Below are 184,048 nucleotides of genomic sequence, written 5' to 3'. Positions count from 1 at the left end.
ATGGAGCTGAATTATATATTATTGTTTTCTGAACATTGTAGTGTAATGCGATCCACTGTGCCAAATTCCCACCTAAACTATGCCCTGTTAATATTATATCATCCCCATATTCAGCTCTTATTTCCTCATAGAATTTACGTGCTGGATCAACGTGACCATCTCCTAGTCCTAGAGCTATTCTCCCAAAATCAGTTTTAACCGCATCATTCCATTTATCATTATCAGGATTTGTCCCTGTGTACGCAAGAATTACTATACTTGTATATGTAGATAACAAAAGGAGCTATAAATATTATGAAAAATAAAAAACTTGTTATGTCTATTTCTTCAGTATTAGCTACAGTTGTTCTTGCAACTGGATGCGCACAAAAAACTGAAGAAAAAAAAGAAGAAAATAAGAGTGGAGATAATAAAATAACTCTTACTTATGACCAACTTAGATCAAGAGAAAATACAATGGGATCATTGTGGTACCAAAATGCTGCTGAAGTAGATGCATTATACCAACAAGGTTATAACGTTGCTACTAATAAATTAAAAGAATTATTAAAACAGCCTACTGATAAACCTTATTCTATCGTATTAGATATTGATGAAACAGTATTAAGCAACATTCCATTCCAAGTAAAAATGATTAAAGATGGAACTGCATTTAATCCTAAATTATGGGATGAATGGGTTCAAAAAGCAGAAGCAACACCTGTAGCTGGAGCTAAAGAATTCTTACAATTTGCAGATAAAAACAAAGTTCAAATCTACTACATCTCAGATAGAACAGATGCTCAAGTAGATGCAACTATTAAAAACCTTGAAGCACAAGGACTACCTGTTCAAGGTCGCGATCACCTAATGTTCAAAAAAGAAGGTGATAAATCTAAAGAAGGACGTCGTCAAGAAGTTTTAAAACACACTAACCTTGTTATGTTATTTGGAGATAACTTAGTCGACTTCGCTGAATTCTCAACTAAATCAGAAGAGGACAGAGATAAAATGTTCGAACAATTAAAAGCTGAATTTGGTGATAAATTCATCATCTTCCCTAACCCTATGTACGGATCATGGGAATCTGCAGTATACAAAGGTGAGAAAAAAGACGGTAAAGGACAATCTGAAGCTCGTATGAACGCCTTAAAAGGATACTAATTTAAGAACAATAACAAATTAATTTAAATAAAAAATATAAGTGACTTAAACTGAAATTATAAAAAAATATTATTAAGTCACTTATATTTTTTTATTTTAGAAAATTATTTACTTGATTGATGATTAGTATCGGAGTATAATCGTAAATAGAAAGCTTTTTCAAGCTTCAACCATTTATTTAAATATTAATTTAAAATAGGAGTTAACAATGAAAAAAAATAATATTAAATACGTTCTTATACCAGCATTTGCAGCTGCAACATTATTCCCTGTTTTAGCTAACGATAATCAAGCTAAAGCTAATGAGGATAAAGCTACAACAACTTCAACTGTTAGTAACACTGAAAACACTAATGAAAAAACAACTAATGTTCCCGCTACTAACAATGTTGCAAAAACTACACCTACTACTCCTGCTAATATAGCTAACAGCGTAAAACAAACACCAACAACTAATACTGAGTCAACTAACAGTGCCAGTATTGTTGATAACGAAATTGTTAAACCAAAAGTTCCATTCACTGTAACTGAATATAAGCAAAAAAGTGCTTTAGAACTTGCTCAATTAATTCGTGAAAAAAAAGTTACTAGTACAGAACTTGTTGACTTAGCTTATAAAGTTATCGCAGAAGAAAATCCTAAATTAAATGCTGTACTAACAACAGAAAATGGTAAAATTCCTCACGCTATTGTTGAGGAAGCATACAGAACCGCAAAAGAAATAGATGATAGAGTAAAAGCAGGTAATCTTGCAGCTAAGCCTATAGACTGGAAAGAACAACCATTCTTAGGTGTCCCAACTTTAATCAAAGGTCTTGATGAATTAAAAAATGGTGATTATACTAAAGGAGTATATCTAAATAAAGGAAAAATAGCAGACAAGAATGGTCCTGTAGCTGCAGAATTTGCTAAATTAGGTTTTGTTATCCTTGGACAAACTAACACTCCTGAACTTGGTACTAGAAATATTACAGATTCAAAATTATTTGGTCCTGCAAGTAATCCATGGGATCCTAGTCGTAACACTGGAGGATCTTCAGGAGGAAGTGCTGGAGCTGTAGCTAGCGGTATGGTTCCTATAGCTAGTGGTAGTGATGCAGGAGGATCAATTCGTATCCCTTCTTCATGGACTGGACTTATTGGTTTAAAACCTACTGGACATGTGGTTAAATTCCCGCTAGTTAAAACTATAGAGGATGCTAAAGCATTCTTTGAAAAAACTGAATTAAGTAAGCCAAAAACATTAATAGAACCCCCAAAAGATTTGAAAAAATTAAAAATAGCCTACACTCTTAAAACTCCACTTAAAGATCTTGAGCTTAGTGATGTTGCTAAAAAAGCAATTTTACAAACTGTAGATTTCTTAAGAAAAGAAGGTTTTACAGTAGAAGAGGTTAAAGAGTTTCCTATTGATGGATACGAAGGTATAAACACATACACTGTAGGTGCTATTGGTGAAGAAGGTTATGTTGCCGCTGTCAAAGGTGTAACAGAAGAAAATAAACGTCAATTAGATCCTGCGACTTATGCATTAGGAACATCTTCTTATATGGGACCAAATGCTAACACTGATATTTCTTCAGTAAAACCATTATCTACATTCATTAATCAAATGAATGAATTTTACAAAAAGTATGATTTATTCTTAGTTCCAACTAATGCAGTTACTGCTCCATCAAATGACAAAAAGGTTGATCCTTATGTAGATCCAGAAGTTGAAGAACAACTATATAATATTAACAAAATTACAGATCCAAAAGAAAGATTCAAACTGCTTACAAAACAATGGTTACCGATGACAAGACGTTCACCATACACTTGGGTATTTAATTTATCTGGAAATCCAGCAATCTCTTTACCTACATATCTAAGTGATAAAAACTTACCTTTTGGTGTAATGTTTGCAGCAAAAGATAATTCTGAAAAAGTTCTTTTAGAAATTGGACAATACTTCCAAGACAGACATCAATTCAAAATGAATCCAGCTATTAGAAGTACAAATGTTTCAGAAAATGGTAATAAAATAGGAGTTAACGAATATGGAACTAAATATGAATATGCAGTTCCAACTTACGCACCTTCTGTTGCAGAATTACCAACATTAAATATCAACAATGAAACTGCTACTACTCCAAGTGAATCCGAAAATTCACAAACTACTTCTGTTAAAGAAGAGAAAAAGGTAGTAAATACAAATAGATTAAATTCAATCTCTAAAACTCTTCCAAATACAGGAGAAAACACAAACAACTTCCTATCAGCAATTGGACTTTCATTCCTTGCTTTAATAGGACTATTAAAACGCAAAAAAAATAATTAGTGTCTAAGTAAATATATAAATACGGTTAATTTTTATAGTTAACCGTATTTATTTTATTTTCAAAAAATATTTTTCTCTCACTTAATTGCTATAATATCTATATAGAAAACCATACTAATATTTTTTCATTTCATCTAACTATTCTCTTGATTGGTAATCAATATCGGAGTATAATTGTATATAGAAAGCTTTTTCAAGGTTTTAACAATTATTTAAAATAGGAGCTAAAAATGAAAAAAAACAAAATTAAATATGTACTTATACCTGCCTTTGCAGCTGCTACATTATTTCCAGTAATAGCTAACGATAATCAAGCTAAAGCAAGTGATGATAAAATTACAACATCTTCTAACGTTACTACTACTAATGAAAAACCAACTAGTATTGATACTACTGCCAATAATGTAGTACCAACTCCTACTAATACTACTACAGCAAACGATGTAACAGCAAGTACTACTAATAGTGAACCTGAAATCAATAAAAATAATGAGACTACTAACAGGACTAATGTTGAAAACAAAGAATCTACTAAACCAACTATACCTTTTACTGTAGCTGAATATAAACAAAAAAGTGCTCTTGAACTTGCAAAACTAATTCGTGAGAAAAAAGTTACTAGTACAGAGCTTGTTGACTTAGCTTACAAAGTTATTGCAGAAGAAAATCCTAAGTTAAATGCAGTACTTACTACAGAAAATGGAAAAATACCTAATGCTTTAGTTAATGAAGCATATAAAACTGCAAAAGAAATAGACGATAGAATTAAAGCAGGGAACCTTGCTGCAAATCCTATAAACTGGGAAGAACAACCATTCTTAGGTGTTCCAACACTTATTAAAGGATTAGATTTAGTAAAAGATGGTGATTCTTCAAATGGTGTCTATTTTAATAAGGGTAAAGTATCAAAATTTAGTGGAGCTGTTGCTAAAGAATTCGCAAAACTAGGTTTTGTTATACTTGGCCAAACTAACTATCCAGAACTAGGTACTAGAAATATTACAGATTCTAAATTATTTGGGCCCGCAGGCAACCCTTGGGATCCTAGTCGTAATACTGGAGGATCTTCAGGAGGAAGTGCTGGTGCTGTAGCCAGTGGTATGGTTTCAATAGCAAGCGGAAGTGATGCTGGGGGATCAATTCGTATTCCTGCTTCATGGACTGGATTGATTGGTCTAAAACCAACTGGACACGTAGTTAAATTCCCTCTAGTAAAAACAATTGAAGACGCCAAAACTTATTTTGATAAAACACAAATTAGTAAACCTAAAACACTGGAAGAAGTTCCAACTGATTTAAAAAAATTAAAAATTGCTTATTCACTTAAAACACCATTAAAAGATGTTGAATTAAGTGAAGATGGTAAGAAAGCTGTTCTAAAAGCTGTAGATTTTCTAAGAAAACAAGGCTTCACAGTTGAAGAAGTAACTGAGTTTCCTATTGATGGTTATGAAGGTATTAGAACCTATACTATAGGTGCAATTGGTGGTGGATATACTGCCCCTGCAAAAGCTGCAACAGAAGATAATAAACGTGATTTAGATCCTGCTACCTATGCATTAGGAACATCATCTTATAGGGGGAAAACTGCTAATACTGACGTAACTTCAGCTAAACCTGCCGCAGAATATATAAATCAAATGAACGAATTCTATAAAAAATATGATTTATTCTTAATGGCAACAAATGCTGTTACAGCACCATCTAATGATAAAAAAACAGATCCATATGTTGACCCTACAGTTGAAGAAAAACTTTATAATATTAATAAAATCAAAGATCCAAAAGAAAGATTCGATTTACTTGTAAAACAATGGGAACCTATGATGAGACGAACTCCATTTACATGGTTATTCAATTTAACAGGAAATCCTTCCATCTCATTACCAGTTTACAAGAGTAAAAATAACCTACCTCTTGGGGTTATGTTTGCGGGAAGAAACAATTCAGAGAAGATTCTTCTTGAAATGGGACAATTATTCCAAAACAACAATCAATTCATATTGCACCCTGACGTGAGAAATACAGTAACACCAGAAAATGGTTACAAAGTTAGAGAAAATGAATATGGCACAAAATATGAATATTCAATTCCTAGTGATGCTCTTGTTGCTGAAGCTCTTAAGCCTTTCACTGGTAAAGTAGATGGTCTTTCTGAAAATGGTAATAAAGTTGTTGTTGATAAAGACGGGAATGTTTCTGAGTATTCTTTACCTAGTGATGCTCTTGTTGCTGAAGCTCTTAAGCCTTTCACTGGTAAAGTAGATGGTCTTTCTGAAAATGGTAATAAAGTTGTTGTTGATAAAGACGGGAATGTTTCTGAGTATTCTTTACCTACTGATTCTCTTGTCGCTAAAGCTCTTAAGCCTTTCACTGGTAAAGTAGATGGTCTTTCTGAAAATGGTAATAAAGTTGTTGTTGATGAAGACGAGAATGTTTCTGAATTCAATACTCCTACTGTTGCTCCTATCTCTGAAGCTCTTAAACCTTTCACTGGTAAAATCGATGGCCTTTCTGAAAATGGTAATAAAGTTGTTGTTGATAAAGACGGGAATGTTTCTGAATTCAATACTCCTACTGATTCTACTATCTCTGAAGCTCTTAAACCTTTCACTGATAAAGTAGATGGCCTTTCTGAGAATGGTAATAAAGTTATTGTCGATAAAGATGGTAATGTTTCTGAATTCAATACTCCTACTGTTGCTCCTACCTCTGAAACACCTAAGGCTTTCACTGGTAAAGTAGATGGTCTTTCTGAAAATGGTAATAAAGTAGTTGTTGATAAAGATGGTAATATTTCTGAAGCAAATGCTCCTTCTGGTGCTCCTATCGTTTCAGAACTATCGGAACTAAACATTAATAACAATAAAATTACAGTAACTATTAAATCAAAAAATAAAGATATTAGTGTAGATATAAATACAGCAGATGCTAAAGACATAACATTAGAAGCGAAAGACATCACAAAAGATGTAAACTTAGAAGACTTAAAAGATAAAATTATTGCTGATGCTAACAACAATTTTAAAGACAAGAAAGACATTACTTCAATTAGAGTTGTCGACTTAGAGTTACAGAATGATAATAAAACTGTAAAACTTGATATTCCAAGAACAGTAAAAGTTGCTCTACTCCAAAATGAACAAAACAAAGATATACTAGTTTATCATATTAAAGAGGACAATTCTATTGAACTTATCCCTTCATCTGTAACCAACAATAGTTTACAATTTACAGTTGATCACTTTAGTAAATTTGCAATTATTGCAAAAATCAAAACAGCATTTGCTGGAAGTGAAAAAGATATAAATTCATTTGCTGTTCAAGAAGAGAAAAAATTCACAATAATAGACACTAGAGGAGCAAATTCAACTCCTACTAATGCACCAAAAACTCTTCCAAAAACCGGTGAAACTACAAACAAATCTCTTGTAGTAATCGGCCTTTCATTACTTGCATTAATTGGATTGTTAAAACGTAGAAAAAATAATTAATTGAGATAAATAACCTCGGAAAAAAGTTTTTGATAAGAACTCTAAATTCCGAGGTTTTATTTTTATTTCTTTACAAATTTTAAATCATAACATAATTCAATCTAACTATATAAGAAAAAATGTAGTCCATAATAAATATGAACTACATTTTTTCTTATAATTGTTCAGCTACCTTCAGACGGGCACAAGCTTTAGCTATTGCTAATTCAGCTCGTCTTACATCAAGACCATCTTCTTTTTTAGCAAGACGTTCTTCTGCACGTTGTAATGCTCTTTTAGCACGTTCAACATCAATATCTTTACCTAATTCTGCTGTTTGAACTATAATAGTTACTTCGCCTTTATGTGTTTCCACAAATCCTTCACTTACAGCTAGATATTCTTCACGTCCATCGGGAAAAATCACTTTAAGAGGTCCAACCTTTAATGATGCAACCATAGGAACATGGTTAGCCATTACACCAAGTTGTCCACTTGTAGTTCCCAATACAACCATAGAAGCTTCTTTAGCGCTATAAGCTTCTCCATTAGGAGTAACAATGCTTACACTTAAAGTATTCATTTATTTACCTCCTATTTGTATTATACTTCTACTCCTAGTTTACGAGCTTTTTCTAATACGTCTTCAATTCCACCAACTAGACGGAATGCATCTTCAGGAATGTGGTCATATTTACCATCTAAGATTCCTTTGAATGCTTGTACTGATTCAGATACTGGTACGTATGAACCAGGTTGACCTGTGAATTGTTCAGCTACGTGGAAGTTTTGAGATAAGAAGAATTGAACACGACGTGCTCTATCAACTGTTTTCTTATCTTCATCACTTAACTCATCCATACCTAAGATGGCGATAATATCTTGTAATTCACGATATTTTTGAAGAGTTCTTTGAATTGTTGTCGCAACTTGATAGTGTTCTTCTCCTACGATTTCAGGAGCTAATGCTCTTGATGTAGAAGCAAGTGGGTCAACGGCTGGGTAGATACCCATCTCTGTTAACGCACGCTCAAGGTTTGTTGTTGCATCTAAGTGAGCGAATGTAGTCGCTGGAGCCGGGTCAGTATAGTCATCGGCTGGTACGTAAATCGCTTGGATAGATGTAACAGAACCTTTTTTAGTTGATGTTATACGTTCTTGTAAACGTCCCATCTCTGTAGCAAGTGTTGGTTGGTAACCAACGGCTGATGGCATACGTCCTAATAACGCAGAAACCTCAGAACCTGCTTGTGTGAAACGGAAAATGTTATCGATGAATAGAAGCACGTCTTGTCCTTCTTCATCACGGAAGTATTCCGCCATTGTTAATCCTGTTAATGCTACACGCATACGAGCACCTGGTGGTTCGTTCATTTGTCCGAATACCATGGCTGTTTTGTTAATAACACCAGAATCTTTCATTTCATAGTATAAGTCATTTCCTTCACGAGTACGCTCACCTACACCTGTGAATACTGATAATCCACCGTGTTGTTGCGCAACGTTGTTGATAAGTTCTTGGATAAGAACCGTTTTACCAACTCCCGCACCACCGAAAAGACCGATTTTACCACCTTTAATATATGGTGCAAGTAAGTCGATAACTTTAATACCTGTTTCAAGAACCTCAACGTGAGTTGATAATTCATCGAATGTTGGAGCTTCTTTGTGAATTGAATCTTTACGAACTTCTGCTCCTGCTTCTTCACCGTGGTCAACTGCTTCACCTAATACGTTGAACACACGACCTAATGTGTAGTTACCTACAGGAACTGTAATTGGTGCTCCTGTATCTACTACTTCTGCTCCCCTATTTAATCCATCAGTAGATGACATAGCGATTGTTCTTACTACGTTATCACCAATTTCAAGAGAAACTTCAAGAACTAATTTTTCTTTTTTCCCATCGCCTTTTTCTATGTAAACTTCTAAAGCGTTTAATAGATTTGGCATATGCCCTGATTCGAATTTAACATCTACTACAGGTCCCATAACTTGGAGAATATAACCTTTATTCATATGTTGTATGCTAACTTAATAGCTTCTCCTTTCTCATTACTATTTTGTTGCTGCTGCTCCACTTACAATCTCTGTAATTTCTTGTGTAATTGCAGCTTGTCTTGCACGATTGTATTTAATCGTAAGTGTATCAATAATATTTCCTGCATTATCAGTTGAATTTTTCATTGCTGTTTTTCTTGCAGAATGCTCACTAGCTTTACTATCTAATATACTTCCATAAATCATACTTTCAGCATATTGAGGTAGTATTACATCTAGCACAGCTGTCTCACCAGGCTCAAATTCATAAGCTCCTGTAGGTTGTTGCTCTTCAGAATTTGCGAACTTATCTGTATTGTCAATAGGAAGTACTTTACTTTCAGTTACAACCTGTTGGATCATACTAACAAAGTGATTATAATGTAAATAAATTTCATCATATTCTTTATCAATAAAGTATCCTACTACTTTATTAGTAATTTGTTTAACCTGAGTGAAACTTGGCTCATCTGGTATATCTCTATAACTATCAACTACATTATAGCCATTTTTTCTAAAGAATTCTGCTCCATAGTTACCTATAGCAACAATACCATACTCGCTATTAGCATGTCTTTCATTAATAGTATTAACAAAGTTTCTAATAACGTTTGCGTTGAATCCTCCACATAAACCACTATCACTAGTAATTACCACATAAAGAGTTTTCTTAGCTTCTCTTTTTTCTAACATAGGGTGTTTAATACTAGAACTTTTACCAAAAATTGTTCCCATCACTTCTTGCATTTTTTGCATGTATGGATTAAATTTTTGTGTGTTTGATTGTGCTTTTAAAAGCTTAGACGTTGAAACCATCTCCATCGCTTTTGTAATATGACTAGTTTTCTTCGTAGAATTGATTTTATTTTTTATATCTCTTAGTGACGCCAATTAATTCACCACCTTTACTCTACTACTTATCATCTTAAGCAAAAGTTTTCTTGAATGCAGCGATTACTTCATCCATAACTTCTGTTGCTGGTAAGTCTTTTGTTTCAATAATGTGTTTAATTGCTTCATTCTCATGAGCATCCAAGTATGAATATAATTCTTGTTCGAATCTGTGAATATCTTTAACTTCTACATCATCTAAGAATCCATGAGTTAAAGCATAAAGAATCATAACTTGTTTTTCTACTGGAATTGGTTTGTGTAAGTCTTGTTTTAATACTTCAACTGTACGTTTACCACGTTCTAGTTTTTCACGAGTCGCTGGATCTAGGTCAGAACCGAATTGAGCAAAGCTTTCTAACTCACGGTAAGATGCTAAGTCAAGACGTAAAGTCCCTGATACTTTTTTCATCGCTTTAATTTGCGCAGATCCCCCTACCCTAGATACTGAAAGTCCGGCGTTGATCGCTGGTCTAATACCTGAGAAGAATAAATCTGATTGTAAGAAGATTTGTCCATCTGTAATCGAAATTACGTTTGTTGGAATATATGCAGAGATATCACCTGCTTGCGTTTCTACGAATGGTAGTGCTGTGATACTTCCTCCACCGAAATCTTCATTTACACGAGCAGCACGTTCTAGAAGACGTGAGTGTAGATAGAATACGTCCCCTGGGTATGCTTCACGACCTGGTGGTCGTTTTAATAGTAATGATAACTCACGGTAAGCCGCTGCTTGTTTTGATAAGTCATCATATACGATTACTACATCTTTACCATTAAACATAAATTCTTCTGCCATTGCAACCCCTGCATAAGGCGCGATGTAAAGAAGTGGTGCTGGTTGAGATGCTGATGCTGTTACTACGATAGTATAGTCTAAAGCACCGTGTTCTTTAAGAGTTTCTACAACACTACGTACTGTAGATTCTTTTTGTCCTATTGCTACATAGATACAAATTACATCTTGTCCCTTTTGAGCTAAGATTGAGTCGATAGCAACTGCAGTTTTACCTGTTTGTCTATCTCCGATAATAAGCTCACGTTGCCCACGTCCGATTGGTACTAATGCGTCAATCGCTTTAATACCAGTTTGGAATGGAACAGATACTGATTTACGTCCCATAACCCCTACTGCTGGAGATTCAATTGGACGACGTTTTGTAGTGTTAACTGGCCCACGACCATCGACTGGTTGTCCTAATGGATCAACTACACGTCCAATTAGTTCTTCACCTACAGGTACGTCCATTACACGTCCAGTACGACGAACTTCGTCTCCTTCTTTAATATCAGTAGTTGGACCTAAAATTACGATACCAACATTTGTGTCTTCAAGGTTTTGAGCAAGCCCCATAACCCCTGTTTTAGTGAACTCTACAAGCTCACCACTCATTATTTCATTAAGACCGTATACACGAGCAATACCGTCCCCTACTTCTATAACTGTACCGACATCTGTTGACTTAACTTCAAACTGATAATTTTCTATTTGTGATTTTAGTAATGAACTAATTTCTTCAGCTTTAATAGCCATTTATGTCCCTCCTTGTTTCAACTTCTTCTAGATTGAAGAAATTTTTGATTTTATAGCATTTAATTTCGCCTTTATAGTAGCATCAACTACTTTATTATTGTAAGTAAGTTTTATACCACCTAGAAGACTTGCATCTACAAAATTATTAATTTCAACATTTTCTAGTTGTAACTCATTTTTAATTTTTTCTTTTAGATTTTCTAACTGTTCTTCAGTTAAAGGTGAAGCTGATTCAGCTTTAACAACAACATTTCTTGAATGTTTATTAAACAATTCAGTATACTGTTCTAAAACGAAATTAATTAATGAGATTTGCAGATTACCTGCTAAGATTTTAACAACATTCACAACATATTTATTTACTCCTGCAAATGATGCATCAATCAGGTTAATTTTTTTTATTTTTTCTAAATTAGGGTTGTTCATCAATGTAACAAAATCAGGGTTTCCATTAACTACTTTTGCAACTTCCTTTAACTCATAAGAAACTTCTTCTAATGTGTTATTTTCTTTTGCAACTTCAAATAATGAATATCCAATTTTATTAGCTAATACTGACTTACTCATTATTTCACCCCTACCTCTTTAATGACTTTATCAACATATTCACTTTGTGTTGAGCCATCTAATTCTTTTTCTAAAATTTTCGAAGCTACAAGCACTGATAAATCAGCAATTTGTTTGTTGATCTCTTCAAGTGCTCTTTTCTTCTCGTCCTCAATGTCTCTTTGAGCATTTACTTTTAATTGTTCTGCTTGTTTACGCGCTTCTTCAAGAATAGCTTGTTTTTCAACCTTAGATTGTTCACGAGCATCTTCCATCATAACTTTAATTTCTTGTTGCGCATTTTTTAATTTTTCTTGATTTTCTTCAAGTAAAATTAGTGCTTCTTTTTGATTTTTAGCAGCATCATCAAGTTGACCTTCAACTAATTTTTGACGCTCATCTAACATATCAATAAGTTTGTCCCAAGCGAATTTTTTCAGTAATACTAATAAGATTAATACAGCTACAATGTTAATAGCCATATTTCCTAGATTAAAACCTTGATGAGAAGAGTGTTCAGTAGCTAAAAATACTAAATTTTCCATTTACTAAATGCTCCTATTCTTCATAGTTCTTTTGTTTACAGTATTATACTAAATTATTTAGCTAAGATAACGAATGAAATAACGATAGCTAAGATAGGTACTGCTTCTACAAGTGCGAATAATACGAAAGCATTAGATTTTAATCTTGATTCTAATTCTGGTTGGCGAGATACACCTTCGATAAATTTACCGAATAAAAATCCGTTACCGATACCAGCACCAACTGCTGCTAAACCTGCTGCTAAACCTGCTCCAATTAATTCTACCATAATTATATTTTCCTCCTTGGATAATAAATGAATTTTATTAATTATTAGATTTTTGCACATATAGTGCATTTAAAAAGATTAATGTTCATCACTAATTTTATGTGATAAATAAATGAATGTTAAGACAGTAAAGATATATGCTTGGATAAATCCTATAAATAGAGAGAACCCTTTCCATACTACTAATCCTGCCATACCAGCTATTGCACCAAAGAATCCTACTGTTGTAAGTGTAGCTAATAGTGCTAATAATATTTCACCTGCATAGATATTACCGAATAAACGCATTGAAAAAGTCATTAAGTTTGTGAACTCTTCAATAACCTTGAACGGTGTAATACCTATACCTGAAGAAGTATATGTACCAAAATAGTGTTTAATTCCTTTATACTTAATTCCTGCAAAATGAGTAAAGACAATCACTAATAATGCAAGAGAGAAAGTAAATGTTGGATCCGCAGTTACAGAATTAACATAGACTACTTCATTGTAACTAACTTCTATTAATACACCTATAGTATTTGCTACTGCAACAAGTGAAATAATTGTTAGAGCTGTTGCCCATAATCCTTTACCATATTTTTTCCAGTTAACATTACCTTTGATGACATTATCACTAACGAAATACGCAAGTAATTCAACCGCATTTTGACGTTTACTATCTGGTCTTAATTTTATTCTACTAGTTAGAAACATCACAATAACAAAGGTAAGCAATACTGTTATTAAAGTTGTGATTACACTAGGAATATTAACCGTTATATCATAGCCAAATAATTTGGTAATAAGATATGTGTGTTTTTCCATATATTCCCCTCACCTCTTTTCTTAAGTTACTTTTAGATTTCTAAATCTGTTGTAATATAAAAAATTAGAAATACATAATCATATTATAATATGATTTTATAATATTTGCTAGCGATTTCTTAAATTTTATATGATTTGATTAAAAATAATCTACTATTATTTAGTTCCGAAGATTCTGTCTCCAGCATCCCCTAATCCTGGTACAATGTATCCGTGGTCATTTAGTTTTTCATCTAATCCAGCGATAAATATATCTACATCTGGGTGTGCATCATGTAATGCCTTTACACCTTCGGGTGCTGCTATTAGACACATAAATTTAATATCCGTAACTCCACGTTGTTTTAATGAGTCAATTGCTGCAATTGCAGAACCACCAGTTGCTAACATTGGGTCAACAACGATAAAGTGACGTTCTTCTGGATTGCTAGGAATTTTAACAAAATACTCGTGTGGTTGTAACGTTTCTGGATCACGATATAGCCCAACATGACCTACTCTCGCAGATGGGATTAAATTCATTAATCCATCTACCATTCCTAATCCTGCACGTAGAATTGGAACGAATACAATCTTTTTACCTGCAAGACGTTTACAAGTAGTAGTTTGGATTGGCGTTTCTACTTCAACATCCTCCAGTGGAAGGTCACGAGTAATTTCATAAGCCATTAAAGAACCTACTTCATTAGTAAGTTGTCTAAAGTCTTTAGAACCCGTTCTTTTATCTCTAATGAAAGATAATTTATGTTGGATCAATGGATGATCAAAAACATGAACTTTTGACATAATTATAGTTCTCCTTTGTATTATTATTATATTTATTTTACTCTAATTATTTCATTTTAACAAGGGATATCCGAAAATATTTTACTCCATTCAATAAATATTTTTTTATTAGTTTTGTTATATTACTAGACTTATACTACATAAAATATTACAATAATAAAAACAATATTTATGGAGATTTTAACATGCAAAGAAAAACGTTATTAGGGACATTTTTACTTACTAGTATTTTATACTATATTGTTCCCCTACTTTTTTTGAAATTTTATAATGGAACTAGTGATAAAGCTGGTTTTATTTTGATATTAGCTTATGGATTTTCATCATTTGCAATTACACTATTGGTAACATATTTTATACAAAGAACAATTTATACTCCGCTTCTAAGTATTACTCTAGCACTTCCATTGTTTTTCATTTTTAATTCAAGTGCTTTAGTTTTAATACTTCTTATTATAGTATTTTCTTTTGTTGCCTATGGTTTAACTGCATTAATAAAATAAATAAGGAGATTATATGACTGTTTTCAAACGTAATTTACTAATAGCAACTGGTATTTATGTACTTTTTTATCTATCACCAATATTAGCTAATCCATTTATGGCTTTAAATTTATTAGAAGCCGCTGTTGTTGGTGCCTTTATTTTCGGTGGATTCTACTTAAGTTATATTTTCATGTATACTAATAAAAGCAAACTTGATGAACGCACTAAAAATACTATAATTACAATATTGGTATTAGTAATTGCATTATTGATATTTTTTAATCCTTTCAAATTTCCAACTGCATTCAATGTTATTGTAAATAGATATTTAGCAATACTAATTCTTCTGCTAATATTAATTTTTATAATATTATTAGCAAGGAAAATGGATAATTCTATAATACCAGTTTTACTTTTTGCACCATCGATTATCCAGGGGTTACTAATGCGTCTATCTTATAAGGCTATGATATTTTATATTGCCAACCCTAACTTTAATTTATATTTAATAGCCGCTATTTTCATTGGATATTATATTTATAATAATAACAAAAAATAAGTAAACATTTAAAAGGGAAAACATCATTTAATTTATATGAAAAACTCCCTTCTAAAAAAAGAAAACTGATAATCTAGATATTATTTCTAGACTATCAGTTTATTTTTCTAGTTATCTATTTCTACTTTTAAAACTTTTCCTGACACAGCATCAACTTTTAGATCATATTCTAATCCATTTGCACGAGCTTCTATTTCATAAACGTATAAAGGTACTCCATTATTTTGAACTGCGTAATCATCCTCATACTCAGGTTTAATTTTTACAAAATTAATATTTTGTTCTGGTGTTGAAATTGCTTGTGCTACTATAGAGCGAATTTCTTGTTGTGATTTTGCATTTTGTACATTTTGTTGAGTATTGATGTTATTACTATTATTTTGAACATTTGAAGATTGGTTATCATTTTGAGAATTACTGTTTGAACCATTATCACCATTGTTACTATTATTGTTATTGTTTCCGTTATTGTTATTTTGATTTGATTGCTGTCCAACATTCATCTTAACATTTGAATAAGCTTCTTGAACTTTAACTCTTTGTGCCTCTTCATATCTATCGTATGCATATGCGCCTACTGAGCCTGTTACTACTACTGCTAATGCCCCAATTATAAGTGGTTTTAAGAAGTTTCTCTTTGCTTTTTTTGGTTGTTCATTATATTGATTATTGCTATTCATTGTTTCTTCGTAAACTCCTTCTAGTGTTTCAATCTCATTGTTGTTAATTTTTTTAGTCATTTTATATACCTCTTTTTTTTATATTTTTATTATATCTTTGTTTTATGAATCTTAAATGAAGATTTCACTTTTGTTCATCTCTTTTGATATTTTTATTATATCTTTGTTTTATGAATCTTAAATGAAGATTTTTATTAATTTATAATTTTTTACAAAATAAAAAGGAGTGACTCAAAAATCGTTATTTCGGAGAAACAAGATTTTGTCGAGTCACTCTTGCAAAGTTTATTAGATATCTAAAATACTTTTATAAAGCAATTTTAGATATCAATAAACCACTGCGTCTATGAATTATAATATACACTTTTTTTTATATTTAGAATTTTTGAGGTAGTCCCCTTTATTATTCTTAAAGATTCACTACAAATCTTGTTCCTTTTGGCTTATTATCAAAAACAGCTATTTTACCATCATGCAATTTCACTATTTTTTGGGTAATAGACAAACCTAATCCTGAAGAATTATCTTCAGTCGTTGTTCTTGATTTATCTACTTTATAAAACCTATCCCAAATAAGTTTTTTCTCATTATCACTTATTCCAATACCATCATCAGCAACTTCAAGAATTATACTCTTTCTTCTAGCTAAACAAACTGTTACTTCCGTTTCAGCATATTTCAAAGCATTAGATAATAAGTTATCTATCATTCTCATAATTAAAGCTTCATTTGCATGAACTATGATATTTTCTTCTATGTTTATCGATAACTTTATATTCTTATTATCGAACAGAATTTTATAGTCTTCTAATGTATGTTTTATTTTATCCGATAAAGGGAGTTCTTCCTTTGGAATCTCTAAACGACTATCTAGCCTGGCTAATTCTAAAATTTGATTAATCATAGAGGCCATTCTCTTACTTTGTCTCTCAATTACTTCAAACGATTCTTTTGCATCTTCTATAGAATCGGTATATTTTGCTCCATATTCACTTTCTGCCATTACTACAGAAATTGGTGTTCTAAGCTCATGCGATACATCCGAACTAAATCGGCGTTCTCTTTTTGATGAATTTTCTAGCGTTTCTAACATTTCATTAAAAACTTTACCTAATTTGTGAACTTCATCAGTTCCTTCCTCTATGTAAATCCTTTTACTTAAATCATTACTATGAGCAATAGCCTCAGCTGTTTCTGTCATATCTCTTACAGGTTTCAATGAACTTCTTATTATCAAGTATCCACCATACATTATTACCATAATAACAAATGGACTGCCAATGCTAATAATTATCGGTAATATCCAACCATTAATGTTATTAGTAACTTGAACAATACCCCTTACATATTTTCCATTACCTAATCTAGCAGAACTGGTTTCTGAATCATAGTATAAATATTTATTATGATTTACATCTTTATATTCAGAAATAGCTCCAAGACTAAAATCGTTGACTTTAAAATTTCTAGGCACAGATCCTGCAACAAGATTACCATCTTTATCATATACAGACAATGTAACACCATCTTCAAATGGAGTAAATGTATCGGCACCACTTGAAATTTCCGTTACCTCTTCTATTAACCTTTTTTTAGCCCCACTCTCTACAACACTATCACTAACAAAAAATGTCCCAATAATTAACGATCCTATTAGTAAAACTATAAATGTCGTATACCATAATGTTATTTTAAAAGTTAAAGATACCTTTTTAAATGGAAAGAATGATAGTTTCTTATTTTTCTTTAACAAAGTATCCTAGCCCCCTTTTAGTATAAATAATAGTTTTATCCGTTCCATTGTCTAGTTTTTTCCTAATATTTTTTATAATTACATCTACTATATTTGAAGCACCATCATAATCATAATCCCAAACATGATTAAGAATCTGATCGCGACTCAATATACTCTCCTTATTTTTCATAAGATATTCTAATACCTCATATTCTTTACCAGTCAATCCAATGTTTTCACCATTTCTAGTAACTTGTTTTTTAGAAATATCAAGTACAATATCATCGATTTGAATAACATTAGTCGCTAAACCATAATTTCTTCTCATTAGAACCCTTATTCTCGCAAATAGTTCGTCAAATTCAAACGGCTTAACTATATAATCATCAGCACCACTATCAAGACCGACAATTTTATCCTCTAAAGTATCTTTTGCTGTTAACATTATAACTGGTGTATTATTTTTACTCTCGCGAAGCCTTTTGATAAACTCATAGCCATCAACATTTGGCATCATAATATCAGTAATAATCAAATCATAGTCACTATAACCAACAAAATCTAATGCTTCCTCACCATCGAAACAGCTATCTACACTATAATTATTTCTTTTTAAGTGTTTAGTAATTATTCTATTCAAATCGCGTTCATCTTCTACAACAAGAATCTTCATAACAATCTCCTCATACTAAATTTCTACTATATTTTACTTAATTCACTTATAAATGTAAAACAATAGTTCTTATATATTATAACTTCACTATTTAGAAATATTCTAAAACAAAAAAATGAATCTAAAATGAAAAAAAGACACCTATTTACAAATAGATGTCTTAGACGTAATAGCCCGGATTCGAACCGGAATCTCCTCCATCAAGGCGCAATCCCTATATACTACTCCTTACGTTTATCCTTATTATATCATATTATCATGTGAAAAATAAATAGGAGTGACTTAAACTAGATTTTATCAAGTCACCCCATGTAGTTCTACTCACTTTCTTCTAAATTATAAAGTAATTCATATAATGCTTTTGCATCAAGTTTTTCTTTTTCTTCTTTACTGATATCACGAACTAGCTCTCCACGGTGCAGAACTATTATTCTATTTCCGTATTTCACTGCATCTTGAATATTGTGAGTTATCATTAACGCTGTTAATTTTTTCTCTTCAATCTTTTGTCGAGTAAGCTCCATTATTTTCTTCTGAGTTTTTGGGTCTAATGCAGCAGTATGTTCATCAAGAAGTAAAAGTTTTGGCGTGGTCATAGTTGCCATTAAAAGTGCAATAGCTTGACGTTGACCTCCAGACAATAGCCCCATCTCACTATCTAATCTATCTTCAAGCCCTAAGTCTAAAGTCGCTAGCAATTCTTTAAAAAGTTTCCTATCTTCTTTAGTAGTACCCGGTTTAAAACCTCTGACTTTACCACGTCGAAGTGCCAAAGACATATTCTGTGCTACAGTCATACGAGGAGCTGTTCCATCAAGTGGATTTTGGAAAACTCTACTAATGAATCCTGCTCTCTTGTGTTCTACTATATTACTTACATCTTTTCCTTCGATTAAGATTTCTCCATCATCTAACGAGAATGAACCCGCTAAGGCATTAAGAAAAGTTGATTTTCCTGCTCCATTTCCTCCAAGAATCGTGATGAAATCACCATCTTTTATTTCAAGACTAACATTTTTTAAAGCATGTTGCTCTCTAATCGTACCTGGAAAGAATGTTTTATCTATTTTATTAATTTTTATAAATGACATGTTCTACGCATCCTTTCTCTTAGTTTTTAATTTTAATTGAGGTAAAGTTAAGAAAATAGCAATTACTAAAGCTGAAACTAATTTAAAGTCATTAGCTCCAATAATATTTAATTTTAATACTCCTACTAGCAGTAATCTGTAAATTATAGCACCACAGATTACACAAATTAATCTTGTTGTGAAAGATACATCTTTGAAGATTACTTCTCCTATAATAATTGCTGCTAACGCTACTACTATTACCCCGATACCACTGTTTACATCTGAATAACCATTGTTTTGTGCTAAAATCGCACCAGCTAAAGAAATAATTCCATTAGCAAGCATTAATCCTAAAATCGTCATTGTTTTTGTAGAAATACCTAATGCTGTCGCCATTTTCTCATTATCTCCTGTTGCAATTAAACTCTGACCTAATTCCGTTGAAAAGAATAAAGACATAGCTATAATAATTAATCCAGAAAGAATAATTCCAACAAATACAGTATCATAATGAGTCGGTAAGTTTAATCCTTGAATTTTGCTAAAAATTGTATCTTTATTGATTAAACTTAAATTTGGTCTACCCATAATTCTAAGGTTCACCGATAATAATGCAGTCATTGTTAAGATTCCTGCAAGTAAACTTGGAATTCTACAAACGGTAATTAAGAATCCTGTAACAAGACCTGCTAACATACCCGCCACTATTGAAATCAATGTAGCTATAACAGGGTTGATCCCATTATGTATACAAATAACACAGACAGCTGCTCCTAAAGGATACGCTCCTTCAGTAGTCATATCCGCAATATTTAAAACTCTAAAACTTATAAACAATCCAAGCGATAATATACCCCACAGCATTCCCTGTGAAATCGCTGAAATAAATAGATCCATCCTGCACCTCTTTTATTTAATATTTCTTCTAATTTGATTTTATATAATTTAGAGCGACTCATAAACAATAATTTTTTCTATTGATTTGATGAGTCGCTCCTTTTAATTATTTATAATTCAAATAGCTTCTTAATAATATAATATCAATAATATTATTTTTTATCTACTACTTTTGCTTTATCTTTAATTTCTTTTGGAATTTCGATTCCTAATTGTTTTGCTTTTGCTTCATTTAGATAGATAACACCTTCATTAGCAAGTACGATTGGCATATCTTTAGTATCTGCACCTTTTAATACTTTAGCTACAACTTTAGCTGTTTCAACCCCGATTTGATATTGGTCAACACCTAGTCCTAAAAGTCCTCCGTCAGCTACCATTGTGTCTGCAGATGGGAATACTGGAATTTTCTTAGCGTCTGTTACTTTTACTACTGTTGCCATTGCACTAGCGATTGTGTTATCGATTGGTACAAAGATTGCATCTGTTTGTGAAGCAAGACTTTCTGTTACTTGTTGAATATCATTTGTATTAGCTACTGTTGAAACTTTAACTTCTAATCCTAATTCTTTAGCTAATTTTTCTGCTTCTTGAGCTTGTTTTACAGAGTTATCTTCACTAGCTGTGTATAAAATACCAACTTTTTTCATGTTAGGTAATACTTTTTTCATGATTTCTAGTTGTTGTTTAATTGGAGTTCTATCACTTACACCAGTAATGTTGTTTCCTGGTTTGTCTTCAGCTTTAATTAATCCTGCTTCAACTGGATAAGTAATACCACCCATGATGATTGGTTTATCTTTAGTTGCATTTGATAGTGATAAAGTAGCTGGTGTTGTAATACCTACTAAAATATCGTTGTTATCTGTAACTAATTTTTGACCCATACTTGCTAAGTTACTTTGATCACCTTGAGCATTTTGAAGATCAATTTTTAAGTTCTTACCAACTTCATATCCTTCTTTTTTAAGTCCATCTTCTAAACCTTTATAAATTTGGTCAAGAGCTGGGTGACTAAGTAATTGAAGAACTCCTACTTTTACCTCTTTATTATCAACCTTTTTAGTTTCCTCACCTTTTTTACTTGAGAAGAACCCATAACCTAATACACAAACTAATAATACCGCAAATGCTACAAAAATTTTATTTACTTTCATTTTAATAATCTCCTTTAAATTTAATAATATTTTTTGTAATAAAAATTTTAGAAGCGTATCTATACAAAAAGACCACTAGCATATACCCAGTGGTCTTTTAACTATACTTTTTACAATATAAAAAGCCACCTAGATATTTCTATGTGGTCTCGATTTTTCCATCACAAATAATCCACATAGATACTTACTTCTCATCTGAGAGCCGTATCTATGTCAAAAAGAAACAAGATCGACTCAGTATCTAGTGGCTTTGCCAACGAATATTTAATTGTAGCGTGTCAACTTGATACAGTTTCATAAATCTTTTTTCTCCTTTACGTTTAATTCTTGTTTACATTATAGCAACTCTTTTTTTTATTGTCAATATGTTTTTTTAGAAAATATCTAAAGAATTCTGATAATTCAAAAAACACTCTATTTAATTATAAAAATCACTATATCACTTATAAATTTTTCTTAAAACTATTTTCAAAAAATATTATAAATATATTAATCCTACTTTATTTAAAAATGCTGTACTAATAATATTTCTTAAATTATAAGCCTATTTTTGAAAATCATGAAAATAAGTCGTTTTCACAACTATAAGATTAACTTTTTAAAATTAACACACCTTCAAAAACATTGATATTACTGTTATATATAGATAATATATTATTATTAACAAATTGTATTCTTCATGGAAATAAAATTGAAAATATATCATTTTTATGAAAATTTTTACTTGAAAATCTATTTTCATAGGCGTATGATAGACATATATCATTAAAAATAAGTAAGGAGAATTTTTATGGATAGCCATTCAGCTATAGAAAGAGAAAAATTATTTAACAAAGGATTTATCACAATAACTGCGATTAACTTTATTGTATTTTTAATTTACTATTGTTTTGTAGTTATCACAGCAAAATATGCCACTTCTGAGTTAGGTGCTACTGCCGCACAGGCAGGTTTTGCCGCAGGTATCTATATTATTGGTACGCTTGTCGCACGTCTTTATATCGGTAAAAAATTAGAAATCATTGGTCGTAAAGAAATTTTACGATTTGGTGCTCTAATTTACTTAATCACAACAGCTGCATATTTAATTTCATCAAATATCATTATTTTAGATATAGTTCGTTTCTTAAACGGATTTGCTTATGGAACTATTTCTACTGCAGCTAACGCAATAGTTACTGCATATATTCCTAGAACTCGTAATGGTGAAGGAATTAATTACTATGGTTTAAGTACAAGTTTAGCAGCTGCTATCGGACCATTTATTGGTATGTTATTATTACCTATTACTGGATTCAATGCAGTAATCATTTTAGCTATTGTATTGTCAATTGCAGTTACAATTGCTTGTTTCCTATTCCCAGTAAAAAATATACAATTAGACGAAAAACAAAAAAAATTACTAAACAGTTGGTCATTAAATACATTTATTGAATATAGAGTATTATTCATCTCTACTGTAGCATTCTTAATTGGTTTAGCATATTCAAGTGTCCTAGGATTTTTATCAATTTATGCTGATAGCTTAAACTTATCTACTGCAGGAGCTTTCTTCTTTGTAGTATATGCACTAATTATTACAGCCACTCGTCCATTTGCAGGTCGTATTTTCGATGCTCGTGGTGAGAATGCAGTTATGTATCCAAGTTTTGTATTCTTAACTTTAGGATTATTAATGTTAAGTTTTACAAATGGTAGCTTTATGTTATTATTCTCTGGTGCACTAATTGGATTAGGCTACGGAACATTCATGTCAAACGGTCAAGCTGTTTGTTTAAAACTTGTTGATTCTACTAAAGTAGGAATTGCACTTTCTACATACTTTATCGGATTAGATCTTGGTCTTGGATTTGGACCATACGCCTTAGGTACTGTTCACGGAATTTTATCATATCAAGGAATTTACATTCTATGCGCCGTTATCACAATAGGAGTAACAGTTCTTTACGCAATGTTCTATAAAGGTAAAGAAGTACGTATCTTAAAAACTAAAACTAGTAGATAGTAATATTAAAATCATTAAAAAGTAGTCCTAGTAAAGGGCTACTTTTTTATATAGATAATTATTATAGAAACAAAAGGGGGCTGACCCAAAAGTACTAGATTTTAAAATAGTTTACATGAAAACTCATAGACGCAGTGGTTTATTGATATCTAAATTCGCTTTATAAAAGCTCTTTAGATATCTAATAAACTGTGCGGAGGTGACTCGACAAAATCGATTTCTCCGAAATCACGATTTTTGAGTCACTCTCTCTTTTCTTTTATTTTTCTGGATATCGTCTTGCAACATCAACTAGTTTTTCTTTAATTATCTTCTTAGGATCTTCATTTAGGTGATAACACATTGCAAGAGCATAAATTAGGACATCTGCCAATTCATCTTTTATCTCTTGAATATTATCTGCTTCTTCATTCCATTGAAAATGTTCAAGTAGCTCTGCCGCTTCTATTGAAATACTTTTAGAGAACCTTTCTAAAGTATCATACTTTTCCCATCCTCTTTTTTCCCTAAATTCGGTTATTATAGTTTTTAATTCTTCCATGTTTTACCTTTTAGATTAAACTATTATTTGTTAAATTATTATATAGATTATAAAATTCTACTAAACTTAAAGTTTCACTTCTTCTTCCTGGCTCAATATCACTATCTACACAAGCATTTTGTAAGTCTTGTTTTTTATCCTTACCATAACTTGAAATTAAGTTATTTAATAAAGTCTTTCTACGTTGAACAAAACACGAACGTACGAATTTAAAGAATTTAGCATCAGTTTCAAATTCTCGAGTTTCTTTTGTCATAATTTTTACAACTGCACTTTCAACATTTGGTGCAGGTACAAATACTTTTTTCGGTACAGTAAATAGATACTCAACATTTGTATAGTAATTTAATAAAATCGTTAATGAGTTGTAATCTTTCGTTCCTACCTTGGCATTCAGTCTATTAGCAACTTCTTTTTGCATCATAACGACATAACCATCAATTTTTTCAGTATTCTCGATTAAATGAGTTAAAATTGGAGTTGTAATATAGTAAGGTAAGTTTGCTACTACCATAATTTTTTCACAATCTGACATCTTCTCAGCAATTATCTTATCAACATCAACTTTTAAGATGTCATTATTAATAATCTCAACATTAGGATAATCAGCAAGTGTCTCCGATAAAATCGGTAGAAGTCTACCATCAATTTCAAATGATATTACTTTTTTAGCTTTTTTAGCTAACGCTTCTGTAAGAGAACCAATCCCAGGTCCAATTTCTATTACTCCTACATTTCCATTTACCCCAGCCCCATCAACAATTCTATTTAAGATATTAGCATCTATTAAAAAGTTCTGTCCTAGGCTCTTCTTAAATGTAAAACCGTGTTTTTTTAGTATTTCAAAAGTTTTCTTGGGTGTTCCTATCATTATTTTATTCCTTTACTTATTTTTTTCATTTCTTCTAATAATCGTTCTTTAGAAATATTATACATGTTTAGTTTATTTAGTAGTTGTTTAGCATTAGTGTAACCTATATTTAATCTTTCGCAAAGTTCTTCTCTTAAAACTTTTGAGGTAGCTCCTCCAACTAAACCTAACTCTATCAATATTTCATTACTTATATCATTTTTTACCTCATCCATAGGTGTATAATGATTTTTTATAGCCGCTATAATATCTTCTTTACTCGCAGCTTCTATTCCTATTTTCCCTTTACTATCTACGGCTTTTTTATTTGAAATATATGCATGTTTTGCCGTCGGGATATTTTTTTCTATAATACTTCTAATTCTTTTTCCCGCATAATCAGGATCCGTTAAAACTATTAATCCTCTTGTTTTTTCTAGGAAGATTAAACGTTCTATTTTTTTCTTAGTTAGGGCCGAGCCATTAGTTTCAAATGTATCACAATCTATTGCTTCTTTGACCCTATTGGTATCATCTCTTCCTTCTACTACTATTATTTCTTTGATTTTCATTTTATTATCCTTTAAAAAAATTTATCAGTCTATTATAACATATTTAGACAATTTTTGCTCATGCTAACATGAATATTTCAAATAGTTGTACAAATCATGTGTAATTTCACGATGAACTTTATACTTATAACCATCACAAAGAAAATTCTTTTTTAATTCAAATTTATCTTTAAGCTTAATTTTTTCTAGTGCTTTGCCTTTTTTACACACTAATACTTCCCAATGTTTTTCAAACTTAACCAAGTAGCAATCATAAATCTTATCTTCCCTATATGCTCCCACCAAAAATAAAAGGCCAACAAGTTCTAATATTATATGCCAAAATTTTACCGTTTTTCTTCTTTCTAACAAATAAACCTTCTCACTCTTATTAAGATAATTATATAATTCTTCCATAATTCCCACCTCTTTATAGTCATTATAACACAAAAAATCCTCTGCAGAAAAAACTGCAAAGGAAATTTATTAGTGTATATCTTTTTTCTTAAAGTTAGCTCCACTTACCTCACTAACTGTTCCAATCGATAGAAAGGCATTCTTATCATTTCTAAAGACTATTTTTTTAAGTTTTGATTCTTCTATACGAGTGATTACACAAAAGATTATTTTTGTTTCATGCCCTGAATAACCACCTTCACCATGTAATAAAGTCACACCACGACCTAATCTGTCTTGAATTTCTTGACTTATCACTTGATAGTTACTTGTAATAACCATAACCGATTTGGAATCATTAAGCCCCTCAATAACAATATCCATTACTTTAGATGCAACGAAATAACTTATCATTGAATAAAGTGCAGCTTCCCATGTGAATACAAATCCAGAAGCAATAAATATAACAACATTTATCCCAAGGACCATTTCACCTACAGAAATCGGTAATTTTTTAGTAGCATAGATAGAAAACATCTCACTTCCATCTAACGTACCACCATTTCTAATAACTAATCCTACTCCTATTCCAAGTATTATCCCACCGAATATACATGCTAAGAATGGATCCGTAACAAGTGGTGAAAAATTATGAAAATATGAAGTTGCAAAAGATAAGATAACAATTCCAAAAATAGAAGCTATGGCGAATCCTTTACCTATCTGCTTATATCCCAAATATAGAAATGGAATATTAAAGACTAGTATGAAAATCCCAAGTGGTAATCCCAAATAGTGACGTGCAATAATAGATACACCAATTACTCCACCATCCAATATATTATTAGGAATTAAGAAAAATTCTAATCCCGCCGCAAAAATTAATGATCCAATAATTATACTTATATATTTCTTTAAAAATTCTATTCTGCTTTCCATTGATTCTCCTTTTTATTTATTTTTTTTGACAAATAGGACAAAAGTGACTCGAGCGTCCTTTTATTGTTACATTTTCCACCTCATGACCTAGAGGACAAACTTTTTTCCCATATATTTGATGAAAATTTTGCATATTCCCTTCTCCACCATCAGCGTGAACATAATCAGAAATAGTAGAACCACCTTCTTTAATTGCAAAATCCAAAATATCAATCAATTCTTTAAATAAACTTTCCTTCTTCTTTTTAGAAAGTTCACTTGCTTTTGTCAAAGGATGAATCTTTTGACGGTATAATACCTCACAATCATAGATATTACCACAACCACAAAATACATTTCCTTCTAAGAGTAGTGCTTTTATAGATTGCTCCCTGTATTTATTTTCTTCCAATTTACTTAAGAAATATTTTTTTGCCTTTTTATCAAATGGTTCTGGAGCAAGATTTATGAATGGTTTAAATTTCGTTATATCATCAATATACCTAAGTTCCCCAAATCTTCTAATATCACTATAGACTAATTTTTCTCCAGTAGATAATTCAAAGATTACATGTTGATGTTTATAATAATTTTTGTTGGTAATCTCAGCTATATCCTTAACCAAAAAGAATGCCCCTGTCATTCCAAAGTGAGTAATAATATATCCTTCATTTAATGTGAAATATAAATACTTTCCTCTACGTGATAACTTTTCAATCTCTTTACCTTTCACACTATCTGAAAAAGCGCTAAGTTTTTGTTTAACAATAGCCATTTTTCCTACTTTATGACTATCTTCAACAACCTTAGAATATGTTATATTAATAATTTTCTTATTTATTACTACTTCTTCAAGTCCAAATTTTATATTCTCAACCTCTGGTAATTCTGGCATAATGCACTCCTATTTTTTGTACTTATTATTTTATTTTAATATAAACATTTGAAAATTTCAAAGAATACCAACTTTCTTTTCAGTTACAATATACAAAATTATCAAGTTTTTTTCAGTAATTTTCCGCATTATTATAGCGTTTAAACTAAATATGTAGTATAATAAAAAAGTTAAATAAAAAAAGGGGTCTAATATTAAATGGAAGAAAAAATGTCTAGACGAAAAAGAATTAGTACACCCTCTTACAAAAACGGAGGCGAACCTCCTAAAAAAAGAGGGATTAGAAAAATATTAATGACAATCTTTGCATTATTAATACTTGGAATCGGTGGTTTTGCCGCATATACGTTTTTCAACTTTTCTAGTTCAGCACAAAAAGGTTATAAGAATGTAGATTATTTAAAAGAAGTTGATCCTAACTTCAAAAAATTCTCAGTATTAATCCTGGGTATTGATATGAATGATGATCGAAAAGCACAAGGGCAAACACGTGAAGATAGTAGAACAGATTCAATGATCTTAGCTACTGTAAACAAGGATAAAAAACGTATGGATATGGTAAGTATCCCTCGTGATTCACTTAGCCTTATGAGAGAAAAAGACGATGAACATAATGATAGTGCTTATTTCTATGATAAAATCACTCATGCTCATGCTTATAATGATGTTAAAGGAACTACTAATGCAGTAGAAAACTTATTACATACACCAATTAACTTCTATGTATTAATAAACTTTAAAGCGTTTGAACAAACAGTTGATGCTTTTGGAGGAATTGACTTATATGTTCCATTTGATATGGATGAACAAAATGCTAATGGTGAAGAAAATACTGTTAAATTAACTAAAGGTTGGCATACACTGAACGGTGAACAAGCACTTGCGTTTTCACGTAGTAGATACTATGATAGTGATATAGAGCGTGGTCAACGCCAACTGCAAGCTATCCACGCTCTAATTGATAAAGCAAAAAGTCTAAATGCTTTAACTAAAATTAATGATGTAATTAATATCGTTGGAGACAATGTTGAACACAACTTGTCTACAACTCAAATTTCTTCAGCTATTATGATGTTTATCAATGATAATATCGAGATTGTATCGCATAGAATTGATGGTTACGATGTGACTTATAACGGAGTATATTACTACTATCCACGTCCATTGTCACTTCTATATGCTTCATCTGCTTTAAGAAACAATCTTGATTTACCACTTCCAAAAGCAACTGATCTATTAAATATATATTATCAAGGACATATTGCAATTGGACTTAAAGAATATAAAATAGATAATCTTCGCTTACCAGATACATATCAAGCTACTGATCTTACAATAATGTCTCAAGAAGACTTACTAGCAAATCTTCCAGGAAGACTTACTAAAGAGGATTTGAAAAATGATATTACCGTAAGCAATGAAAATAGACCTGATGAAAATAGTAATACTAAAAACAATGCTAACAACAGCAATTAACAGCAAAATACTACAACTGGTGTCGGTACAACAAATACTCATCAAAATACCGGTGTAAATAATAACCAAGAATAAATAATATCCCATCAAAAATAATTTTTGATGGGATATTATTTATTTATTTGAAAATTTTACATTTACAGTTCCAGTATTTGAAGATGTGAATAATTGTTTCTTTTTATTTGAGCTATTTGTAAAATTTGATTCTTCATCACTTAATTCAGCTATAATATTACCTTCTGTTGTCTTAAGAATAATAGAATTATTTGCAGTAAGATTACTTAAAATAATATTACCAGTAGTTGTTTTTAAGTTAATATTATCTGAACTTTCACTAGGAAGATTACTTACCTTAATATTTCCTAGTTCATTAGTTATATTAATATCTTTTATTGTTGATGATGACAAATCTGTATCTCCTGTTTTATTATCAATACTAATATCTTTTAAATCATTAACATTATTTAATTTAACATTTCCTGTAGCAACATTAATTTTCAGAGAATTATTTTTACCATTTAAGTTATCTATATTTAAATTTCCAGTTGCTAATTTAATGTCAGCATCTGAAGCTGAAATATTAGTTATATATACATCACCTAGTTCACTATTAATTATAAGAGATTTAATATCTAGATTCTTGATAAAATAATCTCCTATTTTATTAACTAAATTGATATCAATATTAGAAGATTTAGGTATTTTTATAATAAGTTTTCTTTTTTCAGTAAAGAAATTAAAATTAATACTCACAATATTTTTATTTTCTTTTATAGATAACTTATTTCCTATGTGCTCTATATTAACTTTACGTTCTAGAGCAGTATAGTATTCTATTTCCATATTTTTAGAAGCAGTATTCTCTTCTATGGTTACATCAGAATCAATAATATCTAAATCTAAATTTTTAACATCATTAATCGAGACAGTATAATTCTTTTTTTCTAAATTAGAAGAAAATCTAGGTACATGACCATTATTTAAGTAAGTTGCTAATCCTATCAATACTAGTCCAAAAATTATAAAACTAATAGAAATTTTTATAAATTTATTCATTTATATACACCTCTTTTTTGAAAATCTTCACAAAAATTGTTCTGATGTTTATACCATTTTGACGTGATTTTTTATATATTTTTATCAACCAGTCAATACCAATTAAACCAGTCCCTGAAATAACAAATCCAAATCCTAAAGTATCTAAGAAATACGAAATATTTCTTTCGTAAATAAGATATAATGGGGATTTTAATATTAATAAGATTCCACCAATGAAAATAGCTATAATAGAAAGTGCAATACTAAATATTATAGATAGAATAACTATAAAAAGACTAGCGACTAGAGAAAATATAGTTATCCAAGCAGGAAATAATAATACGGTAATAATAAAGCCGAGCTCTGTAGGGATTTTTCGTGGGATAAACCTCCATACTAGTTTTGTTTGTTTTTTCCCAATATTATGTTCATCTAAAATTTGATCAACGATGATATTAATATCCCCTAATTGTGATACAGCTTCTTCTTCACTTAAGCCCTCATCAATACGATCATCAATCATTTCTTCGAAAAAATTGAGTGTTTTATACATCTCTTTTGGCGATAAATATGGTTTTAATTTATTTCCCAAAAGAGCGCAAAACTGTGTCTTATTCATGTTTTTCATCTCCTAATATATATTTATGTGCATTACTTATTACTTTCCAGTCGATAAGAAATTCCTGAATTTTATTGAGACCAACATCTGTAATTTTATAATATTTTCTTAGTCTACTATTATGTTCTACCGAATATGAGGTAACACAATCGTTTGCTTCCAAGCGTTTTAAGATTGGATATAACGTTGATTCCGATATAGGAATTACATTTGAAACATCTTTTATAATTTTATACCCATATGATTCAGAATTACGTAAAGTAGCAAGAACACATATTTCCAATAAACCTCTTTTTAATTGAGCTTCCATACAAATATCTCCTTTCACATAATACTATACATTGCATAGTATATTTTGTCAAGTAGTATAATGAGAAATATATTCTAATTATTGACATTTTATTTATAATACATCATAATTAATATAGTAAATTTAGCAAATTATAAATCACAAAGGAGGTACTATGGCGAAGAAATTTATTACAATTAAAGAAGATTCATACGATGAATTTGTAGAGAAAAAATCTACATTTATTACTCATCTTATAAGAATTAATAGCGAAGAAGAAGCTAGAGAATTTATTCAAAAAATGAAAAAGAAACATTACGATGCTACTCATGTCTGTTCTTGTTATGTATTTGGTGACAATAACGAAATTACTCGTGCTAACGATGATGGTGAACCAAGTGGGACTGCTGGAGCTCCGATGTTAGACATACTAGTAAAGAACGAAATTAAAAATGTCTGTGCCACAGTTATCAGGTACTACGGTGGAACTAAGCTAGGAACTGGTGGTTTAGTTAGAGCCTACGGTGGTGGTGTAATCAATGCGCTAAAAAATGCAACATTAGTAGAAAGAAAAGATGCATTTGAAGTTAGACTAGAGTTAGACTACAGCCTTAACGGTAAAATAGAGTATGAAATTGGAAAAACTAATTTTATCGTGAATAATTTAGAGTATACCGACAAAATCGTTTATACAATCTATGTAATGCAGGAAGATTATGATAACTTTGAAAATTGGATTGCTAACCTAACAAATGGGCAATTCAAAATTCTTTCATCTAAAGAAAAACAACTAGAATTTGATATTAAATAAAGTTAAGAAGGTAAAAAGAAACCATATTAAACGGTCTCCCCTACCTTCTTTATTTATTTCTATGAGAAAATTCTTCTATCCACTCTTTTAAATCAAAAATAGCTCTTTTAACTAACTGTTCTTTATTATTAAATGCTAAATCTAAGCCTTCTACTCTTAGAACCTTTACTTTATCTATTCCTATTACGCTAAATATTCCTCTGATATATTGGACTGCAAAGTCCAGATTAGTATATTGAATATGCTTATCAAATTCTCCACCACTTGTTATGACAAAGGTTATTTGTTTATTATAATTATCTAAACCTATTAAAGATTCTTCTTCACATTTAAATGTTTCATTCACTATAACTATATTATCTACATAGTCTTTAAATTTTGATACTACATTAAAATTATGAAGCGGCATATAAATAAATACAGCATCAGCACTTTTCCATTGATTTAAAATCTCTTTTTGCCTAATTTCATCGTGTTGTTCTTTATCTGTTAATTTTTCTCCTTCATAATTGAACATAAACTTATCCATGACTGGAATATGAACACTCGGATCATATAAATTAATCTTTTCAATACTACTGAAACCTTTTTCGATTAATTTATCTTCGCCGATTTTCGCCAAGATATTAGAAACTCTATGCTCTCCATTATAATCTGGATGACACATAATCTGTAAAATTTTCATAAAATCACCTCAAATAATATTATAATAAATAGCTTCTTGACTAAAACTAGACAAGAAGCTATATTTTTACTTAAATTCTGAGTAAATAGTATTTATAGTTTTTTCGTAATCATCGTTATGAACACCTACAATAATATTAATTTCATCATTAGTTTGTGAAATCAATGCAATATTTACCCCAGCTTCCCCTAAAGCTTTGAATAATCTGCCAGATAATCCTTTTGTATTCTTCATTTTTTCTCCAACTGTAGCAATAAGTGAAATCTCATGAGTAACATTCACTTCATCTGCTTCAAGAACTGCTTTAATTTTTGCAACTAATTCATGAATAAATGATCTAACATTACCTGTTTCTACAACTACAGAGAATGAATCAATCCCACTAGGAATATGTTCAATACTAACATTAAAATCTTCAAAAATCTTAAGTGCTTTCCCAATTAAGCCAACTTCATTTGCCATGTGACGTTTTTTAATTGTAATAATAGAGAAATCTTTTTTCCCTGCAATACCTGTAACAATTTGTTTCTCATCAAGATGTTTATTATCAGAAATAATAGTTCCCTCTGCTGTTGGATCATTAGTATTTCGAATTTGAATTGGAATATCTTTATCACGTACTGGGAAGATAGCTTCTTCATGAAGTACACTTGCTCCCATATATGAAAGTTCACGAAGTTCTGTATAACTAATTACTTTAATTTCGTGTGGATTTTCAATAATTCGAGGATCTGCCATTAGAATTCCAGATACATCTGTCCAATTTTCATAAACACTAGCATTTGCAATATTCGCGACTATAGCTCCACTTACATCTCCCCCACCACGAGTCATAATCTTAATTTCCCCATTAGGTCTACTTCCATAGAATCCTGGAATAAGAAGACGATCATATTCTTTTACAATGTCATCAAAAGCTTCTTGAGTTTTCTCAAAATCAATCTCACCTTGATAATTATAGAAAATTAAATCTTTAGCATCTACAAAGTGATATCCTAAATATTCAGCCATTAATAGAGCTGTTAAATATTCTCCACGACTCACTAAGTATTCTTCATCGATTCCTCTACTAATCTCTGCTTTTAACTTAGCAAGTTCTCCTTCTATATCAAAACTTAAGTTTAATTCATTTTTAATAGCTGTAAATTTATCTTCAATCATTTTGAAAATATTATCAAAATTTATATTATACTTAGTATGTGCATAACATAAATATAATAAATCTGTTACCTTATTATCTTCTTTATTTGCTTTCCCTACAGCACTCACTACAACAAAACGACGTGCATCATCAAGTTCCACAATATTTTTTACTTTTTTAAATTGCTCAGCACTTGCTACTGAACTTCCGCCAAATTTTGATACTCTAACCATTTTAACTCCTTTTTCTATTTATGTTATTTGTATTTTCTATTCTTAATATATATTATATTACTATTTACGAAAAAATCAATAAATTTTCTGAAAAATCTAAATTTTATTTAAAATAATCATTTTATTATTTGTGGAATTTAGCGACAACAAAACTACTATCTTTTTCTTTCACTTCATCAACTAAACCAGTAAGCTGTTTTAATGAAATTTCTTTTGTTTTTACATAGAAGTTGCCTTTATATTGCTCAATACTCTCTATCAGTTCACCCGATAATTCTACAGATGAACGAACTAAATAATTTCTTCTAGTCAGTTCTTCTGAATAAGATAAATTATTCTTAATTACAACATCAATTCTTGTTGAACCTTCATTAATATCTACTATATCTTGAACAATCGCATTCCCTGTTGGAAATTTCCCAGCACCTTGTCCATAAAACTTAAGTTCTCCAATAAATGATCCATCTAAAGAAATAATATTATTATTTAGAGGAACAGCGGCCTCTTGAGATTCTTTCCCAAAAATAGAAAGCATTACAGAAGTCTCATACTTTCCACCTTCTACATTTGTTTCTCCAATATATTTAACAGCTAAATCATATTGCTTTAAGTAGTCAATATCATTTTTAGTAATATTTCTCATAGAATATGTAGGGAAATCAGGTTGAACATGAATATCAAAAGCAAGTGCATTACTTAAGATAATCTTATTCACAACATCTCCACCATCTACATCAGCACTTGGGTCAGCTTCAGCATAGCCTAAATCTTGTGCTGCTTTTAATGTAGAATCGAATTCTTGATCGTTTCTATACATATTATCAAGAATAAAGTTACTTGTTCCATTGAAGATACCATATACACGTTTTACATCATCGACACGTCTAGTTCTTTCTAAGTTTACAAGCCAAGGAATCCCTCCACCTACACTAGCTTCAAAAATAAACTTCACATTATTTTTCTCAGCTAATTCAACAAATTCGTCTAAATATTTTGCAGCAACAGCCTTATTAGCTGTAACAACATGTTTTCCATTCTCTATTGATCTTTTAATAAAATCATATGCAGGATTAAGTCCCCCAAGACATTCAACAACTACTGAGATTTCTTCATCATTAATAATTTCATTAATATCATCAGTAGCTAAGTGCATTTTATCACGGCTTCTAGCAAAGACACTCTTTACTTCAATTTTTTCAAGTTCTAAAGATTTACCGTTAGTAATAATTTCGTATACTCCACTACCTACAGTTCCATATCCTAAAATCGCTATCTTCATAATTATTTTCTCCTATATTCAATACTTATTTTCAATTATATTTAAAAGTTTAACAAGTAATTTTTTAATGTCAATTATTTAATATCAAGAATTTTCAAAAAATTTCAATTTTCCGATTATTTTGACTGTTTTTATAACCTATTTTGGTGTAAAATTATAGTTATAAAAAAATTAAAGTTCTTTTTATAAAAAACACTTGTATTTTTACAAAGAACATTGTATCATATATACAACGATAAAGCAAGGAGATTTTAAATGATTTACGAAAGTACAAGAGATATTAATAGAAAATTAAATCCAAGCGAAGCAATCCTTCAAGGTTTAAGTGAAGAAGGTGGACTTTTCGTTTTAAGAGATTTAGGAAAAAATAAATTAAACTTGGAAAAACTAATCGGAAAAAGTTATTACGAAGTGGCTGAAGCTGTTCTAAGACTTTTTGTAGATTTTAGCGATGAAGAAATTAAAAAATGTGTAGAAGAAGCATATAGAGGTAAATTCTCTCATGAAAACATTACTCCTCTAGTAGGATTAAAAGATAGCTATGTTCTTGAATTATTCAACGGACCAACTAGTGCATTTAAAGACGTAGGCCTTTCACTTCTTCCACAACTTACAAAAACGGCACTTACAAAAGTAGAAGACAAAAATGATATTCTTATCTTAACAGCGACTAGTGGAGATACAGGTAAAGCTGCTCTAGAAGGTTTTAAAGATGTAGATAGAACAAAAATTATGGTTTTCTATCCTAACGATGGTGTAAGTACAGTACAAAAAACACAAATGCAAACTCAAGAAGGTAAGAATACAAAAGTTTGTGCGATTCATGGAAACTTTGACGATGCTCAAAGTGGGATTAAAGAACTATTCGTTGATGAAGAATTCAAAAAAGAATTACTTTCTAAAAACATTAAATTATCAAGTGCAAACTCAATCAATATCGGGCGTCTTATCCCTCAAGTAGTTTACTATGTTGTTTCTTACTTAGACTTAGTAAATACAAACAAAATTAAATTAAACGATAAAGTAAACTTTGTAGTACCTACTGGTAACTTCGGTAATATTTTAGCTGGTTACTACGCTGAACAAATCGGTTTACCTGTTAACAAATTAATCTGTGCAAGCAACAACAATAATGTACTTTATGATTTCTTAACAACTGGTGTATATGATAAGAACAGAGACTTCTTAAAAACAGTATCACCAAGTATGGACATCTTAATTTCTAGTAACTTAGAACGTCTACTTTACTACATCAGTGGTTGCGATAACGCATATATTGCTAAACTTATGAAAGACCTAAAAGAAACTGGTCGCTTTGAAGTTACTGGTGAAGTATTAGACAAGATAAAAGACAAGTTCCAAGCTGGATTTGCTGATGATGAACAAACTAAAGAAACTATTAAAGCTATCTATGAAAAAGATAACTACCTATTAGATACTCATACTGCCGTAGCTTACAAAGTTCTTCTTGATAATTTAGATAATGAGCATGCTAGTATTGTATTATCAACAGCATCTCCATATAAATTCACAGAAAGTGTTTACTCTTCTCTATTCGAAACACAAGGTGAAGATGAGTTTACTCTTATGAACAAACTTCATGAACAAACAAAAGTTGTTATCCCTGAGAATTTAAGAGATCTTGATAAAAAAGAAATTAGACATAAAGATGTAATTAATAAAGAAGATATGAAGAAATACATCTTAGAGAAACTAGGTGATTTATAATGGTAAGTGTTCGTGTACCTGCCACTTCAGCTAATGTTGGATGTGGATTTGATAGCCTTGGTGTTGCTTTGACACTTTACACTACTTTTAAATTCGAGAAATTAGACAGCGGTCTAGAATTCGTCGGATTTGAAGAACGTTTTTCAAATAAAAATAACCTAGTTTATCAAACATTACTAACTACACTAAAAAAATTAAACAAAGAAATTTCTGGTGTTAGAATATCTATCGAAAATGATGTACCAATTAGCCGTGGTTTAGGTAGTAGCTCTACATGTGTAGTTGCTGGAATTTATGGTGCATACTTATTAACTGATACACCCATTGATAAACAAGAAATCTTTACAATAGCTAACGAAATCGAAGGACACCCTGATAATGTTTCACCAGCTATTTTTGGAAGTCTAAGCTCATCTTGTACTACTGATAGTAAAGAAGCGGTAACTGTAAGATACGAAGTCGATGAAAGATTTAATTTCCTGGCATTAATTCCAAACTTCGAAACTTCTACTGAAGAAGCTAGAAAAGTAATGCCAAAAGAAATTAAACTTCAAGATGCAATCTACTCGTTATCACGTATCGGATCGGTTATTAAGGCATTTGAAACTTATGATTTAGAACTTCTTAATAAGGTTATGGGAGATAAAATCCATGAACCTTACAGAAAAGAAATAATACATGAATATCACGAAGTTAGAGAAATTTGTGAAAAAATTGATAGTTCAGCATTTTTCATTTCTGGAAGTGGTTCTACATTAATGAATATCGTTAGCGATACTAACAATATTGAAAAAATAAAAACTGAACTTGCTAAATTAAAATACAACTGGCAAGCAATTTTATTAAAAGTTGATAAAGAAGGAACAGTAGTTCTAAATTAATACGTTAAAATTTTTGAACTTCTTCTTTCATTACAAAGAAGGAGTTCATTTTGAAATAATTTTATATAAATAAAGGAGAAATTTATTATGCAAAAATCAAGAGTAGCCGTATTAGGGGCAACAGGAATGGTAGGTCAACGCCTATTAGTATTATTAGAAAATCACCCATACTTTGACGTAGTTAAATTAGCAGCATCACCTCGTTCTGCTGGTAAAAAATATGGTGAACTTATGGAAAGCCGTTGGAAATTAGACCACGCTGTACCTGAATACACTAAAGAATTAGTTGTTGAAGACTTATACAAAATTGACGAAGTTTCTGAAGGAATTGATATGGTATTCTGTGCCATCAACCTTGATAAAGAAGCTTTAATTAAACTTGAAGAAGATTATGCTAAACGCGAAGTAGTAGTTGTTTCTAACAACTCTGCGAACAGAAATAAAGATGATGTTCCGATGATTATTCCAGAGATTAACTCAGCTCACCTAGATGTTCTTCCTGCGCAAAGAGAACGCCTTGGAACTAAAAAAGGATTCATCGTTACAAAACCTAACTGTTCAATTCAAAGCTATGTACCTATCTTTGAAGCAATTAAAGAGTACGGTGTTAAAGAAGCATCTATCTGTACATATCAAGCTATCTCAGGAAGCGGAAAAACATTCAACGAATGGCCTGAAATGGTAGAGAACATCATTCCTTATATCGGTGGTGAAGAAGAGAAAAGTGAAAAAGAACCACTTAAAATCTTTGGTAAAGTAGTTGATGGAAAAATCGTTCCAGATGATTCTATGAAACTTTCAGCTCAATGTATTCGTGTTCCAGTTCTTGACGGACACCTTGCTTGTGTATCATTCAATTTAGAAAATGACCCAGGACTAAAAACTTTAGTTGAAAAAATTAAAAATCATGTTCCTGAAATTGCTAAATACGACTTACCATTAGCGCCAACACCATTCATTAAATATTATGAAGAAAACGATCGTCCACAACCAGTACTTGATCGTGATAACGAAAAAGGTATGCAAATAACTGTAGGTCGTCTTCGTGAAGATAACCTATTTGACTACAAATTCGTAGGACTTTCTCACAATACATTACGTGGAGCAGCTGGTGGAGCTGTTTTAACTGCAGAACTAATTAAAAAATTAGGATACTTAGATTAATATTATAAAAACAATACTCCAAGAGAATTTCTCTTGGAGTATTGTTTTTATTAGTCTCTTATTTTCTATTTCACTATTTCTCTCAACTCTACTTTTCTATTTTCTTTTAAAGACAATATACATGCATCAGCAGTCGCAATTGACTCTAAAGCTGCAACACCATTTAATAGTTTTTCATATTCTTTTGATACTTTTTCTCCATTCAAAATGTTATGCAAATACAACATTTCTTTATCTATACAGCTTTGTAACCAAAGTGGACAACGTACATTAGGATTTCCATAAGCTATTCCTCCGTCCATTCCTCTACCTGTATAAATAGCCGTTCTATCATCATCTTCTTCTTTTGATTCATGGATTAAGAAATAACTCTCTCCTTCTCCCACTACTCTTAAAGTACCTTTAGTATTATATAAATCTAATTTTATAGCTCCTTTTGTACCTTCTATAAGGACATAATGTTCACCCCATCTAAATGCATTCCCATATTCAAGTACTGCATATCGTTTATTAGAAAATTCCAGATTAACTATTAAGAAATCATCTTCATCACCAAAATTTTCACCGACATGACATACATTTCCGCCTATCATAGTTGCTTGCTCCGGTAGACCATCCATAATAAATTGAATACAATCAAGTTCATGAATGTGATGGTATAAGTGTCCTCCAGACTGTGATCGAATTTTTTTCCAAGAAACAGTTTCTTGTTTTTCTTCCCATCCTGTTCTTGCAGCATGACAAAATATTACATCCCCAATTTTCCCTTGCTTAATCAATTCTTTTGCGTGACGTACTCCATTAAAAAAGTTCATAATATGACCTGCCATAAAAATCACATTATTTTCTCGACAAGTTTCAACCATAACCTTACAATCTTCATAAGATAAAGCGATTGGTTTTTCACAGAATACATGTTTACCATTCTTAGCGGCTAATAATACTGGCTCACGATGTAAATTACTCGGTGTTGCGACGATAACACAATCTACCTCATCTAGACCAACCAACTCTTCCAACGACAAACAATTTTTTGCATTAAGCTCCTTAGAAACTTTCTCTCCATTTTCCGGATCAAAAACTGCAGTTACCTTCGCATCTTTTATTTTCTCTAATGAACGAGCTAAGTCTGCACCAAAATAACCTGTTCCAACAATTCCATAATTTGTCATAATAAAATCCTCTTTTCATATTTCTAAACAATTAAGAAATAATATTCTATACCCTTATATTTATTATACAACTTACTAATACGAATTTAAAGATTTATTTTCTGTTCATTTTTAATATAAATTTAAATCTTTAAATGCAAATCTCATATATTTCATTTACTTAACTTAATTTTAAACATAAAAAAACCCTAAGGACACCTCCTTAGGGTTTGGTAATATTTAAATTATTTAACGTCTAGAACTTGTCTACCTTTGTACATACCAGTTTTTCTATCAACACGGTGACCCATTACGTAGTTACCAGTTGTTGCATCGATAGTAATTGATGGTGCAGATAGTTTTTTGTGAGTTCTTCTTTTTCTTTTAGCTGTTTTTGATGTTCTTCTAAAAGGAACTGCCATAGTTAATTTCCTCCAATTATTTTAAATAATTCTTATTGTTCTTTAAATAATCCATTAAGAGCCGCAAATGGTGATTCTTTCTTTTCTTTAACATCAGTTAAAGACTCTTCAGAAACCACTTCCCAGTCATTACCAGAAACCATTTCTAACTCTTCTTCATCAGAAGTAGTTATTGGAATATTTAAAATTATAAGCTCATTCACTAAAGGTGTTAAGTCAATATACATATCCATTAAATTAATGTCGAATACCTCTTCGCCTGCAAATACAGACTTATCAACGTATTCTTCTCTCTCTTCAATTTCAAATGGAACAACCACTTCTTTAAGTGTTTTTCCTGAAATCATTTCGAAGCTTCCTTTAATTAATAGATCGGCATAGATTTTATCTTGTCCACCTCGAGTTAATTTTCCACTAACAACAACATCTCTAATATCTTTTAGAGAGTTATCATAGTGTTCTACTTTAACATTTATATTTTCTTCAAAAACAAAAGTATCACTATTATTTTTGAATAACGAAGATCTTAACCATTTCATTAAATATCACCTCATAAACACATTACTTATTATATATCTTTTAGTTTAAGATGTCAACAAAAAAAGTTGACTCTTTTTATATTTTTTTAGTTCATTAAATATTTCAGTATATTCGCTAACGACATTATGAATCCTACAAAAATCGTTAACTTAGCTGTTAACACCATAAATGGCGCCATTGTTGTTTTGTGATTATTTGCACTAAAACCTTTAATTATTTTTATTGCTAACGGAATAGTAACAAACACTAGTAGATTCCACCATGAAGCATATTTAGTAACTATAAATAAAACATTTAATAAATATACTACGATAAAGCTAATTTCCATTGTTTTAATCGCATTATTTCTTCCTACTAATATCGCATATGTTCTTCTTCCTGATTCTTTATCATTATCTAAATCACGAATATTATTCGCTAATAAAATAGCTCCAATCATGATAAATAACGGCAGTGAAACGACAATAATATCAGCATTTACATATCCAGTTTGGAAGTAAAACGATAAAGAAATAATTATTGTCCCCATAAAAAATCCAGAAACAACTTCCCCAAAAGGAGAATAAGCTATAGGATACTTTCCACCTGTATAAAAATAGCCAGCAAGCATACACACTAACCCCACTAATAGTATATAAAGACTAGTCATAAAAGTTAGAATTAATCCTAGTATAAAAGCTAACGCGTATAATACCAACGCACCTACCATAACTTCTCTAGGACTTAGATTCCCCTTCACTATCGAACCAGAAATTCCCTCAGAATCAATTTTGTCCAAACCATGCTTATAATCATAGTATTCATTAAACAGGTTGGTTGCTGCTTGAATCAACAGACATGCCAGTAAAAACAAAATAAATTTTAAAATCGAAAACTTAATCTCATATCCTAAAGCATAAGTAGCTCCAAATAAAACTGGTGCTATTGATGCTGGATAACTATGTGGTCTTGTACACATGAAAAATTCTTTTAATTTACTTTTATTCACAATATCCTCCTAGTTATCTTCTTACCTTGAATATTATACCATATTTTGAAGTGCTATGATATTAAATTTCTTTCCTTCTATTTATAATCGTTTATCATAGCGTTTTCATCGATTTGTGATATAATTAAAGGACATAAAACTATTTATTGGAGGCATTTCCTATGAAAATTGCATGGATTGGAACTGGAGTTATGGGAGAAAGCATGGCTGGTCACCTTATGGATGCTGGTCACGAACTTTTCGTCTACAACAGAACAAAGAGTAAAACTGATAACTTAGTAAGTCGTGGAGCTACACTTCTTAACGAAGTAAAAGACGCACCTAAATTTGCTGATGTAGTATTTACAATAGTAGGTTACCCTAAAGATGTTGAAGAAGTTTATTTGAGTGAAAATGGACTTATTACAACAGCTAAAAAAGGTCAAGTATTTGTAGATATGACCACTTCTTCTCCTACTCTAGCTGAAAAAATTAGTAATGAATTTCTAAAAGTTGGTGCATATGCACTCGATCTTCCTGTAACAGGTGGAGATGTCGGAGCAAAAAATGCTACTCTATCAATTATGGCTGGTGGCGATAAGAAAGTATTCGAAGAAGTTGTTCTTCCACTAGTTGAAAAATTAGGTAAAAATATTACATATTTTGGTGAAGCTGGTAAAGGGCAATATACAAAACTTGCCAATCAGATTGCAATAGCTACAACCATGATCTCTGTCGCTGAGAGCTTTAAATTCGCCAAAGAAGTTGGTTTAGACTTAGACTCATTCTTCAAGACAGTATCAACAGGTTCAGGTGGAAGCTTCTCAATGACTTCATACGGACCACGTATCTTAAATAAAGATTTTAAACCTGGATTCTTTACTCATCACTTTATTAAGGATATGAAACTAGCTTTAGAAGAATGTGAAAAAATGAACATTAAACTACCTGGTCTTGAGACAGCATATAAAATTTACAACGAATTAGAAGAAGAAGTTCGTAACACAAATGGAACTCAAGCAATTTCAAAATGGTATGATATTTAATTAAAAATGAGTTGGTTTTATACCAACTCATTTTTAATATTCATCATTCCACCGATTTCCAATACTTTAGAATCTTTTGCATGTCCTACTTCGCTTGTTTTAACTACAGGCAAATGTTCAGGAATATATTCTTTTACAAGTTCAAATAGTTCCTCTACAGATATTTCTTTTTCAATTTTTGTAAAAGTTCCTATTAATAATCCCGAAATTTTATCAAAAACTCCAATCTGCTTTAACTGTGCAAGATGTGTGGCTAATCCCTCTATAGAAGTTCCTAATCCTTCTATAAACAACACTTTATTATACACTTCCGGAAAATATCGTGTACCAGCTAGTTTTAAGAAACATCTAATATTTCCTCCGATTACTTCACCTTCCACACTACTTCCTTGTAGAAATTTCCATTTTATATCTAATAGAGTCTGTTCATTTTTCATAAAAGTATTTTCAAAGCTAGTTCTAATTTCCTTATCCTCAATAATATTTAGTATTTGATACAAATAATTTACTTCATTCGTTTGGCTTACCAAAGTATTTAAGACTGTTGTTAAATCACTATAACCAAAGAAGGGTTTATAATTTCTTTTTATTACACCATAGTCTAAATAATCTAATACCTCATTTGCAATATCCCCACCAGAAATATCAAAAATTGCTTTTATTTCTTTATTTTTATAAAAGGACATTAACTCCTCAGCTCGAACTTGTGCTTTTGCTCCGCGTCCAAACTTATCTTTGTATATATATTTGGTAAAGATAGGTACTAAACCCATCTCTACTAAAATACTTTCTAATTTTTCTAATCTGTCTTTATCTTCAATATTTTTTCCATTTGAACATACTACTAACGCTATCTTGTCATTTCTATTTAATATCATACCTTACTAATTTTCCTCATTATAAAGATTATTTTAATATATATATGAAAAGACAGGAATAAATCCCATCTTTCCATTTATTTTTTTAATATTAATTATTTGTTCGACTTTCGATGTAGTATTTAGAACGGCTTTGTCCACCTTCATATACTTTATTATTTAATCGAAGAACCATTTTCCCTTTAATTCTTCCACCTTCAAAATTATTTATTAATGGGATTATTATTCTATCTCCTTCTTCAGTCCATTTGTCTGGTGTTGTTAAGGTCATTCCCATAGCTCCACCAATTCCTCCAAAGGCTGCTAAGTACATTTTGTCTTTCTTGAAGTAAAGAACCTCCCCATTACCAATACTCTTATTATACTTAGATTCATTACCTTTATAGCTGTCATCGACTTCTCTATACTTAGCTTGTTTTAGTTCTGAAACTTTTTTATAAACCTGATCTGCATTATATGTATCTGGAGTTGCAGCATTATACATATCAGTGATTTCTGCCAATGACATCGGTACAATAGTAAGTCCTAACTGAGCGTCAGTGATATGTTTACTAGAATCAGAAGAATATGCAAAAATACCTAACATGCTATCTACTCCTCCTCCAAGACCAACAGCGAAGAATTTATCTGCTACAGCTTTTGCAGCATCTTTATCGTGAACTTTATTATTTAAGTTAAGTTGTTTCCATGTTAAATCTCCACCATTGATTTTAGAACCTACTTTACCTAAATCATCACCTGTTGATGTTAGTTTCCCATCATCTATTTTATAAGAACCAATAATTTCATTAATTCCATTTACTTTTCGGTCCACAATGTATCCACCTAAGCGGAAATAAATTTTATCAAATCCCTCACTATTATCAACTGTATAATATACAGTCGGAGCATATTTTTTCAAAATATCAACAACTGATTGTGATAGGTGCAACTCTGAATTAAGTGCATCAATATCATTTAAAGAAGATATCTTCTCAAAAATTATCGTTGTTTCTTTATCTAATTTTTTACCATCAGCACTTCCTAAATTTTCACTATTATTAGAAGTAGAATTTTCTTGCATTTCTTCGTATTTAATAATTCCAAATACACATATTACTGCTGCAACAAATATAGCTGCAAAACCTAATATATACTTTATTCCTTTATTCATATATTTTTCTCTTTTCCTTAATTGTTTTCTCTATCGAACGTTGGAACATAGAAGTGTCTTCCTTCTAGACCGAATAATTTATCACTAAATGTTCCTGGTTCTACATTCGCTAAGTTTTTTTCAAACATCATCATTCTAGCATCGATGTTATCTATAAAATTAATAATCTCCGCTTCTTTTATCATTGGTAATTTCGGAGAACCAAATTCATATTTTCCATGGTGAGCTAGAATCATATGTCTTAACAGCGTAATCTCTTCAGCTTCAATTCCTAATTTATCAGCCATTCGAGCTACTTCATCACTCATAATAACAATATGCCCCAGAAGTTCTCCCTCTAATGTATAAGATGTTCCTACAGGTCCGCTTAGCTCGACAGTTTTTCCTAAATCGTGTAAAATAATTCCACTGTATAATAAATCTTTATTTAGTGATGGATAAATAGCTACTAAAGCTTTCGCAATTTTTAACATCGTTGTCGTATGATAAATCAAACCTGAATAAAAATCATGGTGCATTGATTTAGCTGCAGGATAACTAATAAATTGGCTTTTATATTTATTTAACAATTCAATAGTCACTGTTCTTAAATTATCATTCCCAATTTCTTTTAAGAAGTAATTTAATTCATTTATCATTACATCTTTTGGAACCGGTGCTGTTTGAATATAATCTTGAATATCTATATTATCACTATCAGTTGCCATTCTATAATTTTTTATTTTTAACTGAAGCTTACCTCGATAATCTAGTAAAGTCCCTTCTACGTGGATCATCTTACCAGCTTTTAAATTTTCACTATCTTCATCTTTAACTTCCCAAATCTTACCATCAATACTACCTGTTTTATCTTTTAGATAAAGTGTTAAATATGGCTTCCCACTTGACGCTACTCCACGAATAACATTATCCAATAATAAAAACATACTAATTTCTTGATCAGCTTTAAATTCGTTTATGAACATTTCCTCACTCCTTCTTTCTAGTATATTTTATATCCATCTTATATTTTACTTTGTATTACAAAAAAATTCAAATAAATATGGTAGATTACTTAACAAAACAAAAAAGAGTGACTCAAAAATCGTAATTTCTAAGAAATCGATTTATTTAAAGTCACTCCAAAAAAATTTATTAGATATCTATGATACTTTTATAAAACAAGATTTTATATTAATAAACCACTGTATCTATGAATTTTCATATACACTTTTTTATAATTTAGGTCTTCTTTATCTTTATTAGTCAAAAAGATCTTTTGCTTTTCTACTAACTTTATCTAAAAAGCTTTCATCTTCTTCAACTTTCTCATTATTTAATTTTGCAAGTTCCAGGTATAACTCTCGTTCTTTTGTCGATAAGTTCTTAGGAATTTCAACAGATACCACGATAAAGTGATCTCCTTGTCCATGCCCCATTACACTCTTAACACCTTTACCTGCTAAACGGAATTTACGTCCGTGTTGTGTTCCTGCTGGAACGTTCAATTCAATCTCACCTGTTAAAGTACGTACATCTAGTTTTGTACCAAGAGCAGCCTGTGCTGGAGAAAGTTTCAATTCTGTATAGATATCATCACCTTCTCTATGGAAATATGAATCTTCAGCAACGATTACCTCTATGAATAAGTCACCTGCTGGACCACCATTTTCTCCTGCTCCACCTTTACCACGAAGACGAACACGTTGTCCTGAACTGATTCCTTCTGGAATCTCCACTTCATATTCTACTTCGCGGTTATTGTATCCTTTACCGAAACAGTGCGCACATTTATCTTTTATAATTTTACCGCGTCCTTGACATTCTGAACATGTACGTTGACTTTGCATACGGCCGAATGGAGTATCTTGAATTACTGCTTCTTGTCCACTACCGTTACATCTGTGACAAGTATTTACAGATGAAGAATCTTTTGCACCACTTCCGTGACAGTGATCACATTCTACATCTTTACGAATTTTTATAGTTTTTTTCGTACCGAATACAGCATCTTCAAAACTTATGCGAATACGGTGTAATAAGTCTTCTCCTTGACGTGGTGCGTTCGGATTACGACGCGTTCCCCCTCCTCCGAAGAAACTTGAAAAAATATCCCCAAGGTCATCAAAACCACCTGAGAATCCAGAGAAACCTCCACCGAAGCCACCAAATCCACCTTGACCTGCTCCACCTTCAAACGCTGCGTGACCAAATTGATCATATTGAGCTTTTTTAGTATCGTCACTCAGTACTTCATATGCTTCAGAAATCTCTTTGAATTTATCTTCTGCACCTGGCTCTTTGTTGATATCTGGGTGATATTGTTTTGATAATTTACGATATGCTTTTTTAATTTCAGCTGCACTTGCGCTTTTACTTACGCCAAGCACCTCATAATAATCTCTTTTAGCCATCTTAATCTCTCCTATAATTAATTATTTAACAAAGGGCTAGCGCATAACGCTACCAGCCCTTGGACTTTTTATTTAATTATTTTTTCTCAGTGAAGTCTGCATCGATTGTATCATCATCGTTGTTTGATGAAGTTGCTCCTGCGTCCGCACCTTGAGCTCCTGCTGCAGCATTAGCTTGTTCGTAAAGTTTCATAGTCATTTCTTGAACAGCTTTGTTTAATTCATCTTTAGCAGATTTAATTTCTTCTAAATTATTGTTTTTAATAGCTTCTTTTAATATATCGTTTTTAGCTTTAATATTATCTAATAAGCTTTGGTCTACTTTATCTTTAGCTTCTTCTAATGCTTTATCTGCTTGGAATGAAAGTTGGTCAGCTTCATTACGTACATCAGCTTCTTCTTTACGTTTAGCATCTGCTTCTGCATTAGCTTCTGCTTCTTTAACCATTCTATCGATATCAGCATCTGTTAATGAACTACTTGATTCAATAGTTATTTTTTGTTGTTTTTGAGTTCCAAGATCTTTAGCAGTAACATTTACAATACCATTTTTGTCGATATCAAATGTAACTTCGATTTGAGGTACTCCACGTGGTGCTGGTGGTATATCTGAAAGTTGGAATCTTCCAAGAGTTTTGTTATCAGATGCCATTGGGCGTTCACCTTGTAATACGTGGATATCTACTGCTGGTTGGTTATCTGCAGCTGTAGAGAATACTTGTGATTTAGAAGTTGGGATTGTTGTATTTCTTGGAATTAATACTGTCATAACTGATCCCATTGTTTCAATACCTAATGATAATGGAGTTACGTCTAGTAATACAACATCTTTAACGTCACCTGTAATTACTCCACCTTGGATAGCAGCACCCATAGCTACTACTTCGTCAGGGTTTACTCCTTTATGAGGCTCTTTACCCATTTCTTTTTTAACAGCTTCTTGTACGGCTGGGATACGTGTAGATCCACCAACTAAGATTACTTGATCGATTTCACTTGGGTTTAATCCAGCATCTTTAAGAGCTTGACGAGTTGGGATTAATGTTCTTTCTACTAAGCTGTGAGTAAGTTCATCAAATTTAGCACGAGTTAATGTGTTTTCTAAGTGAACTGGTCCGTTAGCTCCAGCTGAGATGAATGGTAATGAAATTTGAGTTGAAGTTACACCAGATAAGTCTTTTTTAGCTTTTTCTGCTGCATCTTTAAGACGTTGCATTGCCATTTTATCTTGTGATAAATCGATAGCTTGTTCTTTTTTGAATTCTTCTACAAGGTAATCGATAATAGCTTGGTCGAAGTCATCTCCACCTAATAAGTTATCTCCTGATGTAGCTAATACTTCGAATACTCCATCTCCTAATTCTAAGATAGATACGTCGAAAGTACCACCACCTAAGTCGAATACTAATACTTTTTGATCTACATCTGTTTTTTCTAATCCGTATGCTAATGCAGCTGCAGTAGGTTCGTTAATAATACGTTCTACTTCTAATCCAGCAATTTTACCAGCGTCTTTAGTTGCTTGACGTTGAGCGTCGTTGAAGTAAGCTGGTACTGTAATAACAGCTTTAGTTACTTTTTCACCTAGGTAAGCTTCAGCAGTTGCTTTTAAGTTTTGTAAAATCATTGCTGAAATTTCTTGTGGTGAGTATTTTTTACCATTTACGTCTTCTTTGTAATCTGTACCCATGTGACGTTTGATAGAAATTACTGTATTAGGGTTAGTGATTGCTTGACGTTTTGCTACTTCCCCTACTTGAATTTCATCACCTTTGAATGCTACTACAGAAGGTGTAGTTCTGTTACCTTCTGGGTTAGGGATTACTTTAGCTTCCCCACCTTCTAATACTGATACACATGAGTTAGTTGTTCCTAAGTCGATACCTATAATTTTTGACATATTCTTGTCCTCCTTAAATTCATAATAACTATATTTTCAAATTTATTTGTTAAAATGATTATTTCACTCTAACAAAGTCTTATATTACTTTTTTATCTGCGCAGTGGCTACATACCAATCATTTCGTTGCTACGCTCCTCATTCTTGGTGTAGCTGTGCGATTCTTACTCCTAACTTTTTTCTTCACCTTCTAGGTTCGAAAAAACTAAGGATTAATAATTACGAGTTTACTTTCACCATTGCTGGTCTGATTACTCTATCTTTTAGTTTGTAACCTTTTTGGAATGTATCTAAGATTACTCCGCTTTCTTTATCACTTTCTTCCCCTTGCATTACTGCGTGGTGGAAGTTTGGATCGAACTGTGCATTTTCAGTTTCCACTAGTTCAACACCTTCTGATTTAAGCGCTGCTTGTAATCCTTCGTATACCATTTGTACACCTTTTAGAACTGTTTGCACTTCTTCATTAGTTGACTCAACTTGTAAAGCACGTTCCAGGTTATCCAAACTTGGTAAGATTTCTGTAATAACTTTTTGACTCTTATAAGCATTTATAGTGTCAATTTCTTGATTTTTACGTCGTTTAAAGTTTTCAAACTCTGCGTAAAGTCGTAAGTATTTGTCTTCTGACGCTTTTACTTCTTCTTGCAGTTTTTCAATTTGCTCTTGTAATAACTCTTCAGCAGTTTTTTCAACTACTTCTTCTTTTAAATCTGTCGTTTCTTCAGTCTCAACAGTTTCTTCTGTTGTTACTTCTTCTTGTAGAGTTTCTTTTTGTTCTTCAGTAGCCATCTCTACCTCCTAATTATTTTAAATTATTATTTAAATTATCACGAACACAAGCTATAAGTGTCATGATTTTTGAATAGTCCATTCTCTTTGGTCCGAATACGGCTATTACACCTTGACCTTTAGATGTGTTATAACTACTAGACACTAATGAAAGATCATCTATATTCCCAAGCTTAAGCTCAGTTCCTATTTTAATAGATGGTTTGTCTGTTACTTCATTATTATCTAGAAGCTCGACTATCTTATCATCTTCTAAGAGCGATACTACTTCTTTTAATTTTTCTACATTGTCTATATCGGGTTGTTTAAGTAAATTGTACTTACCCCCTAATGCTACAGTCTTTTTAATTTTATTTTGTAACAATCTATTTAAAGCCACCACTATCATATCGTAGTTGTTAACTTTATTCTTTAGATATTTTTCTAACTCACCATGAATCATTACGTGAGCTGTTGCCATATCTACATCATAGAAGTAACTTTGTAGAAGTTTATTAATCTCCGCTATATCCTCTGCAGTGAAATCCGCATCAAGTTTATAGTTTTGTTGGAATACTTCTCCTATGTTTGTTACTAATATAACGAGAATACTACGACTACTTAGAAGGATAACCTCTATCTTATTAATGCGCCTATCCGTTTTTGTCGGGGCTAATATGACCGCCGTACAATCAGTTAAGTCCGATAGGACTATTGCATTTTTTTCTAGATAGTTATTTTCCGATACTATATCACCACCAGAGAGTTGTTTAAGTTTTTCATTCTCACTATTCGATAGTTCATAATCTTTTTTTATGTAATCTACATAATAGCGATAACCTTTTTCCGAAGGTACTCTACCTGATGAAATATGAGTCTTCTTAATCAATCCTTCTTTTTCTAATTTACTCATATCATTTCTTATCGTTGCCGAACTGAAATCAATATTTTGAGCAATTTGCTTAGAACCTACAGGCTGATTAGTCGTAATAAAATTTTCGACTATAGATTGAAGAATGAGTACTTGTCTATCTATTAACATCGTCATCACCTATTCTCCAATTTTGTGTTTTAGCACTCTAACTACCCGACTGCTAATCACATATATAATAATATCATTAAGGTCAAAATAAGTCAATACCTTTTTTAAAATTTTTTTGACTTTTTTTGACCTTTCTGTTTTCCATATAAGAAAAACCTTGTAATACCAAGTTTTAAATGAGTCTTAAAAAGTATATATTGAAACAAATAATAATAAAACCCTTCAAAAATTTTCATCACTTATGATATAATATAGGTTATCAATAGAAAAGGAGTTTTTTTATAATGAAGAAAATATTTAGACTTTGCACTATACTTTTATCTTCCCTACTTATACTAACTGCATGTAGTAGTGAAAAGACAAAAGTATTTACTACAAAATATGGAAGTAATCAAGAAAATGAAACTACATTAACTTATAAAGGCGAGGTTGTTAATAGACTAAAAACTATTTCTAATATCACTGACCTAGGAACTGATGAAGAAGCAGCCTACAATAGTATAAAGACATCTATCGACCAAGAGAATAAAGATATCGATGGACTTTCTTACACTATTGAAAAGAAAGATGGAAAAGTAATTATTACTTGGGATCTAGATTTTACTAAAATAAACTTTGAAAAAGATAAGGATCGCTTGCATTTCAAAAAATCTTCTTTAGATGAAGAAAGAAAGTTAAGCTACATAGAAGAAAACCTTAAGAAAAATGGTGCTGTAGAGAAAAAATAAAATTTTATAAATAGAGTGTTTATCAGCTAGAACTTTTAATCTTGCTGATAAACACTTTTTTCTTATGAATACACTGGATTTTATCCTCACCTTCCTTGTATCTTCATGAAAATTCTTGTATAATAAGTAAACGAAAGAAGTTAATAGAGGTAAAAATTTTGGAACTTATTGAACTTAGAAAAGAACTCGAAGAAATTAACAAAAGAATAACGGAATTTAAAACTTCATTAAAAATAGAAGATAAAACTGAACGAGTTGCTGAAATTGAAAATATGATGCTAGAGGCTGATTTTTGGAATGATAGCGAAGCAGCCAGTCTATTAGTTACAGAATCAAAAAGTATAAAAAAAGAACTTGATGAATTTAGTGAAATGATAGACTATTTAGAGCACTCTGAAGAGATGGTTGAATTTCTAAAAGATGAAGATGATGAAGAAATATATCAAGATTTACTAGAAACAGTAGTCAATCTTAAAAATAGTGTTGAAGATTTTAGCTTTAGATTACTATTCTCTGAAGAATATGATAACAACACTGCTATACTAGAAATACATGCCGGAGCTGGTGGAACTGATGCTACAGACTGGTCAGAATTAATGTTACGTATGTATGAAAGATTCTTCACAAAACAAGGATTAAAATATAGTTACTTAAACTATCAATCTGGTGATATCACTGGAGTTAAATCAGCAACTATAAAAATTGAAGGTGACTTTGCATATGGATTATTAAAAGGAGAAAAAGGTGTTCACCGAGTTGTTCGTATCTCACCTTTTGATCCATCTGGAAAAAGACATACGTCGTTCGCTTCAATCGATGTAATTCCAGAATTTAATGATGATGAAATTAATATCGAAATTAATAATGAAGATTTAAAAATAGACACTTACAGAGCTCAAGGTGCTGGTGGGCAGCATATTAACACTACTGATTCAGCAGTTCGTATTACCCACCTTCCTACTGGTATCGTCGTTCAATCACAAGCAGAACGAAGCCAAATTAAAAATAAAGATGCTGCAATGAAAAATTTAAAATCAAAACTATATCAACTTGAAATAGAAGAAAAAGAAAAAGAATTAGCAGCAATTCGTGGTGAACAAAAGGATATCGGTTGGGGATCACAAATTCGTTCCTATGTATTTACTCCATATACAATGGTAAAAGATCACAGAACAAACTATGAAGTATCTACAGTAGACAAAGTAATGGATGGTGAAATAATCGATTTTATCGATGCTTATCTACATTACAATATTAAAGAAAAAGAGATATTATAGAAAATAGACCTTTCGAGAAAATACTCGATAGGTCTATTATTTTTTATTTTTTCTCATCAAATCTTTCTTCTATAAGTTTTTCTTCTGTTTTTTTCAGACTTACTTTTTTATCTCCAGAACTTGGCCATGGAAGACCTTTTAATTCATTAATATCAGCTACAGAATAATCAACTGTTACAGTTTCTATAGCAACTTTATCTTGATAATCAACTTTATCTTCTAACCCTTTTATACCTTTGAGCTTTTCTCCGAATTTCTCCGCTTGTTTTTTAAAGGTTTCTTTAGTTAGTCCTAGTTCAGAATAAGTAATAATATTTTTGGCTGTTTGTTTCGTTACAACATCACCTTTATAATAAAGTGTAATTTCCATCTGTACACCAGGTTGTTTCTTAACATAAACCTTACTACCTTCTTTTTCGGAACATCCGACTAAAAATACTAATAAAAAGACTGATATAATTTGTAATATCTTTTTCATTTTATAAACTCTCCTATCCTTTAGATAATAATATTATATCATAGATTAAAATTAATGCAAACATTATTAAAAGAGCGATACAAAATTGTATCGCCCTTTTTATTATAGTTTTTCGTATTCAGCTGGCACATCAAATGGATTTTCTTTATTAATATGATCGTAGAACATAACTCCATTTAAGTGATCAATTTCGTGTTGGAAACAAATTGCTGGTAAGTCTGTTAAAGTTAAAGTAACTTTCTCATCATTCTCATTATAACCAACTACTTTAATTTTTGAATAACGAGGAACATATCCCTTAATATCTTTATCTACAGATAAACACCCTTCTCCACCAGCTAAGTAACATTTTGTTGCTGAATTTGAGATGATTTTTGGATTGTATAGTGCATAAGAAACAGTATCTTCTGGGAATTCCTCATCTGGAATGTGCACGGCTATCATTCTTTTTGAAACGTTGATTTGCGGTGCAGCTAAACCTATTCCAGGTTTTAGTCCTAATTTTTCTGCTTTTTCATCATCTTGTGAAGCAATAACATACTCTAATAATCCACGTAAAATAGCTTTATCTTCGTCTGAGATAGGACTTTTTACTTCTTCGGCACGTGCTCTAAGCGTTGCATGTGGATCAATAATTATATCTTTAGTAGTAATCAAATCTTTTCTCCTTTATTTCTAATTATTTATTACGGTATCTTCGTACATACATAATTATTTCATAAATATAACAGAATGTCAAAGGTCAAAGTTTCCTAACTGACATTTTTTTAAAAGTTTTATTTTACATAAAATATTCCTTTAATTTTCTATCTTTATTTTTGAATTTTCTGAAAGTTATTTTTGTATTTTTATTTATTTCGTGTTATCATAGTATTATTGATAATTTATAAATAAAAATTTTTAGGAGGGTGTATTATGACTTTTGAAAATTACCAATATACAAGACCAAATACAGATCAATTAAAAGAACAATTAGCAGCATTAGTAGAAAGACTAAACTCTGCAACTAACGCTAAAGAGACACTAGATATTTTCAATGAATATAATGAACTTCGTAATAACGTAAGTACAATGTCACAATTATCAGAAATTCGTGTAACAATTGACACAACTGATAAATTCTATGAAGCTGAACAAGAATTTTGGGATGAGTTTGGCCCTGAGTTAGACTCTCTATACAGCAAATTTGACGAAGCAATATTCAATTCAAAATTCAAAGAAGAACTAAAAAAAGAAATTGGAGAACATTACTTCAATCTAATCGAAACTTCTCTAAAAGTATTTAGCGATGAAATCATTGAAGATTTAAAAGAAGAAAACAAACTTTCTTCAGAATACACTAAACTAACTTCAAGTGCTAAAATTCCATTTGATGGTGGTGAACACAACTTAAGTGGTATGGCTAAATACACACAAGATGCTAACCGTGAAACTCGTCTATTAGCAAACCAAGCTGTAGCTAAATTCTTTAAAGAAAACTTAGAACAATACGATAGCATTTATGATCGTATGATTAAAGTTCGTACTCGTATTGCGAAAAAACTTGGATTTGATAACTTTGTAGAGGTTGCTTACCTACGCTTACACAGAACAGACTACAATGCAAAAGATGTAGCAAACTACAGAAAACAAATTTTTGAGGAAATCGTTCCTGTAGTTGAGGAACTTAAAAAAGCTCAAGCTAACCGTCTAGGGCTTGAAAAACTTTCATTCCACGATGAAGGTGTAACATTCAAATCAGGTAACCCTACTCCAAAAGGAGATCGTCCAACACTTGTTGACCATGCTAAAACTATGTATAAAGAATTATCACCTGAAACTGATGAATTCTTCACATTTATGACTGAAAATAACTTATTAGATTTAGATACAAAACCAGGAAAAGCTGGTGGTGGTTACTGTACATTTATTCCAAACTACAAGGCACCGTTTATCTTCGCTAACTTTAACCAAACACCTCATGATGTTACAGTTCTAACTCACGAAGCTGGACATGCTTTCCAAGTTTTCCAAAGTAGACATCATATGCCAGATTATGTTTGGCCAACATACGAAGCTTGCGAAATTCACTCAATGAGTATGGAATTTTTAACTTGGCCTTGGATGAACTTATTCTTCCAAGATGAAACAGAGAAATTCAAATACTATCACATGGCAACATCAATCAAATTCTTACCATATGGTGTTACAGTTGATGAATTCCAACATGAAGTGTATGAAAATCCGGAATTAACTCCAAAAGAGCGTCGTATGAAATGGTTAGAAATCGAAAGAAAATACTTACCATCTCGTTACTACGAAGATATTCCAGAACTTGATGAAGGTCTATTCTTCTATAGACAAGGTCACTTATTCAGTGTCCCATTCTACTACATCGACTACACACTAGCTCAAGTTTGTGCATTCCAATTCTGGAAAAAAGCTAACGAAAATAGAGAAAAAGCATGGAAAGAATACCTACACCTATGTAAACTAGGTGGAACTAAACCATTCTTAGAGTTAGTTAAAGAAGCTAACCTAGAAAATCCATTCGAAGACGGAACTATCTCTAATATTGTTCCAGAACTTAGAAAATACATTGACTCTGTCGATGCAACAAAATTCTAGTATAGTTAAAGGCGAGTAAATCTCGTCTTTAACTTTATAGAAATAATTTTTTTTAATATTAGGAGGATAAAATATGAAAGAAAAAAAGATAGCAGCATTTTTTGATATTGACGGAACTCTTTATAGAGATTCTCTAATGACAGAACATTTTAAAAAATTAATAAAATACGAAGTTGTAGATGAAAAATATTGGCTAAATGGTGTAAAGGATAGTTACATTAACTGGGATAAGAGATTCGAAGACTATGATAACTACCTATTTGGCGTTTCCGAAGCTTATGTACAAGCAATAACAGGCCTTCACAAAAAATATATTGACTTCGCGACTGAACAAGTAATGAAACTTAAAGCTGATCGTGTCTATAAATTCACACGTGATATTATAGAAAAACACAAAAGAAATGGACACCTAATCATTTTCATTTCAGGAAGTCCTGACTACCTTGTCGAAGCGATGGGTAAAAAACATCATGCATTTTTAGCTATAGGTAGTAAATATATTATAGAAGATGAGAAATTTACAGGTGAAGTAGTTCCAATGTGGGATGCAGATAGCAAAAACAAAACTATTGATAGATTAGTTGAAGAACACAACATTGATCTGGATCAATCTTTCGCTTATGGAGATACTAATGGTGATTACAACATGTTAAGACGTGTTGGAAATCCTGTAGCCATGAACCCAAGTCGTGAATTACTAAGTAAAATTAAAGAAAATAAAGAACTAGCTGAAAAAGCTACTATTCTTATTGAACGTAAAGATGTTATTTATAAAACAAAAGCTAATATAGATATTGTAGAAATATAAAAGAAAACTCAAGGTAATCAACATTATGTCATACCTTGAGTTTTTATAATCATTAAATATTAAGTATTATATAAAAATTCAGAACCCTCTTCACTATTAAGATTAACTCCAGAAACCAATCTATTTCCTACTTTTCTATAAAGCTGAGGTTGAGTGGTAAAAGTTATCTTACTTCCATCTTCCTTAATAAGTTTAAAGCTCTTACCATTTACAGACCATTCAATTGATTCCCCATTATATTTTTTTAGAAGATATCCTTTATATCGATTAACAAGATCAGATCTCATTTTTCTCGCTCCTTCTTCACTTGTTGCTCCACCTATTCCTTGAGCATCTGCAGGTAATGAATTACTGTCATTTAATAATGCAGGATTTGGCCCACCTAATTCGACATCAGATCTTTTCTTCTTACGTTCAAACTCTCTTGCTTTTTCTGCAAGTTCCTTAGCCTTTTGTGCAGCTTCTTGAGCTTTTTCATAAAGTTTATTCCCTACATCACTTAGTAATTGTTTTAGACTATTATTATTGAATTTATATTTTTCTAATATTTGAGAAAGATCCTTGTTAAAGTTCACATCTAGTTTAGTATTTTTTATTTCTTCTTCTGCTCTCTTATAATTTTCAATATCAGCATTTAACCAGTTAATAGCAGCTGAAAAATTTGAACTAGTATCAAGTTTTTTAGCTCTATCTAAACTATCTTTTGCTTCATCAACCTTTTTGTCATTTAAACTAATAGAAGTATTTCTAACCTCTTTTGCAACTTTAATATCAGTTTTGATAGTAGGAATAGCCTTCTGAGCAACGTCAGTAGTTAGAGTTTCTAAGCCTTTTGCTCCAGCTTCGAAATCGTGACTGATATTAATCATATCAACATATTTTTGATATTCTTCTTTTACCTTCTTATCTTTTCCACTACCAAACATAAAATAATAAGCTGTAGCACAAATAATAAGCACAATAAAAATACTCGAAAATATAGCAATACTTTTTTTCATATATATTCTCCTCTAATATAAAATATCCAATTCCGTGGTTTATAAAATTATTATCTCATAGAAAATAATATTTTACTAAAATTAAATTATCAGTACATATTTAGCTTTAAATCTGATTCCAATTAGTCTTTTATCGAGCACTTTAATTTGTAATTCGTACGTAAAAAAGCCGTTGACTCCTGCATCATTGCACAGTTGTCAACAGCTTTAAATCTATAATTGTAATCTATTTTATTTTTCAGAATCTTTCCATACAAATAATGCTCCAACACTATTAATGATGTAAAAGATATATTTACCAACGTTAGCAAAGTTTCCTTGAACTACTGCTTTTGTAAGTTGAACAATATTATATAGTAACCAGAATGGCCATTGTGTAGTTAGCTTAAATGTATTTAATCCATTACCCATTAATGAGAATGCAAATGCAATTGTAGTTATATATGCAAGAGTACTCATCTTACCATGATATCCAATGTAGTTTGTTGCATATGAAAATACAAATGAAAGGATTGCAATTGCTGTTAAAACTGTATATAATTTTGCTTTTGACATTGTATTTGGTTTATCTGTAGATTTATTCCACACATAGATCGCACCCAAATAGATTAAAAATGTTACAGGGTATGTGATAATCGCAGCTTTGTTACCTAGGATATAATCAATAACTCCTGATAATACGGCATTAATAATACCTAAGTAGTTACCAAGTTTACTTAATTTTCCTGTAAATCTTGTAGATAGCATCGAAATACCAACATTAATTACAGAAATAAGTCCAAATGGTACAAGTGCAGTCCATGGACCCCAATCAACGAATTTATCTAATCTCGTTGCTAAATAACCTGATGCAATAGCAATACTAATTACTAAAACAACCCCTAGTAAATCAAACCATTTTGATGTTGCAAATATTTTTAATTTTTGTTTCATAAAGCCTTTTATTCCTTTTTAAATGTATCACATTAAGTTAATGTAACCTTAATTTTTTAGGTTCTTAGTAGCTTTTTTATATCGCTTACTAAAAATCTACTTTCATTATACATCAAACATTCTTAACTTTCAATCAATTAATTTCATATTTCTACTATATTGTTATATAATATAAATATATTTTTAAAAATATAATATTATAGTAGCTTTTATTTTAAACTTTTATCTGATACATAAAAAAGAAAGATTTATTTTTTAGTTTCCTAAAAACAATTTTATTCACCATATAAAACTTTTCTTTTTATATCAATTTGTTTCTTATCACTTTACTTTCTAACTGATAATGATTATAATTTATAATAGACAAAACATGAAAGTGAGTATATTTATTAATGAAGAAAAATAAATTATTTATGGCCCTAATGGCTGGTACTATCGTTATTAGCGGATGTGCTGCTAAAACAGATAAAAAAGAAGAAAACAAAGCTGCTCAAGTTGATACATCTAAAGATACAAAAGAACAACTTAAGCAAGCTACCGATCTTTATAAAAAATTCGTAGAAAACCAAGTAGATACTCTACTTAAAGATACTGAAAAATTCGCTGAAACTATTAAATCTGGAAATCTTGATGAAGCTAAGAAACAATATCCTGTTATTCGTATGGCTTACGAACGTTCAGAACCTATCGCAGAAAGTTTTGGTGAACTTGATGTGAATATCGACTTCCGTCTTGCTGACTACCTTGAAGAAAATAAAACAGAAGAAGGATGGAGAGGATTCCACAGAATCGAAAAAATTATGTGGGAACAAAATACTACTAAAGGTACTGAAGAATATGCAGACCAACTAGTAAAAGACATTAAAGAATTAAAAGCTAAAGTCGCTACTGTTGAAGTTACTCCTGATTTAATGGTAACTGGAGCTGTTGACTTACTTAACGAAGTTGCAACGCAAAAAATCACAGGAGAAGAAGAAATTTACTCTCACACTGACCTATACGACTTTAAAGCTAACATCGAAGGTGCTGAAGAAATCTTTAAGATTTTTAAACCTTTAATCGAGAAAAAAGACGGTAAATTAGCTAAGGATTTAACTGAAAAATTCGCTACAATAAATAGCTTATTAGACAAATATAAAACTGATGAAAAACACTATAAACTATATACTGATTTAACAAAAGAAAATACTAAAGAACTTTCTGAAGCTGTAACAAAATTAGGAGAACCACTTTCTCAAATGGGTGTAATTTTAGACGAAGAGGCTAAGTAATATGGAAGAATCTGGTAAAAAATGGATTGACAAAAAAATAACAAGACGTGATTTTCTGAAAAAAGCAGGAATGACTGGAGCCGGTGCAGTTGTTGGAGCTTCTGCTCTTGGTGGATTTTTCGCAAATAAAGCTGAGAACAACAGAGCTATAGCTGATGGAGAAGAAAAAATCACATTCTATGGTAAACACCAAGCTGGAATTACTACTCTTATGCAAAAATGTGCTTATTTTGTCGTACTAGATTTACACTCGACTAAGCGTGATGATGTAATCGACATGTTTAAGGAATGGACTAAATATAGTGAAAAATTAATGAACGGTGAACTAGTTGAACCTGCTCTTAAAAACCATTATTTACCACCAAAAGATACTGGAGAAACGGTAGGGTTAAATCCCTATCGTTTAACTCTGACTTTTGGGGTTAGTCCAAGTTTCTTAAAAAAAATGAACTTAGAGAATAAAAGTCTTGAAGAATTTAAAGACTTACCACCTTTCGCTAGAGAACAATTAAAAGAAAAATATACAGGTGGAGATATTTGTATTCAAGCCTGTGCAGATGATGAACAGGTAGCCTTCCATGCAGTACGTAACCTAGTTAGAAAAGCTCGCTCTACTGTAACTATGAAGTGGAGCCAATCTGGTTTTGCCGCTATTGGTAATCGTCTTGAAACACCACGTAACCTTTTCGGATTTAAAGACGGTACTGCTAATGCAACTAAAGAAGACCAATTTGATAAGATTGTATGGTGCGATAAGGACAACTGGATGAAAGATGGTAGCTACATGGCTGTAAGACGTATACAAATGCACCTTGAGACATGGGATAGAACAAGTTTAAATGAACAGGAAAATACCTTCGGAAGATATAAGGATAGTGGTGCTCCTTTCGGAGAAACTGACGAGTTCGCCCCAATTGATCTTAATAAAAAGGGTCCAGATGGGAAACCTTTAATTCCTGTAACTTCTCACGTCCACTTAGCACATAAACCTGGTGTAGAATTATTAAGGCGTTCTTATTCTTATTCAGACGGTATAAATGAAACTACAGGACAATTCGACTCTGGACTGCTATTTATCTCATTTCAAAAAGATCCAAAACAATTTATAACTATCCAGAATAGTCTAGGAAACGAAGATAAGATGAATGAATATATAACTCATATCGGTAGCGGTCTATTTGCATGTTTTGGAGGAATTAAGGAGGGAGAATATATTGGCAAAAAACTATTTGACTAAAATAATTTTAGCTTTTATCGTTCTTTTCAGTTTTAGTTCTCCATTTTTAAAAACTATTGTAGCAAAAGAATCATACAGTAATCTTTTTATAAAAATTACCGACGCTAATACTGCAATAAAAAATAACGAACAAGACAAAGCTAAAAAATTAATTGAAGAATTTAAAACAGAATTTGAAGCAACGAAAAATTCAGATTCTGAAGATGGAAGAAAAGTTAAACAAACATTAAAATCAAATGATATTAATGAGGAACAACTTAGGGAATTATCAACAGCGCTACTCGCTTTTGAAAATGAACAAAATCCTTTAGACGTTGAAGCCGAGAAAAAAGCTTTTAAAACGAAACTTTATCCTGCTTTCGATAAATTAGAAAAAGCAATCGACACTAGAGATGTTGAAACTATGAAAGCAGAATATGTTAAATACAATGCTTCTTGGGTGCGCAATGAAGGTATCGTAAGAACACTTGAACCTGCTTACTATGGAAAAGTAGAAACAACAATGTCATTTCTACGTAGTTCTATGGAAGTTGAACCTTATGACTATCAAACTACAAAATTATATTTAACTGATCTAAAAACTTATCTAGATGATTTCCTTGCTGGGAAAAAGCTAGAACAAAATTCAGAAGTTAAAACACTTGAACAAGGAATAAAACTTCTTGAAGATAGCCTTGCAGCCTTCAAAGATGGAAATAATAGTCAAGGTTCACAGAAAATGAAGAAATTCATAGAAGTTTGGCCTGTTATAGAAGGAGAAGTTCGAACACGAAACGCTTCACTATATACAAAAGTAGAAAGCGAAACTCCTATAATTATGGTTAAAGGTAGTGAACAAAAGTATCAAGAACAACTTAAAAACTTAATTACAGAGCTAAAAAAAATCGATACGAAATCTAACTATTCTGCATTAGATTCTATGCTAATCTTACTTCGTGAAGGTGTTGAAGCATTAATTATCGTCTTATCTCTTGCAAGTGCATTAAAAGCTGCTAAACAGAAAAAAGGGTTGATCTGGATTTATTCGGGTGCCTTAGTAGGTATTTTTTCTAGTATACTTGCAGCTGTTATTTTAAAATACTCATTCCCTGCTCTATCATCTGGTACTAACCGTGAAATCATCGAAGGTGTTGTTGGTATCTTTGCAGTAATTATGATGATAGGTATTGGAATTTGGCTACATAGTAAAAGTTCTGTTAAAGCATGGAAGAAATATATGGATACAAAGTTAAATCTAGTACTTTCTACTGGAAGCTTTATATCTATGTTCACACTTAGCTTCCTAGCAGTATTCCGTGAAGGTGCAGAAACTATTTTATTCTATGCTGGTATTATGCCATTAATTTCTACAAGTAACTTATTAATAGGGATAGCTCTTGCTATTGTCGCTTTAATAATCATCGGTATAATTATGGTTAAAGCTTCTGGAAAATTACCTATTAGCAAAGTATTCCTAGTTCTGTCTTGGTTAATATACATTCTAGGATTTAAAATGCTTGGAGTAAGCATACATGCTTTACAAATAACTGATATACTATCAAATAACATTATAGATTACTTACCTACTATCGAAATATTAGGAATCTATCCTAGTTTTGAAGTAATAATAGCTCAACTTATTTATATCATAGTTGTAGCAATTAGTATATTCTATGAAAAATCTAAAAATAAATAGGTAACTAACGATGAAATATGGGGATAAAGTTTCTACCGTGGATCATCTAACCGAACTTAGAAAGAGACTAATACTAAGCCTTGTGTTTTTTATTGTCTCTTTCATAGTAAGTTTATTATGGTCAGCGGATATTTATAAATTTTTAACTAGTAATTTTAATAATAAATTGATTGTTCTTGGACCTAATGATATACTATGGATATATCTAACTCTTGCAGGACTTTGTGCCTTCACATTTTCGATACCATTTATTTGTTATCAAATCTGGGCATTTATAAAACCTGCATTAGAAGAAAAAGAAGCTCGTGCATTATTAGCTTATATACCTGCGGTATTCATTTGTTTTTCAGTAGGATTAGCTTTCGGGTTCTTTCTAGTAACTCCTGCTATCTTAAACGTGCTTCTTTCTATCGGGGATGATTTATTCAACACTCAATTAACAGCTCAAAATTACCTATCATTTGTCATTAATACGACAATACCGATAGCGATACTTTTTGAATTCCCTGTTATAGTTGCATTCCTAACATCATTAGGTATACTAACACCTAACTTCTTAACTAAAAATAGAAGATATGCATATTTTATACTAATTGTAATAGCAGTAGTCATTACACCTGCTGACTTTATTAGTGATATCGTTATGTCAATACCATTAATTTTAATTTATGAAATTAGCATTATTATTAGCAAGTATATTTACAACAAAAGAGGTGAAAAGTAATGGGATTTTTACGTGATATAGGGGCTCCTGGAGTCATAGTACTTATCATAGCTGCTCTAATAATCTTTGGTCCTAAACGTCTACCTGAACTTGGAGAATCAATCGGAAAAATGTTCACATCATTTAAAAAATCAATTTCGGGATTGACAGAAGAGGAAAACTCAGATAAAAAAAACGAAAAAAAAGATAATTAAAAATAGACTTTACAATATGTTTTAAGCATATCTGTAAAGTCTATTTCTTTTATATTATTTTCCTAACTCTGTTAAATCATATGGTGTTTGTTGATAAACTTGGTTTAACCAGTTGTGATAGAATAAGTAAGCTACACCCCTCCATCTATTTTTAGGTGCCTTCGTATCATCATTTCCTGGGTAATAGTTCACAGGAACTTCGATTGGAAGATTACTATTCTTATCACGTACATATTCGTTATGAAGTGTATCTGCATCATACTCAATATGCCCTGTTACAAAAATCTTTCTAAGATCTTTAGTCGCAGCGATTAATGTCCCAACCTCTTCTGATCTCGCTAATATATCAAGTTCAGAAATGCTAGGTAGTTTCTCTTCTTCTATTTTAGTGTGTCTAGAATGAGGTGCTAAGAAAGTATCTGTAAATCCTCGTGTTAGTGTATGATTTTCTATAAGAACATCATGTTCAAAAACTCCAAATATCTTATCATCTACTTGTTCTTTTTTGACACCAAAATGATAGTATAAACTAGCCTGGGCTGCCCAACAAATATTTAATGTTGAAAAGACATGAGTCTTACTCCATTCAAAAATGCTATTTAGTTCTCCCCAGTAATTTACATCTTCAAATTCTAATTGTTCAATAGGGGCACCTGTAATAATAAGTCCATCATAGTATTTATCTTTTACTTCATCAAATGTTTTATAGAATTTTTCTAAGTAAGACTGCGCTGTATTTTTGGCAATATGACTTGTCATATGAAGAAATTCTACCGTAATTTGAAGCGGAGAGTTTCCTAAAAGTCTTAATAATTGACGCTCAGTTTCTTCTTTTTTAGGCATTAGATTTAAAATTAAAATTTTTAATGGTCGTATATCTTGATTTTTAGCTCTATTTTCTTCTATTACGACTACTCCTTCTTCTAATAATTTATTCTTTACCGGTAATTCATTTTGAATACATATTGGCATTATTTTATCTCCTTAACTGTTCATTATCTTAAATAAAAAAACTCGCCACTATTGCAAGTTAATGCAATAGGGACGAGTTTATCGTGTTACCACCCATGTTTATGGATATAAATATCCACCTTAATCGGTACGTGTTCATACCGCTGTACTATATCGTGCACTGACGTAATTACCTATTAGATAATTATTACTCCGAGACCATTTTCAATTACATTTCTTCTTACTTTCTCACACCCACCGAAAGCTCTCTGTTTTGAATCAATTATAATCTACTTATCTCTTCAATGTTTTACATATTAATTTACTTAATAGTATAAAGAATTTAACACTATTTGTCAATAGAAAGCGTCTCAAAAATAAAATCTCTTAAGTATTATTTTGGAGTAAAAACACTAAACTTATTTATTAAACTCTATAAGTTCAAACCTCTCTCCATCATAGTCAAGAACACTAACTGAAGTATTCACTATAACTCCACGTCCTACTTCTTTAATTCCTTTTTGAGTTAAGAAAGAACGAATTAAACCGCCATGACAGACAGCTAGCATTGTTTTTTCTGGATGTTCTTCATATTTTTCCTTAAAGAATACCTCCACTCTATCAGCAGCTTCAGAATCTAGTTCCATTCCTCTCGTTTCACCTGCCTTCATTCCTGCTCCGTACTCGGCAAAAGAAACCCCTTCGTATCCGCCATATGACTTTTCAATTAATCTTTTATCTTTAATTACAGCTAATTTTTTATTATCTTCGTTGTTTGAATTATCTAGCATATATCTTGCTGTATCGTATGCTCTACCTAAAACACTACTATAAGCTATATCGATATCATAACCTTCAATTTTTTTACCTGCTGCAATTCCTTGATGAATTCCTTCTTCATTTAGAGGAATATCTGTATGCCCTTGAACCATTTTATTTTTATTGTAATCTGTTTCTCCATGCCGTGCTAAAATTATACGCATATATTTTTCTCCTTTATTAAAAATAAGGGAGAAACTTATAAAAATTGCTCTTTACTAAATCACAATCTCTAAGTCTCCCCTTGTTTTGCCTATATATTAAATTTCTCTAATATGAACTCTTGTCCATCATAATGCACCACATTTAATGCAGTATTATTAATTAGCATATTAGACTCAGGATATAATCCTAATGTTCTTAAAAATACACGAATTAATGCACCATGACAAACCACTAAAATTGTATCATCTTTATGATTTAAGTATTTTTCATTAAAAAATGAACTAGCTCTCTCATAAACATCTTCATCTTTTTCTACCGACTCTAATCCTTGTTCAGATTCAAGTGCAGAAAAATACTCATCAAATGTACTACCTTCAAAATCTCCAAAGAATTTTTCGATTAAACGCTCATCCGTAGTTATTTCTTTAGAAATATTTTGACTATTATTAGAGTTATCAAGCATAAGTCTCGCTGTTTCTACCGCCCTTTTCAAAGGACTACTAAATGCATAATCGATATTATGACCACTTAACTTATCTCCCGCAGAAGTCGCTTGATTTCTTCCAGTTTCATTTAATTCAATGTCGCTATGACCCTGGATTAATCTATTTTTATTATAGTTTGTTTCACCATGTCTTACTAATAAAATTTTCATATCACTTACCTATTCAAAAATGAAATCCTCATCTTCAATTGACTCAACATTCATACTAACTACATATCCATCACCTTTAACACTAAAGAAGTCATGGTTCTTAGTATTTGTATTCATCGCATTTTCAATAATTGGGTTGATTTCTTTATCTTCGAAGTATCCAGGATATCCCAAGTTAGCTAATGCACGGTTAGCATTATATTCAACATAGTCTTTTACTTCTTCATATAAACCAATTTCACTATATATGTCTTTAGTGTATACTAATTCATTTTCATATAAATCTAATAATAGTTTATACATTTCTTTTTCAGCACGTTCTTGCTCTTCTGCAGTCAATGTTTTGAATACTTCTTGAGCATCAAATCCTGTAAAACTTCCATGAATAGTTTCATCTAATAAAATTTTACGAATAACCTCTCCAGAAGTCGTTACCTTTCCTTGTCCTGCTAAATATAGAGGATAGAAGAATCCACTGTAGAAAATATAACTTTCTAAGAACACTGACGCAACACGAGCCATATATAAGTCGTACGTAGGCACTTCTGGCTTGAACAGTTTCATATAGTAGTCTTCAATTAATTTCGCTTTATATTGAAGTTCTGGATTACTTGGAACCCACTCATCTAGTAAATAGTCTGTTTCTTGTGAAGGAATTAAAGATGTGAATATTGTTGAATAACTTTTCGCGTGAATTTGCTCCATCATTCCCATAAAGCTATAAACAGCTTGTTTTCTCATATCTTCTGTATGTAGAGATACAAGAGGCATACCTTTATCACCTTGTTGAGTATCAAGACCAGTTAAACCAGCTAATACTTTTTTATATGCTTCACGTTCTTTATCATTTAAATCTTCATTCCAACTTTTAATATCTTTTGACACTTTAAACTCAGTATCAACCCAAAATTGTGCAATATTTTGACGCCAATACATGAAAGTTAAGTCATCTTGTTTATTCCAGTTTACAGCTTTCATAATTAGTAATTTTTCCTCTCTTTTCTATATAGAACAAGAAGTACATTCTTCTACAGAAAGTAGTTTGTTTCTTGTGTAATATAGTGATTTCAACCCCTTGTGATGCGCGTAAATATAATATCTTGCAAGTTCTCTTGTTGTAATATCAGAATTTACGAATAATATCACAGAAATACCTTGGTCTACGTGTTCTTGAATAACTGACATTAAGTCAATAAGTTTCATTTGGTCCATAGTAAATGCAGACTTATAGAACCATTGAGTTTTTGGACTTAAGTACGGCATAGGATAGAATGTTTCAGCATTCCCATAACTTCTACGTTCTATTTTATCAACAATTGGTAATACACTTGATGTTGAATTTTGAACATATGAAATACTTTGAGTTGGTGCAATAGCCATTCTATATGCATGGTATAGACCATTTTCTTTTACTCTATTTTTTAGACTTCTCCAGTCTTCTTTTGTTGGAATATAAATCCCTTCAAATAACGCTTTTACTTTTTCAGTTACAGGTAAATAGTCATTTTCAATGTATTTTGTAAAGTAACTTCCATTATAGTAATCTGATTTTTCAAAGTCTTTAAATGTTTCATTACGATCTTTAGCAATTTGCATTGAACGTTCCAATGTATAGTAGTTCATCATCATGAAGAAGACATTAGCAAAATCTTTTGCTTCTTCACTCTCATAAGCAATCAAGTTCTTAGCTAAATATCCATTAAGGTTCATAGCTCCTAATCCAACAGAGTGGAATTCATCGTTAGCTTTCACTACACCTGGCGCATTTTTAATCTTAGTAGAATTACTTACAAACGTTAGTGCATCCATACCTGAGTATATAGATTCTTTAATTTTTTTACTTTCCATTACATTAACAATGTTTAATGATGCTAAATTACAAGAAATATCACGTTTAATGATATCATCTTCACCGTAATCTTTAATTACTGAAGTTTCTTGTAATTGGAAAATCTCAGTACATAGATTACTCATCTTAACTTGTCCAATTTCACGAAGTGCGTGGTTTTTGTTCGCATTATCTTTAAACATTAAGTATGGGTATCCTGATTGTAATTGAGTTTGTGCTATTAAGTTAAGCATATCACGAGCATCAAATTTACGCTTCATAATATTTTCGTTAGCCACAAATCGATCATAGTATTTAGCAATATCAATATCATCTAATACTAAACCATATTCTTCATAGATTGAATGTGGTCCAAACATATAGAAGTCTTTATTCTCACGAGCTAAATCAAAGAATAATGATGGTACGATAATACCTGTAGAAATCGTTGGAAGACGCAGTTCTTCATCGGCATTAACCTTCTTAGTATCTAAGAATTCTAATACATCATAGTGGAAAATATTTAAATATACAGCTCCTGCTCCTGGACGTTGTCCAAGTTGATCAGCATACGCAAAACCTTGTTCTAAAGATTTAGCAACAGGAATAACACCCTTAGCTACCCCTTTAATACCTTTAATACTCTCACCACGTGCACGTAGTTTTGATAAGTTAATCGCAACTCCTCCACCAATTTTTGAAAGTTGCTTAGCTGTTGAATCAATGTAGTTAATAGAGTTAAGCGAATCACCTACTTCTAATAAGAAACAAGATACTAACTCACCACGACGGCTTCTTCCTGAATTTAGGAATGTTGGTGTAGCAGGTTGTAATCTTTGCTCAAGCATCGCAATCATAAGCTCTTTCGCTAAAGCAACATCACCATCAGCTAAGTACATAGCTACGATAAATACGTGTTGGTTAAAGTTTTCTAAATATTGTTTTTTATCATTTGTTTTTAATGCATAGTCCTTATAGAACTTACTTGCTGCCATATAACTCTTAAATTCAAACTTAAAGTTTGCAGCTAATTCTAAACATTCTAAAATTTCATCTTCAATATACTTATCAAAGATATTGTAGTAGAAATTCTCTTCTACTAAATACCTAAGTCTTTTCATTTCTGAATTGAACTTTACTGTACGAAAGTCTACTTCACGAAGAAATTCTTCTATAGCTTCAACATCTTTTTCTAATTTAAAAAAGCCATTATCGCCTCTTTTTGTTACTTCATTATTTAGTTCAATATGATTAAATTTCTCCATTCTTTACACTCTCCAAATATATTTTTTTAAATTCACTTATATCTTTTTTGCTTCCATGTAATTCAATTTTCATCAGTAATGGAACATCATACTCCCTACTAATAATTTCAGAAGCGTTGGCGAATCGTTCACCCCAGTTTTTATTTCCACTACCAACAACACCTTTTAAGTGGTTGTGGTTCTCTTTTAAAAAACTAGAGACTGCAACCGGTACTTCTCCAAAACCAAATGTTGGTGTTATAAGGATATAATCGAAATCTATATCATAATCAATATCCTGTAAATAAATTACATCTCCCTCGGGAATCTCACACATGTCTACAAATCTTTTACAATTTCCAGTCAATGAATAAACAATAATCTTCATTATTTCCTCACACCCCCCTAAAAATATTTCCGAAATTATTTCCCGGAAATTTCAAACATATACTTATTATACACTCAATTTTTTATTTTTTCAACGATTATTTTTGCTTTAAAATTCCATGAAAGTATTTTTCAAAATTTCTATACTTATTTAATATTCTTGAAGCACATTTATTAACTTTTGAGAAATAATATAGTGAAAAATATTATAGTAAAAAAAAATACTTAAGAATTTTTCACTTGAAATTTTGCAAAAAAGAACTTTGAACAAAAATTTTTGTTCAAAGTTCTCTTGCATTAATAATTTAATTAATTCTATTAGATTTTCTTCTAGCAAATTCTGAAAAATGGAATTTATCAACTCTATGACGACTTTCTGTATAATGAAGAAAATCAGTTCCTTCCGTATATACATCACTTCTTAATACTGCGATATGTTTATGACCATTTAAGTCAATATACGTAGAATCCTCTTCACTAATAGGCTCAATTTTAAAATCTTTATTTCCATATGAAATTTTTATACCTAAATCATTTTCCAAATATTCATACAGTGATTCCTCTACTCGAGCTGTAGGTAATTCTCCAATTGCACTCTTCCTAATATAATCTTTATCTAATATTACTGCTTCGCCATCAACAATTCTCTGACGAACCAAATAAATTAGTTTTTCTCCACGTTTCACAAGACCAAGGCGTACTAAAAAATCCGGAGCATCAACTTCTTCATTAACTATTACCTTAGTAGTTGCTTCAACGTCATGAAATTGTCGACGTTCTTTAAAACTTAAAAGACCTGTTACTGGTAATCTATATCTATGAACATCAAGAACAATAGATCCCTTGCCTTGAATTTTATGGATATAGCCATTTTCTAATAATAATAACAAAGCTTTTCTTATAGTTTCCCTAGAAACATCATATTCTCTTGCAAGTTCATTTTCACTTGGCAAAAGCGAATTAGACTTATACTGCCTATTCTCTATTTTTTCTCTTAACTCTAAATAGATCTTAAAAAACTTATTCATGATTTCCCCCAATATAAATAACTATATACATATATTTTAACATAATTCACATAAATATTAAATATTTTTTACTCAAAAACTTTTGTAAATCCACCTATTTTTGCTAATTCCTGTAAATATGTAAACCAAATTTTTAACAAACCTCTTATATTCTTCAATATTAATGTGCTATAATATTTAATGGAGGTATTAATATGAACAAATATATACGACAAACATTAATTGTTTTTCAAAATTTCTCACTTTTTATTAGTTCCATACTTGGTATAATATTTTACAATTGTTTTAATCTGAATTTTTATAAAAATTTCTATTCAAAAGGAAATTTAACCGCTAATATAGGTACAACAAGTGATGAATTAATAAATAATACATCGAATCTTTTAGATTATCTAAATAATAAAGCTGAATTAAATACATCTTGGTTTACAGAAAAAGATATTCTTCATATGAAAGATGTCAAAACTCTTTATAATGTAAGTTTTTATACTATGATATTTTTTATAGCTGTATTTATTATTTCTACTATTTTAATAATGGTTTTATACAAAAATCATACAATGTTCTATATTACAAGAACCTTTAATAAAACATTATTAGCATTCATTGTTTCAATTATAGTTTTATCTGGTATAATTTCATACAATTTCAATTCATTTTGGATAAAATTCCATCAATTACTATTTTCTAATGATCTATGGTTATTGAGTCCTGATGAATCTAACCTTATAAAAATGGTTCCCGAAGAATTTTTTATCAGTTTAATTACAACGATAATTCTACACATATTACTACTATTTATAGCACTTTTTGTTTTAAACAATATATTTAAAAAAAAATTTAGAAATATTTAATCTCCTAGTACATTTTTAAAATGTTATTTATAAGAAATATATGATATAATAAATTCTAGTTTCAAATAAATAAAATATGAAAGGATAAATTATGGCTCAAAATGATAAAAATGTTGTTACTGAAGATAAAGTAACATTTAGATTATGTGATGACTGTCTTGGTGTTAATCTTAAAACTTTAATCCCGAAATTAAAAAAGAAAGCACCTAATGCTGAATTCATCATAGGTTGTCAATCTTATTGTGGACCTGGAAGAACACAAACTTTCACACTTGTTAATAGTAGAATCTGCATTGCTGATACCGAAGTTGAACTAATGCCTTTAGTTGACGAAAAACTTAGAGATCGTATGAGTGCAGAAGATGAAGAAAAATACAGAAAACGTCTGGAACGTCGTCTTGAGCGTACTTTTTACTTTATTATCCCTGAGAATGCTACTATTAAAGTAGGAGAAGATATTGATCTAGGTAAAGATGGAATAATTGCTCGTAAAGCTGGTCACTCTTACCTTGACGATCTTATTATCGAAGGAGAAGTAGACAATACTAAACCTGGAACATACGAATTAGTATATAAAGTTACAATAGATAATAAAGAGCACAAGAGAAAACGACTTATCACTGTAGTTGATGAAAACGTATAATCAATATTCATAAAAACAAAAAAATTAAACCTATAGGAAAATACAAAGTTGTATAGTCTTATAGGTTTTTCTTTACTTTATTTTTAAAAGTTAATACTGTTTTTATGAAAATAGCGTTTACTTTTTTTGTAAATATGGTATAATATAAGTATAGAAATAGAAGTCGGAGGTTCTGATTATGGAAAACAAATATACAAAAATTTTAGTCGCAGTTGATGGTTCTAAACAAGCTGAGTGGGCTTTTAAAAATGCTGTAGCTATCGCCCTGAGAAATGAAGATGCAGAGTTATATATCGCTTCTGTAATTGATGCGACAATCGCAACTTCTGGTTTATCAGATCCATATATTTTCAACTCATTCTACAAACGTACTAAAGAATTAGTTGATAGTTATGCGGACGCTGCTAAAGAAGCTGGGCTAACAAAAGTATTCGGTATTGTTGAACAAGGTATTCCAAAAATTGTTCTAAGTGAAGACATCGTTGATGAAAAAGGTATCGACCTTGTAGTTTGTGGTTCTTCAGGTTTAACTGGATTCAAACGTATGCTTATGGGATCAGTTTCTGAAGGTATTGTTAGATATGCTAAATCTGACGTAATCGTAATCAAACAAAGTTCTATTCCTCAAGATTTTGAAGCTAAAATTGCTAAAAAATTCCAAGAAGAACAAGAAAAATAAGTATCTCTAATATATTTAGATTAATGTTTGTTAATTTAAATTCATTTAAAATTTTTCCTTTTTTTAAAGAAGTGACTCGTGTTTATCATGAATCACTTCTTTCTTTTAATTATTCCTAAAATTTACAAATATAAAAAAGGGAGTAACTCTACAAAACTAATTTATGAGTCACCCCCTTTTTTTAATATATCTTTTTCACTTTTAAACTATCATAATTCAATGCAGCAAGTTGAACAGAGTTCGGTCCGAAATACTTAGTATAATCATGAAGTTGTTGTTTATCATCATAAACATAAACTCTATCACCTATTTGTTCTTCTTCACCTATTTCAACAACTAAGTGACTCATCATAGTTGAATAAATATTTCTATTTTTTCCATTAATAATACAAGTTTTTCCTTTTAATCTATCTCTCAGTATCCCATCACCATAGCCAATATTAACAATTCCTACTTTTTTGTCAACATCAGCTATATAAGAATTAGAATACCCTATGCACTCACCTTTATTTAATTTTACTATATTAATTATTTCACCATAAACAGTAATTGGATTCTTAATAACTAGATTTTCTAAAGCAACTAGGTTTACATTCACATCATAAGGCATAGCTCCATAAAGAATAATTCCTAATCTCTGATGTGTTGTTTTTTCAAAGACACCGTCACGTAAAAATGAGGCGCTATTTTGCAAGTGAACTACTTCGAAATCGTAATTTTTTAGTGCTTCGTCAAGAACATTTAACACCAATTCTTTTTCTTTTTCATAGAAACCATCAAACTCATCCGCAAATGAAAAATGAGACCAAAATCCTTTCAATTTCAAATCATTTTCTTTACAGAAAGCTATAATTTCAAGTACTTCTTCCAGATTTTTTGCTCCAGCACGTCTCATACTACCAGCGAATTCCAACTGCAATGTTAAATCTTTCAGTTTTTCAATATTTTCTTTTAAATATTCAAGACTCGCTATATTTATCTCGATATTGTATTCTCTTGCTAATGCAAAGTCATAAGTGGGGTTTAAAAGAAAGATATTAGCTTCTTTTCCTAATGTTTCCCTTATTACCTTGCACTCTTCTTCTTTTGTCGTAGCAAAATAATTAATTCCTACTTCAGAGTATAATTTTACACACTCTCTTAAATCTAAATTATACGCATTATTTTTAACTACAGCTATTATATCCTGTGCCTGTTCTTTTAAATTAATAGCATTTTGTCTTATATTATTATAATTTAACTCAATTGTTGCCATAAAGATCCTTTCTTAATTAAACGAAGATGCCCCAAAAGTCCTAAAATTTAACAAAATTCATATGAGAACTCATAGACGCAGTGGTTTATTGATATCTAAATTCGCTTTATAAAAGCTTTTTAGATATCTAATAAACTATGCGGGGATGACTCGACAAAATCGCTTTCTCTGAAATCACGATTTTTGAGTCACTCCCGTTTATCTTACTAAAAAATCAAAAAATTACTCGTTATAATATTTCAATATTCCAAGGTAATATTGAACCCCTACTTTTAATATTTTTTCATCGAAGTTGAAAGTTGGTGTATGTAACCCTGAAACATAGTTTTTCTCTTCGTTTCTTAAACCTAAAAAGCTATAGTTTATAGGAGAAAGTCTACTGAAGAATGAGAAATCTTCCCCATACAGATAAGCTTCCTCTAACTCAATATAGTCGATATTTTCTTTTTCTATGACTTCTCTAATTACTTGATAAGGAACTTCATCATTAATTACCGCAGGATACCCTTCAGCAAAATCAACGCGAATACTTGCACCAGTAAGATGCTCAAGTCCTACACGCGTATTTTCAATCGCAGCTTTAATTGTCTCTAAATCTTCCATACTGTATGTTCTAATCGTTCCTTCCAGATATGCATTCTCAGCAACGACATTCATCGCATCTCCACCGTACATTTTACCGATATGAATAATGTTAGTATTACGTGCTTTAGTATGCAATGCATTAAGCTTTAACATCTCTTGGAAGAACATTGTAGCTACATTAAGAGCATCAATTCCAGTATTTTTCAAACCAACATGCGCCGCACGTCCTTTAATATAAATTCTATATTCATTAGCACTGGCCATAATTTCTTTTGGTTTAGAGACAATATGACCTTCAGGATAATCTGGATTCATATGCAGGGCATAACTTGCTAAAATATTATAATGTGAAAAATCAAAATCATTGATTAATAAATTTCCACCACCGAAAGTTTCTTCAGCAGGTTGGAATACAAAAATACTATTTACCTTCGTATCATTATTTTTATAATAATCAGCCGCTTCTATAACACTTCCTAAAAGCATAGTCGTGTGTCCATCATGACCACATGCATGCATTACACCATCATTTTTCGATTTAAAATCAACATCATTTTCCTCTGTAATTGGCAATGCATCAATATCAGCTCTAAATAATATCGTATCTTTAGTCTCCACACTTGCTTTAAAAATCACTACTAATCCTGTCTCAAGAGTTTCTTGATATTCTATACCATATTCTTTTAAGATACTAGCGATAAATTCTTTAGTTTTATGCTCTTCCAATGATAACTCTGGATTTTGGTGCAGATGTCTACGCCATGATGTTAAATTCTCTTCAGTAATTACTTTCATCTTCTCTTCCTACTTTATTATAAGTTTCTTAATTCTGCAATAATGTCTACTTTTTCTTCTGCAACTTCACTACGTGTTTTAATTACTCTTGCAGGTACTCCCGCTACAACATCACCACTAGCTACATCTTTTGTTACTACACTTCCAGCTGCAACAACGGCATTATCTCCAATTTGTACACCTTCTAATACTACCGCATTAGCACCGATAAGAACATTGTTCCCTACACGTACTGGCGTTGCATTAGCTGGTTCAATAACACCTGATAATACAGATCCAGCACCAACATGAGAATTTTCCCCAACTTCAGCACGTCCACCTAAAATAGCATTCATATCAATCATAGTGTTTTTCCCAATTTTTGCCCCGATGTTAATAACAGCACCCATCATGATAACCGCATTATCTCCGATACTAACATGTTCACGAATTGAACAACCTGGTTCGATACGAGCGTTGAACTGAGTTAAATCGATCATCGGTACACCACTATTACGTCGATCGTTTTCCACACGATGATTTACTACCGCAGATTTGTTAGCTTCGTAAAATTCCACCCAATCAGCGAAATCCGCAAAAATTACTCTTGAATTCCCTTCACCATAAACTTCTAATGTTTCTGGAAATTCTACTTCAGCGTTAAAATTAACGTAAACTTTTACCGGTGTTTTCTTTTTAGATGTTGCTATAAATTTAATAATCTCTTCTGTTGATTTCATTTCTTTCTCCTATTATCTATATGATTTTTTTCTATTTTATATTTAATTTTTACATATGTCAATTTAACTTTATTATAGTATTTTTAATTTAAGTAGTATACCAACCACTCTACTTATGAATATTTTTATAAACTTCATAAGGAAGACTCAATAAAACATCTAATAGTATAACCTTGAGTCGCTTCTAACTTTATTATTTTATACCTAGTACATCTTTCATAGAATATAATCTAGGTTCTCCTACAGTATTAAGCCACTGTGCTGCTGTAACAGATCCTTTTGCGAACATTTTTTTACTTAATGCTGTATGTTTAATTTCAATTACCTCATCCTCACCAGCAAAAATCACTTCATGCTCACCTACTATAGTTCCACCACGAACTGCATGAATTCCAATCTCTTTTTCTTGGCGTTTCATATCTCCATGACGACCATAGACTCTATTATAATCTTCTACGTCTTTAACCGCATCCACTAACATTTTAGCAGTTCCACTAGGTGCGTCTACTTTTTTATTATGGTGTTTTTCTATAACTTCGATATCATATCCTAGTAAAAGTTCACTAGCTTTTTTTACTAATTCTACTAAGACATTTACTCCTAAGCTATAATTTCCAGCGTAAACTACCCCTACTTGAGTTGCTAATTCATCGATTAATTCTAATTCTTCTGTAGTATGACCAGTTGTCGCAATTACGACTTTTGTTACTGTACGTTTAGCATACTCCACTAAAGAGGCAGTCCCAGCATGATGAGAAAAATCAATAATCACATCAGCAATCTTTTCTAATCCTTCATATGAAGTATAAGTTGGGAATTTCTCTTCTAACAACTCACGACCTACACCTGCAACAATTTCTAAGGCAGTGTTATCTTGAATATAGTTTTTTAGAACTTGTCCCATAGTTCCATTGTAACCACTTAATAAAACTCTCATTTTTACTCTCCTTGTAATGAATTAAGTCTTGCAATCTCTTGCTCTAATCTTGTCGCTAATGTTGGTGCAACGTGTGTCATAGGTAGACGATAGTGACAAGCTGATTTTCCAATTAATTCTACACATTTTTTAACTGGCATTGGGTTTGGCTCAGCGAATAACATGTGGATGAAGTCTAAATATTTAAGTTGAAGAGCGAAAGCTTTATCCACTTGTCTTTCTAAAGCATATTTACACATTAAGTGCGTAGCTTTTGGATAAACGTTAGCTAAAACAGAAATTGTTCCTTTACCACCCGCTAAAATAATCGGTACATTAATATCATCATTTCCTGAGTAAATATCAATTTTATCACCTACTAAGTTTCTAACTGCTAAAGTATGAGCAATGTCCCCTACAGCATCTTTATATGCCACGATATTTTTGTGTTGAGATAAGTGTAAAATAGTCTCAGGCGCCATAACTTGACCAGTTCTTCCCGGTACATTATAAAGTACGATTGGTAAATCAACACTATTAGCAATCGCTTCGAAGTGTTCAATTAAACCTTGTTGGCTAGTTTTGATGTAGTATGGAGTTACTACTAATAATGCATCTGGTCCTAATTTTTCAATCTCTTGGCTTAATCTAATTGAGTGGGCCGTATCGTTAACCCCACTACCCGCGATAACCGGTACACGACCTGCTACTCTATCAATAGCGAATTTAATAACCGCTACTTGCTCATCGTCAGGCATAGTTGAACTCTCACCAGTAGTTCCCGCTACGATAATCGCATCAGTTCCCTCAGCAATTTGGAATTCGATTAACTCTCCAAATGTCTCATAATCTACACTTCCATCCTCGAAAAATGGTGTTACTATTGCTACTCCGCTTCCTGTATAAATTGTCATAATCTTATTCTCCTTGTATCTATGTTATTTTTATATATTTTTAATAATATTTTTTTGTTATTTTTTGAATTAAATATCTTGTCTAATTAAATCTTCTAAAGTCTCACCTTTTACTACTAGGCGACTAGTTCCATCTTTTACAAATACTACTGGTAACTTCGGTAATCTATTGTAGTTACTACTCATACTATAGTTATATGCTCCAGTCGATGATACTAATAGTAAGTCACCTTGCTCAGCTCTAGGTAATTTTGCATCCATTACTAACATGTCTCCAGACTCACAGCATTTACCAGCAACTGTATAAGTTGCATCTGCTTCTTCATTCATCTTGTTAGCTAACATCGCCTCGTATTTTGCTTTATATAATGCATAACGAGGATTATCTGCCATACCTCCATCAACGAACACGTATTCACGACCAGCAAAAGTTTTCTTAACTCCACCAACACTGTATAATGTGCTACCTGCGTTACATGTTAAACTTCTACCAGGTTCAATAACTACCTTAGTTAGATCTAAGCCAAAATTATCACTTTCACGTTCAACCACTTCGATATACTCTCTTAGAAACTCAGCAAGTTCAAAAGGTCTATCTTCTTCAGTATAATAAACTCCGAAACCTCCACCTAGGTTAAGAACACTTATAGTTAAACCTAATCTTTCTTGAACTCTTCTCGTAAATTCCATTACCACTTTTACAGCTTCGAAAAATGAAGTTTTTTCAAAAATTTGTGATCCGATGTGTGAGTGGAATCCTACGAAGTTAAGATTGCTTTGATTATTAATATCTGCGATTAAATCATAAATTGTTTCATCGTATACTGAGTAACCAAATTTTGAATCATCTTTTGCTGTTTTGATATATTCATGAGTATGAGCATCAATACCAGTATTAATTCTTAACAGTACATCTACAGTATTTCCACTCTCTCTTACGATTTTATTAATCATTTCATATTCATAGTTGTTATCTATAACAATAGTTCCTACTCCAACTTCTAATGCATATTGTAGTTCCTCACGAGTTTTATTATTTCCATGGAAATAAGCTCGTCTCATATCATAACCAGCTTTATATGCTGTATGAATCTCACCGAGTGAAACCACATCTACACCTAAGCCTTCTCTATTCGCAATTCTTAATACCTCTAAACAGCTAAAAGCTTTCGATGCAAAAAGAACTTCTGTACTAAACCTTGAACTTTTGAAGTTATTAATAAAAGTTCTACATTGATTCACTAACATATTCTCATCATAAACATAAAGTGGTGTTCCATATTGAGCTTTTAACTCACTTACTCCAACTCCCGAAATATTCAGTTCACCATTTTCCACCGTCATACCATCAAATAATCTCATTATCTTCTCCTTCATAAAATGTTATAAAAAATAGACTACAAGAACAAAAGGTCCTTGTAGTCTAGCTTATAATTCTATCCTATTCCTCTTGCCCTTATTATAAAAAGCTCACCATGAAGAAAATGGGCATTTTCTAATGACAGTGTTATGCCTATTCGACATAACCCCAGTGAATTTAATCACTTCGGCGATGCTACCTTTTAAATTAGTCATCGCGGCCTCTTTTTATAATACTTAATCTATTTATGTTATAAAAATAATATCATCTTTTAAAATTATTGTCAATAGTTTTCAGAAAATTTTTATAATATTCTATTTTTGAACCATGTATATACACAATTAATAATAGTTGTAATTAACTTTTAAAACAACTATAATATACACATATTAAAAGAAGGTAAGATATTACATACACTTCTTATATAGAAAATAAAGGATTATTAAATATGATTGATTTTACAAAAAACGACGACTTAAATAAAATTATCAGTGACAATGACATAGCGATTATTCAATACGGAACTGCCACATGCATGCCGTGCCACTCAATAAAAAACAGAATTACTGCGTGGCAAGAAGATCACAAAGATATTCCAGCATACTACGTTTCATTAGAAGAAAATATGGAAATTGCTGCTCAACGAGGCATTCTTTCAGCACCAACTGTAGAAGTATATATCGAAGGAAGACTATCTATTCAAAAAAGCGGATACTTCAGTCTAGATGAAATTCTAGAAAAAGTAAGTACTGTAAGTGAACAAATGAAATAAAAAATATGGGAGTGACTCAAAAATCGTGATTTCGTAGAAATCGATTTTGTCGAGTCACCCCCGCACAGGTTATTAGATATCTAAAACCTTTCATAAAGCGAATTTAGATATCAATAAACCACTGCGTCTATGAATTCTCATATACACTTTTTTAAAAGTTATTATTTTTGAATCGCTCTTCTTATTAATTATAGATTTATTTTTCTAATATATCTACAGGTTCTTCACCTAGTAACAGTTTTACATCATTAATGTCAACAATTCTAAAATCTTTAATTTTTGATTCCAATTGTCTTACTGACTTAGTCACCCTCGAAGTATCAACGAGTAAAACTCTCTCAACCTCAGGTAAAGCTTTTTCTGCTCTCTTAAGGAAGATTTCAACATGTTTAGGATGAAGATATGTATTTCCTCTGTAAGATTTTATCTCAATAACATATTTTTTACCATTCTTTTCAAGACATAAATCAAAATCCCTACTTCTATTTTTGGGCTCTTTAACATCATAACCAACTTTTCTAAATGCATATGCAAGTAATAATTCTTTACCCATTGGTGAAGCTAATTTCTCTAAAGCTGAAAGTAATGGTTTTGGTTTAATCTTAATAATAGCTTTCCTCAACCCCTCAGGATCTTTTGAAGAGAGTTTTAGATTAAATCCAATTATATAATCTTCTACTATAGCAAAATGTCCATGTGCTATAGCGTTTCTAATAGTAGTTAATAAGGTATTTATTTTAGACAAAGTACTATACTTTGCTACTATGATTTTTTGACAATTAGTACAAATTTCCCCCTCAAAAAATTCCCAGTCTTCTTTACTTATTACTTCCTTTTGTCCTATCCATCTCACATCACGACTTTCCTTCATACCCATTTGCTCCATTATATAGGTAAATGAAAATTCATCATAGATTCTATCAGAAATAAACTCATTTTTAGTCGCTTGGTATGAATCAATATTCGGAATATACCAAAGTAAATTTTTTATTATCTTATCCATCTCTTCTGAAAGCTTAATCGGTCTCGGACTATGTTCTATCTTATAAGCTACTTCTCTTCTTTTTTTACAACATCTTTTAGCCATATCCTTCTCCTAATATGAAATCAATTAATATCAACTTTATTATAGCATAGATCATGTACATAAAAAAAGACACGTATCGGTTATATACGTGTTTTTAAGAAAGAATACTAAATTTTAAATAACTATTGATTTTCTTTGTGTCCTCTTCAAATTTCTGATATAATCAGTGATGGAGAGAGGAGTTAAGGAGTTTAATACTTCTGATAAAGATGGTGGCTACTTTTATACGGAAGGAGATGATGCTTATGCTCATAAGTAACAAAATCTGGACGAAAGGAGTAGCAAGTTGTCTGCGTATGAAATTATACAAACTATTATAGGTGTAAATCTTTTGATTGCAACCGTAGTTGGTGTATGTATAAATGCGTTTAAAAATGACAATAAAAAATAACCATCTTTACTTTAGCCGAGTAGATGGTTATTTAATATAATCTTAAACACGAGCTACCGTCTTTAAAACGGCTCTCTCTTTTATGATTTAATTCTAACACAAATCTATATTTAAATCAAAAATTTTATCTGATTTAAATATAGATTTTAATACATTTATTTAAAATAAAATTAGCTAATTTATATTATATCCCCACAAATACCTTAACGATATCTTTCAGTTTAGAAAGAACTGATTGCTTCTTAGCTTCTCTTTCTCCACCAACACGTCTTACTGGTGGTAATACATCATCTAATTCAGTTCCACCTTGGGCAACATATCCTCTACTAATTGATTTCTCTATAAATTTCTTAGATTTTTCTTTTAGATTTTCTTCAGTGATAAGTTCATTTATCTTTTGTTCTTTCTCAATCTTAGCATATTCATAAAAAGCTTCTAGTATATCTTCATTTTTATCAAACTTAGTTAAGTCTGTACGATTGATAAATTCAATAATTAATTCTTCTTTTGCTCTTGTTCCAAGTGAAGAACGAATCAATCTTCTTATTTCTTCTTTTAATATTTCATTATTCGTACCTTGCTCTTTAGCTTTTTCAAGAATTAAGGCTAGGATATAATCAAGATTTACCTCTTCAGTTTTTAGAAGATCAATATGGAATTCAACATCAGAGTAATCTATAATAGGCCCATCAGGATCTATTATCGGTGGTTTTGGTGATATTGACTCATCTTTTATCCAAATATATACACTCTTCATATCTTGTTTCAATCTCTCAGAAATTATCTTCTCAAAACTACTGAATTCATCATAGTTTCTCAAGATATTTTCTCTCTTCAAGATTTCACCAAATAACTTAACAAACTCTTTCTTATCTTTTTCTAGTTTGATTTCTGTTGGGTCTGGGAATTTTTCTATGATTTCTTCACATAGTTCCTTATACCCTTTGAATATAACTCCTGTATCTTCATCCGTGAAGCCGTTGATGTAATCATCATAACTACGCTCGATAATTACATTAATACTATTTTCATCACCAAATAGTTTAATCGCATCTTTAGTAGCTTTTTCTAAGTTTCTAAAGCAAACAATATTACCGAAAGCTTTCATCTTATTTAGAATCCTATTTGTTCTAGAAAATGCCTGAATAAGTCCATGATATCTCAAGTTTTTATCAACGAATAATGTATTCATAGTTGGAGCATCGAATCCAGTTAAGAACATACCAACAACAATTAGTAAATCTACTTCTTTGTTTCTTACTCTACTAGATAAATCTTTATAATAATTCTCAAATCCATTACCATCTATAGTGAAGTTGGTTTGGAAAAATGAATTATAGTCATCAACTACATTAGTTAAGAATTGTTTTGCAGTAGTTGACATTGCTGATGACGTCATACTCTCTTCTTCAATTTCTCCTGAGGCTCTTTCTTCGTTTGGAGCATAACTAAATATTGTCGCAACTTTTAATTTTTTATCTTCAGATAAGTTTGCCTGTTGTTTTTTAAACTCTTCATAATACATCTTCGCCGCATCTACACTTTGTACCGCAAACATCGCATTAAATCCATTAATACGTTTATCCTTTACAGTATATTGTGTATTGCGATAAGTTTTAGAATCAAACTTATCAAGAATGTAATTAGTAATTTCTGAAATACGCTCTGGATGTAAGAACATCTTATTCTCAAGAGCTTTTAGTTTTTCATCATCTGTTTCTTCTTCAGAACTCTTGAACTTTGGATTAATACTGTTGTAGTCGATTTTGAATTTAAGAACTTTACCATCTCTAATCGCATCGGTAATTACATAACTATGTAATTGTGCACCAAATACACTAGCTGTTGTAGTTTCTCCATCTATTGAATTCTCTACAAGAATTGGTGTCCCAGTAAATCCAAATTGATAATAGTGTTTAAATGAACTTTGAATATTCTTTTGAGCTAAACCAAATTGAGATCTATGACATTCATCATAAATGAATACACAATGCTTATTATAAATTTCATGCCCTTTATTACTTTTAACAAACTCATTTAATTTTTGAATTGTTGTAACAACTATTTTATTATCTTGTTTTTCAATACTAATTTTTAATTCTTTAGTATCCTTACTTCCATTTACACTATCTTTTTGGAATTTTTGGTATTCACGCATAGTTTGATAGTCTAAATCTTTTCTATCAACTACGAAGAATACTTTATCAATATAATCTAACTCAGTAGCTAATCTTGCTGACTTGAATGATGTTAAAGTCTTACCAGATCCAGTAGTATGCCAGATAAATCCACCTGCTTCTACACTTCCAGCTTTTTTATTTTCAAAACTAGAATTAATTCTCCATAATAGTCTCTCAGTCGCAGCAATTTGATAAGGACGCATGATTAAAAGGACATTTCTTGAATTAAAAACACAATATTTTGTTAAAATCTCAAGTATAGTTCTCTTCTCAAAGAAAGTCGCTGTAAAGTCTTCTAAATCTGCGATAACCCTATTCTTAGCATCTGCCCATTCACAAGTGAACTCGTAATTACTCTTATCACGTTCTGTCGTATTAGCGAAATACCTAGTATATGTTCCATTAGAAATAACGAAAATTTGCACAAACTTATAAAGCGAATTGTCTAAGTTAAAACTTTCATCTTCATACCTTTGAATCTGATTAAAAGCTTCTCTAATATTAACCCCACGTTTTTTCAATTCAATATGAACAAGAGGCAATCCATTTACTAAAATACTCACATCATATCTATTTTTAGCGACAGTTACTTGATTAACTACTTGTAGGTGGTTGTTATGGATATTTTTCTTATCTATTATTTTAATATTTCTTAATCTGCCATCATCAAAGACAAAATCATAAATATGATTTTCTTGAATCTTACGAGTCTTTTCGATAATCCCATCATTAGGAGCATCTAAATACTCTAGTAAAAATCTTTTCCATTCACTATCACTAAATTTCACGTCATTTAACTTTTCAATTTGTACTCGAAGATTACTGTATAAATCATCCATACTTCTAACATCAAGTCTTTCATATCCTTGAGAAACTAAATTATTAATCATATTTTCTTCGAGTTGTGATTCAGTTTGATATTCTTCTACTCTGCGCTCAGGCTTTTCAAACCTCGCTAAAACTATTCCACCTTGCATCTCCGCGATAGGTGAAGTCTTATATTTAAACGTTTCTTCTGACATACTCTCACTCCTTTTCCTTTTTTTATTTATATTCCAAATTTTCCACAATAATTCATTACCTTGGAAAGTTTAACAAACACTCTCTCCAATATTCATATTGCTTCTGGCGTTGTTCTATTTCTTTTGGTAATCCCTCTTTAATATCATTTACTAAAGTATAAAACTTGTCAAGAATTGATACAACATGTTGTTGAACGTACAGAGGAGGAATAGGAAAATGATACTCCATTATTTTCTTTTTATCTCCTCGTGGCATCTTAGCTCCTTTTGAATATTTTATATTATATTCAAAAAATCTTTCATCAGCTAAAGCATGATATAAATACCTTGAATCAACTAATTTTTTATCTTTTACACTAATAGCTAAAACATCTCCATTAGTACCACCTGTTCTATCTGAATACCAAATCTTCCTCAAATATGGTCGAATATTTCCTATTAATATATCATCCTTTTCATATTTTATTGAAGTTCCTGTTTCTGGAACATAAGTAGAATCTTCCCTTCCATATTTGTCTTTCAATAAATTATCAACTCCTACATAATTAAAAGTATCTAATTCTTCTGCTGATATTCTACTTGAAGAATATTCAGCAATATCTCTTAATCGATATTCAATAACCTTATCCTCTAAAATTATTCCTACATATTTAGCAGCTTCTTGTAAAATATTATAGTAAGTATTAGATATTATGAACGTTCGTTCGTTCGTTCTACTATATTCTACGTCAAATGTCAAGAGTTTTTCTCGATAATATTCATATTGTTTCTGACGTTGTTCTATTTCTACAGGTATCAATCCTTTTGTATCTGCAAGCAGTACTTGGAACTTATCCAAGATCCTCACTATTTTATTTTGAAGTGAAAGGGGTGGAAGAGGTACCTTCAATTTATTTAAAGTTGACTGTGTTAAACTTGGTCTTGTCGAATTATCACTTAATTTATTTAAATCATAGTGCTCTATAAAATAATAAAAATACTTAGGTATCAATTTACTTTCATCAATTTCAGTATGAAAAATCGTATCAACATTCCAAAATGGCTTATCTAAATAAAATACATTATCTATTGATCCTTTTCTCGGAATTAAAACAGTCGGTTTATCATAAGAGTACTTATCGACAAATACCCCCATTTCTCCTCCACTACCGTAAACAGGGATATCCCCTTGATCTAACTTTTTCCAATCTTTACCATTTTTTATAGTAACAACTTCTTCTAATTGAACTATATTTAATCTTCTATCTTCTTCCATTTCCTTAGTCGCTTTTATCAAATATTCTTCACTTAATAACTTATCTCTGTAATAAGTATATTGTTTAGTACGTGACTGAAGTTCTGACTGAAGTTCCGTAACATAACTTGTGAATTTATCAAGTATTTCTACCATTTTTTCTTGAGTTTCTAATGATGGAATAGGGATTAATAACTCTTTTAAGTCTGTTTTATTAAATTTCCCTTGACCTACTTTACTTGTAATTTTTTCTAATGATTTTTGAAAGAAATATTCATGAAATAGATAATATAAATATTTATTACTTTGTGTTTTACTTCTAAGATAAATTGCATTAGGTCCCAAAACATTATTATCGCTAGGAAGCTTTTCAGGATAAATGTAATATACCTCGCCACAATTACCGATATTAGGTAATATTATACACTCTTTATCTAAATTTACTCTATATAGGAATCGAAATGCATTTTCATCTACATAAACAAAATCATCAACTTTTTTAAAATCTGATTTTATATCCTTTGTACGTATTAACTGAGCATAACCTTCTTTTTGTAAATATTTTACATTTTCAGCTATTGTTTTAAATGATCCTGCAGCAACATAATCTGTGACAATTTCTACTACTTCCCCTAACTTCTTCCACTCCACTTTTTCATTCTTAAGTAATTCTAATATGTTCGTCATCTATTTTCCTCCTTTCTTTGCTATTTTTTCTATATTTTTAATTTCTTCTAAATAATCTTGTTCTACTTGAGTTAAAGTGTGTTCTGAATACTTTTTATATTCTTCTTCCACTTTTTCTTCCATTTGTATTCGTGATATTTTCCCAGCATTTTCTAATATATCTTCACCTGTTGCTCGTAGAATATTATCGACATGTTTTATCCAATCTACCATTGTCATAGCTACAGCACGTTCTGCTTGTCTTTCTGCAAAGTCTAAATACCCAGATACAAGTTGATTTAAACTACGTAATTCTTTTTCATTTAAATAGTTTTTAGCTGTTTTAGCTTCTGTTAATGTTGGTAATTCTCCTTTAAAGGTAGTTAGTCCCATAAATTCTTTATCACCATCTACTCTATCAAATACCAATTCACTTGCCGTATGATGATGTATTGCGTAATGCATTTTATTTTGAACAGTTGCAAAGAATTTCTTCGCTTCATCACTATTCTTATCATAGTCTATTGATGTTGAGAATAATTCTAACACTTGACGATAGAATACTTTCTCACTAGAACGAATATCACGAATGCGATCTAAAAGTTCTTTAAAGTAGTTTCCACCACCAAAGTTTTTAAGACGATCATCATCCATAGCGAAACCTTTAATTAGATATTCTTTTAAAACTGTAGTTGCATATTTTCTAAATTGTACTCCACGTGGAGAACGCACACGATAACCAACAGCGAGAATCATATCAAGGTTATAAAAAGCAATATTTCTTTCTATTTCCCTTTTCCCTTCTTTTTGAACTGTCAACTGATAGTTGACAGTTGAAACTTCACTAAGTTCATCATCTTCAAATATAGCTTTTATATGCTTGCTAATGTTCTGTTTGGTTGTTTGAAAAAGTTCTGCTATTTGTAGTTGATTAAGCCAAATTGTTCCATCTTCTAACTTAAGATTTATTTTTGACTTTCCGTCTTCCGTATTATAAATAATAATGTTATTATTCATCGCTCTCTAGCTCCCTAACTATCTCATCTATAGATGCACGTAATTCATCTATTTTCTCCACAGTTTCAGCAATTTCTTTATTTAATACTTTGATGTCGATTTTTTCTCTAGTGTCTTCTTTTTCTACATATGTTGATACTGATAAATTATAATCATTTTCCTCTATTTCACTACTATCTACATAACGTGAAAAGTGTTCCACATCTGCTCTATTTCTAAACTCTTCAATGATATTATCTATATTTTTTTCTTCTAATATATTATTGTTTGTTTCTTTTTTGAATTCTTTAGATGCATCTATAAATAAAGTTTTGTTCTCAGTTTTATTTTTCGCTAATACTAATACACAAGTAGCAATCGACGTTCCAAAGAATAGATTATCAGGAAGTTGAATAACACAATCTACAAAGTTATTATCTACTAAATATTTTCTAATAGTTTTCTCTGCACCTTTCCTATAAAAAATACCTGGGAAGCAAACTATAGCTGCTCGTCCTTTACTTGATAAATAACTAAGTGAATGCATAATAAACGCATAGTCCGCATATGATTTAGGCGCAAGTTTACCAGCAGGTGCGAAACGTTCATCGTTAATTAATGTTGGATCCGCATCACCTATCCATTTTATAGAATACGGTGGGTTTGATACTATAGCATCGAACGGTCTTTCTTCCCCATGATAAGGATTTAATAGTGTATCTCCTCGTTTAATAGAAAAATCATTGTAGTTCACATTGTGCAAGAACATGTTCATTCGCGCTAAGTTATAGTTAGTCATATTTATTTCTTGACCATAATAACCTTCTTCTATCTCCACACATTCGAACTTTCTCATCTGTAATAATAATGAACCACTTCCACATGTCGGGTCGTATACTTTATTAATCTTATCTTTTCCATCTACTACTATTTTAGCTAACAATCTTGACACTGTTTGAGGAGTGAAAAACTCTCCACCAGATTTACCTGCATTAGATGCATAATTAGAAATTAAATATTCATAGGCATCTCCAAATGCATCAATATGATTGTCTTCAAAATTACCAAAATTAAGTTCACTAATACCTACTAAAATACTAGTTAATTTCATATTTTTTTCGGGTACAGATTCTCCTAAACGATCACTTGTTAAATCAACATCTCTAAATAATCCTTTGAAATCCTCTTCTGAAGCACTTCCAATAGCACTTGCTTCAATTTCTTTGAATATCGTATCTAATTTAGCATTTAAGTTATCTTCTTTAGTTGCAGTTTTTACAATATTTTCAAAAAGTTGGCTCGGCAAAATGAAAAATCCTTTTTCTTTAACAGTTCCAGGTTTAAAATATTTTAACGCCTCGTCATCACTCAACTCAGCATAATTAAAATCCACAGCTCCTGCTTCACGTTCGGCTCTATTAAAATAATCTCTCATGTTTTCTGAGATGAATCTATAGAATAGTATACCTAATATATACTGTTTAAAATCCCAGCCATCTACTGCACCTCGTACATCATCAGCAATCTCCCAAATTTTTCTATGTAATTCTGCACGTTGTATTATTTCGTAATTTTCTTTTACACTATTTCCCATTTTCATCTCCTAATTTTTTATATTATCCTTACCATTATAACACATAAAGTGTACATAAAAAAAGACACATAGGGTTGTATGTGCGTAAAATAAAAAAGAGATGTCGACCCCCCTCCAAAAAAATAAACACGGGGGAGGAGGATAGACATCTCTCATTAGTTCCATTATACTACAAAAAATTATAATACACAATAAACCTTATTTCAAAAATACTTACTCCACAACAAATCTACTCGCTAATTTATATACTTGTTTGATTTCCCTGGTTTCTAAATTCCAAGTTTTTAATTCTTCACTTATGAGTTCTGGAAATTTTCTACTTATATCCCTTAATGCATTTCCTACTGATTTTCTTACATATTCACTAGTGTCTTCTTTTAATGGGGCTATTCTTTTTATTGCTTCTCGTGGATTTTCTTTGAAATATGGTCTACTGGTCCATATCCTTAATCCTTCTGTAACAGCTCTTCTCGTATTCAGATTATCAGACCTTAGCCACTCATCAATTACAGAGATTGAATTTTCATAACCTTTATTTTTACAATATTCATCAAATGCTTTCGCAAGTACCTCTTGCACTCTCCAATTATCATCTTTAGATACTTCATCTCTCATAAAAGTTAGGATATCACTATCATCTGATAAATAACCGAAAAGAAACACACCGTACATTCTAACTTGATATACTTTTGATTCATATGACAAGAAAGCTAGTTTTTTAACATACTCTTTATCATTAGATTTATAATCATCTAACGCTCTTTTCTCTTCTTCCTTAAATCCACTCTTTATTAAAGAAAATTCTTGTTCTAGACTTTTAATATACTCATTCAACTAATGTCACCACCTTATTATCATAAAAAAAGCATATAGAATGTTAGACACTCTATATGCTTAAGGATGATTTGCTAAAATTAGTTGTTAGCTTTTAAGAAATCTACAGTTTTTTGGATTACTAACTCACCACGTAAGTCTTCAACACTAATACGTTGTTTGATTCCTTCTTCAGTCATGTTGTACATAGTAGCAAGTTCTTTAACTTCTGCATCGATGTCAGCTTCTGTTACTTCAACTTTTTCTACTTCAGCGATTTCACCTAGTACAAATGAAGTTTTGATTTTGTTTTCAGCGTCTGATTTCATTTCTGCTTTAAGATCAGCTTCACCTTTTCCAGTGAATTGCTCATATAAGTCGAATGATAATCCTTGACGAGATAAGTTTCCAGTGAATTGCTCGAACATAGAGTTAACTTCTTGTTCTACTAATTTTTCTGGTACAGAAACTTTTGCGTTTTCTACAGCTGTAGAAATTACTTTATCAGAGTAAGATTTTTCTGCTAAGTTTTCTTTTTCTAATTTGATTTCTTCTTTTAATTTTTCTTTGTATTCAGCTACAGTTGAAGCTGCTTCTTTAGTAAATTCTTTAACGAATTCGTCAGTTAATTCTGGTAAAACTTTTTCTTTTACGTCGTGAACTGTAACTTCGAATTTAGCTGCTTTACCTGCAAGGTCAGCTACTTGGTAGTTTTCTGGGAATGTTACGTTAACTTCTGTGTCAACTGGTGCAACTTTTCCTTCTAATTGTTCTTCGAATCCAGGGATGAATGAACCTGAACCTAATTCTAATTCGTAACCTTTAGCTTCTCCACCTTCAAAAGCTTCGTCTCCGATGAATCCTTTAAAGTCGATAACTACGATATCACCTTTTTTAGATTCTCCTTCTTTGATTTGCCATTCAGCTTGACGGCTTAATAAGCTATCTAATCTTTCTTCTACATCAGCATCTGTAACTTCTACTGATTCTTTTTCTAATCCAAGGTTTTTGTATTCACCTAATTCAACGTTTGGTTTAACAGTAACAACTGCTTCGAATTTAACACCTTCTTCTTTGCTGATTTCTTTAACATCGATATCAGGCATAGCTAATGGTGAAACTTCTAATTCATCGATAGCTTTTGTATAAGCTGCTGGTAATACGAAATCTACTGCATCTTGGAATAACGCTTCTTCACCGTACATTTTGTTGAACACAGCTCTTGGTAATTTACCTTTTCTGAATCCAGGTGCGTTAACACGTTTAACTGCACGTTTGAATGCTTGATCTAATCCTTTCGCAAATTCTTCTTTTGTTGCTGAAAAAGCAATAACTACTTTTCCATCTTCTTTATTTAAAATTTGTGACATTTATTTTTCCTCCAAAAATACTTTTAAGTATCATCAAAAATGTTAGTATAAAAATACTAAAAACTCTTGATTAATTATATAGTAAATAGCGTAAAAAGTCAATCGTTACATACTCAAATTATTGTTTTTAAGAGTAAGTTAAATAGTTTCAAAAAATTATTTAGCCCACTCTCATTTAATAATAAATTTCAAAAAAATTGTAATACTTCTATACTTTTTATCAACCGATTAATTGTTTACTAAATTCTTTTATTAATTTATCATTTTCTCTGTAATTAGGATAGTATTTTCCTAACAATGTATAAAATCTCGGTGTGTGATTTGTTTCTAACAAATGAGTAAGTTCGTGAACAATAGTATGTTCCAAACACTCAACTGGATATTTTACAAGTTCATAGTTTATCCAGATTCTTTTCGCTTCGATATTACATGTTCCCCAACGTGTTTTCATCTTTTTAATTCTAAGTTGTTCAGCATGAATATTCATAATCTTTTCATACTTACTAAGAAACTCCAAGCATTTATTATAAACAATCTTTCTGAGTTCCCTAGTTACTATTCGTTCTCTATCTTGGTATTTATCTTTAACGCTTAGAATTAACTTATCATTAGAAATAGTTATCTTATTTTTATCTCCAAGTCTAACTTCTAAAGTCAATTCCTTCCCGAAAACATAATGTTTTTCACCTGTTACATAGTTTTTAACAGTATGAACACTCTTCAAGATATTATTTCTTCTAAGTTTTATCTCATCTATATTTTCTTGAACAAGTTTTTTTATGATATAATTAGGTGTTCTTGGAGGGGCGCTCACTACTACATCAGCATTTTTTTCAACTTTTAAATAGATGTTTTTCATTTTTCTTCTGTATTTAATAGTGACGATTAAATCATCTACAGTTATTACTCTTTGCATACTACCCCTCCTCTATATTTTATTATTTTAACTCACAACCTACCAATGCAGTACCAACTCTTATATGAGTCGCACCTTCTTCAATTGCAATTTTATAGTCGTTACTCATTCCCATCGATAAGAATTCACATGGTGCATATGGTAAATCCAACCCTTTTACTTCATCACGTAACTGTCTTAATTTTCTAAAGCAATTACGTAGTATTTCTTCATCTTCAACAAAAGGTGCCATAGTCATAAGTCCGACAACTTTTATTTTTGAATATTGTTCCAATGATCTAATAAAATCAATGGCTTCTTCTGAAGTTAAACCATGTTTACTCTCCTCTCCAGAAACATTCACCTGCACGAAACATTTAATCTCTTTTTCTGCACGTTTTTCAATTTCTTTAGCTAAGCTGTCTCTATCTAATGCGTGGAAGTAATCAACCTCATTAATCACATCACGTACTTTTCTAGTTTGTAAACTTCCGATTAGATGCCAAGTCTTATCAGAATATTTACCCTTTCTTTCAACATAATTTTGCGGACGATTTTCAGCAAAATCAGTAATTCCCGCTTCAAGCGCCTCTTCAACTCTAGCATCAGTAACATATTTAGTTACAGCTATTAACTTCACTTCATCAGCATTTCTTCCTGCTTGTTTACAAGTTTCCGCTATTTCTCTTGTTATTGTCTCAAAATTTTCTCTAACGTTCATTTTTTCTCCTACTTATTTTCTTTAAACTCTTTCTAATTTTATTATAACATGATGCTTATTATTTTGTTATTAATTAAATAAAAAAAACACCTATAAAAATAGATGTCATAACAAGTAGTCGGACGGAGTCGCACCGCCATTTCTCTTCTCAGAGCGTATTCCTTATTCAAACCACAGCCCTACTTATTACCCTCATTATATCAGATTTTTTTCATTTTTCAAATTATTTTTATAGTGTTCTATATTTTTTCAATTAAAATATGGAAAGTAACAAGAAACCCTATTACTTTCCATTATTTTTCTTATTTTCCAGGTACTAGTTCCAATACTTTATCCTTAGGAATATTTCCTATAGATTCACTCGTATATTCTCCTTTTACCCATTTTTCTATTTGATCATCATAATTATCACTTAAGAAGTGGCCACTTTGTCCAGGTCCAACAATATGATGTCCTGTTTTAGTCTCAAAGTCATAAACAAATCTCCATGATGCACCATGATTAACTAATCCCTCATCGTTTTGTCTAGCTGCTTGAACTGTAACTTTAGAACCTGAAATAGGATATTCTTTCGGGTTTAAGAAATATGCTAACAATGCAGATGATTTAGATAATGGATGCCTGAATCCTAATGTATGAGCTGTACCCCACTTCCATTTAGATACGTCATTTCCATATTTACCTTCTAATTCAGTTATAGTTTCATTTAAACTGTTTGTTAATACTTCTTGTAGTCCATTTTTCTCCTCAATAAGATTTACTTTTTTACCGTTTAAACTATCTCTAAGTACCTTATCTACATAACTCTCTTTATGAGGCATAAATTTGTATACATCTGCATCCATCTTGTCTTTTAGTATATAAGATTGGATTTTTTTCATCCACAGATCAAAAATTAAAGGAGCTGCTTCATCTTTCTCGTCTACATTATTCCATGATTTTAGTTTATCAACTATTTCTTTTTTAGAAATTTTATCAACATTTATATTTTTTAAGAAGTTTGGTAAAAATTCTTGTGCATATAGATTTTTTGTATCCATTTGAAGTTTCTTCATATCATCAACTGTTAAATTATTTTTCTTTGATAATACTTCATCTATACGAGCTTTTCTATACGGCTGTGCCCAAACGTTTGATGTGTGATAATCAGTTTTCACAGTTTCAGTATTCGCTGTCGCAATAAAACCTTCTTCTGGATTAACAAGTTTCGGTAATTTATCATATGAAACATAACCACTCCATCCATAATCACTACTATAACCTGGTACAGGAAGATTCCCATCTCCCTTTTTCCTAATAGGTACATTACCATTTGATTTATAAGCTATATTTCCTTCATTATCCGCAAAAACAAAGTTTTGAGCTGGTGCTTTGAATTTTTCCAATGATTTCTCAAATTCTTGCCAATTTTTCGCTTTATCTATATTTAAAATGGCTTCTAGTTCTTGCGTCGATTCAAGTGCTGTCCACTGCATTGAAAAACTCGTATCTTTATTTCCTAATGGTTTTAGCAGTTGATCAATTATTGGTCCATGCTTCGTATTAACAACCTCAAAATCGACAGCATCTTTTCCTTTTACTTTTATTGAATACTTATCAACTTTAGCATCATAATATTCATTATCGTATTTAAATTTATATGGATTATTCTCTTGTCGTTTTTCAATATAAAGGTCTTGAACATCTGGTCCAAAATTCGTAACTCCCCATGCTATGTGTTCATTATGACCAAGAATTATACCAGGTACTCCTGGAAAAATGACACCTGAAACTTTATTATTTGGTGTTGAAAGCGACATCTGATACCAAACTGATGGAGTACCTAGCCCTAAATGAGGATCATCTGCCAATAACGGCTTACCAGATTTAGTTTTCTTACCAGAAACAACCCAGTCATTGCTACCATTTTCCATCGGTGGTCGCTCAGTCTTAGCTGTATTCTTATCTATACTAACATCTATACCTTGATTCGCTTTTATAATTTCTTCATTATCTTTATTTTTTGAAAAACTATCAGGAAGTAACTGTTTTAGATTTTCTTCACCTAAATTGTTTAAAATCCAATTATTAAATCCTAAGTGATCCCAGTGCCCACCTAAATCATAAGCCATGTATTTCCCGACTGTTAAAGAATCAATAGGAGTCCAATTTTCAGGAGAATATCCTAATAAAGAAAACTCATAAGGTAATTTATTATCTCTTTTTGCTTCTTCAATAAATGAATTTACTCCTTGAGCATAATCTTCTAATATTTTTTTAGCTTCTTCTGAATAATCCTTGTAAGATTCTTCTGCTGCTTTCCTTAAAGAAAAAACTAGAAATTTCTTATCATTTTCTAACGCTGCTTCACCAACTACTTCAGAAAGTCTACCACTCGCTTGTCTTCTCGCTAAATCCATCTGAAATAATCTATCTTGAGCATGAATATAACCCTGAGCTTTATATAAATCACTATCATTTTCGGCTTCAATCGTTGGAATTCCATTTTTATCACGCGATATTTTTACGCTATTGTCTAAAATCTTTAATTCTGTCTTCCCTTCTACTGTTGGTAAAGATTTATGAACAAAATAATATCCATAACCTCCTACCAACAATAGCAAGGTTACTAACACTATTACTAATCGTTTTAAAATCTTAATAACTTTATTTTTCATAAGTCCTCCTAAAAAATAAATTATACTAAGAATTATATTAGTTTTATCCATTTTTTGCAAACTGATATTTCCTAAAAAAACTCTAAATAAGTATAGTATTTTTTTCACTTTTATTTAATATTTATTATTTGATAGATACTATATATCTCTAAAGAATGCTAACAGTATAGATTGAATGTATTTTACTTTAATATTCTCCTAATAATTATTTTTCTTATAAAATTTCTTGATATTTTTTAATATTTTACTATCATATTACTTCAACATACTTATATTTTTATAAAAATTTCACAAAAAAATTTCCGAAGGAACTGAATCTCCCGGAAATTATGCTTCACGCTTATATTTTTCTGAATTTCTTATTAATATTATTCTTATTCCTAAGAAAAAGTATATTATACAACTAATAAATAATATACCTAAACTAAAGATTAATAGTAATATACTATACACTAAAAATAGAAATGCCACTATATTATGATTTACTCCCTTTTTTAAAATCACAAAAAGTAAAAGTAAAAATAACACTACTAAAAGTGCAAAGTATAACCATGCAAGTTGTCCCATAATTTGAAAGATAAAATGCATATCTTTTGTAGAGACATTCGCACTATCTTGAGTAAGGCGCGTTTGTTCACGAATCTGATCAACAATTTTAGTTCTTAAATACTCATTTCCTACATACTCTCGAAACAGATTGATCATACCCCCAACAAACCCAATGTATATTACATAAACTACACTAGAGATAAGTAATAATATTCTCTCTAATTTGTCAAAATGCATTAATTTCCACCTTTATCCTTACACTTAGCGCAAGTACCATAAAATGATAGAGAGTTATCCTGAACTTCAAATGAGTATTCTTTTCTCATATATTCAATAAGTTTGTTAAATATAGGATTTGATACTTTCTCTATATTATTACAGTTAGTACAAATTAAATGATGGTGTAGTTCATCATCAACAGATTGTCTTAAATGATATTTAGAAACACCATTGCTGAAAGATATTTTTTCTAAGATTTTTAATTCATAGAAGATATCTAAAGTTCTATAAACTGTAGCAATACCGATATCTGGTGTTTTCTCTTTTAAAATAAAGTATAATTCTTCAGCACTAAGATGCTGTTCATCATTTTCTACTAAAATCTCAACAATTTTTTCCCTTTGAGGTGTTAGTTTATATGGTGATTGTTGAATTATTTTAATTATCTCATCATAAATAGTCATATATTATTTTGCGCCTTTCCTATTTTTTAAGTAAGATAATGCAAGCATAGTCTTACTATCAGTTATAACATTATCATCTAAAAGTTTGAATGCTTCTTCAATTTTATATTTTCGTAAATTAATGAATTCATCATCATCTGGATTCTGTTCTCCAGCATACTCTAAATTATCAACATAATATATAGTGATCAATTCTGAACTATAACCAAGAGCTACATGCACATCACATAGCATTTCTAGTTTCTCTTCTTCAACCACATATCCTGTTTCTTCTTGTAGTTCACGAATAGCGGCTAATTTCTTATTATCTTCTCCAGGCTCTAATTTACCTGCAGGAATTTCTAAAGTTACTGCTTCGATAGCTTTTCTATATTGCTCAACAAGAATTACCTCATCCTCTTTAGTAAGTGCTAATATCGCCACTGCTCCTCTATGATTTATCAGTTCGCGCGTTGAAGTTTCTCCGTTTGGTAAAGTTACTGTATGTACTTCTAAATCAAGAACTTTACCTTCGAATATTTTCTCTACTTCAATAGTTTTTTCTTCTAAATCTATTTTCATAATTTCCTCCATCTCTTTACAAAGTATATTCTTCTAGATCATGTGCAATCTTCACACTACATTTATCGCATAGTGACTCTACAACATCTTTTTCAATATTTCTATCATATCTTGCACTAATATGTGTTAAAAATAAATTTTCAACCTTACTATTTTCTATCATCTTCTCAACATCTAAAATGCTCAAATGATAATTTTTTCTCGCATGGTGCGCATCTTCTTTTAATAAGTAAGTGCACTCTGTAATAATGATATTACTATTTTTAACAAATTCATTCAATCCTTCAAAGTATCTTGTATCTGGTATAATTGAGATTTCTTTTCCAGGTTTATCTTCAGATAAAAATTCACTTGAATTATACACCTTTCCATTAAATTCGAAAGTATCTGATTCCTTTATTTCTCTATAAAACGGCCCTGGCATAATTCCTAATTCTCTTAACTTATCTGCATCTAAGCTCCCTTTTTGTTTTTTAAATATAATTTTATATCCAAAACATTCAACATTATGGGCTAATGGATAGCTAAAAACAGTAACAGTTTTATTATCTATTATACACTGTTCACTAGAAATTTCAATATATTCCACGCTATAAGAAAGTGAACAATGTGTGAACATCATGTTCTTTTCTATAAAATCTTTAATCCCTACTGGACCATAAATAGTAACCTTTGAAGCATTCGTATCTAAAAGAAAACTTCTAGAAGATAAAAAACCAATTAACCCCAATACATGATCAGCATGAAGATGGCTAATAAAAATTTTAGTTATTTTGGTTGGCTTAATGTTTGTTTTCAAAATCTGATGTTGAGTCGCCTCTCCACAGTCAAACATCCAACACTCTTTTAGTTCTTGCATAAAGTTAAATACAAAACTCTGTGTATTTCTAAATTTTGCTGGAAGCCCAGCTCCTGTTCCTAAAAATTGTACTTCCATCGTATTCCTCTACTTTAAAATTAATAATGGTGGCCTAAAAAGATATTCCATTTAAGCCACCTTATGTAAGTTATAGTTTTACTACAAAAATCTGTGCATCTTGTAAGCAAGTTATTACATGCTCTACCCCTGCTGGAATTTCTAATAGTTCAAATTCATTTACAGTCTCAACATCTTCTTCAAAAGAAACTGTAATCTTTCCACTAATATTCAATAATAAAATATTTTTGTCATTGCTATATGAGTCTGTTTGATTCCCTACTTTTAGATTCATATGTACCACTTGATATTTATCATTTTCTAATACAATACCACCTAATAGTGCATTTTTATCTAATTTTACTTTTTTCATAATCTTATCTTCCTTTACGTTTATATAACCCGTCTTCTTCAATCATAATTAATTTATTCTTGAATAATCTTCCAACAGCACGTTTGAAACTTCCCTTACTCATTCCAAACACTGCTTTAATTTCTTCTGGATCTGATTTATCTGTAAACTCACAATATCCGTTGTTTTCAATGTAATCCATGATAGCTTGACCATCAGCATCCATTCTTTCATGAGCACGAGGTAAGAATGAACCATTAATTTCTCCGTTATCTTTAACCCCAATAACACGCAAAGTAACTTTTTCTCCTAAACGTGGTTCTTTTTCACGTTCACTTTCATGAACAAAAACTTTGTAACCGTCTTTTGTTAATAGGAATGTCCCAACGCGCATTAAACGGTATGGATAAGCCTCAATATCTTTATTCTTCATATTCTTAGTTGCTTTAGAATATAATGATGCTACTATTGTCTCTGTCGCCAAACGCGCAAATAATTGTCCACTAAAATCACGACGTAAAGTAATAAATAGTTCGTCACCTTCTTTAGGCCAAACACTTCGTAACTTTGGTAAATCTTCTCCTAAAAGTGAAATTTCACGAGAGAACCCAATATCAAGACCTACTCGATCTTCCTCTACTTTTACTACTTTACTAAACGAATAATCTCCAACCGTAACTTCTGGAATATTCGGTGTTGCGAATAATTTCCCACTACGTGAAGGGTATATGAACATTGAATACTCTTCCCCAATTTCGTAATCATCTAAACTTTCTACGTCAGATTCGTTACAGCTAATTTCTTCTTCATTCGGTCCTTTAAAAACTAATGATGAACTTTTCTTTTCTACTAACTCTAAAAAATGGATTTCTCCAGTAATAAATTTTATATCTTCTCTTTCCATCAAGTACCTCTTTCTTTTATTTATTGTATAACTTTTTACAGAATTGTCACTAAATTTCATCCCATAAAAAAAGGTTGATACCTAATATCAACCTTTAAATTAATCGGAAAAAGTAGTATCAGGGCGTACTTACTTAACCATATTTTTTATTTGTTTTAATTGATTTACTCTTATTTCCTTTGGAAGGAATCTTCTTATTTCATCTTCATTATACCCAACTTGTAATCTCTTATCATCAACAATGATAGGTCTTCTAAGCATTCCTGGATTATCTTGAATAACTTTATATAATTCTTGAATTGACATACTTTCAATATCCAAATTCAATTTTTGGAAAGTTTTCGATCTGAATGAGATTATATCTTCTGTTCCGTGCTCCGTGATAGACAAAATGTCTTTAATCTCATTTGTTGTCAGAGCTTCTGAAAAAATATTTCTTTCCACAAAGTCTATTCCATTTTCAATAAGCCAAGCTTTCGCTTTTCTACAAGAAGTACAACTTGGCGATGTAAACAACGTAACTACCACCAGCACTCACACTCCTTTATAAAAATAACATTAATATTTTTATAATTCTATATACTCCTATAATTATACTACATATATTATAGTTTTACAATATACTATTGAAAAAATATTTTAATTTGTCAACTAAAAACACTTGTTTTACATTGTTTTACAGTTGACTATCCTTGTAGACATAGGCTTTATGTTCTACCCTTACATTTTTAACTTTGTAAGATAAATTAAATTATATAATAATACACTCTAACGCTACTTTACATAGCCTTACTATCTTATTATAAACTTTGTAATTAAAATTTAAATTAAATATTATCGATAATTTCTAAAGTTTTTATAAACATAGCTAAATTGACAATGCCTTTTATGTATGATATCATATACATATGCCAGCATGGCGGAATTGGCAGACGCACTGGACTCAAAATCCAGCGATGGCAACATCGTGCCGGTTCGACCCCGGCTGCTGGTATAATGATTAAGACAAGGTTTTTTAACCTTGTCTTTTTTATATATAAATACCTAATTATTAATAACTACCACCCTCTAAGAATTTAAAAAATCAATAGCTTTTTGATATTTTTCTTTTCTCTTTATATCTTTTTCAGTAACTTTTATTAATCTTGTTAAGTCTGAATTATGACGTAAGTCTGCTAATTTCACTGCTCTAGCAAGTTTATTTTTCTTTACTGAACTTAAGTAACTTTGATAGTCTTCTCCCCTCTTTTTAGTTATAATATCAACTGCTTCTAAAACTTCTTTAGAAAAATCATACTTATTCAAATCCTCCAATGTTAATTCTGTATCTTCAATAACATCATGAAGATATGCTACTGCTTTTTCTTCATCTGTTTTTACAAAACTAGCCACCTTTTCAGGATGTTTTATATAATCTTCTCCAGCTTTATCAACTTGTCCTAAGTGGGCTTTTTTAGCTATTTCATAGGCTTTTTCACTTTGAGATTGTTTCATATTTTTATTATATACTTACCTATTTTGTTAGTCAAACCATAATAACATGAATTATCAAACAATTCTTTGTTATAAAACCTCTATTCAACTATATACTCAGCAGTCATTTAATTTAACTATTTTGCTTTACAAGATAGCCTGTTTATGATAGTATTATGTATAACAAGATAGCGCAAATCAATAACTTTTTTATTAATAAATAGAGACTTAAGAAAGGAGTTACAGAATGGAGATAAACACTTCCCAAATACTAAAAGGCACATTAGAAGCATGTATTTTACAGCTAATAAAAAATAAAGAAATGTACGGCTACGAAATAACTGAGCAACTTTCCAATTACGGGCTCGATATGGTTGCCCAAGGAACTATCTACCCTCTACTTTTAAAATTAGAAAAGGAACATATGGTGACTAGTTACTTAAAGGAGAGTACCTCTGGACCTCCTAGAAAATATTATTCAATTACCAAAAATGGTGAAGAGTATATAAACTCATTTAAAAATGTATGGGGAAATATAAGTACTACAATAACAAATATTTTAGAAACTAAATAATATCGATAGGGAGGAATTATTATGAACATCGCTGACTTAATAAAACAAAACAATCAACTTAGACCTCAACTTAATGAAGATAATAAGAAATATTATGAAGAACTTTTAGTTGCTTGTCGGATGAAAAATACTACAAAAAAAGAATCAGAACTAGAAATTCAATTACTGGAAATATTACAAGATTTGATCCTATATCAAAAACAAGGAAAAAACTTTACCGATGTTTTTGGAAATGATATAAACAAATTATCTTCATCAATAATTGCAGAACTACCAAAGGAAAACAAAATGAAAATATTAAGATTTTATCTAGTTTATCTTTTAATATTTATTATTATTTCTCTAGTACCTTCTGTATTCACTAGAACTATCGAGCCAATTACAATAATGTTCTTTATATCATTATCTTTAGGATCAGCAGTTTGCTCATATCTATTAATTTATAAAAAAACAGAGAAAAATAAATGGTTTAAACATATTTCTTCGTTAATTATATTGTGGATTTCTTTTTCTTTGATACCTATTCTAATTGAATTAAAGATGATTCCAGAACACTTTTCTCATAAAGTATCAGTATCTACTAACTTCTTATACTTCTTTGGAATTTTTAGTGCACTTTCGTGCATATACATTTTTTTAACTTTTAAAAAATACTATTCTAAAAAGATATAGTAAACTAGCTCGACTATTCTATTTGTCGAGCTAGTTTTTATATAAGTTCACCTCAGTGAAATAATTTTAATTTAAAAATAACATTTTTTCTCTTGAATAATTTTTTTAAACCTGTTATAATGGTAAAACATTATTTTAGGAGGAAGCCATGAATAATTCGATTTTCGATAAATTAAAACATGCTGAACAAGGCGCTAAACTTAGTATTTTATCATATTTGCTACTTACAGTATTAAAACTTGGCGCTGGTATATTCTTTAAATCATCAGCACTTGTTGCCGATGGTATTAACAATGCTACCGATGTAATTTCATCAGTTTGTATTCTTATCGGTTTGAATATTTCCAGAAAACCAGCAGATGAAGATCATCTATACGGTCACTTCAGAGCTGAATTAATTTCAACATTAATAGCCTCATTTATTATGCTATACGCTGGAATTGAAGTAGTAATGTACGCAGTAAAAAAAATCATCTCAGGAACAATTGAACAACCTAGTATACTGTCAGCAGTTGTAGCATTTATAGCAAGTGTAATTATGCTTGGTGTATATTTCTATAATATTCGCCTTGCTAAAAAAATTGGTAGCAAGTCACTTAAAGCTGCGGCTCTTGATAATCTTAGTGATGCCCTTGTTTCTATCGGTACACTAATAGGGATTATTGCTACATATATAGGTATTCCAATAGCTGATTCAGCAGTCGCAATTATCGTAGGATTACTTATTATTTACACATCAGTTAGTATCTTCAAAGAATCTACACATGTTCTTACTGATGGTGTAGATACTGAAGTGATAGACAAGATTAATGATATTGTAACTGACATCAACGGTGTAACTTCTATAGTCGATACGAAGGGTAGAACTCATGGCTTATTATACTTTATCGATATTACGGTTACCGTTGATCCTTCTTTAAATGTTAAACAAAGTCACGATATTACTGTTAATATTGAAAAAGAACTCTCTAAAGAATTCTATTATTGTGAAACTTTAGTACACTTAGAACCACATGGTATTCCATGTCATACATATTAAATTAATTTTGATGAAATTATACTCACTATAACACCTGTTATTTCAAGTATAATTTCATCTTTTTTATTGTTCGTACGTTTGACAAAAACTAATACTAAAAGTATAATTATTGTACATATAAAAGTATTTTTAGTCTTAGTTATTTTTTAATTAAATAGCTTAAAATAATACTTAAATAAAATTGGAGTTTTTAATTTATGACACACGCAAAAGCAATATTCTTCGGTGAACATGCCGTCGTTTATGGATATAAAGGAATAACTATTCCCCTTCCGCAGATGAACGTCGAAGTTACATTAGAAGATACAGAGACAATTCAACAACGTGATGAAATTTTAAGTTTTATCGCTGATACATGTGGAATTGATAAAAAAACAAAAATTAATATAACTAGCACTATTCCAGTTGGACGTGGGCTAGGATCTTCTGCTGCGCTGAGTATCGCTATTGCACGTGCTAAAAAACTCCCAAATGTACGAGAAATTGCAAATAAATGCGAAAAATTTATTCACGGCAATCCAAGTGGTATAGATGTTAATCAAGTACTTAGTGATACTCCCCTTTTATTTTCTAAAAAAGAAGGAGCTAGTGAATTAGATTTTGACTTGAATAGTTATTTACTAATTATCGATACAGGAGTTGTTGGAATTACTAAAGAAACTCTAAAACATATAGCAGATAATTATGATAAATATGAAAAATATATTGCTGAATTAGGTGAAATCACTGATTTAGTAATCGAACCATTAAAAAATAAAAACATCGATCTTGTCGGACATTATATGTACAAAGCTCACGACTTATTACAAAAGCTTGGGGTAAGTCACGCTAGTAACGATGAGGTTGTGGAAATTTGTAAAAATAATAATGCAATCGGTGCCAAACTAACTGGTGGTGGCGCTGGTGGATGTTGCATTAGTCTTAGCAAAACAAAAGAAAATGCATTAGAAATTCAAAATGCATTAAAAGAGAAAGGATATTCATCATGGATAGTTACAGTTTAGGTTATGCTAATATTGCCCTAGTAAAGTACTGGGGGAAAAAATCTAAAGATCCTGTCTTACCTTATAATCCTAATATTTCTTTAAGATTAGACAATCTTTTATCAAAAACAAAAATCGAGAAAAATAATAATAATATTGATGAATTTTATATCAATGACGAAAAACAGAGTCAAGAAGAAGTAGATAAAATGATTAAATTCATCTCAAAATTCACACCAACAAATCGTGAAGCTATAACTATTAGAAGTTATAATACTGTACCAACTGCCGCAGGGCTTTCTTCAAGTTCTAGCGGTACTATGGCTTTAGTTCTTGCTTGTAATGAATATTTTAAATTAAATAAAACTACTAAAGAATTAGTTGAAATAGCTAAAGAAGGATCTGGTTCTTCTTGTCGAAGTTTCTATAAACTTGCTGCATGGCTTGAAGATGGAAGTGTTGAAGAATTACAATGTTCTTTAGATTTTGGAATGATGGTTCTTGTAGTTAACGAGGATAGAAAGAAAATTTCTAGTCGTGTTGCTATGGAACGCTGTGTTCAAACATCAACAACTTTTGATGCTTGGGTTGAAAAAGCTAAAGGTGATTTCGTATTAATGAAAGAAGCTTTAAAAGATGCTAATTTCGAAAAAATCGGAGAAATTACAGAAAGTAATGCTTTAGCTATGCATGGTACTACTTCTACATCTACTCCTAGCTTCTCATTCTTAACAGAAGAGAGTCATATGGCAATGGATATTGTAAAAGAACTACGTTCTAAAGGTTATAAATGTTACTTCACAATGGATGCTGGTCCGAATGTGAAAGTACTTTACTTAAGGGAAGACCAAGACAAATTATATGAGGAAATTTCAAAATTATGGAAGAAAAAAATCATTTTGTGCATGGAGTAGCCTATGGTAAACTCTATCTCGCTGGAGAATATGCGATTTTAGAGGATTACGCTTCTGCACTAATAACAAGTGTTCCTAAAAAAATTACAGTATTTGTAGAAAACAGTAATGAAACTACTATCTTCGATACTATAAATAAAACTTCTGTTGGCCTTCATGAAGAGAATAGTAACTTCACTCTTGTTCAACAATTTATTCTATTTTTAACAGAATATACAAATTGTAATAAAACATTTTCTCTTACTATTTACAATGAACTTCACAATGACGATAAAAAATACGGTTTAGGTTCTTCTGGAGCCGTACTTGTAGCTATAGCCCGTGCTATATTATCATTTAAAAATGTAGCTTATAACGATTTAACTATTTTCAAGCTAGTTGCCCTATTCAATATCAAACACAATCTAAGTGGATCTATGGGGGACGTTGCTGCAAGCATTAATGATGGTATTACATATTATGAGAAATTCAATGCTGAATTCGTTAATAATATGATACGTCAAGAAAAGTCTGTTAAAGAAATAATAAACACAGATTGGGATGGTCTTCGTATTGAGAAAGTTTATCCAAAAGCTAATTTAAGCATACTAGCACGTTGGACGGGTGAGGCTGTGGATACGAAAGAACACGTAAAACTATGGAAAAAACATAAAGACAACTACAAAGAAGAATTTAGAGTTTTTGTTGAAACTTCTAATAAACTAGTTAAAACTTTAAAAGAGAATTTAGAAGAAACAGATGCTACATCTGCTTTAAGTACTATACGAAAACTTAGAGAAAATCTACTTTATTTAGAAAGTTTCTCAAAAATACCTATGGAAACAAAAGCAATGAAAAACTATATTGAAAGTCATTCGGCTGGTAAACAAAGTGGTTCAGGTAGTGGTGACATTGTATTAGGATTCGAGAAAAATAACGACAAGTATCAGCTACAACTGAACTTAGAAAAATTATAATATATTAAGAAAGGATTAATTATGAGAAAAAAAGATCATATTAGACTAGCTCTTGCTGATAAAACAAAAGTAACTAGCTTAGACTCATACGCAATTGATTACAACAGTATCCCCCTTTTCGGATTAGACGATGTCGATACTTCTACATCAGTTTGTGGTGACCATTGGGAATTTCCATTCTTCATAAATGCCATTACTGCTGGCGGAGAAGATTGTAATAAGATTAATCAAGACTTTATGGAAGTTAGTGAAAAATGTGGAATTAAATTTTTCCCAGGATCATACTCTCCTGCTCTTAAGAATAAAGAAGACGAAGAAGCTTATCCAAAAGGATATTCAGTAAACTTAGGCTTAGATAAAGATCCAAAACTTGTTTTAGAAGCAATTGAAAAATCACAAGCAAAATACATTCAACTTCATACTAATCCTCTTCAAGAAATAGTTATGCCAGAAGGAGATCATAATTTCGAAAGTTGGTACGCTAACCTAAAAGAAGTCAGCTCTAAATCTCCTATTCCTGTAATCTTAAAGGAAACAGGTTTTGGTATGAACGAAGCTACTATTAAACTAGCCATCGACTTAAATATCCCTGCTGTAGACATTAGTGGAATGGGTGGAACAAACTTCGCAAGAATCGAAAATGGACGAAGAACTGATAAATCAACTTACCTAGAAGGAATTGGTTATACTACAGCAGAAAGCCTAGAGATAGCCTACTCTTATAAAGATAAAATTGATATTATCGCAAGTGGAGGTATTCGTAATCCACTTGATGTTGTAAAATGCCTAGCTTTAGGTGCTAAAGCAGTTGGTGTTTCTAAAATATTTTTAGAAATTCTTGTAAGCAAAGGAAAAGATGCTTTAATTCAAGAAATTGAAAAATGGAAAAAAGAAGTTAAATTTTTAATGATCTTAATGAATGCTAAAACAATCGCTGAATTAGATAAAAAAATAAGAAAAATAGAATTTTAAAAATAAGATTCCGTCCTTATTGGATGGAATCTTATTTTAATTTATACTTGAAGCAACTCAAAAATCTCGATTTCGGATCAACCACTACTATTTTTGAGTTTCATCTTCTAATGCTGATAGTCTTTTAATTGCTTTATTTAAATCATCTTCTAAACTATTAATTTTAGATTTATTCTTTTGATTTTCCGCAATTAAATACCAACATGAGATTAATAACATAACATTTAAACAAACTATTGCAAACATACTATTCTCCTAATGTTTATAATTAAAATTAGAATAACACAATTTCTCTCTTTTAACAAGAGATGCTCTATTCATTAATAATAGATATAAAAAAACCTCATCTTACGATGAGGTCATTATTTCTAAATAAATCTAAAAGAGGGAAAATTTTTAGATTTTATTAATAAATTGCGTGTTAATTACCAATTATTAATATTTACGTTTTCTAGCCGCTTCAGATTTTTTCTTACGACGAACGCTTGGTTTTTCATAAAACTCACGTTTACGAACTTCTTGGATAGTTCCGTTTTTAGAAACAGCACGTTTGAAACGACGTAGTGCATCTTCTAGTGATTCATTTTTACGAACTACAGTTTTTGACATTGGATTTCCCTCCCTCCGATACTACAAAATCTTAATTTAATACTTAATTAAATGTTTAAGATATAAAATAAATACAAACATTCAATCAATAAGACTGCTTTTGAGCAATCTACTTACATATTGTATTATATTCTTACGTTCTTGTCAACCTTTAATAGCAATTTATTAACATATTTCTACGAAAATAACCTTTTCATTTATACATTAATGATACTATTTTTCTGATAACCAATTTTTAAATTCTTCAATAAAATTAGCATAACCTTCTTTATTTTTGTGGCTAGGTACTTGTGCTAAGAATACTTGATTTGGCAATTTAGTTTGTTCTTTTTTAGTTATTAAAATAATAGCTTTTTGTTGAGATGCATTTTTAAACATCTCATCTGGTAATGTAATTACCGCATTTAAATTAATATCTTCTTCTAAGAATTTTTTGAAATTATCTTCAAGCTCAAGAACCTTCTTAGGTACTACTAGTACCCCTACACCATTATCATTTAAGTAATTAGCCGCTTGCTCGATGAATAATAAAGCATTTAAGCTATATCCTTCAGCACTACAAAGTTTATAGTTTAGGCTATTATCCTCATCTGCATAATATCCAAAAGGTACATCACTGATGATAACATCTTGCTTCTTAATATTTAAAGGTTTAAGAGCATCTTGATTAATGATTTCAACATTAGTTTCTAATAAATTGAAAATATTTTGTTGTAATCTAGCATAATTATTATCAACATCAACAGAAGTTAACTCGTATTCACCTTTTGATAAAGCTGATAAGTTAATTAAGAAGTTTCCACTTCCACTAGCAAAATCAGCTACAGAAATCTTCTCATTATTGTATAAATACTCTAAAATATGAGATACATACATAGTTATAACTTCCGGTGTAATGTCATAACTAGGATTATTTAACTCTTTAAGAGCTTTTAATAGTAAAAACTGATAAGCTTTTTTAATATCCTCTTTAGAGAAATTGTCTATAATATCAAAATAATCTTCATCATTCTCTAAAGTTAAATAATTCACTAAAGAGTCAAAATACAACCCTTCACCTTTATTTTCTTCTACTTGTTTATCTATCTTAAAAAATAATTTTTCTAAATCTGACATGGTTCCTCCTATATATTATTTTTTAAACAAATCAAATAAATATCCTTGTTTTAACATTTCTAAATTAAAAATATTGTCTATATGCCCAAAAGCTTCAGATAAAGGATAACGTGCCGTATGCCATCCTTGTCCATCAGTTACCCATGAAAAACTCACGTCATCTTTAGCTGTTTGAATTAATTTACTTAGTTCCGTAAATTCTCCAGAGACAGATTTCAATTTACTTCCACCGCCACCATAGTAGTTAGTTTCAATAAGCCATACTTTATTTTTTTCTTTTGAAAACACTGCAATATCAAAACGACGTTCCGATTTATCAACTGGTACTTCAATTCCCCAAGAACTTCTTATATAATTTGCTGTTGCTTGAGCCTTGTAAACTAAATTTTGATCAGTACAAATTTTTTCTACATTTCGCTCTAAAATATTCTCCATAGTTGTTCCACTACGATTTTTTCTCGCATTACTGTCTAAACCGGCTTCCACACCATAAACATAATCAACCAATGAACGGTTCGCATCTTTCTGTAAAAATTCTAAAAGACCTGCATCTTTCATGAAATCTACATACTTTCCTAATTGACTACTATCAATATTCTTGAAATCTAGTTGGTAAAAATTCATAATATCATCTACATCAAAGAATAATATATCTAAAATTTTTTCTCTACTGGCTATTAAGCTAGGAATAGCTTTCAATAGCTGTGGTTGCTTCTGAAACAATTCTAAAGCCTCATTATAAATATCTTCTTTTCCTATTAAATAATTTAAAGTATGCAACTCTAACTCAAATACTTTTGTTTCTCTTCTTACTTTATCCCAATTCACATAATACTCTGGTGTTCTATTAGTAACTGATAATGTAGAAAAGAAATATTCTAATTTGTCATCAACTTGACTTGACAAATACTCATTAAACCTCATTTCAATCCTCCACAATTAATATAATCCAAAAAAGTTCATATCATATTTTTCTATCATAATTTTTACTCCATCTCCTCTTAGCATCTCGAAATAGTCTCTAAACGAATCTTCTTTAAAGAATTTATTTCCTACAAATACAAAACTTACAGAAAATGGTTTATCTAATTTATCTAATAATCTTTGATATAGTCGCCTTTTATTTCCAAAACCTAATAACTTCTCATCGACACTCCCACCATTTTCTTGCCACTTTTTTTCTATTATATAAACTGTATTGTTTTCAAAATTAATAAATACTTCATCAGGTTTCCATTTTTTAGAATTTGTATTTTCAATATTTAAATCTCTTAAAAAATCATAAAATCTATTCTGGGGCATAATTTTCCCCATTGGTTCTTTTTCTCCAATTCTATAGACTTCAAATCCTTTAGTACTCTTTTTATCCTTAAAATCAATCTCTTTTAATTCATAATTTGGAAGTATATCTACTAATTCTGAAAATTCAGTATCTCTCTCAAATTTAAGACCATTTTCAGTAGTATTAGCTCCACCACCACTTTTATTTGGTTTTCTTTTCATTATTTACAGCCTCCAATCTTCTCTTAGCAATATCTAGATATTCTTCTTTAAAATCTATTCCTGCAAATTTACGCCCTAATCTTTTGGCTACGACTCCTGTTGTCCCACTTCCGACAAAAGGATCTAAAACATAATCTCCCTCTTCTGTACTTGCTAAAATAATTCTTTCCAATAAATATTCTGGTTTTTGAGTAGGATGTTTCCCCGCCCATTTTTCACTGATTTTTGTCAAAGGACCTGTCCAAACATCTTTCATTTGCTTTCCATTATTAATTTCCTTCATCAAATCATAATTATAGTAATGCCTAGCGTATTTATCAGCTTTTCTTGCCCATAATATAGTCTCCGTAGAATGCGTAAAGTATCTACAAGATAAGTTTGGTGCTGGATTAGTTTTTTGCCATGTTATATTATTTAATATTTTAAATCCTTCTTGCTCTAAAGCCATGCCAACTGAGTAAATATTGTGTAACGTTCCTGAAATCCAAATTGTTCCATTTGGTTTTAAAACTCTTTTAGCTTTTCTTATCCATTCTCGATTAAAGTTATGCTTTTCTTCAAAAGATGAGATTTTATCCCAATCACCTTTATTAACAGAAACTACTTTCCCTCCAGAATTTGAAAAACCATCATTACTTAAAAAATATGGCGGATCAGCAAAAATCATATCAATACTTTCACTTTTAATTTTTTCAATAACTTCAAATGTATCACCTAAAGCGAGTGTACAGTTATCTTTTTTATAATATATATCCATAATTATCCCCCTTTAATAATTTGTAATTATAACTTCTTTTACTACTCCTCTACTACTTGATTTTCCGCCATTAGTCCTAGTTACATCAACATAATGTATATTAAACTCTCTATACAATTCTATCGTTAGTTCACTAGAAGAATTTGACACCATGGCCTTTACACCCTTTTCTTTTAATCTTCTAACGGTATCTCGTAAACGTACTTGATCCTCATAAGAAAATCCTTCATGTGTATACGATGTAAATGAACTAGTTTCATTTAACGGAATATACGGTGGATCAAAATATACAAAATCTCCTTCTTTTACTGTATTTAAACTATCTTCAAAATCTCCACTTATAATTTTAATTTCATTTGAATTTAAATAATCACTAATACTGTTGATTAATTCTTCATCTACAATCTTAGGATTAGAATAATTCCCATATGGAACATTGAATTGATTTTTTGAATTAACCCTGTATAATCCATTAAAATTAACTCTCAACATATACATTATTCGAGCTGCTCGCTCTATACCTGATAGATTATTAAAAGTATCTAATCTATCTAGTCCTCTTACCTCTAAATAATACTCTTTACTATTTCTTTCTTTATGCTTCCTTAGAGCCTCAATTAATTCCTTAGGATTATTTTTTATTTGAATATAACAATTAATTAACTCTTCATTAAAGTCGTTAATAGTCGCATTTTTAGGGGCTAATTCAAAAAATAAAGCTCCCCCTCCTATAAAAGGTTCATAATAATTATTATAATCTACTGGTAATAACTCTTTTAGTTTAGGAAGTAACTTTCGTTTCCCTCCTGTCCATTTTGTAAATGGTTGTAATTTTTCTAGTTTATCATTCATAATTTAATTATATCACATCTTCCTATCTTATATAAATTAACAATTTAAATTCTAATATTTTACTATTATAACCTAATATTACAAAAGAGTGAATATTTTATAAGTAAAACATAGATTATTTTTATAAAGCTTCATCTCTAATAAAATTCTCGTGCGATTTTTTACAATCTCGTGTGATTCTCGTGTGCCAACTAGTAAAAGTCTCAACAAAAAAGAATATGCTTTACTCTACATATTCTTCTCTTAGTATTGATTCACTTTGTTTAGTATACATACTTCTATCCACTTCAACCAATTTCCAATCTCTTGTATCTACTATTTGTCGACTGTCTTCGATAAGTGTTGTACTGAAGTCAGGTACGAAAGTTCGAACATTTCTATCACTTACCCTCAGCACATATTAAACCTAATATGCATATATTGAATTAAACAGAAGAAAAACAACTATACATTTTTCATATCTAAATTGTTTTTAAAATAGAAAATATAAAAAAGAGTTACAGAGGAGCTTACCTTTCTGTAACCCTATTATATCCAGTATTTATTTTTACTTTTTTCACCTCACAAAGATGATAAATTGACAATTTAAAATCAATATATACATCAATGTTTATTTTCTACAAAATCTATATTACTCCTTAGGAGGTATTATTATAATTAAAAGTTTTAATATATTTCTCTATTATACACCTCTTGTATAACTTGAGCTATATTAGTATACGGTACTTCATTAACTATTTTTTGAGAAAATTCAGGCATATCCTTTGTATTTGAAATAGCCATCGATACAAAATCTTCTAATTTATGTAGTACCCCTATATCACTTTTATGATTTTTTTCATATTGTTTACACCCCAAATAATCTCCAAGTCTAATAAACAATTTCTTACCAACATGAGAACCGTTTGGTTTTTCAAAATGGGCTAACATCCAAATTTCAAAACACTTATTAGAAAATCCTATTTTAATATCATTTTCTTTAGCTAATTTTAAAGCTTCTTGAAAATCATTATTATTAATATCATCCTTATCAAAAATGACATATATTCCGCCAAGATTATTTTTTTCATTTCTGGTCATTTTTTCTTTTCTACCAATAGCATGTTGAATAAGACTTTTCCCTTGTTTTCCAACACTTTTAGTTTCAACCTTAACATTAGTAGAAGATTTATATTTTCTGTTAAGAATACGAAAATAATTACTTTCTGTTTCTCCTTCAGTAAAAATATAAATTGTTTTTTTGAATAACTTACCTTTGGCTTTTCTTCCTTTAGTTCTTCTTACCATTTTACCTCCCCATATAGTTCCTGAATTTTTTCGAAGTCTATATTAGGTAAGGCTCCAAATAATCCATTCAAATATCTTTTAATAAATTTAATATCACTTCTTGCCACACCATTTATTCCATTAAAATCAAAAAGTGAATATAATTCTGTTATTCCTAAAAAGTCTTTTTCAGTTAAATATATTTGATCAACCCTTAAATCAAGATCTAAGATATTTAAATTATGTGTAGTAAAAATAAATTGATTAAAATTATTAGGAGAGTTAATGATTTGTAATAATGCCTTTGTAAGTGAAAAATGAAGCGAATTATCAAATTCATCCATAACAATCACTTTGTCATTATTATGATTTTGTAACATCATAAGTAGAATAGCCATAAATCTCTTAGTTCCAGAGGACTCCATCTCATATGGTATTTTTGATTTTCCAACTACTTCCCCTTTACTATTATACTGTTTGTAGATAGAATATATCTCCAATGTAGTAGCAAATTTTTTCGAAAATTGAATTACATCTTCCTCAGCCATCATTGACACAATACTTTTAAACTCATCTGAAAGAGTTTTGTTTTTTTCTATTATTTCAATATCTATAATATTAAAATCAGAAAGATTTAAAAGATTCAAAAATAAGTTTTTCTTATTTAAATCGTTAAGTAAAATTCTAAATTGTTCTTTCCTTCTAAAAGATTCAAAAATCAAATTATTATGAAACCACTTATATACATTTACACATTCACTATCATTCTGGTCATGTCCATCAAAAAGTAATAATTTATTTTTTCGAACAGATTCACGGATTTTTTTTAGCTTTTGTGGTAAAATCTCTCTTTTGTTTTCTTTTGTTCTTCTAAAATATAATTTTTCTTTATCTATTGTTTTGCCAATATAAAGCTCCTCCAATATAATATCAGTAAAATTATACTCTATATGATATACATATATTTTTTCTTGTTTAATAAATCTTATCGTAAATTTTGTAGGCTCATTTATACTATCCTCATCTAATCTAAATGGCATATACGGTAATGGCTGTTCAATATTTTTCGTAGGTTCTAGTATCATTTTAGACAATACATTTAGAGCAGTCATAAGATTACTTTTACCTGCACCGTTTCCTCCAAATATATTGATATTTTTCAAGAGAGACACTTTAGATTTAGAAAATGTACTCTCTTTCGAATATTTCGTTAAGCGTCCTCCTGTTTCCATAGATAGTATAGTTGAATCTTTGAAAGATAAAAAATTTTTCAGTTCAAAATCAATTAACATTAAATCAACTCCTTTTATACTATATATTTTATCAAAAGAAAACATTCTTTACAACAAAAATACGTTCTGAAACTTGAAAAATTATTTTAATTATTAATATTCACATTAGAACTCACTATATTTTATAGCTTAATTAAATATATTTCACTAATAATATTTCTTTTATATTAATAAAATTCAATCTTACACCACAATAATTTTAAATTAAAGCACATCTCTTATTTATTCAAATTCCAACAAAATAAATAAATAGTATTGCTTTTGTCATGAATATTTTAATTGTTTTTATTCTCTTCCTTCATACATACTTCTATCCACTTCAACCAATATCCAATCTCTTGCGTCTGCTACCTGTCGTCCATTTTCGATTAGTGTTGTATTGAAGTTAGGTGCAAAAGTTTGAACGTTTCTTGAGCTTACTCTCAGAACATATCCTACCCAGTATCCATAAGTTGAGTTTGGTGTTATAAAATATTTATCTGTTGCGTATAATTGTAAGAAATTATCTTGAATATCTTGCGCTTCGATTACTATATCATTTGTAAAATTAAATAATGTTTTTAGTTTCGGAGCTAATTCTTCTTTACACCAAGTTGTGTCATCTGAAGTTATTCTTATTGTTAAATCAGAAATATCGCCTTCTTTTTCTTTGATTATTTCTAAGCAGTTAATCACATACTTAACCGCATCATACCCATATTTCTCTGCTCTATCTCCATCTAAGAAGTCTGTTCTTCTTATCGCGATAGTTATATTTTTATTATCAAACTGGCTAGATAGTTCTTCCGTTCTTTCTAGAAGATATTCTCTGCAGAATGAGTCCAATACCTCTGCATCATAGTCTTGTCCTGATATTTGGTAATATCCGAATGGTTCAAGTTCACAACCTTGTGCTTTTCCAAATAGTCGTTCTGTTTTCGGAAAGAAATTTTGTGCGAATTTAAAATAACCTGTTCTTAATACGTAGCTTTCTTCTATACCAACTAATCTATCTTTATGTGCTTGCATTAATAGAAATAGTAGATTACCAAGTTGGAATCCTCTATCATTATAATAAACTTTCATTCTAAATTTCCTTTCCTATATTTTTTGTTTCATGAAATATTTACCCAAAAATGTATTCTCGTTTGGATTTTCATAGAGATCTTTAATCTGTTTTCCTGAAAATACTTCAGTCTCAGATATACTATTTTTTAACCCTTGTGATACTTCTATATTTTCTACAACGGTTCTAGCTAATGTAGAAATCGGAGTAGTCTGAAAAATTTTATCATCTGGATAAATGTCTACTATATTTGGTAATTTTTCTAATATATCCTTTGGTAAATCAATGTATCCTTCCCAAAGATTAGTATTTTCAATCTTTCTATAATAATTCGTTAATTCCGGTAACTTTTGAATAAGTTCATCAGACAAGAAACTCCATCGTTTAGTAATAATATCACTAATAAAACCTTTGTTCAAACTAGGTCCATATAGCGTATCTACCATATAAACCGTATAATTTTTATGATGTGAAAGAACACTATCCATTACCCTTTTCTGAACTTTTCCATATGGTTTATCTTCTTCATTAATAGCTGATTGCGATGAAATAAGTATAAATCTTTCTGTTTTTACTTCTTTGATTACTTTACATAGTTTTTCTATGTCTTTGTCTCTATTATCAAGCCCTAAATTCGTTTTTAGCTTCCCAGAAGAGGGTGCTGCGCAAATAACAACATCATATTCACTATTCAATAAACCCTCGATATTTTTTCTATTAAAAGTATCAACATGTACTTTATCTTTTTGAGATAACTGATTATATATTTCCTGACCTATTGAGCCAGTTGATCCTATTAAAGCAATATTTTTCATTACTTCACATCACTTTCTAAAATCTCTATTACTTCGTCATAAGATAAGCTGTTCATATCTTTTTCTGAAATTATCGGTGTTGTAGTCATATCCCAAGGTAAGTTAAGTTTTAAATCTATTGGTGTAATCCCTAAGTATTTTTCATTTGGATTATAATAACCAGTTACAATATAATTTAATATTCCATTCTCTACTAACGATTGTGCACCGTTCGCAACACCTTCAGGAACAAATACCACCATACCAGGTTTTACATCAAGACACGTTACCTTTTTATATGTAGTAGATTCACGACGTAAATCTACAAAACACATTCTAAACGTCCCCCATGCAACAGTCATTAACTTCGCCCATCCTTGACAGTGCATTCCCCTTAGAGTCCCTTTATTCGACACTGAAACATTATTTTGCAGATCATTATCGAAGAAATCTTCTGGTACCCCAAATTTTATTAAATCATTTTTCTTCCAATTTTCTAGAAAATATCCTCTATCATCGTGGTGAAGTGGACTTGTCAAAACTAACAATCCATCGATTTCATTATATTCTTTACTAAACTCCATTCCTTCTACCTCTTCTTTATATAAGTCTACTTTATATTATCATACTTTTTTTGTACAAACAAGTTGAAGAAAACTAAGCAAAAAGAAAGATCTATACAATCAAACTTAATCAGTATCTCCAAGGATTTCCTAGGAAATAATAACTACCTTTAATTATATAAATCTTTTTCAAACTCTCTAAAAGTGAGCTAAAACATTAAAACTTCTGTTTCAACATCCTTACTCAAATACCTTTATAAATCTTTTTTGAACTTTATCACAGATATAACCGATATGTTCATAGAAATTATGCGCATCTTCACGTTTCATGGCAGAATTTAACCTAATAAAGCTAATATTGTTGTCTACGGCATAGTTTTCTAACTTACTCATAAGTTTCTTACCTATTCCCTTACCTTGAAAATCAGGATTAACAGCAAGTCCTAGAATATTTAATCCTAGATCACTATAAAAACTTTCATACATTTGAGCATGAATAAATCCTATAATCTTCTTTGTATTTTCATCTTCATAACCGATAATAATATGCTGTTTCTTGTCATTAGTTAGTTTCTCTATTTGCCTTTTCACGTTTTCAACATCTACATCGTAACCTAATGCTGCTTTACAGATTTCTGCAACTTCTTGTGCATCTTCTATATTTATTTCTCTGAACATATACTCACCTTCTGATTTTATCAAATATTATTTAATGTGCAACTTACTGCAACTTAAATCATTCTATTTTATCATCTAAGAACACTGATATATCAAGCTTTTTACTTTTTCACAGTCGAATTTTTACTTTAACGTGCAACTTACTGCAACTTAAATCATTCTACTTTATCATCTAAAAACGCCGATATATCAAACTTTTTACTTTTTCACAGCTGGATTTTTACTTTAGCGTGCAACTTACTGCAACTTAAATTATTCTATTTTATCATCTAAGAACACTGATATATCGAGCTTTTTACTTTTTCACAGCTGAATTTTTACTTTAACGTGCAACTTACTGCAACTTAAATTCTATCTTTACTTCACAACTTCTATTAATGCTTGTTTTACTAAATCAAATTCTCTAGTACGAAGAGTTCTCATATCAAAGATAAGCTCGTTATCTTTGATACGTGTAATGATTGGAATTTCTACTTCTAATAATCGACGTTCAATATCTGTCGCACTTAGTCTTGAGTGCTCTAATTTAACTACAACACTATCTAAATAACTTGCTGGATAACTTCCACCACCTACTTCTGCTTTATCCTCAGCTATTGTAATCTTGAAGTCTAAGTCGCTAAGTCTTGTTTTAAATACGTCTGCTTTAGCTAATAGACGTTCTTTTGATAATGAAATCATGTGTAATGTTGGAATGTGTTCTAACGCTTCTTTTTCATCTAGATATAATTTCAATGTAGCTTCTAGAGCTGCTAGAGTCATCTTATCTACACGTAATGCTCGAGTAAGTTGGTTCTTCTTCATTTGTTCGATATATTCTTTTTTACCAACGATAATACCTGCCTGTGGACCTCCAAGAAGTTTATCACCGCTAAATGTTACAATATCGATACCACTATCAAGCACTTCTTTTACAGTTGGTTCATAAGGTAAGCCAAATCTAGAGAAATCGACAAACTGACCGCTTCCTAAGTCGTTTATAGATACTAATTCATTTTCACGAGCAAGATAAGAAATTTCTTCATTAGATACTTCTTTAGTGAATCCTACAATCTTATAGTTACTAGTATGAACTTTCAGTAATGCTCCTGTGTTGTCAGTAATTGCGTTCTCGTAGTCTTTTAAGTGCGTTTTATTAGTAGTCCCTACTTCGACAGGAGTACCACCACTTAATTTAATAATCTCAGGAATTCTAAATGCTCCACCGATTTCTACTAGTTCTCCACGAGAAACTACTATTTCTTTATCTTTAACTAGAGTGTTTAATGTTAATAATACCGCCGCTGCGTTGTTGTTAACTACAAGTACATCTTCTGCACCTGTTAATTTTTTGATAATATCAATAAGATGAACATAACGACTACCGCGTTTTTTATTATCAATATCAAACTCAAGGTTAGAATAGTTAAATGCTACACTTTCAATGTTTTCTTTAATCTTCTGACTTAATAAACTACGCCCTAAGTTTGTGTGTAAAATTGTTCCAGTTGCATTAATAACTCGTCGTAAAGAATTCTTGTCTTCACTTTTCACTATTTGTGTAACTACTTCTACGATTTTCTCTAAACTTGGAACTTCATGTAATTCTTCGTTTAATATTTCTTGTTTGATTTCATCAATATAGTTTTTTATCGCTGATTTCACACCAACTTCACTATACTCTTGAATTAATGATTTCACTTCATCTAATAATAAAATCTTATTTATTGCAGGAATTTGTGATAATAATTGTTTTGACATAATATTTCTCCTAAATCTCTTTTGCTAATGTTTTTATAGCGTTAATAGCGTAGTCTACTTCCTCATCTGTATTCATGCTTGAAAACGAAAATCTTACTATCCCTTGTTCTTTTGTTCCCAATACTTCATGCATTAAAGGTGCACAATGTGCTCCAGGTCTAACTGCAATATCATATTCTTCAGCAAGAACATCTGCAACATCTGAAGCTGATATTCCTTTGAAGTTTAATGCTACTACCGCAGTACGATCTTTTGAGAAATCTCCATAAAACTCTAAACACTCTAAGTCTTTTAATTCATTATAGAATCTATCAGCAAAGTCGATTTGTTTTTTATAAAGATTTTCAATTCCATGCTTATTTATATATTTTATTCCCTCATGTAAACCTAGGATTCCAGAAGTATTCAAAGTACCCGCTTCTAAACGTAGTGGATATTCCCCAGGGTGCTTCTCATCGAATGTTCTAACCCCACTTCCACCGACTTTAAATCTCTTGATCTCTGGTTCTTTAAGTCTTACGCATAGACCACCGATTCCTTGTGGTCCATATAAACTTTTGTGACCAGTAAAACATAATACATCTATTCCTAACTCATCCATATTAATAGGTACTACTCCTGCTGTCTGCGAAGCATCTACAACTGAAATAATATTATGTCTTTTACAAATATCCGCAACTTTCTCTAAATCCACTATACTTCCTGTTACGTTGGAACTATGTGTAATAGCAATCATCTTAGTATTAGGTTTAATAGCTTTTTCTAGTTCATCATAATCGATTAATCCTGTTTTACCAGCTTTAACAATAGTATATTCACAGCCTATTGTTTCATGTGCTAAATATATCGGTCTTAAAACTGAATTATGCTCCATAGAAGTCGTAATAACATGATCTTCTTTTACTAATAATCCTAAAATCGCAATATTTAAGCTTTCTGTAGAATTACTAGTAAAGATAACCCTATCTTCTTCCTTCATACCGAAAAATTTTGCAACGTCACTTCTCGCTTCAAAAACTTCACGGAATGCATTATTCGCTTCATAATAACTACCTCTTGAAGCATTAGCATACTTTGCCGATGACAATACCTCATAGACTTTATCAGCTACTTCTTTTGGTTTTTTTAGTGATGTCGCACCGTAATCAAAATAATAACTCATATTACTTACCCCGTCTAAGTTATAAACAACCTAGCCCCTTCAATATTTATTTCTTAACTAAAACTCTATAATTGTCTAAACGTCTAGTTATACCAATTTTATCCATATACTCTAAAATAGCCATAGAATACTTTCTACTAGAACCTGTCATATCTCTAAATTCTGCCAGTCCAATTTGATTATTAGTTTTAAAATGATCTTCTACTTTTTGGACAGCATCTTTAAATACTTTTTCATGTAAAACTAGATCTGCATCCAATCTAACTATCGTATTATCTATTAGGGATTCTAGCAACTCAACTTTTGGTTTTTCACCATTCGTTAGTTCTTTAACACTTGGAGGTGTGAATCCTCCATCTAATAATGCTTTTTCTATTCTTTCTTTTTCTGCCAGTTGTTTCTTATCATAGTTAACCTCGAAATCTTTTTCCGCAACTAAATTACCTTCTAGGCGAATTTCGTTATTTAGTATGAATAAATCTAATAACTCCAACATTTCTTTTTGAGAAATTTTAAACTTAGAAAGTACTTCAATCTTAGGAATACCTACTTTTAATTTATATCTATTATGATAGTCACTTAATAGTTTCTTCAGTTTTTCTAACACTTCATCATATTTTTTCTTATGAATATAACCTAACTTTGTTTCATAAATTGTAGTGCCTTCTAGTAATTGTATTATTGACTCCTCAACCTCTTCTTTAGGAAGTTGAAGTTCTTTTAAAATATTCTCTTTAGAATTTAAGTAATCAGTATGCGATAATAAATAGTTAGCAATTAAATCAGTTGTATTACCTTCAAGTTGAACTTTCAGTTTTTCTAAGATTTCTTCGTTAAATCGACTATGTTTTTTAGGATTAGCATCTAATATTACCCCTCCACCTATTGTAATCATAGGTGAGTATGTACGAATAATAAATTTATCATAGTTTTTAACAGCAATTTCTTCTTCAAGTCGAAGTTGCGCAAAACTACTTTCTCCAGCTTTTAGTAAGTCTGTTCCAAGCGGTACAACACGTGCCATTACTTCCTCTGTACCGATATAAATACGTACTCTATCCCATAATTCAAGATTTGCTCTCTCATCATTTATTAGTTTGATTTCAGTATCAATCATGTATGTTTTTGTTAACGAACCTGCAGTGGCTAATGTATCTCCTCGTTTTACATCATCAAACTTAATATTCGCTAAGTTTATAGCCGTTCTTTGCCCTGCATAGGCAGTTTCTACATCTTTTGAGTGAACTTGAATATTCCTAACTTTTGCTTTTACTTCTTTTGGATAAATTACTAATTCATCCCCTACATTTATAACACCTTCTGTAAGAGTCCCCGTTACAACTGTTCCAAATCCTTTTACTTGGAATGAACGGTCGATGTTAATTCTAGCATTTTTCTCAACATTTTTTGCTGCGATATCTTCTGTTTTCTTATCAATTGTAGCTAATAATGTATCAAGTCCTTTTTTACTAATTGAGTCAACTTCAATTATCGGAGAATTTTCAAGAACTGTACCTGAGATAAATTCTTGGATATCTTCTTTTACTAATTCTCTATATTCTTCTTCAACTAAATCTATTTTCGTCATTACGATAATATAATTTTCTATCCCTAATAACGTTAAAATATCAATATGTTCTTTAGTTTGTGGCATGATTCCTTCCCTAGAATCAACTAGTAGTAAAACTAAGTTTATACCACTAACTCCTGCAAGCATATTTTTAATAAACCTCTCATGGCCGGGAACATCAACAACTCCACATCTTTTTCCACTCGGTAGATCAAAATATGCGAACCCAAGGTTAATAGACATCCCTCTGTCTTTTTCTTCTTGAGTAGTATCTGTCTCAATTCCGCTCAGAGCCTTAATCAATGTAGTCTTACCATGATCGATGTGCCCTGCCGTACCAATAATTACATTGTTATTCATATATTTCACCTTTACACTATATTAAGAATAGAGATTATTTAAGAAAATTAAATCAAACATTTTATACTTTCTCTATGTTAATCTCTATTCAAAATTTTATTTAATTTTATAATCTTCTAATTCTTTTATTGCTCTCTTGATTCCAGTTTTTTTAGAATAATATAGTCCTCGATATTCAATATTTTCTTCCTGTAACATTCTTACAATGTTATCAAAATTATCCCATGCTGTTTTTAGCATAAAACCACATCCTACACTTATTGATGGATGCGTAGGGATTAATGATGCTGCAAGTTTTCTTTCTAAACAAATGTTATCAGCCTTTATCGAATCATGCGTACTATTAAAAACGATTAAACCTTCTTCCACGCTATTTCCTCCTATGGTTGAATTACTTTGTTCGCTTTTCTCATATCTTCTACGATGAAGTACATGTTTGTTGGATTACCAAGTGCTAAGTCAATCTTATGATAGTCAATACATGCCCCACAACAAACTATTTCTACACCAGCGTCTTCTAGTATTTTTAATTCTTCAATTACATGACTACGAGTTTTATCTACTAAAACTCCTCCATTATTGTAGAAAATAATTTTTTTAGGTAGTACTTCTTGTTCCCCTAAAGCATATAGATAAGCTTTTATTAATCTTTTACCTAGCTCTTCACTACCATGCCCCATTTGATCTTTGTTAATTACAACAATGTAGCTATCATCCTTAACAACTGGTACAGCTTCTAATTGAGGTCCTTCTTCCTTAGTAATTTCTACTTTAAAGCCACCTTCAATATCAGAAACTTTAAATTCATAACTATTTTTATCAGCAAATTTTCTAAGACTTTCAACGCTGTCTTCAGTTTTTACTAATAACGTGACTTTTGTTTCTTCTTCTAATACACGTATAGCTTGAGTTACAGGTACAACACATGTATCACATAATGTATCAACAACTACACCTTCAGTAACCTCTCCTTTAGAGATTGTAACGATATATTTATCTTTTGCTTCTTCTTTTACTGCAAAGTTATATCCTAATTGAGTTGCCATTTTTTCTAAATTTTGTGTAGCAATAAAATTATCTACAATTGTTTCGACCACGTCATTGTTCACTAATAATTTTTTTGTTTGAATAACTGGCATTGGACAAGCTAAACCTTGTGCGTCTAGAATTTCTTTTTTCATACTTATATTCTCCTTTTATAACAGTTCTATTTAACGATAACTGCTTTTTCTTGTTTTTCTATAACTTTTCCTACGATAGCACTCTTAATTTCAAGAGTATTAAGTTTTTCTAATAATTCATGTGCTTCATCCCCTGGTAAGCTTATTAATAACCCACCTGAAGTTTGTGGATCATACATGATTTCTTCTAATGCAAAGTCTTTAACCTGATATTCTACATTTGGCTCAACAAACGTTCTGTTTAATTGTCCTCCTGCAGTAATAACAAATTCATTAGCACATTTATATGCTTCTCCAATATACGGAATGTCTTTTGTATATACTTCTGCCGAATGTTTACCATCTAACATCTCTACAAGATGTCCTAGGAAACCAAATCCTGTGATATCTGTACAACTATTTACGTTGAAATCTTTCATCATTTGAGCAGAATATTTATTAAGTGTTGTCATTTGTTTAACGCTTTGAGAAAATGCTTCTTCAGAACACTCTTTAACCATATGAGCTGTATTAATAATACTTACTCCTAAAGGTTTTGTTACTATTAATAAGTCCCCTACTTTACAATTGTTATTTTGTAATATTTTATCAGGATGAACAATTCCTGTTACTGATAAACCATATTTTGGTGTAGCATCATGAATAGAGTGCCCTCCAGCAAGCACTCCCCCTGCTTCATGAACTTTCTCAGCTCCACCTTTTAATATTTGATGTAATATTTCTAAGTCCATATTTTCTGGAAAGGCAACGATGTTTAATGCTGAGATAACTTCTCCACCCATTGCATACACATCACTAAGCGCATTAGTTGCTGCAATTTGACCATATAAATATGGATCGTTAATCATTGTTGTAAAGAAATCTAAAGTTTGAATAATCGCCTTATCTTCAGATATTTTATAAACGGCTGCATCATCTGAAGATTCGTATCCTACTATTAAATTTTTATCTTCTTTTTTAGGAAGATCTCTTAGGATATCTGACAAGGCCCCCGGCCCTATTTTCGAGTTTCACCCTCCACAAACTATCATGTTCATTTTTTTCTCTGACATATTTACCTCCAAATTACACTATTACTTACCTATAATTATACTACTTCAGAACATTTTTTAAAAGTATTATTTAGTTTTTTAATGTAAATTAGCCTTAATCTATTAGACATCTAGCAAACTGCTCTCCGTCAACTCTCCGACTTTTAAACACTCATGAATTTATAGAATTTTTCTGTAGTTTCTTTACTTTTTTCATCTGTAATATGAGTGTATGTATTCAATGTAGTTGTTATATCTTTGTGACCTAATCTATTTTGAATTTCTTTCGCACTCAAGTCACTTTCAAATAATAAAGTTGCATGAGTATGGCGGAAACCGTGCGGGGTTATCTGTTTTAATTTTGGAAAATCTCTGTATATTCTCATTAACATACCATTGAAATAATGTCTTGAGTTTTTTGTAAATATTCCATTATTAATACTTATAAAGTTATCTAGTTCTCTATAGTTCTTCAATTCTTTAATAGTTTCATCATCAAGGAATATAATTCTTTCGCTTGATTTTGTTTTAGTCGTTGATACTTTCGACTTACTTCCGATATTCATCATATTTTTACTAATAGTTAATGTTTTTTTCTTAAAATTAATATCTTTCCATGTCAAAGCCCTCAACTCTCCTAAACGAATACCAGTAAAAGCTAGTATGCGAAAAGCTATATAAGTTTCACTTGAATAATTTTCTTTAACTATTTTTAAAAACTGTAATAATTCTTTTTTTGTGTAATAGTTCTTTTTCTTTTCTTCAATCTTTTTAGGTACTTTAGTTAATTTCATATAGTTAGTAGGTATTATCTCCATCTTAACAGCATAATCTAAAATTTGAACTATCGTACTTTTTATTAATGTTACATAGCCTTTTTTATAAGTTTTTGATACCTCGTTTATATAATTTTGGTAATACGGCAACTTAATATTAATGATTTTTAGTTCTCTAAAAACTGGTAATATTCTTTTATCTAGAATAGTTTTTATAGTATGATAGCTACTTTCTTTTACTTGTGTTTTGTGTTGTTCATCCCAAAGTTTATATACATGGCCAAAGGTAATATTTTCACTTTGTAGAAAAACACTACCATTTAAAAACTCATTCTTAGCCTTAACTATATAATTTTGTGCTTCTCTCTTTGTTCTAAAACCTTTTTTAGAAATTCTTTTTTCTTTCCCTGTATAAACATTTTTACCAAGGTATTCATTTTTTACCTCGTAGTATTTTTTATTGTCTTTACTGTTAATATATTCTTTAATCATTCTCTGTTTATCCTTTCACTAGTGCCAGTAGTTTTATAAACAAATGAAAATGTTAGCTACATTATGTAAGATATGATATAATGAAGTTATCTTTATTAGATATATTCAAAATATCATTTTCTACTAAAATCACTGGTTTAATTCAGTGATTTTTTTATTTTGTCAAATAAAGTTAGCTTTCTCATAAAAAAACACCTTGTATTTCAAATGATACAGCCTTTAAAAAGATTTTTAGGGTTATTACTCCAAAAGATAAAGAAACCTTTCAGAAGTAGTTTAAATAGCTAATATAAGAATGTGGTTTACATAACTATATAAATTTGTGTTTATATGCTATTTTTTCTTAAATCAAGTAGAAAAATACAAGAATACCGCTTCTTTCTCCAGTTAAACAACACATTTATTTAAAAAATTTAAGTGATTGTAGAATATTAGTTGATAACCATTAGAGATATTGATAATGGAAAAAACCTCTAGATTTTCCATTTTAAATTACTATACTGTTTCCATAATGGAAAAAATAGTTTATTTTTCCATTATGAACTGTAATCTATTGATTGACTGTTCAAACTCAATTTTAACAATCTATCATACTAATGTATTTTTCAAGTTCTTCAATTTCATAATTCGCTATTAAGTCAGTTAAGTAATCAGCATTGTTATTAATATGATATTCATCAAAGCTATTGTAGTACTTTTCCCTATCTGTAAATTTAATATTTACTGGTAGCAGTCCATGTTTTATTAATTCAAAATTAAGAAGCAGTCTTCCTGTTCTTCCGTTTCCATCTATAAAAGGATGAATACTTTCAAATTCTAAGTGTAATAGAGCTATTGCCTTTAATATATGATGTTGTTGTTTCCACTCCTCATATTTAACTAGCAATTCATCAATATTACTTTCTATTTCTTGTGGTTCGCTAGTCTTATGACTTGAACCTAATATTTGAACGTTAACACGTCTAAATACTCCTTTATTCTCTCTATCATGCATTAAAACCAAGCTATGTATATCTTTTATAACTTGTTTTGTCAATGGCTCGTTAACAATATCTAGAATATAATAAAAAGCGTCCTTGTATCCTATTACCTCTAAATGTTCACGTACCTTTTTACCTTGAATGGTAATACCTTGTTGTAGTATTAAAGCCGTTTCCCTTAAAGTAAGAGTATTTCCCTCGATAGCGTTAGAGTTATAAGTATTCTCTATAATAAAATTCTCTCTTAGCTTTTCAAGTTCAGTCTTGTTTAAAGGTCGAAGCTTTGCTATTTTCTCTTGTAACTTATCAATCTTATCAAACATTGTTTCACTTCCTTTAAAAAATCTGTAGTTAGTTTCGCTTCATATTACTATAATCAGATACTAATATCGTTGTATCTACTCCATTTTACCTAATATAGGGGCTAGATACTTACAATCAGGCTTTTCAGTTATCTTAGAAATGAAATAAGAATTATCATGGTTTAAGATAAAATATTGTGCTTCTGTATTTAATGGTACTTTTTCGATACTTCTATAATGAGCCAAATAATACAAAGTATCTTCACTTTCTATATATAACCCTGTGATATTCTTAAAATCATCTATCTTATATTTATTTGCCTTTAATTCTACTACAGTCATATCTGTACCTTGTGCAAAATTCACATAAGGATGTAAACTTTCACCAAAATCTGTATTTACAGTGAGTAACCTACTTAATGAAAAAGTATTCAATGTAGTTTTAATACTTAAAAAATATCCATCAAACTCTTTTTCTATTAATATCTCTATCTGCTTGATATGGTATAAAAATTTAATTTTATTTTCAAGATTATCACTAATTATAAATTCAATAAAATCATCAAGCGTATAAACATACTCCATAAAAGTAAGCTTCTTATCGTATATTTCCCTATTAAATACATCTGATTTATCATGAAAATAGTATCTAAGTACTTTTTGGGTTATTTCCTTATTGTTATTTACAATATCTGTAACACGTTCATAATAATCTATTATAGTCTTAATAATTCCTTCTAAAACTTCATTAAATGATTTTTCTATCTTATCTATTTCATTAATTGTAATTTTCTCTTTATTCACGGTATTTAGATTATCAATATAAATCAATACCGCTTCTTTTAAATTGTAGTTTTCTAAAATTTCTTTAAAAGGATATTTACTATTAGTTAAAAGAACTTCGATATTATTTTCTAAAAACTCATCAATAGAACCGTGTAGTAGTTCGTTAACCGTAATACCTGCCATTTTACTGATATTAGCTAATCTTTCCTTATTAGGTAGTGCCTTTCCATATTCCCACGCTTGAATATTTCCACGACTAGCCCCAAAAAAATCACCGAATTTATCGTAAGTATAGCCACCGTTTATTCTAATCTGTCTAATCCTTTGACCTACAGCTATTTTATTTATTATGATTTTCATTTTTTCAGCTCCTTTATATTGATTATATTACATTCACCCAAAAAAATAAAGAATTTTTACCCAAAAAATACTAAATATTGCTTGACATTAAAAAAAGATGGTACTATAATAAAATTAAAGTTACCAAATAACGACTAAAAAAATAAATAAAAAATATTATTTAATAAAATTTTTAGTTAGTTATTACCAAAAAAATACAAAAGGTGGTGAGAAGATGAAACTTACTGTAAATGTTGAGAAACTACAAGAGTTATTAGCTTTAAAAGGATATAATAAATATTCTTTTTCTCGTGCTAGTGGAATTAGTGATGAAACACTAAGGAAGATATTAAGAGATGAAGTATCTAGCCCGAAAATGGCAAAACGTATTTCAGAAGCTCTTGAAATTGACTTAACAGAAGTATTTTCGTTAGCATGAAAACAGAATACTACAAATAAAAAAACTTTGCATTAAATTAAAATGCGAGCCAGTTTAAATAAAAAAATTCTTATCTAAAACTATTTGTTAAATAAAACAAATGGAATGCTCAAAATGAGCAAATGGAAATGTTCAAAATGAACCATTCTGAAATGCTCAAAATGAGCCAACCAATACATAAGAATAAAAAAAGAATAAATAAAGAGATTTATTATATCATCATTCATCATTATATATATTATATATAGGGTGGGAAGAATTGGGAACATCGAAGTAGACAAAATGACCATATCTGAAATGGTCAAAATGGCCACTTCTCAAGTAGACAAAATGACCACACCTATACCAAATAATAAAAAATAATAACAATGATTTATATTATATCATCATTCATCATTATATATATTATATAGGGGGTGATTTGACTGAATGAACGATAAAAAAAAGAACCTTTATACCGTTATCAGTTCGCCAAAACAATCTAACGTTATAAGGTTTGAAAAACGCTATTTACTAAAAAATAACTTACTTTTATTATATCGTAAGAACCCTTATTAGTAAATAGCAAAGCTCAAAATAAATATATCTATCTTAATTTGTTGAATAGATTTTCTAATGTGTTTAAACCTACTCTATAGATTTAAAGAACACTTTAGAACCTATGTAAACATTTATTTAGTGAACGGTATTTATTTTTGAAAGAATAGAATTACTATACTCTATTCATCTATTTAATTTAATAAGGGCTTTTTGTCACGCCCTAGAAACGAGGTAAAAGACAATGACAAACACAAATATAATAAAAGTTGATGGCAATACAGTAGAGGTAATAAGTGAAACATTACATATTACTGATATTAATAATAAAACACAGTGGACTAGCGTTGAACTTGTAGACGTTATAAACCATTTTAGAACTCTAGACGGAAAGAAAACAATGTTACAACATAAAACTTTACTTGAAATAATACGTGATGAATTTAACGAGGAAATCAACGAGCAAAATTTTCTGCCCGTTAACTTTTATACAGATAAAAAAGGCGAACAGCGTCCAATGTATAAATTATCAAACTCACAAGCCAAACAAATATTAGTAAGAGAAAGTAAAGCTGTAAGGCGTGCGGTTATCAAACTACTAGAGTACTTAGAGCAACATAACAAGCATAATCTTAATGTTTTAAATGAGCGTGAAGCTTATCTATATGAGCAAGGCTTAATTATTGATACTGTTGATAAAATGGCGGACTTGATAAAGAAAACTAAAGAGCTTAGCAATAAAAAAGATATTTGCCAAAGAATTATCAATCTTATCAATGCTAGTCAAAGTAGTGTACCGTTGCCAACTAGAACAGCTTACACTACTACTTACAATTAAGAGGCGGTAAAGTATTATGAAACAAAATAGATTAAATAACGAGTACAAGGAAATGTACATTAATACTTTATGTTTAGCATTAGTAGGGTTTCCGTTAGTGTATGCTTTCACCTACATTATAGCCCGATTTATGGACGTATTTTATTAAAGAAAGGTAATAATAGATTATGGAAGTTGTTTTAACTGAAAATCAAAGTTTGAAGATTAAAGAGCAAATTGCTAATTTAATCAATGAAGTTATACAGGAAAAAATGAACACTATAAACCCCGAAAAAAGATACTTTACACGAACCGAACTACAAAAGTACCTTAGTATAGGGGCTAGTAGTATGGAGCAACTACAAGCGTTAGGGCTTCATTATGTAAAGGTTGGTAATAGACATTTATTTGATATTCAAGAAGTATATGATATTTTTGAAAATCACAAAGTAAGATAGTTATGAGGTAATAAAAATGGAACTAAACGAGATTATAGAAGATAAAAAAGAATTAACCGAAGTTATAAAGGATATTGAGGATATAATACAAAGGTTAGCAAGCTTACACGTTTCAATTCAAATATTAGCTACACATTGCATAACAATCCAAACACTCTCAACAGATGAGTATAAAAATTTAAAGATAACAGAAGAAGAATTGTGGAAATATTGGGATAAGGTGCGAAACGGTAAAAATTTGCACTTATTAACAGAAGACTTTGCTATTCATTCATCAAAAGAGTTAAGTTATTTAGTATATGACGCTCTAGAAAATGTAAAAGAAGCACTACAAAATATTAATAGAGTATCAAACGATATTCTGTAATTGGTATAGACCATTTACGAGATAGAACAATTTTTAAAAATAATTAAAAATCTAGTGCCAGTAGTTTTATAAGTAAATGAGAATGTAGCTATTTTAAGCACGTATGAGCCTTTTAAAGTATTCATTAGATGAAATCATATCAAAGGAAATTAAACGGCTTGTACGTGCCTTTATTTTAATCTACAAAAGCGTTAATTTACTAAAAATACTATTGTTAAGCATAGTACTAGTTATTTTTATAAAATCTAAAAAACTAATTTTAAATTGGAGGTGAAACCATGGAATTAAAAGACTTCAAAGAATATGCTATTAAAACATTATTAGAATATGAACAGCTAAATAATGAGTTACGTACTCTTAGAGAAACGTATATTGAAGCTGTAAACAATTTTTACAAAGATAATAGGGTATTTTTTTGTACAGATAAAGAGGAACTTGTAAAAGAATTTTTTAATAGTGATATTTTTAATCAAGCCCACTATTTAACAATTCATAAATCTCTAATTAATGAAGTTGAAACAAAGGTGAAAATGAAACATTCTGAACTTGTAGAAGCGTTCAATATGCTAGATAAGTTATGGGAAAGAAAAGAAAAATAGCTTATATTAGCTAATATTTTGCTTGCTAGAGTTCGAGAATAGATAAAAAGGTAAATTATACCAAAAAAGAAAATAAACAGCTTATACGCCGTTTAAATAGTTCTGAATTTTAAGTACATGAAATTTATTTCTTGTGTACAGTCTAGATTAGATAACTTAAACGATATTATAAGCTAGAAAGGAACAAATAAAATGAATTATGTAGAGCCGTTAAAAAACAAGGAAGAAATAAAAACTCTTGATAGTTATTTTAAACAGCAAAATTCTAGAAATCACTTGCTATTCAACTTAGGTATTAATACACCTATGCGAGTAAATCAATTAGTAAAATTAAAAGTAAGTGATGTGTTAGATAAGGAAGAAATAACAGTAATAGTTGGTAGAAAGGTTATATTATTTCCATTAGGTAAAAAACTACAGAAATTAATAAAAGATTATTGTTTAGATAAGAAATCTGATGACTTCCTTTTTAAGTCTTTGAGGATAAAAAGAAGTTATAAACCAATAACAGAAAATCAAGTAAACAAGATTATAAAAACCGCAAGTCAAGAATGTAATCTAAATAATATTGGTGGCAGTTCACTTAGAAAGACATTCTCATATTTCTATTATGAGCGAACTAAAGATATAAGAAGTTTGATGAAACTACTAAACCATCATGACCAATATTTCACTTTGCAATACATAGGGAAAAACGAGCGTTTCTATAATGATAATTTCATGGAATGGGAAGAACTTTAACTATGAAAATAAAAAATATTTTTGTTCATTCCTCTTGTAGGTGATATATGGAATAAGAATAATTAAGAGTTGTTAAATATCTTAAGAAGAACAAAAAACTCTATATATAGCTATGTAACACTTTATAAGATATGATACATAGTCAATGACTAAAATATATATTTTTAATATTTGTCAGTCAGTCAATCAACAGTCAGTCAATCAATAATAATGTTAGCTAAACTTTGTTACATTGAATGCTTTAACTAGACTTACATTTCTATATAGAGCAAATAAAATAAACTTAGAAAGGAGTTGTTAGTTTGATTTATAAACAAATTGGAACAACTACAAATAAACTTACTAAAGTACACCATAAACTATCACCTTTTGAAACCATAGCAATAACGCCGATAGAAATCATAGAAGATACGGAAAACAAAGAGAATTATAAACGTTATAAAGCTATTCAATTCGTAAGTGGTGAATTTAGCGAGGAAGAGAAAAAGCCAATCATTAGGAATAACGAGAATTTATATTATAGAGATTTAATTATAATTGATATTGATGAAATAGAACTCAACAGTAATCAAGCAATTAATTTAATTAAATGTGAACTACAGGAATTTAAATATTTATTGTATGCTACTCTTAACCATACGGAAGATAAACCACGTTTTAGGCTTGTTTTAGAGCCAACAAAGAAAATGAATGAGAATGAGTATAAAGCTACTATAATTCATGTTATGGCTCTGTTAAATATGAATTTTGATGAACATAGCTTCACATGGTCACAACCTCAAGGAGCACCAATAACCACTAAATGTAATAGTAATAACTATGTTTTCATCAAAAAATTACAAGGAAATAAATTTCCAGTACAACAGCCAAAACAAGAATATTTTCAATACTTTAATAGTTGTGAAAACTATTCAATTTCTCATGATGAAGCTATACAAAGAGTAAAAGAATACACTGAAAAAGAAAGTAAAAATCTAGAGAAAAGAAGTAATTTTATTCCTTGTATTATGGTACTTTGTAAAGCAGTTACAACAGGTGAAATAGAATATGTTACGGGGCTTGAATGTAGTAGACTATTAGCAAATATTCCTAACAGTTCTCCTAAATGGGAACAAGAAAACCAAAAAATGTTTAATGAAGAGCTAAAACGCTCTAAAGGTAACGTAAATTATTTTAAAACAAAATATAGTTTTGATAATAAGTTTCCAGGTAAAAACGAAAATAAAAATAATAAAACAGCAAATAAGAAAGGAGATTTTACATTGTTTGATTTAATGAATACAATAGAAAATTTAAGAGAAATTAAATTTAATGAGGTGAAAGACTTAATAGAAATAAAGAGAGATGGAAAATTTGAAACACTAAACAACAAAGATATAAACTTATTAAGGCTAGATTTATCAAAGCTAAAAAAAGTTACCTTTGCTACAGAAGATATAAAAACAGCAATATATGGAGTAAGCGAAAAAAACAGATACCACCCTATAAAGCAACTTATAGAAGCTGTACAATGGGACGGAATAGAACGAGCGGAAAAAATCTTTATAGACTGTTTGGGGGTCGAAGATAATTCAGTTAATAGAGAAGTTTCTCGAAAATATCTATTAGCTTGTATTACTAGACTTTACGAAAAAGGTCGTAAATTTGATGAAATGTTAATATTATTCGGTGGTCAAGGTATTGGAAAAAGCACTACTCTTGAACGCTTAGCACTAGATAAATTCTATACAAAAGTTACAGGTAAATTAAACAATGATACTATTTTACAAACTTCACAAAGTTGGCTAGTTGAATTAGACGAGTTAAGCACCTTATTAAGAACACCTACACAAGAATTTAAATCGTGGTTATCTTCAAGAAAAGATACTACACGCATACCATACGAAGCTCAACCAATAGATTTTCACAGGGGGTTTGTAGTCTTAGGTACTACTAATGATAACAAAATATTAAAAGACCATACAGGGAACAGAAGATTTTGGGTATTAGAATGCAATAAAGATAGAATTAAAAAATCAATTTTCAACGTAGAAGAAAAAGAAATACTTCAAATATGGGCGGAAGTCAGAACGTGGTATAATAAAAATGAAAATCTTTTGTTAAGTGAAGAAACTAGCAAATTGATGGAAGAAAAAACAGAAAACTATGTTATACCTATTCCATATACTGATGAAATAAAGAATATTACTAATATGAAATTTCCTCATAACTGGAAAGAACTTGTACATGGTAAATACAAGTTTAGGTTACATAGATACGTTTCAGATATGTTAAACGCTGGAACAAGTACAGAAGATATTTCTCAAGATGTATTACTAGATGATATTACTACACAAGAACTTTTCTTCTTACTAACTGGAAACTACAAAACAACTTTAAATGGTGTACAAGCTACTAAAGATTTTAGTAATGTTTTTAGTAAACTGGAAAATTGGAGATATTCGAAAAATATTTCAAGAGGAGAAAAAAGTAATTTAAGAGGTTATAAGAGAACATCTTAACAATGGCAATTAAAGACATTAAAAAATGAGTTAACGCCATTGATAAAATGTTGTTATATCAACGATAAATGACATTCGGGCGTTAAAAGCATTATTCCTATATATATAATATAAATAATAAATATATATATTATATATATAGTATATATTCCCCCTAAGTAGAAACAAGGTAACGCCAATTAATGCTACAACGTCCTAAGCCTGTTATATCAACGATTAATAGAAAGCATTGTAATAAAACTCAAACGATATTTTGAACGCCCACTACAAATATCTTAAGAATTAATCTGTAATAATTAGTAAATATTACATACCAATTCTATTGGATAAAGAAAGATATTACACAATTAATAAAAATAGCTCTTCAAGAGTATTTTTCAAAAATTGACAATAATATATTTAGATAGAAAACTAATCAAGTTAAGATAACAAGATTAGTTTTCTTTATTTTGCTATTATTTCAAATACTAATAGCTTTCAAGAGATAGAAAGATATTTTTACACCAAAATAAAATTGGAATGCTTATACACCGTTTAAATGGCTCTTAATTTTAAGAAAAGAACTTGAAACAACTTAATACCTATATTTTCAAGATATAAACCACAAACACCATGAAGAACACAAAAAATATATTTTATTCTAAACTGGTCGAATTCGACTACTTTAGATATTTTCTAACCGTATCGAATTATACACGGTTAAAACCTACTTTAAGTAGATACTACTTAGATACTTAAATCATTTACTACATTTAACTAAAAACTCCTTGTAATTACACAAAATATTATTTACAATAAAGGTATGAGATAACATTTTTAAAAGGGAGTAGATTTATATGTTAGAATTAAAAATATTTTATAGAACTGGTGTAGAAACGTTTTATTGTACAAATTATAATGCTATGTTAGATACAATATCAGATGAAATCAGTTACGATATTATAGATGATTTACTAATATACATTAAGGATATTGTTTTACTTGAGAATAATGGAGTTATGAATAAACAACTATATAATAAATATTTACGTAGACTAAAAGAACATCAATGTAAAGAAATAGTGTTACTTCATCTTGAGAAATTAGGGTTAGATTATGAGATTAATAAATTAAAACGTTCTGAAAGTAAATAACAGAAATTAGTAATAGCTATTTGAAATAATTTTAAATTGTTAGAAATGAAATCATGTGAAGATTAAAAAAATTCTAGTAATTAAGATTAAGTTAAATAGCCCTTTTTTTATCATCTTTAAATATGTAATTTAATTTATAAGTACTCTAGAGCCTTGGTACACTTGACTTTTTAAAAATACTCTCCGAAAACTCTCCGAAGTTAGATGAAAAAACCTATTTTTTGGTAAAAATCATTTCAGAAATTGAAAAGTAAAATAAGAATATTTTAAGATGAAATGATATATTTTTTTAGAAAGTATGTATATATATTAAAAGAAATGATACAATGTTTATTGATAGGAGGTTTATTTCATGAAATATAGATATTATTCAGTATTTACACAAGAAAAAGATTATATAGATATAACATTTCCAGATTTAAAAGGTTGTATTACTTTTAGTGATAACCTAGAACAAGCGTTACACATGAGCAAAGAAGCTCTAGAGGGTTATTTATTAGTATTAGAAGATGAAAAAATGAGTATACCTAAACCCAGTACATATCAAGAGTTACAAGCTAAATTAAATGACAATCAACAATTACAATTAATTAGTGTTGATACTGATTTTATTAGACGTAGAGAAGAAAACAAAGCAATAGAGTAAACTACTATTTTTATTTAGGTGAATTAATTTAAGTTGGTGCATTTTGCACTAACTTTATTTTTTTAGTTTGTATATTTTTCATAAAGAAATTAAATATTAAACCCTCTGTATATCTTTTGTATGCTCTCTACTCTAGATACAAACCTAGTAATTATACAAGGTACATTGATTATATTAGAGCATATAAGAGCTTGTTTATTCTATGTAGTTCTATATAAAAGGTATTTATCTTAAAAGAATATCTAACAAAGAATTACAAGAGTATTGATATTCAAGAGAAGTAATATTATATGGTGACAATTGCATTCGCTACATTAATGCAAGAGGTAGCTAAGTATATATACTAATCATATACAAGTAATTAAGATTATGTATAGATATCTAAATTGAGTTGATTAATGGTATCAGATACTAGAGGATAAGCAACACTAATATATATTCATTCGGTTATATCATATCATCATATATTCATAGATGGCTAACTAATGTAGATTGATATGTACTACATCTGTTGGACTTATTCCAGTTACCTAATCACCTTATACCATATAGCTATATACTTGATACAAGTATCATGATTGAATAAGTTTGTTGTTAGTGATAGATAGATACATCAAGTAATTAGTAACAATGAACTAAGATGTAAAGATAGTATGAAAGTAGATTAGATTAATATGTTATCAATGAATGTAATATGATTATGAAAAGAATAAATAAAAGATTAAATGATTTAAACAAAAGAATAAATATTAATTAGTTTAATTGTATTTAACATTAAAGATGAAAGATTGAAAGATACAAAGGTATGAGCCAAGCCAAGGGCTAAGGATAGCATAAGGATATATTACTATAAAAGGTATGAGGTATACTTCCCTTAATTGAGAAGACCGCCCCCCCTATTAAAAATCTCAAAAAATAAAAAAACTTAAAGACCAACCTGCCCTCATTCATTCACAATGGCACAACCTCGCTAACCATTATTGGAAAAATAAAGACAAAAAAAAGAACCTCTCATTTAATTTTGAGAAGTCTTCTAATATTTGCTAAACTCTTTTACTACAGTAATTATAAACTATTAAAAATAAAAAATCAATAGTTATTATCTCTTAAAATTCATCATGAAAAAATATAGAAAAAAGTGTAGTTAAAAATACTTACTATAAATTTAATAAAAAAAGAAAAACGCTAAGGGCGGCAACCCAAAGCGTAAAAAATAAATCTATACTTTCGTAAAGATAAATGACCTGTACCTTTTATCTTCCTTAAAATTATTATATCATATACTTCTAAAGAATGAAAGTTATAATGTAGTTAGAAAAAAGAAAAACGCCAAGAGCGACAACTCAAAGCGTAAATAATTGTTTAAATCACTTAAAGGGCGGACGAAGTCCCAACGGTTCGCCTTTTCCTTTAAAGTTATTATATCATATACTTCTAAAGAATAAAAGTTATAATGTAGTTACAAAAAATAAAAAAGTCTAGTGATAGCACCACTAGACAAAAATAAATCTCATTATTTAAATGAACGTGTTCCCGTAAAAAATATTATACCATAGCCATACAAAGAAAGTAAAACGATATACTAGAAATAATCAAAATTCTTGTTAAACTACTTTAATTTAACAAGAAAAAACAGATAGTAAAATACTACCTGTTATCTCATTTATTTATAGAACTACTGGCACTTATTTTATGTGTTTTTGTTTCCGAAAACTCTCCGAACTCTCTCCGAAAAGTCTTAAAATTTGATATTGTATAGAAATCTATTTCTTTAATATATCGTTATTATATCAACGGTTAGAAGTAGTTTGCATTAAAGTGAAATAGTATCACTATCAAAAGTATTATTTAGTTTTTTAATGTAAAAATAGACAACTAACTTAGAATCAATTCCATCTGTTAGTTGTCTATAATTTTTTATATTTTATTTAACAAAACTCACATGTACGTGATCATAGTGATTAGCAGTTACACCACCACGATCTGGCATTAAATTCCATGTATTCACTGACCCATAAATATTATATTGTGGCATATAGAATCTTTGTTTCCAAATAATATACTATACACCTAATTCATTCATATTTTTAGTCAGATATTCTGCAAGTTGATCTCCTTATGCAGAACTTACTGGAACCATAAAGTCGACTGACATACCTGAGTTGTGTCCATGCCCAGTTCCATCATCATCTGCACGATATATTGAGAAGCTAGTTATTCCAAATTTTCAGCTAATGCAACTTTCATTTAATATAAAATAATAAACTTATAACATAAAAAACAGCTAACTAAGATTTACTTAATTAGCTGTTAATAACTATTCAAATTAATTATTAAATATAAGTCTTGTTGTCTAAGAATTTTCCAGGAGTTGGAGTTGAACCGTTATACCCTCCTGTGTTATCTTGATGTTGTACTAAGAATACTTGACCATTAACTATTTTAACTCCTACACCTACTAATGATGACGTATCTGAAAGAAGTGTATTTCTGTGTCCGTATTTATGAGCTGGTGTTACGTTGTGCTCTTCAGTGAACAATTCTTTTAATAAATTATAAGCAATTTCATCAATCGATCCAGAATCTCCTACTTGAACTACATTGTACAAGATATTATTCGCACCTGGGAACCCTGCATTTCTAGCAGCCTCTTGTTCTAAGTTAATACCTATTCCATGAACTCCCGCATGCACTCCACCATTATTTGCCACGTAGTTAGCACGAGCTGCCGTTGCTGTATTTAATGCTGCATTTTCTGCTAACAGTTTTTTATTGTTATTACTACGTAATTGATTTAATTGTCTAATAAATGATTGTTTAATTTGTTCTTCTTTACTTGCAGCAACTGGTGTTGTAGCTACTGCTTGAGTAGTTTGCTTAGTTGCATCGTTTTTCACTTCAGTGTTCGTTGCCGTTTTTACTTCAGTTTTCACTTCTGTTTTTGGATTATTTAACATAACACTTCTAAGACCTGATTCACCTGGTGTATTTGATGGAACTGCATTTACCGGTGTGTTCGGTTTAGCTACTGCTTCACTAGTTTTTGGTGTCTCAGCTGTTTTTGTAGTTTCTCCAGTTTTTGGTTGTTCTTCAGGTTTAGCTGTTGCAGCTGGTTTTGGTTGTTCAACTGGTTTTGGTTGCTCAGCTGGTTTTTTAGTTTCTACAGCTGGTGCTGAAGGTTTTGATTGTTCTCCTTTAGCATTCTGATCTTTTTTTAGGTCATTGTTAGCTTTTTGTTGAGCTTTCACTTCGTCTGTAGCTACTTCGTAACTTACAGCAATTTTGAATGTGTGCCCTGATAACTTAGTTACAGTATTGAATGATTCTTTTTTTACACCAGTGTGAGGTAATTTTCTAGTTGGAACTTGTGCTTTCATGTCTAATTCTACAACAACTTCTTCTCCAGCTTTGATAATGTCTCTTTTTAATAAAAATTGAGCTTTATTTTCAGTTGTAATACGCGCTACAACATTCGCTACTTCTTTATCAGCTACTAATTTAGCATAAAAGTGCCCTTCTTTTTCATATACACTTGCTTTTACGTTTTTTACATTTACATCTACAGCGGCAGGTTGTACATCAATAGCTTTAGTAGGTACTGCAGTTATTCCTGAAAATAACACTAGTCCTGCTAAAACCTTACCAGTCAATTTTAATCCCTGTTTTCTCATTAGGCATTTTCTCCTTATCAATAATTTCTTTAATAATGACTACTCCTATATTATAATTCATTTTATAAATCATAATCAATAGATTTTCAATTTTGTAATACAAAATACATTTTGTAACAATTTAGAAATATTTGGAAACATTTATGTAATTTTAAATTTCTTAGTTTTATTATTACTTAAAATAAGAATTTTAATTTTATAATAAAACTAACCCTTTAAAAAATTATTAAATCAGTATTAGTTTAAAATTCGTCATTTTAAACTTAAAACTAAATTTAAAGTATATTTAAGGTTGAGAGATTATAATTAATCCATAACTAGTAAATAGTTATAAACTTCATAAACTTTCCTTTTCTATAAGAGACCGAGACAAATGTGCTCGGTTTTTTTTTGTTTAAAAAGAGCAGATATTAGCATTTTAGCTATATCTGCCCTTTTTTATTTCTCATAAATATCTTCTTTTATAATAGAACTTTGTTTTACCTTTAAATCTCCTTCTTCTATTACTACTATATTTAATTTCCCTCCGTAAACACAACCCCCATCTATATTTATTCTATTACTTTTTTCTTCGTAATACGGCTCTTCTTTTACAGGGCTATGTCCATGAAATACCTTTTTATTATATTTTTCATTACTACTTAAAAAGGGTTCTCTTATCCAAATCATATCTCTATGTGTTTGATTCCAAAAATTCTTCGTAAAATCTACTCCGGCATGAATAAAATAGTAATCTGAACTCTCATACCTTGTTGGAAGGTTCTTTATCCATTTTCTCAAAATCTTATATTCATCAGCAAATTTTTTAAAATAAATACCTCTAGTTTCTACTGTAGCTTCCGGATAGAATGATTGCAATGTTGTTAATCCACTATTCCTAAAATAATGATCTTGTCTAACAGAAAGATTATTACTATATATAGCCTCTTTTATCGCTAGGTTAAACATATCTTCGTGATTTCCTAATAGCACTACATGCTGAGGATTTTCCTGTTGAAGGTTATAGAAAAATTCCCAAACCAACTTTGTATTCTTCCCCCTATCACACATATCACCTAAACAAATAAGTTTATCATTCTTCCTATTAAAATTTACTTCATCTAATAATTTCTTCATCGTATAAAAGCTCCCATGAATATCTGAAATTACTATTGTTCTCATAAATACACCTACTTTATTTATCTCTTATTTCTATAATAATGCAAAATTACAGCATTGTAAATAGCAATCTTCCAACTATACTAATCTCTCTTTCTAATATTCTGATATTATTTATTATTTCTTTTGGTTATCATTTTTAATCAAGCTTTTCACGTGATATAATATTAGTAAATTATCCAGAAAGGAGTAGCATATGGAAAATAACTTACTTTGTTTTAAACGAACATCGAACCTTACTGCTCTGGCATTACCTAAGACCTATAGAGAAGGATTTTGTACAAAACAAGGTGTTTGGACAAAATTAATAATTGTCAAAGGGAAAATGAAATTTACTTTTCTTAACGAAGAAAACGACATATTAAAGCAATTTTCATATAATAAAAAGAGTAATATTGAATTAATTGAACCCAAACGTATTTTTAGAATATACCCTACCTCTACAGATTTACAATTTCATTTGGAGTTTTATTGCACTCCTGAGGACTATTTCTTTAATAAGTATGATCTTAGTCCTGCTCATGCAGAAATTGTTAATGCGATGAAATATATAAAAGCATGTAAAACTTTAGATTTAGGTGCCGGGCAGGGAAAAAATTCTTTATACCTCTCATCATTGGATTTTAATATAACAGCAGTCGATATTAATGCCAAATTTTTACAAGATCTCGCTGATATTTCAATTAAAGAAAAATTAAATCTTAATGTATTTAAACACGATATAGCAGAAGCTAACATTAAAGATAGTTATGACTTTATCTTCTCCACTGATGTTTTTATGTATTTAAATCCGACAAGAATTCAAAGTGTTATTTTTAACATAAAAAAACAAACAAACCAAAACGGTTTCAATTTAATAGTCAGTGCATTAAACGCCACAAAACAAGGCTGTCCACTAACACCATTCCCATTTACATTTATTGAAGGAGAACTAAAAGAATATTACAAAGACTGGAGAATAATAAAATATGAAGAAAGTATCGCAGCTTCTCCTTATCCATATGCTATGATACTTGCTCAAAAAGTGTCAGAATAAAAACTAAACCCCACAAGACTTTTCATTTTCTTGTGGGGCTTTCTTCTATTCAATATTTTCTCTAATATCTTTTTGATACCAAACTACATCATACCAACGATTAAATTTATAACCTACTTTCTCAAAGTGAGCTACTTTTCTAAACCCTCTTTTTTCATGGAAAGAAATACTTCCTTCGTCTGGATAGGCAATACATGACGTCAATCTACATATTCCCCTGTCATAAAGTTGTTTTTCAAGTTCAGAATACAACTTCTCTCCAACACCTTTACCACGAGCTTTTTCATCTAGATAGATTGTAATCTCAGCTGTCCATTTGTATGCATCTTTTGGATAAAACTCACTAGCATAGGCATATCCTAGTATGTCATTTCCTTCTGTTGCTACTAAAAACGGATATCTTTGAATAGATTTCGAAATTTTCTCTTCAAACTCATGTACACTTGGTACTGTATAATCAAAGGTAATGGCTGTATGTTCTACATATGGTCTATAAATATTTACCAACTGCTCAGCATCTTCTAATTCAACTGTTCTAATATTTATCATGATTTTCTCCTTAAATACTTTCTCTTACGAAATCAATAATTGCCTTAGTGGCTTCTTCTTGTTGAGCTCCTCTAAATCCATGACCAGCTCCTGGAATTTCTTTTAATTTAGCATCTTTAAAAGTTTCTATAGCTCGACGCGAATAACTTATCGGTGCAACATTATCGCTTGTTCCATGTACAATAAGAACTTTCCCATCATAATTCTTCATATCATTGTAAACATCATAGTCTAATGGTTTCTCAAAATAAGCTTTTCCTACTTCGTTTCCTCTGTGATTATATACTTCTGGAATATCTGATACTGATTTGAATAATTCTCGTGCATCATCAAATAATACAAACGCTGGGAATACTAATATTAATCCTTTTATCTTTTCCTTAAGTTTGGCACCCTCAATAGTAGACACAACTCCACCTTGACTTTGACCTAATAAGAAAATATTATTTTTATCTACAAAGTTTTGATTTTTTAGTGTATTTACCACTACATCAAGATCATCAACTTCTGTAAATACAGACATTTTTAAAGTATCATTTCCACTTCGACTATTTTTATTCCCACCCATATAATCAAATGAGTAAACTACATATCCTTCTTTCGCTAAACTCTGAGCGTAATAATCTTGTCGTTCAGCATTACCTCCAAAACCGTGAGAAGCAATTATTGTCGGTAGTTTTTGTTCCTTATAATTTTTTGGTGCCGTTATGTATCCGTATATTTTCTTCCCTTGACCTTCAGCATAAAGTTCTTCTTTAACTATATTACTCGTATGAATATTTGAAGTGTTTGTCGAAGAGTTTTCTACAAGACTATTTCCACTATCTTGTTGATTATTTTTTGGAGAAAATTGTGATTTTACTCCAAAAGCTACTGCTACTATAGCAACTAATGCCACTATTCCTATTATTATTTTTTTAAAATTCATTTAGCCTTCTTTCTTGTATCTAATTTAATATTAGTATATATCCTATTTTACCCTATTAAAGATTGTCTTTCTTGATTTTATCTAATAAAGCGGTACATCCTTTAGTTACATCATTGAATGTTGTTTTGAAATCTCCTGTATACCACGGATCATCGATAATTCTATCTTCTCCAGCATATTCTAATAATTTTTTAACCTCTCCTGTTTCTCTACCTGCAATAAATTTTTTAATATTTTCTATATTGCTGTCATCCATTCCTACGATATAATCTGCATCTAGGTCATTATCGTTTAGGATGCGAGAATACATCCCTTCTACCCCGATACCAACTTTAGCAAGTTCTTTTCTAGTTCCACTGTGAACTGGATTACCGTGTTCCCAACTACTTGTTGCAGCTGAATCAATTAGGATTTTTTCACTTAAACCTTCTTTTTCTACCATATCTCTGAATATTGCTTCTGCCATAGGTGAACGACAGATATTTCCTAAACAGACAAATAACACTTTTACCATTTTTTCAATACCTCACTTATATTTATTATCTATCTTATTATAACACAAAGAGATTAATTCAACATAATAAAGACAAAGGACTGACCCAAAAGACCTAAATTTTAACAACGTGTATATGAGAACTCATAGACGCAGTGGTTTATTGATATCTAAAATCGCTTTAGAAAAGCTTTTTAGATATCTAATAAACTGTGCGGGGATGACTCGACAAAATCTTGTTTCTTCGAAATCACGATTTTTGAGTCACTCCCATTATTTTATTTTTATATTTTACATGATATAATTAAGTTAAACTTAACCACTAATAAGGAGATTAGTATGACAAAAAACTTAGTATGCTATAAACAATTACCACTTTGGACAGCCGAAACACTTCCTAAACCATTTAGGCAAAAACACAATACTAGAAAAGACGTCTGGGCAAAATTAACTATTCTTAAAGGAAAACTTCAATTTACAGAATTAACTGAAGATAATGAAGTTGTGAAGGAGCATATATTTACACCTGAGAGTAATATTCCATTCGTGGAACCACAAGCATGGCATCGTGTTGCACCGTTATCTGATAATTTAGAATGTTTCTTAGAGTTTTACTGCGAACCAAAAAATTATTTCAAAAACAAATACGATATTAATCCTGCTCACTCTGAAGTAGTAGAAGCCCTAAAAACTATTAAACCTTGTAAAACATTGGACTTAGGATCTGGTCAAGGGCGCAACTCTTTATTCCTTTCTAAACTTGGTTTTGAGGTGACTGCCGTAGACAACAATATTCCTGCTCTAGAATTTTTAATGGAAACATCTAAAATTGAAAATTTAGATATTAAAATAGGGAGCTATGATATAAATACAGCGGCTCTTAGAAATACCTATGACTTCATTCTTTCAACAGTAGTATTAATGTTTATCGAAGAACAATCTATACCTAATGTTATTAAAAATATGCAAGACCAAACTAATATAGGTGGCTATAATTTAATAGTAGCCGCAATGTCTACTGATGATGCACCTTGCCCCCTACCTTTCCCTTTTACTTTTAAAGAAAATGAACTTAAAGAATATTACAAAGACTGGGAATTTATTAAATATAATGAAGATTTTGGACAACTTCATAAGACTGATGCTAATGGTAATAGGTTTAAACTACGTTTTGCTACTATGCTAGCTAAAAAAATTAAATAATTTTTTTGTAAGCTACTTTTTTGACACCGTTATCAACTCATGTTATAATTTTAACAAATCATTAAAACATTTGGGGTGCTTTTAAGCTGAGAATATACCCATAGAACCTGATGCTGTTAGTACAGCCGTAGGAAAATGTTTATTTTTTATCAAGTCTATTTTAAAGTATATATATAATTTAAAAGTACCTCTTGTTGTTTTAATGAATACAAATAACAGGAGGTTTTTCTTATGAAAAAATGGTCTACAAAGGACATTATTATTTTAGCTTTAATAGGTTTCTTATTCGGAGGGATATTCCTTGCCGCTGGTTGGGTTTACGCTATTCTAGAGACAGCACTTACTCCATTAGGGTATGCACCTTTTGCAAATTCAATTTTATTTGGGTTGTGGGTTATGGCTGCACCAGTTGCTGCGGTATTAATCAAAAAACCTGGTAGTGCTACACTTGGAGAAGTTCTAGGCGCTTTAGCTGAAATGCTATATGGTTCATTTTTCGGAGCTGCAGTTCTTGTTTCAGGTTTGGTCCAAGGATTAGGATCTGAGTTTGGATTTTTCATTACTAAATACAAACGTTATGATTCAAAATCACTATTTCTTTCTGCAATAGGTATTACTGTCTTCAGCTTTGTATATGAATATTTCAAACTTGGTTATGAAGCATATTCTACAGGCATGATCATAGCGTTATTTGCTGTTCGTTTTATTTCTGTAGTAGTTTTCGGAGTTATCTGCGTTAAACTAATCTTAAACATCGTAAATAAAGTACAAAACAGTGGTAGTAAATAATGAATATCATAGAAATCGATAATTTTTCTTTGAAAATTAAAGATAAAGTCTTATTTGATAACGTTAGTTTAAAAATAAAAGAACATAGTTGGTTAGTCTTAACCGGAAATATTGGTAGTGGTAAGTCTACCCTACTTCGTACTATTTGTAAATTAAATAAAGAACATTATGAGGGAGTAATTACTTACAAAGGTAAAAACATTATTGATATTCCTATGCAAGAACACGTTAAAAATATTGGCTACGTCATGCAGCATGCAATTAATCAGTTTGTTATGCCTACTTTGGAAGAAGAGATAATCTTTGCATTAGAGAACCTATGTCTAGAACCACAGGTTATTAACGAAAAACTGGACTATGCTTTATCTATTACAAATACTCGTGAAATTTCTACAAAGCATATCCATACATTGTCTGGAGGAGAACGTCAACGAGCTGCTTTTGCAGTAGCATTAGCAATGGGAAGCGAAGTTCTAATTTTAGATGAACCTTTTGCAAATGTAGATAAGAAGACTCGTAATTCTCTATTAACTCTTCTGAAAGACTTAAATAACCATGGTGTGACTATAATCGTGTGCGATCATGAGCATCATCTATACTTGAACTATGCAGATACCTTTACTTATCTTTCTGATGGGAATTTAGAATTAGTAACAAATCCAACTTCTAAAAATTCTAATATGAAGTTATGTAACAATACTCAATCTGAACAAATCTTAAGACTAGAAAATATATCTATTCAACAAGGAAAAAAAGAATTATTAAATATCGATGATTTTCATATATTTAAAGGTATTACTACTTTAACGGGAGATAATGGAACAGGAAAAACAACATTATTACATGCTATTTCTCAATTAAAAAAATACGATGGAAAGATATACTTTAATGAAGAAAAGGTAAAAAAATCAAGAAAGTTATATAAAAAAATAAGTACTTGTTTACAAGATGCATTTCAACAGTTTATTAGCTTGATGCCTCGTGAAGAGATTTCAATGCAAAAAGATATTTGGGATCACGCTACATTATGGCAAGAGAGACTTTTAAAAGAATTTGATTTAGAAAAAGAACTTGATAAAAGTCTATATTATTATAGTGGTGGCCAGCGAAAACTTATTCAACTTATGTGTTTATTAAGCCAACAAACTGAGCTATTGCTTCTTGATGAACCCTTTACCCATCTTGATAAAAGAGCATGTTCGTTTATAATGGATTGGATTGAAGAAAATAAAAGACTTACTGGACAATCATTTATTATTGTAAGTCATAGATTAGAGCCACTAAATAATAGAAGCGATTATCATATTGAAATTTCAAATAATACACTACATTATATAAAGGAGGATTGTTATGAAAAAGAAAATAATTAGTCCTACTCTTACCCTTATTATAATGGTATTAACTATCTGGATTTCATTTAGCAAGCTATTAGTACCAAATATTATTATAATCGCTACAACAATATTTTTACTTTTTTTATCAAAATATTGGAATAAACTTCTAATTTTTATTTTTCTACCTCTCCTTCCTGCTATAGGTTCTGCTTGGGCTATCATTGTTCATAGTTCTAATTATAAATATGCTCTTTTAATTTTCACTAGGACATATAGCTTTGCAGCCTTAGGATTAATCTTGGCAACATATATTTCACTTGTAGAATTACTAAAATATTTTGAACAACATGGACTTTCTTCAAATATCGTATACGGACTTTTAGTAGTAATTCAAGCATTACCAAGAATACAATATGAAACTCAAATGATTACAAAATCTAGTCGTCTTCGTGGTATATTTTTACCATTTTGGTCGCCTTATTACTACGCTAAAGCCATATTTATTGCGTTAACTTGGCAACCTCAAATATCCGAGGCTATGACAATCCATGCTTATGAAGACTTCAAAGCTCGAACACACTATAATAAATACACTATCGATAAAATCAAAAGTCTCTTTATTATAGTACTTTTCTCAATACTATTAATACTTTTATTAATCATAAATAAATAAAAAGATGCCATCATGGATAAAACCCATGATGGCATTACTATGTTCAAAAAATAAAAAAACTGGCGGGAATGTGTGGGAATCGAACCCACCCAAGAGGCTCTTAACCCCTCATACTAGTTTTGAAGACTAGAGAGCACACCAGAACTCATCCACTCCCATATATGTTTTTATTATACAATAAATACAATAAAAAATCAAGATAATGTGTTAACGCATTCAGAAAGCTTTACTTTCATTTTTAATTTATCTTCTATCGAATATTCCAAAAGAAACAATTAAATTATTAACCACTTGCTTCCTATTTTTTACCACTTGACTAAAAGCTATTAATTTTTAAACTGAAATAATATATAATATAACTATAAACATTTAGAAAGGAGACAATATGAAAATTAATATCGAACTAGATTCAAATCTTAAAGAAATTGAACTAGTTATTAAGACCCCAGACTTAAATAGTGATGTCATCTTAATTAAAGAATTAGTTGAAAAAGCTATAGTAAATTCTCAAAAAATAATTTTCTACAAAGGCGACTCTGAATATTTCATCCCTCTTGAATCTATTTTATTTTTTGAAACCGATGATAATAAAGTCTATGCTCACACTACCGATGAATTTTTCGAGGTTAAATTCAAATTATACGAATTAGAGCAACTTATTCCTTTTTACTATTGTCGAATTTCTAAGAGTTCAATAATAAATACAAAAGCAATTTATTCACTAGAAAAATCTTTTTCTGGTTCAAGTACCGCTTCTTTTTCTAATTCAAAGAAGCAGGTCCATATTTCAAGACATTACTACAAAATATTAAAAGATAAATTAAAAGAAATGAGGTAAAAATAAATGAGAAGAAGTTTTATTGGATTATTTTTTATAATTCTTGCGGTAACTACTTTACTTGATGGATTTAGTATTTTTCCAAACGGATCAATCTTCTTAGCTATATGTACTGTTGTACTAGGATTTTTCGCTATTCGTGGCTTAATGGATTTTGATTCATTTGGAACTATCTTTCCTCTAGCATTATTATTCTATGTATACAATAAAAATTATCACTTTGCTGATATATCAGGTTGGAAAATATTCTTTGTTGCTGTTTTCCTTAGTCTAGGTATCTCTATGTTTGTTCCTAGAAAATATAAATATAGAGAATTTAAAAATTTTTACAAAGTAAAAAAACATCAAAAAATAAAAAATGGTAATGATTTTTCTGATGTAACATTCGGAGAAAATGTTCAGTATATAGACATAACTAAATCTGATTCATTCTCTGCTTCTACAACATTCGGAACTACTACTATCTACTTTGAGAAATTAGATACTTATCCTATCAAGAACTTTGACCTTAATGTTTCTATTTCTTTTGGTAATCTAAAAGTGTATGTTCCAAAAGAATGGGCAATCGAGAATAATACAAATAACTTCCTTGGAAAAGTTCAAAAACATACTCACAGCATTGGTAAAGATGTTAAAATTATCCTAAATGGTTCGGTAACATTTGGAGAAGTTGAAATAATTCATGTATAAAAAATAACTCTCAAGAATTCAAGAAATCTTGAGAGTTTTATTTTTATTTGTTTTCTGCTTTCTTTTGCTGTTCTCTTTTTTCTACTAACTTAGATAAATAGATAGAACCTACAGTTAATAAAATTACTAATAATGAAGCAATTAAAAATTCTTTACTGAAAATATTTGTACTAGTAGCTCCAAAGTTTAAGAATACTACTGTTCCAGGGATAATACCAAGTACACTCGCTATCATATATTTTGATAAACTGATATTAGTTAAACCATATCCGTAGTTTATCATATTATACGGTACTAAAGGTATTAGTCTCAGTATTACTAAACTCATCATTAGTTTTTCATCACTAACATTAAAAATTCTATCGTGTTGCTTAGGTGTCATTTTTTTCTTAAGGTAGTTTTTCACCCATTCACGACCGAAACGACGTGATATTACAAACATAATATAACAATTTAATGAAGCTCCAACGAAGGTTAGTAAACTTCCCTCAACAAAACCAAACGCCACTCCTCCAGCAACAGCAAGTATCGGAACTGGAAAGAAAAATACCGGTAAGAACATAAACATTAATACATAAATTATCGGTGCTAAGACACCAAAACTTTGAATAAACTCAGTCATTACTCTCCTCCTATTTAAAGTACGCTGATACTTTTTCTAAAAATTCTAATTCAATATATGACGCTATTTTTTTAAATGTAGTGTCATCCATCAGTATTTTATCATTTTCACTATACTGTCTAAATGCCATGCTACACCAAGTAACTCCTCTTAGACAATTAAATATTAAATACCTCTCGAATCTCTTTCTATCGAAATTTCTATAATTCCCATATTCTTCTAAAAAGTCATTAATTTCAGTTTCTGATAAAATAATATCAGTTTTCCAAAATGTCGTTGTCGGTGCTAGAAAATGTGCTAAATCTTGTTCACATTCTCCTATTAATGCCTTCTCCCAATCAATAACATAGCTATCCTCTTTTCCTTCACCTATTAAGAAATTTCCTGAATTTAGTTCAGTGTTTATAATACACGGATTAGCAATACTATACTTTTCAGGTATAAGTGTCAGACACTTTTCTAAGAATCTATTAATATAAGAACTAACTTTCTCATCGGCTTTGTCCCAAGCTAAATACTCACCTGCCATTTGTTTACATTCATCAAACATAAGTTGGAATGGGTTGGCTGCATTGATTAAGTTATTGTCTCCATATGATGTATTATGAACCTTACTTAATAAATAAGCTGCAATATGCATATCTGTTTGGTAATTAAGTGGTCTTCCTTTTAAGAATTCCATTGTTAAATATTTATAAGGTAATAAATTCGTCTCTGTTACTAAATCATAAGGTTTCGGTGTAACTCCACTATCTTTCAACAATTGTAGCGTTTCGTATTCATATTCTATTTGATTTTCAAGATTCATCTGGCTCTTCGTATTTATTCTAAGAACCTTTTTCAAATCTCCATCATCAAAGGTAAAGTTAATATTATACTCCCCTGCACCCAATAACTTAATATTATTATAACCTGTCTCTGCTAATAAAAGATCTTCTTTAGTATCGATATCTAAGCCAGCTTCTCCTAGATAATAACTTAGCTTTTGTTCATTACATACAGTAAGTAAATTCTCTAACACGGTGTTATCCCCATAGCTTGGAAGATCAAAAACTTCTTTAATAGCTTTTTTCATACCTATTAAAAAATAACCACCATCAACACTTGGATTTATAATGACATCATGCTCATCTAATTTTTTAAACGCAGCATGAATCATATTTTCTTGAAGATTATAGATATCTGAACCTAATAAAATTACCTTATCACTACACTTTAACTCCTCATCAATTGCGTTATACATTTTATCACCAAGTGTTTCACCTACTTGATAAGAAAATTCTCTATTTTCTAAAATATTCTCCATCACTTTATCATCAATGCTTTGACTATCATGATAGACTGCTATCTCTTCTCCACACTTTTTTAAAACATTATAGTTTTTTTTCATTAATTTCTTTTGGATTTCTACAGCAGTATCCGGAGATACAAAGTCATACAACCTTGTTTTTGTTGTACCTACCTTCGGTACCCTTGTAAAAAATATTATTCTATTTTTCATCTCTGAAATTTTCCTTTTATAAAATTTAGGCCTTTTGGATCAGCCCCTATACAAAAAAGGGAAACTCAACTATAAAATTTCTAATTGAAATTACTAATTTGAGTCACCCTTTTACTTTATATATTAATGTTTGTGTCCAGAATGGTCTTCTTTCTTCTCTGAAGAATCACTGTGTCCTTCATGTTTCTCTGAACCTTTTACTGCATCACTTGGATCTTTACAGCAATCAGCAATTTCAAATTTATAACTAAATTCTTTAGTTCCGTCAATTGCATTAAAGACATTTTTATATCCTAAGTCAATTAGTTTTTGAGCTACCACAGATGAACTGTTCCCAGTATTACTATAAACATATATAGGAACCTCTTTGTTTTCAGGTAAAATAGACTGTAAACTATCTAATTTGTTTACATCGATATTTTTAGCCCCTGCACCATGTCCTTTTTCAAACTCAACTTTATCTCTTACATCTAAAAATACATTATTTGCTGCAGTATCTAATAATGCATCCTGAAATTTACTTCCACTTAGTGACGTATATTTTACAAGATCATAGCTGAAGTCTTTTACATTTTGGGCTCCAGATACATCTTTAAATCCTTGTTTTGTAAGTTTATCTATAGCATCTTTAGTTTTATCAGATTTATCACTATAAACAACAACTTTTTTCTCTCTCCATTTACGGATTTCTTCGATACTCTTATCTATTTTTGATAATGTAATGTTAATTGCGTGTTTAAGGTGACCTTCTTTATAAGACGCTTCATCCCTAATATCTATAACAAGATAGTTTTCTTTTTCCTTATCATCTTTTTGAATTTTGTTTAACTCCTCACCTTTTAATTCTTTTGCAGATGAAGTAGTTGAACATCCCACTAAAGTTAATGATAAGATTGCTGACATACTAACAGCTAAAAATTTATTATATTTCATTTATTTTTTCTTCCTCTCCTTATTTAATAAAAGACAAGGTGATACCCTAAATTTCTCATACATTTTCGTAGAACCCTATCCTTTATTAGTATAACTTAAAAATAGTTTTTTTCTAATAAATTATATTATATTTTACTCATTTTTTATCATATTTTCTTAAAATTTGTATTCGTGTTCTTTAGCACCATCAAAAGCATTATATACATTTGTATATCCTAGTTCTACTGCTTTTTGGGCAGCTTTAGATGAACGATTACCGCTATAGCAATATGTGTACACTGGTGCATTTTTATCAGTTGGTAATAATTCTGCTAAGTCTTTATCAATATTCTTAACGTCGATATTTTTAGCTCCAGCTACGTACCCTTTTTCATAGTCTTTTGCTTCACGAACATCGATAAATCTCCCCTCTTTTTTATCAATTGCTGCTTGGAATTCATGAGCAAGTAAAGTAGTGAATTTAACTATTTCATAGTCTTTATAGTCTTTCACACCTTGAGCATTAGAAACTTTTTTAAATCCTGCTTTTACAAGTTTATCGGCAGCCTCTTTACTTTTCTTACCAGTATTGCATATTGTTACCACTTCTTTATCTTTCCATGCACTTAAATGCTCCGCATGTTTTTCAATATCTGCCAATGGGATATTAATAGCGTGTTTTACATGCCCTTCTTTATATTCATTAGCATCCCTTACATCGATAACAAGATATTTTTCTTTTTCTTTGTCATCTTTTTCTATTTTATTCAGTTCCTCCCCTTTAAGCTCTTTTACTGCAACAGTTCCATTACTGCTGGTCGAAGTACTATTTGAAGCTGAAGAACACCCTGCTAATGATAAAGATAATACAGCAGCCATACTGACAACTAATAATTTGTTCTTTTTCATAAATTTATCTCCTTTGTAATAGTTTTCATAAATAGTATAACAAATTCAATAAATTCAATCAACAGCACTTCCCAAGATAACAAATAATTATTTTACTTTTTACATTGTATTTTAATTTACATAAAAATATAATAAAGGTCATAATTCACTAGTAATTATAACCTTTATTATACACCTTATTTTTTTTATACTTTCGTTATATTCAGAAAAATAATAATATTTTTACAGTTTATTAGTTTCTAACTCTGTAAAAAACTGTATAATATTTTTAACTTTGTACCCAGTATAATTTTGTAACTCGTCATCAAAATGCCATTTTCTTTCTACTAAACAAGTTTTCATTCCTAGTTTATTCGCTGGATTTATATCATAATATAGAGAATCACCAATCATCATAGTCTCGCTAGCCACTATGTTTTCCTTCTCTAAAACATTAATAAATGCTTCTGCTTTAGGTTTACTAATATGGGTTTCACCAGAAATATACAGTTCGAATAAATTTTCTAAACCTAACTTAGCTAATTTCTCCCTCTGTTCGTAAGATTTCCCATTTGTTAATAATATCATTTTATATTTTTTACATAAACGACTTAACCATAAATTTACTTCTTCATTAGGTTTTATTGATTCTATTATAAAATCAAACTGTTTCTCATAATAAATATTACAATCTTCTTCAGTAAGAATAATTCCAAATTTCTCCAAGGTTAGCTTTAATCGTTTATTCCTGATTTCTCTTAGCTTCATATTTCCCTTTAAAACCTCATCAACCAGTATATTGTTGATAGCTTTGTAGTGTCTGAAAAACTCTTCATAACTTGCAATTTTGTCATATTTTAAATATTTATATACCAGTTTGTTAGATTCTTTCCAAATAGTACTAAAATCATATAAAGTATTATCTAAATCAAAAATTAAATTTTTTATCGTAGACATCAATTCCACCTCCCTTATTAAAACTCATGTTAACTATTTATATACATTCTCAATATTATTATAACATAATAATAAAAAATAAAGGAGCTCATTTCTAAAATCATAATTTTAAAAAATTCAATTTATTGAATAGCTCCTTTATTCTTCCATTATTAAATATTTAATTATTGGGTTCTTATAATTTAAAAGTAAGCAACTGCAGATACTTCTATTATTTTTTTTATTTTAAATCTTAGTTTGCTCAGATTCTAGATACTTTACAGCTGGTCTCGCTTCATAGACAATTGTCCCTGCGGGAATACTATGCTTAACAACTGCATTTGCACCTATTTTAGAATTTTTACCGATTGTGATATTCCCTAAAACTTTTGCTCCAGCACCTATCATTACATTATCCTCTATCGTGGGATGCCTTTTAACTGGGTCTAATGTTGTTCCACCTAAGGTTGTACCATGATACATTGTTACATTATTACCTATTATTGCTGTTTCTCCTATCACTACACCCATACCATGATCAATAAATAAACCTTTTCCTATTTTTGCTCCTGGATGTATTTCTATACCTGTCTTTCGACGCGCCCTTTTCGATATTAAACGAGCAGTTGTATGCCAGCCCATTTTATATAACTTATGTGCAAAGAAATGATAATTAAGAGCTTTTATATGAGGATATGTAAGATATATCATAAGTTTAGACTTAGCTGCAGGATCATCTTTCAAAACTCGATTCAAATTATAATTTAAATTTTCAAAATAACCCATTACACTTCTACGTGTGTAACATCCTCGAAATCAAGTACTGATAAATACTTATCTACTCCATCTGGTAAGATTGTTACGATATTTTTTCCTGGATATTTCTCAGCAGCTTTCTTAGCTCCAACTATTGCTGCACCCGAAGAAATACCTATACCTATACCTGTAGAGCGTAAGAAGTTTTTAGTTTCTTCGATTGCTTCTTCACTTGTAACAGTGTATACATCATCCATGTAATCTTTTCGGAAGTTTTCTGGAATAAATCCTGTTCCGATCCCTTGGATTTTGTGTACTCCTCCACGTCCTTCGCTTATAGCTGGTGATTCTGCTGGCTCTACAGCGATCGCTACAACTTCTGGTTTTTGTTCTTTCAGATATCTTGCTACACCTGTAAATGTACCTCCAGTACCAACACCTGCAACAAACACATCAATATTTGGAACTTGTTCTAAAATTTCGCTTCCTGTTGTTTTGTGGTGATAAGCTGGGTTAGCAGGGTTATCAAATTGACTTAAAGAAATTGCATTGCTGTATTTTTCTCGAATTTCTGCAGCTTTTTCGATTGAACCTTTAATACCTAATTCTTTAGGAGTTAAAATTAGTTGCGCTCCATAAGCTTTGATAATATTACGTCTTTCAATACTCATACTCTCAGGCATAATTATAACGGATTTTAAACCTAAAACTGAAGCTAAAATAGCCACAGCTATACCAGTATTTCCACTAGTCGGTTCTACTATAATAGTATCTTTATTAATAGCACCTTGAGACATAGCTTCTTCTAACATACCTAGTACAGCTCTGTCTTTTACACTTCCTCCTAAGTTATATTTCTCTAATTTTACAAAAATGTTTGTGTTATCTAGTTGATATACGGGTGTATTACCCACGAATTTTAATGATGTTGAAATCATAAAATCCCTCCTCTTCTGACTTATTAAAATAACTTTATTATTTGATTTTGATTATATCATATTTTCTTACTGAAAATAAAGTAATTAAACTAACATTTTTATCGTTTACATAAATTTAATAAAGTTTTATATTTAAAAATATGAGAATACTAATATTAAAACTTATAAAATTCTAATTTCCTATATACTTTTATGAATAAATTTTTATATAAATTACTACAATTTTTTCTAAAATAAGCACTATGTAATATTAATAAAAAACATAATAAGTAAAAAGTTACTCATTATGTTTAATTATACTAATTATATCTTCTGGTAAATCTGCTCTTACATTCACTACTTCGTCTGTAATAGGATGAATAAATTTCAAATTCGTACAATGAAGAGCTTGTCTAGATATATTGCTTACATCTCCACCATATAATTCATCACCTAAGAGAGGATAATCTTTATATTTCATATGTACTCTTATTTGATGCGTTCTTCCAGTATAAAGCTTTAGTTTAACAACACTGATATCTTTATCTACAATATAATCATCTAGCCAATACTCAGTCTTAGCGAATTCTCCACCTTCCCCTACTTCACGTTCTATAATGCTAGAAGTAACTCGGCGGATAGGAGCTTCAATAATCTCGTTATCTTTTACTTTTCCACTTACCAAGGCAGTATAAAACTTATCTATCTCCATATTACTAAACAATGCATGGACATGTCTATGTTTAGCTATTAACACCAATCCTGATGTATTCTTATCAAGACGTGTTACAATATGAGGAATTGTATTAATATTTTTCTTTTTAAAATAGTAATTTACTATCTCAAGAAGTGATTCGTCTTCAAGGTTTCTAGATGGTATTGAAGGTAGGTTAATCTCTTTATTTACAATTAAAAAATATGCATCTTCATAGATAATATTAATATCTTTATCAATAAATCTAACAAATTCACTAAAATTTTCACTCGGTAAAGTAATCTCTACAATATCATTTTTTTTCAGAAGATATCTGACATTCTCTTCTTTACCATTTACTTTTATACTTCCATCACTATCAAACTTTATTCTTGTTAAAGTTTTTCTAGAAATGCTATTTTCTAATAAAAACTCCCTTAAAATTTGTTCTTCTTTAATAGTATATTTTAAGACAATATTAGTCATTTTTAATAAACGATCTCTTTACTCTTTGCCAGAAGCTATCTTCATTATAACGAATAAATGAAACCTTCTTCTCTTTCGACAAAGTTATTTTTATTTTAGCTACACTATCATAATTATAATGCATGTGATCTACAGTAATACGATGATTTTCCGGTCTTATAGGTTTAATCATCAGCTCATCATTTTGAGATAAGATTAATGGATTCCCCAGTGTCCTATAAACAAGATTATTTAGAGCTGCTATTTCTGTTACCTGATACAAGGGCAATTGTGGGTGAATTACAGCACCACCTAAGCTCTTATTATAAGCAGTTGAACCAGTTGGTGTACTTATACATAATCCATCTCCTCTAAAACTTTCGAAATGAACACCATTTATATAAACTTTCGCAGCATAAGTTACACCTGTATGATTGTTTACAGTCACTTCATTTAAAGAATAATAATCTGAAACTAAATCTCCATTAGAGCAGTATGCTTTAACTCTTAACAGTGGATATTCCTCGATTTTTGGCGTCAACGCTAATATATCAAAGAATATTTTTTCATAGTTTTGTACTGAATAGTCAGTATAAAAACCTAAATGACCTGTATGAATTGATAAAAATTTTACCGTGTCTAACTTATCCATATATTTATTAAAAGTACGAAGCACAGTCCCATCTCCACCAATTGCAAAAACATAATCTGGATTTTCCACATCTTCTGTCAAATGACTAGATAATAAAAATTCTTTTAATTGCAAACCTATTTTTTCTGAAATCTCATCCTGTCTTACTTCGACACTAAATTTTCCTTTTAACATTTTGATCTTCACCCATTATTTTTTCATAGTTTTCTAACCATACATCAGCAAAATCTGGTGCAAGTGCTCCATGATTTTTATCAATCCATTCTTGAAGTTTATTCACATTATATTTCAAGATTTTATCAATTTTTTCGCCGTACTTATAACGTACTTTATTCTGATTGTATTCATCTTCATCTAATAAGAAATATTTTCCATCAGGATATTTCTTTATATCTAAATCATAATCAATATATTTTACCCCATCTACATCATATGCAAATGGACTACTTAAATTTGAATAATAATGAACTCCATCTTCCCTAAACATACAAATTATATTAAACCAACATTCATTATGAAAATATACTAAAGCTACTTCTTTAGTAACCCACGTTCTTCCATCATTTTCAGTGACAAGTGTCCTGTTGTTAGCTAAAATCAGAACTTGTTCATCCGCTTCTAGTACAACATTTTTATGCCAAATTCTATGAATAGAGCCATCATGTTTATATGCTATTATTTTAACTACATCGCCCTTTTTAGGTCTTTCTCCTCTGTACATAGTGCCTCCTTTCATTCTCTTTTTTAATGTCTTTTTAATTATAACATATTTAATATATTTCATTCTACTCTAATAACAATTTTTTTATAAATTTCTCTACCCATTTTCTATAAATAATATTAAAAAAGCAACTTCAAAATTTTCTTAAACTCAATTTTGAAATTGCTTTTTGTATTTATATTCTATTCGTAATCAATTACTCCAAGGGCAATCTTAGCATATCGTGACATTTTATCTTTTGTCCATGCTGGTTCCCAAACTATATTTACATCTACTTTCTCTATCTCATCAACACCAAGCATTGCTGTCTCTACTTGCTCGATGATAATAGGAGCTAAAGGACAACCCATAGATGTTAATGTCATGTCGACTATAGCGTGCTTATTATCATCACTCATCTTAACATCATATACTAGTCCTAGGTTCATTATATCGATACCAAGCTCAGGGTCTATTACATTTTCTAATGCTTCTATTACTCTATCTTTTAATGTTTCCATTTGTTACACCTCTTCCTTATTCTTAAAAATCATATTCTACTTCTTTTCCGTATTCTTCTTTTAATATTTTTCCTAATTCAGTAATTTCTGCTATTGCATCTTTATAATATGAACACATTTTTATTACTTCATTTGACTCAAATTCTCTATGAATTTCCGCTGTATAGTACTGGATATTATTTTTCGAATCATTTATATCACTAAAAGTAATCTTCGAAAATCCTGATAATAATTCGAAATTAAACACTCCTCCATAAAATACCAATGCGTCTTTATATATTAAAACTCTTAAATTTTTATTTATATATTTTGCATCTCGCACTAAAATATCTACATCATATTCTGTCTCTGGATATTCAATAAATAATTCTTCATATTCCGCTTTAGATTTTCTAATACCTTTTATTATAGATCTAATTAACAATAATGTAGCCAAAACAATAGCAGCAGGAAATCCATAAATACCTAGGTAATATATAGTTCCAGGTACTTTTATATAGACATTTGAAATAAAAGGTTTTTCTTGTAATTTACTTTTATAATTATCTTTTGTCTTATCTAATCCAAGGTCTTTAATTACCTCTAGGATTCTAACTTTAGTCAAAGTACTATGTTCTGCAGCAGCATTGAATTTATCTAACAATTCAGGAGAAATATTAGTTTTTCCTTTGCTTCCTTTTTCTTCTATTACATCGATAATAGAATAAAGATTTTTATCTTTCAGATTTATAATCTTGCTTTCTGGAACATCACTACTTTGGATTAATTTCTTAATATCTTCTTGGGTAGCCTTTAATATTACAAAACCATGTTCGTGTTGAACCATATAAAATTTTTCATTGTCAGCTAATTTTTCATCTACTATATCAAGTTTTTCGATTGCTTCTAATTTAATATAAGTAATTCCGGAATAATTCCCCGTGAATTGATCACCTTCATTATATAATGTTTCAGCAGACTTTGTATAGATATTATACGAAGCTATAGTAGCGATCAAACTAACAAAAAACAAGTTTATAGCAATGAATATTTTTAACCTTGTTCCTCTTAAATAACTCTTCTTCATAACTTCACTTCCTTTTTTTATTTAGACTTTTTTACACACTAAAATATTTATAACATATTCTGTCTTTATATATTCAATGATAAGTTTTTCATATTAACCTCTAGATTTTCTAACATCTTTTATTATAGAAGTTATCAAAAATAATGTACCTAGAACAAAAATCGTTGTAAATACATAAGTGCCTATGTAATATAAATAACCAGGTACTGTTAGATATACGTTAGAAACAAAAGGTTTTTCTTGTAATTTTTTATAGTAAGCTTCTGTTTTATTTGAGCCCTCTTCTTTTAATACATCTGAAACTCTGTTCTTAATCAAAGAACTATGTTTTGCTGCATCATTGAATTTATCTAATAATTCAAAAGAAATGTGAACTCTTCCTCTGCTACTTCCTTTTTCTCTTTTTACATCAACACGAGAATAAATATTCTTATCTTTTAGATTTATTATTTTCCTCTCTGGTACATCACTACTGTGAATTAGTTTCTTAATATCATCTTGTGTAGCTTTTAATATTACAAAACCATTTTCGTGTTCAACCATATAAAATTTTTCATCTTCGTCTAGTTCTTTATCAACTATATCTAGTTCCTCAAGAGCTTCCAATTTAACATATGTAATTCCTATACTTTCACCTTCAAATTGATCACCTTTTTCATATGACCTTTCAGAAGATTGTATGGTGTCATTATATGTTGATCCAACAGCTACAATACTAACAAAAATAAACATTATAGCAAAAAATAATTTTAACCTTATACCTCTTGGTTTCCTCTTCTTCATAACTTTCCTTTTCGTCCTTAATTATTTAGATTTTCTAATATTATTACATTTTTATCAAAAATTATACCTTACTATTTTCCCAAAGGTTTGTTTTAATGTTTTTCCTAATTCATCAATATCTTCTCTTGAATTTTTATAGTTCGAACAGATTTTTACTTTTTCATCTGTTTTAAAATTATTGTGGAAGTGTGCTCTATAGCTTATAACTCTACCTTTTCGAATTTCTCTATCAAAAGTTACCTTTGAAAACCCTGATAATAATTGGAAATTAAACCCTCTACCATATAATATTAATGCATCTTTGTATATTAGAGCCTTTAATTTTTTGTTTATATATTTTGCTTCTCGTACTAAAATATCTAAATCTCGTTCTGTCTCCGGATATGTAATGAATAATTCTTCGTATTCAGCTTTATTTTTTCTAATATTTTTTATTACAGACCTAATTAAGAAAAACGTAATAAGAAGAATTACCACTTCCATTCCATAAGATCCAATATAATATCCTTTACCAGGCACTGTTAAATAAAAGTTGTAAAGAAATGGTTTTTCACGTAATTTATCACGGAATTCACTTGAATAATCATCTACACTTTTCTTTATTCCAATTTCTTTAAATACATCTAAAACTCTTTCGCTAATTAATAAACTGTGCTCTGCAGCATTTTTAAATTTTTCTTTTAATTCTGGAGAGATATTCTTCCTCCCCTTACTTCCTCTTTCAAAGATAGCATCAACACGTGAATAAATATTTTTATCCTTTAAATCTATTAATTTTTCATTTGGTATATCATTACTTTGAATTAATTTCTCAACATCTTCCTTAGAAGCTTTTAACATTACAAATCCATGTTCATGCTGAAGCATATAAAATTTTTGATTATCTTTTAGACTATCATCAGTAATATCTAACTCTTCAAGGGCTTCTACCTTAATAAAAGTATAACCACTAGATTCTTGGAATTGATTTCCTTCTTTATACTGCACTTCTGCTGATTTCGTTCTATCTTCATATAGTCTTATGGTCGATGCGATACTAAACAAAACAAACAATATTGCCCAGAATAGTATTAACCATGTTCCTCTTAAATAACTCTTTCTCATAACTTTCCTTCATGTCCTTAATTATTTGGATTTTCTATAATTATACTTTTTGTTTTCTTTATATATTTTTAAAATACTCTATATACCGTATTTACGTGTATTGCCTTAGTTTTCTAATATTATTACATTTTTATCAATAATTATATCTTACTGTTTTTCCAAAGGTTTGTTTTAATGTTTTTCCTAATTCATCAATATCTTCTCTTGAATTTTTATAGTTCGAACAGATTTTTACTTTTTCATCTGTTTCAAAATTATTGTGGAAGTGTGCTATATAGCTTACAACTCTACCTTTTCGAATTTCTCTACCAAAAGTTATCTTTGAAAAACCTGATAACAATTGGAAATTAAACCCTTTGCCGTATAATATTAACGCATCTTTGTATATTAAGGCCTTTAATTTTTTATTTATATATTTTGCTTCTCGTACTAAAATATCTAAATCTCGTTCTGTCTCCGGATATTTAATGAATAATTCTTCGTATTCAGCTTTATTTTTTCTAATATTTTTTATTACAGATTTAATTAAGAAAAATGTAATAAGAAGAATTACTACTTCCACTGCATAAGTTGCAATATAATATCCTTTACCAGGCACTATTAAATAAAACTGTGAAGTAAATGGTTTTTCTCGTAATTTACTTGAATAATCATCTACACTTTTCTTTATTACAATTTCATTAACTATATCTGAAACTCTTGCTCTAATTAGTGAACTATGCTCTGCAGCATTTTTAAATTTTTCTTTCAATTCTGGAGAGATATTCTTCCTCCCCTTACTTCCTCTTTCAAAGATGGCATCAATAGGAGAATAAATATCTTTATCCTTTAAATCTATTAATTTTTCATTTGGTATATCATTACTTTGTATTAATTTCTTAACATCTTCCTTAGAAGCTTTTAACATTACAAATCCATGTTCATGCTGAACCATATAGAATTTTTGATCAGCACTTAGGCTATCATCTGTAATATCTAACTCTTCAAGGGCTTCTACCTTAATAAAAGTATAACCACTAGATTTTTGGAATTGTTTTCCTTCTTTATACTGCACTTCTGCTGATTTTGTTCTATCATCATAAATGCTTTGGATCCCCCCGATACTCAGCAGAACGAACAATATTGCAAAGAATAGTTTTAACCATGTTCCTCTTAAATAACTCTTCCTCATAACTTTCCTTCACGTCCTTAATTATTTGGATTTTCTATAATTACAGCTCCCTGTTCTGTTCCCTTAATGCATAGTTTACACATATTTAAAAATAAACCATGCTCTACTACTCCAACTATGCTTTCTAGTTTTTCTTTTACAGCTTTAATATCAAATCCGTAACCTAAGTGTAAATCTACAATGTAATTATTGTTGTCCGTTATGAGAGTAGCTCCATCTTTTAATCTTAACACTGGTTTTAAGCCCACTTCTTCCATTTTTCTTATAGTATGACTATAACCAAATGGCAAGATCTCCACAGGTAGGTTGAAGTTTCCTAGTTTTTCTACATCTTTACTCTCATCATAGATCCAGATTACTTCACGAGCAATATCAGCAACTATTTTTTCTCTAAATAATGCTGCTCCTCCACCTTTTATCGCATTAAAATCCTTATCAATTTCATCTACTCCATCAACAGCAAGATCAATATGATCAATCTCTTCTAGTTCTTTGATTGAAAGACCAAGGCTTTTAGCTAGTTCAACCGTTTGAATCGATGTTGATACCATTTCAACATTCAATCCTTCTTTTACTCTATCAGCTAATGCATGAACAAAATAGAATACAGTTGAACCTGTCCCTAACCCAACGATCATACCATCTTTTACATAATCTACAGCTTTTTTACCAACAACTTCTTTTAGATTCATTTCGGTTCCCCTCTTTATGTATATGTTACTTTTAAATTATTTATATTCTACTAACAGATATTTTTTCTTACCACGTCTAAGTACTGTAAATCCATCTTCTAGTCTGTCTTTACCTTCTACAACATATTCTAAATCTGTAACTTTATCACCATTCACATAAACAGCACCATTGTTTACATCTTCACGTGCTTGACGTTTTGATTGAACTAGATTGCTTTCAACTAGGAAATCTACGATATTGTATTCTTTTTTCTCTAATTCAGATTTTGGCATTCCCTTAACAGCTGCTTTTAATTCATCGTGGGTTAGTTCTTTAATGTTTCCTGAGAATAATGCTTTTGTAATGTTTAATGCACTTTCTAATGCTTTTTCACCGTGAACAATTTTCACCATTTCTTCAGCTAATGCTTTTTGAGCAAGACGTAAGTGTGGTTCTTTTTCTGAACTTTCTCTTAATGCTTCAATTTGTTCTTTTTCTAAGAATGTAAATTTTTTAAGAGCCGGTACTACTTCTGTATCCGCAGTGTTAAACCAGAATTGGTAAAATTCATAAGGTGTTGTTTGTTCTGGATCTAACCATACTGCGCCACCAGTAGATTTACCAAATTTAGTTCCATCAGATTTTAACATTAATGGGATAGTGAATCCATATGCCTCAACATCTCCACGAAGTTTTCTCATAATTTCTAGACCAGTAGTAATGTTACCCCATTGGTCAGAACCACCAATTTGTAATTTAACATTGTGATGCTCATTTAAGTATGCATAGTCAATCCCTTGTAGTATAGTATAACTGAATTCTGTAAATGATAATCCATTATCTAGACGGCTAGCAACTGAATCTTTCGCTAATAAGTAATTGATGTTTACTAATTTTCCATAATCACGTAAAAATTCAATCATAGATAGTTTTCCTAACCAATCAATGTTATTTACAAACTCAATATTATCATCTCCACGGAAAATATTACGAAGTTGAGCTTCAAGACGACGAGCGTTATCTTCGATTACTTCAAGGCTTTGTAATTGACGTTCTTCACTTCTTCCTGATGGGTCTCCGATAATACCAGTTCCTCCACCTACTAAAATAACAGGTTTATGTCCATGTTGTTGAAATCTTTTTAATGTTAAAAATGGAAGTAAGTGACCAATGTGTAATGAGTTTCCTGTTGGATCTGTACCACAGTATATCGATACACTTTCTTTCTCTAATAATTCTTTAATTCCTTCTTCATCAGTTTGTTGGTAAACTAAGTCTCTATATTTTAAATCTTCTAATAATTTACTCATTAAAATGCCTCCATATCAATTTTTATGCACTTACTTCAATTATAACATATTTTTATTTTTTGTTTTATCTTTTTCTAATATTTTTAACGATAAATTCTATTCTAAGCCTTGCATATAATTTACTACTTTATATTAAATTATGGTATAATGTAGCTAATAGTATGCAATCTAAGGAGATTACAATGAAAATTAAGAAGATACTAACTTCTATGACGCGAGCCATACTTCTTTCTATTGGATTACTAATTAGTTTAGGTGCGGGGCTTGCTATCGGGTATGTGGGTGGTTTAGTTAAAGATCAACCTGTCTTAACCCAAAAAGAAATGAAAGAACAAATAAATAACATTAGTAAGAACAGTGAAGTTTATTTTGGAAGTGGTGAAAAATTAGGTACAATCAACTCCGAATTAATTAGAAAGACTGTTACTTATGAGAATATCGGTGATAATGTTAAAAATGCTATTATCGCAAGTGAAGACTCTAATTTCTACTCTAACAGTGGAATTGATATTTGGGCTGTTTTAAGAGCTACACATAGTGAAGCGACTGGTGCTAGATCAACTGGTGGTAGTACTATCACTCAGCAATTGGTAAAAAATCAGCTTCTTGATAATTCAAGATCTTATGAAAGAAAAGCAAAAGAAATATTACTAGCACTTCGTGTTGATAGTCATTTTTCTAAAAATGAAATTCTTGAAAATTATCTAAATGTCGCTCCTTTCGGAAAAAATAGTTTAGGACAAAACATTAGCGGTATCGAAACTGCAGCACAAGGTGTTTTTGGAGTTCATTCTAAAGACTTGAATATAGCTCAAGCAGCTTATCTTGTTGGTTTTGTACAATCACCATATAGATATACACCATTTGACTCTGCTGGAAATATCCGTCCTGACGAAGAGCTTCAAGCGGGGTTTGAAAGACAGCAATATGTATTAGAACGTATGCTTTCAAATGATTTTATTACTAAAGAACAATTTGAAGAAGCGAAGAAATTCGATATTAAAGGTGCTTATACTAAACAAAAATATTCAGAATATACTGATTACCCTTATATTCGTGATGAGGTAACAAGTTCAGTTGCAGAGATATTAGCTGAGCAAACTGCTAAAAAAAATAATAGAGAAGAAGAATTTAAAAATGATTCTGACTACAGAAATGAACTAATCGAAAAAAGTAGAATTAAATTCATAACTGGTGGTTATAAAGTAAAAACTACACTTGATAAGAAACTTTACGATACACTTCAAGAAACGAAAAAACAATTCGCTTCTTATCCAACATACACTCAGGGTGGTGTTGTTTATCCATTAGAAATTGGAGCATCGGTTATTGAAAACAATACTGGTAAAGTATTAGCGTTTATCGGTGGTATGGACTACAAAAAACAACAACTTAACCACGCAACAAGAACTCGTCGTTCACCAGGTTCTACAATCAAACCACTATTAGTTTATGGACCAGCTATCGATAAAGGTTACATTACTCCTAACTCAACCGTTTTAGATAAAAGATTTAATCATTATGGTTGGAAACCTGAGAACTATGACATGTCTGAGCGTGGATACCTACCGGCTAGACAAGCATTAGCTAGATCTCTTAACTTGCCAACTGTAAGGCTATACTCTGCATTTTATAAAGAGGATCCTGTTACAAATTACCTAGAGAAAATGGGTGTTGAAGGTCTTACAGAAAGTGATAAAACTAACTTAGCTACTGCCATTGGTGGTATGACTTACGGTTTATCAGTTACAGAGAATACTAGTGCATTTTCTACTTTTGCAAATAAAGGTGAACACAAAAAAGCACATATTATCGAAGAAATCGAAAATAATGATGGAGAGCTAGTTTACAAAGCTGATTTTTCACCAGTTAAAGTATTCGAAGAATCTACAAGTTATCTAATCGTCGATATGCTTGGAGATGTTATCAATAAGAGTTACGGTACATCTCATGATATGCCAAGTAAACTGAAATTTAATTCTAAAAACTTATTTGTAAAAACAGGGACTTCTGAGTACTATAAAGACCTATGGGTTGTTGGTGGTTCTACTAAAATAACTGTTGGTCTATGGAATGGATATGATAGTCCAGCAAAAGTACCAAGTTATGACTATGCTCAAAGAAGCTGGATTGCAGTTATGAATTCCATTTACGCACTTGATAAAAACTTAATCGCTCCAGATACCGCTTTTAGTCGACCTCAATCAGTCATTGATTCAAGTATTAACGGTTATAACAATGCAAAAGGTGGAACAAAAGATATAGTTCCAAATGGTTTTAAGGAACTATCTAAAGAAAAAACTTTAGCGAAATTTGGTCATAATATCGACAAGGGCATTTCATTTAGCGATCCTTCAAAAGTCGTTGTAACAAAACCTGTTCAAAAAGAAGAGAAGAAAGACGACAAGGATAAAAAAGAAGAGAAGAAAAACGACAAAGATAAAAAGGATAAAAAAGAAGAACGTACAGTAACAATTACTGAAACTTCTCCTCCTCCAATCTTAAAACCAACTGTCATTACAGACGAAGAATAACAAAAAAGAGGATTGAGCACATCGTTCAATCCTCTTTTTTATTTATTTTTATTATTTAAGCGCTTCTTATTCTCCTAACACATCATACAAAGCTGGAAGATCATGAGCTTTAGCTATTTCTCCCCAATTTCCAACATCATCTAGACCATTTGCTTGAGTTACTGTATAAATTAGTTTAGTTAATGTGTAAAACTCCTGTAATGGTTTTAATAAATTTTTAAGATTTGATTTATTTACATCGCACATTAGCTTCTCATAAAGAGTTGTAGCAGTTTTACTATCCGTGCAATTTATTACATCATCAGGAATAATACCCGCATGCGCCAAGTACAATAAGTAATTATAAACAGCCTTAAATGTTCTATATGAGTCTGTTATTCCTACATCATTAGATGTTTTTATTACTTTTTTATACGAGAAATTACTGATTTGTTGTTGAATTGGATTTTTAATTTTTTCAATAAGTAATCCTATAAATTCATCTGTTACCTGTTTTTGATTCTCTACAACATTATCGGGAGTAATATTTTTCTCCAATAATCTATTATAAAAGTCACAGAAAATTTTATCTAATTCATACGTATCTTCTTCTGTCAAAAATTCTTCAGGTGCAACAAAATTTTTTATTATCGCTGGAAATTCTATAGTCTTCCCTACATGAAATGTTCCTACAGTCATATTTAACGACTGTACAAAATCATTTTTTCTTATAAAATTATATATATGATGAGCATTTTTTGCATAATAATTAGAAGTAAATTCTTGGAGTTTATTAGTCTCCTCTAAATCTTTTTCTAAAAAATACTCTTCTAATTTTTTATTATATTTTTTATCATATTTTCTTAATTGTTTTAGCTGTGGTAATGCTGTATTGAATGTATAAACTCGCTGGTATATTTTCTTAAGTAATTCTACGGTAATAGCTAAATGACCACCAAGTGAATGTCCAGCTGCAACTTTATAGCATAAATCAAAGTCCGGAATCTTTCTTTTTAAAAATCTATTAAATAAACATGCTGAGTCTATCTGACTAGTGTTTTCTCCTGAAACTATTCCTGTATAATTGTAAAACCAATCGCTAATATCTTCACTCTCACTACCTCTATAAATAACAAGAAGTTCTTTAAGTTCTGGTATATAGACTGCTGTAGCTTGAAATCCATTTTTCGTAATCTTTGGAATTGATAATCCACTATTGTATACTTCAATATCTTCGAATGTTTCTCCGGTTATATCTTTTATAATTCTTTTTATTTTATATTCTGCTGTACTTTGTTTCTTATTTCCTTTAATTAAATAATCATACTCCGCTAATTTCGCTATAAGCAGAGGATTATGGAAAAATCTTAACATGGTCAAATCACCTCTTTTATATAAAAATAATTATAACATATTCTATAGAGAATATAAAAATTCTATATCTTCCCATGTAATGAGAAAATATAGAATTCTATTAAATATTATACATTAAATCTGAATAACATTATGTCGCCGTCTTTTACTTCATATTCTTTACCTTCAAGACGAACACGACCAGCTTCTTTAGCTTTTGGCATACTTCCGTATTCAACTAAATCATCATAACTTACTGTTTCAGCACGGATAAATCCTCGTTCGAAATCAGAGTGGATAATCCCCGCACATTCAGGAGCTAACATACCTTTTTTGAATGTCCATGCACGTACTTCTTGGACACCAGCTGTGAAGTATGTTGCTAATCCTAGAAGGCTGTAACTTGCTTTGATTAATTTATCTAATCCACTTTCATCGATTCCTAACTCTTCAAGGAACATTGCTTTTTCTTCATCTTCTAATGAAGCCATTTCTTCTTCGATTTTTGCACAAACTACGATTACTTGGCTTCCTTCACCTGCAGCAAACTCACGTACACTCGCTACGTGTTTGTTAGAATCGACATCTAATAAATCATCTTCACTTACGTTAGCAACATAAAGCATAGGTTTCATTGTTAATAAATGTAATCCTTTTGCGATTTTTTGCTCTTCTTTATCTAATTCTAAAAGTCTAGCTGGTTTTTCTTCTTTAAGAATATCACGTACTTTAGCAAGTACTGCAAATTCTGCAACAGCATCTTTATCTTTTTGTTTGGCTTGTTTTTCAACACGTCCGATACGTTTTTCAACACTTTCTAAGTCTGCTAAGATTAACTCTAAGTTAATAACTTCGATATCGTATAATGGATCTACTCCACCAGCAACGTGAGTAATATTTTCATCTTCAAAACATCTAACAACTTGACAAATTGCATCTACTTCACGGATGTGACTTAAGAATTTATTTCCTAGCCCTTCTCCTTTAGATGCACCTTTTACGATACCAGCAATATCTGTAAATTCGAATGATGTTGGTACTGTTTTTTTAGGTTCTACTAATTCTGTTAATTTATTTAATCTGTGCTCTGGTACTTCTACAATTCCTACGTTTGGGTCAATTGTTGCGAAAGGATAGTTCGCTGCTAATGCTCCTGCTTTTGTAATTGCGTTAAAAAGTGTACTTTTTCCTACGTTTGGTAATCCTACTATTCCGGCTGTTAATGCCATAGTATTAATCACTCCTTTTCTTCATTAAATTCTTATATTACTTAGGCCTTGCCTACTCAACTTAACTATTATAACATAAAACACGAAACTTATCATTTATTATTATGCTATTTAAAAATATTTTGTTAATAATCATTAATCTTATACATTAGTATGATAAAAGATACTAACTATTATAAAAGTACGTACTTTACAAAAATTATTTTGGTATGTAAAATATATTACAAGATATAAATTTCTATGAAAAAATAATAGGATGGTTTACAATCATGAAAAAATACAATTCAAATATTAAACTTGGAACTGCTACACTTAATGTTGTTAACTTTGAAAGACAGCTTAAATTCTACACAGAAGCTATGGGTATGACTATAATTTCAAAAAACGAAACGGAAGCTACTTTAGGTACTACTGATAATATTCCGCTTCTACACATGAAAAAAGTCGATGGACCTCTTGTACGTTCTTACGGACTATATCACATAGCCTATCTAGTTCCAGATGAACAAAGTCTAGCAAACATACTGCGCCACTTTATAGATTCTAATATACCTTTAGACGGTGGCTCTGATCACGGTTATAGTAATGCCCTTTACCTAAGTGATATAGAAGGTAATGGAATAGAAGTATATTATGATAAAGACGAATCTACTTGGGACATAAAAGAAGATGGAAGAATCATAGGAGTAACAGAGCCTATCGATGCTACTCACCTACTTGATATTTCTGAAACTGTAGTGCCATATACCTTACCAGTAGGAACTATTATTGGCCACGTTCATCTAAGTGTTCAAAACTCTACCGTTTCTTCTAACTTCTATCAAGAAGTACTAGGATTTAGTGATAAATTCACCGTAGCTAGTGCTAGTTGGATTGCTTATGGCAATTACCACCACCATCTAGCTGTTAATCAATGGGGAGGTCCTAATCTAAGCCTTAGACAAAAAGGAACTCCAGGTTTAGATCATTTTGAAATTCTATTTATTGATGATGCTGCTTACAATAAAGTTGTGGAAAATATAAAAAATAACAACACTAAAATCATCTCTGAATATAATAATAAGATTATTATTAATGATCCTAATGGAATTGAAATTCATTTAATAAAAGAAGTATAATATTTAAAAATCTTTATGTGGGTGACTCATCAAAATCGATTTCCTTGAAATCACAATTTTCGAGTCACTCACTTTTAGTTTTTATTCGCTTATTTCCCTAGCTTTATGATATAATAAGAATATTATTTTAGCCGAAGGAGGAACTATGCAAGATTTTATAGCACAATTTGGTAGCTTTGCACCTATAGTATTTTTAATACTAGCATCTGTATTACCAATATTTTTATTCCCACCAGGGATATTCTCTGCAATTGGTGGTTACTTATTTGGTTTTACTCATGGTTTTATCCTTTCAATAATTTCTGCAATGATATATACTAGTGTGATGTTTCTTATCTCAAGATACTTCGCAAGTGACCACGTTGAAAAATACTTAGCTAAAAAATTATCGAAAAAACAATACGATACAATTTTTGGTATAAGTGAAAATAAACTAACTTTAGTTCTAATAATTTATAGACTAATTCCAGTTCTTCCTAATAGTGTTATTTGCTATTCATACGGTTTAACTAGAATATCTTTTAAAAAATATTTCATTGGAAATCTCATTGGCCTTATTCCAGGGAAAATGATCTGGTTACACTTTGGTACTACTCTAAATAATATTGGAAGTATGGAATTTTTATATGGAATAATTATTGTTTTGGTCTTTATGTTTATAAGCTCAAAAGTATCAAAAAAATTTAATAAATAATATAGAAATAAACCTAGTAGCAATTCGGCTACTAGGTTTTATAATTATTTACTTACTTTTGATTTTTTCAATACACTTGATAAAATTAGAATTACACCGACTGTAGCTACTACCACTAAATCTTTAGTTCCACTATTCCATAATCCTTGGTTAAAGAATAGCATATTTTTTATACCGTCATACAGCATACGCATTGGTAACCATGGTAGAATCCATTGTGTATAGAAACTTCCTAACATTTCTGGTGCTAGTGATAATATTGGTAAACCAAAGAACAACATCAGCACAAATAATGGCGCTCCAACTATACCTAACCAACTTATTGTTCCAAAGATCAACGTCATAAATGCAAATGCTCCTATAGTTAAAAACCATGCAGTTTGAGTATAATTTTCTACAGATACACCTAATATCCAATTTACTAAATTAGGGGCTAAAAACCCAACAACTATAGATGTTACTGCAATAAACCCTAATCTAATCAATTTATCTAATAGTCTTCCTTTTGCTGTATAAGATTCTTTGCGTCCTAATGTAAGAAGTAGCACACTTCCAATCAAACTAGAAATCCATAGTGGAGAGAAGAATACACCTGGTGCACTTGAGAAATCTCCCGTTGTATTTATATTTTCTACATTAACTTTTACTGGCTTCATTAAGTTCTCTACTATTTTGGCTGGTAAAGGTTTATTAGCTGCTTCTGCTTTTTTTATTATTTGTAAACTAGCTGCATCACCACTTTTATTAGCAATTTGTGTTAAAATTTGTGTTACTTGTGTTGATAATTGGCTGTTTTTCCCTTGATTAATAACTATTGTAAATTCTGGTGCTTTTGCATTTGGTGTTGATAATGATGCTACACTTTTTTCATAATTCTCAGGAATTACTAATGTACCGTAATATTCTCCATTATTCATTTTGTCAACTGCTTCATCTTTTGTTGACACTTCTTCCCATTTTATACTCACCTTATCATTAATTTGTGAATTTTCTTTTAGTTTTTCTACCATTGCTTTAGTTGTATCAGTCTTATCTTGATTTACTACTGCTATAGGCAAATCCGGTATTTTAGGATTTACTATAGGTATTTGAGTACTATCAAATATACTCATTATAGTTATTATTGCTGCTAGTAATATTCCTAACACTCTTCCATATTTTTTCATTTGAAATTCCTCCTCTTCAATTTCAGAAATACTCTTCTAAAACTAAATCTTATAATAAAATTTTCTTTGCAACAACTTGTTGCTTTTTTGATGTTTTTATTATATACTCTACTTAAAAGAAAAACGAGAGGCAAATTTCATCGATTTGTTGCATTTTCAACAAAATAATTTAATTTGTCTTATTTTTATGGAGAAAATAATGGCTTATATTAATAAAACTACAAAAACACAAAGAAAAATACAAGAAGCTTTATTAGAATTAATGAAAACAAAGAAATTTGAAGTTATTACTGTTTCTGATATTACTTCTTTAATTGATATAAATCGTTCTACATTTTATCGACACTATTTGGATAAATATAACGTATTAGAAAAAATTGAAGATAATATTCTTATAGAAATTACAGATTTTCATAATAAATTTATTAATAATCTATCTAATAAAAATATAGATATTACATTCGAGATTAGCGACTATATTAATGTTGATAATAATTTTTTTAATATATTTGAAAAACATCTATCTTCTATGCACATACTTATGGGAGAAAATGGTAGTATTACATTTCAAAATAAATTGAAGAATACTATGCTCAATGTTTTTAAAAGAACCTTCTCCCTTGCATCTATAAATTTAAATAAGATTGAAAAAGATCTTCTATTTAATTTTCAATCAGCAAGTTTTATCTCAATTATAAATTACTGGACTGAACATCCTGAATTAACTGTTAAAGAACTCTTTTCTTTTTATAATAGAATAATATCAAATGGAATTGTTAATTTTGTTAAAGACAACATGAACTAGTCAAAAGCTAACTAAAAGCTAGTGATTCTATTTAAAGATTCACTAGCTTTTTTATATTATGAATTTTTTTCAACTATTTTTTTAATTTTTTTGTTAAACTCACGTCTTGGCATCATTATGTTATTATCACACTTTAGGCACTTTATCTTTATGTCAGCCCCCATACGTGTAATTTGCCATCTATTTGTGCCACAAGGGTGTTGTTTTTTCATTTCAACTATGTCATTTAATTCATATTCCATAATCCAACCTCCTATTTTTCTTCATTTGATGTTAATAATGATTCAAACTCTTTATAGAAATCACGTCTTAACATTGTTTCCACATCTTGTTTTTTTCCAACTTTTGCTTTTCCAATAACATGAATAGTAACAACGTTATCAGCAATTTTTTCTATATAATCGATATGGAATTTATCGTTCTTATATAATAAATCATGATATTCTTTTTTATTATTAGCATTATTAATTACTTTGTTTACACGGTCTTCTATCTCTTCAATAGATTCATCAATTTTTATCGGTAACTCTACTAAAGCTAAGTTATACATTAATGAGTAATTTACAACTTGATTAATAGTTCCATTCGGAATAAAATAAACTTCACCATTTTTTGAACGAATCTTAGTAGAACGTAAACCAAGTGACATTACATAACCTCCAGCAATAAAGGCTGCTTGATTATAAATTTTAACATTATCACCTACATCAAATTGTCCTTCAAGAATGATAAAAAATCCAGATATAATATCTTTAACTAAACTCTGTGCACCAAAACCAATAGCTACTGATGCTATACCAGCACTGGCAACAATACTCGTAGTATTAACTCCTAGGATTGACAATACTTGGAAAAATGCAATAAAGTATATTGTATAACGAACTGCACTTCTCACAAGTTTATGTAAAGTTTCTGATCGTTTCTCATTAAACTTTATATTAAACTTCTTATTGGCATTATCTCTAGTTGTCATTATATAATCAATAATTCTATTAAATATACGTACTAAAATTGATGCAATAATAAAAATTACAATTATAAGTAATATTTTTTCTAAAACTGTGATTAGTAAGTCAGTGTTTCTTACTGATGTTTTTATCTTTTCAATAAAATTCATAATTACTCATCCTTGAATAATGAAATAATACGTTCAAATTCATCATTATCTTTGAACTCAATTTCTATCTTACCTTTTTTATTACGACCTTGTTTAATCGTTACAGACGTTCCAAGACGCTTTTTAAGAATATCTTCCTGCTCTTCTATAAAAATATCCTTAGCCTTCGCTTTCTTGACCTCTTTCGGTTTCAGTAGCTTTGCTACATATTCTTCTAATTCACGAACAGACATTTTTCTTTCAACTACTAAAGCGCAAACCTCTTCCATAGCTTTTTTTGTTTTTAATGAAAGTAACGTTCGAGCATGAGCTGCACTTATGACTCCTTGCTCAAGTTTATTTTTAATTTCTGTTGGTAACTTTAATAGTCGTAAACTATTTGCTATATACGGTCTACTTTTTCCAAGTTTTTTAGCTAATTCCTCTTGCGTTAATGACATCTTGTCCATCAGATTTTTATAACTTTCTGATTCTTCTAAGGCAGATAAATCTTCACGTTGTAGGTTTTCTAGTACAGCAAAGACCATCATTTCTTCATCTGTCATCTCTTTAATAATAGCTGGAATTTCTTTTCTACCTAGCAGTTCAAATGCTCTATAACGACGCTCACCTGCTATAATGTAATACCCTTTTACAGCTTTTTTTACAATAATAGGTTGTAATAAACCATTTTTTTCGATAGATTCTTTTAATTCATTTAATTTTTCTTCATTAAAATAAGTACGCGGTTGATATGGATTCTTTTTGATCTCTTCAAGTGCAATTTCCACTATTTTATCATTATCCGTAACTATCTCAACATTTTCTGTAGCAAAAATAGCATCAAGTCCACGTCCTAAACCTTTACCTAATTTTTTAGCCACGTTCAATCACCTCTTTAGCTAATGATAAATATTGTTTTGCTCCATTAGAATTTTTCGCATATTCAATAATCGGTTCACCAAAACTTGGGGCTTCACTTAAACGCACAGTTCTTGCGATAACAGTTTCAAATGCTTTATCTTTGAAATGCTCTCTTACTTGTTCAGCTACTTGGTTAGATATATTTGTTCTACTATCAGTCATAGTAAGTAATACCCCAAAAATATCCAATTTAGAATTAAGATGCTTTCTTACTATATTAAATGTATTCATAAGCTGACTAAGCCCTTCTAAGGCGTAATATTCTGTCTGTACAGGGATAATTACTCCATCAGCTGCAGTTAATGAATTTAATGTAATAAGGCCTAAAGACGGAGGGCAATCGATTACCACATAATCATACTCATCTTTAATTTCAGATATTGCATTTTTCATGCGTTGCTCACGGCTAATTGCTGAGACAAGCTCAACTTCTGCTCCCGCCAATGCAATACTAGAAGGCACAATATCCAGATTTTCATAAGCTGTTTTAATAATTACATCATTAATATTAACTTCATCTACAAGAATATTATAAATTGATTGGCTTATAGCTGCCTTATCTACACCAACACCACTAGTTGCATTGGCCTGTGGATCAGTATCAATTAATAGTACTTTCTTTTTAAGATGAGCTAACGAAGCTGCTAAATTTATTGAAGTAGTTGTTTTTCCTACTCCACCTTTTTGATTACATATCGCTAATATTTTCATCATTTACCTCTTTTTTGGCAAAGCGTGGCACAGTAACTTTAATAACCACACTTTCCATAGTTTCTTCTTCTTCTTTGTTTAAATTTATATTATATTTCTCTTCCAGTTTAGCTATCTCTTTTATAAGCTTAGCTATAATTTTTTGTCCATCATAATTTACAGTTGGATTAAATACTTTAGTGTCTTTTTTAATTTTTAAATATGTATCAATTTTTTCTTCAGTTTGAGATACATTAAGATTTTGTGATAAAATTTGAATCAATAATTTCTCTTGAGCAGAAGAATCTAACTTAACCATAGCACGGCCATGACGTTCTGTAATCTTCTTAGTATTAATTGCATCAATAACCTTTTTACTTAATTTTAATAATCGTAATTTATTAGCTACAGTCGCTTGAGTTTTCCCTAAAGACTTAGCAAGCTCGTCTTGAGTAAGTTTATTAATTCTAAGTAATTCTTGATAAGCATGTGCTTCCTCAATTGGCGTTAATTCTTCTCTTTGAATATTTTCAATTAATGCAAGAGTTGCCATCTGTTCATCAGTTAATTCCTTAACAATAGCCTTAGTCGTGGAATATTGTAAATACTTAATAGCTCTTAAACGTCTTTCCCCAGCAATAAGTTCATAGAAACCATTTCCCATGTCACGAACTGTAATAGATTGAAGTAAACCATTTTGCTTGATTGATTCAGCAAGTTCTTTGATTTTTTCTTCAGTAAATTCACGTCGTGGTTGATATTTGTTCGGAACAATTTTTTCAACTAAAATCTCTCTAAGTACATCATCATCAGAAATACCTACTTTTTCTGCTCTCTGTGTTAAATCATATAGCTTACTAAATGGTTTTACACTCTCTGTCATATTTTACCTCCTATAACTTTATATACACTAATACAATATCATACTTTAAAATAATTGTCAAAAATATTTCCCGATATTCACTATCATACAAAGCTTATAAAACGGTACTTTAAAAGAATATTTCCGAAGTAAAGTGATTATTATTTTAAAGACAAAAAAAAAGTGTAATCACAAATGATTACACCTTGAACAGGGACGGCAGGAATCGAACCCACACCAAAGGTTTTGGAGACCTTTGTTCTACCGTTAAACTACGTCCCTAAGAATGGTGGGAAGAAGTGGATTCGAACCACTGAACCCGAAGGAGCGGATTTACAGTCCGCCGCGTTTAGCCTCTTCGCTATCTTCCCAAAATATAAAAAAATGCCGGCCAGAGGACTTGAACCCCCGACCTACTGATTGCAAGTCAGTTGCTCTACCAACTGAGCTAGGCCGGCAACATGGTGCCTCGAGACAGAGTCGAACTGCCGACACATGGAGCTTCAATCCATTGCTCTACCAACTGAGCTATCGAGGCATTATTTAATTTTGACATAAAAAAATGGCGGTCCCGACGGGAATCGAACCCGCGATCTCCTGCGTGACAGGCAGGCGTGATAACCGCTACACCACGGGACCTAGTATTAAAAATTGCGGGAGATGGATTTGAACCATCGACCTTTGGGTTATGAGCCCAACGAGCTGCCAGACTGCTCCATCCCGCGATAATAAAAATGGAGGAGGAAAGGGGATTCGAACCCCTGCGAGCTTTTACACTCCTGTCGGTTTTCAAGACCGATCCCTTCAGCCGGACTTGGGTATTCCTCCTTGATAAATGGTGGACTCTGCAGGACTCGAACCTGCGACCGATCGGTTATGAGCCGATAGCTCTAACCAACTGAGCTAAGAGTCCGTGTTCCTGTGAATTCACTAACTATTATTGGTGGCGGCAGAGGGGATCGAACCCCCGACCTTACGGGTATGAACCGTACGCTCTAGCCAGCTGAGCTACGCCGCCAATAAAGGCTAAATTCATTATTTAAAATGGTGGAGCCTAGCGGGATCGAACCGCTGACCTCCTGCGTGCAAAGCAGGCGCTCTCCCAGCTGAGCTAAGGCCCCAAATTAATAATGTTTATATATATTTTCAATGGTCGGGAAGACAGGATTCGAACCTGCGACCCCTTGGTCCCAAACCAAGTGCTCTACCAAGCTGAGCTACTTCCCGTGATTTTAAATGGCGCGCCCAAGAGGAGTCGAACCCCTAACCTTTTGATCCGTAGTCAAACGCTCTATCCAATTGAGCTATGGGCGCTAATATAATGGTGCCGAGGACCGGAATCGAACCGGTACGGTATTGCTACCGCAGGATTTTAAGTCCTGTGCGTCTGCCAGTTCCGCCACCCCGGCACTATATTAACTATTGGAGCGAAAGACGGGATTTGAACCCGCGACCCTCACCTTGGCAAGGTGATGTTCTACCCCTGAACTACTTTCGCGAATACTTAGAAATGGTGCGGGTGAAGGGAGTCGAACCCCCACGCCGTGAGGCGCTAGATCCTAAGTCTAGTGCGTCTGCCAATTCCGCCACACCCGCAAAAGAATGGTGAGCCATGAAGGACTCGAACCTTCGACCCTTTGATTAAAAGTCAAATGCTCTACCAACTGAGCTAATGGCTCTGATTAAAAATGGTGCCGGCCAGAGGACTTGAACCCCCGACCTACTGATTACAAGTCAGTTGCTCTACCAACTGAGCTAGGCCGGCATAAATGGTGGAGGTTAACGGGATCGAACCGCTGACCCCTTGCTTGTAAGGCAAGTGCTCTCCCAGCTGAGCTAAACCTCCATATCAAAAGTCTGGCAACGTTCTAGTCTCACAGGGCGTAAGCCCAACTACATTCGACGCTAAAGAGCTTAACTTCTGTGTTCGGTATGGGTACAGGTGTGTCCTCTTCGCTATCGCCACCAGACGAAAACTTCATATACATATTATATCATCTTTTTTCTTTTTGTCAACAGTTACTTTTCTAAAGAACTTTCACTTGATTAAGTCCTCGACCTATTAGTATTAGTCAGCTGAACACGTTACCGTGCTTACACTCCTAACCTATTCTCCTTGTCGTCTTCAAGGGGTCTTAATATCCGTGGGAAATCTCATCTCGAGGGGGGCTTCATGCTTAGATGCTTTCAGCTCTTATCCCTTCCGTATTTAGCTACCCAGCTATGCCACTGGCGTGACAACTGGTACACCATTGATACGTCCATCCCGGTCCTCTCGTACTAAGGACAGCTCCTCTCAAATTTCCTACGCCCACGACGGATAGGGACCGAACTGTCTCACGACGTTCTGAACCCAGCTCGCGTACCGCTTTAATGGGCGAACAGCCCAACCCTTGGGACCGACTACAGCCCCAGGATGCGATGAGCCGACATCGAGGTGCCAAACCTCCCCGTCGATGTGGACTCTTGGGGGAGATAAGCCTGTTATCCCCAGGGTAGCTTTTATCCGTTGAGCGATGGCCCTTCCATGCGGAACCACCGGATCACTAAGTCCTGCTTTCGCACCTGCTCGACTTGTAGGTCTCACAGTCAAGCTCCCTTGTGCCTTTACACTCTGCAAATGATTTCCAACCATTCTGAGGGAACCTTTGAACGCCTCCGTTACTCTTTGGGAGGCGACCGCCCCAGTCAAACTGTCACCTGACACTGTCTCCCGGTCTTCTACGCCGAGGGTTAGAATTTCAATACAGCAAGGGTAGTATCCCAACAACGCCTCCTCATACACTGGCGTGCATGATTCTCTGGCTCCTACCTATCCTGTACATACTGCATCAAAATTCAATATCAAGCTACAGTAAAGCTCCATGGGGTCTTTCCGTCCTGTCGCGGGTAACCTGCATCTTCACAGGTACTATGATTTCACCGAGTCCATCGTTGAGACAGTGCCCAAATCGTTACGCCTTTCGTGCGGGTCGGAACTTACCCGACAAGGAATTTCGCTACCTTAGGACCGTTATAGTTACGGCCGCCGTTTACTGGGGCTTCAATTCATACCTTCGCTTACGCTAAGCACTCCTCTTAACCTTCCAGCACCGGGCAGGCGTCAGCCCCTATACTTCACCTTACGGTTTTGCAGAGACCTGTGTTTTTGTTAAACAGTCGCTTGGGCCTATTCACTGCGGCCTACTCTCGTAGGCACCCCTTCTCCCGAAGTTACGGGGTCATTTTGCCGAGTTCCTTAACGATGGTTCTCTCGCTCACCTTAGAATTCTCTTCCCAACTACCTGTGTCGGTTTGCGGTACGGGCACCTCTTATCTCGATAGCGGCTTTTCTTGAGAGTTTGGCTTCATTGACTTCGCTACTATATTTCGCTCCCCATCACACTTCAGTCTTATGAGCAGCGGATTTGCCTACTACTCAACCTTTGTGCTTAGACGTCCTATTCCATCAGGACGATCAATTAGCCTCCTCTGTCCCCACTTCTCTCAAACGATATTTGGTGGTACAGGAATTTCTACCTGTTGTCCATCGGCTTCACCATTCGGCTTCACCTTAGGTCCCGACTTACCCAGAGCGGACGAGCCTTCCTCTGGAAACCTTAGTCATTCGGTGGATAGGATTCTCACCTATCTTTCGCTACTCACACCGGCATTCTCACTTCTAACCTCTCCACCTCGCCTTACAGCTCGGCTTCTACGATGTTAGAACGCTCTCCTACCATATAACATTAGTTATATCCGCAGCTTCGGTTGTATGTTTAGCCCCGGTACATTTTCGGCGCGATGTCACTCGACCAGTGAGCTATTACGCACTCTTTAAATGGTGGCTGCTTCTAAGCCAACATCCTGGTTGTCTGTGCATCATCACATCCTTTTCCACTTAACATACAATTTGGGACCTTAGCTGGCGGTCTGGGCTGTTTCCCTTTCGACTACGAACCTTATCACCCGCAGTCTGACTCCCGTTGATATTTATCTGGCATTCGGAGTTTGTCTGAATTCGGTAACCCGGGATGGGCCCCTAGTCCAAACAGTGCTCTACCTCCAGTAAACTCACAACGAGGCTAGCCCTAAAGCTATTTCGGAGAGAACCAGCTATTTCCAAGTTCGATTGGAATTTCTCCGCTACCCACAGCTCATCCAAACACTTTTCAACGTGTCCTGGTTCGGTCCTCCATTCAGTGTTACCTAAACTTCAACCTGGCCATGGGTAGATCACTTGGTTTCGGGTCTACTCCATCATACTATTTCGCCCTATTAAGACTCGCTTTCGCTGCGGCTCCATGTCTTCCACTTAACCTCGCATGATAAAGTAACTCGCCGGTTCATTCTACAAAAGGCACGCCATCACCCTCAAGGGGCTCTGACTACTTGTAAGCACACGGTTTCAGGTTCTCTTTCACTCCCCTCCCGGGGTTCTTTTCACCTTTCCCTCACGGTACTGGTTCACTATCGGTCACTAGGTAGTATTTAGCCTTACCAGACGGTCCTGGTAGATTCCGACGGAATTCCTCGTGTTCCGCCGTACTCAGGTGCTCTCTCGCGCCAACTTAGCATTTCGTATACAGGACTTTTACCTTCTACGGTCTAACTTTCCAGCTAGTTCTACTATACTTTGTCATACACTTTGTTGAGAGTCCTACAACCCCAATATGCAAGCACATTGGTTTGGGCTCTTTCCTTTTCGCTCGCCGCTACTCAGGAAATCGATTTTTCTTTCTCTTCCTACAGGTACTTAGATGTTTCAGTTCCCTGCGTTACCTCGCTTTCGCGTACCGCCCTTTTAAAAGCGGTGGGTTCCCCCATTCGGATATCTACGGCTCTTTGCTTACTTACAGCTCCCCGTAGCATTTCGTCGTTTGTCACGTCCTTCATCGGCTCCTAGTGCCAAGGCATCCTCCGTGCGCCCTTTACTACTTAATCGTGTGTAGCTTTTACGCTTCGTTCTTTTCCTTGAACTCTTTGTGAATAAGTTTTTACAACTTACTTACTTTTTTCTCGGTTTTGTAAATCTGTTTCTTTTACTTTATAGAAAATTATTTTTGATCTAATATATATATTCAGTTTTCATTGTGCTTGAGT

General features: G+C 30.8%; 179 protein-coding genes, 20 tRNA genes, 2 rRNA genes, 2 pseudogenes, 2 riboswitches and 1 other annotated feature. Of the genes and pseudogenes, 54 read left to right on the top strand and 149 right to left on the bottom strand.

Annotated features, from left to right (window positions below; all coding sequences use genetic code 11):
• Positions 1-262: pseudogene (locus GEMHA0001_RS01675) on the bottom strand (Tle-like phospholipase domain-containing protein); the annotation flags it as partial.
• A 32-nt stretch (positions 263-294) separates the two neighbouring features.
• Here GEMHA0001_RS01675 and GEMHA0001_RS01670 point away from each other — a divergent pair.
• The 3 genes from GEMHA0001_RS01670 to GEMHA0001_RS01660 all read left to right on the top strand — a co-directional run bounded on the left by GEMHA0001_RS01670 (position 295) and on the right by GEMHA0001_RS01660 (position 6,957).
• Positions 295-1,143, top strand: a complete 849-nt coding sequence (locus tag GEMHA0001_RS01670; RefSeq protein ID WP_004263342.1) for a 5'-nucleotidase, lipoprotein e(P4) family — start codon at positions 295-297, stop codon at positions 1,141-1,143.
• Positions 1,144-1,351: 208 nt separating this feature from the next.
• Complete coding sequence (locus GEMHA0001_RS01665) at positions 1,352-3,463, top strand: amidase family protein (RefSeq protein WP_004263543.1); 2,112 nt, start codon at positions 1,352-1,354, stop codon at positions 3,461-3,463.
• A gap of 230 nt (positions 3,464-3,693) precedes the next feature.
• Positions 3,694-6,957 (top strand): amidase family protein, encoded by a 3,264-nt coding sequence (locus tag GEMHA0001_RS01660; RefSeq protein WP_004263326.1) that lies wholly within the window; start codon positions 3,694-3,696, stop codon positions 6,955-6,957.
• Positions 6,958-7,111: 154 nt separating this feature from the next.
• Here GEMHA0001_RS01660 and GEMHA0001_RS01655 read toward each other — a convergent pair whose 3' ends face one another.
• The 9 genes from GEMHA0001_RS01655 to upp form a co-directional block, all read right to left on the bottom strand.
• Complete coding sequence (locus GEMHA0001_RS01655) at positions 7,112-7,519, bottom strand: F0F1 ATP synthase subunit epsilon (RefSeq protein ID WP_004263548.1); 408 nt, start codon at positions 7,517-7,519, stop codon at positions 7,112-7,114.
• Between the two features lie 20 nt (positions 7,520-7,539).
• Positions 7,540-8,955: a F0F1 ATP synthase subunit beta gene (atpD, locus tag GEMHA0001_RS01650; protein WP_004263430.1), complete on the bottom strand. Its 1,416-nt coding sequence runs from the start codon at positions 8,953-8,955 to the stop codon at positions 7,540-7,542.
• Positions 8,956-8,994: 39 nt separating this feature from the next.
• Entirely contained in the window at positions 8,995-9,867 is an 873-nt protein-coding gene (gene atpG, locus GEMHA0001_RS01645) for an ATP synthase F1 subunit gamma (protein WP_004263609.1), read from the bottom strand.
• A 34-nt stretch (positions 9,868-9,901) separates the two neighbouring features.
• Positions 9,902-11,404: a F0F1 ATP synthase subunit alpha gene (atpA, locus tag GEMHA0001_RS01640; RefSeq protein ID WP_003144018.1), complete on the bottom strand. Its 1,503-nt coding sequence runs from the start codon at positions 11,402-11,404 to the stop codon at positions 9,902-9,904.
• Positions 11,405-11,431: 27 nt separating this feature from the next.
• Entirely contained in the window at positions 11,432-11,971 is a 540-nt protein-coding gene (gene atpH / locus GEMHA0001_RS01635; protein WP_004263549.1) for an ATP synthase F1 subunit delta, read from the bottom strand.
• Positions 11,971-12,495 (bottom strand): F0F1 ATP synthase subunit B, encoded by a 525-nt coding sequence (gene atpF, locus GEMHA0001_RS01630; protein ID WP_004263330.1) that lies wholly within the window; start codon positions 12,493-12,495, stop codon positions 11,971-11,973. The genes atpH and atpF overlap by 1 nt, the downstream gene beginning before the upstream one ends.
• Positions 12,496-12,548: 53 nt before the next feature.
• Positions 12,549-12,764 (bottom strand): F0F1 ATP synthase subunit C, encoded by a 216-nt coding sequence (gene atpE / locus GEMHA0001_RS01625; RefSeq protein WP_003143965.1) that lies wholly within the window; start codon positions 12,762-12,764, stop codon positions 12,549-12,551.
• 78 nt (positions 12,765-12,842) lie between these two features.
• Positions 12,843-13,571 (bottom strand): F0F1 ATP synthase subunit A, encoded by a 729-nt coding sequence (gene atpB, locus GEMHA0001_RS01620; protein ID WP_004263667.1) that lies wholly within the window; start codon positions 13,569-13,571, stop codon positions 12,843-12,845.
• 156 nt (positions 13,572-13,727) lie between these two features.
• Positions 13,728-14,357 carry a uracil phosphoribosyltransferase gene (gene upp / locus GEMHA0001_RS01615; RefSeq protein WP_003144032.1) on the bottom strand — a complete coding sequence of 210 codons (630 nt, stop codon included), beginning with the start codon at positions 14,355-14,357 and terminating at the stop codon, positions 13,728-13,730.
• Between the two features lie 185 nt (positions 14,358-14,542).
• Between upp and GEMHA0001_RS01610 the strand changes: the two genes are divergently transcribed.
• Both GEMHA0001_RS01610 and GEMHA0001_RS01605 read left to right on the top strand, forming a co-directional pair.
• Positions 14,543-14,860, top strand: a complete 318-nt coding sequence (locus GEMHA0001_RS01610; protein ID WP_003143997.1) for a hypothetical protein — start codon at positions 14,543-14,545, stop codon at positions 14,858-14,860.
• A gap of 13 nt (positions 14,861-14,873) precedes the next feature.
• Entirely contained in the window at positions 14,874-15,401 is a 528-nt protein-coding gene (locus GEMHA0001_RS01605) for a hypothetical protein (RefSeq protein WP_004263529.1), read from the top strand.
• 107 nt (positions 15,402-15,508) lie between these two features.
• Here the strand turns inward: GEMHA0001_RS01605 and GEMHA0001_RS01600 are convergent, their stop codons facing one another.
• The 6 genes from GEMHA0001_RS01600 to trpX form a co-directional block, all read right to left on the bottom strand.
• Positions 15,509-16,141, bottom strand: a complete 633-nt coding sequence (locus GEMHA0001_RS01600) for a PepSY domain-containing protein (protein WP_003143966.1) — start codon at positions 16,139-16,141, stop codon at positions 15,509-15,511.
• 349 nt (positions 16,142-16,490) lie between these two features.
• On the bottom strand, positions 16,491-17,834 hold the full coding sequence (locus GEMHA0001_RS01595) for a sensor histidine kinase (protein WP_004263657.1): 1,344 nt from the start codon (positions 17,832-17,834) through the stop codon (positions 16,491-16,493).
• A complete protein-coding gene (locus GEMHA0001_RS01590) occupies positions 17,818-18,489 on the bottom strand; it encodes a response regulator transcription factor (protein WP_004263305.1) in 672 nt (223 codons plus the stop codon). Before GEMHA0001_RS01590 ends, GEMHA0001_RS01595 begins: the two co-directional genes overlap by 17 nt.
• Before the next feature lie 317 nt (positions 18,490-18,806).
• Positions 18,807-19,580, bottom strand: a complete 774-nt coding sequence (locus tag GEMHA0001_RS01585) for an ABC transporter ATP-binding protein (protein WP_003144007.1) — start codon at positions 19,578-19,580, stop codon at positions 18,807-18,809.
• 3 nt (positions 19,581-19,583) lie between these two features.
• Positions 19,584-20,459: an ABC transporter permease gene (locus GEMHA0001_RS01580; RefSeq protein ID WP_004263535.1), complete on the bottom strand. Its 876-nt coding sequence runs from the start codon at positions 20,457-20,459 to the stop codon at positions 19,584-19,586.
• Positions 20,460-20,611: 152 nt separating this feature from the next.
• Positions 20,612-21,616, bottom strand: coding sequence for a tryptophan ABC transporter substrate-binding protein (gene trpX, locus GEMHA0001_RS01575; protein WP_003143973.1), 1,005 nt, complete (start codon positions 21,614-21,616; stop codon positions 20,612-20,614).
• A gap of 790 nt (positions 21,617-22,406) precedes the next feature.
• On the opposite strand from trpX, the gene GEMHA0001_RS01570 reads away from it, so the two are divergent.
• Entirely contained in the window at positions 22,407-23,621 is a 1,215-nt protein-coding gene (locus GEMHA0001_RS01570; protein WP_004263423.1) for an MFS transporter, read from the top strand.
• Between the two features lie 259 nt (positions 23,622-23,880).
• On the opposite strand, the gene GEMHA0001_RS01565 is transcribed toward GEMHA0001_RS01570, so the two are convergent.
• The 6 genes from GEMHA0001_RS01565 to mutM all read right to left on the bottom strand — a co-directional run bounded on the left by GEMHA0001_RS01565 (position 23,881) and on the right by mutM (position 27,772).
• A complete protein-coding gene (locus tag GEMHA0001_RS01565) occupies positions 23,881-24,162 on the bottom strand; it encodes a nucleotide pyrophosphohydrolase (RefSeq protein ID WP_004263664.1) in 282 nt (93 codons plus the stop codon).
• A gap of 10 nt (positions 24,163-24,172) precedes the next feature.
• Positions 24,173-25,033 carry a 16S rRNA (adenine(1518)-N(6)/adenine(1519)-N(6))-dimethyltransferase RsmA gene (rsmA, locus tag GEMHA0001_RS01560; protein ID WP_004263476.1) on the bottom strand — a complete coding sequence of 287 codons (861 nt, stop codon included), beginning with the start codon at positions 25,031-25,033 and terminating at the stop codon, positions 24,173-24,175.
• A complete protein-coding gene (rnmV, locus tag GEMHA0001_RS01555) occupies positions 25,033-25,584 on the bottom strand; it encodes a ribonuclease M5 (RefSeq protein WP_003144041.1) in 552 nt (183 codons plus the stop codon). Before rnmV ends, rsmA begins: the two co-directional genes overlap by 1 nt.
• A gap of 63 nt (positions 25,585-25,647) precedes the next feature.
• Positions 25,648-25,980: a hypothetical protein gene (locus GEMHA0001_RS01550; RefSeq protein ID WP_003143994.1), complete on the bottom strand. Its 333-nt coding sequence runs from the start codon at positions 25,978-25,980 to the stop codon at positions 25,648-25,650.
• Between the two features lie 69 nt (positions 25,981-26,049).
• Complete coding sequence (locus GEMHA0001_RS01545; RefSeq protein ID WP_004263400.1) at positions 26,050-26,898, bottom strand: YitT family protein; 849 nt, start codon at positions 26,896-26,898, stop codon at positions 26,050-26,052.
• Between the two features lie 16 nt (positions 26,899-26,914).
• Positions 26,915-27,772 (bottom strand): bifunctional DNA-formamidopyrimidine glycosylase/DNA-(apurinic or apyrimidinic site) lyase, encoded by an 858-nt coding sequence (gene mutM, locus GEMHA0001_RS01540; RefSeq protein ID WP_004263435.1) that lies wholly within the window; start codon positions 27,770-27,772, stop codon positions 26,915-26,917.
• A gap of 294 nt (positions 27,773-28,066) precedes the next feature.
• On the opposite strand from mutM, the gene GEMHA0001_RS01535 reads away from it, so the two are divergent.
• Positions 28,067-29,248, top strand: coding sequence for an LCP family protein (locus tag GEMHA0001_RS01535; RefSeq protein WP_248657379.1), 1,182 nt, complete (start codon positions 28,067-28,069; stop codon positions 29,246-29,248).
• Positions 29,249-29,362: 114 nt separating this feature from the next.
• On the opposite strand, the gene GEMHA0001_RS01530 is transcribed toward GEMHA0001_RS01535, so the two are convergent.
• From GEMHA0001_RS01530 to GEMHA0001_RS01520, 3 genes are read right to left on the bottom strand one after another with little or no spacing between them, the layout of a single operon-like run.
• Positions 29,363-30,304: a DUF4097 family beta strand repeat-containing protein gene (locus GEMHA0001_RS01530; RefSeq protein ID WP_004263661.1), complete on the bottom strand. Its 942-nt coding sequence runs from the start codon at positions 30,302-30,304 to the stop codon at positions 29,363-29,365.
• A complete protein-coding gene (locus tag GEMHA0001_RS01525; protein ID WP_004263402.1) occupies positions 30,297-30,905 on the bottom strand; it encodes a DUF1700 domain-containing protein in 609 nt (202 codons plus the stop codon). Before GEMHA0001_RS01525 ends, GEMHA0001_RS01530 begins: the two co-directional genes overlap by 8 nt.
• Positions 30,898-31,215 (bottom strand): PadR family transcriptional regulator, encoded by a 318-nt coding sequence (locus GEMHA0001_RS01520; RefSeq protein WP_040464235.1) that lies wholly within the window; start codon positions 31,213-31,215, stop codon positions 30,898-30,900. The genes GEMHA0001_RS01525 and GEMHA0001_RS01520 overlap by 8 nt, the downstream gene beginning before the upstream one ends.
• 154 nt (positions 31,216-31,369) lie before the next feature.
• On the opposite strand from GEMHA0001_RS01520, the gene GEMHA0001_RS01515 reads away from it, so the two are divergent.
• Positions 31,370-32,005, top strand: a complete 636-nt coding sequence (locus GEMHA0001_RS01515) for a YigZ family protein (protein WP_003143998.1) — start codon at positions 31,370-31,372, stop codon at positions 32,003-32,005.
• Positions 32,006-32,054: 49 nt separating this feature from the next.
• Here GEMHA0001_RS01515 and GEMHA0001_RS01510 read toward each other — a convergent pair whose 3' ends face one another.
• From GEMHA0001_RS01510 to GEMHA0001_RS01500, 3 genes are all read right to left on the bottom strand, one after another.
• Positions 32,055-32,690: an NAD(P)H-dependent oxidoreductase gene (locus GEMHA0001_RS01510; RefSeq protein ID WP_004263472.1), complete on the bottom strand. Its 636-nt coding sequence runs from the start codon at positions 32,688-32,690 to the stop codon at positions 32,055-32,057.
• A 66-nt stretch (positions 32,691-32,756) separates the two neighbouring features.
• Positions 32,757-34,064, bottom strand: a complete 1,308-nt coding sequence (locus GEMHA0001_RS01505) for an aspartate kinase (RefSeq protein ID WP_004263332.1) — start codon at positions 34,062-34,064, stop codon at positions 32,757-32,759.
• Between the two features lie 124 nt (positions 34,065-34,188).
• A complete protein-coding gene (locus tag GEMHA0001_RS01500; protein WP_004263581.1) occupies positions 34,189-35,343 on the bottom strand; it encodes a homoserine dehydrogenase in 1,155 nt (384 codons plus the stop codon).
• A gap of 255 nt (positions 35,344-35,598) precedes the next feature.
• Between GEMHA0001_RS01500 and thrC the strand changes: the two genes are divergently transcribed.
• The 3 genes from thrC to asd all read left to right on the top strand — a co-directional run bounded on the left by thrC (position 35,599) and on the right by asd (position 39,116).
• Positions 35,599-37,071, top strand: a complete 1,473-nt coding sequence (gene thrC / locus GEMHA0001_RS01495) for a threonine synthase (protein WP_004263486.1) — start codon at positions 35,599-35,601, stop codon at positions 37,069-37,071.
• The gene (thrB, locus tag GEMHA0001_RS01490) at positions 37,071-37,952 is read left to right on the top strand and encodes a homoserine kinase (protein WP_004263468.1); all 882 of its coding nucleotides are present in this window, start codon (positions 37,071-37,073) and stop codon (positions 37,950-37,952) included. The genes thrC and thrB overlap by 1 nt, the downstream gene beginning before the upstream one ends.
• Positions 37,953-38,039: 87 nt before the next feature.
• On the top strand, positions 38,040-39,116 hold the full coding sequence (gene asd, locus GEMHA0001_RS01485; protein WP_003143995.1) for an aspartate-semialdehyde dehydrogenase: 1,077 nt from the start codon (positions 38,040-38,042) through the stop codon (positions 39,114-39,116).
• Between the two features lie 65 nt (positions 39,117-39,181).
• Here the strand turns inward: asd and GEMHA0001_RS01480 are convergent, their stop codons facing one another.
• The 4 genes from GEMHA0001_RS01480 to GEMHA0001_RS01465 all read right to left on the bottom strand — a co-directional run bounded on the left by GEMHA0001_RS01480 (position 39,182) and on the right by GEMHA0001_RS01465 (position 42,217).
• On the bottom strand, positions 39,182-40,288 hold the full coding sequence (locus tag GEMHA0001_RS01480) for a Gfo/Idh/MocA family protein (RefSeq protein ID WP_003143979.1): 1,107 nt from the start codon (positions 40,286-40,288) through the stop codon (positions 39,182-39,184).
• Between the two features lie 224 nt (positions 40,289-40,512).
• Positions 40,513-40,689 (bottom strand): 50S ribosomal protein L32, encoded by a 177-nt coding sequence (gene rpmF / locus GEMHA0001_RS01475; protein ID WP_003147267.1) that lies wholly within the window; start codon positions 40,687-40,689, stop codon positions 40,513-40,515.
• 32 nt (positions 40,690-40,721) lie between these two features.
• Positions 40,722-41,228, bottom strand: coding sequence for a YceD family protein (locus GEMHA0001_RS01470; RefSeq protein ID WP_003144030.1), 507 nt, complete (start codon positions 41,226-41,228; stop codon positions 40,722-40,724).
• Between the two features lie 86 nt (positions 41,229-41,314).
• Positions 41,315-42,217 carry a 1,4-dihydroxy-2-naphthoate polyprenyltransferase gene (locus tag GEMHA0001_RS01465; RefSeq protein WP_004263448.1) on the bottom strand — a complete coding sequence of 301 codons (903 nt, stop codon included), beginning with the start codon at positions 42,215-42,217 and terminating at the stop codon, positions 41,315-41,317.
• A 161-nt stretch (positions 42,218-42,378) separates the two neighbouring features.
• On the opposite strand from GEMHA0001_RS01465, the gene GEMHA0001_RS01460 reads away from it, so the two are divergent.
• Positions 42,379-43,242 (top strand): NAD(P)-dependent oxidoreductase, encoded by an 864-nt coding sequence (locus GEMHA0001_RS01460; protein ID WP_004263302.1) that lies wholly within the window; start codon positions 42,379-42,381, stop codon positions 43,240-43,242.
• 17 nt (positions 43,243-43,259) lie between these two features.
• Here the strand turns inward: GEMHA0001_RS01460 and GEMHA0001_RS01455 are convergent, their stop codons facing one another.
• The 7 genes from GEMHA0001_RS01455 to hrcA form a co-directional block, all read right to left on the bottom strand.
• On the bottom strand, positions 43,260-44,120 hold the full coding sequence (locus GEMHA0001_RS01455; RefSeq protein ID WP_004263599.1) for a S66 family peptidase: 861 nt from the start codon (positions 44,118-44,120) through the stop codon (positions 43,260-43,262).
• Between the two features lie 91 nt (positions 44,121-44,211).
• Entirely contained in the window at positions 44,212-45,273 is a 1,062-nt protein-coding gene (locus GEMHA0001_RS01450; RefSeq protein ID WP_004263512.1) for a hypothetical protein, read from the bottom strand.
• A 17-nt stretch (positions 45,274-45,290) separates the two neighbouring features.
• Positions 45,291-46,238 (bottom strand): HD domain-containing protein, encoded by a 948-nt coding sequence (locus GEMHA0001_RS01445; RefSeq protein ID WP_004263358.1) that lies wholly within the window; start codon positions 46,236-46,238, stop codon positions 45,291-45,293.
• Between the two features lie 276 nt (positions 46,239-46,514).
• Positions 46,515-47,666, bottom strand: a complete 1,152-nt coding sequence (gene dnaJ / locus GEMHA0001_RS01440) for a molecular chaperone DnaJ (RefSeq protein WP_003143974.1) — start codon at positions 47,664-47,666, stop codon at positions 46,515-46,517.
• 76 nt (positions 47,667-47,742) lie between these two features.
• A complete protein-coding gene (gene dnaK, locus GEMHA0001_RS01435) occupies positions 47,743-49,566 on the bottom strand; it encodes a molecular chaperone DnaK (protein WP_003143988.1) in 1,824 nt (607 codons plus the stop codon).
• Between the two features lie 219 nt (positions 49,567-49,785).
• Entirely contained in the window at positions 49,786-50,358 is a 573-nt protein-coding gene (gene grpE / locus GEMHA0001_RS01430; protein WP_003143977.1) for a nucleotide exchange factor GrpE, read from the bottom strand.
• Positions 50,359-50,371: 13 nt separating this feature from the next.
• On the bottom strand, positions 50,372-51,385 hold the full coding sequence (gene hrcA, locus GEMHA0001_RS01425) for a heat-inducible transcriptional repressor HrcA (protein ID WP_004263317.1): 1,014 nt from the start codon (positions 51,383-51,385) through the stop codon (positions 50,372-50,374).
• A gap of 278 nt (positions 51,386-51,663) precedes the next feature.
• Here hrcA and GEMHA0001_RS01420 point away from each other — a divergent pair, with 278 nt between their 5' ends.
• Complete coding sequence (locus GEMHA0001_RS01420) at positions 51,664-52,107, top strand: DUF1307 domain-containing protein (protein WP_003144010.1); 444 nt, start codon at positions 51,664-51,666, stop codon at positions 52,105-52,107.
• 158 nt (positions 52,108-52,265) lie between these two features.
• Positions 52,266-53,384, top strand: a complete 1,119-nt coding sequence (prfB, locus tag GEMHA0001_RS01415) for a peptide chain release factor 2 (protein ID WP_004263386.1) — start codon at positions 52,266-52,268, stop codon at positions 53,382-53,384.
• A 43-nt stretch (positions 53,385-53,427) separates the two neighbouring features.
• On the opposite strand, the gene GEMHA0001_RS01410 is transcribed toward prfB, so the two are convergent.
• On the bottom strand, positions 53,428-53,862 hold the full coding sequence (locus GEMHA0001_RS01410) for a DUF1307 domain-containing protein (protein ID WP_003143968.1): 435 nt from the start codon (positions 53,860-53,862) through the stop codon (positions 53,428-53,430).
• Between the two features lie 102 nt (positions 53,863-53,964).
• Positions 53,965-54,519: a peptide deformylase gene (gene def, locus GEMHA0001_RS01405; RefSeq protein ID WP_003143976.1), complete on the bottom strand. Its 555-nt coding sequence runs from the start codon at positions 54,517-54,519 to the stop codon at positions 53,965-53,967.
• A 258-nt stretch (positions 54,520-54,777) separates the two neighbouring features.
• On the opposite strand from def, the gene GEMHA0001_RS01400 reads away from it, so the two are divergent.
• Complete coding sequence (locus GEMHA0001_RS01400) at positions 54,778-56,469, top strand: M3 family oligoendopeptidase (RefSeq protein WP_004263398.1); 1,692 nt, start codon at positions 54,778-54,780, stop codon at positions 56,467-56,469.
• Between the two features lie 73 nt (positions 56,470-56,542).
• Positions 56,543-57,277: an HAD family hydrolase gene (locus GEMHA0001_RS01395; protein ID WP_004263633.1), complete on the top strand. Its 735-nt coding sequence runs from the start codon at positions 56,543-56,545 to the stop codon at positions 57,275-57,277.
• Between the two features lie 59 nt (positions 57,278-57,336).
• Here the strand turns inward: GEMHA0001_RS01395 and GEMHA0001_RS01390 are convergent, their stop codons facing one another.
• Both GEMHA0001_RS01390 and pnuC read right to left on the bottom strand, forming a co-directional pair.
• Entirely contained in the window at positions 57,337-58,275 is a 939-nt protein-coding gene (locus tag GEMHA0001_RS01390; protein WP_004263419.1) for a hypothetical protein, read from the bottom strand.
• Between the two features lie 231 nt (positions 58,276-58,506).
• Positions 58,507-59,208: a nicotinamide riboside transporter PnuC gene (gene pnuC / locus GEMHA0001_RS01385; RefSeq protein WP_003144047.1), complete on the bottom strand. Its 702-nt coding sequence runs from the start codon at positions 59,206-59,208 to the stop codon at positions 58,507-58,509.
• Positions 59,209-59,600: 392 nt separating this feature from the next.
• Between pnuC and efeO the strand changes: the two genes are divergently transcribed.
• The 5 genes from efeO to GEMHA0001_RS01360 are packed head-to-tail and all read left to right on the top strand — an operon-like array spanning position 59,601 to position 64,309.
• Positions 59,601-60,479, top strand: coding sequence for an iron uptake system protein EfeO (gene efeO / locus GEMHA0001_RS01380; protein ID WP_004263396.1), 879 nt, complete (start codon positions 59,601-59,603; stop codon positions 60,477-60,479).
• 1 nt (position 60,480) lies between these two features.
• On the top strand, positions 60,481-61,716 hold the full coding sequence (gene efeB / locus GEMHA0001_RS01375) for an iron uptake transporter deferrochelatase/peroxidase subunit (protein WP_004263509.1): 1,236 nt from the start codon (positions 60,481-60,483) through the stop codon (positions 61,714-61,716).
• Positions 61,694-63,391: an FTR1 family iron permease gene (locus GEMHA0001_RS01370; protein WP_004263343.1), complete on the top strand. Its 1,698-nt coding sequence runs from the start codon at positions 61,694-61,696 to the stop codon at positions 63,389-63,391. Before efeB ends, GEMHA0001_RS01370 begins: the two co-directional genes overlap by 23 nt.
• A 10-nt stretch (positions 63,392-63,401) precedes the next feature.
• Complete coding sequence (gene tatC, locus GEMHA0001_RS01365) at positions 63,402-64,115, top strand: twin-arginine translocase subunit TatC (protein ID WP_004263411.1); 714 nt, start codon at positions 63,402-63,404, stop codon at positions 64,113-64,115.
• Complete coding sequence (locus tag GEMHA0001_RS01360; RefSeq protein WP_003143958.1) at positions 64,115-64,309, top strand: twin-arginine translocase TatA/TatE family subunit; 195 nt, start codon at positions 64,115-64,117, stop codon at positions 64,307-64,309. Before tatC ends, GEMHA0001_RS01360 begins: the two co-directional genes overlap by 1 nt.
• 54 nt (positions 64,310-64,363) lie before the next feature.
• On the opposite strand, the gene GEMHA0001_RS01355 is transcribed toward GEMHA0001_RS01360, so the two are convergent.
• The 7 genes from GEMHA0001_RS01355 to treR all read right to left on the bottom strand — a co-directional run bounded on the left by GEMHA0001_RS01355 (position 64,364) and on the right by treR (position 71,386).
• Positions 64,364-65,281 (bottom strand): homoserine O-succinyltransferase, encoded by a 918-nt coding sequence (locus tag GEMHA0001_RS01355; protein WP_004263329.1) that lies wholly within the window; start codon positions 65,279-65,281, stop codon positions 64,364-64,366.
• A gap of 65 nt (positions 65,282-65,346) precedes the next feature.
• Positions 65,347-65,575: a binding site (T-box leader), on the bottom strand.
• A gap of 104 nt (positions 65,576-65,679) precedes the next feature.
• Positions 65,680-66,243 carry a histidine phosphatase family protein gene (locus GEMHA0001_RS01350; RefSeq protein ID WP_003144006.1) on the bottom strand — a complete coding sequence of 188 codons (564 nt, stop codon included), beginning with the start codon at positions 66,241-66,243 and terminating at the stop codon, positions 65,680-65,682.
• Between the two features lie 89 nt (positions 66,244-66,332).
• Positions 66,333-66,899, bottom strand: coding sequence for a histidine phosphatase family protein (locus tag GEMHA0001_RS01345; protein ID WP_004263432.1), 567 nt, complete (start codon positions 66,897-66,899; stop codon positions 66,333-66,335).
• A gap of 9 nt (positions 66,900-66,908) precedes the next feature.
• Positions 66,909-67,877 carry a class 1b ribonucleoside-diphosphate reductase subunit beta gene (nrdF, locus tag GEMHA0001_RS01340; RefSeq protein ID WP_003143984.1) on the bottom strand — a complete coding sequence of 323 codons (969 nt, stop codon included), beginning with the start codon at positions 67,875-67,877 and terminating at the stop codon, positions 66,909-66,911.
• 24 nt (positions 67,878-67,901) lie between these two features.
• On the bottom strand, positions 67,902-69,992 hold the full coding sequence (gene nrdE / locus GEMHA0001_RS01335) for a class 1b ribonucleoside-diphosphate reductase subunit alpha (RefSeq protein WP_004263348.1): 2,091 nt from the start codon (positions 69,990-69,992) through the stop codon (positions 67,902-67,904).
• Complete coding sequence (gene nrdI / locus GEMHA0001_RS01330) at positions 69,979-70,359, bottom strand: class Ib ribonucleoside-diphosphate reductase assembly flavoprotein NrdI (protein WP_004263540.1); 381 nt, start codon at positions 70,357-70,359, stop codon at positions 69,979-69,981. The genes nrdE and nrdI overlap by 14 nt, the downstream gene beginning before the upstream one ends.
• Before the next feature lie 304 nt (positions 70,360-70,663).
• Positions 70,664-71,386 (bottom strand): trehalose operon repressor, encoded by a 723-nt coding sequence (gene treR / locus GEMHA0001_RS01325; RefSeq protein ID WP_004263558.1) that lies wholly within the window; start codon positions 71,384-71,386, stop codon positions 70,664-70,666.
• A 194-nt stretch (positions 71,387-71,580) separates the two neighbouring features.
• On the opposite strand from treR, the gene GEMHA0001_RS01320 reads away from it, so the two are divergent.
• The 4 genes and pseudogenes from GEMHA0001_RS01320 (at position 71,581) to GEMHA0001_RS01310 (ending at position 73,562) form a co-directional block, all read left to right on the top strand.
• Positions 71,581-72,240: a TIGR01906 family membrane protein gene (locus GEMHA0001_RS01320; protein WP_003144046.1), complete on the top strand. Its 660-nt coding sequence runs from the start codon at positions 71,581-71,583 to the stop codon at positions 72,238-72,240.
• A 91-nt stretch (positions 72,241-72,331) separates the two neighbouring features.
• Positions 72,332-72,646, top strand: a pseudogene (locus GEMHA0001_RS09360) (YuzB family protein); the annotation flags it as partial.
• Positions 72,626-72,883: an immunoglobulin-like domain-containing protein gene (locus GEMHA0001_RS09355; RefSeq protein ID WP_418744620.1), complete on the top strand. Its 258-nt coding sequence runs from the start codon at positions 72,626-72,628 to the stop codon at positions 72,881-72,883. The pseudogene GEMHA0001_RS09360 and the gene GEMHA0001_RS09355, both read left to right, overlap by 21 nt.
• Before the next feature lie 178 nt (positions 72,884-73,061).
• Complete coding sequence (locus tag GEMHA0001_RS01310; RefSeq protein ID WP_004263573.1) at positions 73,062-73,562, top strand: universal stress protein; 501 nt, start codon at positions 73,062-73,064, stop codon at positions 73,560-73,562.
• Positions 73,563-73,743: 181 nt separating this feature from the next.
• Here the strand turns inward: GEMHA0001_RS01310 and GEMHA0001_RS01305 are convergent, their stop codons facing one another.
• The 6 genes from GEMHA0001_RS01305 to lysA all read right to left on the bottom strand — a co-directional run bounded on the left by GEMHA0001_RS01305 (position 73,744) and on the right by lysA (position 80,108).
• Positions 73,744-74,817: an alanine racemase gene (locus tag GEMHA0001_RS01305; RefSeq protein ID WP_004263632.1), complete on the bottom strand. Its 1,074-nt coding sequence runs from the start codon at positions 74,815-74,817 to the stop codon at positions 73,744-73,746.
• Between the two features lie 222 nt (positions 74,818-75,039).
• Positions 75,040-76,197, bottom strand: a complete 1,158-nt coding sequence (locus tag GEMHA0001_RS01300) for a M20 metallopeptidase family protein (protein WP_003143992.1) — start codon at positions 76,195-76,197, stop codon at positions 75,040-75,042.
• A gap of 17 nt (positions 76,198-76,214) precedes the next feature.
• Entirely contained in the window at positions 76,215-76,916 is a 702-nt protein-coding gene (gene dapD, locus GEMHA0001_RS01295; protein WP_004263631.1) for a 2,3,4,5-tetrahydropyridine-2,6-dicarboxylate N-acetyltransferase, read from the bottom strand.
• 193 nt (positions 76,917-77,109) lie between these two features.
• Positions 77,110-77,853, bottom strand: coding sequence for a 4-hydroxy-tetrahydrodipicolinate reductase (dapB, locus tag GEMHA0001_RS01290; RefSeq protein ID WP_004263328.1), 744 nt, complete (start codon positions 77,851-77,853; stop codon positions 77,110-77,112).
• A gap of 2 nt (positions 77,854-77,855) precedes the next feature.
• Complete coding sequence (gene dapA / locus GEMHA0001_RS01285) at positions 77,856-78,746, bottom strand: 4-hydroxy-tetrahydrodipicolinate synthase (protein WP_003143986.1); 891 nt, start codon at positions 78,744-78,746, stop codon at positions 77,856-77,858.
• Positions 78,747-78,815: 69 nt separating this feature from the next.
• A complete protein-coding gene (gene lysA / locus GEMHA0001_RS01280) occupies positions 78,816-80,108 on the bottom strand; it encodes a diaminopimelate decarboxylase (RefSeq protein WP_003143991.1) in 1,293 nt (430 codons plus the stop codon).
• Between the two features lie 96 nt (positions 80,109-80,204).
• Positions 80,205-80,340: riboswitch (Lysine riboswitch) on the bottom strand.
• A 214-nt stretch (positions 80,341-80,554) separates the two neighbouring features.
• On the opposite strand from lysA, the gene GEMHA0001_RS01275 reads away from it, so the two are divergent.
• Complete coding sequence (locus GEMHA0001_RS01275) at positions 80,555-80,878, top strand: thioredoxin family protein (RefSeq protein WP_003143981.1); 324 nt, start codon at positions 80,555-80,557, stop codon at positions 80,876-80,878.
• Positions 80,879-81,074: 196 nt separating this feature from the next.
• Here GEMHA0001_RS01275 and GEMHA0001_RS01270 read toward each other — a convergent pair whose 3' ends face one another.
• The 17 genes from GEMHA0001_RS01270 to spxA all read right to left on the bottom strand — a co-directional run bounded on the left by GEMHA0001_RS01270 (position 81,075) and on the right by spxA (position 100,997).
• Positions 81,075-81,965 (bottom strand): restriction endonuclease, encoded by an 891-nt coding sequence (locus GEMHA0001_RS01270; protein ID WP_004263490.1) that lies wholly within the window; start codon positions 81,963-81,965, stop codon positions 81,075-81,077.
• Between the two features lie 575 nt (positions 81,966-82,540).
• Positions 82,541-85,558: a type I restriction endonuclease subunit R gene (locus tag GEMHA0001_RS01265; RefSeq protein ID WP_003144026.1), complete on the bottom strand. Its 3,018-nt coding sequence runs from the start codon at positions 85,556-85,558 to the stop codon at positions 82,541-82,543.
• A 55-nt stretch (positions 85,559-85,613) separates the two neighbouring features.
• Positions 85,614-87,479, bottom strand: a complete 1,866-nt coding sequence (locus GEMHA0001_RS09015) for a restriction endonuclease subunit S (protein ID WP_004263643.1) — start codon at positions 87,477-87,479, stop codon at positions 85,614-85,616.
• Entirely contained in the window at positions 87,480-88,475 is a 996-nt protein-coding gene (locus GEMHA0001_RS01250; RefSeq protein ID WP_004263589.1) for a virulence RhuM family protein, read from the bottom strand.
• On the bottom strand, positions 88,468-90,048 hold the full coding sequence (locus GEMHA0001_RS01245; protein WP_004263464.1) for a type I restriction-modification system subunit M: 1,581 nt from the start codon (positions 90,046-90,048) through the stop codon (positions 88,468-88,470). The genes GEMHA0001_RS01250 and GEMHA0001_RS01245 overlap by 8 nt, the downstream gene beginning before the upstream one ends.
• 213 nt (positions 90,049-90,261) lie before the next feature.
• The gene (locus GEMHA0001_RS01240; RefSeq protein ID WP_003143996.1) at positions 90,262-90,882 is read right to left on the bottom strand and encodes a DNA alkylation repair protein; all 621 of its coding nucleotides are present in this window, start codon (positions 90,880-90,882) and stop codon (positions 90,262-90,264) included.
• A gap of 80 nt (positions 90,883-90,962) precedes the next feature.
• A complete protein-coding gene (tig, locus tag GEMHA0001_RS01235; RefSeq protein ID WP_004263426.1) occupies positions 90,963-92,231 on the bottom strand; it encodes a trigger factor in 1,269 nt (422 codons plus the stop codon).
• 220 nt (positions 92,232-92,451) lie between these two features.
• Positions 92,452-93,147: a M48 family metallopeptidase gene (locus tag GEMHA0001_RS01230; protein ID WP_003144043.1), complete on the bottom strand. Its 696-nt coding sequence runs from the start codon at positions 93,145-93,147 to the stop codon at positions 92,452-92,454.
• Between the two features lie 22 nt (positions 93,148-93,169).
• On the bottom strand, positions 93,170-93,847 hold the full coding sequence (locus GEMHA0001_RS01225; protein WP_004263676.1) for a YggS family pyridoxal phosphate-dependent enzyme: 678 nt from the start codon (positions 93,845-93,847) through the stop codon (positions 93,170-93,172).
• A gap of 302 nt (positions 93,848-94,149) precedes the next feature.
• Complete coding sequence (locus GEMHA0001_RS01220) at positions 94,150-96,504, bottom strand: penicillin acylase family protein (protein ID WP_003143970.1); 2,355 nt, start codon at positions 96,502-96,504, stop codon at positions 94,150-94,152.
• 327 nt (positions 96,505-96,831) lie between these two features.
• Entirely contained in the window at positions 96,832-97,290 is a 459-nt protein-coding gene (locus tag GEMHA0001_RS01215) for a DUF4064 domain-containing protein (RefSeq protein ID WP_004263587.1), read from the bottom strand.
• Positions 97,290-97,736 (bottom strand): Fur family transcriptional regulator, encoded by a 447-nt coding sequence (locus GEMHA0001_RS01210; protein ID WP_003143964.1) that lies wholly within the window; start codon positions 97,734-97,736, stop codon positions 97,290-97,292. The genes GEMHA0001_RS01215 and GEMHA0001_RS01210 overlap by 1 nt, the downstream gene beginning before the upstream one ends.
• A 3-nt stretch (positions 97,737-97,739) precedes the next feature.
• Positions 97,740-98,291 (bottom strand): NUDIX hydrolase, encoded by a 552-nt coding sequence (locus GEMHA0001_RS01205; protein ID WP_040464247.1) that lies wholly within the window; start codon positions 98,289-98,291, stop codon positions 97,740-97,742.
• A 22-nt stretch (positions 98,292-98,313) separates the two neighbouring features.
• Entirely contained in the window at positions 98,314-99,234 is a 921-nt protein-coding gene (rnz, locus tag GEMHA0001_RS01200) for a ribonuclease Z (protein ID WP_003144044.1), read from the bottom strand.
• 70 nt (positions 99,235-99,304) lie between these two features.
• Positions 99,305-99,586: a cupin domain-containing protein gene (locus GEMHA0001_RS01195; protein WP_003144004.1), complete on the bottom strand. Its 282-nt coding sequence runs from the start codon at positions 99,584-99,586 to the stop codon at positions 99,305-99,307.
• Between the two features lie 4 nt (positions 99,587-99,590).
• Positions 99,591-100,469 carry a CvfB family protein gene (locus GEMHA0001_RS01190; protein WP_004263345.1) on the bottom strand — a complete coding sequence of 293 codons (879 nt, stop codon included), beginning with the start codon at positions 100,467-100,469 and terminating at the stop codon, positions 99,591-99,593.
• A 129-nt stretch (positions 100,470-100,598) separates the two neighbouring features.
• Positions 100,599-100,997 (bottom strand): transcriptional regulator SpxA, encoded by a 399-nt coding sequence (spxA, locus tag GEMHA0001_RS01185; protein ID WP_004263567.1) that lies wholly within the window; start codon positions 100,995-100,997, stop codon positions 100,599-100,601.
• 382 nt (positions 100,998-101,379) lie between these two features.
• On the opposite strand from spxA, the gene GEMHA0001_RS01180 reads away from it, so the two are divergent.
• Positions 101,380-101,463, top strand: a tRNA-Leu gene (locus GEMHA0001_RS01180).
• 74 nt (positions 101,464-101,537) lie between these two features.
• Here GEMHA0001_RS01180 and GEMHA0001_RS01175 read toward each other — a convergent pair.
• Positions 101,538-101,963 (bottom strand): HD domain-containing protein, encoded by a 426-nt coding sequence (locus tag GEMHA0001_RS01175; RefSeq protein ID WP_004263443.1) that lies wholly within the window; start codon positions 101,961-101,963, stop codon positions 101,538-101,540.
• A 226-nt stretch (positions 101,964-102,189) separates the two neighbouring features.
• Here GEMHA0001_RS01175 and GEMHA0001_RS01170 point away from each other — a divergent pair, with 226 nt between their 5' ends.
• From GEMHA0001_RS01170 to fni, 7 genes are all read left to right on the top strand, one after another.
• Positions 102,190-102,516 carry a PadR family transcriptional regulator gene (locus tag GEMHA0001_RS01170; protein ID WP_003143957.1) on the top strand — a complete coding sequence of 109 codons (327 nt, stop codon included), beginning with the start codon at positions 102,190-102,192 and terminating at the stop codon, positions 102,514-102,516.
• A 21-nt stretch (positions 102,517-102,537) separates the two neighbouring features.
• Positions 102,538-103,188 carry a hypothetical protein gene (locus GEMHA0001_RS01165; protein ID WP_004263577.1) on the top strand — a complete coding sequence of 217 codons (651 nt, stop codon included), beginning with the start codon at positions 102,538-102,540 and terminating at the stop codon, positions 103,186-103,188.
• A 148-nt stretch (positions 103,189-103,336) separates the two neighbouring features.
• A complete protein-coding gene (locus GEMHA0001_RS01160) occupies positions 103,337-104,227 on the top strand; it encodes a cation diffusion facilitator family transporter (protein WP_003143993.1) in 891 nt (296 codons plus the stop codon).
• A 197-nt stretch (positions 104,228-104,424) separates the two neighbouring features.
• Positions 104,425-105,231 (top strand): mevalonate kinase family protein, encoded by an 807-nt coding sequence (locus GEMHA0001_RS01155; RefSeq protein ID WP_004263551.1) that lies wholly within the window; start codon positions 104,425-104,427, stop codon positions 105,229-105,231.
• Positions 105,213-106,124 (top strand): diphosphomevalonate decarboxylase, encoded by a 912-nt coding sequence (gene mvaD, locus GEMHA0001_RS01150; RefSeq protein WP_003144013.1) that lies wholly within the window; start codon positions 105,213-105,215, stop codon positions 106,122-106,124. Before GEMHA0001_RS01155 ends, mvaD begins: the two co-directional genes overlap by 19 nt.
• Positions 106,091-107,080 (top strand): mevalonate kinase family protein, encoded by a 990-nt coding sequence (locus GEMHA0001_RS01145; protein ID WP_003143972.1) that lies wholly within the window; start codon positions 106,091-106,093, stop codon positions 107,078-107,080. The genes mvaD and GEMHA0001_RS01145 overlap by 34 nt, the downstream gene beginning before the upstream one ends.
• Before the next feature lie 21 nt (positions 107,081-107,101).
• Positions 107,102-108,052, top strand: coding sequence for a type 2 isopentenyl-diphosphate Delta-isomerase (gene fni / locus GEMHA0001_RS01140; protein WP_003144037.1), 951 nt, complete (start codon positions 107,102-107,104; stop codon positions 108,050-108,052).
• An 87-nt stretch (positions 108,053-108,139) separates the two neighbouring features.
• Here the strand turns inward: fni and GEMHA0001_RS01135 are convergent, their stop codons facing one another.
• From GEMHA0001_RS01135 to GEMHA0001_RS01035, 23 genes are all read right to left on the bottom strand, one after another.
• On the bottom strand, positions 108,140-108,298 hold the full coding sequence (locus tag GEMHA0001_RS01135; RefSeq protein ID WP_003144000.1) for a hypothetical protein: 159 nt from the start codon (positions 108,296-108,298) through the stop codon (positions 108,140-108,142).
• Positions 108,299-108,487: 189 nt separating this feature from the next.
• Complete coding sequence (gene rpsU, locus GEMHA0001_RS01130; RefSeq protein WP_003147339.1) at positions 108,488-108,661, bottom strand: 30S ribosomal protein S21; 174 nt, start codon at positions 108,659-108,661, stop codon at positions 108,488-108,490.
• A 213-nt stretch (positions 108,662-108,874) separates the two neighbouring features.
• On the bottom strand, positions 108,875-109,777 hold the full coding sequence (locus tag GEMHA0001_RS01125) for a class I SAM-dependent methyltransferase (protein ID WP_004263337.1): 903 nt from the start codon (positions 109,775-109,777) through the stop codon (positions 108,875-108,877).
• A gap of 15 nt (positions 109,778-109,792) precedes the next feature.
• Positions 109,793-110,701, bottom strand: coding sequence for a type II restriction endonuclease (locus GEMHA0001_RS01120; protein ID WP_003144009.1), 909 nt, complete (start codon positions 110,699-110,701; stop codon positions 109,793-109,795).
• A 15-nt stretch (positions 110,702-110,716) separates the two neighbouring features.
• Complete coding sequence (locus tag GEMHA0001_RS01115; RefSeq protein ID WP_003144034.1) at positions 110,717-111,280, bottom strand: PD-(D/E)XK nuclease superfamily protein; 564 nt, start codon at positions 111,278-111,280, stop codon at positions 110,717-110,719.
• On the bottom strand, positions 111,261-112,037 hold the full coding sequence (locus GEMHA0001_RS01110) for a DNA-methyltransferase (protein ID WP_004263311.1): 777 nt from the start codon (positions 112,035-112,037) through the stop codon (positions 111,261-111,263). The genes GEMHA0001_RS01115 and GEMHA0001_RS01110 overlap by 20 nt, the downstream gene beginning before the upstream one ends.
• A gap of 12 nt (positions 112,038-112,049) precedes the next feature.
• Complete coding sequence (locus tag GEMHA0001_RS01105; protein ID WP_004263319.1) at positions 112,050-112,889, bottom strand: DNA adenine methylase; 840 nt, start codon at positions 112,887-112,889, stop codon at positions 112,050-112,052.
• A gap of 223 nt (positions 112,890-113,112) precedes the next feature.
• Positions 113,113-113,286, bottom strand: a complete 174-nt coding sequence (locus GEMHA0001_RS08900) for a hypothetical protein (protein WP_004263521.1) — start codon at positions 113,284-113,286, stop codon at positions 113,113-113,115.
• A 269-nt stretch (positions 113,287-113,555) separates the two neighbouring features.
• Positions 113,556-114,176 (bottom strand): RloB family protein, encoded by a 621-nt coding sequence (locus GEMHA0001_RS01100; RefSeq protein WP_003144021.1) that lies wholly within the window; start codon positions 114,174-114,176, stop codon positions 113,556-113,558.
• Positions 114,170-115,447, bottom strand: a complete 1,278-nt coding sequence (locus tag GEMHA0001_RS01095) for an AAA family ATPase (protein WP_004263355.1) — start codon at positions 115,445-115,447, stop codon at positions 114,170-114,172. Before GEMHA0001_RS01095 ends, GEMHA0001_RS01100 begins: the two co-directional genes overlap by 7 nt.
• Positions 115,448-115,732: 285 nt before the next feature.
• Entirely contained in the window at positions 115,733-116,512 is a 780-nt protein-coding gene (locus tag GEMHA0001_RS01090; protein WP_003143989.1) for an alpha-1,2-fucosyltransferase, read from the bottom strand.
• 15 nt (positions 116,513-116,527) lie between these two features.
• Positions 116,528-117,307, bottom strand: coding sequence for a Rossmann-fold NAD(P)-binding domain-containing protein (locus GEMHA0001_RS09100; RefSeq protein WP_004263379.1), 780 nt, complete (start codon positions 117,305-117,307; stop codon positions 116,528-116,530).
• Positions 117,307-117,870, bottom strand: coding sequence for a dTDP-4-dehydrorhamnose 3,5-epimerase family protein (locus GEMHA0001_RS09095; protein ID WP_003144015.1), 564 nt, complete (start codon positions 117,868-117,870; stop codon positions 117,307-117,309). Before GEMHA0001_RS09095 ends, GEMHA0001_RS09100 begins: the two co-directional genes overlap by 1 nt.
• A 219-nt stretch (positions 117,871-118,089) precedes the next feature.
• Entirely contained in the window at positions 118,090-118,527 is a 438-nt protein-coding gene (locus GEMHA0001_RS01080; protein ID WP_003143971.1) for a GNAT family N-acetyltransferase, read from the bottom strand.
• A gap of 357 nt (positions 118,528-118,884) precedes the next feature.
• On the bottom strand, positions 118,885-120,267 hold the full coding sequence (gene selA, locus GEMHA0001_RS01075; protein WP_004263518.1) for an L-seryl-tRNA(Sec) selenium transferase: 1,383 nt from the start codon (positions 120,265-120,267) through the stop codon (positions 118,885-118,887).
• Between the two features lie 10 nt (positions 120,268-120,277).
• A complete protein-coding gene (locus tag GEMHA0001_RS01070) occupies positions 120,278-121,429 on the bottom strand; it encodes an aminotransferase class V-fold PLP-dependent enzyme (protein ID WP_003143990.1) in 1,152 nt (383 codons plus the stop codon).
• Between the two features lie 46 nt (positions 121,430-121,475).
• Positions 121,476-123,359 (bottom strand): selenocysteine-specific translation elongation factor, encoded by a 1,884-nt coding sequence (gene selB, locus GEMHA0001_RS01065; protein WP_004263483.1) that lies wholly within the window; start codon positions 123,357-123,359, stop codon positions 121,476-121,478.
• Between the two features lie 96 nt (positions 123,360-123,455).
• Positions 123,456-123,728 (bottom strand): putative Se/S carrier protein, encoded by a 273-nt coding sequence (locus GEMHA0001_RS01060; protein ID WP_004263415.1) that lies wholly within the window; start codon positions 123,726-123,728, stop codon positions 123,456-123,458.
• An 11-nt stretch (positions 123,729-123,739) separates the two neighbouring features.
• Complete coding sequence (gene yedF / locus GEMHA0001_RS01055; RefSeq protein WP_004263339.1) at positions 123,740-124,540, bottom strand: sulfurtransferase-like selenium metabolism protein YedF; 801 nt, start codon at positions 124,538-124,540, stop codon at positions 123,740-123,742.
• A 26-nt stretch (positions 124,541-124,566) separates the two neighbouring features.
• Positions 124,567-125,541, bottom strand: coding sequence for a selenide, water dikinase SelD (selD, locus tag GEMHA0001_RS01050; protein WP_224207491.1), 975 nt, complete (start codon positions 125,539-125,541; stop codon positions 124,567-124,569).
• 194 nt (positions 125,542-125,735) lie between these two features.
• Positions 125,736-126,839: a tyrosine-type recombinase/integrase gene (locus GEMHA0001_RS01045; RefSeq protein ID WP_003144036.1), complete on the bottom strand. Its 1,104-nt coding sequence runs from the start codon at positions 126,837-126,839 to the stop codon at positions 125,736-125,738.
• Between the two features lie 577 nt (positions 126,840-127,416).
• A complete protein-coding gene (locus tag GEMHA0001_RS01040; protein WP_004263439.1) occupies positions 127,417-128,142 on the bottom strand; it encodes a Fic family protein in 726 nt (241 codons plus the stop codon).
• Positions 128,143-128,217: 75 nt separating this feature from the next.
• Positions 128,218-129,267: a helix-turn-helix domain-containing protein gene (locus GEMHA0001_RS01035; RefSeq protein ID WP_004263545.1), complete on the bottom strand. Its 1,050-nt coding sequence runs from the start codon at positions 129,265-129,267 to the stop codon at positions 128,218-128,220.
• A gap of 214 nt (positions 129,268-129,481) precedes the next feature.
• On the opposite strand from GEMHA0001_RS01035, the gene GEMHA0001_RS01030 reads away from it, so the two are divergent.
• The 9 genes from GEMHA0001_RS01030 (at position 129,482) to GEMHA0001_RS00990 (ending at position 137,484) form a co-directional block, all read left to right on the top strand.
• Positions 129,482-129,685 carry a helix-turn-helix domain-containing protein gene (locus GEMHA0001_RS01030; RefSeq protein ID WP_003143975.1) on the top strand — a complete coding sequence of 68 codons (204 nt, stop codon included), beginning with the start codon at positions 129,482-129,484 and terminating at the stop codon, positions 129,683-129,685.
• A gap of 781 nt (positions 129,686-130,466) precedes the next feature.
• A complete protein-coding gene (locus GEMHA0001_RS01025) occupies positions 130,467-131,060 on the top strand; it encodes a hypothetical protein (protein ID WP_004263524.1) in 594 nt (197 codons plus the stop codon).
• Positions 131,061-131,227: 167 nt separating this feature from the next.
• Positions 131,228-131,497, top strand: coding sequence for a hypothetical protein (locus tag GEMHA0001_RS01020; RefSeq protein WP_003144050.1), 270 nt, complete (start codon positions 131,228-131,230; stop codon positions 131,495-131,497).
• Between the two features lie 16 nt (positions 131,498-131,513).
• Positions 131,514-131,864, top strand: a complete 351-nt coding sequence (locus GEMHA0001_RS01015) for a hypothetical protein (protein ID WP_004263347.1) — start codon at positions 131,514-131,516, stop codon at positions 131,862-131,864.
• 278 nt (positions 131,865-132,142) lie between these two features.
• Positions 132,143-132,463 (top strand): hypothetical protein, encoded by a 321-nt coding sequence (locus tag GEMHA0001_RS01010; protein ID WP_004263629.1) that lies wholly within the window; start codon positions 132,143-132,145, stop codon positions 132,461-132,463.
• Between the two features lie 192 nt (positions 132,464-132,655).
• Positions 132,656-133,204, top strand: a complete 549-nt coding sequence (locus GEMHA0001_RS01005; RefSeq protein WP_003144028.1) for a tyrosine-type recombinase/integrase — start codon at positions 132,656-132,658, stop codon at positions 133,202-133,204.
• Positions 133,205-133,506: 302 nt separating this feature from the next.
• Positions 133,507-135,705 (top strand): virulence-associated E family protein, encoded by a 2,199-nt coding sequence (locus GEMHA0001_RS01000; RefSeq protein WP_004263647.1) that lies wholly within the window; start codon positions 133,507-133,509, stop codon positions 135,703-135,705.
• 836 nt (positions 135,706-136,541) lie between these two features.
• Positions 136,542-136,838 (top strand): hypothetical protein, encoded by a 297-nt coding sequence (locus GEMHA0001_RS00995; protein ID WP_003144024.1) that lies wholly within the window; start codon positions 136,542-136,544, stop codon positions 136,836-136,838.
• Between the two features lie 352 nt (positions 136,839-137,190).
• On the top strand, positions 137,191-137,484 hold the full coding sequence (locus GEMHA0001_RS00990; RefSeq protein ID WP_004263570.1) for a type II toxin-antitoxin system HicB family antitoxin: 294 nt from the start codon (positions 137,191-137,193) through the stop codon (positions 137,482-137,484).
• A gap of 1,924 nt (positions 137,485-139,408) precedes the next feature.
• Here GEMHA0001_RS00990 and GEMHA0001_RS09410 read toward each other — a convergent pair.
• The 3 genes from GEMHA0001_RS09410 to GEMHA0001_RS00980 form a co-directional block, all read right to left on the bottom strand.
• Entirely contained in the window at positions 139,409-139,540 is a 132-nt protein-coding gene (locus tag GEMHA0001_RS09410; RefSeq protein ID WP_472779901.1) for a hypothetical protein, read from the bottom strand.
• Positions 139,541-139,817: 277 nt separating this feature from the next.
• The gene (locus tag GEMHA0001_RS00985; RefSeq protein WP_004263393.1) at positions 139,818-141,155 is read right to left on the bottom strand and encodes a CAP domain-containing protein; all 1,338 of its coding nucleotides are present in this window, start codon (positions 141,153-141,155) and stop codon (positions 139,818-139,820) included.
• Between the two features lie 438 nt (positions 141,156-141,593).
• The gene (locus GEMHA0001_RS00980; RefSeq protein ID WP_003143960.1) at positions 141,594-142,316 is read right to left on the bottom strand and encodes a metallophosphoesterase family protein; all 723 of its coding nucleotides are present in this window, start codon (positions 142,314-142,316) and stop codon (positions 141,594-141,596) included.
• A gap of 193 nt (positions 142,317-142,509) precedes the next feature.
• Here GEMHA0001_RS00980 and tehB (GEMHA0001_RS00975) point away from each other — a divergent pair, with 193 nt between their 5' ends.
• Positions 142,510-143,349, top strand: a complete 840-nt coding sequence (gene tehB, locus GEMHA0001_RS00975) for an SAM-dependent methyltransferase TehB (protein ID WP_004263322.1) — start codon at positions 142,510-142,512, stop codon at positions 143,347-143,349.
• Positions 143,350-143,394: 45 nt separating this feature from the next.
• On the opposite strand, the gene GEMHA0001_RS00970 is transcribed toward tehB (GEMHA0001_RS00975), so the two are convergent.
• From GEMHA0001_RS00970 to GEMHA0001_RS00960, 3 genes are read right to left on the bottom strand one after another with little or no spacing between them, the layout of a single operon-like run.
• The gene (locus GEMHA0001_RS00970) at positions 143,395-143,898 is read right to left on the bottom strand and encodes a GNAT family N-acetyltransferase (protein ID WP_004263592.1); all 504 of its coding nucleotides are present in this window, start codon (positions 143,896-143,898) and stop codon (positions 143,395-143,397) included.
• Positions 143,899-143,908: 10 nt separating this feature from the next.
• Positions 143,909-144,826, bottom strand: a complete 918-nt coding sequence (locus GEMHA0001_RS00965) for an alpha/beta hydrolase family protein (RefSeq protein WP_004263452.1) — start codon at positions 144,824-144,826, stop codon at positions 143,909-143,911.
• A gap of 55 nt (positions 144,827-144,881) precedes the next feature.
• Entirely contained in the window at positions 144,882-145,340 is a 459-nt protein-coding gene (locus tag GEMHA0001_RS00960) for a low molecular weight protein-tyrosine-phosphatase (protein ID WP_004263552.1), read from the bottom strand.
• 318 nt (positions 145,341-145,658) lie between these two features.
• Between GEMHA0001_RS00960 and tehB (GEMHA0001_RS00955) the strand changes: the two genes are divergently transcribed.
• The 4 genes from tehB (GEMHA0001_RS00955) (at position 145,659) to GEMHA0001_RS00940 (ending at position 149,318) form a co-directional block, all read left to right on the top strand.
• Positions 145,659-146,522 (top strand): SAM-dependent methyltransferase TehB, encoded by an 864-nt coding sequence (gene tehB / locus GEMHA0001_RS00955; protein WP_003143962.1) that lies wholly within the window; start codon positions 145,659-145,661, stop codon positions 146,520-146,522.
• A 61-nt stretch (positions 146,523-146,583) separates the two neighbouring features.
• Positions 146,584-146,673, top strand: a riboswitch (TPP riboswitch).
• A gap of 80 nt (positions 146,674-146,753) precedes the next feature.
• Positions 146,754-147,311 carry an ECF transporter S component gene (locus tag GEMHA0001_RS00950; RefSeq protein ID WP_004263363.1) on the top strand — a complete coding sequence of 186 codons (558 nt, stop codon included), beginning with the start codon at positions 146,754-146,756 and terminating at the stop codon, positions 147,309-147,311.
• The gene (locus GEMHA0001_RS00945) at positions 147,311-148,681 is read left to right on the top strand and encodes an ABC transporter ATP-binding protein (protein ID WP_003144016.1); all 1,371 of its coding nucleotides are present in this window, start codon (positions 147,311-147,313) and stop codon (positions 148,679-148,681) included. Before GEMHA0001_RS00950 ends, GEMHA0001_RS00945 begins: the two co-directional genes overlap by 1 nt.
• Entirely contained in the window at positions 148,662-149,318 is a 657-nt protein-coding gene (locus GEMHA0001_RS00940; protein ID WP_004263563.1) for an energy-coupling factor transporter transmembrane component T, read from the top strand. The genes GEMHA0001_RS00945 and GEMHA0001_RS00940 overlap by 20 nt, the downstream gene beginning before the upstream one ends.
• 60 nt (positions 149,319-149,378) lie before the next feature.
• Here GEMHA0001_RS00940 and GEMHA0001_RS00935 read toward each other — a convergent pair.
• Positions 149,379-149,475: transfer RNA gene (locus GEMHA0001_RS00935), tRNA-Sec, on the bottom strand.
• Between the two features lie 228 nt (positions 149,476-149,703).
• Here GEMHA0001_RS00935 and GEMHA0001_RS00930 point away from each other — a divergent pair.
• Positions 149,704-150,156, top strand: a complete 453-nt coding sequence (locus GEMHA0001_RS00930) for a LytTR family DNA-binding domain-containing protein (RefSeq protein ID WP_004263639.1) — start codon at positions 149,704-149,706, stop codon at positions 150,154-150,156.
• A gap of 6 nt (positions 150,157-150,162) precedes the next feature.
• Positions 150,163-150,846 carry a LiaF transmembrane domain-containing protein gene (locus GEMHA0001_RS00925; RefSeq protein WP_004263331.1) on the top strand — a complete coding sequence of 228 codons (684 nt, stop codon included), beginning with the start codon at positions 150,163-150,165 and terminating at the stop codon, positions 150,844-150,846.
• Positions 150,847-150,889: 43 nt separating this feature from the next.
• Here the strand turns inward: GEMHA0001_RS00925 and GEMHA0001_RS00920 are convergent, their stop codons facing one another.
• The 17 genes from GEMHA0001_RS00920 to tyrS all read right to left on the bottom strand — a co-directional run bounded on the left by GEMHA0001_RS00920 (position 150,890) and on the right by tyrS (position 166,516).
• On the bottom strand, positions 150,890-151,468 hold the full coding sequence (locus GEMHA0001_RS00920) for a TVP38/TMEM64 family protein (protein WP_004263595.1): 579 nt from the start codon (positions 151,466-151,468) through the stop codon (positions 150,890-150,892).
• 10 nt (positions 151,469-151,478) lie between these two features.
• The gene (locus tag GEMHA0001_RS00915; protein ID WP_004263318.1) at positions 151,479-152,969 is read right to left on the bottom strand and encodes a TIGR04282 family arsenosugar biosynthesis glycosyltransferase; all 1,491 of its coding nucleotides are present in this window, start codon (positions 152,967-152,969) and stop codon (positions 151,479-151,481) included.
• Positions 152,970-153,092: 123 nt separating this feature from the next.
• The gene (locus tag GEMHA0001_RS00910; protein ID WP_004263479.1) at positions 153,093-153,902 is read right to left on the bottom strand and encodes a rhodanese-like domain-containing protein; all 810 of its coding nucleotides are present in this window, start codon (positions 153,900-153,902) and stop codon (positions 153,093-153,095) included.
• Between the two features lie 156 nt (positions 153,903-154,058).
• Positions 154,059-154,790, bottom strand: a complete 732-nt coding sequence (locus GEMHA0001_RS00905) for a rhodanese-like domain-containing protein (protein ID WP_003143982.1) — start codon at positions 154,788-154,790, stop codon at positions 154,059-154,061.
• A gap of 222 nt (positions 154,791-155,012) precedes the next feature.
• Positions 155,013-155,726, bottom strand: coding sequence for an HAD family hydrolase (locus GEMHA0001_RS00900; protein ID WP_004263335.1), 714 nt, complete (start codon positions 155,724-155,726; stop codon positions 155,013-155,015).
• Positions 155,727-155,951: 225 nt separating this feature from the next.
• Positions 155,952-156,461: a serine O-acetyltransferase gene (gene cysE, locus GEMHA0001_RS00895; RefSeq protein ID WP_233445910.1), complete on the bottom strand. Its 510-nt coding sequence runs from the start codon at positions 156,459-156,461 to the stop codon at positions 155,952-155,954.
• A gap of 29 nt (positions 156,462-156,490) precedes the next feature.
• Complete coding sequence (locus tag GEMHA0001_RS00890; protein ID WP_004263554.1) at positions 156,491-157,399, bottom strand: PLP-dependent cysteine synthase family protein; 909 nt, start codon at positions 157,397-157,399, stop codon at positions 156,491-156,493.
• Between the two features lie 277 nt (positions 157,400-157,676).
• The gene (locus GEMHA0001_RS00885) at positions 157,677-158,558 is read right to left on the bottom strand and encodes an RluA family pseudouridine synthase (RefSeq protein WP_004263556.1); all 882 of its coding nucleotides are present in this window, start codon (positions 158,556-158,558) and stop codon (positions 157,677-157,679) included.
• Complete coding sequence (locus GEMHA0001_RS00880; RefSeq protein ID WP_004263320.1) at positions 158,551-159,363, bottom strand: NAD kinase; 813 nt, start codon at positions 159,361-159,363, stop codon at positions 158,551-158,553. The genes GEMHA0001_RS00885 and GEMHA0001_RS00880 overlap by 8 nt, the downstream gene beginning before the upstream one ends.
• The gene (locus GEMHA0001_RS00875; protein ID WP_004263672.1) at positions 159,344-159,910 is read right to left on the bottom strand and encodes a DUF402 domain-containing protein; all 567 of its coding nucleotides are present in this window, start codon (positions 159,908-159,910) and stop codon (positions 159,344-159,346) included. The genes GEMHA0001_RS00880 and GEMHA0001_RS00875 overlap by 20 nt, the downstream gene beginning before the upstream one ends.
• Positions 159,911-160,092: 182 nt before the next feature.
• Positions 160,093-160,410, bottom strand: coding sequence for a metal-sulfur cluster assembly factor (locus GEMHA0001_RS00870; protein ID WP_003147395.1), 318 nt, complete (start codon positions 160,408-160,410; stop codon positions 160,093-160,095).
• Positions 160,411-160,432: 22 nt separating this feature from the next.
• Positions 160,433-161,476, bottom strand: a complete 1,044-nt coding sequence (locus GEMHA0001_RS00865) for a hypothetical protein (protein ID WP_003144002.1) — start codon at positions 161,474-161,476, stop codon at positions 160,433-160,435.
• Between the two features lie 93 nt (positions 161,477-161,569).
• On the bottom strand, positions 161,570-162,259 hold the full coding sequence (locus GEMHA0001_RS00860) for a hypothetical protein (RefSeq protein ID WP_004263630.1): 690 nt from the start codon (positions 162,257-162,259) through the stop codon (positions 161,570-161,572).
• Positions 162,260-162,313: 54 nt separating this feature from the next.
• Positions 162,314-163,363, bottom strand: a complete 1,050-nt coding sequence (locus tag GEMHA0001_RS00855; protein WP_004263334.1) for a hypothetical protein — start codon at positions 163,361-163,363, stop codon at positions 162,314-162,316.
• 133 nt (positions 163,364-163,496) lie between these two features.
• Positions 163,497-164,534: a hypothetical protein gene (locus GEMHA0001_RS00850; protein ID WP_004263506.1), complete on the bottom strand. Its 1,038-nt coding sequence runs from the start codon at positions 164,532-164,534 to the stop codon at positions 163,497-163,499.
• A 17-nt stretch (positions 164,535-164,551) separates the two neighbouring features.
• The gene (gene rpiA, locus GEMHA0001_RS00845) at positions 164,552-165,226 is read right to left on the bottom strand and encodes a ribose-5-phosphate isomerase RpiA (RefSeq protein ID WP_003144023.1); all 675 of its coding nucleotides are present in this window, start codon (positions 165,224-165,226) and stop codon (positions 164,552-164,554) included.
• A gap of 36 nt (positions 165,227-165,262) precedes the next feature.
• Positions 165,263-166,516, bottom strand: a complete 1,254-nt coding sequence (tyrS, locus tag GEMHA0001_RS00840; protein WP_004263333.1) for a tyrosine--tRNA ligase — start codon at positions 166,514-166,516, stop codon at positions 165,263-165,265.
• Between the two features lie 182 nt (positions 166,517-166,698).
• Between tyrS and GEMHA0001_RS00835 the strand changes: the two genes are divergently transcribed.
• The gene (locus GEMHA0001_RS00835) at positions 166,699-169,050 is read left to right on the top strand and encodes a transglycosylase domain-containing protein (RefSeq protein WP_004263605.1); all 2,352 of its coding nucleotides are present in this window, start codon (positions 166,699-166,701) and stop codon (positions 169,048-169,050) included.
• Between the two features lie 66 nt (positions 169,051-169,116).
• Here GEMHA0001_RS00835 and GEMHA0001_RS00830 read toward each other — a convergent pair whose 3' ends face one another.
• Positions 169,117-170,403, bottom strand: coding sequence for a DUF6792 domain-containing protein (locus GEMHA0001_RS00830; protein ID WP_004263515.1), 1,287 nt, complete (start codon positions 170,401-170,403; stop codon positions 169,117-169,119).
• 107 nt (positions 170,404-170,510) lie between these two features.
• On the bottom strand, positions 170,511-171,611 hold the full coding sequence (gene ychF, locus GEMHA0001_RS00825) for a redox-regulated ATPase YchF (protein ID WP_003144020.1): 1,101 nt from the start codon (positions 171,609-171,611) through the stop codon (positions 170,511-170,513).
• 269 nt (positions 171,612-171,880) lie between these two features.
• On the opposite strand from ychF, the gene GEMHA0001_RS00820 reads away from it, so the two are divergent.
• Both GEMHA0001_RS00820 and GEMHA0001_RS00815 read left to right on the top strand, forming a co-directional pair.
• Positions 171,881-172,729 (top strand): VOC family protein, encoded by an 849-nt coding sequence (locus tag GEMHA0001_RS00820; RefSeq protein ID WP_004263561.1) that lies wholly within the window; start codon positions 171,881-171,883, stop codon positions 172,727-172,729.
• Between the two features lie 145 nt (positions 172,730-172,874).
• Positions 172,875-173,423 carry a TVP38/TMEM64 family protein gene (locus GEMHA0001_RS00815; protein ID WP_004263324.1) on the top strand — a complete coding sequence of 183 codons (549 nt, stop codon included), beginning with the start codon at positions 172,875-172,877 and terminating at the stop codon, positions 173,421-173,423.
• Between the two features lie 44 nt (positions 173,424-173,467).
• On the opposite strand, the gene GEMHA0001_RS00810 is transcribed toward GEMHA0001_RS00815, so the two are convergent.
• Positions 173,468-174,589 (bottom strand): YhgE/Pip domain-containing protein, encoded by a 1,122-nt coding sequence (locus GEMHA0001_RS00810; RefSeq protein ID WP_003143963.1) that lies wholly within the window; start codon positions 174,587-174,589, stop codon positions 173,468-173,470.
• 187 nt (positions 174,590-174,776) lie between these two features.
• Here GEMHA0001_RS00810 and GEMHA0001_RS00805 point away from each other — a divergent pair, with 187 nt between their 5' ends.
• Positions 174,777-175,394: a TetR/AcrR family transcriptional regulator gene (locus GEMHA0001_RS00805; RefSeq protein WP_126512493.1), complete on the top strand. Its 618-nt coding sequence runs from the start codon at positions 174,777-174,779 to the stop codon at positions 175,392-175,394.
• A 56-nt stretch (positions 175,395-175,450) separates the two neighbouring features.
• Here the strand turns inward: GEMHA0001_RS00805 and GEMHA0001_RS00800 are convergent, their stop codons facing one another.
• The 25 genes from GEMHA0001_RS00800 to GEMHA0001_RS00680 form a co-directional block, all read right to left on the bottom strand.
• Positions 175,451-175,636, bottom strand: coding sequence for a DUF951 domain-containing protein (locus GEMHA0001_RS00800; RefSeq protein WP_003143961.1), 186 nt, complete (start codon positions 175,634-175,636; stop codon positions 175,451-175,453).
• 11 nt (positions 175,637-175,647) lie between these two features.
• Positions 175,648-176,511 carry a mechanosensitive ion channel family protein gene (locus tag GEMHA0001_RS00795; RefSeq protein ID WP_004263389.1) on the bottom strand — a complete coding sequence of 288 codons (864 nt, stop codon included), beginning with the start codon at positions 176,509-176,511 and terminating at the stop codon, positions 175,648-175,650.
• Between the two features lie 2 nt (positions 176,512-176,513).
• Positions 176,514-177,374 (bottom strand): ParB/RepB/Spo0J family partition protein, encoded by an 861-nt coding sequence (locus tag GEMHA0001_RS00790; RefSeq protein ID WP_004263584.1) that lies wholly within the window; start codon positions 177,372-177,374, stop codon positions 176,514-176,516.
• Positions 177,367-178,125: a ParA family protein gene (locus tag GEMHA0001_RS00785; RefSeq protein ID WP_040464222.1), complete on the bottom strand. Its 759-nt coding sequence runs from the start codon at positions 178,123-178,125 to the stop codon at positions 177,367-177,369. The genes GEMHA0001_RS00790 and GEMHA0001_RS00785 overlap by 8 nt, the downstream gene beginning before the upstream one ends.
• A complete protein-coding gene (locus tag GEMHA0001_RS00780; RefSeq protein ID WP_004263494.1) occupies positions 178,103-178,987 on the bottom strand; it encodes a ParB/RepB/Spo0J family partition protein in 885 nt (294 codons plus the stop codon). The genes GEMHA0001_RS00785 and GEMHA0001_RS00780 overlap by 23 nt, the downstream gene beginning before the upstream one ends.
• 190 nt (positions 178,988-179,177) lie before the next feature.
• Positions 179,178-179,248 (bottom strand) — tRNA-Trp (locus GEMHA0001_RS00775).
• 5 nt (positions 179,249-179,253) lie between these two features.
• Positions 179,254-179,337, bottom strand: a tRNA-Tyr gene (locus GEMHA0001_RS00770).
• A gap of 14 nt (positions 179,338-179,351) precedes the next feature.
• Positions 179,352-179,424: transfer RNA gene (locus tag GEMHA0001_RS00765), tRNA-Ala, on the bottom strand.
• Positions 179,425-179,428: 4 nt separating this feature from the next.
• Positions 179,429-179,504 (bottom strand) — tRNA-Phe (locus tag GEMHA0001_RS00760).
• Positions 179,505-179,529: 25 nt separating this feature from the next.
• A tRNA-Asp gene (locus GEMHA0001_RS00755) sits at positions 179,530-179,605 on the bottom strand.
• Between the two features lie 12 nt (positions 179,606-179,617).
• Positions 179,618-179,691: transfer RNA gene (locus tag GEMHA0001_RS00750), tRNA-Met, on the bottom strand.
• A gap of 10 nt (positions 179,692-179,701) precedes the next feature.
• Positions 179,702-179,794, bottom strand: a tRNA-Ser gene (locus GEMHA0001_RS00745).
• 8 nt (positions 179,795-179,802) lie between these two features.
• A tRNA-Ile gene (locus GEMHA0001_RS00740) sits at positions 179,803-179,879 on the bottom strand.
• A gap of 28 nt (positions 179,880-179,907) precedes the next feature.
• Positions 179,908-179,984: transfer RNA gene (locus tag GEMHA0001_RS00735), tRNA-Met, on the bottom strand.
• A gap of 27 nt (positions 179,985-180,011) precedes the next feature.
• A tRNA-Ala gene (locus GEMHA0001_RS00730) sits at positions 180,012-180,087 on the bottom strand.
• 29 nt (positions 180,088-180,116) lie between these two features.
• A tRNA-Pro gene (locus tag GEMHA0001_RS00725) sits at positions 180,117-180,193 on the bottom strand.
• Between the two features lie 10 nt (positions 180,194-180,203).
• Positions 180,204-180,280, bottom strand: a tRNA-Arg gene (locus GEMHA0001_RS00720).
• Positions 180,281-180,288: 8 nt separating this feature from the next.
• Positions 180,289-180,375 (bottom strand) — tRNA-Leu (locus tag GEMHA0001_RS00715).
• A gap of 14 nt (positions 180,376-180,389) precedes the next feature.
• A tRNA-Gly gene (locus GEMHA0001_RS00710) sits at positions 180,390-180,464 on the bottom strand.
• Positions 180,465-180,477: 13 nt separating this feature from the next.
• Positions 180,478-180,562, bottom strand: a tRNA-Leu gene (locus GEMHA0001_RS00705).
• A gap of 7 nt (positions 180,563-180,569) precedes the next feature.
• Positions 180,570-180,645 (bottom strand) — tRNA-Lys (locus tag GEMHA0001_RS00700).
• 10 nt (positions 180,646-180,655) lie between these two features.
• Positions 180,656-180,731 (bottom strand) — tRNA-Thr (locus GEMHA0001_RS00695).
• Between the two features lie 5 nt (positions 180,732-180,736).
• Positions 180,737-180,812 (bottom strand) — tRNA-Val (locus GEMHA0001_RS00690).
• 9 nt (positions 180,813-180,821) lie between these two features.
• Positions 180,822-180,936, bottom strand: a 5S ribosomal RNA gene (gene rrf / locus GEMHA0001_RS00685).
• Between the two features lie 72 nt (positions 180,937-181,008).
• Positions 181,009-183,889: ribosomal RNA gene (locus GEMHA0001_RS00680) — 23S ribosomal RNA — on the bottom strand.
• Between the last annotated feature and the right edge of the window lie 159 nt (positions 183,890-184,048).

Origin of the sequence: Gemella haemolysans ATCC 10379, assembly GCF_000173915.1 — a bacterium.
Taxonomy (GTDB): Bacteria; Bacillota; Bacilli; order Staphylococcales; family Gemellaceae; genus Gemella; species Gemella haemolysans.
This window is presented reverse-complemented; position numbering and strand designations above follow the sequence as displayed.

What these genes read in the sequence shown, in the direction of transcription:
- GEMHA0001_RS01390 (WP_004263419.1), bottom strand. Translation starts at nt 58,275, where the DNA reads ATGAAAAAAAGTATTGCTATATTTTCGAGTATTTTTATTGTGCTTATT.
- GEMHA0001_RS01265 (WP_003144026.1), bottom strand. Translation starts at nt 85,558, where the DNA reads ATGTCAGAAGAAACGTTTAAATATAAGACTTCACCTATCGCGGAGATG.
- GEMHA0001_RS01605 (WP_004263529.1), top strand. Translation starts at nt 14,874, where the DNA reads ATGACTGTTTTCAAACGTAATTTACTAATAGCAACTGGTATTTATGTA.
- GEMHA0001_RS01570 (WP_004263423.1), top strand. Translation starts at nt 22,407, where the DNA reads ATGGATAGCCATTCAGCTATAGAAAGAGAAAAATTATTTAACAAAGGA.
- nrdE (WP_004263348.1), bottom strand. Translation starts at nt 69,992, where the DNA reads ATGGAGAAATTTAATCATATTGAACTAAATAATGAAGTAACAAAAAGA.
- GEMHA0001_RS01215 (WP_004263587.1), bottom strand. Translation starts at nt 97,290, where the DNA reads ATGCATTTTGACAAATTAGAGAGAATATTATTACTTATCTCTAGTGTA.
- GEMHA0001_RS00795 (WP_004263389.1), bottom strand. Translation starts at nt 176,511, where the DNA reads ATGAATTTTATTGAAAAGATAAAAACATCAGTAAGAAACACTGACTTA.
- GEMHA0001_RS01195 (WP_003144004.1), bottom strand. Translation starts at nt 99,586, where the DNA reads ATGAAAAAAGTAAAATTAGATAAAAATGCACTATTAGGTGGTATTGTA.
- GEMHA0001_RS00945 (WP_003144016.1), top strand. Translation starts at nt 147,311, where the DNA reads ATGAATATCATAGAAATCGATAATTTTTCTTTGAAAATTAAAGATAAA.
- GEMHA0001_RS00940 (WP_004263563.1), top strand. Translation starts at nt 148,662, where the DNA reads ATGAAAAAGAAAATAATTAGTCCTACTCTTACCCTTATTATAATGGTA.
- GEMHA0001_RS01045 (WP_003144036.1), bottom strand. Translation starts at nt 126,839, where the DNA reads ATGATTAAAGAATATATTAACAGTAAAGACAATAAAAAATACTACGAG.
- GEMHA0001_RS01550 (WP_003143994.1), bottom strand. Translation starts at nt 25,980, where the DNA reads ATGGAAGAATTATATAATTATCTTAATAAGAGTGAGAAGGTTTATTTG.
- GEMHA0001_RS01005 (WP_003144028.1), top strand. Translation starts at nt 132,656, where the DNA reads ATGAATTATGTAGAGCCGTTAAAAAACAAGGAAGAAATAAAAACTCTT.
- rnmV (WP_003144041.1), bottom strand. Translation starts at nt 25,584, where the DNA reads ATGAAAATCAAAGAAATAATAGTAGTAGAAGGAAGAGATGATACCAAT.
- GEMHA0001_RS01585 (WP_003144007.1), bottom strand. Translation starts at nt 19,580, where the DNA reads ATGTCATTTATAAAAATTAATAAAATAGATAAAACATTCTTTCCAGGT.
- GEMHA0001_RS01445 (WP_004263358.1), bottom strand. Translation starts at nt 46,238, where the DNA reads ATGTTCATAAACGAATTTAAAGCTGATCAAGAAATTAGTATGTTTTTA.
- GEMHA0001_RS01305 (WP_004263632.1), bottom strand. Translation starts at nt 74,817, where the DNA reads ATGGCAACAATTGAGTTAAATTATAATAATATAAGACAAAATGCTATT.
- GEMHA0001_RS00985 (WP_004263393.1), bottom strand. Translation starts at nt 141,155, where the DNA reads ATGAGAAAACAGGGATTAAAATTGACTGGTAAGGTTTTAGCAGGACTA.
- GEMHA0001_RS01355 (WP_004263329.1), bottom strand. Translation starts at nt 65,281, where the DNA reads ATGCCAATATGTATTCAAAATGAATTACCGGTAAAGAATAAATTATTA.
- selB (WP_004263483.1), bottom strand. Translation starts at nt 123,359, where the DNA reads ATGAATAACAATGTAATTATTGGTACGGCAGGGCACATCGATCATGGT.
- GEMHA0001_RS01590 (WP_004263305.1), bottom strand. Translation starts at nt 18,489, where the DNA reads ATGAAGATTCTTGTTGTAGAAGATGAACGCGATTTGAATAGAATAATT.
- efeB (WP_004263509.1), top strand. Translation starts at nt 60,481, where the DNA reads ATGGAAGAATCTGGTAAAAAATGGATTGACAAAAAAATAACAAGACGT.
- GEMHA0001_RS00995 (WP_003144024.1), top strand. Translation starts at nt 136,542, where the DNA reads ATGTTAGAATTAAAAATATTTTATAGAACTGGTGTAGAAACGTTTTAT.
- GEMHA0001_RS01035 (WP_004263545.1), bottom strand. Translation starts at nt 129,267, where the DNA reads ATGAAAATCATAATAAATAAAATAGCTGTAGGTCAAAGGATTAGACAG.
- GEMHA0001_RS00925 (WP_004263331.1), top strand. Translation starts at nt 150,163, where the DNA reads ATGAGAAGAAGTTTTATTGGATTATTTTTTATAATTCTTGCGGTAACT.
- GEMHA0001_RS01610 (WP_003143997.1), top strand. Translation starts at nt 14,543, where the DNA reads ATGCAAAGAAAAACGTTATTAGGGACATTTTTACTTACTAGTATTTTA.
- atpH (WP_004263549.1), bottom strand. Translation starts at nt 11,971, where the DNA reads ATGAGTAAGTCAGTATTAGCTAATAAAATTGGATATTCATTATTTGAA.
- atpE (WP_003143965.1), bottom strand. Translation starts at nt 12,764, where the DNA reads ATGGTAGAATTAATTGGAGCAGGTTTAGCAGCAGGTTTAGCAGCAGTT.
- GEMHA0001_RS01250 (WP_004263589.1), bottom strand. Translation starts at nt 88,475, where the DNA reads ATGAATAATAACATTATTATTTATAATACGGAAGACGGAAAGTCAAAA.
- GEMHA0001_RS01155 (WP_004263551.1), top strand. Translation starts at nt 104,425, where the DNA reads ATGACACACGCAAAAGCAATATTCTTCGGTGAACATGCCGTCGTTTAT.
- GEMHA0001_RS00815 (WP_004263324.1), top strand. Translation starts at nt 172,875, where the DNA reads ATGCAAGATTTTATAGCACAATTTGGTAGCTTTGCACCTATAGTATTT.
- GEMHA0001_RS00950 (WP_004263363.1), top strand. Translation starts at nt 146,754, where the DNA reads ATGAAAAAATGGTCTACAAAGGACATTATTATTTTAGCTTTAATAGGT.
- GEMHA0001_RS09015 (WP_004263643.1), bottom strand. Translation starts at nt 87,479, where the DNA reads ATGACGAACATATTAGAATTACTTAAGAATGAAAAAGTGGAGTGGAAG.
- GEMHA0001_RS00930 (WP_004263639.1), top strand. Translation starts at nt 149,704, where the DNA reads ATGAAAATTAATATCGAACTAGATTCAAATCTTAAAGAAATTGAACTA.
- GEMHA0001_RS01345 (WP_004263432.1), bottom strand. Translation starts at nt 66,899, where the DNA reads ATGAAAATTTTATTAGTAAGACATGGTGAAACAAACTATAATAAAAAT.
- GEMHA0001_RS00875 (WP_004263672.1), bottom strand. Translation starts at nt 159,910, where the DNA reads ATGTACAGAGGAGAAAGACCTAAAAAGGGCGATGTAGTTAAAATAATA.
- yedF (WP_004263339.1), bottom strand. Translation starts at nt 124,540, where the DNA reads ATGAAAAAAGAAATTCTAGACGCACAAGGTTTAGCTTGTCCAATGCCA.
- GEMHA0001_RS00965 (WP_004263452.1), bottom strand. Translation starts at nt 144,826, where the DNA reads ATGAATTTTAAAAAAATAATAATAGGAATAGTGGCATTAGTTGCTATA.
- lysA (WP_003143991.1), bottom strand. Translation starts at nt 80,108, where the DNA reads ATGAGATTATTTGATGGTATGACGGTGGAAAATGGTGAACTGAATATT.
- GEMHA0001_RS00855 (WP_004263334.1), bottom strand. Translation starts at nt 163,363, where the DNA reads ATGAGAAAGAGTTATTTAAGAGGAACATGGTTAATACTATTCTGGGCA.
- GEMHA0001_RS01270 (WP_004263490.1), bottom strand. Translation starts at nt 81,965, where the DNA reads ATGGCTAAAAGATGTTGTAAAAAAAGAAGAGAAGTAGCTTATAAGATA.
- atpF (WP_004263330.1), bottom strand. Translation starts at nt 12,495, where the DNA reads ATGGAAAATTTAGTATTTTTAGCTACTGAACACTCTTCTCATCAAGGT.
- thrB (WP_004263468.1), top strand. Translation starts at nt 37,071, where the DNA reads ATGGTAAGTGTTCGTGTACCTGCCACTTCAGCTAATGTTGGATGTGGA.
- GEMHA0001_RS01015 (WP_004263347.1), top strand. Translation starts at nt 131,514, where the DNA reads ATGGAACTAAACGAGATTATAGAAGATAAAAAAGAATTAACCGAAGTT.
- GEMHA0001_RS00870 (WP_003147395.1), bottom strand. Translation starts at nt 160,410, where the DNA reads ATGGAAACATTAAAAGATAGAGTAATAGAAGCATTAGAAAATGTAATA.
- GEMHA0001_RS01420 (WP_003144010.1), top strand. Translation starts at nt 51,664, where the DNA reads ATGAAGAAAATATTTAGACTTTGCACTATACTTTTATCTTCCCTACTT.
- tatC (WP_004263411.1), top strand. Translation starts at nt 63,402, where the DNA reads ATGAAATATGGGGATAAAGTTTCTACCGTGGATCATCTAACCGAACTT.
- GEMHA0001_RS01670 (WP_004263342.1), top strand. Translation starts at nt 295, where the DNA reads ATGAAAAATAAAAAACTTGTTATGTCTATTTCTTCAGTATTAGCTACA.
- GEMHA0001_RS00900 (WP_004263335.1), bottom strand. Translation starts at nt 155,726, where the DNA reads ATGTCTACGATAAAAAATTTAATTTTTGATTTAGATAATACTTTATAT.
- rnz (WP_003144044.1), bottom strand. Translation starts at nt 99,234, where the DNA reads ATGGAAGTACAATTTTTAGGAACAGGAGCTGGGCTTCCAGCAAAATTT.
- ychF (WP_003144020.1), bottom strand. Translation starts at nt 171,611, where the DNA reads ATGGCATTAACAGCCGGAATAGTAGGATTACCAAACGTAGGAAAAAGT.
- GEMHA0001_RS01090 (WP_003143989.1), bottom strand. Translation starts at nt 116,512, where the DNA reads ATGAAAGTTTATTATAATGATAGAGGATTCCAACTTGGTAATCTACTA.
- GEMHA0001_RS01010 (WP_004263629.1), top strand. Translation starts at nt 132,143, where the DNA reads ATGGAATTAAAAGACTTCAAAGAATATGCTATTAAAACATTATTAGAA.
- selA (WP_004263518.1), bottom strand. Translation starts at nt 120,267, where the DNA reads ATGTCAAAACAATTATTATCACAAATTCCTGCAATAAATAAGATTTTA.
- GEMHA0001_RS01350 (WP_003144006.1), bottom strand. Translation starts at nt 66,243, where the DNA reads ATGCGTATAATTTTAGCACGGCATGGAGAAACAGATTACAATAAAAAT.
- rpiA (WP_003144023.1), bottom strand. Translation starts at nt 165,226, where the DNA reads ATGAATCTAAAAGAAGTTGTTGGTAAAAAAGCTGTAGATTATGTAAAA.
- GEMHA0001_RS01245 (WP_004263464.1), bottom strand. Translation starts at nt 90,048, where the DNA reads ATGGGAAATAGTGTAAAAGAAAATTACGAAATAATACAACGTGCAGAA.
- atpB (WP_004263667.1), bottom strand. Translation starts at nt 13,571, where the DNA reads ATGGAAAAACACACATATCTTATTACCAAATTATTTGGCTATGATATA.
- GEMHA0001_RS00905 (WP_003143982.1), bottom strand. Translation starts at nt 154,790, where the DNA reads ATGAAAAAGAACAAATTATTAGTTGTCAGTATGGCTGCTGTATTATCT.
- GEMHA0001_RS01310 (WP_004263573.1), top strand. Translation starts at nt 73,062, where the DNA reads ATGGAAAACAAATATACAAAAATTTTAGTCGCAGTTGATGGTTCTAAA.
- GEMHA0001_RS00970 (WP_004263592.1), bottom strand. Translation starts at nt 143,898, where the DNA reads ATGATAAATATTAGAACAGTTGAATTAGAAGATGCTGAGCAGTTGGTA.
- grpE (WP_003143977.1), bottom strand. Translation starts at nt 50,358, where the DNA reads ATGGCTACTGAAGAACAAAAAGAAACTCTACAAGAAGAAGTAACAACA.
- GEMHA0001_RS00780 (WP_004263494.1), bottom strand. Translation starts at nt 178,987, where the DNA reads ATGACAGAGAGTGTAAAACCATTTAGTAAGCTATATGATTTAACACAG.
- GEMHA0001_RS01525 (WP_004263402.1), bottom strand. Translation starts at nt 30,905, where the DNA reads ATGAATAAGACACAGTTTTGCGCTCTTTTGGGAAATAAATTAAAACCA.
- GEMHA0001_RS01105 (WP_004263319.1), bottom strand. Translation starts at nt 112,889, where the DNA reads ATGAATGATAAACTAGAAAAATTACAACCATTTACAAAATGGACAGGA.
- GEMHA0001_RS01450 (WP_004263512.1), bottom strand. Translation starts at nt 45,273, where the DNA reads ATGAATAAAGGAATAAAGTATATATTAGGTTTTGCAGCTATATTTGTT.
- GEMHA0001_RS01110 (WP_004263311.1), bottom strand. Translation starts at nt 112,037, where the DNA reads ATGGATATATATTATAAAAAAGATAACTGTACACTCGCTTTAGGTGAT.
- GEMHA0001_RS01070 (WP_003143990.1), bottom strand. Translation starts at nt 121,429, where the DNA reads ATGAGTTATTATTTTGATTACGGTGCGACATCACTAAAAAAACCAAAA.
- GEMHA0001_RS00980 (WP_003143960.1), bottom strand. Translation starts at nt 142,316, where the DNA reads ATGAGAACAATAGTAATTTCAGATATTCATGGGAGCTTTTATACGATG.
- GEMHA0001_RS01135 (WP_003144000.1), bottom strand. Translation starts at nt 108,298, where the DNA reads ATGTTTGCAATAGTTTGTTTAAATGTTATGTTATTAATCTCATGTTGG.
- GEMHA0001_RS00830 (WP_004263515.1), bottom strand. Translation starts at nt 170,403, where the DNA reads ATGTTAAGATTTTTCCATAATCCTCTGCTTATAGCGAAATTAGCGGAG.
- GEMHA0001_RS00820 (WP_004263561.1), top strand. Translation starts at nt 171,881, where the DNA reads ATGAAAAAATACAATTCAAATATTAAACTTGGAACTGCTACACTTAAT.
- GEMHA0001_RS01665 (WP_004263543.1), top strand. Translation starts at nt 1,352, where the DNA reads ATGAAAAAAAATAATATTAAATACGTTCTTATACCAGCATTTGCAGCT.
- pnuC (WP_003144047.1), bottom strand. Translation starts at nt 59,208, where the DNA reads ATGAAACAAAAATTAAAAATATTTGCAACATCAAAATGGTTTGATTTA.
- GEMHA0001_RS01410 (WP_003143968.1), bottom strand. Translation starts at nt 53,862, where the DNA reads ATGAAAAAGATATTACAAATTATATCAGTCTTTTTATTAGTATTTTTA.
- GEMHA0001_RS01535 (WP_248657379.1), top strand. Translation starts at nt 28,067, where the DNA reads ATGACAATCTTTGCATTATTAATACTTGGAATCGGTGGTTTTGCCGCA.
- GEMHA0001_RS01225 (WP_004263676.1), bottom strand. Translation starts at nt 93,847, where the DNA reads ATGAACGTTAGAGAAAATTTTGAGACAATAACAAGAGAAATAGCGGAA.
- GEMHA0001_RS09095 (WP_003144015.1), bottom strand. Translation starts at nt 117,870, where the DNA reads ATGGAGTTTAGTAAAGAATATAATGAAATCGATGGATTGTTAGTTTTG.
- GEMHA0001_RS01175 (WP_004263443.1), bottom strand. Translation starts at nt 101,963, where the DNA reads ATGAAACAATCTCAAAGTGAAAAAGCCTATGAAATAGCTAAAAAAGCC.
- GEMHA0001_RS01165 (WP_004263577.1), top strand. Translation starts at nt 102,538, where the DNA reads ATGAACATCGCTGACTTAATAAAACAAAACAATCAACTTAGACCTCAA.
- tig (WP_004263426.1), bottom strand. Translation starts at nt 92,231, where the DNA reads ATGTCACAAATTTTAAATAAAGAAGATGGAAAAGTAGTTATTGCTTTT.
- GEMHA0001_RS01040 (WP_004263439.1), bottom strand. Translation starts at nt 128,142, where the DNA reads ATGTTTGATAAGATTGATAAGTTACAAGAGAAAATAGCAAAGCTTCGA.
- GEMHA0001_RS01080 (WP_003143971.1), bottom strand. Translation starts at nt 118,527, where the DNA reads ATGTTCAGAGAAATAAATATAGAAGATGCACAAGAAGTTGCAGAAATC.
- GEMHA0001_RS01300 (WP_003143992.1), bottom strand. Translation starts at nt 76,197, where the DNA reads ATGAAAGTAATTACTGAAGAGAATTTAACATCATGGCGTAGACATCTG.
- fni (WP_003144037.1), top strand. Translation starts at nt 107,102, where the DNA reads ATGAGAAAAAAAGATCATATTAGACTAGCTCTTGCTGATAAAACAAAA.
- GEMHA0001_RS09100 (WP_004263379.1), bottom strand. Translation starts at nt 117,307, where the DNA reads ATGAAAAATATTGCTTTAATAGGATCAACTGGCTCAATAGGTCAGGAA.
- GEMHA0001_RS00800 (WP_003143961.1), bottom strand. Translation starts at nt 175,636, where the DNA reads ATGGAATATGAATTAAATGACATAGTTGAAATGAAAAAACAACACCCT.
- efeO (WP_004263396.1), top strand. Translation starts at nt 59,601, where the DNA reads ATGAAGAAAAATAAATTATTTATGGCCCTAATGGCTGGTACTATCGTT.
- GEMHA0001_RS01320 (WP_003144046.1), top strand. Translation starts at nt 71,581, where the DNA reads ATGAACAAATATATACGACAAACATTAATTGTTTTTCAAAATTTCTCA.
- GEMHA0001_RS01030 (WP_003143975.1), top strand. Translation starts at nt 129,482, where the DNA reads ATGAAACTTACTGTAAATGTTGAGAAACTACAAGAGTTATTAGCTTTA.
- GEMHA0001_RS01395 (WP_004263633.1), top strand. Translation starts at nt 56,543, where the DNA reads ATGAAAGAAAAAAAGATAGCAGCATTTTTTGATATTGACGGAACTCTT.
- dnaJ (WP_003143974.1), bottom strand. Translation starts at nt 47,666, where the DNA reads ATGGCTAAAAGAGATTATTATGAGGTGCTTGGCGTAAGTAAAAGCGCA.
- GEMHA0001_RS01565 (WP_004263664.1), bottom strand. Translation starts at nt 24,162, where the DNA reads ATGGAAGAATTAAAAACTATAATAACCGAATTTAGGGAAAAAAGAGGA.
- dapD (WP_004263631.1), bottom strand. Translation starts at nt 76,916, where the DNA reads ATGAAATCAACAGAAGAGATTATTAAATTTATAGCAACATCTAAAAAG.
- GEMHA0001_RS01520 (WP_040464235.1), bottom strand. Translation starts at nt 31,215, where the DNA reads ATGGAAGCTCAATTAAAAAGAGGTTTATTGGAAATATGTGTTCTTGCT.
- GEMHA0001_RS01460 (WP_004263302.1), top strand. Translation starts at nt 42,379, where the DNA reads ATGAAAATTGCATGGATTGGAACTGGAGTTATGGGAGAAAGCATGGCT.
- GEMHA0001_RS01510 (WP_004263472.1), bottom strand. Translation starts at nt 32,690, where the DNA reads ATGAAAATTTTACAGATTATGTGTCATCCAGATTATAATGGAGAGCAT.
- GEMHA0001_RS01120 (WP_003144009.1), bottom strand. Translation starts at nt 110,701, where the DNA reads ATGAGGTTTAATGAGTATTTGTCAAGTCAAGTTGATGACAAATTAGAA.
- GEMHA0001_RS01660 (WP_004263326.1), top strand. Translation starts at nt 3,694, where the DNA reads ATGAAAAAAAACAAAATTAAATATGTACTTATACCTGCCTTTGCAGCT.
- GEMHA0001_RS00885 (WP_004263556.1), bottom strand. Translation starts at nt 158,558, where the DNA reads ATGACTAATATTGTCTTAAAATATACTATTAAAGAAGAACAAATTTTA.
- GEMHA0001_RS01230 (WP_003144043.1), bottom strand. Translation starts at nt 93,147, where the DNA reads ATGCAAAGAGTAATAACTGTAGATGATTTAATCGTCACTATTAAATAC.
- GEMHA0001_RS00785 (WP_040464222.1), bottom strand. Translation starts at nt 178,125, where the DNA reads ATGAAAATATTAGCGATATGTAATCAAAAAGGTGGAGTAGGAAAAACA.
- GEMHA0001_RS01170 (WP_003143957.1), top strand. Translation starts at nt 102,190, where the DNA reads ATGGAGATAAACACTTCCCAAATACTAAAAGGCACATTAGAAGCATGT.
- GEMHA0001_RS01530 (WP_004263661.1), bottom strand. Translation starts at nt 30,304, where the DNA reads ATGAATAAATTTATAAAAATTTCTATTAGTTTTATAATTTTTGGACTA.
- GEMHA0001_RS01220 (WP_003143970.1), bottom strand. Translation starts at nt 96,504, where the DNA reads ATGAAAAATAAAGTTATTAAGATTTTAAAACGATTAGTAATAGTGTTA.
- GEMHA0001_RS00850 (WP_004263506.1), bottom strand. Translation starts at nt 164,534, where the DNA reads ATGAGGAAGAGTTATTTAAGAGGAACATGGTTAAAACTATTCTTTGCA.
- GEMHA0001_RS01115 (WP_003144034.1), bottom strand. Translation starts at nt 111,280, where the DNA reads ATGAAAAGAAAACCAAATAAAAGTGGTGGTGGAGCTAATACTACTGAA.
- tehB (WP_004263322.1), top strand. Translation starts at nt 142,510, where the DNA reads ATGGAAAATAACTTACTTTGTTTTAAACGAACATCGAACCTTACTGCT.
- GEMHA0001_RS01400 (WP_004263398.1), top strand. Translation starts at nt 54,778, where the DNA reads ATGACTTTTGAAAATTACCAATATACAAGACCAAATACAGATCAATTA.
- upp (WP_003144032.1), bottom strand. Translation starts at nt 14,357, where the DNA reads ATGTCAAAAGTTCATGTTTTTGATCATCCATTGATCCAACATAAATTA.
- GEMHA0001_RS01515 (WP_003143998.1), top strand. Translation starts at nt 31,370, where the DNA reads ATGGCGAAGAAATTTATTACAATTAAAGAAGATTCATACGATGAATTT.
- GEMHA0001_RS00960 (WP_004263552.1), bottom strand. Translation starts at nt 145,340, where the DNA reads ATGGTAAAAGTGTTATTTGTCTGTTTAGGAAATATCTGTCGTTCACCT.
- GEMHA0001_RS00805 (WP_126512493.1), top strand. Translation starts at nt 174,777, where the DNA reads ATGGAGAAAATAATGGCTTATATTAATAAAACTACAAAAACACAAAGA.
- GEMHA0001_RS01545 (WP_004263400.1), bottom strand. Translation starts at nt 26,898, where the DNA reads ATGGAAAGCAGAATAGAATTTTTAAAGAAATATATAAGTATAATTATT.
- rpmF (WP_003147267.1), bottom strand. Translation starts at nt 40,689, where the DNA reads ATGGCAGTTCCTTTTAGAAGAACATCAAAAACAGCTAAAAGAAAAAGA.
- GEMHA0001_RS01160 (WP_003143993.1), top strand. Translation starts at nt 103,337, where the DNA reads ATGAATAATTCGATTTTCGATAAATTAAAACATGCTGAACAAGGCGCT.
- GEMHA0001_RS01470 (WP_003144030.1), bottom strand. Translation starts at nt 41,228, where the DNA reads ATGAAATGGTTAAGATCTTCGTTATTCAAAAATAATAGTGATACTTTT.
- GEMHA0001_RS01500 (WP_004263581.1), bottom strand. Translation starts at nt 35,343, where the DNA reads ATGAAGATAGCGATTTTAGGATATGGAACTGTAGGTAGTGGAGTATAC.
- nrdF (WP_003143984.1), bottom strand. Translation starts at nt 67,877, where the DNA reads ATGAAAGCTGTAAACTGGAATAAACAAGATGACTTAACTTTCATGTAT.
- GEMHA0001_RS00920 (WP_004263595.1), bottom strand. Translation starts at nt 151,468, where the DNA reads ATGACTGAGTTTATTCAAAGTTTTGGTGTCTTAGCACCGATAATTTAT.
- GEMHA0001_RS01600 (WP_003143966.1), bottom strand. Translation starts at nt 16,141, where the DNA reads ATGACTAAAAAAATTAACAACAATGAGATTGAAACACTAGAAGGAGTT.
- GEMHA0001_RS00810 (WP_003143963.1), bottom strand. Translation starts at nt 174,589, where the DNA reads ATGAAAAAATATGGAAGAGTGTTAGGAATATTACTAGCAGCAATAATA.
- tyrS (WP_004263333.1), bottom strand. Translation starts at nt 166,516, where the DNA reads ATGAGTAAATTATTAGAAGATTTAAAATATAGAGACTTAGTTTACCAA.
- GEMHA0001_RS01360 (WP_003143958.1), top strand. Translation starts at nt 64,115, where the DNA reads ATGGGATTTTTACGTGATATAGGGGCTCCTGGAGTCATAGTACTTATC.
- dapA (WP_003143986.1), bottom strand. Translation starts at nt 78,746, where the DNA reads ATGACAATTTATACAGGAAGCGGAGTAGCAATAGTAACACCATTTTTC.
- mvaD (WP_003144013.1), top strand. Translation starts at nt 105,213, where the DNA reads ATGGATAGTTACAGTTTAGGTTATGCTAATATTGCCCTAGTAAAGTAC.
- atpA (WP_003144018.1), bottom strand. Translation starts at nt 11,404, where the DNA reads ATGGCTATTAAAGCTGAAGAAATTAGTTCATTACTAAAATCACAAATA.
- GEMHA0001_RS00990 (WP_004263570.1), top strand. Translation starts at nt 137,191, where the DNA reads ATGAAATATAGATATTATTCAGTATTTACACAAGAAAAAGATTATATA.
- GEMHA0001_RS00860 (WP_004263630.1), bottom strand. Translation starts at nt 162,259, where the DNA reads ATGAAGAAGAGGAAACCAAGAGGTATAAGGTTAAAATTATTTTTTGCT.
- GEMHA0001_RS01455 (WP_004263599.1), bottom strand. Translation starts at nt 44,120, where the DNA reads ATGATATTAAATAGAAATGACAAGATAGCGTTAGTAGTATGTTCAAAT.
- rpsU (WP_003147339.1), bottom strand. Translation starts at nt 108,661, where the DNA reads ATGTCAAAAACTGTAGTTCGTAAAAATGAATCACTAGAAGATGCACTA.
- mutM (WP_004263435.1), bottom strand. Translation starts at nt 27,772, where the DNA reads ATGCCAGAATTACCAGAGGTTGAGAATATAAAATTTGGACTTGAAGAA.
- GEMHA0001_RS01480 (WP_003143979.1), bottom strand. Translation starts at nt 40,288, where the DNA reads ATGACAAATTATGGAATTGTTGGAACAGGTTATTTTGGTGCAGACTTA.
- GEMHA0001_RS00890 (WP_004263554.1), bottom strand. Translation starts at nt 157,399, where the DNA reads ATGATTTCAACATCATTAAAATTCGTGGGTAATACACCCGTATATCAA.
- atpD (WP_004263430.1), bottom strand. Translation starts at nt 8,955, where the DNA reads ATGAATAAAGGTTATATTCTCCAAGTTATGGGACCTGTAGTAGATGTT.
- GEMHA0001_RS01145 (WP_003143972.1), top strand. Translation starts at nt 106,091, where the DNA reads ATGGAAGAAAAAAATCATTTTGTGCATGGAGTAGCCTATGGTAAACTC.
- GEMHA0001_RS01020 (WP_003144050.1), top strand. Translation starts at nt 131,228, where the DNA reads ATGGAAGTTGTTTTAACTGAAAATCAAAGTTTGAAGATTAAAGAGCAA.
- asd (WP_003143995.1), top strand. Translation starts at nt 38,040, where the DNA reads ATGCAAAAATCAAGAGTAGCCGTATTAGGGGCAACAGGAATGGTAGGT.
- GEMHA0001_RS01125 (WP_004263337.1), bottom strand. Translation starts at nt 109,777, where the DNA reads ATGTCAGATTTAGAAAAATTATTTTTTAAGATAGATAAACAAGTAGAA.
- treR (WP_004263558.1), bottom strand. Translation starts at nt 71,386, where the DNA reads ATGAATAAGTTTTTTAAGATCTATTTAGAGTTAAGAGAAAAAATAGAG.
- trpX (WP_003143973.1), bottom strand. Translation starts at nt 21,616, where the DNA reads ATGAAAGTAAATAAAATTTTTGTAGCATTTGCGGTATTATTAGTTTGT.
- rsmA (WP_004263476.1), bottom strand. Translation starts at nt 25,033, where the DNA reads ATGATAGGAACACCCAAGAAAACTTTTGAAATACTAAAAAAACACGGT.
- GEMHA0001_RS01100 (WP_003144021.1), bottom strand. Translation starts at nt 114,176, where the DNA reads ATGGTAAGAAGAACTAAAGGAAGAAAAGCCAAAGGTAAGTTATTCAAA.
- GEMHA0001_RS01505 (WP_004263332.1), bottom strand. Translation starts at nt 34,064, where the DNA reads ATGGTTAGAGTATCAAAATTTGGCGGAAGTTCAGTAGCAAGTGCTGAG.
- GEMHA0001_RS01025 (WP_004263524.1), top strand. Translation starts at nt 130,467, where the DNA reads ATGACAAACACAAATATAATAAAAGTTGATGGCAATACAGTAGAGGTA.
- dapB (WP_004263328.1), bottom strand. Translation starts at nt 77,853, where the DNA reads ATGAGAGTTTTATTAAGTGGTTACAATGGAACTATGGGACAAGTTCTA.
- dnaK (WP_003143988.1), bottom strand. Translation starts at nt 49,566, where the DNA reads ATGTCAAAAATTATAGGTATCGACTTAGGAACAACTAACTCATGTGTA.
- GEMHA0001_RS00865 (WP_003144002.1), bottom strand. Translation starts at nt 161,476, where the DNA reads ATGAAGAAGAGTTATTTAAGAGGAACAAGGTTAAAAATATTCATTGCT.
- nrdI (WP_004263540.1), bottom strand. Translation starts at nt 70,359, where the DNA reads ATGAAGATTATTGTTTATTCATTGACTGGAAATTGTAAAAGATTTGTA.
- GEMHA0001_RS00835 (WP_004263605.1), top strand. Translation starts at nt 166,699, where the DNA reads ATGAAAATTAAGAAGATACTAACTTCTATGACGCGAGCCATACTTCTT.
- GEMHA0001_RS01095 (WP_004263355.1), bottom strand. Translation starts at nt 115,447, where the DNA reads ATGTTAATTGATTTTGAACTGAAAAATTTTTTATCTTTCAAAGATTCA.
- hrcA (WP_004263317.1), bottom strand. Translation starts at nt 51,385, where the DNA reads ATGACGATGTTAATAGATAGACAAGTACTCATTCTTCAATCTATAGTC.
- thrC (WP_004263486.1), top strand. Translation starts at nt 35,599, where the DNA reads ATGATTTACGAAAGTACAAGAGATATTAATAGAAAATTAAATCCAAGC.
- GEMHA0001_RS01210 (WP_003143964.1), bottom strand. Translation starts at nt 97,736, where the DNA reads ATGACTATTTATGATGAGATAATTAAAATAATTCAACAATCACCATAT.
- GEMHA0001_RS00880 (WP_004263320.1), bottom strand. Translation starts at nt 159,363, where the DNA reads ATGTTAAAAGGAAAATTTAGTGTCGAAGTAAGACAGGATGAGATTTCA.
- GEMHA0001_RS01655 (WP_004263548.1), bottom strand. Translation starts at nt 7,519, where the DNA reads ATGAATACTTTAAGTGTAAGCATTGTTACTCCTAATGGAGAAGCTTAT.
- tehB (WP_003143962.1), top strand. Translation starts at nt 145,659, where the DNA reads ATGACAAAAAACTTAGTATGCTATAAACAATTACCACTTTGGACAGCC.
- GEMHA0001_RS01275 (WP_003143981.1), top strand. Translation starts at nt 80,555, where the DNA reads ATGATTGATTTTACAAAAAACGACGACTTAAATAAAATTATCAGTGAC.
- GEMHA0001_RS00915 (WP_004263318.1), bottom strand. Translation starts at nt 152,969, where the DNA reads ATGAAAAATAGAATAATATTTTTTACAAGGGTACCGAAGGTAGGTACA.
- GEMHA0001_RS00910 (WP_004263479.1), bottom strand. Translation starts at nt 153,902, where the DNA reads ATGAAATATAATAAATTTTTAGCTGTTAGTATGTCAGCAATCTTATCA.
- GEMHA0001_RS01190 (WP_004263345.1), bottom strand. Translation starts at nt 100,469, where the DNA reads ATGGAAAGAGAAGATATAAAATTTATTACTGGAGAAATCCATTTTTTA.
- GEMHA0001_RS01580 (WP_004263535.1), bottom strand. Translation starts at nt 20,459, where the DNA reads ATGGATCTATTTATTTCAGCGATTTCACAGGGAATGCTGTGGGGTATA.